Origin of the sequence: Caproiciproducens galactitolivorans (genome assembly GCF_026672255.1) — a bacterium.
Classification (GTDB): Bacteria; Bacillota; Clostridia; order Oscillospirales; family Acutalibacteraceae; genus Caproiciproducens; species Caproiciproducens galactitolivorans_A.
In genome coordinates this window covers 1-202,791 of sequence record NZ_JAPOHA010000008.1, presented here as the reverse complement: position 1 = coordinate 202,791, position 202,791 = coordinate 1, and the positions used below count along the sequence as shown (strand labels likewise).

Annotated in this window: 164 protein-coding genes, 2 tRNA genes, 1 other RNA gene, 1 pseudogene and 1 riboswitch; of the genes and pseudogenes, 82 read left to right on the top strand and 86 right to left on the bottom strand. The window is 47.1% G+C overall.

The annotated features are described in order from the left end of the window. Positions 1 to 411: 411 nt before the first annotated feature. The 3 genes from OUY18_RS09580 to OUY18_RS09570 all read right to left on the bottom strand — a co-directional run bounded on the left by OUY18_RS09580 (position 412) and on the right by OUY18_RS09570 (position 2,710). Positions 412 to 1,170 carry an ABC transporter permease gene (locus OUY18_RS09580; RefSeq protein WP_268058551.1) on the bottom strand — a complete coding sequence of 253 codons (759 nt, stop codon included), beginning with the start codon at positions 1,168 to 1,170 and terminating at the stop codon, positions 412 to 414. Then, entirely contained in the window at positions 1,167 to 1,823 is a 657-nt protein-coding gene (locus OUY18_RS09575; protein ID WP_268058550.1) for an ABC transporter ATP-binding protein, read from the bottom strand. Before OUY18_RS09575 ends, OUY18_RS09580 begins: the two co-directional genes overlap by 4 nt. A gap of 242 nt (positions 1,824 to 2,065) precedes the next feature. Next, positions 2,066 to 2,710, bottom strand: a complete 645-nt coding sequence (locus tag OUY18_RS09570; protein ID WP_268058549.1) for a VTT domain-containing protein — start codon at positions 2,708 to 2,710, stop codon at positions 2,066 to 2,068. Between the two features lie 778 nt (positions 2,711 to 3,488). Between OUY18_RS09570 and chvE the strand changes: the two genes are divergently transcribed. From chvE to araD, 7 genes are all read left to right on the top strand, one after another. Next, a complete protein-coding gene (gene chvE, locus OUY18_RS09565; protein WP_268058548.1) occupies positions 3,489 to 4,625 on the top strand; it encodes a multiple monosaccharide ABC transporter substrate-binding protein in 1,137 nt (378 codons plus the stop codon). Between the two features lie 80 nt (positions 4,626 to 4,705). Next, on the top strand, positions 4,706 to 6,262 hold the full coding sequence (gene mmsA / locus OUY18_RS09560) for a multiple monosaccharide ABC transporter ATP-binding protein (protein WP_268058547.1): 1,557 nt from the start codon (positions 4,706 to 4,708) through the stop codon (positions 6,260 to 6,262). Beyond that, positions 6,259 to 7,443 (top strand): multiple monosaccharide ABC transporter permease, encoded by a 1,185-nt coding sequence (mmsB, locus tag OUY18_RS09555; RefSeq protein WP_268058546.1) that lies wholly within the window; start codon positions 6,259 to 6,261, stop codon positions 7,441 to 7,443. Before mmsA ends, mmsB begins: the two co-directional genes overlap by 4 nt. A 97-nt stretch (positions 7,444 to 7,540) precedes the next feature. Beyond that, complete coding sequence (locus OUY18_RS09550; protein WP_268058545.1) at positions 7,541 to 8,614, top strand: GntR family transcriptional regulator; 1,074 nt, start codon at positions 7,541 to 7,543, stop codon at positions 8,612 to 8,614. A gap of 83 nt (positions 8,615 to 8,697) precedes the next feature. Then, positions 8,698 to 10,356, top strand: coding sequence for a ribulokinase (locus tag OUY18_RS09545; protein WP_268058544.1), 1,659 nt, complete (start codon positions 8,698 to 8,700; stop codon positions 10,354 to 10,356). Between the two features lie 32 nt (positions 10,357 to 10,388). Next, positions 10,389 to 11,870, top strand: coding sequence for an L-arabinose isomerase (araA, locus tag OUY18_RS09540; RefSeq protein ID WP_268058542.1), 1,482 nt, complete (start codon positions 10,389 to 10,391; stop codon positions 11,868 to 11,870). Between the two features lie 20 nt (positions 11,871 to 11,890). Further along, positions 11,891 to 12,586, top strand: coding sequence for an L-ribulose-5-phosphate 4-epimerase (gene araD, locus OUY18_RS09535; protein WP_326492989.1), 696 nt, complete (start codon positions 11,891 to 11,893; stop codon positions 12,584 to 12,586). Between the two features lie 192 nt (positions 12,587 to 12,778). Here araD and OUY18_RS09530 read toward each other — a convergent pair whose 3' ends face one another. From OUY18_RS09530 to murC, 26 genes are all read right to left on the bottom strand, one after another. Further along, positions 12,779 to 13,729: an FAD-binding protein gene (locus OUY18_RS09530; protein WP_268058541.1), complete on the bottom strand. Its 951-nt coding sequence runs from the start codon at positions 13,727 to 13,729 to the stop codon at positions 12,779 to 12,781. Continuing rightward, positions 13,726 to 14,523: an electron transfer flavoprotein subunit beta/FixA family protein gene (locus OUY18_RS09525; protein WP_268058540.1), complete on the bottom strand. Its 798-nt coding sequence runs from the start codon at positions 14,521 to 14,523 to the stop codon at positions 13,726 to 13,728. The genes OUY18_RS09530 and OUY18_RS09525 overlap by 4 nt, the downstream gene beginning before the upstream one ends. Position 14,524: 1 nt before the next feature. Beyond that, on the bottom strand, positions 14,525 to 15,832 hold the full coding sequence (locus OUY18_RS09520; protein ID WP_268058556.1) for an FAD-binding oxidoreductase: 1,308 nt from the start codon (positions 15,830 to 15,832) through the stop codon (positions 14,525 to 14,527). A gap of 79 nt (positions 15,833 to 15,911) precedes the next feature. Further along, positions 15,912 to 16,130 (bottom strand): hypothetical protein, encoded by a 219-nt coding sequence (locus OUY18_RS09515; RefSeq protein ID WP_268058539.1) that lies wholly within the window; start codon positions 16,128 to 16,130, stop codon positions 15,912 to 15,914. Positions 16,131 to 16,182: 52 nt separating this feature from the next. Further along, positions 16,183 to 17,439 (bottom strand): site-specific DNA-methyltransferase, encoded by a 1,257-nt coding sequence (locus tag OUY18_RS09510; RefSeq protein WP_268058538.1) that lies wholly within the window; start codon positions 17,437 to 17,439, stop codon positions 16,183 to 16,185. 499 nt (positions 17,440 to 17,938) lie between these two features. Continuing rightward, complete coding sequence (locus OUY18_RS09505) at positions 17,939 to 20,146, bottom strand: hypothetical protein (protein ID WP_268058537.1); 2,208 nt, start codon at positions 20,144 to 20,146, stop codon at positions 17,939 to 17,941. A 222-nt stretch (positions 20,147 to 20,368) separates the two neighbouring features. Further along, positions 20,369 to 22,537 (bottom strand): hypothetical protein, encoded by a 2,169-nt coding sequence (locus tag OUY18_RS09500; protein ID WP_268058536.1) that lies wholly within the window; start codon positions 22,535 to 22,537, stop codon positions 20,369 to 20,371. A 24-nt stretch (positions 22,538 to 22,561) separates the two neighbouring features. Further along, positions 22,562 to 22,750 carry a DUF5659 domain-containing protein gene (locus tag OUY18_RS09495; protein ID WP_268058535.1) on the bottom strand — a complete coding sequence of 63 codons (189 nt, stop codon included), beginning with the start codon at positions 22,748 to 22,750 and terminating at the stop codon, positions 22,562 to 22,564. A 102-nt stretch (positions 22,751 to 22,852) separates the two neighbouring features. Next, positions 22,853 to 26,362 (bottom strand): hypothetical protein, encoded by a 3,510-nt coding sequence (locus OUY18_RS09490; protein WP_268058534.1) that lies wholly within the window; start codon positions 26,360 to 26,362, stop codon positions 22,853 to 22,855. 375 nt (positions 26,363 to 26,737) lie between these two features. Beyond that, positions 26,738 to 27,949, bottom strand: coding sequence for a competence protein CoiA family protein (locus OUY18_RS09485; protein ID WP_268058533.1), 1,212 nt, complete (start codon positions 27,947 to 27,949; stop codon positions 26,738 to 26,740). A 34-nt stretch (positions 27,950 to 27,983) separates the two neighbouring features. After that, on the bottom strand, positions 27,984 to 28,772 hold the full coding sequence (locus OUY18_RS09480; RefSeq protein WP_268058532.1) for a phospholipase D-like domain-containing protein: 789 nt from the start codon (positions 28,770 to 28,772) through the stop codon (positions 27,984 to 27,986). Positions 28,773 to 28,805: 33 nt separating this feature from the next. Further along, the gene (locus OUY18_RS09475) at positions 28,806 to 29,021 is read right to left on the bottom strand and encodes a YdbC family protein (protein ID WP_268058531.1); all 216 of its coding nucleotides are present in this window, start codon (positions 29,019 to 29,021) and stop codon (positions 28,806 to 28,808) included. An 18-nt stretch (positions 29,022 to 29,039) separates the two neighbouring features. Continuing rightward, positions 29,040 to 29,516 carry a DNA-processing protein DprA gene (locus tag OUY18_RS09470; protein WP_268058530.1) on the bottom strand — a complete coding sequence of 159 codons (477 nt, stop codon included), beginning with the start codon at positions 29,514 to 29,516 and terminating at the stop codon, positions 29,040 to 29,042. Further along, a complete protein-coding gene (locus tag OUY18_RS09465) occupies positions 29,506 to 32,754 on the bottom strand; it encodes an Eco57I restriction-modification methylase domain-containing protein (protein WP_268058529.1) in 3,249 nt (1,082 codons plus the stop codon). The genes OUY18_RS09470 and OUY18_RS09465 overlap by 11 nt, the downstream gene beginning before the upstream one ends. A 12-nt stretch (positions 32,755 to 32,766) precedes the next feature. Next, entirely contained in the window at positions 32,767 to 36,129 is a 3,363-nt protein-coding gene (locus OUY18_RS09460) for a helicase-related protein (protein WP_268058528.1), read from the bottom strand. 192 nt (positions 36,130 to 36,321) lie between these two features. Beyond that, complete coding sequence (locus OUY18_RS09455; RefSeq protein ID WP_268058527.1) at positions 36,322 to 36,522, bottom strand: hypothetical protein; 201 nt, start codon at positions 36,520 to 36,522, stop codon at positions 36,322 to 36,324. A gap of 64 nt (positions 36,523 to 36,586) precedes the next feature. Then, positions 36,587 to 37,723, bottom strand: coding sequence for a hypothetical protein (locus OUY18_RS09450; protein ID WP_268058526.1), 1,137 nt, complete (start codon positions 37,721 to 37,723; stop codon positions 36,587 to 36,589). 357 nt (positions 37,724 to 38,080) lie between these two features. Continuing rightward, positions 38,081 to 38,157 (bottom strand) — tRNA-Met (locus OUY18_RS09445). Between the two features lie 353 nt (positions 38,158 to 38,510). Continuing rightward, the gene (locus tag OUY18_RS09440) at positions 38,511 to 39,251 is read right to left on the bottom strand and encodes an SIS domain-containing protein (protein ID WP_268058525.1); all 741 of its coding nucleotides are present in this window, start codon (positions 39,249 to 39,251) and stop codon (positions 38,511 to 38,513) included. Between the two features lie 2 nt (positions 39,252 to 39,253). Next, entirely contained in the window at positions 39,254 to 40,507 is a 1,254-nt protein-coding gene (locus OUY18_RS09435; RefSeq protein ID WP_268058555.1) for a PTS ascorbate transporter subunit IIC, read from the bottom strand. A gap of 6 nt (positions 40,508 to 40,513) precedes the next feature. Next, positions 40,514 to 40,798 carry a PTS sugar transporter subunit IIB gene (locus OUY18_RS09430; RefSeq protein WP_268058524.1) on the bottom strand — a complete coding sequence of 95 codons (285 nt, stop codon included), beginning with the start codon at positions 40,796 to 40,798 and terminating at the stop codon, positions 40,514 to 40,516. An 80-nt stretch (positions 40,799 to 40,878) separates the two neighbouring features. Beyond that, positions 40,879 to 42,804 (bottom strand): BglG family transcription antiterminator, encoded by a 1,926-nt coding sequence (locus OUY18_RS09425; protein WP_268058523.1) that lies wholly within the window; start codon positions 42,802 to 42,804, stop codon positions 40,879 to 40,881. 324 nt (positions 42,805 to 43,128) lie between these two features. After that, positions 43,129 to 43,389: an HPr family phosphocarrier protein gene (locus OUY18_RS09420; protein ID WP_268058522.1), complete on the bottom strand. Its 261-nt coding sequence runs from the start codon at positions 43,387 to 43,389 to the stop codon at positions 43,129 to 43,131. Positions 43,390 to 43,613: 224 nt separating this feature from the next. Continuing rightward, positions 43,614 to 44,750 carry a cadherin-like beta sandwich domain-containing protein gene (locus OUY18_RS09415; RefSeq protein WP_268058521.1) on the bottom strand — a complete coding sequence of 379 codons (1,137 nt, stop codon included), beginning with the start codon at positions 44,748 to 44,750 and terminating at the stop codon, positions 43,614 to 43,616. Positions 44,751 to 44,825: 75 nt separating this feature from the next. Further along, positions 44,826 to 45,341 (bottom strand): hypothetical protein, encoded by a 516-nt coding sequence (locus OUY18_RS09410; protein ID WP_268058520.1) that lies wholly within the window; start codon positions 45,339 to 45,341, stop codon positions 44,826 to 44,828. A gap of 114 nt (positions 45,342 to 45,455) precedes the next feature. Then, positions 45,456 to 46,835 carry a UDP-N-acetylmuramate--L-alanine ligase gene (gene murC / locus OUY18_RS09405; protein WP_268058519.1) on the bottom strand — a complete coding sequence of 460 codons (1,380 nt, stop codon included), beginning with the start codon at positions 46,833 to 46,835 and terminating at the stop codon, positions 45,456 to 45,458. A gap of 273 nt (positions 46,836 to 47,108) precedes the next feature. On the opposite strand from murC, the gene dpsA reads away from it, so the two are divergent. From dpsA to OUY18_RS09385, 4 genes are all read left to right on the top strand, one after another. Beyond that, entirely contained in the window at positions 47,109 to 47,969 is an 861-nt protein-coding gene (dpsA, locus tag OUY18_RS09400; protein ID WP_268058518.1) for a dipicolinate synthase subunit DpsA, read from the top strand. Between the two features lie 4 nt (positions 47,970 to 47,973). Next, the gene (locus tag OUY18_RS09395) at positions 47,974 to 48,552 is read left to right on the top strand and encodes a dipicolinate synthase subunit B (protein ID WP_268058517.1); all 579 of its coding nucleotides are present in this window, start codon (positions 47,974 to 47,976) and stop codon (positions 48,550 to 48,552) included. Positions 48,553 to 48,626: 74 nt separating this feature from the next. Then, complete coding sequence (locus OUY18_RS09390) at positions 48,627 to 49,157, top strand: hypothetical protein (protein WP_268058516.1); 531 nt, start codon at positions 48,627 to 48,629, stop codon at positions 49,155 to 49,157. A 21-nt stretch (positions 49,158 to 49,178) separates the two neighbouring features. Further along, the gene (locus OUY18_RS09385; RefSeq protein ID WP_268058515.1) at positions 49,179 to 50,453 is read left to right on the top strand and encodes an O-acetylhomoserine aminocarboxypropyltransferase/cysteine synthase family protein; all 1,275 of its coding nucleotides are present in this window, start codon (positions 49,179 to 49,181) and stop codon (positions 50,451 to 50,453) included. Between the two features lie 77 nt (positions 50,454 to 50,530). On the opposite strand, the gene OUY18_RS09380 is transcribed toward OUY18_RS09385, so the two are convergent. From OUY18_RS09380 to OUY18_RS09360, 5 genes are read right to left on the bottom strand one after another with little or no spacing between them, the layout of a single operon-like run. Then, positions 50,531 to 51,253, bottom strand: a complete 723-nt coding sequence (locus tag OUY18_RS09380; RefSeq protein ID WP_268058514.1) for a glutamate synthase — start codon at positions 51,251 to 51,253, stop codon at positions 50,531 to 50,533. After that, positions 51,243 to 52,481, bottom strand: a complete 1,239-nt coding sequence (locus OUY18_RS09375) for an NAD(P)/FAD-dependent oxidoreductase (protein ID WP_268058513.1) — start codon at positions 52,479 to 52,481, stop codon at positions 51,243 to 51,245. Before OUY18_RS09375 ends, OUY18_RS09380 begins: the two co-directional genes overlap by 11 nt. Positions 52,482 to 52,487: 6 nt before the next feature. After that, the gene (locus tag OUY18_RS09370) at positions 52,488 to 52,919 is read right to left on the bottom strand and encodes a 4Fe-4S dicluster domain-containing protein (RefSeq protein WP_268058512.1); all 432 of its coding nucleotides are present in this window, start codon (positions 52,917 to 52,919) and stop codon (positions 52,488 to 52,490) included. A gap of 3 nt (positions 52,920 to 52,922) precedes the next feature. Further along, positions 52,923 to 54,431 carry a glutamate synthase-related protein gene (locus OUY18_RS09365; protein ID WP_268058511.1) on the bottom strand — a complete coding sequence of 503 codons (1,509 nt, stop codon included), beginning with the start codon at positions 54,429 to 54,431 and terminating at the stop codon, positions 52,923 to 52,925. Continuing rightward, positions 54,431 to 55,525 carry a hypothetical protein gene (locus OUY18_RS09360; protein WP_268058510.1) on the bottom strand — a complete coding sequence of 365 codons (1,095 nt, stop codon included), beginning with the start codon at positions 55,523 to 55,525 and terminating at the stop codon, positions 54,431 to 54,433. Before OUY18_RS09360 ends, OUY18_RS09365 begins: the two co-directional genes overlap by 1 nt. Before the next feature lie 367 nt (positions 55,526 to 55,892). On the opposite strand from OUY18_RS09360, the gene OUY18_RS09355 reads away from it, so the two are divergent. The 6 genes from OUY18_RS09355 to OUY18_RS09330 all read left to right on the top strand — a co-directional run bounded on the left by OUY18_RS09355 (position 55,893) and on the right by OUY18_RS09330 (position 63,757). Then, positions 55,893 to 57,986: a glutamine synthetase III gene (locus OUY18_RS09355; RefSeq protein WP_268058509.1), complete on the top strand. Its 2,094-nt coding sequence runs from the start codon at positions 55,893 to 55,895 to the stop codon at positions 57,984 to 57,986. Positions 57,987 to 58,220: 234 nt separating this feature from the next. Continuing rightward, positions 58,221 to 58,400: riboswitch (cobalamin riboswitch) on the top strand. Positions 58,401 to 58,418: 18 nt separating this feature from the next. Next, entirely contained in the window at positions 58,419 to 59,879 is a 1,461-nt protein-coding gene (locus tag OUY18_RS09350) for a PQQ-binding-like beta-propeller repeat protein (protein ID WP_268058508.1), read from the top strand. Positions 59,880 to 59,883: 4 nt separating this feature from the next. Next, complete coding sequence (locus tag OUY18_RS09345) at positions 59,884 to 60,549, top strand: DUF4430 domain-containing protein (protein ID WP_268058507.1); 666 nt, start codon at positions 59,884 to 59,886, stop codon at positions 60,547 to 60,549. A gap of 10 nt (positions 60,550 to 60,559) precedes the next feature. Then, complete coding sequence (locus OUY18_RS09340) at positions 60,560 to 61,438, top strand: energy-coupling factor transporter transmembrane component T (RefSeq protein WP_268058506.1); 879 nt, start codon at positions 60,560 to 60,562, stop codon at positions 61,436 to 61,438. After that, a complete protein-coding gene (locus OUY18_RS09335) occupies positions 61,425 to 63,062 on the top strand; it encodes an ABC transporter ATP-binding protein (protein ID WP_268058505.1) in 1,638 nt (545 codons plus the stop codon). The genes OUY18_RS09340 and OUY18_RS09335 overlap by 14 nt, the downstream gene beginning before the upstream one ends. Further along, positions 63,032 to 63,757, top strand: a complete 726-nt coding sequence (locus tag OUY18_RS09330) for an ECF transporter S component (RefSeq protein WP_268058504.1) — start codon at positions 63,032 to 63,034, stop codon at positions 63,755 to 63,757. Before OUY18_RS09335 ends, OUY18_RS09330 begins: the two co-directional genes overlap by 31 nt. A 185-nt stretch (positions 63,758 to 63,942) precedes the next feature. Here OUY18_RS09330 and OUY18_RS09325 read toward each other — a convergent pair whose 3' ends face one another. The 4 genes from OUY18_RS09325 to OUY18_RS09310 all read right to left on the bottom strand — a co-directional run bounded on the left by OUY18_RS09325 (position 63,943) and on the right by OUY18_RS09310 (position 69,202). Continuing rightward, on the bottom strand, positions 63,943 to 64,866 hold the full coding sequence (locus tag OUY18_RS09325; RefSeq protein WP_268058503.1) for a DUF2935 domain-containing protein: 924 nt from the start codon (positions 64,864 to 64,866) through the stop codon (positions 63,943 to 63,945). Positions 64,867 to 64,934: 68 nt separating this feature from the next. Further along, the gene (locus OUY18_RS09320) at positions 64,935 to 66,656 is read right to left on the bottom strand and encodes a B12-binding domain-containing radical SAM protein (protein WP_268058502.1); all 1,722 of its coding nucleotides are present in this window, start codon (positions 66,654 to 66,656) and stop codon (positions 64,935 to 64,937) included. Between the two features lie 335 nt (positions 66,657 to 66,991). After that, the gene (locus OUY18_RS09315; protein ID WP_268058554.1) at positions 66,992 to 68,137 is read right to left on the bottom strand and encodes an anaerobic sulfatase maturase; all 1,146 of its coding nucleotides are present in this window, start codon (positions 68,135 to 68,137) and stop codon (positions 66,992 to 66,994) included. Between the two features lie 24 nt (positions 68,138 to 68,161). After that, the gene (locus OUY18_RS09310) at positions 68,162 to 69,202 is read right to left on the bottom strand and encodes a LacI family DNA-binding transcriptional regulator (protein WP_268058501.1); all 1,041 of its coding nucleotides are present in this window, start codon (positions 69,200 to 69,202) and stop codon (positions 68,162 to 68,164) included. Between the two features lie 261 nt (positions 69,203 to 69,463). Between OUY18_RS09310 and OUY18_RS09305 the strand changes: the two genes are divergently transcribed. The 8 genes from OUY18_RS09305 to OUY18_RS09270 all read left to right on the top strand — a co-directional run bounded on the left by OUY18_RS09305 (position 69,464) and on the right by OUY18_RS09270 (position 79,053). After that, positions 69,464 to 70,546 (top strand): ABC transporter substrate-binding protein, encoded by a 1,083-nt coding sequence (locus OUY18_RS09305; protein ID WP_268058500.1) that lies wholly within the window; start codon positions 69,464 to 69,466, stop codon positions 70,544 to 70,546. A gap of 87 nt (positions 70,547 to 70,633) precedes the next feature. Then, entirely contained in the window at positions 70,634 to 71,422 is a 789-nt protein-coding gene (locus tag OUY18_RS09300) for an ABC transporter permease (RefSeq protein ID WP_326492988.1), read from the top strand. Next, positions 71,419 to 72,201, top strand: a complete 783-nt coding sequence (locus OUY18_RS09295) for an ABC transporter permease (protein ID WP_268058499.1) — start codon at positions 71,419 to 71,421, stop codon at positions 72,199 to 72,201. Before OUY18_RS09300 ends, OUY18_RS09295 begins: the two co-directional genes overlap by 4 nt. A 5-nt stretch (positions 72,202 to 72,206) precedes the next feature. Beyond that, a complete protein-coding gene (locus OUY18_RS09290) occupies positions 72,207 to 72,950 on the top strand; it encodes an ABC transporter ATP-binding protein (RefSeq protein ID WP_419196135.1) in 744 nt (247 codons plus the stop codon). Between the two features lie 14 nt (positions 72,951 to 72,964). After that, positions 72,965 to 73,708 (top strand): ABC transporter ATP-binding protein, encoded by a 744-nt coding sequence (locus tag OUY18_RS09285; RefSeq protein ID WP_268058497.1) that lies wholly within the window; start codon positions 72,965 to 72,967, stop codon positions 73,706 to 73,708. Positions 73,709 to 73,727: 19 nt separating this feature from the next. Then, on the top strand, positions 73,728 to 75,200 hold the full coding sequence (locus OUY18_RS09280; RefSeq protein WP_268058496.1) for a sulfatase: 1,473 nt from the start codon (positions 73,728 to 73,730) through the stop codon (positions 75,198 to 75,200). 172 nt (positions 75,201 to 75,372) lie between these two features. Beyond that, on the top strand, positions 75,373 to 76,161 hold the full coding sequence (locus OUY18_RS09275; protein WP_268058495.1) for a sulfite exporter TauE/SafE family protein: 789 nt from the start codon (positions 75,373 to 75,375) through the stop codon (positions 76,159 to 76,161). Positions 76,162 to 76,380: 219 nt separating this feature from the next. Then, the gene (locus tag OUY18_RS09270) at positions 76,381 to 79,053 is read left to right on the top strand and encodes a right-handed parallel beta-helix repeat-containing protein (RefSeq protein WP_268058494.1); all 2,673 of its coding nucleotides are present in this window, start codon (positions 76,381 to 76,383) and stop codon (positions 79,051 to 79,053) included. A 469-nt stretch (positions 79,054 to 79,522) separates the two neighbouring features. Here the strand turns inward: OUY18_RS09270 and recQ are convergent, their stop codons facing one another. The 3 genes from recQ to OUY18_RS09255 all read right to left on the bottom strand — a co-directional run bounded on the left by recQ (position 79,523) and on the right by OUY18_RS09255 (position 83,694). Then, a complete protein-coding gene (gene recQ / locus OUY18_RS09265; protein ID WP_268058493.1) occupies positions 79,523 to 81,388 on the bottom strand; it encodes a DNA helicase RecQ in 1,866 nt (621 codons plus the stop codon). A 448-nt stretch (positions 81,389 to 81,836) separates the two neighbouring features. Then, positions 81,837 to 82,180: RNase P RNA component class A (gene rnpB / locus OUY18_RS09260), an RNA gene on the bottom strand. A 56-nt stretch (positions 82,181 to 82,236) separates the two neighbouring features. Next, entirely contained in the window at positions 82,237 to 83,694 is a 1,458-nt protein-coding gene (locus OUY18_RS09255; RefSeq protein WP_268058492.1) for a nicotinate phosphoribosyltransferase, read from the bottom strand. A 407-nt stretch (positions 83,695 to 84,101) separates the two neighbouring features. Here OUY18_RS09255 and OUY18_RS09250 point away from each other — a divergent pair, with 407 nt between their 5' ends. Together OUY18_RS09250 and ytvI are read left to right on the top strand one after the other, a co-directional pair. Beyond that, the gene (locus tag OUY18_RS09250) at positions 84,102 to 84,359 is read left to right on the top strand and encodes a helix-turn-helix domain-containing protein (protein WP_038325855.1); all 258 of its coding nucleotides are present in this window, start codon (positions 84,102 to 84,104) and stop codon (positions 84,357 to 84,359) included. Positions 84,360 to 84,491: 132 nt separating this feature from the next. Beyond that, entirely contained in the window at positions 84,492 to 85,613 is a 1,122-nt protein-coding gene (gene ytvI, locus OUY18_RS09245; protein WP_268058491.1) for a sporulation integral membrane protein YtvI, read from the top strand. 325 nt (positions 85,614 to 85,938) lie between these two features. On the opposite strand, the gene OUY18_RS09240 is transcribed toward ytvI, so the two are convergent. The 3 genes from OUY18_RS09240 to OUY18_RS09230 form a co-directional block, all read right to left on the bottom strand. Next, positions 85,939 to 86,094, bottom strand: coding sequence for a rubredoxin (locus OUY18_RS09240; protein ID WP_268058490.1), 156 nt, complete (start codon positions 86,092 to 86,094; stop codon positions 85,939 to 85,941). A gap of 47 nt (positions 86,095 to 86,141) precedes the next feature. After that, positions 86,142 to 86,387 (bottom strand): DUF6514 family protein, encoded by a 246-nt coding sequence (locus OUY18_RS09235; protein WP_268058489.1) that lies wholly within the window; start codon positions 86,385 to 86,387, stop codon positions 86,142 to 86,144. Positions 86,388 to 86,543: 156 nt separating this feature from the next. Beyond that, positions 86,544 to 87,065, bottom strand: coding sequence for a phosphatase PAP2 family protein (locus OUY18_RS09230; RefSeq protein ID WP_268058488.1), 522 nt, complete (start codon positions 87,063 to 87,065; stop codon positions 86,544 to 86,546). Between the two features lie 92 nt (positions 87,066 to 87,157). On the opposite strand from OUY18_RS09230, the gene OUY18_RS09225 reads away from it, so the two are divergent. Further along, the gene (locus OUY18_RS09225; RefSeq protein WP_268058487.1) at positions 87,158 to 89,737 is read left to right on the top strand and encodes a calcium-translocating P-type ATPase, PMCA-type; all 2,580 of its coding nucleotides are present in this window, start codon (positions 87,158 to 87,160) and stop codon (positions 89,735 to 89,737) included. A gap of 39 nt (positions 89,738 to 89,776) precedes the next feature. On the opposite strand, the gene OUY18_RS09220 is transcribed toward OUY18_RS09225, so the two are convergent. Beyond that, positions 89,777 to 90,817: a lysylphosphatidylglycerol synthase transmembrane domain-containing protein gene (locus tag OUY18_RS09220; RefSeq protein WP_268058486.1), complete on the bottom strand. Its 1,041-nt coding sequence runs from the start codon at positions 90,815 to 90,817 to the stop codon at positions 89,777 to 89,779. A 163-nt stretch (positions 90,818 to 90,980) separates the two neighbouring features. On the opposite strand from OUY18_RS09220, the gene OUY18_RS09215 reads away from it, so the two are divergent. From OUY18_RS09215 to OUY18_RS09200, 4 genes and pseudogenes are all read left to right on the top strand, one after another. Then, a complete protein-coding gene (locus OUY18_RS09215) occupies positions 90,981 to 91,145 on the top strand; it encodes a hypothetical protein (RefSeq protein ID WP_268058485.1) in 165 nt (54 codons plus the stop codon). 159 nt (positions 91,146 to 91,304) lie between these two features. Continuing rightward, a complete protein-coding gene (locus tag OUY18_RS09210; protein WP_268058484.1) occupies positions 91,305 to 91,514 on the top strand; it encodes a spore coat associated protein CotJA in 210 nt (69 codons plus the stop codon). After that, the gene (locus OUY18_RS09205; protein WP_268058483.1) at positions 91,511 to 91,771 is read left to right on the top strand and encodes a spore coat protein CotJB; all 261 of its coding nucleotides are present in this window, start codon (positions 91,511 to 91,513) and stop codon (positions 91,769 to 91,771) included. The genes OUY18_RS09210 and OUY18_RS09205 overlap by 4 nt, the downstream gene beginning before the upstream one ends. Continuing rightward, a pseudogene (locus OUY18_RS09200) lies at positions 91,771 to 91,965 on the top strand (manganese catalase family protein); the annotation flags it as partial. The gene OUY18_RS09205 and the pseudogene OUY18_RS09200, both read left to right, overlap by 1 nt. 168 nt (positions 91,966 to 92,133) lie before the next feature. Here OUY18_RS09200 and OUY18_RS09195 read toward each other — a convergent pair. The 7 genes from OUY18_RS09195 to OUY18_RS09165 all read right to left on the bottom strand — a co-directional run bounded on the left by OUY18_RS09195 (position 92,134) and on the right by OUY18_RS09165 (position 102,095). Continuing rightward, positions 92,134 to 94,977 (bottom strand): hypothetical protein, encoded by a 2,844-nt coding sequence (locus OUY18_RS09195; RefSeq protein WP_268058482.1) that lies wholly within the window; start codon positions 94,975 to 94,977, stop codon positions 92,134 to 92,136. Positions 94,978 to 95,323: 346 nt separating this feature from the next. Continuing rightward, a complete protein-coding gene (locus OUY18_RS09190) occupies positions 95,324 to 96,589 on the bottom strand; it encodes a hypothetical protein (RefSeq protein ID WP_268058481.1) in 1,266 nt (421 codons plus the stop codon). A 25-nt stretch (positions 96,590 to 96,614) separates the two neighbouring features. Next, a complete protein-coding gene (locus OUY18_RS09185) occupies positions 96,615 to 97,988 on the bottom strand; it encodes an MORN repeat-containing protein (protein WP_268058480.1) in 1,374 nt (457 codons plus the stop codon). Positions 97,989 to 98,082: 94 nt separating this feature from the next. Continuing rightward, the gene (locus tag OUY18_RS09180; protein WP_268058479.1) at positions 98,083 to 99,438 is read right to left on the bottom strand and encodes a hypothetical protein; all 1,356 of its coding nucleotides are present in this window, start codon (positions 99,436 to 99,438) and stop codon (positions 98,083 to 98,085) included. Between the two features lie 155 nt (positions 99,439 to 99,593). Then, complete coding sequence (locus OUY18_RS09175) at positions 99,594 to 100,118, bottom strand: prepilin-type N-terminal cleavage/methylation domain-containing protein (protein WP_268058478.1); 525 nt, start codon at positions 100,116 to 100,118, stop codon at positions 99,594 to 99,596. Further along, on the bottom strand, positions 100,115 to 100,555 hold the full coding sequence (locus tag OUY18_RS09170; protein ID WP_268058477.1) for a hypothetical protein: 441 nt from the start codon (positions 100,553 to 100,555) through the stop codon (positions 100,115 to 100,117). The genes OUY18_RS09175 and OUY18_RS09170 overlap by 4 nt, the downstream gene beginning before the upstream one ends. Then, positions 100,545 to 102,095: a hypothetical protein gene (locus OUY18_RS09165; protein ID WP_268058476.1), complete on the bottom strand. Its 1,551-nt coding sequence runs from the start codon at positions 102,093 to 102,095 to the stop codon at positions 100,545 to 100,547. The genes OUY18_RS09170 and OUY18_RS09165 overlap by 11 nt, the downstream gene beginning before the upstream one ends. A 199-nt stretch (positions 102,096 to 102,294) precedes the next feature. On the opposite strand from OUY18_RS09165, the gene OUY18_RS09160 reads away from it, so the two are divergent. The 7 genes from OUY18_RS09160 (at position 102,295) to OUY18_RS09130 (ending at position 109,734) form a co-directional block, all read left to right on the top strand. Then, complete coding sequence (locus OUY18_RS09160; RefSeq protein ID WP_268058475.1) at positions 102,295 to 102,702, top strand: type II secretion system protein; 408 nt, start codon at positions 102,295 to 102,297, stop codon at positions 102,700 to 102,702. A 163-nt stretch (positions 102,703 to 102,865) separates the two neighbouring features. Beyond that, on the top strand, positions 102,866 to 104,455 hold the full coding sequence (locus tag OUY18_RS09155; RefSeq protein ID WP_268058474.1) for a hypothetical protein: 1,590 nt from the start codon (positions 102,866 to 102,868) through the stop codon (positions 104,453 to 104,455). Beyond that, complete coding sequence (locus tag OUY18_RS09150; protein WP_268058473.1) at positions 104,452 to 105,009, top strand: hypothetical protein; 558 nt, start codon at positions 104,452 to 104,454, stop codon at positions 105,007 to 105,009. The genes OUY18_RS09155 and OUY18_RS09150 overlap by 4 nt, the downstream gene beginning before the upstream one ends. Continuing rightward, the gene (locus OUY18_RS09145; protein ID WP_268058472.1) at positions 105,006 to 105,743 is read left to right on the top strand and encodes an A24 family peptidase; all 738 of its coding nucleotides are present in this window, start codon (positions 105,006 to 105,008) and stop codon (positions 105,741 to 105,743) included. The genes OUY18_RS09150 and OUY18_RS09145 overlap by 4 nt, the downstream gene beginning before the upstream one ends. Positions 105,744 to 105,753: 10 nt before the next feature. Next, positions 105,754 to 107,427 carry a GspE/PulE family protein gene (locus OUY18_RS09140; RefSeq protein WP_268058471.1) on the top strand — a complete coding sequence of 558 codons (1,674 nt, stop codon included), beginning with the start codon at positions 105,754 to 105,756 and terminating at the stop codon, positions 107,425 to 107,427. Positions 107,428 to 107,436: 9 nt separating this feature from the next. Further along, positions 107,437 to 108,471 carry a type IV pilus twitching motility protein PilT gene (locus OUY18_RS09135; RefSeq protein WP_268058470.1) on the top strand — a complete coding sequence of 345 codons (1,035 nt, stop codon included), beginning with the start codon at positions 107,437 to 107,439 and terminating at the stop codon, positions 108,469 to 108,471. A 27-nt stretch (positions 108,472 to 108,498) separates the two neighbouring features. Continuing rightward, complete coding sequence (locus OUY18_RS09130) at positions 108,499 to 109,734, top strand: type II secretion system F family protein (RefSeq protein ID WP_268058469.1); 1,236 nt, start codon at positions 108,499 to 108,501, stop codon at positions 109,732 to 109,734. 64 nt (positions 109,735 to 109,798) lie between these two features. Here OUY18_RS09130 and OUY18_RS09125 read toward each other — a convergent pair whose 3' ends face one another. After that, entirely contained in the window at positions 109,799 to 109,981 is a 183-nt protein-coding gene (locus tag OUY18_RS09125) for a hypothetical protein (RefSeq protein WP_268058468.1), read from the bottom strand. Positions 109,982 to 110,098: 117 nt separating this feature from the next. On the opposite strand from OUY18_RS09125, the gene OUY18_RS09120 reads away from it, so the two are divergent. From OUY18_RS09120 to gpmI, 4 genes are all read left to right on the top strand, one after another. Next, a complete protein-coding gene (locus OUY18_RS09120) occupies positions 110,099 to 110,599 on the top strand; it encodes a tRNA (cytidine(34)-2'-O)-methyltransferase (RefSeq protein WP_268058467.1) in 501 nt (166 codons plus the stop codon). A 120-nt stretch (positions 110,600 to 110,719) separates the two neighbouring features. Next, entirely contained in the window at positions 110,720 to 111,913 is a 1,194-nt protein-coding gene (locus OUY18_RS09115) for a phosphoglycerate kinase (RefSeq protein WP_268058466.1), read from the top strand. A 75-nt stretch (positions 111,914 to 111,988) separates the two neighbouring features. Beyond that, positions 111,989 to 112,756 (top strand): triose-phosphate isomerase, encoded by a 768-nt coding sequence (tpiA, locus tag OUY18_RS09110; protein ID WP_268058465.1) that lies wholly within the window; start codon positions 111,989 to 111,991, stop codon positions 112,754 to 112,756. A 35-nt stretch (positions 112,757 to 112,791) separates the two neighbouring features. Beyond that, positions 112,792 to 114,303, top strand: a complete 1,512-nt coding sequence (gene gpmI / locus OUY18_RS09105) for a 2,3-bisphosphoglycerate-independent phosphoglycerate mutase (protein WP_268058463.1) — start codon at positions 112,792 to 112,794, stop codon at positions 114,301 to 114,303. A gap of 81 nt (positions 114,304 to 114,384) precedes the next feature. On the opposite strand, the gene OUY18_RS09100 is transcribed toward gpmI, so the two are convergent. The 4 genes from OUY18_RS09100 to OUY18_RS09085 form a co-directional block, all read right to left on the bottom strand. After that, positions 114,385 to 115,158 carry a TatD family hydrolase gene (locus OUY18_RS09100; protein WP_268058552.1) on the bottom strand — a complete coding sequence of 258 codons (774 nt, stop codon included), beginning with the start codon at positions 115,156 to 115,158 and terminating at the stop codon, positions 114,385 to 114,387. Between the two features lie 5 nt (positions 115,159 to 115,163). After that, on the bottom strand, positions 115,164 to 117,107 hold the full coding sequence (gene metG / locus OUY18_RS09095) for a methionine--tRNA ligase (RefSeq protein WP_268058462.1): 1,944 nt from the start codon (positions 117,105 to 117,107) through the stop codon (positions 115,164 to 115,166). Between the two features lie 142 nt (positions 117,108 to 117,249). Next, complete coding sequence (locus OUY18_RS09090) at positions 117,250 to 118,323, bottom strand: LCP family protein (RefSeq protein ID WP_268058461.1); 1,074 nt, start codon at positions 118,321 to 118,323, stop codon at positions 117,250 to 117,252. A gap of 226 nt (positions 118,324 to 118,549) precedes the next feature. Continuing rightward, positions 118,550 to 118,801 carry a hypothetical protein gene (locus tag OUY18_RS09085; RefSeq protein WP_268058460.1) on the bottom strand — a complete coding sequence of 84 codons (252 nt, stop codon included), beginning with the start codon at positions 118,799 to 118,801 and terminating at the stop codon, positions 118,550 to 118,552. Between the two features lie 661 nt (positions 118,802 to 119,462). Between OUY18_RS09085 and iorA the strand changes: the two genes are divergently transcribed. From iorA to OUY18_RS09065, 4 genes are read left to right on the top strand one after another with little or no spacing between them, the layout of a single operon-like run. Beyond that, a complete protein-coding gene (iorA, locus tag OUY18_RS09080; protein ID WP_268058459.1) occupies positions 119,463 to 121,205 on the top strand; it encodes an indolepyruvate ferredoxin oxidoreductase subunit alpha in 1,743 nt (580 codons plus the stop codon). Next, on the top strand, positions 121,202 to 121,798 hold the full coding sequence (locus OUY18_RS09075; RefSeq protein WP_268058458.1) for an indolepyruvate oxidoreductase subunit beta: 597 nt from the start codon (positions 121,202 to 121,204) through the stop codon (positions 121,796 to 121,798). Before iorA ends, OUY18_RS09075 begins: the two co-directional genes overlap by 4 nt. A gap of 2 nt (positions 121,799 to 121,800) precedes the next feature. Further along, positions 121,801 to 123,105, top strand: coding sequence for a phenylacetate--CoA ligase family protein (locus OUY18_RS09070; protein ID WP_268058457.1), 1,305 nt, complete (start codon positions 121,801 to 121,803; stop codon positions 123,103 to 123,105). A gap of 39 nt (positions 123,106 to 123,144) precedes the next feature. Next, on the top strand, positions 123,145 to 123,576 hold the full coding sequence (locus tag OUY18_RS09065) for an ACT domain-containing protein (protein WP_268058456.1): 432 nt from the start codon (positions 123,145 to 123,147) through the stop codon (positions 123,574 to 123,576). 107 nt (positions 123,577 to 123,683) lie between these two features. Here the strand turns inward: OUY18_RS09065 and OUY18_RS09060 are convergent, their stop codons facing one another. Next, on the bottom strand, positions 123,684 to 125,300 hold the full coding sequence (locus tag OUY18_RS09060) for a peptide ABC transporter substrate-binding protein (protein WP_268058455.1): 1,617 nt from the start codon (positions 125,298 to 125,300) through the stop codon (positions 123,684 to 123,686). A 211-nt stretch (positions 125,301 to 125,511) separates the two neighbouring features. On the opposite strand from OUY18_RS09060, the gene OUY18_RS09055 reads away from it, so the two are divergent. Continuing rightward, positions 125,512 to 125,901, top strand: coding sequence for a desulfoferrodoxin family protein (locus OUY18_RS09055; protein ID WP_268058454.1), 390 nt, complete (start codon positions 125,512 to 125,514; stop codon positions 125,899 to 125,901). Between the two features lie 125 nt (positions 125,902 to 126,026). Here OUY18_RS09055 and OUY18_RS09050 read toward each other — a convergent pair whose 3' ends face one another. Then, positions 126,027 to 126,698, bottom strand: a complete 672-nt coding sequence (locus OUY18_RS09050; protein WP_268058453.1) for a YjgB family protein — start codon at positions 126,696 to 126,698, stop codon at positions 126,027 to 126,029. 312 nt (positions 126,699 to 127,010) lie between these two features. Then, positions 127,011 to 129,335, bottom strand: coding sequence for a SpoIIE family protein phosphatase (locus OUY18_RS09045; protein WP_268058452.1), 2,325 nt, complete (start codon positions 129,333 to 129,335; stop codon positions 127,011 to 127,013). Positions 129,336 to 129,548: 213 nt separating this feature from the next. On the opposite strand from OUY18_RS09045, the gene OUY18_RS09040 reads away from it, so the two are divergent. The 3 genes from OUY18_RS09040 to OUY18_RS09030 all read left to right on the top strand — a co-directional run bounded on the left by OUY18_RS09040 (position 129,549) and on the right by OUY18_RS09030 (position 133,477). Beyond that, complete coding sequence (locus tag OUY18_RS09040; RefSeq protein ID WP_268058451.1) at positions 129,549 to 130,742, top strand: PLP-dependent aminotransferase family protein; 1,194 nt, start codon at positions 129,549 to 129,551, stop codon at positions 130,740 to 130,742. A gap of 17 nt (positions 130,743 to 130,759) precedes the next feature. Then, positions 130,760 to 131,776 (top strand): tryptophan--tRNA ligase, encoded by a 1,017-nt coding sequence (trpS, locus tag OUY18_RS09035; protein ID WP_268058450.1) that lies wholly within the window; start codon positions 130,760 to 130,762, stop codon positions 131,774 to 131,776. A 180-nt stretch (positions 131,777 to 131,956) separates the two neighbouring features. Then, a complete protein-coding gene (locus OUY18_RS09030; RefSeq protein ID WP_268058449.1) occupies positions 131,957 to 133,477 on the top strand; it encodes a lipopolysaccharide biosynthesis protein in 1,521 nt (506 codons plus the stop codon). Between the two features lie 141 nt (positions 133,478 to 133,618). On the opposite strand, the gene alr is transcribed toward OUY18_RS09030, so the two are convergent. The 7 genes from alr to OUY18_RS08995 all read right to left on the bottom strand — a co-directional run bounded on the left by alr (position 133,619) and on the right by OUY18_RS08995 (position 143,573). Then, entirely contained in the window at positions 133,619 to 134,806 is a 1,188-nt protein-coding gene (gene alr / locus OUY18_RS09025) for an alanine racemase (RefSeq protein WP_268058448.1), read from the bottom strand. 14 nt (positions 134,807 to 134,820) lie between these two features. Beyond that, a complete protein-coding gene (locus OUY18_RS09020) occupies positions 134,821 to 138,588 on the bottom strand; it encodes a phosphoribosylformylglycinamidine synthase (protein WP_268058447.1) in 3,768 nt (1,255 codons plus the stop codon). 185 nt (positions 138,589 to 138,773) lie between these two features. Then, complete coding sequence (locus OUY18_RS09015) at positions 138,774 to 139,997, bottom strand: DUF1015 domain-containing protein (RefSeq protein WP_268058446.1); 1,224 nt, start codon at positions 139,995 to 139,997, stop codon at positions 138,774 to 138,776. Positions 139,998 to 140,082: 85 nt separating this feature from the next. Further along, positions 140,083 to 140,928 (bottom strand): metal ABC transporter permease, encoded by an 846-nt coding sequence (locus OUY18_RS09010; protein WP_268058445.1) that lies wholly within the window; start codon positions 140,926 to 140,928, stop codon positions 140,083 to 140,085. Beyond that, positions 140,925 to 141,668 (bottom strand): metal ABC transporter ATP-binding protein, encoded by a 744-nt coding sequence (locus tag OUY18_RS09005; protein ID WP_268058444.1) that lies wholly within the window; start codon positions 141,666 to 141,668, stop codon positions 140,925 to 140,927. The genes OUY18_RS09010 and OUY18_RS09005 overlap by 4 nt, the downstream gene beginning before the upstream one ends. Before the next feature lie 9 nt (positions 141,669 to 141,677). After that, the gene (locus tag OUY18_RS09000) at positions 141,678 to 142,556 is read right to left on the bottom strand and encodes a metal ABC transporter substrate-binding protein (protein ID WP_268058443.1); all 879 of its coding nucleotides are present in this window, start codon (positions 142,554 to 142,556) and stop codon (positions 141,678 to 141,680) included. A gap of 147 nt (positions 142,557 to 142,703) precedes the next feature. Continuing rightward, a complete protein-coding gene (locus OUY18_RS08995) occupies positions 142,704 to 143,573 on the bottom strand; it encodes a patatin-like phospholipase family protein (protein WP_268058442.1) in 870 nt (289 codons plus the stop codon). A gap of 138 nt (positions 143,574 to 143,711) precedes the next feature. Here OUY18_RS08995 and OUY18_RS08990 point away from each other — a divergent pair. Continuing rightward, positions 143,712 to 143,787, top strand: a tRNA-Val gene (locus tag OUY18_RS08990). Between the two features lie 149 nt (positions 143,788 to 143,936). On the opposite strand, the gene OUY18_RS08985 is transcribed toward OUY18_RS08990, so the two are convergent. Further along, positions 143,937 to 144,131, bottom strand: coding sequence for a capping complex subunit for YIEGIA (locus OUY18_RS08985; protein WP_268058441.1), 195 nt, complete (start codon positions 144,129 to 144,131; stop codon positions 143,937 to 143,939). Beyond that, a complete protein-coding gene (locus OUY18_RS08980; protein WP_268058440.1) occupies positions 144,124 to 145,041 on the bottom strand; it encodes a YIEGIA domain-containing protein in 918 nt (305 codons plus the stop codon). The genes OUY18_RS08985 and OUY18_RS08980 overlap by 8 nt, the downstream gene beginning before the upstream one ends. A 121-nt stretch (positions 145,042 to 145,162) precedes the next feature. On the opposite strand from OUY18_RS08980, the gene OUY18_RS08975 reads away from it, so the two are divergent. Genes OUY18_RS08975 through OUY18_RS13885 form a run of 6 tightly spaced genes read left to right on the top strand, consistent with a single transcriptional unit; the run spans position 145,163 to position 150,543 of the window. Next, positions 145,163 to 147,496, top strand: coding sequence for a xanthine dehydrogenase family protein molybdopterin-binding subunit (locus OUY18_RS08975; RefSeq protein WP_268058439.1), 2,334 nt, complete (start codon positions 145,163 to 145,165; stop codon positions 147,494 to 147,496). After that, the gene (locus OUY18_RS08970) at positions 147,493 to 148,326 is read left to right on the top strand and encodes an FAD binding domain-containing protein (RefSeq protein WP_268058438.1); all 834 of its coding nucleotides are present in this window, start codon (positions 147,493 to 147,495) and stop codon (positions 148,324 to 148,326) included. The genes OUY18_RS08975 and OUY18_RS08970 overlap by 4 nt, the downstream gene beginning before the upstream one ends. Positions 148,327 to 148,329: 3 nt before the next feature. Then, positions 148,330 to 148,803: a (2Fe-2S)-binding protein gene (locus tag OUY18_RS08965; RefSeq protein ID WP_268058437.1), complete on the top strand. Its 474-nt coding sequence runs from the start codon at positions 148,330 to 148,332 to the stop codon at positions 148,801 to 148,803. Between the two features lie 60 nt (positions 148,804 to 148,863). After that, a complete protein-coding gene (locus tag OUY18_RS08960) occupies positions 148,864 to 149,508 on the top strand; it encodes a hypothetical protein (protein WP_268058558.1) in 645 nt (214 codons plus the stop codon). Next, positions 149,496 to 150,134: a nucleotidyltransferase family protein gene (locus OUY18_RS08955; protein ID WP_268058436.1), complete on the top strand. Its 639-nt coding sequence runs from the start codon at positions 149,496 to 149,498 to the stop codon at positions 150,132 to 150,134. The genes OUY18_RS08960 and OUY18_RS08955 overlap by 13 nt, the downstream gene beginning before the upstream one ends. Continuing rightward, entirely contained in the window at positions 150,070 to 150,543 is a 474-nt protein-coding gene (locus tag OUY18_RS13885; protein WP_419196134.1) for a nucleoside-triphosphatase, read from the top strand. The genes OUY18_RS08955 and OUY18_RS13885 overlap by 65 nt, the downstream gene beginning before the upstream one ends. 538 nt (positions 150,544 to 151,081) lie before the next feature. Here the strand turns inward: OUY18_RS13885 and OUY18_RS08950 are convergent. Together OUY18_RS08950 and OUY18_RS08945 are read right to left on the bottom strand one after the other, a co-directional pair. After that, positions 151,082 to 151,645, bottom strand: a complete 564-nt coding sequence (locus tag OUY18_RS08950; RefSeq protein WP_268058435.1) for a hypothetical protein — start codon at positions 151,643 to 151,645, stop codon at positions 151,082 to 151,084. A gap of 49 nt (positions 151,646 to 151,694) precedes the next feature. Next, the gene (locus tag OUY18_RS08945; RefSeq protein ID WP_268058434.1) at positions 151,695 to 151,892 is read right to left on the bottom strand and encodes a hypothetical protein; all 198 of its coding nucleotides are present in this window, start codon (positions 151,890 to 151,892) and stop codon (positions 151,695 to 151,697) included. A gap of 323 nt (positions 151,893 to 152,215) precedes the next feature. Here OUY18_RS08945 and OUY18_RS08940 point away from each other — a divergent pair, with 323 nt between their 5' ends. Together OUY18_RS08940 and OUY18_RS08935 are read left to right on the top strand one after the other, a co-directional pair. Continuing rightward, positions 152,216 to 153,622: an MBOAT family O-acyltransferase gene (locus OUY18_RS08940; RefSeq protein ID WP_268058433.1), complete on the top strand. Its 1,407-nt coding sequence runs from the start codon at positions 152,216 to 152,218 to the stop codon at positions 153,620 to 153,622. A 14-nt stretch (positions 153,623 to 153,636) separates the two neighbouring features. After that, positions 153,637 to 154,683 (top strand): hypothetical protein, encoded by a 1,047-nt coding sequence (locus OUY18_RS08935; RefSeq protein ID WP_268058432.1) that lies wholly within the window; start codon positions 153,637 to 153,639, stop codon positions 154,681 to 154,683. 226 nt (positions 154,684 to 154,909) lie between these two features. Here the strand turns inward: OUY18_RS08935 and OUY18_RS08930 are convergent, their stop codons facing one another. Next, positions 154,910 to 156,217 (bottom strand): ABC transporter substrate-binding protein, encoded by a 1,308-nt coding sequence (locus tag OUY18_RS08930; RefSeq protein WP_268058431.1) that lies wholly within the window; start codon positions 156,215 to 156,217, stop codon positions 154,910 to 154,912. Between the two features lie 149 nt (positions 156,218 to 156,366). Beyond that, a complete protein-coding gene (locus OUY18_RS08925) occupies positions 156,367 to 157,386 on the bottom strand; it encodes a LacI family DNA-binding transcriptional regulator (RefSeq protein ID WP_268058430.1) in 1,020 nt (339 codons plus the stop codon). Positions 157,387 to 157,576: 190 nt separating this feature from the next. Here OUY18_RS08925 and OUY18_RS08920 point away from each other — a divergent pair, with 190 nt between their 5' ends. The 12 genes from OUY18_RS08920 to OUY18_RS08865 all read left to right on the top strand — a co-directional run bounded on the left by OUY18_RS08920 (position 157,577) and on the right by OUY18_RS08865 (position 172,962). Next, positions 157,577 to 159,379: a glycoside hydrolase family 125 protein gene (locus OUY18_RS08920; protein ID WP_268058429.1), complete on the top strand. Its 1,803-nt coding sequence runs from the start codon at positions 157,577 to 157,579 to the stop codon at positions 159,377 to 159,379. After that, positions 159,369 to 161,513 (top strand): glycosyl hydrolase family 65 protein, encoded by a 2,145-nt coding sequence (locus OUY18_RS08915; protein ID WP_268058428.1) that lies wholly within the window; start codon positions 159,369 to 159,371, stop codon positions 161,511 to 161,513. Before OUY18_RS08920 ends, OUY18_RS08915 begins: the two co-directional genes overlap by 11 nt. A 114-nt stretch (positions 161,514 to 161,627) precedes the next feature. Continuing rightward, positions 161,628 to 162,548, top strand: coding sequence for a carbohydrate ABC transporter permease (locus OUY18_RS08910; RefSeq protein WP_268058427.1), 921 nt, complete (start codon positions 161,628 to 161,630; stop codon positions 162,546 to 162,548). After that, on the top strand, positions 162,538 to 163,380 hold the full coding sequence (locus OUY18_RS08905) for a carbohydrate ABC transporter permease (protein WP_268058426.1): 843 nt from the start codon (positions 162,538 to 162,540) through the stop codon (positions 163,378 to 163,380). Before OUY18_RS08910 ends, OUY18_RS08905 begins: the two co-directional genes overlap by 11 nt. A 101-nt stretch (positions 163,381 to 163,481) precedes the next feature. Continuing rightward, positions 163,482 to 165,461, top strand: coding sequence for a TIM-barrel domain-containing protein (locus OUY18_RS08900; RefSeq protein WP_268058425.1), 1,980 nt, complete (start codon positions 163,482 to 163,484; stop codon positions 165,459 to 165,461). Positions 165,462 to 165,484: 23 nt separating this feature from the next. Continuing rightward, complete coding sequence (pgmB, locus tag OUY18_RS08895; protein ID WP_268058424.1) at positions 165,485 to 166,126, top strand: beta-phosphoglucomutase; 642 nt, start codon at positions 165,485 to 165,487, stop codon at positions 166,124 to 166,126. After that, a complete protein-coding gene (locus OUY18_RS08890; RefSeq protein ID WP_268058423.1) occupies positions 166,123 to 166,866 on the top strand; it encodes a nucleotidyltransferase domain-containing protein in 744 nt (247 codons plus the stop codon). The genes pgmB and OUY18_RS08890 overlap by 4 nt, the downstream gene beginning before the upstream one ends. After that, positions 166,841 to 167,242 (top strand): hypothetical protein, encoded by a 402-nt coding sequence (locus OUY18_RS08885; RefSeq protein WP_268058422.1) that lies wholly within the window; start codon positions 166,841 to 166,843, stop codon positions 167,240 to 167,242. The genes OUY18_RS08890 and OUY18_RS08885 overlap by 26 nt, the downstream gene beginning before the upstream one ends. A 161-nt stretch (positions 167,243 to 167,403) precedes the next feature. Further along, positions 167,404 to 167,904: an RNA polymerase sigma factor gene (locus OUY18_RS08880; protein ID WP_268058421.1), complete on the top strand. Its 501-nt coding sequence runs from the start codon at positions 167,404 to 167,406 to the stop codon at positions 167,902 to 167,904. Continuing rightward, entirely contained in the window at positions 167,888 to 168,880 is a 993-nt protein-coding gene (locus OUY18_RS08875; RefSeq protein ID WP_268058420.1) for a hypothetical protein, read from the top strand. Before OUY18_RS08880 ends, OUY18_RS08875 begins: the two co-directional genes overlap by 17 nt. A 121-nt stretch (positions 168,881 to 169,001) precedes the next feature. Next, positions 169,002 to 171,986: a hypothetical protein gene (locus OUY18_RS08870; protein ID WP_268058419.1), complete on the top strand. Its 2,985-nt coding sequence runs from the start codon at positions 169,002 to 169,004 to the stop codon at positions 171,984 to 171,986. A gap of 241 nt (positions 171,987 to 172,227) precedes the next feature. Further along, entirely contained in the window at positions 172,228 to 172,962 is a 735-nt protein-coding gene (locus OUY18_RS08865; RefSeq protein ID WP_268058418.1) for a Tim44 domain-containing protein, read from the top strand. Positions 172,963 to 173,118: 156 nt separating this feature from the next. On the opposite strand, the gene OUY18_RS08860 is transcribed toward OUY18_RS08865, so the two are convergent. From OUY18_RS08860 to OUY18_RS08850, 3 genes are all read right to left on the bottom strand, one after another. Further along, positions 173,119 to 174,249: a DUF4317 domain-containing protein gene (locus tag OUY18_RS08860; RefSeq protein ID WP_268058417.1), complete on the bottom strand. Its 1,131-nt coding sequence runs from the start codon at positions 174,247 to 174,249 to the stop codon at positions 173,119 to 173,121. Positions 174,250 to 174,452: 203 nt separating this feature from the next. After that, positions 174,453 to 176,276, bottom strand: coding sequence for an ABC transporter ATP-binding protein (locus OUY18_RS08855; RefSeq protein WP_268058416.1), 1,824 nt, complete (start codon positions 176,274 to 176,276; stop codon positions 174,453 to 174,455). Continuing rightward, positions 176,234 to 178,090 carry an ABC transporter ATP-binding protein gene (locus OUY18_RS08850; RefSeq protein WP_268058415.1) on the bottom strand — a complete coding sequence of 619 codons (1,857 nt, stop codon included), beginning with the start codon at positions 178,088 to 178,090 and terminating at the stop codon, positions 176,234 to 176,236. The genes OUY18_RS08855 and OUY18_RS08850 overlap by 43 nt, the downstream gene beginning before the upstream one ends. A 551-nt stretch (positions 178,091 to 178,641) precedes the next feature. Between OUY18_RS08850 and tlp the strand changes: the two genes are divergently transcribed. Continuing rightward, entirely contained in the window at positions 178,642 to 178,872 is a 231-nt protein-coding gene (tlp, locus tag OUY18_RS08845) for a small acid-soluble spore protein Tlp (protein WP_268058414.1), read from the top strand. A 98-nt stretch (positions 178,873 to 178,970) separates the two neighbouring features. Here the strand turns inward: tlp and OUY18_RS08840 are convergent, their stop codons facing one another. The 5 genes from OUY18_RS08840 to OUY18_RS08820 all read right to left on the bottom strand — a co-directional run bounded on the left by OUY18_RS08840 (position 178,971) and on the right by OUY18_RS08820 (position 185,275). Then, positions 178,971 to 179,225, bottom strand: coding sequence for a hypothetical protein (locus OUY18_RS08840; protein WP_268058413.1), 255 nt, complete (start codon positions 179,223 to 179,225; stop codon positions 178,971 to 178,973). Positions 179,226 to 179,414: 189 nt separating this feature from the next. Next, positions 179,415 to 181,208, bottom strand: a complete 1,794-nt coding sequence (locus OUY18_RS08835) for an ABC-F family ATP-binding cassette domain-containing protein (RefSeq protein WP_268058412.1) — start codon at positions 181,206 to 181,208, stop codon at positions 179,415 to 179,417. A gap of 107 nt (positions 181,209 to 181,315) precedes the next feature. Next, positions 181,316 to 182,869, bottom strand: coding sequence for an ATP-binding protein (locus OUY18_RS08830; protein ID WP_268058411.1), 1,554 nt, complete (start codon positions 182,867 to 182,869; stop codon positions 181,316 to 181,318). Next, positions 182,859 to 184,226 (bottom strand): VWA-like domain-containing protein, encoded by a 1,368-nt coding sequence (locus OUY18_RS08825; protein ID WP_268058410.1) that lies wholly within the window; start codon positions 184,224 to 184,226, stop codon positions 182,859 to 182,861. The genes OUY18_RS08830 and OUY18_RS08825 overlap by 11 nt, the downstream gene beginning before the upstream one ends. A 29-nt stretch (positions 184,227 to 184,255) precedes the next feature. Beyond that, a complete protein-coding gene (locus OUY18_RS08820) occupies positions 184,256 to 185,275 on the bottom strand; it encodes a leucine-rich repeat protein (RefSeq protein WP_268058409.1) in 1,020 nt (339 codons plus the stop codon). A gap of 337 nt (positions 185,276 to 185,612) precedes the next feature. On the opposite strand from OUY18_RS08820, the gene OUY18_RS08815 reads away from it, so the two are divergent. Next, a complete protein-coding gene (locus OUY18_RS08815) occupies positions 185,613 to 187,067 on the top strand; it encodes an MDR family MFS transporter (RefSeq protein ID WP_268058408.1) in 1,455 nt (484 codons plus the stop codon). A 99-nt stretch (positions 187,068 to 187,166) separates the two neighbouring features. Here OUY18_RS08815 and ade read toward each other — a convergent pair whose 3' ends face one another. The 5 genes from ade to OUY18_RS08790 all read right to left on the bottom strand — a co-directional run bounded on the left by ade (position 187,167) and on the right by OUY18_RS08790 (position 194,011). Beyond that, the gene (ade, locus tag OUY18_RS08810) at positions 187,167 to 188,963 is read right to left on the bottom strand and encodes an adenine deaminase (RefSeq protein ID WP_268058407.1); all 1,797 of its coding nucleotides are present in this window, start codon (positions 188,961 to 188,963) and stop codon (positions 187,167 to 187,169) included. Positions 188,964 to 189,202: 239 nt separating this feature from the next. Continuing rightward, a complete protein-coding gene (locus tag OUY18_RS08805; protein WP_268058406.1) occupies positions 189,203 to 189,430 on the bottom strand; it encodes a hypothetical protein in 228 nt (75 codons plus the stop codon). Further along, complete coding sequence (locus OUY18_RS08800) at positions 189,402 to 190,949, bottom strand: ABC-F family ATP-binding cassette domain-containing protein (protein ID WP_268058405.1); 1,548 nt, start codon at positions 190,947 to 190,949, stop codon at positions 189,402 to 189,404. Before OUY18_RS08800 ends, OUY18_RS08805 begins: the two co-directional genes overlap by 29 nt. Before the next feature lie 344 nt (positions 190,950 to 191,293). Then, complete coding sequence (locus tag OUY18_RS08795; protein WP_268058404.1) at positions 191,294 to 192,355, bottom strand: NAD(P)-dependent alcohol dehydrogenase; 1,062 nt, start codon at positions 192,353 to 192,355, stop codon at positions 191,294 to 191,296. A gap of 204 nt (positions 192,356 to 192,559) precedes the next feature. Next, entirely contained in the window at positions 192,560 to 194,011 is a 1,452-nt protein-coding gene (locus OUY18_RS08790; protein ID WP_268058403.1) for a glycosyltransferase family 39 protein, read from the bottom strand. 286 nt (positions 194,012 to 194,297) lie between these two features. Between OUY18_RS08790 and OUY18_RS08785 the strand changes: the two genes are divergently transcribed. The 8 genes from OUY18_RS08785 to cphA all read left to right on the top strand — a co-directional run bounded on the left by OUY18_RS08785 (position 194,298) and on the right by cphA (position 202,611). Next, positions 194,298 to 194,666, top strand: coding sequence for a 6-carboxytetrahydropterin synthase (locus tag OUY18_RS08785; RefSeq protein ID WP_268058402.1), 369 nt, complete (start codon positions 194,298 to 194,300; stop codon positions 194,664 to 194,666). A gap of 39 nt (positions 194,667 to 194,705) precedes the next feature. Then, on the top strand, positions 194,706 to 195,488 hold the full coding sequence (locus OUY18_RS08780; RefSeq protein ID WP_268058401.1) for a Firmicu-CTERM sorting domain-containing protein: 783 nt from the start codon (positions 194,706 to 194,708) through the stop codon (positions 195,486 to 195,488). Next, positions 195,485 to 196,081: an exosortase family protein XrtG gene (xrtG, locus tag OUY18_RS08775; RefSeq protein ID WP_268058400.1), complete on the top strand. Its 597-nt coding sequence runs from the start codon at positions 195,485 to 195,487 to the stop codon at positions 196,079 to 196,081. Before OUY18_RS08780 ends, xrtG begins: the two co-directional genes overlap by 4 nt. Then, positions 196,065 to 197,447: a TIGR03111 family XrtG-associated glycosyltransferase gene (locus tag OUY18_RS08770; RefSeq protein WP_268058399.1), complete on the top strand. Its 1,383-nt coding sequence runs from the start codon at positions 196,065 to 196,067 to the stop codon at positions 197,445 to 197,447. The genes xrtG and OUY18_RS08770 overlap by 17 nt, the downstream gene beginning before the upstream one ends. 3 nt (positions 197,448 to 197,450) lie before the next feature. After that, on the top strand, positions 197,451 to 197,969 hold the full coding sequence (locus tag OUY18_RS08765; protein WP_268058398.1) for a 6-carboxytetrahydropterin synthase: 519 nt from the start codon (positions 197,451 to 197,453) through the stop codon (positions 197,967 to 197,969). A 131-nt stretch (positions 197,970 to 198,100) separates the two neighbouring features. Beyond that, positions 198,101 to 199,192, top strand: coding sequence for a beta-aspartyl-peptidase (gene iadA, locus OUY18_RS08760; RefSeq protein WP_268058397.1), 1,092 nt, complete (start codon positions 198,101 to 198,103; stop codon positions 199,190 to 199,192). A gap of 16 nt (positions 199,193 to 199,208) precedes the next feature. Next, positions 199,209 to 200,018: a cyanophycinase gene (locus OUY18_RS08755; protein ID WP_268058395.1), complete on the top strand. Its 810-nt coding sequence runs from the start codon at positions 199,209 to 199,211 to the stop codon at positions 200,016 to 200,018. Further along, positions 200,008 to 202,611, top strand: coding sequence for a cyanophycin synthetase (gene cphA, locus OUY18_RS08750; protein ID WP_268058394.1), 2,604 nt, complete (start codon positions 200,008 to 200,010; stop codon positions 202,609 to 202,611). The genes OUY18_RS08755 and cphA overlap by 11 nt, the downstream gene beginning before the upstream one ends. Positions 202,612 to 202,791 lie beyond the last annotated feature (180 nt).

Genomic DNA, 202,791 nt, shown 5'->3' with positions numbered 1-202,791 from the left:
CGGGTTCCTTAATTCTTTCGTTGTTTAATTTTCAAGGTCCTGGTTTCGCGCTGTATATTCTGTCGAATATCGTGAACGCGCTTTGTTATAATATCACGTTTTCTGCTGACTGTCAACAACTTTTTCAAATTATTGATTTTTGCAGTTTCCGCGCTGCACTCCAGCGCAGGTTTTTAATGATATCATACTTTTTGTGGCTTGTCAATAACGTATTTCCTTGCATTCATTGGAATGTTTTGGAGTTATTTCCCCGCTTTAATCGGCGCGGTTGTTTTATAATATCATAGCTTCCGACACTTGTCAACAACTTTTTCCCTTGCATTCATCAGGAATGTTTTGGAGTTCCGTTGTTTTCCCGCTTCAATCGCGTAGGTTTACAATATTATCATAAGTTCTGATGCTTGTCAACAACTATAGTAGCTGCTTCCTTATATTGAAAAACGTACGGTAGGAAAGGTAGCACGCTATAAAGGAAGAAATAGCGGTTGTGGAAAGGAGCATAAAAGTAACCATAATTTGATAGCGTACAGCCAGAATAGGAGAGGTGCCTGCCAGAATAAGGCCCGTCATCATACCGGGAAGAGAAACCACTCCCAGCGTCTTAGCGGAATCGATTGTAGGAATCATACCCGTTCGTATGGAATTCCGTATGATATCAATGGAGGAGGGCAGTATATCAGCCCCCAGGGAAAGTTTGGTTTCAACTTCTTCCCTTTTGTCTTTAAAATCGGTGGTTATTTGTCTGTAGCACAAGCCAAGCGCCACCATTGCATTACTGATAATCATACCGCTGATTGGAATAACCTGACTTGCTGTATATTGAATTGCGCCGGATAAAACAAGAACGGACAAGGTAATACCCGCGCCAAAAACGATTGCTATGAAAGAGATCAGAAAACCGTTTTTGATATTTTTACCTCTTTTAGCCGCATTGTATGCTGCATTAATCGTCATAAACAAAACAAATAAAGTGATAAAGACGGGGCTGTTCAGGCCGAAAATGTACTGAAGAAGGTAACCAACGGCCACAAGCTGAACAATTGCTCTTAAAACGGAGATAACAATCTCTTTTTCAAGTTTCAGTTTTTGCGAATAGGAGAATATCAGCGAAACAACGACGAGCAGAGAAGCGATTAGTAATGACTGAATACTAAGATTGGCTCCGTTCATTTTAACATCTCCAGTGATTTTATTTGACCATTATCAATGGTAAGCAATTTATCGGCATATTTTCTGCTCTGTGCGGGATTATGCGTGACCCATAGAATCGTAATACCCTCTCCATTTAAAATTTGGATTGCCTTTTCAACAATTTCCGTATTGTCAATATCCAGTGCGGAAGTTATTTCATCAAGCAAAAGTACTTCCGGTTTGAAAAGCAATATCCGAATCAGAGCAATTCTTTGTTTTTCGCCGCCTGAAAGGTTTTTTATATTCTGATTGAGACAATCCGGCCCCATATTAAATCTGGACAATAACATATTTATACGATCGCTGTCCATTTTTTGATTGCGTATTAAATAAGGATAATTCAAATTTTCCTCTATTGTATCACCAAACAATAGAGGAGTTTGAAAGCAGTAACCGATCTTCTTTCTCAGTTCAATCGGATTCTGCTGCATAATATTTGTCCCGTTGACGAGTAGGATTCCCTCTGTAGGGCTGATGAGGTGGCAGCACAGTTTTAGGAATGTACTTTTCCCGCTGCCGGACGGACCCACGATGGATATGTAATCTCCGGCATCAATTTGAACGGAAATATCCCTTAAGATCGCTTTTTCACCGGCTTGATAGGTTACATGCTGAAATTCAATCTGAGACATGTTCTTCCCTCTGTTTCCCTTAGTAGGTTCTAAGTTTTTCTATTTAATTTGAACTTCAAATCAATTAATAGCAGTTATTGCATTTTTAAATATTTTTCATTGCATCGGATAAAAACTGCCAAATGTGATACATAAGCATCCCGTTTACGTTTTCCGGCGTTATCCGGCGAATATCATAGTTTTATTTGTTTCAGCAAGCCAATCTCTCCGCATGCCTGCAACATAATAAATGCAAGGCAGAATTAAGCTTTTCTTTTCAATTTGTTTTTTATAAATGCAACAATCGCAGGAGTAATTGAAATTCCGATAATGGCAATTACCACAAGGCTGAAGTGGCTTTTTACATAACTGATATTTCCGAAAAAATAGCCGATTCCAAAAAGCAGAGACACCCACGTAATGCCGCCAATTACATTATATATTAGGAATTTACGGTAAGGCATCCTGCCTGCCCCTGCAACAAACGGGGCAAATGTCCGGATAATCGGTATAAAGCGCGCAATCGTAATGGTTTTGCCTCCATGTATTGTTAAAAACTCCTGTGCCTTGTCAATGTTCTCCGTTTTAACAAGCGGGATTTTTTCACGGTCCTGAACTTTCTGCCGCAGCAGATGGCCGATATGATAGTTAAGGGTATCCCCTGTGACAGCGGCGATATACAGCAATACGATAATGAGCGGAACATTGATCGGCCCGCCGGCAGCCGCAATTGCGCCCGCAGCAAACAGAAGCGAATCTCCGGGAAGGAAGGGCGTGACTACCAAACCTGTTTCAATAAATATAGTAATGAAAAGGAACACATAAGCCCACACATTATATTGATTCACCAATACAGAAAGGTACTTATCAAGGTGAAGAAAAAGATTCACAATATTATTAAAATCCAATAGCAATACTCCAAACTATAATTTCACTCTCATAATAATACAGAAATATATTTTATTATACCCCATACTTTTAAACAAAAAATAAACAGCGCATGTAGAAATCGTAAAAACAGGTGCTGATGCGTTATATTATCTTCAAAATTCATCATAATAAAAATTCTCTATAAGATAATTGCTTGCAAATGATATTGCATCACGTTTTAAACCCAACGTTACAATTCCCTGCAATGCCGCAGAAAGGAAACAGATAGAATTTTAAAAGGCACAAATTAAGATGAGTGACGGCAATATATAAATTATACACTTAATGGTTCCCGTTCGTCTATCCGCCGCAAATAAATTCGACTTCGGTATCGCGTACGCAAAAAGCCGTCCTTTCCGAATTTCAGCTGGGAAGAGCGGTTTTTTCACTACTCGGCTTTACAAAAGCCTAAAAAGGAAATTTAAACAGTGCTGCAAACTGTGTTTCATTTAAAAATGGTTCGGCATGCCGTTCATCAGGCTAACGTTACCGCTCAAGGTGCATCCTTTCCTGAGGACATTTTCCCAACAACGGAAGCAGCCAAGTTTAACTTGTAATAATACAACTTGTACATACAAATATTTAGATTTATTTAAAAAATTATCAAATTCATATTGACAAGTTGAAGTCTTTAAGCTATATTATGAATACAAACAGGCTTCGCCATGGATATAAACTGTGTATTTTGTTATATTTCCGCTGAATGTAGCGGTTTTATAAAAAGTTGTATTAATAACATGTAAGGAGCGAGAGAGAATGAAAAGGATCAAAAGACTGACGGCAATTGTTCTTACGGCATGTATGCTTTTGCTGACCGCAGCATGCGGTTCAGGGGCAAGTACATCAACAGCAGCAAATGCTCAGCCGGCCGCTTCCCAGAAAACACAGGCTTCCGCAGCAGCAAGCGGCCAAAAAGTCGGTGTAGCAATGCCAACCAAGTCCTCCGAACGTTGGATTCGCGACGGGAACAATATGAAGGATCAACTTGAGAAGCTGGGCTACACAGTTGATTTGCAGTATGCGGAGGATGATGTTCAGGCGCAGGTTTCCCAGATTGAAAACATGATTACAGGCGGCGCAAAATGCCTGGTAATCGCCTCCATCGATTCCAGCGCCCTGGTAAATGTCCTTGCGGAAGCAAAGAAGAACAACATTCCGGTTATCGCATATGACCGTCTGCTTATGGACACCGACGCAGTTTCGTATTATGCAACCTTTGACAACAAAGGCGTGGGCACTTTGATCGGCAAATACATAGAAGAAAAAATGGGCCTGAAGGACGGCAAAGGTCCTTTCAACATTGAACTTTTCGCGGGTTCCCCCGACGACAACAACGCACATTTCCTTAACACCGGCGCCATGGAAGTTCTTCAGCCCTATATTGACAGCGGTAAGCTGAAGGTTCTTTCCGGCCAGACTGAATTTGATAAAATCTGCACCCTCCGCTGGTCGCAGGAAACTGCCCAGAAAAGGATGGAAGACATTCTGTCTGGTTATTACAGCACCGGCAAAAACGTAGACATCGTGCTAAGCCCGTTTGACGGTATTTCCTACGGTATTGCGGCTGCTCTGGAAGGCGCAGGCTACAAGGTCGGCACAAAGTGGCCTATCATCACCGGTCAGGACGCGGAAACAATGGCTGTTAAAAACATTAAATCCGGCAAACAAACCATGACGGTATTTAAAGACACGCGCATACTTGCCGCAAAATGCGTTACCATGGTCCAGGCCGTTATGGAAGGCAAACAGCCGGAAATTAATGACACGAAATCCTACAACAACGGCAAACTGGTTGTTCCATCCTACCTCTGCACACCTGTTGCAATCACCAAAGACAATATTCAAAAGGAATTGATTGATTCCAACTATTACAAGGAATCGGATATTTCCTGATTCGTTTGAGATTGAAAATTTGGGCGGCAGTGTACAGCTGTCGCTCAACCTATTACTATCACAGGAGCGAGGTGCGTAGCATGGCTGATGTCATCCTGGAAATGAAACATATCACAAAGGAATTTTCCGGGGTAAAGGCCTTGGACGATGTAAATCTTACGGTGGAAAGGGGCGAGATTCACGCCCTTTGCGGGGAAAACGGAGCTGGGAAATCCACCCTGATGAACATATTGTCCGCGGTTTACCCTTACGGTGATTATTCCGGTGAAATTCTTTATAACGGCGAGGAAGGGAAATTCCGTGACATCCGGGACAGCGAGCGGAAAGGCATTGTTATTATCCATCAGGAGCTTGCTTTAAGCCCGTATCTTTCGATCGCAGAAAACGTATTTCTGGGCAATGAAATTACAAATATAAACAACGTGATTGATTGGAGCAAGACAAGGCAGAAAGCGAAGGAAATTCTGGAAAAAATCGGCCTGCCGGATGAAAATGTAAACCTGCCGGTCAACAAACTGAGCGTCGGCAAACAGCAGCTTGTCGAAATTGCGAAAGCGCTGGCCAAAAAAGTGGAGCTGCTGATTCTGGACGAACCCACGGCTTCCCTGAATGACGAAGACAGCAAAAAGCTGCTGAATATTATACTGGGCTTAAAAGAGCGCGGAATTACCTGCATTATGATCTCCCATAAGCTGAATGAACTCAGCCAGGTAGCGGACAGCATCACGGTCATCCGCGACGGGAAAACCATTGAAACCCTGAAAAAAGGGAAAGACGACCTGAACGAAGACCGGATTATCAAAGGGATGGTCGGCCGTGAACTGACAAACCGGTACCCTCCCCGCGAAAGTAAGTTGGGGGATGTCGCGTTTGAGGTCAGGGATTGGACGGTGCACCACCCGGACGATCCCGAACGCGTTGTACTCAAGGATGTGAATTTCAATGTCAGAAAAGGCGAAGTGGTTGGTTTTGCCGGGCTGATGGGCGCCGGACGCACGGAGCTTGCCATGAGCATTTTCGGCAAATCTTACGGAACCAGCATTTCCGGAGAGATCTATAAAGACGGGAAAAAGCTCGTTTTGCGCGATGTTCAGGATGCCATACGCAACGGAATCGCCTATACTTCGGAGGACCGTAAGGATTACGGTTTGGTTCTGATCAACGATGTTCGCTGGAATATGACGCTTTCCAGCCTGCGCGACCGCTTTTCCAGGCATTGGGTCATTGACAAAAACGAAGAAATCGTGGCTGCCGAAGAATACCGTAAAAAGCTCAATATTAAAACGCATTCCATCAAACAGATTACGGGTTCCCTCTCCGGCGGAAACCAGCAGAAAGTGGTTCTTTCCAAATGGATTCTTACCAACCCCGACGTTTTGATTCTGGATGAGCCAACGCGGGGAATTGACGTAGGCGCGAAATATGAAATTTACGAGATCATCAATGACCTCGCGAAAGCGGGAAAAGCAGTCATCTTTATTTCTTCCGAGATGCCGGAGCTTCTTGGCATCTGCGACCGGATTTATGTTCTAAACCAGGGCGAAATAGCCGGTGAACTGGATAAGGAAGATTTTTCTCAGGAAATGATTATGAAAATCATTATGTCACATACCAGAAGGGAGAAGCCGACGATATGAATACTTCAAGTCTTGCAAAGAAAAAATCCGGCAGCACGGATATCAAGCAATACGGAATGCTGATTGCTCTTATTTTAATTTATTCTATTTTTAATCTGCTTTCAGGCGGCAAAAATGTCAGCCCAATGAACATTAACAACCTGATTATGCAGAACAGCTATGTTGTTATCCTTGCGGTCGGCATGCTGCTCTGCGTATTGACCGGCAATGTCGACCTTTCCGTCGGCTCTGTGGTTGCCTTTACCGGCGCCGCGTGCGCCATCATGGTTTTAGACCTTCATATTCCCACTCCCGCCGCGTTTCTGGGGATTCTTGTGTGCGGGCTTCTGGTCGGTGCGTGGCAGGGTTTCTTTATCGCCTATCTGAAGGTTCCGGCATTCGTCGTAACGCTTGCAAACATGCTGATTTTCCGCGGGCTTACCATGGTTATTCTCGGCGGCCAGACAAAGGGCCCGCTGCCTACGGAATATATACAGATCGGCGCGGGCTATCTGCCGGAAATTTACACTAATATCGGCGGGCAGAAGATTGAGCTGCTTTCCATATTGGCTGGATTTATTGCTTCCCTGATTGTTATTTACCTGGAAATCCGCTCTGTCAATAAGAAAAAATCCTACGGATTTGAAGTACCTGCCGCGTGGCAGGAGGTACTGAAGCTTGCCGTCATCATTTTGATTATTAATTTTTTTACTGTTAAGCTTTCCCTCTACAACGGTCTGCCGGTCGTTCTTGCTCTGATGCTGGTACTGATTATTATCTACACCTTTATTACCAACAACACGGTTCCGGGCCGTCAGATTTACGCCGTGGGCGGAAATGAGAAAGCGGCAAGGCTTTCCGGTATCAAAACCCAGCGCGTGATGTTCTGGATTTACGTGAGCATGGGCCTTATGAGTGCTTTGGCCGGCATCGTTCTTTCCGCCAGAAATGCATCTGCCACCCCGAAAGCGGGCGATGGTTTTGAACTTGACGCAATTGCATCCTGTTACATAGGCGGCGCGGCCGCACTCGGCGGAAGCGGCACAATTCTTGGTGCAGTGATCGGTGCTCTGATCATGGGTGTGCTGAATAACGGAATGTCACTGATTGGCTGGTCCGTCGATATCCAGCGGGTTGTGAAGGGCCTGGTCCTTCTGGGCGCTGTAACAATCGATCTGATTTCAAAGAAGAAGGCTTCCTGATTTGTCTGCTGGTGCTGCTCAGATGTATTGACAATTTATAAAACATTCATGTATCATGGTTTCAATAATAATGGTAAAAAGGAGAAACAGCACTGCGATGGAAATGCCGAAATATATGACTCTGGTCACCTGGATCAAAAATAAAATCGAATCAGGAGAACTAACATACGGCGAAAAGCTGTATTCCGAAAACGAGCTGAGCACCATGTTCGGTATCAGCCGGCAGACGGTTCGGCAGGCGATCAATATCCTGGTACAGGACAAATATCTCGAAAGCAGGCAGGGCAGCGGCACCTACGTCGTTTTCAACGCATCGGTCAAACGCGAACCAACCATGACCATCGGTGTAGTTACCACCTATGTGGGCGCGTACATTTTTCCGCAGATTATCCGTGGAATTGAAGATGTCCTGACAAAGAGCGGATATTCCATGCAGCTTGCCTTCACGCATAACAAGGTTCAGAATGAAAGTAGGGTGCTGCGCTCCATGCTGGAAAAAGGCGTGGACGGAATGATTATTGAGCCGACTCAAAGTGGCCTGCCAAATCCGAATTTTGAAATTTATGAAGAAATCCAGCGGCAAAGGATTCCGGTGTTATTTATCAACAGCAGCTATCCGGGCATTAAAATACCGCATGTGTCCATGAATGACCACGCAGCCGGGCTGCTTGCCACACAGTACCTGATTCATGCAGGCCACAAGCGGATTGCGGGCATTTTTAAGTCGGATGACCATCAGGGGCATTTACGCTACGCCGGGTATCTGGATGCTCTGCTGAAAGCAGGGTATGAAATCCATGATGAAAACGTGCTCTGGTATTCCACACAGGATATCCCCGATTTTTCGAAGTTTGTTGGGATTATCCTGCGGCGTATAGAGGGCTGCACCGGGCTGCTGTGCTATAACGATGAGGTTGCCATGCAGATCGTGGATATGATGAAAAAAAACGGCATTGCGGTTCCGGAGGATCTTTCCCTGGTAAGTATCGATAATTCGGATCTTGCGGATCTTTGCGAGGTGCCGCTTACTTCGGTGGCACACCCCATGAATGTTTTAGGAGAAACCGCCGCGCAAAACCTGCTGCACCTGATTCAGGACCATACGTTTAAGGCCACGGTTGATTTTGAACCGGCGATTGTAGAGCGTAAGTCCGTCAGAGTGCTTGTATAAGACAGAAGACAGAAGGGGCTGAAAAGCCTTTCTGTTTTCAGCAAAGTTGTACGTACATTTTTTTACGAATGGAGGATGTTGTGATGGCAAACTATACAATAGGAGTTGACTATGGCACGCTTTCCGGCCGGGCGGTTTTGGTGGATGCTAAGACCGGAAAAGAACTTGCCTCTTCCGTTTACGAGTATCCCCACGCGGTAATGGATAAAACTCTGCCGGACGGGACGCCGCTCGGCAGGGATTGGGCGCTGCAGGACCCGCAGGATTACCTTGACGTACTGGCTCATACCATCCCGGCGATTCTGAAGGAATCCGGCGTATCTCCGGACGATGTAATCGGAATCGGAACAGACTTTACAGCCTGCACGGTTCTGCCGGTAAAAGCGGACGGAACGCCGCTGAGTTTTCTTCCGGTGTACAAAAAACGCCCTCATGCCTACGTGAAGCTCTGGAAGCACCACGCCGCGCAGGATAAGGCTAACCGGCTCAATGAAATTGCAAAGGAAAGAAACGAACCGTGGCTGAAAAACTACGGCGGGAAAATTTCTTCGGAATGGGCAATCCCCAAAATTTGGCAAATCGTTGAAGAAGACCCGGAGATATACGATGCAATGGATCGGTTCATCGAAGCGGCGGACTGGATTATCTGGCAGCTTTGCGGAAAAGAAACGCGCAATTCCTGCACCGCAGGCTATAAAGAAATGTGGAACAGGCGCACGGGCTTTCCCTCTAACGACTTTTTCAAGGCGCTTCATCCGAAACTGGAGCATGTGGTGGATGAAAAACTTTCCCGCGACATCCTTCCGCTTGGAGACAGGGCGGGTACGTTGACCCCGGCGGCAGCAAAGCTGACCGGCCTGAAGGAGGGCACCGCGGTTGCTGTGGGAAATGTGGACGCGCATGTGTGCGTGCCCGCAGTCGGAATCGACGGGCCTTCCAAAATGCTTGCGATTATAGGTACCTCCACCTGCCATATTATGATGGGCGAAGAGGAACGTCAGGTGCCGGGTATGTGCGGCGTAGTGGAAAACGGCGTCATGCCGGGTTATTTCGGCTATGAGGCCGGGCAGTCCTGCGTAGGGGACCATTTTGCATGGTTTATTGACAACTGCCTGCCGGCTTCCTATTATGAGGAAGCGAAACGGCAGAATAAAAAGATTCATGCGTACCTGCGGGAGAAAGCCGAAAAGCTGCACCCCGGGGAAAGCGGCCTCCTTGCGTTGGATTGGTGGAACGGGAACCGCTCGGTTCTGGTCGATGTTGATTTGAGCGGTATGATCCTGGGAATGACACTCCAGACCAAACCGGAAGAAATTTACCGCGCGCTGATTGAGGCAACCGCCTATGGTACGCGCATCATTATTGAAAATTACCGTGAGCATGGCGTTCCGGTGAAAGAGTTTTTCGCCTCCGGCGGGATTTCACAAAAAGACCCAATGACCATGCAGATTTATGCGGATGTGATTAAAATGCCCGTGAAGATTGCAGGTTCGCTTCAGGGGCCCGCGCTCGGTTCCGCGATTTTCGCTTCCGTCGCGGCGGGCAAGGAAGCCGGCGGCTACGACAGTGTGTTTGAAGCGGCCCGCGCAATGGGGAAAATCAAAGATACAATCTATTATCCGATTCCCGAAAACTCAGAGCGGTATGATGCGCTGTTCAAGGAATACCGCATCCTGCACGACTATTTCGGGCGCGGCGGGAATGATGTGATGAAGCACCTGAAAGCGATGAAGCAGAAATAACGATTCAAATTAGAAATAATCGGAGGATACATATGTCAGCTTTAAAAAAATACGAATTCTGGTTTGTGGTTGGAAGCCAGGATCTTTACGGAGAAGATGTGCTGAAAACCGTTGACCGGCATTCCCAAATTATGATAGACGAGTGGAACACCGACCCGTCCATTCCCTGCACACTGGTTTTTAAGCCCGTGGTGCGCAATTCGGAAGAAATCTATAAGGTTATCACAGAGGCAAATAATGCTCCCCGATGCGCGGGCATTATTACCTGGATGCATACCTTTTCCCCGTCAAAAATGTGGATTCGCGGATTTTCGGTCCTGCAGAAGCCGCTGCTTCACCTCAACACCCAGTTCAACCGCGACATTCCGTGGGACAGTATCGACATGGATTTCATGAATCTGAACCAGTCCGCCCACGGCGACAGGGAGCATGGATTTATCCTTGCGCGCATGCGCATTGCGCAGAAAGTTATTTCCGGCTACTGGAAGGATGCGGCGATGCGCGAACGCATGGGGCGCTGGATGCGGGCGGCGGTCGGAGCATTTGAAAGCCGCAGGCTTCGCGTGCTCCGCATCAGCGACAATATGCGTGAAGTGGCTGTAACGGACGGCGACAAGGTGGAAGCGCACATCAAATTCGGCTGGCAGGTTGACCATTACGGCGTTGGCGATATCATCCGTATGGTAGAAGCCGTCACCGAAGAGGAAATTGACGCCCAGATGGAAGCATACACGGAAGTTTACGATATGGCGACGGATAACCTCGAAGCCGTACGCTATCAGGCACGGGAAGAAGTGGCGCTTCGGAAGTTTATGGAAGAAGGAAAGTTTGGCGCCTTCCACACCAATTTTCAGGATTTGCAGCAGCTTCGCCAATTGCCCGGCCTTGCCGCACAGGATTTAATGCGCCTGGGATATGGCTTTGCCGGGGAAGGCGACTGGAAAACCGCGGCGCTCTGCCGCATTATAAAGCTCATGACGGCCGATTGCCGGGGCGGCACGGCTTTTATGGAGGATTATACTTATAATTTTGACCCGGAGTGCGGAATGAACATGGGCGCCCATATGCTTGAGGTGTGCCCGACGGTTGCCGCGGAACGCCCCAAAATCAAGGTGGTTCCGCTTGGAATCGGTGACCGCGAAGATCCGGCGCGTCTCACCTTCAAGGCGAAGGCAGGCCCGGCGGTGCTTGCGACGATTATCGATATGGGCGATCGGTTCCGCATGATTGTCAACGATGTGGAATGTCAGGAGCAGGTTCACGAAATGCCGAAGCTCCCGGTGGCGGCCGTTCTCTGGAAGCCGCTCCCGAACCTTGAAACCTCCGCGGAAGCGTGGATTTACGCGGGGGGCGCGCACCATTCCGTCATCAGTTATTCGATTACGGCGGAAGAGCTGCGCGATTTTGCTGAAATTATGGATATTGAGTTTATTCATATTGGTAAGGAAACCAAGATCGACGAGCTTCGTAAGGAACTCACATGGAACGATCTGGTCTGGAAGCTGAAAAAATAATCCGGAAGGGATGAAAACGAATGTTGGAAGAATTGAAAGAACAGGTTTGTGAAGCGAACCGCCAGCTTCCCATCCACAATCTGGTGATATTCACATGGGGGAATGTTTCCGGAATCGATCGCAAATCCGGACTGTTTGTAATTAAACCCTCCGGCGTGGAATACGACAGACTCCGGCCAAAGGATATGGTTGTAATGAATCTGAACGGTGAAAAAGTGGAGGGCGACCTGAATCCGTCCTCCGACACACCGACACACTGCATCCTGTACAGAAATTTTTCCGCCGTAGGCGGAATTGTCCATACCCACTCCCGATGGGCGACGATCTGGGCACAGACGGGACAGTCCATTCCGGCTTACGGCACCACGCACGGCGACTATTTTTACGGGTCCATTCCCTGCACCAGAAAGATGACCCCGGAAGAGATCGCAGGCGCTTATGAAGCGGAAACCGGCAAGGTGATTGTAGAAACTTTCAAGGGAGCGGACCCCGCTAATATCCCTGCCGTCCTGGTGCATTCTCACGGACCCTTTACCTGGGGAAAGGATTGCTTTGAGGCGGTGCATAATTCCGTGGTACTGGAAGAACTGGCTATGATGGCCTGGCACACGCGGGCAATGGCTGAAGGTTCAGATGAAGCGATGCAGCATGAGCTGCTCGACAAACACTTTTTGCGCAAACATGGCTCGCACGCGTATTACGGACAAAATAGCTAATAAGAAACTTCCTCCATATTTTACTGAGGCCATGGCGAATTTGCCATGGCCTCAAAAAATACTTTCACCCTTAATGATAATTTTGGTTTAATATTGCGATAAGCCCATATCTCTATGAGCTTATCAGAACTTTAAACAATTTGGCTTCGGAGGCTGGGTTGGAGCCAGCCTCCATCGGGCTATGAGCGGCAACTATAATGTAGCGTATAAATCCACAAGCGAATCCAAAAGTTTCCCGCATACATTCTTGTAATCGTCGATAATCGCGGCATCCGATTGGGCAATAATCAATGCGTCCCGGTTGGTATTGACGGATAAAATAAAGTCCGCGTTTTCGATACCGACATAAAATGCCGCCGCGCCGGATACCCCAAGGGTAACACAAATTTTCGGTGCGAATGTTTGTCCCGACACACCGATTGTTTCCCCGAGCTTTGCCCAGCCACGGATCGCAACCGGGCGCGTCACGCCAAAATTGAAGCCATGCTCCCTGGCGTAATTTCGGAAATACTCGATTTCCTCGCATGTTTCGACTCCCATACCGCAGGCTATCAAGACCTTCGAATTCCCCTGCTTGCCGGCCTTGCTTACTGGTTTCTGCGATAAAATATACTCGGAGTTTTCCATGCTTCTGAGAGGAAAAAACTCAAAGGCCGCACCGGACGGAGCCGTCAGGATTTTCTCATAGCCGCGCAGGCTGATCACGAACGGCGCCTTTATTTCGTGCTCCAATATCAGGTTGTTGTTATATGAAAGACGTTTACAGAGAATACCCGTTCCGTTGGGCGTCACGGAAAAAACGTTGGTGAGACAGCGTCTGTCCAGATACGCGGCAAGAAGTACCGCAATATCGTTTGCAAGCTCGCTTTCCTCTATAACTACACCATCGAATTTTCCGCCGATAATCAGCGCAGAGATTTCATCCGCAACAGGAACCGCAGAAATAAAATGAAAGCGCTGGGCATAAACCCTGCCGGCAAAATCCTGTTTCACCGCATCCTCGTAAAACTTTTCCGCGCCGTAAAGATAGCTTTCGCATTCATAGCCGAAGCTTTCAAAATATCCGTTAAGGGTTCTCTGGCGCAGAGCTGCGGCTTCAATAGCATCTGTACCGTCAATATGTACGATCGTCAAAAGCTTCACGCTTCACCAAGCCTCCCCTTAAGGAATTTTCCCTGTATATCATCAACAGCCTCACTCCCGCTGTACGGGCTTAAATAGCCGCCCCGCCTTCTGTCGGGTATAACCGCTCGCATCGGTTCGGGGAACATCGCACAGCTCGTTTCTGCCGGCTTAAAATGTTCAAGCGGGAGGTCTTTGCACTTCATCCGCTGTTTCAGCGTCGGTACTCTGAGCTTGCTGATAACCGCATTGCCAATGCTCAGAACAACCGGCAGTGCCACTGTCTGCTCATACACGTCACCGTCGTTTGTCACCGTCACGGTTAAAGTCCCATCGTCACAAAATTTTACATCGATTACAGACGAAATCAATGGGCGGCCCGTTAAAACAGACACCAGCTGTGCTGTGGCGGAGTTGTTCCCATTGGGTGCTTCCTTGCCCATTACAATAATATCCTGTGGGTTTTCACCGACATATTCCGCAATCGTCTGTGCAACCATACACGGAGAATAACGAAATTCGTCCTCGTCCTTCTTTACAAGAACACAGTGTTCATAGCCCAGAGCCTTTAATGTTCTTAAATACATTTCACTTGCATCACCGCCTATGGTAAATGCGGTTTTCTCTATATTTGGCTCAAGGCCTTCCGATTTTTCAGAAAGCCTTATCCCAAACTCCAAACCGCTTTCGTCGAAGCAATTGATCATATTGGGGAGGAAGGAAGTTTCGAGTCCCTTCCCCCCGCTGATTTCAAAATCCTGCTGACGAAGCTTATCCATGTCGGGACACAGCTTGAAGCAAGTTAGTAGTTTCATTTTATTTTTTCTCTATATAATAAGGAAGAATGTCCCCGGGGTTCATGATTCCGTTGGGGTCAAATGCAGCCTTAATCTTCTTCAGCATAGGCAGGGCAGAACCGTGCTCCTGATCAATCCAGTGAATTCTGTGCTTTCCGACGCCGTGATGGTGGCACATGGAACCGCCCGCCTTAATTGTCTCTTCACAAATAATTTTCTTGATGGGCAGATGATATTTGTTGATTTCCTCCTCAGGAGTACAGTCAACAACATTGTACCAGTAAACGAAGTATAAGTTCATGCCGTTAGAATAGCAGTGGGAACCGTGTGCTCCGAAGATTGTGATATCCGGAATTTCCTCTACAACGCGTTTTTTGCATACATTGTAAATCTGCTCCACAGCACTCCAGGGAGCGGAAATCTCGGTTGTGCAGCATACATTGTTTGTCTCCAGAACCTCTTTGCGTTCCTCCTCGATCCGTGCCGCATCCCAGTTGAGATTTGCAAACCAGTTTTCAATCAGCTTTGTTTCAACCGGTGTGCATTCCGAATGCTTAGCCATAATCGCGCGGATCCCTTCCGCATTGGCGTGTGATACCAGTTGGGGGCCTTCCGTTACAAATACCATAACGCATTTACCGGGTGCAAAGTGAGAGAAATGCTCCTTGCCGTCCTCTGCGTCATACAGACGTGCTACGGATGGACGATAACCTGCCACCATAATCTCCCGCATGATTTTCATACCGTCCTGCATTTTGTCCAGTGTAAAGCCGAGGACTTCCTGATATTCGGGATAATACTTCCAGAGCTTTACCGTAACCCTCGTGATGAAGTTTGTCGTACCCTCGTTTCCGAGTACAATGTGGCGGATATCGGGGCCCGCGGAGCGGCGGGGAACCGCCTTAATATCACAAATCTGCCCATCCGGAAATACTGTTTCAACACCCGCAAGCATATCCTCGATGCCGCCGTACAGAGTTGAAAACTGACCGATTGAACGTGTGGCAACCAAACCACCCATCATAGCGATGGGCTTGGACTGGGGAGAATGGCCTGTTGTCAGACCGTACTTGCGAACCGCATTCTCCAAGTCCTCCAATACGACACCGCACTCAGCAGTAGCCTGCATATTGACTTCGTCGATGTTGAGAATTTTATTCATGTGTGAGCCGTCCAGTACAATCGTACCGTCCAGAATTGTTTCCAGGCCGCCCTCCGTTGCGGAATGACCGGTTCTGGGAACAACATATACGCCCTTGGCGTTGCAAAAACGCAGAACCTCGCTGACTTCTTCGGCGGAGTTTACGAATACGACTGCTGCGGGCAGAGGATTTGTATATACGTGATGATATCAAGTACATTGCGTACCATAAGAAAAAGGGGCTGTTCGCCCCAGTTTCCTACAATTATTCTTCAATCATATCCGCAATGAAATGCAGAAGAAACGGAATATCATATGAAGTGAATGTTTCCGGTAGTTCTCCAGTTTGCATTAATTCTTCAATCCGCTTGGAGTCAGCCATATCCGTTGGCAATATTTGCGGCATCAACACTTTATTCAAACCATTCTGTTCAGCCTGCTGTGATAGATTTCTCAAAGTATCCACTAATTCCTGTCTTTTCATAAAAAATCCTCCCGGTTTTGAATTTACAACATTCATCACTCCAAAGGGAAAATTAGTCAAGCGGCTTTTGAACCTGCTCATATGGAATTTTCTTATCGCCACGTAAGAGGAAGACTGCATTTGCTGAGCCAACTTTATCAATATATCGCTTCACGATAACATCAACATATTGTGGGTCAAGTTCCATCAATAAGGATTTTCGGTCGGTATTTTCACAGGCGATTAAAGTAGTGCCACTGCCTCCAAACAAATCCAATACTGTTTCCCCACGATAGGAACTGTTTGTAATCATTTTTTGCATTAATTCAATCGGCTTCATTGTTGGATGTAAGTCAGATTTACTAGGTCTTTGAAAGTCCCATACATCTGACTGTGTTCTATCATCAAGCTGATGGATTCTTGGTGCATTATCAAGCCAACCATAAAATATCGGTTCATATTTGGTGTGATAATCCTTTCGAGACAACACAAGCCTGTCTTTGTTCCAAATGATTGTAGACGACCAGTGAAACCCACAATTCGAAAGAACATCCATCATATTGCCCCATTCTTGAGCCGACATGAAAGAATAGAGCATCGCCCCGCTTTCTGCAACAGATGCAATATTTGAAAATGCTTTGAATAGGAAGTCATGAAAATCATCTTTCCCCATAGCATCATTCATAATACTTCGTTTTCTCCAACTAGGATGTTGAGTCGCACCATAGTCCACATTATATGGAGGATCAGTACAAATCAATTTTATCTCCCCACCATCAGCCAATTTTTGAACATCTGCCAAAATGGTACTGTCACCGCACATCAACCGGTGTTCTCCTAAGAGCCAGACATCACCCTTTTGTGAAACTGGTTTTTCCGGCAACTCAATTTCAAATTCATCATCTTTTGATGTATCAGTCTGTTTTCCTAAGTATTCATCCCATAACTTTTCCGCTTCACTCATATCAAAGCCGGTCAGTTCCACACTGTAGTCCTGTTTTTGTAAATCATCAAGCAATTTGGAAAGCTGTTCAAAATCCCATTCACCGCTGATTTTATTGAGGGCAATGTTCAATGCTTTTTCTTTGGTTTTATCAATCTCAAGCACAACACACTCTATTTCGGTATAGCCTAAATCTTTCAATACAGAATATCGCTGGTGGCCTCCGATAATCGTCATATCAGAATTTACTATGATCGGTTCAGCAAACCCAAACTCTTTGATGCTGTTTTTGATTTTTTCATATTCTTTATCTTCCGGCTGCAGCTTTTTTCGTGGATTATATTCGGCAGGAACTAATTTATCAATTGCAATTTTTCTAAACTCCATTATTGTTCCTCTCCCGTAACCTTGAACCACAGTTTTTGGACAAATTGGCCTATCTCAGCAAATGGGATGTGTTTATCACACCATCTAACCAACTTATTAACCATGAATGAAACTGCCATATAAAATCCAACGTAAATCAAAAAGCCAAGTAGACCAATGAAAAAATTCGCTGTGTCTGTTAAAAGTAACCTCATAAAACTCATTCTTTTTTCCTCCAATTAAAAAAGCTGCCTACTCATGGCGAGCAGACAGCACAGTCCAATATTCGTACTATTCAGTTTTACTTTAAATTTTGTAAATTTATGTCCTGATTTTCATCTTGCTGACTTCACCCCCCTTTTATGAAAATTTTCATGTAACATAGCAAATTATGCTCAATGGAATATAAATAAAAGCTGCCTACCCAGCTAAGAGCAGACAGTTGTTATTACACCTTAAAAATCATGGAAATCGTATCGTGTTTTAAGCTTGATGAATTTCCACTCATTTTCTATAAATTTTAATGTAAGGATATCATTTTCTCAGCAAATGCTGAAATTGGCGCTTTCCATAAGTCAGCAGGTTGAGTTTCAAAATGCTTGGAAACAATGGGCGACAGATTTGTTCCAAATATTTCTCCAATAAGAGGCTGAAGATATTGCTCCACTCTATTTTCATAATTATTAGCTTGCAGAATTTCTTCTTGTATTTTCTCTTTTGCCTGAAATGTCAGTTTATTTTTCAATTCACCTCTCAAAACATCTTCTTGAGGTACAATTTTACTACATGCATACTGATTAAACTTTTCCTCAATCCAAGTAACAAATTGCGGAGATGTCATAGCGTTCAGTTCCACACGATTGGTTTCAAGCCAGTGTTTTGATTCCCTGTCCAGACTACTTGCAGAAGCCGCACCCTTCTTTTCAACATTTTCTACTGGTAACATCATCTCAGTTGCTTCCTTTGGATTAAGACCAAAATCAATAATATTGACTTTCCTTTTTCCTCGGGCTTGTGTTTCTTCAACTAATGTCTGATAAATCATAGTACCCGCCGCATCGCAGTCATGAATACAATACACTTCAAGTTCCTCATCAGTTTCACCCAAAAGGTCTAATAAATCTTTGATTGCCCTGCTTGCATAGCCCTTGGAAGTGAGCAAGGCACAGTCATACCGCTCAGGAAATCTTACATCTTTCAGAATTTCAAAAAGTCCTTCCTTTTCAATATATAATACCTTATTAAAAATGAACTCCGGTCGGTGATACTGTTCCACTGTCAAAGTACCCATCGGTACAGTTTGATGAAGGTGGGGAGTATACAAACTACCCCGGCAATCTCGATACATTCCATCTATATTTCCGTTTTCTTTTTCATGATCGGTAATGACAGTGCCAAAATAATCATATTCCAGTTCTTTATTTAATTCTTGCATCACAAATGGCCTGATAACATAGTACAACTGCCTTTCACTAAATCGGATAGTTCCATCGCCACTTGCTTTGGAAATAGCTCCGTCAAGGTGGGCAAGGACTACTGCTTTTTGTGACCCTATATTTTCTGTACTTTCAGATGTACTTTTATTTTTCGCCTTAAATTTCCTGACAGTCTTCTGAATTGCAGAATCAATACTTTCCTTCATTAGAGTAAGGTCTGGCTCCTTACCGTCAGATGTAATTGGAATCACCGGAGAATTCACATTAATTGTAATTTGTATATTATCAAAACAATTTATAAAAGAATGAACTCCAACACCCCAAATTTCAATTTTCTTTTTTTCTGTAAATAAATAGGGTGATTTTATTGCCGTACTTTTATTGATCAGGAGATCAACCTGTGAATATATTCTGGGTGAAATTAGCACTTCAATTTTATATGGTATTTCTGCCGACAGCTTGCCTTTTGTACTTGGCAACACATATGTACCAGAAACCGAAGAATAAAAAGTATCTGTAATTTCACCAATCTCTCCTAAACGATCAGCTTTGACAGGTTTAGAATGATCTCTGATTGCTGATAACAATGATTCGGAATCTTCAAATGATAGATTTGGAGCTTTATAATTCTTGTCAAACAGCTTTGCAATTTGTCCTGCTTTTGCACCGGTGCAGCCATCAAACTCAGAAACCAAATCATACACTGTTCCATCAAATGCCTGTGTAATTTCATAGAAACCTTCTGAATTATACCAATACGCTGATGTTTTGCCTTTGTATTTTTCACCACGATTATAGTAGACAGCATTCTGTGCCCAAGAATCATCAATGGGATAATCTCCAAGTGATAGTTCAATCATAGTCCCGCTTATCGGGTAATGATCCAGATACATAACCTTTGAGCTACCATCATCCAGTGAATCTATTTTATATTTATCACCATTTGAATAAACAAATAATTCACCGCCAGTTGCAATAACCGCTCCAACTACTACTCTTAATCCATTCCCCAAAGCTCCCCTTGTTGGAAGCTTGATTAATTTTGTGGATACCAACGGACGATTTATTGAAAATAATTCTGCAATTCGATCAGCCGGGATACCCGTACCACCATTCCAGACAAATAATTTATTTCCATCACACTGAACATCAACATTATCTGTAATATCCAGTGCATTATCGGTTAATTCCTTTGCGACCAGTTTTGGTATATCGTTTTTGGATACTCCTGCTTTTTGAGTAAGTGTATCCATATTTCTGAACTGAGTCCATTCCTGTTTTTTAAATTCCATATGTTATATTCTCGTTCTCCTTTATTTTTTGAATCTCAATAATTATTCCGCTTTTTTGCTAATGACTTTTCATTTAGGGTTTCACTAAGCTCACTGCGTTCGCCAAGTGAAACTACCTAACTAAAAAAGTCATTTTAACGCCCAAAAAAGCTTGGCAAAAAAGGGCGTGAAACAAATTTTTAGTTAATGGGTATTATTCCCTATAAAATAATATTATATAAATTAGTACCCCTTTGAATTCATGCTATTTTTTAAATACTCTTGAGTTACAATGCAGAATTTCTTATCGTATTTTTTAACAATAATTTTTCTTTCATTCCAAATTTTTTTAACTGAATCTTTTTTCTTAATTTTTTTCCAATAATTTTCTGTAATTTCTAATTCATTTCTCAAATTGCTAATATCCTGATAATTTCCATCCCATTGCCGAATCCAATCTATCAATTTAAGAATAAGATTATTTTCAGCATGTGCGCGCTTTCGCATATTATATTCTTCAATTTCAGTCCATTTTTCATCAACAAATTTACAATTTACAAAGCGCTGAGCAATCATAGATTTCATGGTTTTATTGCAACCAAAAATATAAATGTCAATGGGATTCATATTGGAAAATTCTCTGACTTCAGTTCTAAAAACTTCTTGCTCAAAGTCATTTATTAGATGCATAAGTTTATACATTTCGACATCAGAAAAAGCAAATACCCCATTTTTATTGGTTAGCAAATTTTGAATAACTTCAAATTTTTCTTCGTACTTTTCGTCAAATTTATTTTTGATTAATCTACTGGTTGCAATTCTATATGCCAGATAGGAATCAGAATCCCAACGATTCCATCCTATTTGTATCATCTGAGTACAATGCTTAAAATTATTCATACCCTTTGTATATCCATAATATGGTATACATTCTTGCTTATTGCTACCTTTATAGCAAACAACATATTTGTTATCCTTTAGTCCAGTATATAAGTAATCACTTGCTCCTTGATAAGATACAACATAAGTAGGTTGGTCAACATGGCTATTAATCCAATTAATAATCGGATTTACCACTTCTGGATTTTCTAAAACCTTCCTTTTAGAATAATTACCTTCTACTAAATGAAAAGTTACATTGGAATATTCTCTGAAATCCTCTACTTGTAATAAATTAAAATCGTTAACATCATATTCTAAAGATAATTCTGCCGTACCATCAAATATAATTGTTTTGAAATCATTTACTTTAAAATTTGCCATGGAAACAGTTTTAAATAGATCATATTTTCCCGTCCTACAATATAATCCACCTTTGGAAAAGAAAGACACGATTAAATCAATCTTTTCTTTATACTTATATCCCATATACTTTTTCCATAACTTGAAAAATTCATTTGTAAATATAGGTTGACTTAATTTTACATATGCATTTCTGTATTTTTCAAATTTTTCAACAAGGTTAAGAAGGTTTCGCTTAATTGCATCAAGCTGATTTTTCATAAACTGTTTGTCTTTCCTTACCTCATCGGAATTATTTTCATCTATTTTTGATACTGCATCAGTTAAATCATTAATCAGCTTTTCAGATATATCATCGACTAGTGTCAGTTTCGGCTTTTCATCAATTAATAACAATTTCCTACTAAGTTTAATTCCATTCTTGCCTTTGCTTTTCCATTGCGCAATTTTATACATTACTCCTGAATCCGCATAATAATATAAACGTTCAGAAGTAATTCCTACAATAGGGCTATAAAATTGTTCATGGGATTGCTTACCTATTATACAGTTACTGCGAAATTGACAGCGATCACATTTCTCAAGAGATTCCGTATAAGATTTCAGATGCATTTTACATGATATATTCGTATTCCAACTTTGTAGAACATACATCCAATCAATTTTTCTTTCAATTAATTGGCCATTCATATCATCATATTGATAAAAATTGTAGTATCCAAAATTATCTCGTATTCTTTCTTGTAAGCTTAATAAATCTTCTAAACGTTCAGTAACAATAATTATACCTAAATCCCCCATAGGAATATTTGTATGAATTTGGCACAATATTTTTGTAAATAGTACGGTATTAATAAAAGTTGATTTTCCAAACCCACATCTTACAGGCACCAATACTGGCTTATTTTCTTTTAAATCACCTGTAATGAGTCTTGATACTTCATATGAGAAATCAATTTGTTGTCGAGAGAAATTTTTCCGATGTTTAGTAATATATTTTTTTACGACATTTGCATATTCGACATCTGCTGTTCCATCAACTATTAGTTCATCTACAGTTGACGGATTTACCTTATGGGTAAAATAGGTTGTGATTTCTTGATCATCTTTATATTCAACATTTGTAGGGATTTTTTCAAGTATTACCTTTTCTCGTTTGTTGTCCTCCACTTATATTTTGATCTCCTCTCATTTTTACATGATTATATTTTTGTACTCTTGATATTTTGCCATAGCGGTTCTTAGTTCCGGCGAATTCTTAAAGACATAAATTTTTCGATTATTATCCTTGAGGTCAACTTTTTCACTTAGTTTATTGAATCTATTAAACATAAGCCACCCGGCCATTCTTTCCTGTAAAATAACAATTGTATCATCTTTCATTGTCATGCCCTCCTTTGATTTTGTAAGAGGGAATGATACTTTTCCACTCTCCGCTCCCTCAAGGCGCTAGCCGAGAGGGAACAAAAAGAGAAATACATAAAACTATTTTTGTACTGTACAATCAATCTGTGCCGTGCGTTTTGTCTGATTGAAGATACGCTGGATAATCACTTTACCGCCGGGATACTGTTTCAATTCATAATGGTTGATACCGATAATTTTCCCTGACTCGTCCCAAAGCTGTGTATAGCCATTTACCAAATTTAAGCTGAGTATTGCACCTTCAAAAAAGCGTTCCGATATGTCATCCATTGTAAGTCCCGCATCAAGGCCTTTGCACAGCACATCTTTCAACTCAATCTTCTGCTGCGGTTCTTTTAACCAGTATTCCTGTGGCACCGTAATATCGGAAATTTCGCTGATTTCACTTTGCTCATATCGGCGCTGTTCAGTGGATGCAGCATAATACTGGTCAAGCATCGTGAAATCATAATTTGAACTTTTAGCATGAGAAACATCAATTTTTTCTTCGTCTTGATTGAGCCAAAGGTGATAAATCAACCCTTCCGGGAACATCCATGCAAAATTCCAGTTATCCTGCCAGCGCAGCTCTTTCTTCTCTTTGTTGTTCTCTTTAGAATATTTATAAGCGTAATTCGCAGCAGCCTGTGCCACTATGGACTGATTAGGGCATAATTGATAGATCTTTTCTCTCGTCTTTTGATTTAGCTCGGAATATGCTTGGCGTTTTAGTTTTCTCCGCTCTTTTGCATCATCATTTTTGGAGAAAGCATCAATTTTTTTGTATCTTTTATGAATGGCTTTAAATGCATTCTTGTACTCCAAAAAGTCTGATTCTAATTTCTGCTCGAATTCTCTGACAATATTACAATCCAAATTTGGGTTCAGAAGCAGGCCGGTTGTATTGTAAACCAGCTGCGCCTCTTTTCGCTTTTTTGTGTTCGCATAAATTTGCTCTTTAATCCACTTTAAATATTCCGATAATATTTTTTCTGCGAACCAGTCAAGAGGACTTGTATAGTCTTGATCGTACAGCCATTCTCTTCCCCCACATTTATAAAGCAGAAACAGTGGCTTTTTTTGATAGGTATATTGGAAAGATTCACTGATAAAAACCGGGAGTCCACTTTTGCTTGCGTCAATTTGGAGTCCCTGCAGGTATTTTCCATATCGGATTGCATACTCATATTGGCTCACACTTTTTTCTGCAATCATCCGATTTTCCGCTTGGGAAGTCTTGTCCGTAATCTGTCCTGTTTTATCATCTGCATTTAAAATGAAATCAACGACCGCTTTTTTGTTGAAATCCGCTGGATCTGTGGTCGCTTTATCGGCAAAATTAATCTGCGGAAGCGATGGAATAATAAAATCAGCAAAGGTCACTTTCCCATTTGGCTTCTTCTTTTCAAGCCGAGCATTCATTAACTCTTGGATATGCTCGTATGTGTCAACTTCTTTTCTATCATCATCAACCGACAGCATCCAGCCTTTAAAACACACAGGCCATGAAATAACCGTCTGTTTGTAATTTTGCTTTGTGGAAAACAGGCAGATTTTATCTCCGTCATAATCCATGTTCATCTGCGGCATAAACAATCCTTCACCGAACTGAATGATATTCCTAAGATGATTTGTCCATTTGCAGGCATCTGCTTCAAGGCTTATTTCAGAAACTTCAGAGTAGCTGGTAACCGGGTTACGCATACCAACATATAAGCCCTGCATATTACCCATGAATGCTTTGTTTCTAGGAACAATCTGCTGTGTTTTCTTCACGTCCCTGTGGATTGCCCATTCTATTAATGTTGGAATATGGCAGGTTACAAAATGATAATTGCATGGCATATAGATTTTCCCAAGCCGCATTTCGTTTACCATCAACACGACACGCTCATAAATTTTCTTGCGAACGTAAGGATCAAAAATCATATTTTTATTCAGCCTAATTGCCTGAATAACCGGTTCCTCCCAGTTTTCATTGGTATCAATGGAGTCTTCTCCGTCTTCATCAGAATCCTCTGCCGCAGTTTCCGTCTCCGAATCATCATTTATTTCATCAGATTCATCCGCTATGGTATCGTCTTCCGGGTTATCATCGTCCGTCAGATTTTCTTCCTTTGATTTCTTTTCATCCTGAAGCATGTGTAAAAAAGCGAGCAAATATTTCACATTTTCCCAGTTTGCTTCACCATTTCCTGTATAAATACTGATAGCCTTATTAATCATGTTACACTCGTCCTGTGCGAACATGACCATATCAATTGGTTTAATTCTTAGCGCCAACAGCATCTGATATGTGATCTTCGTGTATTGGGAGTGGGAGCCATGTACATAGTTGGCGATACCGAATGCGTCATATCCATATTTTTTAATGAGAGATTTATATTCCGTCATGTTATTGAACAGGCATCCATCCTTGTTTTCTGTTTCTCCCTTTTCAAGAAAAGCCTTAAAGCAGCTCTTTGTCATGAGAATATCTACCTTATCAGACTGGTGAGTCTCTCCGAAAATATCAGTAATGCTTGCTGCGTTCTTTTCTTTCAGCCAATAATGCAATTTAACAATACTGAAGAATGCTTTGCAGTAAGGAAAGCGAAGCTGACCGCCTTCTGATTTCAAATCCATGTTTAGCAGTTTTGCAAAACTTTCATCCATCAGGGCAGTTCCATCGGCAAAATTGAGCGGAACATCTTGGACTTGTTCAACAAAATCGATACCTGTTGTCATCCGATTTACCGGGAATTCAAACTCATCGGGAATTGGTTCACACTGCTCTCTTGTGTAGCACGGAATGGATTTGTATATCGCGCTGGCAAAAAATCTGCTGACAGGTTTATCTGCCTGCTCCATTTTTGGTCTTAACCCTTCTCGCTCCAATTGGGCAATGGTTCGCTCTGTGTCCTTGTTGCCATTTTTCCGTTTTGAAATCTCTTTATCTTTGGCTTTTTGTTTCCCAGAGGCCAAAGCTTCATGGTATTCCTTATTTGCTTCCAATTGACTTAGGTAATCCTGATATTGTTTTTCCTCTTCCGGCGTACGTTGATAATCTGCCTTATATACAATTTTATTACCGCTGATATCATATTCCAGATCTTCAATAACACAGATGTCAAGGTCATCGATATAATCACTGATATCAAAGAGGTTGCAGGAAGTAGTCATCAACGCAACTGCCGTCAGACATTTGCCCTGAACTCCCATTTTGGGTTTCTTCCCTAACGTCATCATTTCCACGACCTGATGATAAATGGTTTCATCCACATAATACTGCTTGCAAGTTTTATGCTGGCTGCTGCTCAGGGAGCAATCAAGAAATACAAACTTTTTCTCTCCCAATGTCACGCCATCATTTAAGATATGGGCTAAAACCTCTTTCTCACCCTTTTTGGCATTTCTTCCTGTTTTAATGCTGATTACATTTTTCAAGGTCTCGGAATCGGGTGACCACTTCTTTTCGATCATATGGAACAGAAAATTCTCACTTTGCTTTACTGGAGCACCTTCACCACTCATGGAAAATGTACCATCTTTGTCCGCTATGTCGCTAATACTGAACTGCCGAATTACATACTGTTTTCTTTTTGTTGACAATAAAAAAGCCTCCTAAATTAAATTTTTGTAAGCCAACCAGGCCTACACCGAAACCGGTATAAGCCTGAAATTTAATTTAAGAGGAATTTATAAAATTCATCTTTGCAGACCCCCTATCGTTTTATGTAAACAATAGAAAGGGAATTTGCTGTAACGATATTTGATCTGCCTTATTCAATTTTAGGAATCTAATTATGTATTTGAGATAGAACATAAAGCAAAATACACTTTATGCCTTCTCATATCGAAACAGTTTTTTGACTATATTCGACTTTTTTATTATAAGTCCAACATTTACCAGTTGTCAATAGGATTTTTAAAATTATATCAGAGCAAAAAGAAACCCCGGCTACTCTATTAGTAACCGGGGCGAACTTATGACTCTATTTTCTTGGCTTGTTCTAACACATGCTCAAACACTGCTAGATATTTTCGTATCTCTGGTGTTCTTTCCTTTGTCTTGGCACGCTCATAGAGCTGAAAAAATATAGCAAGTTCATTATCATCACATTCATACACCTTACTAATCAGCATCTTTACAGCAGATACATTCTCATGGGCAGCAGATTTTAATTTATCTGCAAAGTCTTTTTCCGTCCACGCAGGATGCAGTTTTACCGTTACCGGATAGTACGTTCTTGGGATAAAAATTTTTTGTAAACAAAAAGGCTCCTCCTGCTCTATATGTACCAATTTTCTTTTTGGCCTTTGGATATTACCCTCTTGTTGCCGTTCTTGCTTTAAACGTTTTATTTCTTCTTCTCTTTGCTTCCGTGCTTGCCTTCTTAATTCGTCCTGTTTGATGAAACCTTCAAGCGCGACAGTTTTCTGCGTCTTCCAATCCTTAAAGCTCTGCCCAAAACCTATCGCCGACAAATTCTTATTTTCAAATATAAGATTATTTAATGGGAATTGAAAAGAAAATATATTTTGATCGCTGATGCCGATTACATCAGCTCCTTTATACTTATATGTATCCTGATCCAAGGCATAAATAACAAATTGCTGTGTACCTTTATCTACTACAATAGCTGAATGAGTTTTTGATTCATTCAATTGAAACCGTTTAATATAGTAAAAATCCTTTTCATTGCGGTATTCCCCAACATCATCAACTGTAATCCACTCAACCTCAATATTACGTTTCCGATATGCATTTGTTAGAGTCGTAAGAGTTTTAGATGTTGTTTTTTTATCTCCAAATTCTATTGCAATTTGCTGGTTATTTGATTGCTTAAGCAAAATAGGCGTAAAATACTTAGGAAAGATTTTAACGTCCATGTCCACAGATAATCCCGCATTGCAATTTCCTTTGAAATGGTTATAAATATTTCTTTTAACTTCTTTCCACGTATCAGGAGTATCCCGATCATAATCATCATAATCACATTGCCGATGATCAGGTAAGTGGGCAAAATGTGCGCTTCGTTTTTCGCCTCTTTTAAATACAACCGTTTGACCACATTCAGGGTCAAAACACAGCAACTGTCTTTCTCTGCTTTTTTCCCTGATTTCAGTTTCATCTATATATCCCCTTGAAACATCCATGGCATAGATAATCCGACCATCCAACAAACATTTTTCCATTACACGTCACCACCAAAAAGCATCCGTTAATCGCTTATTTCCAAAGTCTTGTATACTTCCCATTTCCATTGAATTTGATTAATCCAAGGTCACGCAGTTCCTGAAGATTTCTTCTAATGCTAAAAGGTATTGTGTTGTTATTTGGATATGCTTTTTGAAATGTATTCTCATATTCATAAACATCGGCAAGAGAAAAGTTCATATCTCCAAATGCATCTATGACACGAAAAGTGATGCTCTGCCAACCGGATAACTGAGATATGATCCTATCCTTATCAACGTCTAATACCTTGTCCTCTGATACTTCTGGTGGCATAAAGGCACACGGTTCTTTATATTCTGGCAAATTATTAAGAATACGGGTAATATGTTGAATTTTCTCAACATCAATCTTTCCGGTGGCTTCATCACTGCAAATACTCTCGAAATCACTACTTACCTGTTTTACGAGAGGGGGTTCATCAAATAATACGCCATATTCAATATTTTTTTCAAAACCGGAATATGTAAGATTCGCTGATGTTATAATAGCATACTTCTTATCAAACAAATAGACTTTTGCATGCAACCGCTGACTATTAAATACACTTCCATTATGTTCGTTGACTAGTTTGACAGCGTCAATGTCTGACGATCCTTTATAAAAATTATTCAGATTGAAAGTCGTCAATAATTTTAGTGAGCTTGAATTCTGTTTCTGCTGCAGCAAAGAGGATACAATTGAAGTTTTCACATAAGGTGCGCACAATTCAATTGAGGTATTGCTTTCACAAACCAACTGCATAAACAAATCCTTTATAGGACTATTCAATACTTGAACCATGCAATCACCCAACTTTACAATTTCTTAACTGATCTAAATCTTATTCAAAATATCCCGCAGCTTTTTGATTTCATCATCAGTCAGAGTAACCCCTTTACCCATTTTTGAATGATCTTCCGACCAGTCGCGAATATCATATTTTGGCTCACGTTCATTCCAACTAATAAGGTTTAGTTCTTTTTTCCACCCCTTCGCATTTTCCGATAAAACGCCAAGAGATTCTGTGATTTCATATTTTATATCTGACATGGTTAATCCTCCTTGAAGTTATTTGTCCAAAATGGTTGTTTTTTTATTTGCTGTATTTAAAATTTTCTCCAATTGCCCGCCCTTTGTCATATGTGCCACCACAATTTCATCGGCAAGGGTAATCACAAGACGGTTTCTGACTTCAGCTGTTTCTTTTGTTATGTAAGTCACGCTGCAGTCAAAAGGAGTGACAATCAGTAGCCTGCCTGATTTTAAATGCTGCAACAGTTTTTTACTTGGCCTTTGATATAGGCCACGCGCAAGCACCATTATAACCGGTTGTTCCCCTCGTAAAAGGATATCCAGAACATCTTTTTCTAATGGACTGTGAAAACCGGAAATAACGCAATTTCCTGATTTTTGTTGCTCCGTTGCCCAGTCATATGATTTAAGTACGGACGCAGAGCTATATTTGCTGGAACACAAAAAAGCAGCTTTCTCTAATTCCAGTAATTCCGTATTACCCAGCGTTTCTACTATACTGCTATTCTTCATCACCGGTATCGCTTCCCATACGATATTTGATGTCATAATTAATGATGTAGTCCAGTTCTTGCTCTGTAAAGCCATAATATTGTGCAAGTAATTTATCAATTTCATCAATTATTGATTTAGAATACCGTGGATAGTACTCATCATATATTACTTTACCAGTTGCTTTATAAAACGTTGTTTTCCTTTTTTTATTATTTTGAATATCGTCCATTAATTGTTCAAACAAGTCTAAAAAACGTTTACTGTTAATGTTTTTCAAATCACATCTAAAAAGATCAATTTCTCTATTATTAAGATGTCTACAATCTGAGAACAAGACAAACCATAAGTAAAACAAAGAACTATTTAGAATACATCCTGCAACGATAGTTTCCTTAGTAGATGAAAAGGATAATGATTTTACTTGAACAGACAGTTTTTCTCCATCTTTCTCATTCCAAAAATAAGGTTTGAAATTAGTAGCTCTAATCCAATATCTTGGAGCATTATGATAGTAAATAGTTTTATACGAAGATTTTTGAACAGCAATAGTAGGATCTTTATCTAGCTTTTGGAGTATTGAGTCAACTATTGGGTTGCCAACTTTCATTATTGAATTTTTATACTCAATATTAGGTTTTCTTGTATAATAAAAAGACATGAACAAAAATGGCCTTAGTTGCTCACTCCAACGGATATATTGTGTTGTAAACATGTCTTTTTTAATTATAGATGATGATAAGTATATTGCTAATCTTTGGTCAACACCATTAAATAATTTAGCGGGTCGAATATCATAAGTTGATATCCACAATCCATTCTGCTCTAATAAGTCCATTATTGTTTGCATACGATCTGTGCAAAATGCAGAGTGAGGAATAATCATCCCACTATAGTTATTTTCACTTAGTAGATGCTTACTTCGTTCAATAACAAATGCATACAAATTCCCGCAATTCTCTGTAAGATAATTATTTACATGGTATATACTTTTCGCCTTATTATATTCTACATAAGGCGGATTCCCAATGATTACATTAAACCCACCATGGTTTGCAATAATATCATAATACTCCGCAATCCAATGAAGCGGTTGATGTGTTTCCAGCCACTTTTTATAATCTGTTGAGCTATATTGCTCAAACAGTCGTTTATTTAGAATTTCGTTAAGCTGTTTTTGGCGAACTAAGAGTTCCTTTTTTGCATCTTTAAAAGCCTTGAAATCTTCATCAAAGCACAACTGAATCTCTTTATATCTTTGTGTTGCCTTTGCTACATAAAGGCATTTTTCAAGGACGTCTCCCTTCATCGCTCGGCCTTCAAAGGTTTCTTCAAGCGCATCTTTCATTTCTGTTTCGTTTGCATATCCTACAAGTGTATTCCCGGCTTTAATATTGAAATCAATATCCGGCAATGGCTCCAAACCCATATTATCTTTTGCCGGATTGGGATCAACGGTCGCAACCAGTTTTAAAAAGAGACGCAGCTTTGCCGTTTCTACGGCTTCATTCATAATATCCACGCCATAAAGGTTGTTAAGAATAATTGATTTAAAAATAAAATACTGCCGATTCGGATGACGCTCGGATTCAACTTTATAAAGTTCATCTTCAAAATATTTATATCGTTTGCCATGGCTGTCCCGACAATAATTATCCATGCGAATAATGCACTTTTCATATAAGGGTTCCAATATGTTCATCGCCGCAAACAGAAAAGCGCCGGAACCGCAAGTTGGGTCTAATATCGTCATAGACGTAAGGACTTTATAAAAATGCCGAATAAAATCCGGGTCGTCTATGTTATCAATCACATCTTGTGCAAACTGGCAAATATTCAAATTAAAAGTTATTAAGTCATTGATGTCCTTAATTTCACCATTTTGTATCTTACCGTGTACTTTAGCATATCTTTGGCGGCGCTCCACCGTTTCACGCCAAATTTCAGTTGGCAAAGCATATGCTTCATCAGCAGGATGGTTCCAGTCCTTTCTGCGCTGCAACAAATCCGCTTTAGATGTGTCAACACCAATCTCAATATTGGGGGGCAAGGGTAAGTCCACACCCTTTTTGACGGCATCATAAATATATTGATCTCCGCTTTCTTTGAGCATCTGCCAAATAAAGCCGTCCGGTTTGAACGGTACTTCGTAATGTCTTTTCGTTTCTTCAAACAGATACGGAATAATGCAGTTCTTGGATATATATTCAGTAATATCTTCTTGGGTGTAATATGCACCCATTTGTGCTCTGTCATTAATATATTTTTCAAATATGTAACCCAATACATCTGGATTGATATCTTTGCCCGATGCGGCTATCCTGTTGTCCAAATGCCAGTCATACTCATCAAAAAAATCAAAAATCGATTCAAAAGCATCGTCATTAATTGTAATTTCAGGATACTTTTTTTCTATTTCATGTTCATCAAAAAGTCCGCCATTTAAATACGGTACGTTTCCGATTTCATCAATTAGAATCTTGTTTCTGTCATGACCTCCAAGCCCTTTGTGAAACAGAACGAGGAGAAACTGTCGATAAAATGAATAGAATTTATCATCCCCATGTTTTTCTTTGCATTGAGTCAGTTTTTCTCTCAGATAATTCTTATTTCCGTCAAGGAATCCCTGCTTTTGAATAAAATAACAAAACATTAGGCGGTTCAGCATCAAAGAGGCATACCATTCTTTATCAAGCGTCTCATCAATTCCCTTAATAAATTCTATTAATGCTTTGTGCTGCTTCTTAAAATTATCATAAAACTTTTTTGTTACTTTTTCGGAATTTGATCCAAAATTGGATTTTACAAGTTCTTCTACATCTATAATTGTAATCTTATCTTCGTCATCAAGGTCAAAGAGTAAACCAGAAGTTCTTTGGTAAAGCTTTTCGGGGTTTTGGGCAGTATTGTAGCGAATTTCCGACTTTTTTGTTTGACCTTTTTGATTGTATATCAGTTGCCAAAGCTGCTCTTTTTTTGCAGAATCAAGGAAAATAATCAAATGGTCATGAAATAATTTCTTAACTTTATTATTAATTTTAAGTCGTTCGGGGTATGTCGGAATTTTCCCATTCGCATCGGGAGTACAAGTCATAACCCGAAAGCCACGTTTCTGTGCCACACATGTGAGGATATAGGTATATTCATCCAATTTTACTGGCGTCACGGTCATGTCATTATCCCAGCCGAGATAATTAAAAAGCTCTTTAAATTTGAATGATTTAATGTATTCTGTAAACTCTCTCTTTGAAATCGCCATATCCGCACATCCTTACTTATTTACTATTCCCATGGAACATATTATCTGTGGCAACTTATTTTGCTGTTCATCTTCACTTACAATGCAAAGCTTATCCTCTTCATAAAGTGATATAACAAGCTCAGACAGCATATCATCTGAAATTCCAGATTTCATCTGCCTTGATAATACATCAATCGCACTTTCTTTTAGCGGGAACCGATATAACTGATCAATGGCTTTTTTAAGCTGCTCATTCGCAAAAAGTGTATTTTTATTTTCTTCGTAGTAATGACTAAGTCTTGTATAGACTCTATATTTGGCTCCATTTTTTCTGCCGAGCGTTCCACCTGTTCTGCTGTCATCCTTTACAAGAATGTTAATTCCTGCTTTAACCAGTTCATGGTGGTTAGGAAATTTATCCACAGCCGGGGTATTGGGCTCACATTCAGCAGCTTTTAATATTGAGTATTGTGACTGCGTAATAATGTTTCCGCTTTTATCAAGCCATGTCAAAACATCATTATTTTCATGAGTTTTGGCATACACAATAACTCCTTCTGTCATTGGATTCATATCATTGCGTTTTGAGGAATATACAACATTTGGCATATCCGGTATGACTTTTTTAAGTCGGCTATCCCGGTCGGTAGCATTTTTCCATATTTGATAGGCATATGATGCCAAATCTACATCGCTTTCGTCATCATTGTCGTCAAAAATTCCTGATTTTTCATTATAGATATCAGCCAAATTAACGGGATCACCATCAAAGAAAACTTCATCTGAACCTATAACTTCTGAATTCTGTTGAATTCGTGTTTTCAGACGTCCCCTAAGCTTAATAATTTTTTCAATTCCGTCTTCCGGCAAAAAAGAATAGCAAAGAATTTGCTGCGATTTTTGCCCTAGCCTGTCAACACGTCCAGCCCTTTGGATTAATCTAATAATTGCCCATGGTAGATCATAATTAACAACAATATGGGAGTCCTGCAGATTTTGTCCTTCGCTCAATACATCTGTGGTTATGAGAACGCGAAGTTGCGTGTCACCTTCCAATTCAGGTTTTTCATTGCTTTCCGGACTAAAACGCTGAACAATTTCCGTGACATTATCTGTGTCTCCAGTAACTATTGAAAGGTTGCTTATTCCTCTTTTTTTAAGCTGTTCATTTAAATACTCCGCTGTATTGGCAAATTGAGTAAAAATGAGTACCTTCTCTTTAGAGTGCTTATTGTTCAAAAGATCATAAAGAGCGTTAAGTTTTCTGTCCTCATTACTATCCCAGCAATCAATTTTTTCAAATATTGATAGTAAGCTTTTACAGTCACTCACCAATGCCTTTCTAAGACTATCTTTAAAAAGGGTCGAGCTAATCCACTTAAACCGGCTGTGCATATCGTTATAATAAATTTCATAATATTTTTTTGCGTATTCTACATATTTGCCTTCATCGGAAAAGTACTCTTTAGGCGTCAGCTTTTTTTCATCATCATCTTCCGTTCTGTCTTCAAGGAAGTCATCAAAAAAGTCCATATATTGCTTTCCGATTGGGATTGGCAGTTTCCTTTCAAGCGCATAAATAAATATAAAATTTCTAAGCACATGACGGCTTATTGATAACAAAAACGCATATCCGGAACTTTCCAGTCGCTTATAAAGATTGGTACGGCAAAAGCCTTTCAATCTTTGCCCTGCTCTTGAAAGATTTTGAATTATTTCAGTTTCATTTTTACTGGGCGTAGTTTTTGAATTTCCATCAATATAATTTCCTAATCCATAACGTGGAAGCATTAAAGTATCTATTATATTTACTACATTTTCTGAGTATAAAAATGCATACTGGTCTTTATCATCTTGTACATCCAATTTAAATTCAACTTTTTTGGGGATTCTATCTGGAAAATATGATTTTCTACCATCAGAAAACAACAGATATTTTCTATTATTTGTTTCATCTAGCAGCGCATAATTATTCTTAACAAAACTTCTTGTCCTTCTCACCAAATAAAGGCGCATAAGTTCACGCCAGTCGTCTGGGTAATCACTTTTCTCAAAAGCCTTAATGCTACGCCTAAATGTGTCGCTATGCTTTTGATCAAATTCAACGGAGCCCCCTAAATTCCGTATATAGGTTTCAGGACTTATTCCAAGATCTTCATCGTCATCAATAAATAGCCTTAATTGATTAGATAAATCAATATATGACTTGTTGTATGGCGTTGCAGAGAGCAAGATGACTTTACTTTCATTTTCAGCAATATATGATTTCAAAGCCCTATAACGACTTCCATCACTGTTCCTAAAGTTCTGACTCTCATCAATAACTACTAACCTATACCTACGCAGATTGGGGAGATCATGCGTTACCATGCTTTGAGAAATTATCTTTGCATGAAGCTGATATTTATAAACATAGTTGTCCCACATAGAAATAAGATTTTTAGGACAAACAATAAGCGTTTCGTAAGAAAGATCTTCTTCAAGCATTTTTGCTATTGCCGTAGCCGTAATGGTTTTTCCTAAACCAACGACATCACCAACCATTACCCCACCGCGTTTATTTAAATGTTGTGCCGCAATTTGAACTGCTTTTTGCTGAAAATCGAGTAAGTCTTTTTGAAATACTTTCGGCAACTTAAATTCATTAATGCCACTTCTTGCTTCGTGAGAAAGATGATAGACCATCTTTAAATAGATATGGTAAGGCGTAATTGTATTATCACAAGCCCAACTATTCTCAAGGGCTTGAATAAGTTCCTTTGTAATATCAATACACCATCTATCATTCCATCTATCATCAAACCATTGTGAGAGTTTGTTGGACGCATCCTGATCTAAAACATCAATATTAAGTTCACCCTGTGAGGATATACCTGGGAATGTGAGGTTGCTACTTCCTAGCAAGCCTAAAATTGGGCATACCTTATCGTCTCCATATGACAAGTAAAGTTTGGCATGAAGCTGATAACGTAAAAAAAGTTTCACTGCTACTTTCCCGTTTTTTAGTTGTTCTAGCAGTTTTTTGAGTGTTACTTCATCCTGTTCTGTTGGTATACCAATAGTCAGCTGCTCTTTAAATTCTTGCGCTAATTTACTTTTTATTCTAATTGCTCTTGAATTATCCGGCAATAATTTATTCTGATCCAAAAAGGATTCTTTAAGAGTTTCCTGTGGCGTCTTAATCATACCTACAAGCAACCGGCAATAACGTAAATTCTCTTTACCGTCTTCCACAATATTCATGCCTTTAAGGTTATCAATTTTATCGGCAATAATCTTCCAACCTCTAAGATTAAAATAACCCACACAATAATCTACACGGCTGGCTTTTTCTATATGATCATGCAACCCATCACTTAGTTTTTTCTCAATATTATCATATATTGTTGGCATAATATCACATCAACTTTTCATCATTTTAGTATCCTAATTTATATATAAAAATACATTTAAATTATAATCTTCTTGTCAAAAGATAGCAAGTTGTATCCAGTGCTTTTATTCCAATTTATACCGTATTACTTCTATGAGTCCCATTATTGGTACACAGTCAAAAAATGCCTACCGGTTAAGGCAGGCACTGATTCATTTAAACAGTTTGAAAATATCTGATAAGCCGAATGTCGTGCGATGATAAACTCTGTTATAGGCAGCCTTTTTCGAGTTAGTAATCCAGCCATAACCACGAGGTGCTTTTAAACCAAGACTATGCCGGACATAACGTTTCACGCTTGTCCTTGCTGCGATACTCTTTTTAAGACTTGGTTTCCGCATACCGAATTTCATGTTAAAGCCTTCTTTCCTATGTAACTAAAATAATATGTTCATTGTGGCACATTCATTAAAATAGTTACAAAAGTCTCAATTCTGCTTCTTTGTACAATACATCATAGTTCAACTTCCTTAAATAATTTGGATAATCTCTATCAGAATAACAGGCTTTCCATAGCTTTTTTGAAGCATCAAGTGTACATACTGAAATGTCTTGAATTTCTTTAAGCCATTTTTGTGGAGCTAGTAATATTTCTCCTTTTCCTTTTGCGAAATGAACTGAAGTGTCTCTTTCACTTTTAAATCTGTTTAATAATTGCTGAAATGATAAGTCTTTTAACTGCTTTGGATTATTTGTTTTGAAAATAACTTTTCCTCCAACAATCTTCTGAAGGCATTCAATTTTCATTTCCATGGTTAAGTAGTGATCTCCGGATTTATTTTTTCCCCGGAGTGCATTCTTTTCTTCCTCTGATAGTTTTAACTCATTATCATACAGGTAGTCAATACCTAAGCAATTAACAAAAGACTCAAAAAACGAATAATAATTAATAATTCCATTTCTACAGAATGTAGCTACATTTTTATTTAACCTGCTCAATTTATCTGTTAATTCTGGTTTAATGTCTTTGTCTTCTCTTTTGAAAGTCAACCCAGTTTTATAAAAATTTTTATAAGCTATCTTTGCAGAAATAAACATAAAAAATGAATCCTCTAATAACTGTTGCTCTTCATTTGCAACCGTGCCTGCATGATACCCTATTCCGATTCTCGAGTGGTATGGCAGATCTTCCTTAAGATATGGAGTTTTTGATAAATCAATTATACGATTCAAGACACCTAATTCTATTCCATTTCTAAACGGGTCATTTACCAACTGTTCACGTAAGACGTTAGCTACGCTTATAATTCCTTTTTTTAATGGAAAAAAACTTTTCATTTTATCATATAATAAGTTTAAATCGTTTTCGTAGCTAGGCTCAAAGAACCAGTTGCCATCCAAATCCTTTACCGACATATATAGTTTTGATAGCTGATTTAATGCCATTTTCCCAAATTTATCACTTGGCAAAATAGCCGTACAAAAAATAATGTATGTCAATCTATCAAATATCAATTTATTCTCTGCATTCTCAATATTACATTCATTATTTAGCTTTAGGAATGCAAAGCCATCTTCTACTAAATTATCTGAGTCATTTTGTGCCTCTTCCATTTTTCATCATCCCAACATGTCAACAAATTATGCTCATCAAAAATCGCACTTCACACCTGTTTCAGTAGTATGTATCACTCAAGGTGTGATGCTCTCAGAAATATAACTGCCTTTATTTTACTGCAATATATTCCATAGTGCAACAATAATAACATCCGCTCTATTCCGTAAACATCAAATAAACATCAAGCAAACATCCGAAAACGCGGCTTTACTTCGCACTATTTGCGGCAATTTAACGTCCAGCTAAACATCAAATAAACATCAACTTGTAGATTTTCTACCTTGCAAGCAATTTCTGGGCATAAAGAAAAGTCCCACAAACGGCGGTTTAAAACCATTTGTGGGACTATGTTGTGGTTGCGGAGGCAGGATTTGAACCTACGACCTTCGGGTTATGAGCCCGACGAGCTACCGGACTGCTCCACTCCGCGATATTTACTTGTGCATCCTCGCTAAGCCAATCTGTATGGCCTCGTTTAGAGTGCTTAACTATAATACCATTCTAAGTATGGAATGTCAAGCCTTTTTTATAAAAGATTGCTATCCATTATGATAACGAATGAGAACCGCTGGTTTCTGCTGCTAAAAAGTGTCACACGACCGGCCCTAGTTACGTAAGTTCCTTAACTCGAAGGGGCCGCCGTACACAGGCAAAGCCTTTTTGTGCCCTTCCCTACGGTATCCGGTCTTCCATTATACTTCCACGGTTCCTCATAGTCAAACCCATTTTAACAAGCCGAGGGGTTGCCTCATTTTGAGACAGCCCCTCAGTTCTGGATAAAAGTTAATAACTGTAATGGATGTTTTCTTTGTATTCTTCGTAGATTTTGCGGTTAAGCTCATCTCCGCCGTCTACATTTGCGCTGTAAAAAATCGGTGGGGTTTTTAGTCCTGCATCCACTAACGCCTGCGCAGTCGCCGCAACAATGGAATTCAGAATAGACGCACCGATCACGGTTGATGTTGGGCTTACTTTCTGCTCGATCCCCTTAACAGCAACACATGCGTCTCCTTTTTCTCCATGGTTATCGATGACGATATCGCTTACTTCATAGAGATTTTTCCCCGATGGATGTCTGGATGTAACCGACTTCGAATAGGTAAGATTCGTAATACAAATAACAATGGCATTTCGTTTTTTTGCTTCCATTGCTACTTCAATGGTTACTGGGTTCCTGCCGGAAACGGAATGTACGATCAGCACATCGCCCTCCTGCATCGGTGTCTTCTGTGCAAGGAGCGTACCGTACCCTACCAGCCTTTCCATTTTGCTGGTGTGCGTGATAGGAGAAGTATCCAGCATCACTTCGCTGCCGAAAATCGGGTTGATGACCACCAACCCGCCGGCGCGGTAAAACATTTCCTGCGTTAGGATGCCCGCATGACTTGCACCGAAAACATAGATCGCACGCTTTCCCAGCACGGCTTTTGTGAGCGCCGCCACTGCCTTTTCCATTGATTCCGACTCCTTCGTTTCTACTTCGTCAAGGAGCCGTCGAATCTCACTGAAATACTGAAACTGCATGATTAAAACACCGCCAAAAGTTTATCGATCAGATTTGCAATTATACCAAAGAGGGAGAGATCGTTTCCTCCGAAAATCAGCATCCAATTCTGAATGGTTCCGGAATACATCACCGCGGAAACGCCTACCAAGCCTACCATAACGACCGACGCAACGGCGGTACCGATAATACAGCCGCGCAAACCGCCCTGGCCTTCGCCGATAACGGCCGCCGCACCGCATTCAAAGAAAGAAGTGATTACCAGCGGAATCAGCATAAGGTGAAATACATTCGCTGCGTTGCATATTAAAATAAGAATGGTAGAGGTAATCATAGCGGTAACAAATCCGATGAGAACCGCATTCGGCTTGTAGTTGAAGATAACCGGGCAGTCAAACGCCGGAAGCGCGTTGGGAACCAGTTTGTCGGAAATGCCTTTAAAGGCCGGAACAATCTGGTTGATGAGCATACGCACACCCTGGAGCATTACGATAAGTCCGGCGCCAAAGTTCAGTCCCTGATTCACAGCAGTCATGAACAGGTTTTGGTCCTTCGCAACGGAAGAAGGAATGGCAATGCCCACGACAATAAACATAATGAATATGACAACCGCGCCGGTAATGGAAATTTCGCGGAAAAAGGACAGACCCTTTGGTAAAGAGATGCTCTCCGTCGATTTCTTCTTATTTCCTACCTTGCCCGCTACAAAGCCTGAAATCAGGCTTAAAACTCCTGTCGGGTGACCCAAGGTAAAGGATTCGTCGCCGGTAACCGCAAAAACATATTTGCGGAGCAGCCACGGCATAATGGACCAGTAAAGAGCCGAAAAAACGGCGCTGATACCAATCAGCATCGGTCCCCGGAGTCCCGCTTCCACACCGGCCGCCACAAAGATGAACGGGAACCACCAAAGCATATGGCCGGTAAGGAAGATTGTTTTGATCGGCGTAAACTTTGCAATCATCAGATGCAGGATAAGACCGATAAACATAGCAAGTCCGACATCGCCGCCATAAGTACCGGTAAACGTAACATCGTTGAGTCCTTTCGCGGCGCCGGCGGAACCGGAAAGGGTCTGAAACGCGGAATTAATCGGCAATATGGAATTAACCAGCATGCCTACGCCCGCATTTAAAATCAGCATGCCGAATGCCGCAAGAAGAGTCCCCTTTATAATTTCCGCTAATCCCTTTTTCTGTAAAATGAGACCCAGCATCGCAATCAACCCAAGCAGAACCGGAGGATTGCGCAAAATGTTCGTTGTAATGAATTCCATCACAATTTATACCCCCTTCGTATCACTCAAAAACTTCTCAAAAACTTCCTTGACTTCCGCTAAATCCATATATTTCTTCACGCTGTAAATGGGTACGGTACAGGAATCTTTTAGCTCCCGGGCTAACTCTGCGCTTGTAAAAATGGCGTCACACTGCGCTCCGCGGGCTGAATTGATATCGGTTGTTTCCACGTCGCAGGCAATCCCCATTTGTTTACAAACTCTGTCCAGGCTCATCTTTAAAATCATGGATGACCCGCAGCCAAAACCGCAAACTGCGAAAATTTTCATTTTATACACCCCCTTACTGTGATTATTTTCTGTAAACTATATTCCTCTAAGAGCCGAGCCGCGGCAGCCGCGGGATGATCTTAGTATCGGTTCAGCAAAGCTAAGATTTCTTCCTTATCCCCTTCGCGGAATAACTGAAGATTTTCCCGCTCGCTGAGAATATCGGAAAGATTTGCAAGTGCATCCAGGTGAGAGGAAGAATCAACGGTTGCAAGCACTAAAAATACATTCACCGGATGTCCAACCAAATCCACTTCCTCTTTTACCACTAACAGGGACATGGCAAGCCGGTTTACCTTCCCTTCCGGCTTTGCATGCGGAAGCGCAAAATAATCATCGAGTACGATATACGGCCCGAAACGGTTAACACTTTCAATCATGGCATCCACATAAGATGCCTCGATGGAATGATCATCCAAAAGGGGCTGGGCGGCAAGCCGGATTGCCTCCTGCCAGTTTTCTGCATGCTGGGTAATTTGAATTCTGTTTCCATAAATAAGGTCTTTGAGCACAGGGTTTTTTTCCTCCTTGTTTTCTGCTATCTTCGGGTAAATCAGCGCGCTTAAATTCTTGCGGAGCTGATTTTCATCGAAGATATCCGCACTCTTGCGAATTACATTGATCAGAAGTTCCAGGTCGTACGTATAGGTAGATCCGGAAAAATCAAGCAAATTATTCATAATGTGCTGTATATCCATTTTTGTAAGAATCGGATTTACAACCATTACATTTTCGTACCCCGGCAGTTCAATCGTGGAAATAATATAGTCGTAACTGCCGGTATAACCGGGAAGACTGCTCATGGCAATGGTATCGACGACTTCCACCGTGGGAATATATTTATAGAGCTGAATTTTAAGCGTTTTCGAAACCATCAGTCCATTCGGGCAAACGAGAAGCACCCGGTTCCTGCGCAGCCCGTTGCTCCGGCTGCCGGAAAGATATCCCCCGAAATAAGCAGTAATGTATCCGATTTCTTCATCGCTCATATTGCTCAGTTCGCGAAACTCTTTCCCGTTTTCCAGAACAACCGAGCGAACAATTTTATAAAGCGCCCCATGCTGCACATTGATTTCGGAAAGGCATGGATTGTTTACCGGAAAATGAAACTTGATTCGGTAGTAAGACGAAAGCAGATGCCTCTTGATATTCTTTTTGAACTCTTCTTTCGACTCCAGCGTAATCGCCGTTTTGGACTCGAATTTTTCAATCAGACGGTCTACGTAACGGTCAATCCGGCTGTCATCCACCTGATGGTTCCAACTGGGAAGGGACGCAATATAAGCGGCAAGATACTGCCGTTCATTCCGGTTTTCGGTATCAATCAGATCGAAAAGAGCCTTGAAATAAGAAAATTGCTCCGCCTCGGCAAAATCGTCTCCCGCTTTCACGAAACACCCCTGCGCAATTCTGCGGCGCGTAAAATCAAGAAACACAGAAAGATTGCCAAGGGCGTAGTCCGTTAATTGCAAGTTCCGGTTTTTGTTAAACAAAACAACCTGCGGGCTAATTTGACTGATGAGGTCTACGTTTTCCTGCATAAGCGACAGATAAAGCTCCCGGATTTTTATTTCGCTGCCAATCATGGAATACTGTGGTTTTGTCCGGAGCGCGAGCCCTTTGCCCTTCAGCAGGCGTTTGATATCCTCCATGTCGCTGATACAGGTGTTTTTACTCATTCCCATTTCGTTGGCGAGTTTTTCAAGTGTAAACGATTCGCCTTCCAAAATTTTGCCCAGAATATAATTCTGCCTGTTGTAAACCGCATACGGGTCCACACAGCCGGCCCCGCTGATAAATTTGCGCAGTGCGTTATAATTGCCGATGCAGGTAAATTTCTGGCCGATTTTTCGGATTTGGCCGCGGCCTTTCATCTCATCGTTAATATTTTCAACATCATAGTACAGCGTTCTTTTCGAGATTTTAAACTCATCGAGAAGCTCCTGCAAGGACGCGCCGTTGTTGTTAAAAATATAATTTAAGATATTACTTTCCCTGTTTTTCATAACTTTCTTTCCGTCAGCACAAATGGTGACTTTAAACCTCTTCATTCATTATAATTTATCCGTCGTAAAGCTCAATACCAATCTGTTGCACATGTATTGCACAAGAACGATGGAAACAGGAGAAACCAATTTAGGCATTCTCCATAGAACCCATGAAATAATTATGAACGGTACCTCGTGCGCTCATGCTTGTACAAAGACAAAATTCAGTTTTGTCCTAATTGGATAAAATATTCCATAAAAAGTTCAAGCCGCCAAAATGGCGGCTTGAACTTTTTAAAATCATCCAATTGCTTGGAACCCAATCATCCCGCAGAGGTATTCTTACAGATTTTGTTCGAAAAAGTTTTTCATTCCTTCCGCGGCTTTTTCTTCATCAGCGCCTTCTACCGTAACGACAGCCGTCTCGCCCTGCTTGACGGCAAGGCTCATCACGGAAAAAATCTTTTTGGCGTCCGCCGTTCGGCTTTCACCCTTGCTGATTTTTATCGTTGATTCATACTGCGCCGCCTGCTTAACCAGCAATCCTGCTGGCCGGGCGTGGATTCCATCCGGGTCTCGTATTTCGTAAGTAAATGTCTTCATTTTATTTCCCTGCCAATCACCGTTTTTTCGGAGTGACCACTCCTTATATCAATCATATCATAATCCAAATTCTTTGCAATGCCATTTCTCTGCACATGTTTTGCACAATTAAGAAGAGTTACCATAGAAGTTCAGAAAGCATACGAAAAAGTCCGTTTCCATTCGGAAAACGGACTTAAAATGTTAGTATATCAATTTTTTAAACTACCCTAAATTCCACCCATTCACTTTTTTGGGGGTATCCGGAGATAAAAAGTTAAAAGGATCCCCAGCATAAGGCAAAGCGCGGTCGTAAGCATCCCAATGAAAAAGGTAGGCATCTGATTTCCAATGATATAGATGTTGCGGTCCGCCCGATTGGAATAGGACGGCTGCTGTACGGAAGCCTGCACTGCCTGTTGTTCTTCCTGCCCGGGCTCGGCGGTTGCGGTTGCATACTCCCCTGCCGGTTCCGTTTGCCTTGCTTTCTTCGCTTCTTTCTCCGTCTTTTTTGCTTTCAGACTTTGATACGGGTCTTTCGGCTTTGCTGATTTTCCGCTTTCTGGCTTGCCGGACGCTGCATCCGATATGGGAACCGGATTTTCGCCGCGAAAAACAGTGATCACATAATCTGTTTTTGCCTTTTTATCCGCAGACGTTACTGTCGCGACAATGGGTGTTTCCGTTCCGGCTTTAAACAAAGTTTTCCGGTTAATCCGCACGGTCCCGCCGTCCTGTGCGGCAGCGGAAAATTCAATGGAATTCACATTGCTTTCCACATATAAATTGTATTTGTAGACATCGGGAGAAAAAGGCGGCTCCAGCCTGCCCTGATAAGGCTGCAGCGAGAAAAGGGAAGCCTCATCGGAAGGCGCTTCCTTCGGCGGCTGAACCGCTGCCGTTAAGGTTTGGTGAACGGATACGTCCAGACGTTTTGAATCATAATTGCAGACGTCGTCAATATGCGCCCCTATATTCGCTTTCCCGGCGGGCGCGCCGTCCTTCACCTGAAATACAAACGACAGAATATTCCCCGAGAGCTCCGGCGCCGTCGGGCGGTCGACATTGCAGACATAAACACTTCGGATGGGGTTGCCTGTGCTGTTGGTGTACATGGTACCGCTTTTAATCTGCGCCGACGTTTCTGTGCGCACAAAGCTGAACGCTGCGGCGTCATAATCAATCGTCATTCGAAATCCCGCAGCGGTATCGGCCGTCTGGTTGGCATTAAGCTGTACCTTTATAAAATCGCCGGAAGAAACGGAGGTTTTATCCAGACTGTATGTAAAATATGGGACGGGGTCTGCACTTGCGTCTACCTTAATTAAGGTAAGCAATAGCAGGACTATAAAAAAGGTGAAATGAAAAGTATGCCTTTTCACAGCTTGTCCTCCCGCTTATAAAAAATCAGCCGTACCGTCAGACGGCAAAGCTGATTTCATAATTCAAGAAACAGGTCAAGCGGTAACGGTTTGTCCCATGCCATTCGACTGAATGTCACGCAGAAGCTTTTTACGCAAAATTTGTAAACGGAAACGGTTATAACGCTGTATAATCGCAAACGGCAGATTGCCGAGCATAATCATAAAAGAAAACACTAAGCCGACCAATAAAGGATTAATCAGCATGGTTAGGACCACGCAGACACAATTTTTCATATGCATCCATTCGCCGCGGCAGGTTTCAAAGATGAACTCATCAACATATTCAAGGGAAATATCCGTAAGGTGTTCTTTGGAAAAACCGCCTTTCCCTATGTGCTGCGGAACCTTATCCTTCCAAAATTGAATCTTCAGCTTATCCCTGTACCAACGGCCGCCGTGTTCCCAGGCTTTGGGTGCAAACCGTTCTTTTTCCGGGGTAAATTTGGAATGGGGAAGATAAAGGCAAGCAAGAAAGACCGTCAAATGCCATATGAAGATAATAAACAGATTCCATAGATACATGTTGAGAAAGGAAAAATTTTTAAGCATTTCGAATTTCCCTCCTATCATTCTTTCGAAAAGCATCTGCTCTATTATGACACAGATATGCAATATTGAACATAGACATTATAATACATTTGTAGGTTATGTGCAAGAAATGTATCAGCACAACCCCTTATATTTTTCCACGATCCGATTGGCGCATTTGTAAACATCCCCGCCGCCCAGCGTTAAGATCAAATCTCCTTTTTCCGCGTTTGCGGTAACATAATCGGTGATTTCCTCAAATGTTTTAAACCACACGCTTCCGGGGATTTTTTCCGCAAGGTCTTTGGCGTAAATATTGTACGTGTTCGTTTCGCGAACCGCCAGAATTTCGGAAAGAACAACCCTGTTGGGAATCGAAAGCGCTTTTGCGAATTCATCCAGAAGCATATAGGTTCTGGAATACGTGTGCGGCTGGAATACGGCCCACACGCGCCGGAAGCCCATCTGCATGGCGGCAGTCAGCGTAGCGGTCAGCTCCGTGGGATGGTGTGCAAAATCATCCGCCACGGTGATTCCGTTAAAGGTTCCCAGAATTTCAAAGCGCCTGTGCACGCCGGTGAACTGTCCAAGGCTGGAAGCGATTTTTTCCGCTTCCACTCCCAGTTGATCGGCGGCTGCAAAAGCAGCCAGCGCATTGTAAATATTATGTTTCCCGGGTATACTCAGCTTTACTTCGGCTACCTTTTCCCCGTTCTTCACCACGCTGAAGCTTTCTCTTGCTTCCTTTGTATCCGCGATATCGTCGGCGTAATAATTATTTTTTGGATTCAGGCCGAACGTTACAATGGACGCATGCTTAAGGCCCTCCACGGCTTTCATGGAATTGGCGTCGTCCCCGTTCACGATCAGCGTTTTCGAAGTCTGTTTTGCAAACTGGCGGAAAGACTTGATAATATTGTCCACTGTGCCGAAATAATCCAGATGATCGGCGTCAATGTTCAGGATTACGGAAATTTCCGGATTCAGCTGCAAAAAAGTATCCACATATTCGCAGGCTTCGCAAACGATCGTGCCGGAGTTGCCGACGCGCCCGTTCCCGCCGATCAGCGGAAGTTTTCCGCCGATCACGGCGGAAGGGTCTTTTCCGGCAGTCAGCAGAATCTGCGTAATCATCGCGGTTGTCGTCGTTTTTCCGTGCGTTCCGGAAACCGCGACCGGGTGCTGATAGCGCCGGGTAACCATTCCGAGCATGACGGAACGCTCTATGGTCGGAATGCCTTTCGCGCGCGCAGCCACCAGCTCCGGGTTATCGTCTTTTACGGCCGCCGTATAGACAACCATTTCGGCGTCGCCGATATTTTCCGCCCGATGCCCCATGGCAACGGGTATTCCGTAGGAACGGATTCGCGCAAGCGTATCCGATTCATTTGTATCCGATCCGGTCAGTTCAAATCCTCTGCTGTGCAGAATTTCGGCAATCGGGCACATTCCGGAACCGCCGATTCCCACAAAATGTATTTTTTTCACATTTGATAATTCGTCATGATAATCCATCTTCGAATTGCTCCTTAAAATAATATATGTTACGGTCAGCCGTTGTGCGGCTGACCCACGCAAATTAAGTAAAACAGGCAGTCCTATGGGAAACGGCTGCTTTCTTTTTCACTCATTTCGTATGTTCTTTTATTCTTTCTATTATATTGCCATACCCGTCTATAATAAACATTTTTTTGAATATTTGCAACAGAAAATATTGACCCGGCGGAATATCACACTGAACGTCCCACCTCCATAGTATAAGGAAAGAAGATTATGGAGGTTTGAACGATGATTGACATAAATAGCTTTGGCGTGCTGGGCGGCGACAAACGGCAGATTGCGCTTGCCGAATCCATCGCGTCGGACGGTTACACCGTTTATGTTTTTGGATTTGACAACGTGGAATTTTCAAGGGACATTAAAAAGGCGGGATTGGAAGAAATAACCGCACACTGTGAGAATCTGATTCTGCCCCTTCCGGTCACGACCGACGGCCTGAATTTGAATACCCCGTACTGTGACGAGAAAATCGAGTTAAATGACCGCTTTGCGGAACGTATGCGTGGAAAGCAGGTTTACGGCGGCATGATCGCGAAGCTTATTCAAACCAGCGAAGTCTGGGATTCCGTCGACATTTACGACTATTACAACCGGGAGGAATTCACCATCCACAACGCCGTACCCGCGGCCGAAGGAGCCATTGAAATCGCCATGCGCGAATATCCCGGAACCGTCAACGGCAGCAAATGCCTTGTTGTCGGTTATGGACGGATCGGAAAGGTTCTTGCCTGGATGCTGCGCGGAATCGGCGCGTCGGTAACGGTGAGCGCCCGGAAGCACTCGGATATCGCGTGGATCGAATCATACGGATATCACTCGATCTTTACCGACAACATCTGCGACAAGGATCAATACGACGTGATCTTCAACACGGTTCCCGCCCGAATCTTTAACCGGCGGCTTCTTTCGAAAATGCACTCAAAACCTTTGATTATCGATCTGGCGTCCCAGCCGGGCGGCGTCGATTACGAATCCGCCGAGGATTTCGGCATCAAGACGGTTCATGCCCTTTCCCTTCCCGGGAAGGTTGCGCCGAAAACGGCCGGAGAAATCATTAAAACAACCATATACAATATTATGGAGGAGTGAGGGAATGGATAGCATGAAAATTGGCTACGCTCTCTGCGGTTCCTTCTGCACTTTCTCGAAATCGATTGAACAGATGCGCGGGCTTGCCGATGCGGGATATACCCTTTTACCGATTATGTCGCAGAACGCGTATACAACGGACACCCGTTTCGGCAAAGCGGACGATTTTATCTGGGAAATCGAAGACATCTGCAAAAGGAAAGTGCTGAAAACTATCGTCGAGACCGAACCGATCGGTCCCAAGAAAATGCTCGACCTGCTGATTGTCGCGCCCTGTACCGGAAATACCCTTGCGAAAATCGCAAACGGAATTACCGATACCAGCGTAACCATGGCGGTAAAATCCCACCTGCGCATCGGCCGCCCGGTGCTTCTGGCTCCGGCGACGAACGATGCGCTCGCAGCTTCCGCGCAGAATATCGGGAAGCTTTTAAACTGCAAAAATATCTATTTTGTTCCGATGCGGCAGGATGACCCGGAAAACAAACCGGCATCCGTCGTTGCGGATTTCAAGCTGATTCCGGCCGCCGCGCTCTGCGCGCTGGAAGGCCGGCAAATGCAGCCGATTCTTCTGCCGGAATAGAGAATATTTATTCCTGTTTCTTGTAAAAAGATGAATAAATGTGTTATGATAAAAGCAGAGAAACGGAAGTGAGAATGATGCTGTATTGTCCAAAATGCCAATTGCTTGTAAACGATGATGCACAGCGCTGCCCGGTCTGCGGTTCCAAAAAACTGAGGGTGCCCGAACAGGATGATCCGGTACTTCTGATGACGGCGGATGAAGGAAAAGCCGAAATGATACGCTCTGCTTTTCAGGAAAACGGGATTGTTTTTGAAGAACGCATCAGTGGGATCGGCAGTCCTCCCGCCACGATTCTGGGAAAGCCCTTAATTACCAACATTAATTTTTTTGTTCGGTACGGGGAACTGCATGCCTGCGAAGACATTGTCCGCGGAATTGGAATTTTGGACGCTTCCGACACCGCGCTTCAAAAACGTGCCGAAAAAGCGGACGGCGGGAAAGACCCGGAATCGGTATTGGAGGAAGCCCCGACGGAAATGAGCGCGCGAAAACGCTTTTTCGTCCGGGCTGTTTCGGCCGTTCTGTTTATATTCCTGGTTTGGGGCGTCGTCGCCTTCGCAGATTGGGCGGCGGAAGCCCTGAAAGCATTTTTCACAAGATAAGAAAAGACAAGGAGATCAAAAATGAGCCAGTATCACATTGACACAAACTGTATCCATGCCGGTTATGAGCCGGAAAACGGCGCTCCGCGCGTCCTTCCGATCGTTCAGAGTACTACCTTTAAATACGACAGCGCCCAAACGCTCGGCGAACTGTTTGACCTGAAGGCCGACGGCTTCTTTTATACGCGGCTGGGAAACCCGACCATTGACGCGGTCGAGAAGAAGATTGCGGCACTGGAAGGCGGCGTCGGTGCGCTGCTGACTTCCTCCGGGCAGGCCGCCTCTCTGATCTCTGTTTTCAACATCTGCCATGCCGGCGACCATGTCGTAAGCTCCAGCGCGATTTACGGCGGTACTTTTAACTTGTTTTACAAAACAATGCGGGAAATGGGGATTGAATTCACATTTCTGCCCCCCGACTGTTCCGCGGAGGAACTGAACGCCGCGTTTAAGCCGAACACACGCTGCGTTTTTGCCGAAACGCTGTCCAATCCGACCCTGATCGTTACCGACCTCGAACTGTTTGCAAAGGCGGCGCACGCGCACGGTGTGCCTATCATCGTTGACAATACCTTCCCCACGCCGATGAACTGCCATCCCTTTGCGTTCGGAGTCGATATTGTAACGCATTCCACAACGAAATACATGGACGGCCACGCTGTTCAGGTGGGCGGAGCCATCGTGGACAGCGGTAATTTCAACTGGAACAATGGAAAATTCCCCTGCCTGACCGAGCCGGATGAATCGTATCACGGGATTACTTACACACAGCAGTTCGGCAAGGCGGCTTACATTGCAAAAGCGCGCGCGCATCTGATGCGCGATTTAGGCGCGCAGTCCAGCCCGACCAACGCCTTCCTGCTGAATCTGGGGCTGGAAACACTGGGCGTCCGAATGGAGCGGCACTGTAAAAACGCGCTCGCCGTGGCGGAGCATTTGGAACAGAGCGGGCAGATTGTCTGGGTAAACTATCCCGGTTTAAAGAGCAGCAAATACTATGATTTAGCGAAAAAATATATGCCAAACGGCACCTGCGGCGTCATTTCCTTTGGGATTAAGGGCGGCAGGGAAGCGGCGGCAAAATTCATGGAAGGATTAAAGCTCGCTTCCATTGTTATTCACGTGGCCGATCTGCGCACCTGCGTATTGCATCCGGCGAGCACCACGCACCGCCAGCTCAGCGACGAACAACTGAAAGAGGCCGGCATCAGCCCGGACATGATCCGGATGTCGGTCGGCATCGAAAATATAGAAGATATTCTTGCCGACATCGACCAGTCCCTTGCAAGACTTTAATCGAATATCGCATAGCGAAACGGCGGGGTGTTTTACCCCGCCGCTTCTGTGTGAAATATTTTAAAGGACGACAAGCATTAATTAAAGGTATAGAGGGATTTATACGGATTTTTCGTATTCGGAGATAAAACGAAGAAGTTCTTTGACAGCACTTCTTTTTTATCCACACCGAAGATGCCGCAGAACTCGTCGAGCCAGCCGTCGATTTTTGCCATATCCTCCGGCGTGGCGGGGGCTGCCTGCACCTGTTTCGGAAGATCGGGTGGAAGTTCCTCCCCGCGCAGATAAATCCTTCCGCCGTGCATTCCCGTGCCGCAAAGGCTACCGACCGGCGCTTTTTTATCGGAATCCAGACCGAGTACGATAATGGTGCCGCCCGCCTGGTATTCGCCCAGGAAGCTGCCGGCTTCGCCGCCGATAATTAAAAGCGGATGATGCGTCTGGTATGCCTTCATATGAATGCCCGCGCGGTAACCGGCGTTGCGGCGGACGAAGATCTTTCCGCCGCGCATGGCGTAGCCGGTGGCATCGCCGCTGTTCCCGTCGATAATAATTTCGCCCTCGTTCATCGTGTCCCCGGTCGCATCCTGCGCGTTGCCGTTTACACGAATGGTTCCGCCGTTCAGATAGCTGCCCAGATCGTTGCCCGGAATTCCGTTGATCGTAAGGTGCTTTCCGCTCATACCGGAACCGATGTACCGCTGTCCCATGCAGTTTTCAATGGTAATTTCCGTATCCTCCGCAAAGCGGACTTCGTTATTCAAATCCTGAAAATGTTTATTCTCCGCGTTAATCTTCAATTTTGGTACCTCCAAGCTTCACGGCCCGTTCCGTAGCGGTAAACGCCATAAGCTGCGGCTTTTCCTTAATCAATTCATAGTCGATGCTGTCCAGCGGGGTTTTCTCCCGAATCAGGGAAGTGTAAATACCGGCTCTTGCAACGTCGCCGATCAAGATATATCCCTTTAAAAGATTGTCTTTGGACACCATCTTTTTATAGTTGCCGCCGTTCTTCACAACATAGGCCTCGCCGTCGTAGCTTCCGGCGGTAACGATGTGCAGGCCGAAGAATCCGACCGCGTTCATCGGAATTGCCTTGTCGTAGCGCTTTTCGCCGCCCGCCATGGTGATTCCGGCGGTTTCGCCCTGCATGTAGGCATTCGGCAGCAGCGCGAGCACCCGCTGCTGATTCACCGTAATATCCAGGCTTTCGCTGCAATCGCCCGCCGCGTAAACATCGGCAAGATTCGTCGCACGGTGCGCATCCGTCAGAATCCCCTTGTTTACCTTGCAGCCAATCGCGGCGGCAAGCTTCGTTTCCGGCCGGACGCCGACCGCAACAACCAGAAGATCAAACGCAAGCTCCGTACCGTCCTTCAGTATTGCGGCGTTTTGATGGAACTGCGCTACGCTGTTGGCAAGGCAGAACTTTACGCCCTGCTCTTCTATATGCTTCTGTACGATTTCGGAGCCTTCCTCGTCGAGAACACTCGGCAGGATACAGGGTGCAAGATCGACCACGGTAACTTCCTTCACCTTTTGGAGGATTCCCTCCGCGCATTTCAGGCCGATCAGACCGGCGCCGATAATCAGCACGCGGCTTTCCGGATTGATTTCTGCCTGCAGCGCTTTTGCGTCATCCAGCTTCATAAAGGAGAACTTCTTTTCCACTTCGTCAAGGCCCGCCATCGGCGGCACAAACGGTTCAGAGCCGGTTGCAAACAGAAGCTTGTCGAACGGAATCTGCGCCCCGTTATTTAGAATCACCTTTTTCTGTTCATAATCCACTTTTTCCGCCGTAACACCGAGAAGCGCTTTCACGCCGTTGTCCTCATAAAAGCTGTCGGGACGGTATTTCATACGCTGTTCGTCGGTTTTCCCGTAAAGAAGGTAGGAAATGAGCGGGCGGGAATAAACATGGTACGGTTCTTTGGAGATCACCGTAATCGTTCCGGTTTTATCCACGGAACGGATTCCCTCGATGCAGCCGACCGCGGCGGCGGAGTTGCCGATAATCACATACTTCATTTTCGCTCACCTCTCCTCAAATACGATTGCCTTGTTCGGGCAGCCCGTTACGCAGGCGGGCTCGCCGAACGCGTTATTTGTACAGAGCTCGCATTTCTGAATCACGCTGCCGTCGCTGCCCGGCATAATGGCACCGTAGGGACAAACCATAATGCAGGTGTAGCAGCCGACGCATTTGTCTTTGTTGACCTCAATTACGCCGCTGTCCACGCTGAGCGCGCCGGTAATGCAGCTTTTCACGCAGAGCGGCTCCGCGCAGTGGCGGCAGGAAACGGCAAAGCTGATGCCCTGCTTTTCTTCAATCCGTATCCTCGGATTGATACGGACGTCTTTCAGAGCCTTGACCATATCGTCGCTGCCGGAATTGGCAAACGCGCAGTTGTATTCGCAAAGATGGCATCCGAGGCACCATTTCTCATTTACATAGATTCTTTTCATCGCTTATTCCCCCGCGTGCTTGATGCCCAGAATTTCAAGCTCTTTCTCGTTTAATCCGATTCCGCGCAGCATCAGGCGGTTGCCTTTGAGCGCTTCAATCGAGTTGATACCCATGCCGCCCATCATTTCCTTTATTTCATGCTGCCACGCGGAAACGAGGTTGACAAGGCGTTTGTAACCGATATCGGGGTTCAGGCGCTTAACAAGGTCGGGCCGCTGGGTCGCGATGCCCCAGTTGCATTTGCCCGTCTGGCAGGTTCGGCAAAGGTGGCAGCCAAGCGCCAGAAGCGCCGCGGTGGCAATGTAAACCGCATCCGCGCCCAAAGCGATTGCCTTTACGATATCCGCGGAGTTGCGGATGCTTCCGCCGACCACAAGGGAAACGTTGTTGCGGATTTTTTCCTGACGCAGCCGTTCGTCCACCGCCGCAAGCGCAAGCTCAATCGGAATGCCGACGTTGTCGCGGATACGGGTCGGCGCCGCGCCGGTACCGCCCCGGTAACCGTCGATGGCGATAATGTCCGCGCCGCTGCGCGCAATACCGCTGGCGATTGCCGCTACATTGTGAACCGCCGCGATTTTTACGATGACCGGCTTCTTGTAATTGGTTGCTTCCTTTAAGGAGTAGACAAGCTGGCGCAGGTCTTCAATCGAGTAGATATCATGATGCGGTGCGGGCGAAATCGCGTCCGAACCTTCCGAAATCATACGGGTACGGGATACGTCGCCAACGATTTTTGCACCCGGCAAGTGCCCGCCGATGCCCGGCTTTGCGCCCTGCCCGATTTTAATCTCGATCGCGGCGCCCGCTTCCAGATAGTCCTTATGCACGCCGAAACGTCCTGAAGCCACTTGAACAATCGTGTTCGCGCCATACTGATAAAAGTCCTCGTGCAGCCCGCCTTCGCCGGTGTTATAGTAAATCCCCAGCTCCTGCGCGGCTCTCGCAAGGCTTTCGTGCGCGTTGTAGCTGATGGAACCGTAGCTCATAGCGGAAAACATTATCGGAACGGAAAGCTCCAGATTCGGCGGCAGGTTGTTCGTGTTCAGGCTGCCGTCCGGATTGCGCTCCAGCTTTTCCGGCCTTTTTCCCAGAAAGGTTTTCGTCTCCATCGGCTCGCGCAGCGGGTCAATGGACGGGTTTGTCACCTGCGAAGCGTTAATGAGAATCTTATCCCAATAAACCGGATAGGGCTTCGGATTCCCCATGGAGGAAAGCAGCATGCCGCCCGTTCCGGCCTGGCGGTAAACTTCACCGATCACTTCGTTTGTCCAGTTGGCATTCGTCTTGAAAGTGTGGTCGGTTTTTACGATCTTCAGCGCTCTTGTAGGGCAGAGTGCCACGCAGCGGTGGCAGTTCACGCATTTCGATTCGTCGCTTTTCATCAAATTCAGTTCTTTATCGTAGGCATGCACCTCGTTGGCGCACTGCCTTTCGCAGACGCGGCAGGCGATACAGCGCTGCGAATTGCGGATTACTTCATATTCCGGGTATAAAAAATCGATCGGCATCAGGCATCCACCCCCTCGTTCAGCGTTACGATCACCGGTTCTCCGCCCTTGGGCGCCCAGATTTTATCCGGGTTCGGTTCCATCGTCTTAATGGCACATTCTTCACTTGCCACATAGGTCATGTCATCCTTTTCGGCAGCAACCATGGAACGCAGCTTTAAACGGTCGTTCAAAGCCATCATGCCGCCGCTGAAGCCCAGCAGGATGGAGAACGGCCCCGTAATCAAAAGGCTTGAAAACACGTTGCGAAGATACGTAAACTTTTCTTTCTCCGCCTGCGGCATCCGGTCGATTTCATCCCAGAACGGGGCGGCAATCACGTCCGCAACCTCGTGAAGGGTCAGGTGCTGCTTGCGGTTCAGGTAATCAATAATATAGGTGATGACCTCCGTATCGGTCAGAAGGGTGCATTTATAGCCGTACATCTCAATGAACCGGCGGTTCGCGTCATAGGAGGAGATTTCGCCATTATGTACGATGGAATAGTCCAGCATGGCAAACGGGTGCGCTCCGCCCCACCAGCCCGGCGTATTGGTCGGGTACCGCCCGTGTGCCGTCCAGCAGTAGCCCTCATAGTTGTCCAGACGGTAGTACCGGCCTACATCTTCCGGAAAACCGACCGCCTTGAACACACCCATGTTTTTCCCGCTGGAAAACACATAGGCCCCCTTGATCTGCGTATTAATTTTTACAATGCAGCGCGCCACAAATTCCCGTTCGTCCAACTGCGTATCCTTCAGCAGTTTTTCAAACGGCAGTCCGAAATAGCGCCAAATCGCAGGTTCGTCTGTAATTTCCGGCATTTTTCTGGTGGGAATCTTCTCTGCGACTGTTACATCGAAGTTCGCCATGATTTCTTTTTCACATTCCTCTTTCGCGCGGACACTGTCGTAGAAAACATGAAAGGCATACAGCTCTTTGTTGTGCGGATAAATCCCGTAAGCCGCAAAACCCCCGCCCAGACCGTTGCTCCGGTCATGCATGGTGGAAATGGAACGGATAATGGCTTCGCCGTTCATTTTTTTGCCGCTGCGCGAAAACATTCCCGATATGGCGCAGCCCGAAGGTATCCTTATATCTCCCTCGAATTGCATAAACTGACCTCCCTGCAATTTTTCGCTTTGACGCATTCATTTGCGCCGATGTTAAAAACGCAATTTTCGCAGCTTAACGCCGCAGCACCGTATTTTTTGGTATTTATCATATAATGGAATGATGCTTCTGTCAATAGATTTTGCATAATTATGTAAGTCAAATTGCAATTTATTGCAATTTTCCATAAAATCAACCCATTATAACCCATTTTTGCAACAAATATTATTAAATCTTGCAAATTTTAATTTTCTAGTTGACATTTGGGCCTTACAGGCATATAATACTTGCATAGCAGCAAAGGCGCTGTAGGGGAGAACCCTATAGCGCCTTTTTTATTTTTTGAAATTGATACAGGGAGTGATCTTCATGAGCAATGTTCCTGAAATGTTCGGCAGCATGGTTTTCGACGACACGGTAATGAAGGAAAAACTGCCGAAGGAAACCTATAAGGCTCTGAAAAAAACCAGAGAACAGGGCAAACCGCTGGACATCAGTGTGGCGAATGTTGTTGCGAATGCGATGAAAGACTGGGCCGTCGAAAAGGGTGCTACCCATTTCACCCACTGGTTCCAGCCGATGACCGGGATTACCGCGGAAAAGCATGACAGCTTTATTTATCCGATTGAAAACGGCAAAGTGATCATGGAGTTTTCCGGTAAGGAACTGTTTAAGGGCGAGCCCGACGCTTCCAGCTTCCCGTCCGGCGGGCTTCGGGCGACTTTCGAGGCAAGAGGGTACACCGCCTGGGACCCGACCAGCAACGCTTTCATTAAAGACGGCTCCCTTTGTATTCCCACAGCGTTTTGCTCCTACGGAGGCGAAGCGCTGGATAAAAAGACCCCGCTTCTGCGTTCCATGAACGCGATCAACAAGCAGGCCATGCGCATTCTAAGGCTCTTCGGGAACACGGATGCTCACCGTGTGATTACCACCGTCGGCGCGGAACAGGAATACTTCCTGATCGATAAGGCAATGTACGAAAAAAGAAAAGACCTGATCTTTACAGGCAGAACCCTTTTCGGCGCAAAGCCCCCAAAGGGCCAGGAACTTGAGGATCACTATTTCGGCGTTATCAAGCCGAGAGTATCCGCCTATATGAAGGAACTCGACGAGGAACTCTGGAAACTCGGCATCTTTGCCAAAACGAAGCACAACGAAGTCGCTCCTTCCCAGCATGAACTCGCTCCCATTTTTACGACTTCCAACGTTGCTACCGATCAGAACCAGCTCACCATGGAGATTATGAAGAAGGTTGCCACGAAGCACAACCTGACCTGCCTGCTCCACGAAAAACCGTTTGCGGGCGTAAACGGAAGCGGCAAGCACAACAACTGGAGCATTACGACCGACACGGGCGTCAACCTTCTGGAACCGGGCGATTCCCCGCGGGAAAACGCACAGTTCCTGCTCTTTCTCACCGCCATTATCAAAGCGGTCGACGAGCATCAGGATCTGCTCCGCATTTCCGTCGCAAGCGCCGGCAACGACCACCGTCTGGGCGCAAACGAAGCCCCTCCGGCCATTGTCTCCATGTTCATCGGCGATGAACTGACGGGCATTTTAAAATCCATTGAAGACGGCACGGTATACAAGCAGAGAGACAAAGCCTTTATGAAGATCGGCGTCGATGTTCTTCCAACCTTCCCGCAGGATTCGACCGACCGGAACCGCACTTCCCCCTTTGCCTTTACCGGCAATAAATTTGAGTTCCGTATGCTCGGCTCTACCGTTTCCATCGCCTGCCCGAACATCATGCTCAACACCATTATCGCGGATGCATTGTCCGATTTTGCCGACGAACTTGAAAAAGCGGACGATTTCAACAGCACGCTGGCGGAACTGATTAAGAAGACCGTTAAAGAGCACAAACGCATCATTTTCAACGGCAACAACTATTCCGACGAGTGGGTCGAGGAAGCGAAGAAACGCGGGCTTTTAAATCTGCGTTCCACGGCGGACGCCCTGCCCTACTATATCAGCGACACAAATGTTAAGCTATTCGAAAAGCACGGCGTATTCTCCAAAACGGAAATTCACTCCCGCTATGAAATCCAGCTTGAAAACTACTGCAAGCAAATCCATATCGAAGCATTGACCATGGTGGATATGATTAAAAAGGATATCCTTCCGGCGGCATGCTCTTACATGAAGGATCTCAGCAAGGAAGCCATCAATAAGAAACAGCTCTGCGCAGACATCTCCTGCGAGCTGGAAGAAATGCTTCTCAAGAAGCTTTCTACGCTCAGTTCCGAACTGTATAAAAAAATGGCTGTGCTGGAAAGTTCCGTAGAACCCGAAAAAGAATTCAAGGATGTTCTTGAACAGGCGCAGTATTACCGCAATCAGGTTTTCCAGCAGATGGAAGACACCCGCGCAACTGCGGACGAAATCGAAAGCATGGTCGGCAAAAAATACTGGCCGTATCCAACCTACGGCGACCTGCTCTTCAGCGTAATATAAAAACACTTTATTCCTTATCCGCTGTACAAAGACCGTGTATCCTGCGGAGAAACAGGATACACACTTCCTTTTTTTAAATATATCCTCCTTTAAATACAAGATCTTTACATATCTTCCTAATAAAGGGCGCAGTCTGTCATCCCGGCAGGCGGCGCCCTTTATCCTTGTCTTTGAAGCCGTGGAAATTATTTTCCGCTGTCCACAGGTTTTATTTTTACTTGACACAACGGAGCATTCATATAATAATGAAAGGATAAGTGGTTTACGAAGTAGGGAATGCGGTAATAAGCCGCAGCAGCCCCCGCTACTGTGAGAAGGACAAGGCGCGCTGAAATCGGCCACTGCATTGTCGGGAAGGCCGCGCGCCGCGGATGAATTCGAGCCAGGAAACCTGTCGTAAACCGGTTTTTAAATTTAGTCGGAGGGATTAAAATGAAAGCAAAAAGAATTCTGTCGGCGCTGTGCGCCATTACCCTTGTACTGTCCGTTTCCGTCTGCGCCTCGGCCGAAAGCATAAAGGACTGGCCGCAGTTTTTAGGTTCCCCGCAGACACCCGGCATCACCGCCGCCCAGACGCCGGTAAACGCATCGGCGGCGAAACTGCTTTGGTCAGCGAAGCATACCGTCACCGGCGAATACAACGGAACCAAAATGGAAAACAACGCCTGCGGCACCCCGATTGCCGTCGGCGGTTATCTCTATCTCACCCTTTCCGGCGGTACGCTTCTGGAACTGGACGCGGCATCCGGCAAAACCGTGGCTTCCGCGCCCTGTAAGGATATCCCGCCCTATAATTCCAAAATTGCAAGCGGCGACGGCAAGATTTTCGTGCCGCAGCAAACATCCGAAGGCGTGCGGATTTCGGCATTTGACCAGAACAGCCTTGCCCTTTTATGGCAGAGCGAAGCAATTGCCTACGGTTCAGCCGCCCAGCAGATTGCCTCCCCCATCACGTATTATGATCATCAGATTTATTTCGGAACGTATACGCAGGACCCGAAAACCTACGCTTACACCACCGGCGTATACGCCTGCCTTTCCGCGGCAAGCGGCAAAACAGTATGGAAACACGAAAATGCCGCCGCGGGCTATTACTGGAACGGCGGCGCCGTAACGGGTTCCGCAATTGCAGTTTCCGACACGGCCGGTACGATTTCCTCCTATCGTCTCACCGATGGTTCCCCGGTCGGCACCGCGTCGGCGGGCGGGCCGGTCAACTCCACCCTCTGCTATGCAGACGGAAGGATTTACGCCTCCGTAAAAAGCGGTTATGTCTATTCCGTAAAAGCGGATGCGAACGGTCAAATTACTGCAAACAGCGCCCAGAAATCCGCCAATTTAGGCAGCAGCATTACCTCCAGCCCCGTTGTGTATAACGGCAGGCTTTATGTCGCCGGGGGCGGTTACGGCTCCACCGCGCCGTTCTCCGTACTGAACGCGGCGGATCTGAAAACGATTTATCAGATTAAGGAAATCCAGTCCCAGTCCTCCCCCCTGGTTACCACCGCTTACGCAGCCGAAGCGAACAAAAACCAGGTGCTCATCTACGTTGCAAAATACGGAACAATCGACCAGAATTACACGTTTTCGAAGGATTCCTCCTGTGTGTATGTTCTCACCGACCGGGAAGGGCAAACGAAGCCTTCGTATGAAACGCTGTTCACCCCCTCCGTTCCGCAGAGCTGTTCGCAAAGCCTGACTTGTTCCGGAGACGGCACACTGTTCTATTTCAACGACAGCGGAAATCTGTACGCAATCGGCAAAAGAGCGGTTCTTCCCTCTCCCAAAACCGGAGACGACTCATCCGTACGGATTGCCTCCGTTATTTTGCTGAGCGCCGCTCTTGTCTTCACACTGCAAGTAAAAAGAACCGGCATCGGGGCGAATAGGTAAAGCCATGAAGTATATAAAAAAAGCACTTGCCCTGTTCTGCATTTTGACGGTCTTAGCCGGATGCAAGGTGGAGCTGCCGTCCCAGCATGCGGCCAGTTCCGCCGGTCCGTCGGAAAGCACCGCACCCGTTTCGTCGGAAATCCGAAGCGAAGCGGAAACCTCCGGCATTTCCGGCAGTGCCCCGGTTTCCTCCGCGGCCGTACCCCAGAGTTCACCGAAAACGGCTTCTTCCGGTGTTTCAAAGGCGCCGCCCGCAAAAAAAACGGCTGTACCCGCCCCACAGCTTCAAAAAGAAACAAGCTGCACCCTGTTCATCTCGTGTGGCGATATTTTGAAAAACCGGGAAAAATTCAGCGAGGACAAGCTTTCCGCCGTACCGAAAGACGGAATCATTTTTGCGGAAAAGAACGTGAAAATCAAAAACGGTGAGACGGTATTCGATGTGCTGCTGCGCGTAACGAAAGCGGACGGCATCCCGATGGAATCCGCTGTTTCACCGGTTTATCAATCGACTTATATAAAAGGGATAAATAATATTTACGAAAAGGACTTCGGCGCATCCAGCGGATGGACGTACACGGTAAACGGAAAACAGCCCCCCGTCAGCTGCAACGGCTACAAATTGAAAAACGGTGATAAAATTCAGTGGCTGTTTGTTTGCGGCGGATAAGGGGGGTTTTATGAGAAACCGTTTCGCCGAACTTCACCCCGCCGTCCTTTTCCTGTATTTTACCGCGGTCATCCTGTTTTCCATGTTCTTTATGCATCCCGTATTTCTGGCAATTTCGCTTTTCTGCGGCTTTGCCTGTTCCGCCGCGCTCCATTTGGGAAAAACACTGCGGTTCAGTTTTCGCTTTCTTCTGCCGATGCTGCTCGTTATGACCGCTGTGAATCCGCTGCTGAACCACAGGGGAGCAACCATTCTGCTCTATGTCAACGACAATCCCGTCACACGGGAAGCACTGCTCTACGGATTTTCATCCGCCTGCATGTTTTCGGCGGTCCTGCTCTGGTTTTCCTGCTGGAATACAGTGATCACCTCGGACAAGCTCGTGTATCTCTTCGGGAGTGTCGCACCGTCGCTGTCGCTTCTGTTTTCCATGGTACTGCGTTTCGTTCCCCGGTTCAAAGCGCAGATTCGCACGATCGAAAACGCGCAGAAGGGGATCGGAAAAGGCGCGGATCAAGGAAGCATTTTCATCCGCGCGAAAAACGGAATGAATATTCTTTCCATCCTGACCACATGGGCGCTGGAAAACGGGATTACAACCGCGGATTCCATGCGGGCGCGCGGCTATGGGCTCGCCGGGCGCACGAGTTTCAGCATCTATGCATTTAACAAAAGGGATAAAACTGCATTAATAGTACTCATTGTAATGCTTTTTCCGGTGTTTTACGGCGCTTTTACAGGGGAAAACAATATTCGGTACTACCCCTCTCTGGCCGTAAAACCCATAAGCTTTGTAAGCAATCTGGTTTACGCGGCCTATTTTCTGCTCTGCGCGTTCCCGCTTTTGTTCAACGCAGCAATCGAGGTAAAAGAACATGACAGTATTTGAATTCGATCATTTTTGCTTTACGTATCCTAAAGAAACGGAACCCGCGCTTTGGGATATCCGGCTGACCATACCGGAAGGGGAGTTTATCGCGCTCTGCGGTCTTTCCGGAAGCGGCAAAACGACCCTTCTCCGCCAGCTGAAGCCGGCCCTTGCCCCGCACGGAAAAAGCGAGGGTACCCTCCAGTTTTTCGGCAAGCCGCTTGCGGAATGCAGCGAACGGTCGCAGGCCGCGGACATCGGCTTTGTTATGCAGTCCCCCGAAGCACAGATCGTAACGGATAAGGTTTGGCACGAGCTTTCGTTCGGTTTGGAAAGCCTCGGTTACGACAGCCAGACCATCCGCCTGCGCACCGCCGAAATGGCGAGCTTTTTCGGGATTGAGTCCTGGTTTGAACGGGACGTCTGCACCCTTTCCGGCGGCCAGAAGCAGCTTCTGAATTTGGCTTCTATCATGGCGATGCAGCCGAAAGCCCTGCTTCTGGACGAGCCGACTTCCCAACTGGACCCGATTGCCGCCGCCGATTTTCTCGCCGCAGTCAAAAAAATAAACGCCGAACTGGGCGTTACCGTCCTTTTGACGGAACAAAGGCTACAGGAAGTGTTTCCGCTGGCCGACCGTGTCATTGTCCTTGACCGCGGGCGGGTCATCACAGACGCGTCCCCCCGTGAGGCGGGCAAGCATCTTTTGGAAATCGGTCACCCGATGGCGGCCGCGCTGCCCGTTCCTATGAAAATCCACGGGGCGGTCGCAAACGACCTCCCCTGCCCGTTGACCGTGCGCGAAGGACGGAACTGGCTGGGCGCGTTTTTGAAAGAAAGTAAAATCTTCTATCGCGCAATACCGGAAGAACCGGAAAGCACGAATACAGACAAGGCTGTCGAATTAAAAGGGTGCTGGTTTTCCTATGAAAAAGCCGGGCCGGACGTTATAAAAGACCTGACCCTGTCAATTCCAAAGAAAAAGATCACTTGTATTGTCGGCGGAAACGGCGCGGGCAAGAGCACGGCTCTGGGTATTATGGCAGGTATTTTCAAGCCCGCGCGCGGAAAAGTGAAGGTAAACGGACGAACCGCCCTCCTGCCCCAGGACCCCCAGACGTTATTCCTGAAAAACACCGTTGCGGAGGATTGGGCGGAAACATTGGACGGCAGGCTCTCCAATGCGGAAAAGCAAAAAAAGCTTCAGGAAACGGCGGAACTTGTACAAATCAGCCCGCTTTTAAACCGCCATCCATACGATTTAAGCGGAGGCGAACAGCAGCGCGCCGCCCTCGGCAAGGTGCTGCTGACCCAGCCGGACATTCTCCTGCTCGACGAACCGACGAAAGGACTGGATTCCTCCTTTAAAATTACATTTGCAAAGCTTCTGCGCGAGCTGATCGGCAGCGGAGTCACCGTTGTAATGGTATCGCACGATATTGAATTCTGCGCCGAATACGCGGATTACTGCGCCCTGTTCTTCCATGGGGGTATCATTTCCAGCGGCGGGGCGCGCGCGTTTTTCGCCGGGAACAGTTTTTATACCACGGCCGCAAACCGGATGTCGCGCGGCTTTTTCCAAAATGCCGTCAGAAACGGAGACGTGATTGCACTTTGCAACAAAAATCAGAACAGAAAAGACTGAAAACCGCCCTTCCGGCGATTTTTGCGGCGCTTGTCTTCCTGGCCGTCATCCTGATCGGCGCAAACGGAACGGGGGAACGGAAGTATTTCGCCGTCAGCCTGGTTTTGCTGGTCGGCTCCATGCTGCCTTTTTTCATCCATTTTGAACGCCGGCGTACGCAGGCGCGCGAACTCGTTACCCTTTCGGTACTTTGCGCCATTGCGGTTGCCGGAAGAGCCGCCTTTTATATGATCCCGCAATTCAAGCCGGTTGCGGCAATCGTAATCATTACGGGCGTTTGTCTTGGGCCGCAGTCCGGATTTCTTGTCGGGGCGGTCAGCCTTTTTGTCTCGAACTTTTTCTTCGGGCAGGGGCCGAACACTCCTTACCAGATGTTTGCGTTCGGGCTTCTCGGCGTTCTTTCGGGAATTCTGTATAACCGGGGACTCCTAAAAAGCAGCCGGGCTTCGCTCTGCCTGTTCGGCGGGCTCTCAACACTCCTCTTATACGGCGGAATCGTCAACCTGGGCACCCTGCTTTTAAGCGGCCTGCCGCCGACCCTTTCCGCTTATTTGATGGTCTGCCTTACGTCTCTGCCGTTTGATCTGATCCACGCCGCATCCAGCGTGTTTTTCCTGTTTGTCCTCGCGAAACCCATGATTCAAAAAATGGAACGGATGAAAACCAAATACGGTTTGTTTTCGTCTGAAAAATAAGGAAGAGGAACTGCAAAACGAAAGTTGAGCGGTTCCTCCTTTTTATTATTCACATATAGGATTTAAACTTCTCAAAGCGCCGGTCAATCTTTCGGTTTCAGTCATCGGACGGACTGTGACAAATCGTGAAAAGATCCGAAAAACCTCCGTGTTCGCGAACGCGGAGGTTTTTCAGACAGTCAGATTCAAACGATTTTATTAAACATCTCGAGTAAACGAAGATAATGATTCGCTTCCCGAAGTGTATGGTCGCCAAGAAGCGGGATAATAATGGATTTAATTTTGCATTCCAGTATTCCCTGCGTGCCTGCCGTTTTAAAATTCTGTATCTTTTTTGTGGCTTCCAGGCTATCCTCCGTAACCGTTTTCATCGGCATAGAACGATCCATCGCCTGCTGTGCCTGTGCAGTGAGCTGATCGAATTCATTTCCGAAATTGTCGGCGGTTTCAAATAAATTCTTTTCCGTCGGATCCAGTAATCCGCGGATAAATTTGGAGTGTTCCGCCATAATCCGGTTCCAGAAAGTTTCCTGTTCATACGCTTCCTTTTCCAGACTCACTTCTTCCCGCCTTTGCAGCTTCTGTAACATGGAAAGATATAACCGGGCTTCCCTCAGGATATGATCAATTAACAGCGGATAATTCATCGTAAACAGGTTGCAGGATATTACGTTGGATAAAACAAGGGATTTAAATTGAATGAGTGAGCTGACCAGATTAATCGCGTTTTCATTCAGATAATAAACCCTTTGTTCCAAAACAGAATTGTTTCCTGCTTCTCCGCCGGTCATTCCCATTTCCGCCTGCGTAAGATCCGTTTGCAGCGGAACACCGGTAAAATAGGCCGAAGCCATTTCCGCCTTCAGCGTATAGGGGGTAACCACTTCTCCGGATTTCAGTACGTCCGGATTGACAACTCCATTGGAAACTTCAACCACATTTGCGAGCAGGTTATCAAAAGCCCGCCGGAAGGAATCCGCCTGATTGGTCAGATTGTAATCTTTCGCTGTAAACGCCGTCTGCAGAAAGAAAGAATGCTCTTGCATGATTCTTGCAAAAAACAGATGCAAAGCAAGGGATTGCTTAATAAATTCATCAACTGATATCATAGATAATATCCTTCCTATTCTTTCATTCATTTAAATATAATATGAAGAATAGGAAAAATATGTGTGTTTTATTGCATCTCCGCATTGCCGGGCGGCTGCCCCACAGCAGCCTCATGCAGCGGATATTCGCCGGTTATCGGATTTTTATTCTGATAATCCGCGTAAATAAGGCCCGGACGCGAATAAAGCAGGGCATATCCGCGCTTGATTCCCTTTTGAGGCTTCCCTTCCCTGCTTTCCAAGGCAATGATAGCCTTTTTCAGCGCATCATCTTTTACGCGCAGAACGGCAGGCAGCCTTCCCGATGCATTTGTGGAAATGCGGTCGCAGGCCATTGTGTCCCGAAGAACCGTACGGTCAACGCCGGGCTGACTGCTGAAATAATCGAAAACAAGGCCGGTATAATCGTCCAGCGGGATTTTTTCCGTTCCTTTTTCCGCCGAAAACGCGCCGAACTGGCTGAAAAGCCCAAACGGGGAAAGCCCGCTCTTTTCCAGAACATATGCCAGCGTGCGGCGAAAACGGCCGCTGTTGTAAAGGCGTTCCACCGCGTCCGCCGTATGCCGCAGCCCCGCCAGTTCCTGCGCGGTAAGCCAGGGGGTTTCCTCCACTTCATAGGGAGGCTCCTGCGAAAAATGGCAGGGGAATTCCTGCGGATTCTCCCGCATGGGTGCGCCGTACAGCAGCTTTAAAAAACCAAGCTGAAGCATATTGGGCCGGAGCGCATAAGCGGTATTAAAGCTTTCTGCAAAACTGTCCCAGCCTTCAAACGGTAAACCGGCGATCAGGTCAATATGGATATGCATATTCGCGTTTGACACCAGCGATTGTATATTGCGTTTTAAACGTTCCACATCCGTTTTTCGGTGAATGGCTTCCAGCGTTCGGGCGTTAAAACTCTGTAAGCCGATCTCCATCTGCATCGCGCCAACCGGCGCGCCGGACAAAAGGCGGATGGTTTCTTCCTCCAATATATCGCCTGCAATTTCAAAATGGAAGCACACCCCTTCGGGGATTTCCGTCCCGTAATTTTGAATGATGAAGCGAAACAGTTCATCGGCCCTTTTCCGGTTCGCGTTAAAGGTTCGGTCCACCAGCTTCACCGTCTGCGTGCCGCTTTTTGCAAGCTGAAGAATTTCTCTTTTCGCGCGATTCAAATCGAAATAGCGCACGCTGCCGCATCGGCCGGACAGGCAGAACGCACAGGAATACGGGCATCCGCGGCTGGTTTCAAGGTATGCGATTCTTCCTTTCAGCGAATCAAAATAGCTTTGCGTGTAAGGGCTGGGCGGTTCTTCCGCGGGCGTATTCGGGGGAACCACGATGATCTTCCCTTCTTTCCGGTAACATACGCCGGGAATCTTCCGCACCTCTTTCCCATGAAGAATCGCATTGAGCAGCAGGGCATACGGGGTTTCCCCTTCCCCCGAAATGACGTAGTCCACCAGCGGTTCTTCCCGAAGCACAGCCTGCGCGTTATAGCTGACCTCCGGCCCGCCGAGAAGAATTATGGCATCGGGCAGCCTGCTTTTTATGAGCTTTATCAGCTGTTTGGTTTCGGAGATATTCCAAATATAACAGCTGAAGCTGATCACATCCGGATTCCACGCAATTATACGCTGTGCGGCATCCTCCATCTTTTCATTGATTGTGCCCTCGATTACTTCGGCGGTAATGCCGCTGTCGCAGTAAGCCTCGACTCCCGCCAGAAGGCACCACGGCGCCAGCGAGGAATGGATATACTGCGAGTTCAGCACGCAGATTGCCGCTTTTAACGTTTTTTCGTTCATAAAACTGCCTTCCATTTTCTTGATACTTTCATACTTTTTACATTATATCACCTATTAAGTTTGACTACCCGTCAAACGGGTAGTATGCACAAGGACTATAAGCCCAAGTTACCGGCCAGCACCTAAAGACGCTGACTTTGCCTCTTTTGCCACCCCTTAAAGGCGTTGGCGTTCGTATCCCTCGCTACCCTTAAAAGAGTCTTAATATTCCTTCGTCGTCAATTTATCCTCAATTTGGTCTTGCTTTTCTTGATCTCGAAATAATAAGTCCCAAGGGATATCAAAATACCATATTATTTCAACTATAGCATTCACTTACGAAAGCGTGTGAGAAATTAAAGTGACCTTTCACTTGATTTTTCGACGCATTTTTTTGCCAATTTAAGAAAACCCGGAATCGCATACCGATAAAAATCCCGGTATGCTTCGCAAAAATAGTTTTTCTCCAGAATTTCGTTGCGTATGGGTTCATAATTCCTTCTGCATCCGCCTCTGCAAAGACTGTAGAATTCGCAATCCCGACAGGCCTGTGGACGCAGATTCGAAATTTCTTCAAACTTCTTTGCTGTTTGCCCGAAAAGCATATCCAAAATAGAATCGTTTCCAATTACGCCCAGTTTCCATTGATCCAATACATAAAAATCACAGGGATACACGGAACCGTCGGATTCCACAACAAGATTCGCTTTGCACTTTCCCCGCATATCGCAGCTTTCGGGTGGATAACCAAGAAGCATCCCCAATATATTATCGAACATTCGGATGCTAATCTCTTTGCCTTCAAGATTATCCTTTAGCCACAAATCAAACAGTCTCTTTAAAAAATTTCCATAAAGCTGCGGAGATAAAGAATAATTGTCCATGCCCGGCTGTTTCTCTAAACCATCCAAGCATGGAATAAACTGTAAATATTGAAAACCCTGCTTTTTAAAAAAGCGATACGTTTTTTCAGGATGTTTTGCAACCAACCTTGTAACAACACATAAAATATTATATTCCACTTGAAATTCGTCTAATATTTTAATTGCGTCAATAACACGCAGATAGGTTCCCTCACCATTGTGATCTACTCTATTTAAATTATGAATTCCTTCCATACCATCAAGAGAAACCCCCACCAAAAAATGATGTGCACGAAAAAATTCAGCCCATTCCAAATTGATTAGAGTGCCGTTTGTCTGAATTGCATTCTTTATTTTTATATTTTTGGTATTATATTTTTTTTGCAGCACAAGTAAGTTTCGGTAAAAATCCAAGCCGGCAAGCATTGGTTCTCCTCCCTGAAAACTGAAACTGGCTGTATCATCCGCATATTCCAGAACGGACTGTACCAGCTTTTCAAGTGTTTCAAGGGGCATAAAGCCGCCGTTGCTGTGACATTTATTATCAATTAAATCCAGATAAAAACAATATTTGCATTGCAGATTACAATTACCAGACGCGGGTTTTATTAAAACATTAATATTTGGAATTGCCAGCACCTCCAAAATTACAAGCAGAAAAAATCACATTTCCGCTTCGTTTATACATTCCTTTACAATGATTTCAGTGTTTATATAGCACAGCGGATTCTTTGGTTTTTTGTTGCTAGTCAAAAATTCAAACAGAATTCGGATCGCCCGATATCCCTGATCCTTTGGATTTTGAATCAATGTGGCTATTATATTGTCGGTTAACAGAGCTTCCTTAATATCATCGCTTAAATCCAGAGCGACAATGCGGACAGGCTTTTCGCCCAGACATTCTCGAATTGCTCGAAACCCCGCCTTCACGGCAACAGAACCGTAAAGAATGGTATCAATATCAGAATGCTCTTCCATCATCTTTTTTACTTCCATATAGGTACCAATTTCATCGTTTGGGACTTCCGTGATGGAAGAAACCTGAATCCCGGGACAATGAGTAGAAAAATAATCACACATGCTATTCACACGGTATAAGTGACCGCACATTTGAAAGGTCGGAGAAAGCACTCCAAGGTTTGCTTTCCCTCTTGTAATTAAATTAATCAACCCGGCCAATATTTTACCGGCTCGGCGGTAATCGCACCCAACATAGGCAAGGTAATTGGTATCCTCTAAAATGGCGGTGAGAAGAACCACAGGAAACCCGTTTTCCGTCAGTTCATTGATTTTATTCTTTATTAACGGGCTATTGATCGGGACAATCGCCATTGCTTTTACATCTTCGCTTAATGCTTCTTCAATCAGCTTCAACTGATAATCTGCATCAAAATCTTTGCAGGTTTTTATAACAACCTGAATCCCCGTATCCGAAATTTCCTTCGCAGCTTTTTTTATTCCCTGTATTACTTCATCAAAGAATGAATTTCGAACAATATGCAGAATAACCGCAATTTTTAACCCTTTGTTTTTAATGGACAGCGATTTGGCAACTGAATTCGGTTGATAATTCAGTTCTTGCGCTAACGTCCGGATTCGTTCTGCAACCTCGGGCTTAACACGGCCCCGGTTGTTCAGAGCTCTGTCTACCGTCCCGGCAGACACGCCTGCGATCTCTGCAATCTTTTTTATAGTGATAGCCATATTATAATTCCTCATTAACAATTATTTTTGTATTATATAGTATAGCTCAAAAAAAATAAATGGTCAACATTTTAAAAAAATAAAATCGGTAACACAACTTTACAAATGAAATATTTTACAATATACTCTGATTTTATTATACAACATTTATAATTTAATCATAATATTTCTTTTATTATTGACATAATTGTGAAGTTCTACTATACTGGCATCAATAAATGCGTTATCGGACACGCAAAAAATAAAGGAGTTGTAAAAAAAATGAAAAAAATCATTAGTGCCGTGTTAGCAATGATACTGGCCGCCAGTATGTTTACCGGCTGCGCTTCATCTTCTGCCAACGGGCAATCCGCCGCTTCCCAAACCGCAAACGAATCCACAAAAATAAGGGTGGGCACCATGGCCCTTACTGTCGGCGTACCGGTGAAATATGCCTATGACAAGGGCTATTACAAAGATGAAGGATTGGATGTCGACCTCGTAATGTTTGCCACCGGCAATCCGATTAATGAAGCTTTTTCCGCCGGGCAAATCGATATTGCCGCCAGCGGACTTGCTTCCGTATTTTCCCTGGCTTTGCCGGATACAAAATGGATCGGTGAAATCAATTCCACCGGAGGCCTTGGCATTTATGTGCGCAAAGACAGCAAGCTGTTAACGAAAAAAGGCGAACTGAAAGAATACCCGAATATGTACGGAAGCGCCGACCTGATCAAAGGAATGAAAGTGCTTGGCCCGGTAGGCACCACAGCAGAATTTAATGCAACTGGTTATGCGCAAAGATTCGGATTAAAAAGTTCCGACATTAAAATGACGCAAATGGATTACGGTCCGGCATGGCAGGCGTTCCAGTCCGGACAGGGCGATGCCTTAGCCGCGAATCCGCCCTATTCCTTCCAGGCGGAAGAAAAGGGATACGTATGCGCCGCAACCTTCGAAGACGCGACGGGCATTCCCCTTTACGACGGTATCTTTGCAAGCAGCAAATTTATAAACAGCAACCATGACGCAGTTGTAAAATTCCTGAAAGCAACCTACAAGGCTTGTGACGAACTTCAGGACAAAAAGACGCGCTATGATTATTCCATGAAATGGTTTACCGAAAACGGCAAAAAGTACACCGAGAGCATTCTTAACAAAGAGATTGAAGCCCGTAAATACGTAAACAAGGATTATATGGCAAACACGTCTGGATATACTTACGGAAAAGGGATGCAGGATATCGCGAAGATTTATAAGGATCAGGGTAAAATTACCGACGATAATTTCCCGAATGTAGCAAAAGCCATCGATCCATCTCTGATTAACGAAGCGCTTGGCACGGACGTAAAAACCGTTCAATAACGCATTTCCTGACGTACCCGTTTCTTAAGGGAAAGCTTTGGAACGGGTACGTTAAAAAAGGATTCTGACAAGTAGGAGGAATACATATTGAAACGTGTAAAAAAATCAAATTATGCCTGGCTTTCGGTGCTTTCAGTAGGATCCGTCATCGCAATCTGGTGGCTGGTAACCGACGGGCTTCATTTGGTTTCTACAGTGGCGATGCCGAGCCCTGTAAAAGTGGTACAAACCTTTTTTGTAAAGTTATATGACCCCGCACCAGATGGTTCCACGCTTCTGGAAAATATCGGGTCAAGCTTACAGGTTGCGCTTTCCGGCTATTTTTTGGGTCTTATCATTAGAATTCCCCTAGGAATTTTGATGGCATGGTATAAAAAAGTAGACATGTTTGTCCGTCCGTTATTTGACTTGCTGCGCCCCGTTCCCGGTTTGGCATGGATTACCGTAATGATCACCTTGTTCGGAATCGGTATGCTGTCAAAAGCAATGGTAATTTTTCTGTCGGCTTTTGTTGCCTGCGTAGTAAACTCTTATTCCGGAATACGCCAAACAAAGCAGGTACACCTTTGGGTCGGACAAACATTTGGAGCTTCCAACCTTCAACTGTTGCTTCACATTGCGATCCCGACATCGCTACCCATGATTATGACCGGAGCCCGTGTTGCTTTGGGAGCTTCCTGGATGGCTCTGGTTGCAGCTGAAATGATTGCCTCCGACAGCGGTTTAGGGTTTATGATACAGCAATGCCGCGGTCTTTACCGTACAGACGTCATTATTGTCGGCATGATTGCAATCGGCGCCTTAGGAGCTTTGCTCACTTACCTGCTGTCTTTACTGGAGCATCTGGTTGTAAAAGGGAGGTCTAGTAGCAAATGATCAAATCACAGAAAGAAAAAATCCAAAGAGTTCTTGCCGGCCTTTTTTCAATCGGGGCGTTTTTGGCACTCTGGCAATGGGCCGTTGTCTCCACTACACTTGGTCAGCTGATGCCCGGGCCAATTACGGTAATTACCAGCTTTATTCAAGCATTTTCCGTGCCGATCGGAACCTGTACAATCCAGCAGCACGTCGGCTGGAGCCTGTCCCGCGTTATGATTGCCTATTTGGTGGCGGCCGTTGTCGGAATCGGTCTTGGCGTCCTGATGGGATGGAATCCAAAAATAGAAGCAATTTTTAAGCCGCTTTATGATATTATTCGCCCGATTCCGCCGATCGCATGGATTCCTCTGTCCATCGTGTGGTTCGGGTTAGGGGAAATGACAAAGTATTTTTTGATTTTTCTTTCCGCATTCAGTAACATTACGCTTAACGCGTATGAAGGCGCGAAATCCGTCGACCCTGTGCTAATGGGTGCGTCCAGAATGCTTGGGGCAAACCGGACCCAGACCTTGCTCACCGTAGTGCTTCCGGCATCCATGCCGTTTATTTTTGCAGGACTTCAGGTTGCCATTTCGACAAGTTGGGCTACGGTTGTGGCGGCTGAAATGGTGCGTTCCACAGAAGGTGTCGGCTGGGTAATCGTCAGCGCGCAGGATACGAACGATATGAATCAGACTCTGGTTGGAATTTTGGCAATTGGTATTGTAGGCTTTATTCTTGCGACTATAATGCGGGGAGTTGAAACAAGGTTATGCAAATGGAACAAGAGCGAATAAATTATATGATTGAATGCAAAGGCTTAAAAAAGACCTTTCAGTCGGAAAACGGTGCTTTTGAGGTCGTTAAAAATATTGATTTAAAAGTAAAAGAAAATGAATTTCTGGTTCTTTTCGGACCCGGCCAATGTGGAAAAACCACCATCCTAAATATGATCGCCGGTCTGGAAACACCAAGCGAAGGAATCGTCACCGTAAACGGCAAGGAAGTGCATGAACCCGGGCCGGAGCGCGGCGTGGTTTACCAGACAATTTCGCTGTTCCCATGGCTTACCGTAATGGGGAATGTGGAGTACGGCCCCAAAGTGCGCGGTATCCCAAAAGAAAAACGCCGGGCAACGGCGCAGCATTACATTGATATGGTCGGGCTGCAGGGGTTTGAAAAATCCTTTCCGGTCCAGCTTTCCGGCGGCATGAAACAGCGGGCCGGCATTGCCCGCGCCTATGCCAATAATCCGATCGTTATGCTGATGGACGAACCTTTCGGCGCTCTGGATGCGCAAACCCGTTACCTGATGCAAAAGGAACTGGAACGCATCTGGGAACAGGAAAAACGGACCGTCGTATTTGTAACGAATAATATTGAAGAAGCGGTTTATCTGGCCGACCGCATTGTTGTTCTGGCAAACCGCCCCACACAGGTAAAAGCGGAATACAAGATCAATCTTCCAAGACCCAGGAATTACGTTGACCCCGAATTTCTCCGGCTTCGCATGGAAATCACCGATGCGGTGGACAAAACGTTATAAAGGAGGCAATGAAGATGGAGAGCAATCCTAAGGTACGGGTAAACCACCTGACAAAAAAATTCGGGGACTTGTTGGTACTTGATGATATTTCTTTCGATATTCCGGAAGGCGAGCTGCTGTGCGTGGTAGGTCCGACAGGCTGCGGTAAAACTACCTTTCTTAACAGTCTGACGAAACTTTATGATATCACTTCCGGTGAAATTCTTGTTAATAACGAACCGGTTAATCTTAAAAAGCAAAATCTTGCTTATATTTTTCAGGAAAATTCGACCATGCCCTGGCTGAACGTAGAACAAAATGTAAGCTTTGGCCTGGACATCAAAAAGGTTCCCGAAAAAGAGAAAAAGGAAAGGGTGGAAGAGTTTCTGGATATTGTCGGTCTTACACCGTTTCGAAAATATTATCCTTCCCAGCTTTCCTCCAGTATGCTCCAGCGTGTGGCGATCGCGCGCGCATTTGCCACAAAACCGGAGCTTCTGCTGATGGACGAACCATACGGCCAGTTGGACATCGAGCTGCGTTTCAAACTCGAAGATGAACTGGTAAAGCTCTGGCAGAAAACAAAGACAACGGTATTTTTCATTACGCATAATATCGAGGAAGCAGTCTACCTTGGCCAAAAAATTATGATTTTAACCAATAAACCCACGAAAGTGAAAAAAGTCCTCGATAATCCTCTGCCGCGTCCAAGGGATATTACATCCCCGGATTTTATTGATTTGAGAAATCAGGTTACAGATTTAATTAAATGGTGGTAAAAGCCTAAAGGAGAACTATATGAGAGCAATTATGTTATTATTTGATTCACTGAACCGGCATATGCTGGCTCCTTACGGCTGTGATTGGACCTACACTCCTAATTTTCAACGTTTAGCAAACCGCGCCGTAACATTTGATAACTGTTATGCCGGTTCTTTGCCGTGCATTCCGGCAAGAAGAGAATTGCATACCGGACGGCTGAACTTTTTACACAGAAGTTGGGGGCCGTTGGAACCTTTTGACGACTCCATGCCCGAAATTTTGAGAAAAAACGGGATTTATACCCACCTGATCAGCGACCATCAGCATTATTGGGAAGACGGCGGCTGTACTTACCACAACCGCTACAATTCCTGGGAGTTCGTCCGCGGACAGGAAGGCGACCGCTGGAAAGGCTGTGTGAAAGATCCCGAAATTCCGTCTCATCTGGGTCGCGCGTGGCGTCAGGACGTTGTAAACCGCAGCTACATAAATGAAGAAAACAAACAGCCTCAAAAATTGTGTTTTGATTTGGGACTTGAATTTCTCGAAAAGAACCGAAACGAAGATAATTGGTTTCTGCACCTGGAACTGTTTGACCCGCATGAACCATTTTACACAATGCAGAGATATAAGGAGCTTTACCCACACAAATACGATGGCCCGCAGTTTGACTGGCCGCCTTACGATAAGGTTACGGAATCGCCCGAAGCCGTACAGCACTGCCGTTACGAATACGCAGCGTTATTGAGTATGTGCGATCATTATTTGGGTAAGTTGCTGGACTACATGGATGCGAATCATATGTGGGACGACACCATGCTGATTGTAAATACCGATCATGGATTCCTTTTGAGCGAACACGACTGCTGGGCAAAATGTGTGCATCCTTTTTACAATGAGATTGCCCATATTCCGCTGTTTATCTGGGATCCGCGTTCCATGGCAGGGGGTGTGCGCCGGAGTTCCCTTGTACAGGGGATTGATTTGCCTGCAACCATTTTGGATTTCTTTCATCTCCCCATCCCCGCAGATATGCAGGGTAAGCCATTGAAGGATACAATTGAAAATGACCGACCCGTCCGTCAAGCCGCTTTGTTCGGTTTGCATGGTGCCCAGATCAATGTAACGGATGGCCGATATGTATATATGAGAGACCCCATTGAAGGGAATTCTCCGCTGTATAATTATACCCTTATACCCACCCATATGCGTTCTCTTTTCTCCGTTGAAGAAATGCAGAACATGAAAATTGCACAGCCGTTCTCCTTTACAAAGAACTGCCCGCTGATGAAGATCAAGTATCATGAAGACGAAGGCGGAGACATTAATGCGAACCACAGAACGGGTACGAAACTTTATGACCTTTCCGCTGATCCCAAGCAGGAGTATCCGATTGAAAACCCTGCGGTGGAAAAACAGATGATTTCATATATGATACAGCTCATGAAAGAAAACGATTGCCCTGCTGAGCAATTTGAAAGAATGGGGCTGACGGATTACTTAAAATAGTTTTTTAAAAAAGAAAGGCAGGCCTTAAAGTTCACAAAAAATGTGTGAATTTTAAGGCTCTTCCCTTTGTACGCTTTTTTGCCATTTTCAGGCGAAAACAGCGGAATAATACGGGGATTTCTTTCTGAAAAGTCAAAATCAGATACACACGACTAATAAACGGAGGGAATCATTGGAAGCACTTTATTTCATGGTTAGTTTCATTGCGTCCGTAGCGGGAGCCATCTGCGGAATCGGCGGAGGCGTCATTATCAAGCCCGTACTGGACTGTTTCCATATTGCAAGCGTATCGACCATCAGTTTTTTGTCTAGTTGCACGGTTTTATCCATGTCTTTTTACTCCGTAGGAAGATCCTTTATTGCACGTGACAGCAAAGTTGACGCCGCAATCGGAACACCTCTTGCCGTGGGAGCAGCCTCCGGAGGTTTATTGGGGAAATACTTATTTGGCTGTATGAAGGCTTTGTCCCATAACGCGGAAACAGTCGGAGCCGCTCAATCCATCTGTCTTGCCATTATTACTTTAGGAACATTGATCTACACGATTTACAAAGACAGAATTCCCACCATGCGGCTGAATAATAAAACGGCATGCGTTGTGATCGGTTTGTTTTTGGGTGTGATGTCAAGCTTTTTAGGGATTGGCGGCGGACCAATCAACCTCGTTGTCCTTTTTTTCTTTTTTTCCATGGATACAAAAACTGCGGCGCAAAATTCGCTGTATATCATCCTGGTTTCCCAGATTTTCAGCATCATTTTCACACTGATGACCCACACTGTTCCGGACTTTGACCCTCTGAGTTTAACCGTAATGGTATTCGGTGGGATTGCAGGCGGTGTTTTGGGACGCATCTTAAATAAACGCATCAATAATAAAACCGTAAACAACCTGTTTCTTGCTCTCATGGGCATTATCATTTTTATCAGCGGCTATAACATTTATCGTTTCCTCACTATTTGACAAACATCCAACTGATTATATTTTTAGATTGGGAGGTGATCTTTTGCAACTGTATGTATCAAGGGTTTTCACGCAATATGGGCGGTTGGATGTTATGCCTCATACTGTTATAACCTGATGATGCATTTACCCAATTGATTGGGGGGAAGCGAATTTGTGTTTCTCGCAGTTAACTACGGAATGGTAATTGATAAAAAACAATGGAGAGGATGAGTATTAATGTATTATGTCGGTAAAAAATTTCTGAGCTTGCTTCTGGTTTTTACTCTGGTTTTTTCTATGACCGGGTTGTTCGACAACCAAGCATTTGCAGCATCCAGAATAATCACCGTGAAGCAGGACGGCACCGGCGACTATACAACAATCAATGATGCCGCACAGACAGCACAGCCGGGCGATACCATTGTTGTGTATGGGGGTACCTACCGGGAAACCGTAACATTTCCAAGGGAAGGAAACGGGGAGTCGTCCCGAATCACCTTAAAAGCGGCAAGCGGTCAAAAACCCGTTATAACAGGTTCGAATGTCGTCACCGGCTGGGCAAAAGACAGCGGCAGCACTTATAAGCTGGTAAAAGACAGCGCCTATTTCGGCGATTTTAATCCGTTTGCTACAAAATGGCAGGCCAAAGGCAGCAGCTATTCTGATTACTTTTCCTGCGGATGTGTTTACATCAACGGTACTGTCATGTCACAGGTGTTTAAACAGTCCGACGTTTATACCACACCGAATTCCTGGTATGCAGATATAAAGGACAGCAATACCACGATTTCGGCCAACTTCAATGAACTGAATCCTGCTGATAAAAGCAACTCCACCGAAATCAACGTAAGAAAGCAGTGCATTACGGCCAAATGGAACCAAGGATATATTACCATTGATGGACTAACGATTACGCACGGCTGCGGTCCCAAGACAATTGTTTTTTGGCAAACTGCCGCAAAACCGATGGACGGAGCAATTGCTACGAATGGTGGTCATAATTGGATCATTCAAAACTGTGACGTAACCCAAAACCGTGGTGTTGCAATCGATTACGGCAACGGCTCCCGGATGTTGGAGCTTCAAAACGGCGGTGAACCGAAGCTGTACGGTCATCACATCATCCGTTACTGCAATGTCCATGACAACGGTACCAACGGCATGATGGCTTACCGAGGCGCATACACTGAAATTTACGGAAACACTCTTTATAACAATAACGCGCTGAACACCGGTCTGCTTTCTGAAGCTTATATCAAAGATGTCAGCGGCGGTTTCGGCATTAATATTCATAACAATTACTTTTACAGCGATCAGGACTGGGCTGTTTTTCCCATTTGGCTCGACAGCGAATGCGATGGCTGCCGCGTCTCCAAAAATCTATTTTATTGCAAAGGAAACGGCCACGGCTTTACCTACGTTGATTCAGAAGTGAATCATGGTTGGCAGATGTATGACAACAACATCTTTGTCGGTGTCGGCTTGCACATTATGTCAGCCAGCCACAATTACTTTGTTAATAATCTCTGGCTGAATATTCCAAGCGATACAAGCAGACGAAGCTGGCCTGGTATCGGTAAGTGGGGGTTTGTAGGTTCGGAAGGCTGGGATGGATATCAGCGTGCGATGAGAGTGATGGAACCTGGCACTTTGGATGTAATCAGCACCGTTAACGACCCGACCAGCCGCTTTGAAACCTACAATCGGTTTAATAAAATGCTTAACAATATTTTCTTCGACAACGGCCTGTACAGTTCTTCCGATTCAACCGAAGTGTCCAAAGAGCAATATAACAGCATCAATACAGAGGTTGTCCTTTCCAAAGCACCGAATGTGAACCCGGATTACAGCGGCGGCAGCTGGTCGCACCCCGAAGTTGGCGAACTCCCAATCGCTTGGGTTGAGGCAAAGCCGGATACAGTAGGTAAGGGCACCATAATGTACGGCAACGAATGTGACTATAACGTATACTACGGCGGAGCTCAGAAGATAGGCTATCAGTATGCTTCGGCGCGCGGTTATGAAGCAGACAAAAACAGTAAAGTGGTAGAAGGCGGCACAAACAGCTACCAAATTACAGCCACACCGGATTCCTTCAAATTGACGCTGAATGTGGACGGCAGCTGCTCTTCCTTAAACGCTCCGGCAATCACCGGCGCATATCTTGGCAACACAGAGTTATATCAGCAATTGGGCTATAACTTCTACGCTCCCGACGTTAACACCGACTACTTCGGCAACGCCAGAGACAGCAAGGACACGGTAGTAGGGCCTTTTGCAAATCTGAAAGCCGGAAGCAATACGTTTGATTTGTGGCCGGCCGCCTCAACCAATGATAATGGCGGGTCCCACTCGCATCATTCAAGTAGCAATAGCAGAAAATCAGATAACGGGAATCCAAACAAACCAGATACTACATTCGTCAGCGATACGACAAAAGATTTCCAGGTAAATGGCGCATACCAGTTTAGGATCACGAGCCAAAACGGCGCAATTCCAAATTTTGTCCTGGGTACCAGCGGTGTGTTTTACTATCAGCTTGTAAAAACAGATGGCAATGATTACTACTTTAAACTGATTCCGGTCGGAAAATCCGGCGCACAGACTGGCATCTATGTCAACGGCGTAAAATTGCTGGTCGCAACCGTAGGGGACACTGTCCCGATTGTGAAAAGCGACACCCCCGCAAGACTAAACGTTCGCACGGGCAATACATACATCTTCAAGCTGACTTCGGACAGAAAACCGGTTTTTCTGAGCGGTAATTCTTCCGTTTTCCAAACCCAGTTCGTGAAGGCATCCGGGACTGACTACTACTTTATGGTAAAAGCGATTGGAAAACCCGGCACGTCCGCTGGATTCTATATCAATGATTCCGTTACGCCGAGTACGGTAGGAACAGTTACCTAAGTCTTTAACTTAACCGGAAGCTCTTGTTATTGACGGCAGATACAGCTGCTACTAAATTGTCTTAAACCTGTTCTTTATTCTAATACTTACAGGATAATATACTAGTTTATAAGCTATAAGTATAGAATAAAGTTATGGGCGTGTTGCAAAATGAAAATTTTGCGGCGCGCCCTTTCACTTTGTTCAAGCCGTAGTGAACCGATTAACGGCTAACCCTTAAAAGGTATTGATATTCTTTTGTATTCAATTTTTCCTCTATCTGATCTTGTTTTTCCTGTTCTGAATGTATTTTGCTATACTTGCCTTATTAAGGCCCACTCGAGGTTTACGCAAAGATCGGGGAGCTTTTCATCTGTGCTGGACGCTTCATATTCGACAATCCGGTCTCGCAACGGAAGTAGCGTCTTATCAAAATAGACGCTGGCCTTGCGCTTACGCAATTGGGCTGCGCGCCAGCAAGTCGAATCTCTCAGTCATTTTTCTTGCCTCCATTCTCCCAATTCTGAATTGCATTCAGGAACTGCTTTCCATACCGTTTCGCTTTTACCTCGCCAACACCTGAGACTTCCAGAAAATCCGTCATGCACTGGGGACGCTTTGCCGCCATGTCCTGGAGAGCTGCGTTGGAAAAAATGATATAGGCGGGGACGTTCCCCTTTTGCGCCAGTTCGGTTCGCAGCGTCCGCAATGCCTCAAACAGGCTATTCTCAGAAGATTCGAATGGCGGGGAAAGGGAAGCGTTTTGCTTCCCGGTTGAAGCCGTGCGTTCCGGTCTGCCTACTGCTTTTTCGCGCGATATTACTTGCGCACCGTGGAACAGTACGTCATTGGAACGGTCGGTCAGATGCAGAACCGGGTACTTATCCTGCGTCAGCTCGAGATAACCCTGGGATATCAGCAAATCAATGTATTCCCGAATTTTTCGGCGGTCGACATCGTGCATAATCCCGTAGGTCGTCAACTTATCCAGTCCAAGTTGGCTTATTCGTTGCTCTTTGCTGCCGTGCAGCATCCGAACAATCAGTGTTATGCCTACTCCATAGGGATACTTTCTATCGACCCGCGCCACAGCAGAAAGAATTTTTTGCGCCTCTGTGGTGATGTTGCGCTGGATGTATTCACTTTTGCAGTTTCCGCAATTCCCGCAGGCATCACTATGGCGCTCACCGAAATATTCCAGGATATACGATCGCAGGCAGCGTGTGGTTTTGCAGTAACCAACCATCTTATGTAGGCGTTCCAGATCCCGGCGAAGCACCTGTTCGCGTTCTTCTCCCGAAAGATTTTCATTCTCATTTGAATTTTGAACGAGAAACTTCGCGGTCTGTACGTCTCCGCTTGAAAACAGAAGTACGCAGTCCGCGTTCTCACCGTCACGGCCGGCGCGGCCTGCCTCCTGATAGTAACTCTCAAGATTTTTCGGCATATTGTAATGGACAACAAATCCAACGTTGGATTTATCGATGCCCATGCCGAAGGCGTTGGTGGCAACCATCACACGTCTGCGGTCATAAACAAAATCCTCGTGATTCTGTCGGCGTTCACCATCCTTCAGCCCTGCGTGGTAACAGGTGGCGGCAACACCGTGCTGATTCAATCCGGCACAGACCGACTCCACCGTTTTTCGGGTAGCGCAGTAGATGATGCCGCATTGTCCTCTATGCCGCACAAGGAAGTTGTATAGGTATGCCGGTTTACTCTTGGGCGCTGCAACTTCAAAGTACAGGTTTGGCCGATCAAAGCCGGTGGTAACAAGCAGCGGACTACGTAGCTGCAAAAGACGCACGATATCCTTCTTGACCTCCGCCGTGGCCGTAGCGGTAAACGCACCTACAACGGGACGATATGGCAACTGTTTAATAAAATCGGATATTTTCAGGTAACTCGGCCGAAAATCCTGTCCCCATTGGGAAACGCAGTGAGCCTCATCCACAGCGATAAGCGAGATTTGAACACGCTCAGAAAAATTTAAAAAATCTGCCGCCTCCAGCCGTTCCGGTGCGACGTATATGATTTTATACGCTTCCTTTTCCGCCTGTTGAAATACCTTGCGGTATTGTGCGGCGGAAAGAGAAGAATTTATATAAGCCGCCGGAATCCCCGCCTGCGTCAGCGCGGCTACCTGATCCTTCATCAGAGAGATGAGCGGCGATATGACCAGTGTCACACCGGGAAGCAGCAATGCAGGGATCTGATAGCAAACCGATTTTCCTGCGCCCGTCGGCATGACTCCCAGCACGTCACGACTTGCCATCAATGCGTCGATCAATTCTTCCTGTCCGGGACGAAAGACAGCATGTCCAAAATATTGTTTTAAGGCGGCTGCCTTATCCATGATACGATACTCCTCTTTGTGTCACAATCGGACATTTTCTAAACGGTTCTAAGCGGGTCTACTGCGGTTAGGAGAGCATTTCGAACTGCATATTTATAATAGCAGGTTCCGGTTATGTTCCAAAACGGAAGCTTCTCATTATTGCTGTAATCTCAGATTAGCCCGCCTCACCGAAGCTATCGGTGTGAAATCTACCAATATTAAAAAATACTTCTTAATATAATTATATCCCCCATTATATCCCCCATTAGAAATAAATACAATAAAAATGTCGATTTCAGCATATAAAAGCGGAATCTGTCCGATTTTTGAATAAAAAGCCGGCTGAACCCAAGGTTTTTGCCTCAAATGGTTGAACGGAAAATGACAGGACAAGCTTACAAAAACCGTATATAAGTAATTTAAATATGGAAAAAACCCGCTGATTCAGCGGGTTTTCGTGTTTTAAGGTACGACCAGGCCTGTAAGCCGAGTTCTGTTCCAAACAGCCATCTATCTTGGCCGGATGTTGCCATCACGGCTCAGTGCCACCTTCTCGGGACGCGCCGGGCCGACGCAAATGTCCCTCTGCGGTGTTGCTCCGAATAGGGTTTGCAGAGCCGCGCGGTCTCCCGCGCGCTGGTGAGCTCTTACCTCGCCTTTCCATCCTTACCGTTACCGGCGGTATATCTCTGTTGCACTTTCCCTGGGGTCGCCCCCGGCGGCCGTTAGCCGTTATTCTGCCCTGTGGAGCTCGGACTTTCCTCGGGCACGTCCTTTCGGAGCTGTGTCCGCAGCTGTTCAGCCTGCTCGTATCGTTTATTGTAATCGATTTTTACCGGTCTGTCAACAAACAGGATCTGGAAAACTTAGAAACTATGCTCTGAAATCAGACGGTTCTTCTCATTCCATAGCTTCTGCGACAAGTCCACGTAATATTGATGGGGGTTTTCAAAACGCGTAACTTCTTCCCAAAGCGTGTCCACCTGCTGCATGCAGTATTCCTTTATTTCCTCTAAATCCCGCGGTTTCGATATGTTCTTTCCGTTTTCAAATATTTTTTGGCGCAGTTCCACTGCACGGAAGTTTCGAACCGTTTTGCGCTTCCAGATATGTTCCGGGTCAAACAGCTCATACGGCTTTTCGTCGTCAATCACTTCATCATGAAGCGTAATCACGTCGGCAATGGCCTTGCCGCTTTCCCGGTCATACAGGCGCCAGAGATTTTTAAAGCAGGGCGTCGTGATTTTGGCCACGTTTTCGCTGATCTTGATTTTCGGAACGATATTTCCGTTCGTATCTTCCACGCCGCTTAACTTATAAACGCCGCCGAAAACCGGCTCGCTGGAAGAAGTAATCAGCCTTTCGCCCACGCCGAAGCTGTCGACGCACGCACCTTGCATGAGCATATCACGTATTATATACTCATCGAGGGAATTCGAGGCGCAGATCTTACAATCTTCAAATCCGGCCGCGTCGAGCATTTTGCGCGCTTTGCGGGAAAGATATGTAATATCTCCGCTGTCGATCCGGATACCGGCCGGGCGGAAGCCGAGCGGGACCAGTTCCTCGTTGAATACTTTTATGGCATTGGGTACTCCTGATTTTAAAACATTGTAGGTGTCGACCAGTAAAGTACACTGGCTGGGATATTCCTTTGCATACGCGCGGAATGCTTCCAGCTCATTGTCAAAAAGCTGAACCCAGCTGTGCGCCATTGTGCCCAGCGCCTTAACGCCGTAGTCCCTGTCGCAAATGGTGCAGGCCGTTCCACAGCAGCCGCCGATATAGGCCGCTCTTGCGCCCATAATCGCCCCGTCAGCCCCTTGCGCGCGCCGGGAACCAAATTCCATTACCGCCCTTCCCTGCGCCGCTCGGACAATCCTGTTGGCCTTTGTGGCGATCAGGCTCTGATGATTCACGGTGAGCAGAATCATGGTTTCAATAAACTGCGCCTGAATGACCGGCCCGCGTACGGTAATGATCGGTTCTACCGGGAAGATAGGGGTTCCTTCCGGAACCGCCCAGACATCGCAGGTAAATTGAAAATTCTCCAGATAATGAATAAAATCTTCCTTAAAAATTTTGCAGTCTCTCAAATATTCAATATCTTCCTTGGTAAAGGTAAGATTTTCAAGATATTCGACAACCTGCTGGACACCGGCCATAATGGCATATCCGCCGTCGTCCGGAACACGCCGGAAAAACATGTCGAAATAGACGATGGTATCCTCATACCCGTTGGTAAAATAGCCGTTTGCCATGGTGATTTCATAGAAATCCGTCAGCATGGTGAGATTCGTTTTCAAATGATTTTGATTTTTCATTTTTTCAGCTCCACAAAATTATTAAATTGATGTAACTCTAACTCAGCCGCTCATCATATTATAGAACAACAGTAAATCTAAAATACTTGGCGGTATTGATCCTTTACGCACAATTTTAACAAATTTATAATCATTTATTAAGAATATTATATCAATCTTAAGGCAAAATAACAAAGAAGAAACGGGAATTCCTTTAAAATATTAATAATTTAAAAATAATTGATTTTATTTGTGAATTTTTTTAATATTTTATTGCATTTTAGACAATAAAATATTATACTATTAGATATTAACAGAATTTACACTGATGAATTTCCATGGTGTTGTAAATTTTCAGGAAATTTTGTTATGGCGCTGTGCAGATGGAATAATGTATGTGCGTAAATTTCAAATTAACGCGGGGGGAGATGAATTCAGTGAGATTACGCAAACAAGCACTTGGTACACGTAATTTGGTTGGCGCGCGTGTAGAGATGGCGCGTAAAAACCAAGGCATGAAGCAGAAAGAACTGTTAGCCCAACTTCAGGTCAACGGCGTTGACATGAATGCATCGGGCTTGTCCAAATTGGAAGGACAAATCCGGTATGTAACAGATTTTGAGCTTTCCGCCTTGGCAAATATTCTCAATGTTTCCGTAGACTGGCTCTTAGGCAGAGAGAAATAATTCGTTCACTCAATGAGTACGGTATGAGGCGCTTCGCAATTGCGAAGCGCTCTTTTTCTACTTTCTTTTTGATGATGAATCGATTATAATTATAATACTATTTTAAATCAGGAAAGGCAAGGAGGTTTTCATTTGTTTGAAAAGCGACAACTCACCCGCTTAAAGCCGCTTCTTTATTTTTTTATTGAATATACTGTGGTATTTTTCCTGTTTGCAGTCACTTTGAAATATACGTTCCCGTTTGTAGCAGGATTCTTACTGGCGCTTTCCGTGCAGCCCCTCATCCGAGTTTTAAAGGAACACCTGCATTTTAAACCGGGGGTGGCCGCCGCTGTGTCAACGCTGGTTGTTTTTTGCGTTGTATTCGGGATTTTATTTTTGATCGGCTATTGGCTGATCAGTGAAATCAGTCATCTGCTCAATCATTTAACCGTCGGCGTAGGTTCCGTAACCGGACCGATTAACCGTATGATCAGTACGGTGGGCGAATACCTAAGTAAAATCGATTCAAAATACGTGCAGCAAAACCAGGAGCAGATTATGAACATTGCCCAGTCGGGCGCAGGGGTTCTTAAAACCGTACTCGGCAGTATTCTTGCCTTTTTAACCTCATTGCCCGCCGTGATCACAATGTTCATCGTTATGATCTTATCAACATACTTTTTCTCCAAAGATATGACGGGGATTAAAACCCATGTTAAGTCCCTGTTTTCGAGAAACGCCGTTTTTAACATCCGGTCCGCCTCGCATCACGGCATAAGCTTAAGCGGAAAATATATATGCTCCTATCTTTTTATTTATTTTATAACCTTTATTGAAACGCTCATCGTCTTTTTTGCACTGGGCGTCCCTTATCCCCTCGTTCTGAGCATTATTACCGGCATTGCAGACATTTTGCCTGTTCTTGGGCCCGGTACCATTTATATCCCCCTGGCCCTCTTCTACGTGATAAAAGGCAGCTTCCTGCGGGCGGGAATCTTGCTGTTATGCTATTTCCTGATTACGGCAATCCGCCAGATCATCGAGCCAAAAATCGTTTCCTCTTCCATAAATATTCATCCGCTCACCATGCTTGCCGCGATTTACTTCTCTCTGGTAGCCCAAAATTTCTGGCTCCTGATTTACTTTTCCGTACTGCTGATTCTTTATAAAATCCTGACGAATATGGAAGTCCTCCCAACCCTGTTTGAAGAACCGGAAACGGTTGTTCCCGCCGAAACGGAATCCTGTGGAAACTCCGTTAAATCAGAATGAGGCATTACCCTATAGTAATATCCGGAAGATCTTCGTGATACAAAAATATCCCGGTTTTTTAAAACGCCGGTAATAAAATTGATTTCAGAGGATGAATTCAGCCGACCGGGACGGCCTGTTTTCACCTATAAAGAAGGGGTGGCCGACAAGAGTCGACTACCCTTTTCCCGTTCCATCACTTTGCCGCAACACGAACTCTTTGAGCACTTGTATCATATTAAGGGAACCAGTCTGCGACGGTTTAAAAGTTATCCATCTTTATAAAATACCACGTATGAACCGTGCCAGCATTCTTCTTGTTTGCACCGAAAAGAAAAGGTTTTCTTTATTCCTCAGTGAACAGATCGATGCCCATTCCGCAAACCGGGCAGGTCCAGCTTTCCGGAAGGTCCTGAAAATTCATTTCGGGCGCAATTCCGTTTTCGGGATCGCCTGTTTCGGGGTCATAGACATAACCGCACGAATTGCAAACATATTTCATATTTCTCCCCCCATATGAATTTGTAAGCAGTTAAAGCGTATCAACTTTCAATTCGGAACGTCATCGAACTTCTCGTCTTCAATAATTTCGCTTAGGTTTGTGGGAAAAACCGAACCGCATCGCAGTTTTTTCGCCACATCCATTACCTTCCCCAAATCAGAAGAAACGATCTGGACCGCTTTTTCAATACGGGTCACCTTAATTTCAATTCCGAATCCCGTGCTGCGGCTTCCAAACACATAATACTTTAGAGTGCAGCCGCACAGTTCAATATTTCCTACGCATTTTCTCATTTCCGCCCTCCTTCATCATGTGAATTTAGACCACAGTCTATTGATATCATAATGCAAGAGCAGAAAATATTCAATATCAGGAAGCGTATTTATTTATTAAAATTATATTTCCGCAATATATCCAAATATTGCTCCGGTGCGTGGCATATTTAGTAGTTACATTTTCGTTGTTTTTTCGTGGTTTTTGAAAAAAACAAGAATAAAATATGAAATTAATACTCCAAGTATTGCCCCGCAAAGAATATCCGAAGGGTAATGCACAAATAAAAAAACCCGGGAAAAAGCAATGAGGGAAGCCAGTATAAACGCGGGTATTCCAAAATTTTTATTTGTTTTCCACAAGGTAAACGCCGCGGCAAAGGATGAGGCCGCGTGGCCGGAGGGAAAGGAATAGCCGGACGGCGGCGAAATCAGAAGCCGGTGGCCGGGAAACGTTACAAACGGCCGCGGCCTCGCGACCAGCGGCTTAATCGCCATCTCTCCGACGATATGCGTTACCGCAAGCACTGCCAACAGGATGAGCCCGTCCCTCCGGTACTTCTTTGATACAAGCAGGCACAGACCGATCAAAACCCAGACCAGTCCGTAATTCCCAATCGTCGTAATATAAGGGAAGATCCAATCGGTAAACCCGTTATGAAAATGATTTTGTATAAAGTTTAAAATGATACTATCCAATGTTCTACCTCTTTCAGTTTCGTCACCCTATTATACCATATTTTGGCGGCCCTGCGAATATACTTTAAAACAGAAACGGGGGATTGATAAAATTGGAATGGCAAAGTCTTTCAAAAGAGGATTGCACAAAAAAGCTCGGCACAAACATGAAAACCGGACTTTCTTCTGCTCAGGCCTATGAACGGCTGAAAAAATACGGAAAGAACGAATTGCAGCAGCCGAAACGAAAAAGTTTGCTGCTGCGCTTTTTCGCTCAGTTTTCCGATTTTATGGTTATCGTCCTTTTAATTGCCGCAGGAATTTCCTTCGTAACGTCCTTTCTTGAACACGACAACGACTACATAGACTCCATTATCATTTTATTTATTGTTACAATGAATGCGATCATCGGCTTGGTGCAGGAAAGCAGGGCTGAAAAAGCCATTGATGCCCTGAAAAAGCTTTCCAGTCCGCACGCGCATGTCATACGCGGCGGCGAGGAGCGGCTGATTGCGGCAGCCGAACTGGTTCCCGGCGATCTGGTCGTACTCCGTGAAGGAGATCTGGTTCCCGCCGACCTGCGCTTGATTGAAGCGGTTAATTTAAAAGCGGAGGAAAGCGCGCTTACCGGCGAAAGCCTTCCGGGAGAGAAACGTGCGGATTTCATCTGCCCCGTAAATACCCCGCTCGGAGACCGCTGCAACCTTTTGTACACGACCAGTTCCATTGCCTCTGGCCATGGCAAAGGCATCGTCACAACCACCGGAATGGACACGCAGGTGGGAAAAATCGCGCACATGATCACCAGCCAGTCCGCCCCCCAGACGCCGCTCCAAAAGAAGCTGGCGCAAACCGGGCGCTGGCTTGGAATCGGCGCCCTTGTCATCTGCTTTATCATCTTTGTTATGGGCCTGTTCCAGCATATCCGGCCCATTGAAATGTTTCTGATTTCGATCAGTCTCGCCGTTGCGGCCATTCCGGAAGGCCTGCCCGCCGTTGTTACGATCGTCCTCGCAATCGGCGTCAGGCGTATGGCCGCCCACCGGGGCATCGTACGGCGAATGCCTGCTGTGGAAACGCTTGGGAGCGCCAGCGTGATCTGTTCCGATAAAACAGGAACCCTTACGCAAAACCGGATGACCGTGGTTGAACTGAAGGATGCAAGCGGGCCTGTTCCAATGCATACCGAGCATGGACGGCAGATTCTTGACCTTGCTTCGCTCTGCTGCAATTGCACCGTCAGCGGCAAAACCATTCACGGCGACCCCACGGAAGTTGCCATCGTTGCGGCCGCCCCGGCGGAAAAGAATCAACTGGATGCCCTATACCCTCGTATTCGGGAAATACCGTTCAGCTCCGAGCGGAAAATGATGACAACAGTACACCGTCTGGAAGGAAACCGCTTCCGCATCATTTCAAAGGGTGCTCCGGATATTCTGTTTACACACTGTACAAACGCGGCGCCCCGGCAGAATGAAGAAATGGCCTCGCGCGCACTTCGCGTAATCGGCGTCGCCTACCGGGATGTGGACTTTTTGCCCCAGAGAGCGGAAGAAATGGAAAGCGGCCTTACGTTCTGCGGATTAATCGGAATGATCGACCCGCCGCGGCCGCAGGTGAAATCCGCCGTAGAACTCTGTAAGAAAGCGGGCATCCTGCCCGTCATGATCACCGGAGACCACGCTGCCACAGCCGCGGCAATCGCCAAACAGCTTGGCATCCTGGACGGAAACAAACGTGTGATCACGGGTACCGATCTTAACGCACTCAGCCAAAAGGAACTGGAAAGAAACATCTATCAGTATACGGTGTTCGCACGTGTTTCGCCGGAACATAAGGTAAGGATTGTAAAAGCATTTCAAGCCCACGGGGAAGTGGTCGCCATGACCGGCGACGGCGTAAACGACGCTCCCGCCCTGCGCGCTGCGGATATCGGCTGCGCAATGGGCATATCGGGCACGGACGTGGCCAAGGCGGCGTCCGATATGATTTTGACAGATGATAACTTCGCCACAATTGTCGCTGCTGTACGCGAAGGCAGGGGCATTTATGAGAACATTAAAAAAACGGTCCATTTTTTGCTGAGCTGCAACATCGGTGAAATCCTGACGGTGTTCGTCAGCTTTCTCCTGCGTTTACCCACTCCCCTGCTGGCAATCCAGCTTTTATGGGTCAATCTCGTTACCGACTCCCTGCCCGCTCTGGCGCTGGGAGTGGAACCGATCGATAAAAATATCATGGATCGGAAGCCGATAAAGCCGAATGAAAGCATTTTTTCCGGCGGCATGGGGTACAACATCCTCGTTGAAGGCTGCCTGATCGGAACGCTGTCTCTTTTGGCTTACAGCATCGGCCGCATTTATTTTGACCTGGACCCGTCCATGCCGGTTATCGGGCGTACGATGGCTTTCGCCGTCCTCAGCCTCTCCCAGGTGGTTCACACGTTCAACATGCGGTCCTCCCGTTCGATTTTTGAAGCGGGGATCTTCGCCAACCCGAAACTGGTGCTTGCCGCGATTGCCTGCGTCGCCTTACAGTTGGCGGTAATTGTGATTCAGCCGCTTTCTGTAATTTTTAAAACGGCGATGCTTACAGGCTATCAGTGGCTGATCGTCGCGTTACTTTCCTTTATTCCCCTTGCCGTTGTGGAACTGGAAAAAGCGATTGCATTCCGAAACGAAAAGCAGAGATAAGAAACAGGGACTTATCGAGAAATCAATAAGTCCCTGTTTTTACTGTTCAGGAATTGCATTTTCCACATTATACCGTTTTCCGATATAGGCGAATACCGCGCCAAACAAAATGTTTGCATAATAGGTGATGATACGCCAAAGCAAAATTGCCGGCAGGATTGCCGGGCCGAAAAACATGCCGAAGAAAATATAAAAACTTCCCTCCGCGCCGCCGGAAGCACCCGGCAGAGGAACAAAGGCACTTACCATGGCTACAAATACCTGTGCCGCAACCATTGTCGTGATCGGGGCACTATTCATATTGAAGCTTCGATAAATAAAATAGGGAATCAAACTGTTTAATGTAATCTGAATAACGGTAACGGCCAGTACCGGAATATACAGCTTCGTCGAATTTCCCATCAGCTTAGATGCGTCGTGGAAAATTTCCAGTTGGCTGTGGATTTTTTCATAGCGTTCTGCGGGATGCCTGCAAAGCTTTATGCGGTGAAGGAACTGGATAACCGCATTTACGAGCTTGTCCGTTGTCGTTTCGCTGATCATGAACAATGCTACCAGAAAAATAAACATACTGTTCGATATTAATCCGATGATCGTGACAAAGGAAAAATTGCTGACAGTAGTTTGAAAAAAATGCAGTTTCCATGCAACCAGCACAAGGGAATATCCTACCATAATCACCTGATAGGTAAGCGTTTTTACCGCAATAATCGAACCTGCTTTTCCGGTATCCATCCCCATTTTACGCATGGAGTATATTTGCATCGGCTGTCCGCCGGTTGAGAACGGTGTAAGCGCACTGTACAGAAAACCGATCATTCCAACGCAAAAAGAGCGATTATAGGTCCATCGCGGATAAAGATGAGAACACAGCAAATTCAGCGCGTAACCCTCGCAACCCCAGCATAACACGGCGCTTACAATCGCCATAATTAACCAGCTCAGCCTAAGCTTCGTAACGATTTCTCCCAAGGTAATAATCCCATCCGTGGTAAACAAAAAATATAATAAAACGCCCGTTGAAAGGGCCAACGTAATAATTACAAAAAGGTTTTTCCGTATTGCTTTTTTTACAGTCATATTTTTCTCCAAATCGAAAAAATTGATTATTCAAATTTCTAAATTATATACCGTTATGATTATATCATAAATCCTTCAAATTACAAATCGTAAATGGTTATCCGGTATTATTTTCCTTAATATTTCTTTTTATTTTTCACAAACTAGCTAGCGAGGTGAGAATATGGCAAATGGATTAAGTGATCTTTTAGCATCAAATGCAGATGTAAATCAATATTTCGCTTCATTGCCTGCAAATGTTCAAAACGCAGTTTCCGGCTGCGGTGAAGATATTTGCACATTGGAGGATTTGCTTCGCTGCATAAAAGGTGTTTGCGGCAGCTGCTAAACAGCAAAAAGGCCGTAGGATGGATTTATTTCCTTCCTGCGGCCTTTTTATTTCCTTCCCTATTAACCTTTTATAAAAGGCACCCTTATTTCACGTGCTGTCCAAATTTTGCATAATATGTGATAGGATAAGCCCAATGAATAAGAAAGGAGAAGCCTAATGGATAATATTGATAAAATGGATAATCCGGAAGGGGAAGCCTGCATGATTGCGCGGACACCGCTGCCGGCTGTAACAGTCGTTGCCATGGCTTATGTACCCTTCCAGCAATTCGGTACGATATATGACCCAGAAAAAGGATTACGCAGCGGCACTCTGTTCCCCGACCTTGACAAGCCGTTTCTTGGAGGAAGAGGTGTCTTGAAATGAACGAACAGGAAAGAATGCTTCGAAAAATCCGCTCCTATCAATTTGCAACGTGGGAGCTTCATATTTTTTTAAACACCCATCCGGGTGACTGCAATGCGGCACAAAAGCTCGATGAGTACCGTAAAATAACTGCCGACCTGGTTGCAAAGTACGAAGCTGCTTACGGTCCTATGAATGAAAGCAGTAAAACGACCAGCCGTTGGGCATGGATTTCCGACCCGTGGCCGTGGGACGTAGACGAAGGAGGGAAAGCATAATGTGGAGTTACGAGAAACGTTTGCAATACCCCATTAAAATTAAAAATACAAATCCCCGACTCGCTCAAATTATTATAGCGCAGTACGGTGGGCCGGACGGTGAACTCGGTGCCGCCTTACGGTATTTGAGTCAACGTTATAGCATGCCTTATCCGGAACTGAAGGCAACTTTAACTGATATTGGTACCGAAGAATAGGAACCATGAAGTTATCTATTACCCTGTACATATACCTTTCTAAAAATGCAGCACAAAGCGGCGGCCTGAGCTGTCGCCCAAACCGCCGCTACGCAAATACAACTATACTTATTTTGTTGAGATAGTAATAATTTAATTAAGAGAATTCCTAGTATTAAGGATTACTTAGCCAACAGTTGCTACAAAAACCTTAACACCGTTTACAAAGATACCAGCTTTTGCGCCAGCCTTGCCAACGGACTCGATCTTGTAGAAGTAGTCGTTGCCAACTTTCTTTACGAAAGAAGCTTTGAAAACGCCTGCTGTACCAACAGAGAATGTCGGTGTAGCTGTTGCTGTAACCTTTACTTGATAAGAACCTTTAACGGTAATGTCCTTGTTTGTATCGCATGTGAAAGCCGGAGCTTTAACAGAAACTACACAAACCTTTGTGCCGTTGAGGTATACACCAGTGGAAGAACCAACCTTACCAACTGCAGTAATCTTGTAGAAGTAGTCGTTGCCATTCTTGGAAGCAAGAGCTACATTGAAGACACCCTGTGTGCCAACTGTAAAGGAAGGTGTTGTTGTAGAAGTAACCTTGAACTGGTAGGAAGCACCCTGTGCAACGGAGAAGTCATGTGTTGTGTCGATCGTTGCAGCAGGAACAGCTGTTGCATTGATTTCACACTTAGCTACGTCATAATCATCAACTTCATAACCGTCTGCATCATAAAGTGTAGCAGTCAGAGTTGTATGATTTTCTGATGTGAATGTAGCATCAATGCTGTTAACTTTAACTGTTGCAGTATTGCCAGTAGCAGTCATGGTAAATACATCGCTGCTGCCACCATCAAGATCCCATTTCACTGTATAACCAGCCGGAATTGCAGTACCGGTCGGATAAGCGGAAGCTGTGAAAGTTTCGGAATAGCCCTTCGCAATAGAAGAAGCTGTCTTATTAATCTGGAGACCCGCGAAGCTTACACTCTTAATCTTGAAAGTATCAACGTTGCTAGCTGTGGACTTTTCAAGTGTAAAGCCATAGCAATTCAGATCATCAGCATCAACATTACCTGCATCTGCTTTGAGTACTACTGTACCAACAGCAACATTACCAGCAAGCTTCAATTTTGTGCTGGAAGCACTTTCTTTTACATAAAGCTTACCAGGAGTTACAACCATTGTACCGTCGCCGTCAAGTGTACCAACTTTAACGTCATCCTTGAAAGTGATTGTAGAATCAGAATCAACAGAAATCGTATCAATATCAACTTTGCCGTTGATTGTTACATTTGTATCTTCGTTCTTTGTTTCAATACTACCATCCGCTGCATTGATAGGCGCAGGAATTGAACCTGTAAAGGCATCGTCTTCATCATCTTCGTTGCCTAAATACAATTTAGCATCTGTATAGTAATCGAAGTCAACCTTACCTACTGTCAATTCCATGTTATCGGAATTATAAAGAGAGAACTCTGCATCTTCATCAGAAGCTTTCAGGCCAGCAATTGAAATCTTAGCTTCATCAGCATTTACTTTAACTTTAGTAGCAGTAATTTCACCAGTAGTAGCCGTATGATCATCATCAGATGTAGTAATTTCTACATCGCCATCTGTCTTAATTGTTCCTGTTGTTGAGCCATCAATCTTAACATTTTCGGCTGTATCGTCGGCATCTGTTATATCAATGTTGCCAACCTTAGCACCATCTGTAATCGACACGGTAGCTGCAGCAGGAGCTGTGTCGCCTATGGAAATATCTCCTACTTTACCTTCATCAACAGTAACATCGCCTCTGTCAATATCAATTGAACCGATATTGCAATCACCGACGATAAGCGTATTCATGTTTCCGGAAATCTTCTTCACGTTGACGTCTTCATCAACAGTAACTTTATCTGTTCCCTTCGGAAAATTAATTTCCTTATCGGTAACTACTGCGGTCTTACCGTCAAACTGGAAGAGACCTTCTAAAACACTCTTGCCATCGGTCTTTTTAATTGTATAGGACGCAGATTTATAATCCTTGTTGGAATCATACTTCTTCAAAGCATCAAGATCAACTTTTTTTGCAATCTTTGCCTTTAAAGTATACTTGTCATCAGAATCCGAAGACGCTTTGTATGTCTTTACGCCCTTTGAAGAAGTATCCTCTACGAGTTTTTTAGCCGTAATAGTAACATTACCTGTGCTCGCGTCACCAGTAATCTTGCCGTCTTTGGCTTTACCAATTGTTGCTTCTAATGCACCCGATAATGCAGTGGCCGTCTCCGTAGGATCGTCTTGGATTTGCGCTGCACCAGTACCGCTATCTTTAAAGAAATGGAAATCACTATCGCCGCTTGTAATATCAAGGACATATCCTGAATCTTTAAAGTTTCTAGTCTTATCGGACAAATATACGCTTGGTGCTGGATCAAAATCTGCGAAACATTCTGTATCATTCGCCGGTTTTGCTACCCAAACGCCAACCTGTACTGTCGAACCTGCTGTCATCGCGATATCATCAAGATCATCAATACCTTTGCCGAGAGCATTTTTCCCATCTTTACCAAACACGATCTGCCCTTTGTCATAAACATGAACAGTCAGTTTTTGATTTGCTTTAACGGTATATTCATTACCGTCCTCATCGCTGTAATCAGCCTTAAACAGAACAGAAATAACTTCTGTACCGCTCTTCGTGCTGCTCTTTAACTTGAGGTAAGCCTCATCATCACTGTTTGCCAGTCTTAAAGAAACCAGTCTGTCGCCCGAAATGTGAGAAATGGAACTGACTTTAACATCATCAACGTCTTTATGGTTTTTAGTCTCCATGTTAAAGTCGTTGTTAGATGTCAGGAACTTGTTGAGGTCAATTTCCCTGCTCGTGCCGTTATTACAGAGATAAAGATCATCTGCATAAGTGTCTGTGACAACTCCCGCCATCGACTTCGTGCTGGCGAAAGCGAAGTTTGCCGAAAAGCTGGATACTACAAGTGCTAATGCAAGCACAAGAGAAACAACTTTTCCTGTGATTTTTTTCATCCTTTTTGTCCTCCTTAAAATAGTTCGTTTTGCGTATTTGCGTGTGCTATGAGAATTTAACATACATGTTCGCCATGGGTGTTAAGATAATCTCCCCTGACTTGCAATGGTTTCGTGGAAAACTCTGCCAATGATGCGTTTGGCATAGCCGCAACCACAACCACCACTCATATGTTTAATTGGATTATAAGATATTTGGAAATCATTGTCAAGTATATATTGGATATATTTTTTTATAATATTTGGTTCTATCATCAATATTTTCCAGAAATAAGACCATTATTATGCAATAAGGCGATAAGCATAGAACTCAAGGGGAAATTGATCCCTCATGTATAGAAATTTTTTACAATTTGTTCATATTAATGGGCTTATGATCGCATAGGCAGGAGCGGACACCTTCCACGGTTATTCGGTAAATTGCACATGGTGCGGATCCGTCCTGATTATGGCAATAAGGACATTTAATCGTCAATCCGGGTTCATGCAGTTCATAACAGCAATTCATCCGATTGCAGGAACATCCGCTGTTTTGGAGCCAGGCGCAGGCGGTACAGTCTGTGCAGTGCTTTATGGAGGGCAAATCAACATATTCGCTGGCAACCGATTCCGGTTTCCTATTATTCCCATTGCTAATCAATATATGCGAAGCGCTGATTTCGCCGAAAAGATGGCTCCAGGCGCCTGCCGCGCCATGCTGCGGTGCTTTCAGAATATAATAGCCGTCATACAGCTTATCCGAAACAGCATCCATACTTTCCGGCGTGGCGGAACCCGTCATCAAAATATCATCGGTGCTTGCTTCGCTTTTGCGCCGGTTCTGGAAAATAACGCTTGCCGCCTGCTGTTCCCTTCTATACGTTTCCCGTGTCGTCGGGCGTTCCAGTATTTCCGCAATATCCGGTGCGGAAGGCAAACGTTTTAACTGCGGCAATAACTTTTCTATACTATTTAATATTGTATTCATACGGGTAATATTCTCCGGATTGAAAGGGGAAGTCCGGCAACAGGCAAGGTAAGCGGCGCAGAACTGCTCTTTCAATTTCAGAAACTCCCCTGCCTCCCCCGGAAGGAACGGGGAGGACAGGCAGACGTTCATATCCTCTACCGCGGCAGAAAACAGGCCGGAAAACGGATACTCCGCCGCGGCCGGCCACAGAACGTCGTAAATAACCCCATCGAATTGAAAGGAGGAACCCATAGCCAGCGCAAATATCCGGCTTTTCGATTTCTTTAATAAAAAGTCAAAAATTCGGAGCAAAGACAGATTTTCTAAATAGGAATCGTCCTTATGATTTGAAAATACATAAGTAAAAAGGGCAAACTCCAACAACAGCGGCCTGCCGTGCCTGTCGCAGGGAGAAGCCGGTAAAAAAATCCGGTCAAAGGTATTCGGATTGATTTTCAAAAGCCTATGAAGCCCCCGAAGTTCCGCTTCATGATAATGCGTAAGTAAAAAATCGCGGTACGCCACACCGGCATACCGCTTCATCATGTCTGAAATATTGCCTGTCTTCGGATCTCCGCAGTCCACCATCAGAATATCTTTATTTGCTCCTTGCAGCACAATGCATTCGCCGCAGCTTACATCATGTATTTCAATACTCCGCATATTTTCCCACCCTCTGTTAAATCAGCTACTTCTGAATATGTTCATATCCCGAATAATACTTGTCCTCTCGGAACTCTCCCGTGAACAGGATTTCCCCATCTTTATATTCCGTACCGTGTCCATGGCGCAAACCGTTTTTCCATTCGCCTGTATAAATAAGCTTGCCCTCCGCGTCGAACGCGGCACCGCTCCCCGTAGGGATGTTATTCTTCCACCGCCCGACAAAGATGGAACCGTCGCGGGAACTGTAAGCAACGCCCAATCCGTTCCGTTTGTTTGCTTTCCAATCGCCTACATAACAGATTTTTCCGGATTTGTAATAATACGCGCCAAAGCCGTCCCGTTTGTCATCCAAATAATCGCCTTCATACGCGGTACATCCATTCTGCATCTGCGTGCGGCCGCGTCCCTGGCGAAGGCCGTTGATCACCTTTCCAAAATAAAGGTAGCTTTCTTCCGCGCTGATGACAATTCGTTTCGTACCCTTTTCCAATTGCAGCGGAAGATATTCGCTGACCTGCGTTTCTCCGTTCAGGCCTTTTGCGGCTACCGCGTAACGCGCGGGCTTTGCCGGTTCATCGGTACTGAAAATCTCATGATCCGCCGCATAATCCGGTTCCTGCGGTACTTGCTCCGAGAGATTTTCCGGCTGCGCCGGAAGCGGCTCCGGTTGTTCCGGCTGCGGAGCCGGAAACGGGCGGTCATTCTCGATATAGCAAAACGCAATCGCTTCTTCTTCTTCAAACGGCCATTTCGGAGTCAGGCTTTCCTTCCCTGTGCGCAGGTCTTGCATTACGGCCAGCCGGCTTTCCGCTTCTTCCTTTAAGCAGTAACAGAAGCTGCCGCCGCTCGTTTCCGCGTAGACCTGCGGCTCCCCCGCAACCGTATTCAAAAGACTTTGCTGCGCCGTGCCCTCGTTATTTTCACAGGGCAGCAGTTTCACACCCTCATATTTTTCCGTTTCCGGATTCATCTGAAGAAGGACCAGCTCATTACTCCCCTGCACAGGTTTTAAAAAGGCCGTCGGCCGTTTGGTGTCGCCTTCATAATAAGCGGTTTGAAGCCAGATATGGTCCTTCCCGTAACGGGCCTTGCTCACGGTTTTCCCGGCCAGACTCCTTGTCCATATACAGTAACCGTAAACCTCCGGATAGGATTCCTGCAAAAGGGTTCTGCCGCTCTTTTTTTGCCAGAGAAATCTGCCTTTTCCAATTCTGTAATGGATCGATACATCGGTTCCTGCCAAACATTTCCTGTATTTGCCGGAGGAGCTTTTGCCGGTCGTCAGATAATCGCGTCTCACCCCGGCCAGAATCGCATTGTTCTGCATATTGCCGTCAAACGGCCTGTAGCAGACCATGTAAAAAACAGGAGCAAGATCCAAATCTTGCAACGGCATGCCGGAGCCTCCTCTCATAGGTATATATTTCTTCTATTATATAGGATACTATGTAATACTTGCAATAGATGTGAATCAATAAAAGATGTTTTTGTCATGCTTCTTTCCCGGCATATTTCAATTCGTAAACATTTCGGACATAGCCGGTACCAGGCATTGCCCAGTCATAAAAGGTAATTCTTTTCAGATCGGTCGTCCCGCCGATTTGCGCGACGGGTTCATCCGGCCGTTCCACCGTGCAGGCACTGGTCGTCATCGGCGTAAACAGTCTTACCTGAACGCCCCATTTGTTTCTTGACTTGGCGTCGAGCGCAAATTCGTGTTCCAGAAACTTGCAGGGATAAAGAAGGGAGAAGCTGTAGTTGCAGGAGATATTATTGATGAACGGAGTGGTGAGGCTGCATTCATAAGCAATATGAACGGTTTCCCCCGCTACGCCCGGATAGAGTTTAAACCGAAAGGCAAGCTCCGTCATAACCGTACCGCTGACATTGTCACGTACCTGCCGCGCGGTAAAAAAATGCGTCATATCGGTGTAATTTGTGTTTTCATGGATATTGATATATTTAATCAAAGGAATGTGGTTCACCGTACAGGTGATATTCCGTAACATTTCCTGAATGCATTCTTTATCGGGCGTATCAATAAAATGGTTCAGCGGCTGATGCATAATAATTTCCTGCGGTTTCGGCTGCTGAAAAACAATCTGCTGCTGTCCCTTGATCGTTCTCGTGATACAGGTGGAATCCTCCGATATGGAGATAATCTCCGACCGATGCACATAATTATAAAAAGGCTCGTCTGCCTGATTTCGCACAAACCGGTCCACCAGATCGATGATCGACCGGTTTCCTACGTAAGCCGTAAGTTGATGACGGATGTTCGCCGCGTAAACAATATTCAGAAGCTGCTTTAATTTTTCCGAATCAAAGGTATCGCAGTTGATGGTATCACAGATTTTCTGATACATGATTTCGGACTGAACCATACAGCGCGACGAAACATGGCTGGCAAAATCCATCTCGGAATTGGCGTAGGATTCCTCGTAACAGCGCCGGATGAATTTCGGTATCTCGCTGGTGCAAACCCTTTTCACATTTTCCTCATTGACCGGAACGGTTCCGGCAAGAGAATCCGCCGCTTTTGCCAATTCATCCGATAAAAGATAATTTTCACCGACAATCCGCGCAAAAGCGGCGAAACGCCGAACCGTGCCGGCAGTAGGCGCAAAGGAACGTACTACGCCTGTCGCAAAGCCGGACCCTATATTTTCCGGGTGCATGCCGGATGGCATTTTATTCAGTTTTCCATGCCTCAGCTTTGAAAGAGTGGACTCGGATACATGCAAAATGCGGGCTAAATTCTTATATTTTATTTCCAAAGGTTCTCTGGCCAGTAAAGATAAAAAATCATTAAATAACAAAGCTTTTTTTGCATTCAGTAGATTCATACTTTAACTCCCAACGTCATCATTAGATTCAGTAAAAATCGCCAATAATTTGGTATTATTTACCATATTATAGCACATTTTATGCGTTTGGGAAATAGAATTTCGAAGTTTTATTTTCATTTTGTACAAAAGACAGCGATTCCGGACGAAAAGCACTACGGAATTTTGGAATTTCCCGAATTTCCTGGAAATTCCAGAAATGCGCCGTTCTCGGAATCGACGGTAATCCGGGAATCCCCCTCATCCTGGCAATTATTCAGAATGATCCCGCCGGAGAGGGTGTACGCGCCGTCCTGTGACACAATGCTGTAATGCAGAATCTGATTTTCTACTTGAAAATTTATCTTGGCAATTCCGTCCGCGTCGGCAATCCGCTGTTCACGCAATCCACCGTTTGCAGCCCTTTGTTCCGAAATATGCAGAATATTGTCCGAAAGGGTAAAGACAATGCCGTTTGCGTCCGGGCTTTTTTCCCGGGATAATTTTACCGCCGTCGGGGCATAACGCTGAATATAGCTCTCGGCCAGGGCCGTTTTTTGCTGATTCATCGCGCTGGCGGCTCCAGTTTTCGAAAAGTTCATGCTCAGGAGCAGCATCGCGCAAGCCGCAGAAATCACAACGGCTGTAAACGCCACGGCGATAATCAGTTCCGCCAGCGTAAGGCCTTTTTTATTCTTCATGATGTACTGCCGCCTTCTTTCGCGGAAAAAGCGGAAAGCCGGACACATTTTCGGTCTTTCCCGTCTGAAAAATAAACTGCCGTTTCAATTTTATATCCCTCTACGCCGTCCTCCTCCTGAACGGAAGAAACCGTAAATTGCTTATCCTCCTTTGCCAACGGAAATTGATCCTTTTCTACATACTTTGCGCCGCAGACCTCCAGCGACTCGAAATCGGATTCTTTTGCGGAATGCAGCCGGGTGATCAGCGCATCGGTAATTTCCTGCGCCTGCGCCGCGGCCTTTGTTTCACTGCTGTTCGAAAGAATCAGCCGCTGGGAAAAGCCCATGACCGTGAGCACCGCCGTTACGACCAGCGCCAACAGCAAAACGGACAAGACCACTTCCACCATCGTGGTGCCCTTCCGGCTTTTCAGCTTTCTGTATTTATTGGCCATCGGTATACACACCTCCGGTCATGTCCGCATTTTCCCCGCTGTACGGCTTCGGTTTTGTATTTTTAAAATAATCCCTCGCTTCTTCGCTGAATAAATTCAGCTCCGGCGTCGAATCATACAGCCCCGCTCTGATCTCATAGGACGATGGTCCTTTCTCCCCACTGTACCGTACGGTAATCGGGTCCGACACAGAAAGTTCAGCCGCTTTCAGAAGAAAGGAGGACGGGCCTGATTGAGTAATTTCCGGCAGATTTTTTTTCAGGTTGGCTGAAAAGCTGAGCGTAACCGAATCGGCTTTAAAAAGAATCGTTTTATCTTTCGATATCTTAATGTTATTGTCTGAAACATAGCGCAGATGTATCTCTTTTGCGGAGTAATCATAAGTGCGCCTGCCTTTACCGGTATCCCATTTGCTCACATCGTTTAGGTACCAATATACAATTTTACCTTCGCCGCTTTCCAAGGAGGTTGAAAAATCCGGAATTTTACCGTAAAGGCTCCATCCTGCACCGTTTTCCAAGGGGAACTGCACATCGCCCGAAATAATATCCCGCGGCTTTTCAAGAACATTTTTATCCACTTTCGCGTAATCCGGAATTTCATTCAGCTTTTTCAGGCTCGCAACATCTTTCGGCTTAAACAGGTCGGTACCGCTTTTAAACGAGTAACATCCTTCGCTGATTTGAATCGAATCCACTTTACAATCCCTCTGGAAAACAACCACGCCGCGTCCGGAATTTTTCAGGATAAGCTTCGGCCGGGCTACCGGAATAAAGGAATAGACATCGATATCGCTCTGAATGTAAATCACGTCGCTGTTTAGCTCAATACTGGTCTTTTCATCACATAAAGCACTATAATCCTCTCCAAACAAAAGAATCTGCGGCGCTTTCAGCGTATAGCTTTCCCCATATAAAGCTCTTACGCTGTATGGAAAAAGCACCGGATACTTTGATACATTCTGAATCATATTCCACCAATTGTCGGGAATTTCCCCGCCGGGGGCTTGGTGGGAATCGTCCCAAGGTAAATGCGTATTAAAGAGAATTTTTGGAAACAAAGAAGAAACTGGATTCGAAAAAAAGCCCCCATAACTAAAATATAGGAGATTTTTCCCATAGTTCTGACTCGCCACTAAAAAATCGTTTGTCCCAACTTCGCCGTCCTGCGAAAATTGGTAGCCCAGTTTGCGCACACGGTCGGAAGACTGATATTTCGCGGATGCGTTAATTACCTTGTTTTTGCTGTTATAAACCGCAATGGCGTCGGCGGCACCCGGGCTTCCGACCGAGAACGTCGAACCGCCCGCGTTTCTGACGATGGAAAAATCATCGCTGTCGGGGCATTTCACCAGATATGCTTTCGCATATTCAATGGCGGATTTCGCATCAAGGTAAGCCTGGCGGCCTTCAAGGCTGTTTTTTGTATATTCCAGATTAGCCTTCGCGGTTAGAATCAGGGCGGACGCAAGAACCATCATCACGGCCGTAATAATAATGACATAAGCAAGGGCAGCCCCGCGCTTAGATTTTATTTTCATGCGCCAACACCTCCCGTTCCCCTTGATTATAACGGTTTCGGAGAAATTTCGCAAGGATTTTGACAGACAAAACCGACAAATTGTACAAAATTATCGAATTTTCAAGAAGGGATTGACATCAGTTTCCACAAGGTTTATAATCTAATCGGAATATTTTTAGAGAATTCCCTAAATAATATATGGAAAGAGGAAGGGTATTATGGTAAAGCAAAAAAGAAATAAGAAAGGTTTCACGTTAGTAGAGCTCGTTATTGTGCTTGCAATTCTCGCGATTCTGACCGCCATTGCGATTCCCACTGTTTCCAACATAACCGAATCGGCAAACGTAAGCGTAGACAAATCCAATGCCCAGTCCGTGGAAATGGCGCTGAAAGCTGCTTACTCCGAAGCGAAAACAGGAGTATGGGAACTGTCTACTGGTAAAAAATTGGAGGACATATCCGTTAAGGAAGCAATGATACACGAAGGATTTAAGGACGGCCTCCCTACTTTAAAAGTTAAAGATGCGAAATATTGTTACAAAGACGGAAAAATCATAGCTTCTAAAAATGGAAGTGGCGGTACAGTATTTGATGACACTAGCAATTTAGCAGACGTAATAGCTTAAAAAGGTGTTTATAAAAAAACTTAAACGATGCTTTGCATATGCAATTGAATATTTGCAAGCCCCGGAAAGCCGGGGCTTGCTTTTCATTCATTCCATATAAAAATTGCGGCATATTACCATGTAAAAATTTCGCGAAAAAGCTCGAATCGGTGGGGGTGATCTTTTGGAAATCATTTTGCTGCAAATGTCCCGCAGGGCGCTCTACCTTACGGGGGCAAAATGCCGCCGTAAACCGGTCTTCGGCCCACCGCAGTGCTTCGAGCTCCCGCAGGCGATGCGGAACGGAAAGGCGTTGGACAACCTTCCCGCCTTTGCCGGATTTGTGCGGGATTGCAAAAAGGCCGCAAATCTGCAAACGAACCGGATTCTCTTCTGCCTTGAGGACGACAATGTCGTCAGCAAGGAATACCGTCACCTGCCCTGCAAAAAAAAGGAACTGCTTGCGCTGGCCGGTCTGGAAGCGGAAACCGTTCTGCAGGAAGACGTCGGCAATTTTATCCTTCAGAATTACGAATACGGCCGCCTGAACGACGTAACGGGAAAGCTTACCAGCTCGTTGTTTGCCGCGAAAAGCGCGCTTCTGAAACAAATAAAAAAGAGCTTTTCCAAATGCGGCCTGCGCGTAATCAAAATTGCGCCGCCGGTCGGCGGGCTGTTATACGCGGGCCGCACGCTTCCGGAAACAAACGGCCAGACCGCCGCCGTTCTGGATTTCGATTTCGTAAAAACAAGGCTTATTCTGCTGCAAAACGGAACGCCCGTTTTTCAAAGAACCTTTGAAACGGTTTTTGACGATATCCTCGAAATCATTATGAAAAGCCAATCGCTGTCTTTTGAAGACGCGTTTTTGCTTGTCACCAGTCAGGGGATTCCGATGGAGCAAAATCAGGAAGCGGAAAAACAGATTTCCGTACTGCTGGAAGCCTCGGTCAGCGAAGCCGTGCGGAATATCCGAATGGTGCTGTCCAGCGAACGTCTGGAGCTGGACAGGCTGATTCTATGCGGCGGTCTTTCCGCCATCCATCATTTCAGCGAATTTTTTGAACATCTCGGGCTGGATATTCCCCTCGACAGCATGAATTCCTGCTGTCCGGCGGCAAAGCTCCCGGAAGTCGGCCCGGCGGCAAAATTAGCCGGGTGCTCGCCCGCATGCTTTATTACCGCCTCCGGCTTGCTGGCCGCGAAAAAAGCCGATGAAATCGACTTCCTGCGCCCGGTAAAATCCATGGCGGGCAATCATGCCGCAAACGCGGGTGTTCTGGTGTTTATGACCGTTTTCGCGCTGTGCATCATGGCGTTGGAGCCGCTTATCTACCATTTTGCCCTGGAACGGAACGAGCAGGACAAAGCGGTTTTAAATGATTTGAAATACAGCGAAACCAAAAGCCTTTTGAATGAACAGAGCGATCTTTCCGCAAAGCTGCAAAAAAAAGAAAACGATCAGTATCTGCTGCCGAAAAAAAGCAGTACGCGGGAACCGGTTCGGCAGCTTTTCAGCCAGATCGCCGCAAAGGCAAAGTCGGTGGAAAAATGCAGTTTTGACAGCGCCGCCAATACAATCGCCGTCACCTTTACCGCCAAAAACTATTCCGATTACCTTGCCATTAAAAAAAGCGTGGAATCCAACGGCTATTTTGAAATTGCCGTTCCGTTTCAAGCGGAAATGAACGACGGAATCTGTGATTGCAGCGTAACCCTTCGGGTAAAAAATCCGCCTGCGCAGTCCGGCGGCAAGGACGGTGACAAGCCATGAACAGTAAAAAGGTTTCCGGAATCCTCCTTTACCTTTTGGGTTTTGTCCTTGTCTTGCTGCTTTATGTAAACTTCGTGTTTCTACCGATCAGTCAGAAGCTGACCGCGCTGGACAGCGAGCATGAGGAAAATGTTGTACAGACAATGGCTTTTGACCGGCAGACCGTCCAAATCGACGACCTGCGCCAAAACGTTGAAAAATTAAAGTCCCAGCTTGAAAAAGCGGATGGCGGCACGGATATTACAGGCAAGAACATTGCGGAAGATATCGGGGAAATCCTAAGCTCCGCCGGCGTGGAATTCGAGAGCGTCACCGTGGGCGAAGAAACGCCCGTAAAAGGGAAAACCGCTTCGGACGGAAGCACTTTGGAAAGTATCGCGGTGGAATTGAAAATTCTCTGCACGGGTGACCAGCTTACCGATCTTCTCGGCAGCATCGAAAAGCAGTCGAAAGGCATTTACCAGATTCATACGGTAAGCTTTGCGCCGGAAGCGGGAAAGTACAGCGCCGACCTGAATCTGTCGCTGTATTATTTCCGCAAAGGGAAATCATGATGGGTTCTTTTTTTACCATTCTACTTTTTGTATGCTCCGCAATCGCTGTTTCCGCACTGCTGATCAAACTGTTCAATGCGCTTCCGGCGAAATGGTTCTGTGATTACGACGAGCAGCCGGGTGAGGAACTGTACCGGAAAAGGCTCTTTTGGAAACCGCACGGGTTGGTGATGGCCCTTCTGCTCACCGCTTCCTTCATAGGAATGCATCTGCGGTTTCACGGTTTTCTTTTTTTCCTCTATTGCTTTGCCTGCATTGTGCTCCTACTGATCGGAATTTCCGATTCCAAATACCAAATTATCCCCGATGCGTTTTCGCTCGCGCTTTTTCTGGCAGCGTTTATCCGCGCCGCCTATGCTTTTTTGCACGGGGCATCCGCGAAAAGCGCCTTTTTGTCCCCCCTGCTCGGCGCGGCATGCGGAGCGGGAATCCTGCTTTTTTTCGGGATGATCGGCCGGCTCCTCTTCAAAAAGGAAGCAATGGGCATGGGCGACGTAAAACTATTCGGAGCCATCGGGTTTTTAACCGGTTTTCCTCAAATTCTTTTTATCTTCTTTCTGGCGATCTTTCTCGCTTTTTTCCACATCGTATTTCTCGCTCTGTGCAAAAAGCGTTTGCGCGGCCTCTATTTACCGCTGGGACCTTACCTTTGTTTGGCCGTATTGTTCTTTTTGACTTTTCAAACGCAATGGGAAGCCCTGTTTCGCTGGTATGCGGAGCTGCTGTTTCTTTAAAGGAGTCATCATGAAACTTACGAATTTAAAACTCGGACAAATCCTGATCAACTCGGGCGCGCTGACGCAGGAACAGCTGGAAGAAGCGCTGGAACGCCAGAAAGGGACAAACGTCCGGCTCGGAAGAATTTTAATCGACAACCATTATCTTACGGAAATGCAGATTATCCGTTCGCTGGAAAAGCAGCTGTCCATCCCTTATGTCGATTTGTCGTCCGTCAGCGTGGACCCGTCGCTTTCCTCGCTGGTTCCCGAAGATCTCGCCCGTTCCAATCTGATTGTCCCCATCCGGCGGGAAGGCAGCATCCTGACCGTGGCGGTCGCCGACCCGCTCGATTACAACGGCATTAACGATATCGGTATTTATACCAAATTAAAGGTAAGCCCCGTTATCGCAGAACGCACCAAGCTGGAAACAAAAATCCGCGAACTGTACACCACGCAGAAAGCGTTCGCCGCGGCGAAGGAGCTGGCTTCGAATCAGGCGGATTTACCGCTGGATTTATCGGAAACACAGGGCTCCGATCAGCCGGTCATCCGCTTTGTAAACAATATGATTGAGCAGGCCGTGCTTCTGAAAGCCAGCGATATTCATATTGAACCGCAGGAAAAGTCCATGCGCATCCGTTTTCGGGTGGACGGGCGCCTGAGCCTTTATATGGAAACCAGCGCCGAACTGATTCCGTCGGTCGTTTCCCGCATCAAATTTATCGGCGGAATGAATATCGCGGAAAAGCGGATTCCACAGGACGGCCGTATCAATTACAAAATCGGCGGCAGAGAAATCGACATGCGTATTTCCGTCCTCCCCTGCGTTTTCGGGGAAAAGGTGGTGATCCGCATCACGACCGCGCTCAGCTTCTCGCTCGTAAAGGAAGACATTGGTTTTTTGCCGGAAAACCTTGAAAAATTCAACGCCCTGCTGAAAAACAACCACGGCATCCTGCTTCTCACCGGCCCGACCGGCAGCGGCAAGTCGACCACGCTCTACACCGCGCTCAAGGAAATCATGCGGGAAGATATCAATATCGTCACCGTGGAAGACCCGGTGGAAATGATTATCCCCAACATTACGCAGGTCGGGGTAAACCCGAAAGCCGGGCTCACCTTCCCCGTTGTTCTGCGCTCGATTTTAAGGCAGGACCCGGACGTTGTGATGATCGGCGAAATCCGCGACACGGAAACTGCCGAAATCGCCAGCAGCGTCGCCATTACCGGGCACCTCGTCCTTTCTACGCTGCATACCTATGACGCGCCAAGTTCCATTATCCGCCTTGTGGATATGGGAGTGGAGCCCTACATGGTATCTTCCTCCGTTCTGGGCGTAATTGCACAGCGCCTTGTGCGCACGCTCTGCCCCCACTGCAAGGAAGAATATTTCGCGAGTGACGACGATCTTGAACTGCTCGGTCTGGAAAAGGGAACCCCCTTAAAGCTTTACCGGGCGAAAGGCTGCAACTATTGCAGCGGCAGGGGGTATCAGGGCAGAACCGCCATTCATGAAATCATGCCGGTCACCCCGGCGATCAAGGGCTGTATCAACAGCGGAAAAAGCACGGATGAAATCCGGGAAACCGCCATTAAAGAGGGAATGATACCCCTTGACGAAAATATAAAACGAATTGTAATGGAAGGGAAAACCTCCGTTCAGGAAATGATGGAGATTCACTCCCTTCAAATGTGAGGTTCACTTATGGATTTTTATCAGATTGTGAAAGACGGCGTAGCGCAAAACGCCTCCGATATCCATCTTTCCGCTAACAACCGGCCGGCCTACCGCATTAACGGAACCATGCGTTTTTTGGATTTACCGGTTCTGACGGCGGAGGAAGTGGACGATATGATCGGACAATGCCTGCCGAAAGAAAAGTTTGAAAAGTTCCATGAAACGGGCGATATGGACGCCTCCGCCGAAATCAGCGGCTGCGGGCGGTTCCGCGTGAACGCTTTCCGCCAGACCCGCGGCGAAACGCTAGTCATGCGCGTGATCAACTCCGCGGCGCCAGAAATTTCCCAGCTTAACCTGCCCGCCTCCATAAGCCGGGTGCTGGAGCTGAAGGACGGCCTTGTGCTGGTTACCGGCCCTACGGGAAGCGGAAAATCCACCACGCTTGCCGCAATTCTTAACGAATTGAACCGGACGCGGAACAGTCACATTATTACAATTGAAGACCCGATCGAATACATTCATGAGCCGAAAAACTGTTTAATCAACCAGCGGGAAATCGGCGCGGACAGCGTCTCCTACGCCAGCGCCCTGCGCGCCGCCCTGCGGGAAGACCCGGATATTCTTCTTGTCGGCGAAATGCGCGATTTAGAGTCCATCGCGATTGCCGTAACCGCGGCGGAAACCGGGCATCTGGTGCTTTCCACCCTGCATACGGTCGGCGCTTCCAAAACGATTGACCGTTTAATCGACGTGTTCCCCCCCGCGCAGCAGCAGCAAATCCGCACACAGCTTTCGCTCGTGCTGAAAAGCGTGATTTCCCAAAGGCTGCTGCCAACCGCCGACGGCAAAGGGCGCGTCGCGGCATTCGAAATGATGTTTGTCAATTCCGCCGTCAGTAATTTAATCCGCGAAGGCCGCACGGCGAATATCGGCCAGTCCATCCAGACGGGAGCCGGTCAGGGCATGATGACGCTGGAACGAAGCATCGGCGAGCTGCTTCGGTGCGGACGAATTTCAAAAAGCACGGCCGATGAATATCTTCCGGATTCCGGCGCGTAAAATTCAGAAGGGAAAAGGGGGATTTTCTTGCGGTATTTTTATACAGCGGTAAATCATAAAAATAAAAAATCCCATGGTTCCATCAACGCGGAAACCAAAGCCGAAGCCATTCTGCGGCTGCAAAACGAAGGATTGACGGCGCTTGCCCTCACAAGCGGCGAGGCGGCGGACAGCGCGCCCAAATCCGTCTGGAATATGGAATTAACGGGAAACGATATTCATAAAGCAAAGGTTTCAAAGAAAAAACTCCTTGCCATGATGAACCAGATGGGGGTTATGATGAAAGCGGGCGTTTCCCTGCCGATGGCCATGGAAGTGCTGATCGACGGGGAAAAAGATAAAAATTTCCGGCGGATTCTTTCGGAAATGAACCGCGACCTTTACACGGGCGCTCCCATTTCCGAAACCATGGCAAAATTCCGGGCGTTCCCCACCATCGTGGTGAATATTGTGCACTCCGGCGAAACAAACGGCCGTCTTGACACCGCGTTTCAGCGCTGCGCCAATATATTGGAAAAGGAAATCGAACTCGGTGCAAAAATCCGGGGCGCAACCGGGTACCCGCTTTTTCTCCTCTTTCTGACCCTGCTCCTGATGGTTTTGATGAACGCAATCGTCCTTCCGAATTTTTCCATGATCTTTAAAGAATTCGGCGCCGACCTTCCGCAAATCACAGTCCATGTGATGTCGCTTTCCACATTCATAACCGAAAAATGGCCTTTGATTCTCTTAACCATTTTTCTTCTTGTTTCTGCTTTTATACTGTTGAAAAAGCGATCGGTTCCTTTTTCGAGAGCGGTGGACCGGTCCCTTTTAAAGATTCCCGGAATCGGCCCCCTTTTGCGGAAATCCTATATTGCGCGGTTCTGCCGCATCATGTCCTCGCTGGTGGAATCGGGGGTGGAAATCGTAAAAGCGCTGGAAATCGCGCGCGACGTTCTTCCGAACCGGTACATAAAAGACCAGCTTTCCCAGATTGCCGAGGAGGTAAAGGTAGGCTCCTCCATCAACGCGTCCATGGCAAAATTCCCGGTTTTTGACGCCCTTCTCGTATCGATGATCAAGGTTGGCGAAGAATCCGGCATGCTGGCCGAAACCCTGGAAAAAATGGCCGCCCTCTACGAGGAACAGACCGACGAATCAACCAAACGGCTTACCCGGATGCTGGAACCGGCCATGACGATTTTCATTGCCCTCATCGTCGGTACGGTGATTATCTCCATTGTCATCCCCATGTTTTCTATGTATAATATTATTAAATAGCTCTGAACAAACACTCGGCGGGGAAATCCCCGCCGAGGTTTTTACCGGATATGTCCTTTCGAAATTACATTCTGAACATGCCCTGCACGTTGCCGAACATCCCGTTCACCGCGCGCATGGCCTTGTTTGCATTGCGCTTGAACTGCCTGTTGTCCTTCATCATTCTGCTTCCAATCGCAATCGCTGTAATTCCGGCGAGCATACCGGCTCCCATTCCTCTGACAAATCCCATTGTTTCTCTATACATAATGAAAAACCTCCACACTGAAAATAAAATACCAAGGCCTTTCAATATCTTCCCCTCTTTCTGTCAATTTATTGTTGAAAATAAATGCCAAATTTTTAATGCATAAAGGAGCTTATCATGCCAACACTGAACATCGTAATGGTCGAACCGGAAATTCCCCAAAATACCGGAAACGTAGCGCGCACCTGTGCCGCAACGGGCGCAAGGCTTCATCTTATCGGACCGATGGGCTTTCGGATCGACGATAAAAAACTGAAACGTGCCGGGCTGGATTACTGGCATCTGCTTGATATCACCTATTACGATAGCCTTTCCGATTTCTTCAGCCAAAATACAGGTGACTTCTTTTTCTTTTCAACAAAAGCAACGCATATTCATTCCGATATGCAGTACCCCGATAACTGCTACCTGTTTTTCGGGAAAGAAACCGCCGGTCTGCCGGAAAAGCTTCTGTTTGAAAATCCCGACCGCTGCGTGCGTATTCCCATGCTGGACAATCCGGACGCGCGAAGCCTGAATTTATCGAATTCCGTGGCGATCGGCGTGTATGAAGTGCTGCGGCAGTGGGGATATCCCAAGCTGCTCTGCAAGGGACAGCTTCGGGAATATAAATGGTGATTATTTTTTAACAAACTTGCTTGAAAAGCCCCTATTTGCTTGAAATTGTTTACATTTTATTGTATAATATCGGAAGTATTTCGAAAATTCTGAAACCATAATATAAAAGGAGTGCTAAGCATGAATTATCTCAACAAAAAGACCGTAGAAGATATTGACGTTGCGGGCAAAAAAGTATTGGTGCGCTGCGATTTCAACGTACCTTTTGATGCTGAAGGAAACATCACCGATTCAAAGCGTATTGATGAAGCACTGAAAACCATCCGCTATCTGGTAGACCATAAGGCAAAAGTGATTCTCTGCTCGCACCTTGGCCGTCCGAAGGGCGAGTTCAACATGAAATATTCCCTCGCTCCTGTCGGCAAATACCTGTCGAAGGCGCTTGGCCAGGAAGTCAAGATGGCTACCGACGTTATCGGCGACAGCGCGAAGAGCATCGCCGCTTCCCTGAAAGACGGCGAAGTCGAGTTGATCGAGAACGTCCGCTTCCATAAGGAAGAAGAAAAGAACGATCCGGAATTTGCAAAGCAGCTCGCTTCTCTTGCTGAGATATATGTAAACGACGCATTCGGCACCGCACACCGCGCCCACGCTTCTACGGCGGGCGTTGCAGCTTATCTTCCGGCTGTCTGCGGCTACCTGATTCAGAAGGAAATCACCATCATGGGCGGCGCGCTTGCCAACCCGAAGCGTCCTTTTGTCGCGATTCTGGGCGGCGCAAAGGTTTCAGATAAAATCGGCGTAATTACCAACCTGCTCGACAAGGTTGACACCCTCATCATCGGCGGCGGCATGGCCTACACCTTTATGAACGCGCTGGGCTATTCCATCGGCACTTCCATCTGCGAGAGCGATAAAGTCGAACTTGCCAAGGATATGATGGCGAAAGCAAAGGACAAGGGCGTTAAGTTCCTGATTCCGATCGACAACGTTATCGCGACCGAATACAAACCGGACGCAGAGCATAAGGTTGTTGACTCCGACAAGATTCCGGAAGGCTGGATGGGCCTCGATATCGGGCCGAAGACCTCCGCTCTGTTTGCAGACGCGATCAAAGGCTCCGGCACCGTTGTCTGGAACGGGCCGATGGGCGTTTCCGAATGGGATAATTTCGCAGCCGGAACAATTGCCGTTGCAAAAGCGGTTGCAGACAGCGGCGCAATTTCTATTATCGGCGGCGGCGATTCCGCTGCTGCGGTTGAAAAGCTCGGCTTTGCAGATAAAATGACCCATATTTCCACCGGCGGCGGCGCTTCCCTTGAATTCCTCGAGGGCCTCGACCTGCCCGGCATCGCATGCCTGAACGATAAATAAGCAAGCGATTGAAACGCAAATGCGGCAGCCCTGCTGCCGCATTAACATTATAATTTTATGTTAAGGAGATTGATTATGAACAAGAAGCTTAGAAAAGCAGTGATTGCCGGTAACTGGAAAATGAACAAAACCCCCGCCGAGGCAACCAAACTGATTGAGGAAATCAAGCCTTTGGTAAAAGATGCGGACTGCAGCGTAATCGTCTGCACCCCTTATGTAGATATTGCCGCGGCAATGGAAGCGACAAAGGGCTCCAATATCGGCGTAGGCGCAGAAAACTGCCACTGGGAAAAGAGCGGCGCGTTCACCGGCGAGGTTTCCGCGGATATGCTTTCTTCCATGGGTGTTCAGTACGTCATCATCGGCCACAGTGAGCGCAGAACATACTTCGGTGAAACCGACTGTACCGTAAACAAGCGCATCCGCGCGGCTTTGGACAGCGGCCTTGCCGTTATTCTCTGCGTAGGCGAATCCCTTGAGCAGCGCGAGCAGGGCATTACGGACGAGCTTGTCGCCATGCAGACAAAAATCGCGCTCGGCGGCGTATCGAAGGATGAACTGAAAAAGATTATTATTGCTTACGAGCCGATCTGGGCGATCGGAACCGGAAAAACCGCAACCGCACAGCAGGCAAACGAGGTCTGCGCGGTTATCCGCGAGACAATCAAGAAGCTGTATGACGCTGCAAGCGCGGACGCGATGACCGTTCAGTACGGCGGTTCCATGAACGCCAAGAACGCGGCGGAACTTCTTGACCAGCCCGACGTTGATGGCGGACTGATCGGCGGCGCTTCCTTGAAGCCGGCTGATTTTGCAGAGATCGTAAAAGCGGCAAGCAGGTAAATTATACTCCCGAAAGGCAGGACAGGTTTTAAAACATGAAAAAACCATTAATACTGATGATACTCGACGGTTTCGGTGTCGGCCCGGAAAGCGGCAACGCCATTAAGGCGGCCAACAAACCGAATATCGATCGTCTTTTTGCAAATAATCCACTGACGCAAATCGGCGCTTCCGGTCTGGACGTCGGTCTGCCGGACGGCCAGATGGGCAACTCCGAGGTTGGCCACACCAATATCGGCGCGGGACGGATTGTCTATCAGGAGCTGACCCGGATTACAAAATCCATTGACGACGGCGACTTCTTTGAAAATCCCGCATTTTTATCCGCCGTCGACAACGCAATCGCTCACGACAGCGCCCTGCACTTAATCGGTCTGCTTTCCGCAGGCGGCGTACACAGCCACAATACACACCTGTATGCTCTGGTTGAACTCGCAAAAAAGCGCGGCTGCAAAACCGTTTATGTTCATGCTTTGCTCGACGGCCGTGATGTACCGCCGGATTCCGGCAAGGGTTACGTCGAAGAATGCGAACAGAAGCTGAAGGAAATCGGCGTTGGAAAAATCGCCACCGTTATGGGCCGCTATTACGCAATGGACCGCGACAACCGCTGGGAGCGTGTGGAAAAAGCCTACGCCGCCATGGTTTACGGCGAAGGCGTACAGTGCGCCGACCCGGTAAAGGCGGTGGAAGATTCCTACAAGCAAAGCGTTACCGACGAGTTTGTTTTACCGGTCGTCTGCGCGGAGAACGCGAAGATTCAGACGAACGATTCCGTTATCTTCTTTAATTTCCGCCCCGACCGCGCGCGCGAAATCACCCGCACGTTTGTCGATCCGGATTTTAAGGGGTTTGAACGCAAAAACGGCTTCTTCCCCCTCACCTATGTCTGCATGACGCAGTACGACGCCTCCATGCCGAATGTACAGGTTGCCTTTAAACCCCAGTCGCTGAAAAATACGTTCGGCGAATATATTTCGGACAAGGGCCTGACCCAGCTTCGAATCGCTGAAACGGAAAAATATGCCCATGTCACATTTTTCTTCAACGGCGGCGTTGAAAAACAGTATCCCGGCGAGGACCGTGTTTTAATCAATTCCCCGAAGGTTGCAACCTATGACTTACAGCCTGAAATGAGCGCCTACGAAGTTACGGACGCCTTAGGGGAACGCATTAAAAGCGGAAAATACGACGTCATTATTTTGAACTTCGCAAACTGCGATATGGTTGGCCACACGGGTGTTTTCAGCGCCGCAAAAGCCGCTGTGGAAGCAGTGGACAAGTGCGTTGGAAGAGTAACCCACGCCATCGCGGAAATGGGCGGCGTCGCCCTGATTACGGCAGACCACGGCAACGCGGATAAAATGTACGAGGAGGATGGTTCTCCGTTCACCGCGCACACAACGAACCCGGTTCCGTTCTGTGTCGTCGGTTATCCCTGCAAGCTTCGCTCCGGCGGACGCCTTGCCGATATCGCACCGACCATGCTGAAAATCATGGAACTTCCCCAGCCGCCGGAAATGACCGGCACCAGCATTATCGAATAAGAAAGCCGGAGGCTGTCTCAAAACGAGACAGCCTCTTTTTGCATACAAGAAACCGGGAGGGTAGACCCTCCCGGTTTCTTGTTAACTATGAATTTTAAACAATGTCTCCGCGTTGCGGCGCGAAGCCCTTAAAATCTCCCCAGCAGTGGTGCCGCGGATTTCCGCAATCCGGGCGGCCGTATACGCAATCAGCGTGGAATCGTTTCGCTTGCCGCGGAACGGAACCGGCGCCATGTAAGGGCAGTCCGTTTCCATCAGCATGCGGTCCAAAGGAATCGCGGCGGCAACCGCAACCGGTACCCGGGCGTTCTTGAACGTAACCGCGCCGCCAAGGCCGATATACAGTCCGAGCCGGATACATTCCTCCGCCATTTCCACGCTGCCGGAAAAGCAGTGTACCACGCCCTTCGGCTTCCGTTTGCGCAGGAGTTCCATCGTATCGCCGTGCGCGTCGCGGTCATGAACGATAATGGGCAGTCCGGCCTTTTGTGCCAGCAAAATCTGGTTTTCAAAGAGGACTTTCTGCACATTCTTCGGCGCGTTTTCTTCGAAATGGTAGTCGAGTCCGATCTCTCCGACCGCCACAACCTTTTCTTTAGTGACCAGTTCTTCCATCTGCTGTAAATAGTCCGCCGGGGCGTCCTTCGCGCATTCCGGATGGATTCCCACTGCGGCATAAATATACGGATACTTTCCGGCCAGCTCAACGGAAGCGCGGGAGGAGCTTAAATCCGCCCCGCAGTTGATCAGGTTGCAGATGCCCCGGTTCGGAAGTTCTTCCAAAAGCGTGTCGCGGTCCGAATCAAAAGATTTATCATCGTAATGCGCGTGGGAATCAAAAATAGAACTTGGCATGTCCATCAGCAAACCTTGCTTCCAGACGGGACGCCATCCACGAAGATGACCCGAACGTCCTCTCCCGAATCCGCGGAAAGCACCATGCCCTGGCTCTCCACGCCGCAAAGGGTTGCGGGCTTCAAGTTGGCAACGAAAATAATGCTGTGGCCCGTCAGGTCTTCCGGCTTGTACCACTTCGCAATACCGGATACAATCGTCCTTTCACCCGCGCCGTCTTCGACGGTCAGCTTCAGAAGCTTCTTCGCGCGCTTAACGGGCTCGCATGCTTTAACTTTGCCAACACGAAGCTCCACTTTCCCAAAATCGTCAATGCCGATCTGCGCAAGGCCCTCGATCTTCGGAGCGGCTTTTTCCTCTTTCTTCTGCTCCGCAGGATTCGGAATCAGCTTGTTCAGCTCCTCAATTTCCTTCTCGACGTCAATGCGCGGATACAGCGTTTCGCCCTTGGTGATCACCGCATCATTGGACAGAACGCCCCATTTTGCTGCGGATTCATAGGTCAGCTCCTCCGGCTTTGCGCCAATCTGCGCCTGAATTTTCGGAGCGGTCTCCGGCATGAACGGCGTAATCAGGACGGAGACGATACGGAGGCTTTCGCAGAGATTATAAAGAACAGCCGCCAGACGGGCGCGCTTGGTTTCGTCCTTGCCGAGCGCCCACGGCATGGTTTCGTCGATATACTTATTGGTGCGGGCAATCAGTTTCCAGATTTCCGCCAGCGCATTGCTGAACTGATAGCCTGCAATGGCGTCGTCGCATTTTTGGCGAAGCTGCAAAGCCATTTGAATCAGCTCATCGTCGACCGGCGCGCTTTCCCGCTCTGCCGGGATTTTTCCACCGAAGTATTTTTCCGCCATGGCGGTGCTGCGGGAAAGAAGGTTGCCCAGATCGTTCGCAAGGTCGGAATTAATGCGGTTAATCAGCGCTTCATTCGTAAATACGCCGTCCGCTCCGAACGGAATTTCGCGAAGGAGAAAATACCGGATCGCGTCCACCCCGTAGCGGCTGCAAAGAACCACCGGGTCCACCACATTGCCCTTCGATTTGCTCATTTTCGTGCCGTCGCCGAACAGGAGCCAGCCGTGGCCGTAAACCTGCTTCGGAAGCGGAAGATCCAGCGCCATCAGCATGGCGGGCCAGATGATGGTATGGAAGCGTACAATCTCTTTGCCGACGAAATGAACGTCCGCCGGCCAGTATTTCTGATAAGCGGAATCATCGTCGGAACCATAGCCCAATGCGGTGATATAGTTTGTCAGAGCGTCAAGCCATACGTAAACGACATGCTTCGGGTCAAAGTCCACCGGAATGCCCCAGGTAAAGCTGGTGCGCGAAACGCAAAGATCGTTCAGACCCTGTTTAATGAAATTAATCATCTCGTTTTTGCGGCTGTCCGGCTGGATGAAATCGGGCTGATCCTCATAGAGCTTCAGGAGCCTGTCCGCATATTTGGATATGCGGAAGAAATAGGCTTCTTCGTTCGCCATTTTTACCTCGCGGCCGCAGTCGGGGCATTTCCCGTCTTTCAGCTGCGTTTCGGTCCAGAAAGCTTCGCAGGGGGTGCAGTACCAGCCTTCATATTTGCCCTTGTAGATTTCTCCTTTGTCGTACAGGGCTTTGAAGATTTTCTGCACGGCCTTTACGTGGTAATCGTCCGTGGTGCGGATGAAACGGTCGTTGGAAATATTCAAAAGCTTCCATAAGTCCTGGAATCCCGCTACGATTTTATCGACATATTCCTTGGGGGTTACCCCTTCTTTTTCGGCGTTGATCTCGATCTTCTGGCCGTGCTCGTCGGTTCCCGTGAGGAACATGACGTCGTAGCCCTGCATTCGTTTATAGCGGGCAATGGCATCGCTGGCGACGGTGCAGTAGCTGTGGCCGATATGCGCCTTGCCGGAGGGATAATAAATTGGTGTTGTAATGTAGAAAGTTTTTTTGTCCATTTTTTAACCTCCAAGAGAATGGTATCTCTGATAAAGTGATTAATTAAAGTATTATACCATTTTTTTTATAAATAGTGAATAGAAATACCGGAATTGCAGCAAAAACCGCCCCGAATTGCTTCGGGACGGCAGAACTCAAACATTATTCGGAATCCATTTCGGAAGTTCCTGTATTTTCATTGTAAAGGAATTGTCTTAACAGGCGGCAGTTTTCCGGCAAATTCGGGTCCAGCACAGAACCGACCCCTTTCACGTTCCGCTCCTTATACGTATTCAGGTTTGGAACATGCATGGTTTTCACCGGATAATGCGAAACCGAACTGCCGATGGAAGCAAGATAAATCAATTCCGAATCGGACAGATTCGTTTTTACGAGAGGCAGGAAATCATTCATCATATTATTGATCTGCAAAGGATTCATGCTCTTCATCTTTTGAATCATCAGCTCCATAACCTCGCGCTGACGGCCGGTTCGGCCAAAGTCGCTGTCCGTTTCGCGGATACGGGCGTAGTAAACGGCAAGCCGCCCGTCCAAATGGTTGACGCCGGGCTTTAGATGGCTTCCCATATTGCGGTTTTCCGCGTCGCACAGCTTCTTATCCATCTTAATATCCAACCCGCCCATTCGATCGATGATCGTGGCGAAATTTTCAAAGTCAACAGACATATATTTATCAATTTTTATACGGAAATTATTTTCAAGGGTCTGCATGGTAAGCGCCGCGCCGCCTTTTGCGTAGGCCGCGTTCAGCTTCTGCTTTTTCATCGTCGGAATTTCAACATACAAATCGCGCAGGAAAGAAACCATACGCAGCGTTTTTGTATCGTTATCGATGGAAACCAGCATGGTGGTGTCGCTGCGGCTGCTGTTGCCGTCGTCTCCCTTGTCCGTTCCGATCAGTAAAATGTTTATTACCTTTTTATCGGAAATAACGTCCCACGCCGGCGCGGCGCTGGGCTGCTCAATATATTTCGAAGTGTTGATGCTCTCCGAACGGTTCAGACGGTTCAGCATATATTTGCCATATACAAAAACGCCTGCAAACAGTGCAAGGAGAATGCAGACTACGGCAAGGAAAAACTTTTTCAGCCCGCCGCCCCGTCTTTTTTTTCTTCCGTTCCGGGGATTTCCCCCGCGGGGCGCCGAACGGCTGCTGCTGTAAATCTCTCGGTCAACGTAATTATAACGGTCGAACTCCTCAGTGTCGTAATTCATCCTCCGACCCGCGCTTTGCGGCCTGGAGCCTGTACTTCTCCTCTGAGGCCGGAAGTCACGGCTTTGTTTATTCATGTTTCACCTCAACATTTTAATACAGAAAACAGTTTTATTTTATTGCAATTCCCAGTTGATGTCAATAGTTATGTAAACCTCGTAGTCCTGTTTTTGGTGAAAGATAGAATTGAAAATTGAAAAATTATGCAAGGCATACTCCGGGTGAAAATTATGATTCGTCATCCTCTGTAAATTTTTTCAGTCTTTGAATATAATAATTTTTTGCGTCTTCGGCTGTATCAAAATGCAGAGACCTCATAAAAATATAAGACAGGCTGGTGCTCCAATCTTCTGAAGAAAACAGGTTAGGGTCTAAACGACGAACGACCGGTAAAATAGTGGCGCTGCTTTCAGACAGACGAATATCGGAAATATACAGATTACATGCTTCCGCGATATATTCCACCATTTTTTCACTCATACTAATCCACCTTTCGTTATGACTGATTAATATGCCTATTCCAATTTCCTCTAATTAATTATAGTTACATTATTCGACATAGTCAACACAATGTTGCTTATTCGACATATTTCTGTTACTGTGCGTTAAAAACATAAAAATGAATTCCTTAAATTGTATATATTCTATAGTGGAAAGAATCAACCTGTGCAATTTTATAAAAAAACCAGTAAAATTCATAATATGTTTACGGTTTTCTTTGTAAACATTTGATATAATATGGATGTCATACAGGAGGGGATAAAATGAAAAATCATAAGAATGAAAATCATGGAATTGATTACCGCAAATTGATTATACGCATCGTGGCGCTGTTCTGCGCCGTACTGATTCTCGGCTCCGTGTTTTTAGCCGCCTTCTTTTAACAAAGGCGGGATGGAGCCGGAAAAACGGCAGAAGCGGGTTAAAATTACTCCTGTCTGATTTTTTATACAGATTTCTGCATTTTTTATCCCAGCAGGTTGCATATAAGATGAAAATGAGTTAAAATAGGTAGTAGCTTATCGATTTAAATCGGTGAAATGGAATAGCATGGTATGAACCGCATCAGGGTCTTCTCTGATGCGGTGCGTTTTAATTTCATGCTTTATAATCCGCCAATATGATCTGAGGAGGAAATACTATGAAAGAACTGCTGCTGGGCAATGAAGCGGTCGCCCAGGGACTTTACGAAGCCGGCGTTAAGGTAGTCTCCAGCTATCCGGGCACGCCGAGCACGGAAATCACCGAAGCCGCCTCAAAATTTGACGAAATTTTCTGCGAATGGGCGCCAAACGAAAAAGTAGCGGCCGAGGTCGCCGCGGGCGCTTCCTTCGGCGGCGCGCGCTCTTTCTGCGGCATGAAGCATGTCGGGCTGAACGTTGCGGCCGACCCGCTCTTTACAATGTCTTACATAGGAGTAAACGGCGGCATGGTTTTCGGCGTGGCCGACGACCCGGGGCTCCATTCCTCGCAGAACGAACAGGATTCGCGCAATTATGCCATCGCCGCAAAGCTGCCGATGCTGGAACCTTCCGACTCTGCGGAATGCCGTGATTTTACAAAGCTGGCTTATTCCCTTTCGGAAGATTTCGACACGCCGGTCATGCTCCGCCTTACCACCCGTGTTTCGCATTCCCGCAGTATTGTGGAACCCGGGCAGCGGCAGGAGCTTGCGTTAAAGCCTTACATAAAAAATCCGGCAAAGAACGTCATGCTCCCCGCTTTTGCAAAGCCAAAGCATGTTTCCGTTGAAGAGCGGACAAAAAAACTCGCCGCCTGGGCGGAAACCTGCGAGATCAATAAAATCGAAGACAACCATTCCAAAACCGGGGTCATCTGCGCCGGTATTGTTTACCAGTACGCAAAGGAAGCCCTCGGCGACACCGTTTCCTATCTGAAATTGGGAATGGTCAATCCCCTTCCGGCGGAGCTGATCAAAAAATTCGCGGCAACCGTGGACAAGCTTTATGTTATTGAAGAACTCGACGATGTGATCGAAACCTTCTGCCGCAAAAACGGCATCGCGGTGATGGGAAAAGACGTATTCCCCCGCTGCGGCGAATTTTCGCAGCATGTAATCCGCAGGTGCATGCTGCATACTGAGCCGGAGACGCTAGCCGTTCAAGAGGATGTTCCGGTGCGTCCTCCGGTTATGTGCTGCGGCTGCCCGCACCGCGGACTTTTCTTTGCTTTGAAAAGAGCCAAGGTCTTCGTCAGCGGCGACATCGGCTGCTACACACTGGGCGCCTCCGCCCCGCTCAGCGCGATCGACACCTGCGTCTGCATGGGTGCTTCCGTTTCAGGGCTGCACGGCTTCAACAAGGCGCGCGGCACCGAGTCGGAAAAGAAAAGCGTTGCCGTCATCGGCGATTCCACCTTTATCCACTCCGGCATAACCGGACTGATCGATATCGCCTACAACCGGAGCAATTCCGTGGTGATTATTCTGGACAACTCCATTACCGGAATGACCGGGCACCAGCAGAACCCGACCACGGGCTACACCATCAAGGGCGACCCGACCAGCGCCGTGGATTTGGAGGCGCTTTGCAAATCCATCGGCATTGCGCGTGTACGCGTCTGCGACCCTTACAATCTGAAGGAAACGCAGGCCGCGTTAAAGGAAGAACTGGAGGCGGACGGCCCGTCGGTTATTATCAGCCGCAGGCCCTGCGCCCTTTTGAAATATGTAAAACACAAGCCCTCGCTCGTTGTGAAAGAGGAAAAGTGCGTTGGCTGCCGCGCGTGCCTTTCCATCGGATGCCCTGCAATCAGCATGAAAAACGGCAAGGCTTCCATTGACCGTACGCAGTGCGTCGGCTGCGGCGTCTGCACAAGCCTTTGCGCAAAGGGCGCGATTACAACAGAGGAGGCAAAAGCATGAATCAGGTAAAAAGCGTAATGATTGTCGGCGTCGGCGGCCAGGGCACCCTGCTCGCGAGCCGCGTTCTCGGAAGCGCCATGCTGAGCTGCGGAGCGGACGTAAAAGTGTCGGAGGTACACGGAATGAGCCAGCGCGGCGGTTCGGTCGTTACCTACGTCCGCTACGGCGATAAAGTCTATTCCCCCATAATTGAAAAAGGCGAGGCAGATATCCTTCTCGCGTTTGAAGCGCTGGAGGCCGCGCGTTTTCTCCCGTGGCTGAAAACAGACGGGACCGTTGTTGTAAATACGCAGCAGATCGACCCCATACCCGTTGTTACCGGCTCGGCCGTCTACCCCGAAAATGTGATCAAGTCCGTGCAGGCGCAGGGCGCAAAGGTTGTTGCTTTCAACGCGCTGAAGCTCGCGGAACAGGCGGGTTCCGTCAAAGCGGTCAACATTGTGCTGATCGGCGCGGCGGCCAAACGCCTTTCCATTGACAAGCAAGTCTGGATCGACACCATCAAAGCCACCGTACCCGCAAAATTCGTGGATATGAACCTGAAAGCATTTGAACTGGGCTACGGCGCACAGGAAAGCGAATTGGGGGATTAAAAATGCAGGGAAATTATTTCGAACCGGAGCTTGAATGCGCTTCACGCGAAGTTCTGCGTTATATACAGTCCAAAAAACTGGTAAACATGGTGGAACGCTGCTACAACCATGTTCCGATCTATAAAAAACGCTTTGATGAGATGGGGCTTTTGCCGGGGGATATCCGTTCGGTTGACGACGTCCCCAAGCTCCCGTTTACGTATAAAGCCGATCTGCGCGACACCTATCCCTTCGGTATGTTCGCCGTACCGAAGGAAGAACTGGTGCGCGTGCACGCCTCCTCCGGCACGACCGGAAAGCAGACCGTTGTCGGCTACACGAAAAACGACATCGACGTCTGGGCTCGCTGCGCCGCCCGCTGCATTGCATCGGCAGGCGGTACAAAATCCGATTCCGTCCACATTTCCTATGGCTACGGTCTTTTCACCGGCGGCATGGGGATTCATTACGGCGCGGAAAGACTCGGCGCCACCGCCATTCCGGTATCCACCGGAAATACAAAGCGCCAGATTATGATCATGCAGGATTTCGGTTCCGACATTCTTTGCTGCACGCCTTCCTACGCCATGTATATCGGTGAAACCATGCGGGACACGGGGGTCGACCCCAAAAGCCTGAAGCTGCGCGCGGGTATTTTCGGCGCGGAGCCTTGGACGGAAAACATGCGCAGGGAAATCGAGCGCCTGCTGGCCATTAAGGCCTACGATATTTACGGGCTTTCCGAAATCGCCGGGCCGGGCGTTGCAAGCGAATGCGCGATGCAGCACGGAATGCATATCAACGAGGATATGTTCTACCCCGAAGTCATCAGCCCCGAAACGGGCGAACCGGTACCGGACGGCGAATACGGCGAACTGGTCTTCACCTGCATCGGTAAGGAGGCGCTGCCGCTTCTGCGCTACCGTACCAAGGATATCTGCCGCCTCGACCACTCCGCGTGCGAATGCGGGCGCACCTTCGTGCGCATGGAAAAGCCGAAGGGAAGAACGGACGACATGCTGATTATCCGCGGCATCAACGTATTCCCCTCCCAGATTGAAAGCGTGCTCCTGAACCTTGGCATGGCGCCGAATTATCAGATTGTCATCGACCGCGTAAATAACCTTGACACCATGGAAGTACAGGTTGAAATAAACGAGGAAACGTTCTCCGACACCGTGCGTGATCTGGAGGATATGAGCCGCAAGATCTCGAACGCATTGCAATCCACGCTCAATGTTGTCGCTAAAGTCCGGCTGCTGGAACCAAAGTCGATTCCCCGCACCGACGGCAAGGCGAAAAGAGTCATTGATAACCGTAAAGTTTAACGATAGAATAGGATAAAGAAAACATAGGGAGGAATTGCAATGCAAATTCAGCAGCTTTCCATATTTATCGAGAATAAATCGGGCCGTCTTGCGGAAATTACCGAGGTTCTCGCGGCGGCGGACATTGATATCCGGGCGATATCGGTTGCGGATACCAGTGATTTTGGAATTCTTCGCCTGATTGTAAACCGGCCCGACGACGCGGTTTCCGCGCTGAAAAAGGCGGGGCTCACCGTTTCCCTTACCAATGTGATCGCTATGGGGATCGACGACGTTCCGGGCGCGTTTTCCAAAGCCATGCGGACTCTCGCGGACAGCGGAATCGACGTGGAATATATGTATGCGTTTATCAGCCGTAAAAGCGGAAAGGCATATGTTATCCTGCGTGTAAAGGACAGTAAAACGGCGGTAGACGCCCTTACTGCGGGCGGCATCCAGATTTTAACCGCCGAAGAGTTCTACGGCATGTAATTTATCGACACTCACCGGCAAGCCGGTGGTCTCGCATACAAAGAAAGGCTTCAGCCCGCGGGTGGAAGCCTTTCTTTCGTTCCTACGGCTATTGCGTAAAGCTGCCTTTAGCTTTTTCCTGCGCGAATAAAATCCACGCCCGTGTTATACGGATGGAAAACAATTCCGGAAACGCCTTTTGCACAGGCGTAGTAGTGTTTTTCATAATATAAAGGATAAAACACGCCGAGTTCATTCAGATACTTCTCCGCGGCGACAAACGACGCGGCGGAACCGCTGCCGCTGCCCTTTTCCGCGTCCGCAAGCATGGCGTCGTAGGTGGGGTCGCTTAATTTGGCGGGGTTCTCTTCGACGCCGCTCTTAAATAAAGACAGTACGGCCAGCGGACCCTCGCTGTGCGGACAGATCGGGCACAGGGCGACCTGATAATTCCCGGACGCAATCCGCGCCGTAAGCTGCGCGTTATCAAGCGGCTCCATATTAAAATAGTTGTTAAACTTTGTGTTCCACGTAGCGATCATATCATTCAGCATCAGTTTTACGTTGGGATCGTTCGGGCAAATAATGCTGATGCTCTTTACATCCGGTTTGGAAAGTTCGCTGATCCCCGCATTCCAAAGGGCGGTGGGATTTTTATCCTGTTTCAGATAGAAAGAACCGCTTCCGGCCAGACTGCGGTAATTTTTCCCAAGCAGGGTTGTGGACGGCGCGATAATATCCTCGGCGGGATTCACATTTGCCGGAAGGTGCTTTAAAATTTTACTCCGGTCAAGAGCCTGTAAAAACGCGCGGCGGATATTTTTGTTTTTCATGATATCCGATTTCGTATTAAAGCAAAGGCCCCAGGTCGTATCTTCAAAAGAAGAAATGGTACACTCCGCCGCCTTGGCCGCCGCAACCTTGTCGGACGGAATGGCAATGGCGTCTACCGTGCCGGTTTTCAGCGCGGAAATCGGATCGGTAATAGCCGTATCCTTGCCTTCAATTGTAAACCTTATGTTGGAAGGCAGTGGTTTTATACTTCCCGTATAACTTGCAGAACGCACCAGATTCAAATATTTCCCGTGATCCCAGCCGTATTTCCCGTCAATTTCAAACGGACCGTTTCCGAGCAGATATTTGTTCTCCAGCCCATAACGGCCGGACGCACTCTCAAAGAATTTTTGATTGCAGGGCATAAAAACCGCAGAGGCGGTAATCGCCGGAAAATCCGGGTAGGAATAGTTTAACCGCACAATCAGCGTATGATCATCCGCCGCCGTTACCCCCAGGCGATCCGGCGAAACCGAACCGGCGTTTACTTCCCGCGCATTCTGAATGCAGAACATCCGGGAACAGGTAGCCGAACCGGTCTGCGGAGAAAGCGCGCGCCGGAACGCATAGACAAAATCGCCGGCGGTTACGGGCGTTTTCCCGTCCGACCACTTCGCATTGCTGCGTAAAGTGAACGTAAAAACCGTGTCGTTGTCACTGCTTACCCATTTTTCCGCAGCGCCGGGATAGGGCCGGTTATTCTCATCAAGGCGCGCAAGCCCCTCAAAAAGCGCTTCCACCGCAATGATGGACGAGTTGTCCGTGGCGATCTGCGGGTCAAGCGTTTTTGGTTCGGCCGACAGGGAATAACTGATTTTTTTATTGGCGTTCTTCGGCTCCCTCCTGCCGCAGGCGGAAAAGGAAAACAGTATCATAAGGCAGAGAAATCCTGCCGTAAATCTTTTTATCATTTCATATTCACCCCTAGATTTCACGGGATAAATTAATTTTATCATTTTTCCGCATTCAATGCAACGAGGTTAACATAATTGTCATTTATTCATAGTAAAACCTGATAATTTCCCTGGGAAATGTTCTAAAAAAATATTCGAAATATCGTATTCCTTATTCTGGGCGGTCATGTTATAATATAGGAATAAAAGACATAAAGGAGGTTGTATTATGGCAAACAAAAATGTAAAATTCTATCTTTGTAAGCACTGCGGAAATTTTGTCGGTATGATTTACAACAGCGGAGTCTCTATGATCTGCTGCGGGGAGCCGATGACAGAGTTGGTCCCGAACACTGTCGAGGCCGCGCACGAAAAACATCTCCCTGTCGTAAATGTCTCCGGCAATACCGTAACGGTTAAGGTCGGCAGCGTTGAACATCCCATGCTGGAAGCCCACTACATAGAGTGGATTTATCTCGAGACCAAAAACGGCGGTCAGCGCAAAGCTCTTCATCCGGGGGACAAGCCGGAAGCAACTTTTGAGCTTGTAGACGATGAGGCGGTTGCAGCGTATGCGTATTGCAATCTCCACGGCCTTTGGATGACGGAAATTTCATAAAACCGTAAAAAGGAACCCTTTCCCGGCTTGGGAGAGGGTTCCTTCCCTATTTAAATAAAATATGTAACCCTTACCTCCGAAAACAACACAGGCCGCCGTTCATTTCGCGGCGGCCTCTTTCTATTTTACCATTGTCTGCCCGGGTCGCCCGCCATGGAGTTGACGGTGCCCTGCGGATAAAGGACGGAATAGTGGTCGAGTTTCGGATTATCCCCGTCTGCCGGGAATACGAGTAAAATTTTATAATCTTTGCTTGCAACATACCCGATGATTTCGTCTTTTCCGTACTTTACATCATGATCGGGTTTTCCGAGGACTTCCTTCACTTTGGAAAGCGTAAGGTCCTTCCATTTGCCGTCGAGCGTGCGAACTTCAAAAAGCTGATCGCCTTTGTTAAAACCGAAAACCGCGTTATGCTTGGAGTAGGTATTGTATATTCCTTTTGCGGACGCAATATATTCGGATTTATCTTCCTTGCCCCATTTTTGCTGAACGTCTTCAATTACGTTCGTTTTTACGGAAAACGGGATATCCAGTACCTTGCCCTGCTTTGCCGCTTTCTGCATGTCCTGCAGCAGAGCTGTCTGTTCATCCACCGGCTTGGAAGAAGTTTCCGCTGATGCAACGCTGGAAGAAGCGGCTGGATTGGCCGGGGAAGAAGAAGCCTGCGCAGAAACCGGCGACGAAGCCGGAACCTGGCTCCCGGAGGACTGCGGATGAGAGCAGCCGGCAAAAGAAGCGGACAACAGCGCCAGGGCCGTTACGGATGCAAGAATTTTTTTGAATTGTGTAATCATAATAAGCACCTCCCGTAGTTAAAAAGGTTGAACTTTCCCCCATTTGCCCGTTTCCAAATAAGACCGAGTATTCGGGCTGGAAAGTAGCATTATCTTACACCAGGAATGGAGAATAATCAAGTATTGTATCAATTTTTTAATAAATCGGCAGGATATTTTCCCGGCCTCCTTCCGTACTTTGGCGCAGCATCACAAAAGTGCGGAAGGAGCATCGGAATCGGAAAAAACTGTTTCGCGGAAAAGTTTCAAGGATGGAAACGTACGGGTGTCTGCGGATGAAAACAGCCCCGTAAGAAACGAGGCTGTCCGGAATCATTCGCTTTCCTTTACCTTCATGACCAGAACGGTGATATCATCGTCATGGCCGTCGGCGCGGCGGGCGATTGCCTGTGTTACGATTTCTTCGGCAAGCTCCTGCGGAACCTGACCGCTCCATCTTTCCACCGTATCACAGATCCAATCGTCGCCGGCTGCAAGCGCACCGTCGGAAAGAAGCACCAGCAGATCGCCACTGCCAAGGCTATCGGAGGACTTGGTAAAGTTGATGTCATTTAAAATTCCGATCGGCAGACTGGGAGCATCAATCACAACCGCACGACCGGATTTACGCAAAATACTGACGGGCGCTCCCGCCTTCATAAATTCGAGATTGCCGCTGAAAAGGTCGAGCGCAGCCAAATCAATCGTTGCGAGCGACTCGTCGCCCGATTTCACCATCAACGCGGAATTTACAATTTTCAGCGCGGCGTCAAACCCGATTCCCGCTTTGATAAGGCGCGACAGGATACCGGTGGCCATTGCGCCATCCACCGCGGCGCGTCCGCCCGTACCCATTCCGTCGCTGATCAATACGATCTGGCGGCCGTTTCCGTCGGAAAAGCTTTCCCAACTGTCGCCGCAGATCTGCTTATTTGCGCACGAATGCTGGGCGCAGCCGGTCTGTACACGGAAAAGCGGGCGTTCCACCATTTGCAGGCGGCATTTCCCCTTCACCAAACTGATGCAGGGCTGCTGGAACACACGGTCGCACACGCGTGAAATTTCATCGGTAAGTTCCGCCTTATTCAGGCGGACGCTCTCCGCCTGCGCGGCGATAATTTCGATCGACATGCGGCTGAAACGGTCCACACGGCAGCTGATATCGATCGGCAGGATCCCCGCGCCGCGCAAAACTTCACCGACCTTCTGCGCGGCGTTGAAATCGAACTGTTCGTAAAGCTCCAGCTCGGCCGCCATATCCTCCAGGAGGTTGCTGGTCGTTGCGAACTGGTCGGCAACCATGCTCCGCACCTGCTGCGCGCGGCTTTCCGCCGCGTCCTTAATGGAGAATTCCCGGTAATGACTGTTTACGGAATCCACCATGGTAGCCAGCCTGCTGCAATGGGAAGCAAACTGCGCGCTGAAATCGTCCTTGTCGACTTCACCCTTCCCCCGCAATTTTTCCGTCAGATCGTTAAAGGAATTCATGCTGTCATTATAATTCCGTTCCCAGCAGTAAACCTTCAGCCCGCAATTACAGCAAACATCATCAATGGTACGCTTGTACACCCCATTGATATCGGGCGAACAGGCGGAATACAGCTTTTTGGAAACCTCTTCCACCGAATCCGAAACACTGCCCAGCGCCTTTGCGGCGTAGTCGAGCTTCATGATTACGGACCGGCGCAGCCCGTCCGTGCGCGAGGCGTCGTCCGCGCGGGAGAAAAGGCCGATCAGCGGGGCGCCGACCTTCTGCGGAATCAGCATATACAGGACGGTCGCCGCCATAACCTCATAAAGTCCCCCGATCACCTTTTCCTGATTGCCGACCTGTAAAGAAGCCACCGCATTGGAGAAAATAAACGCGACAACCGACGCGAGCCGCCCAACCGGCGAAAACACACCGGCCATCAAGCCGCCCAAAGCATAGGCGCCGGAAAGGTAATTGAGCCCGGAGGTGGAAAGGCTGAAAACGATCCCCGCCGCGATGCCCGCCACACTTCCGCCGGAAACCCCGCCGTAATGTGCGGCAAACAGAACGGCGATAATCGCCAGAACCCTTCCGAGGGAAACCGGGCCAATCGCAAGATTGGAAAGCGGAAGCAGCAGCATACCCGCCGACAGCGCCGCGCACGTGATTTCCTGCGCATTCATTTCGCCCGCGCCCCTGCCGGAGACGATCACCTCCGACGTACGGGTAAAGAAGTACGCCACGCCGCCGGCGAGAAGGGCTTCCGCGATATACATAGCGACAGACGCCGAACCCGAACCGTTGACAAACACGATTGCCATTGCCGTTGCAAGCATGGGCAGAAAAGCGACCAGCGGCGCAAAAATAGCGTGCATCTTCAGCTTCATCATGTCGTTCAGCGTCCAGCGGATCGCCGCGGCGGCCAAAACCGCGGCCAGGTAATGTACCGGTACGTTTGCCGCGGAAGGCAGCAGATACCCCGCCGCGCTGCCCAATACGGTACTCCACAGCCCCGCATAAGGAAACGCCGCAACCGCCGCAACCCCAAACGGCGCATATTTGCCGAACACAAGCCCACGGGAGCAGAGCAGCCCCACCGTAAAATAAACAAGCTGTCTGGCAACTGCTTTTGTGGGATCCAGTGCAGCCGCCGTAAAGCTGATGCGCCCCGACTTTGCTTTTATCATTTTAATCACCGCCATACAATATTTGGAAGCATGTCCAATTTTTACTAAAACTCATTATACTATATGTATTTTGTCGCTATTGTCATAACTTGCCGTAATATTTTGACGTATAAAATCACATTATAAGTATTTTTAAAAATTGGGAGGGTTTTTATAGTCTTTGCCGTATTTCTGTGCTAAAATAAAAGAGAATACAAATTAGAGGGTGATAAAATGGAATATAAATTTTCCGACCGCGTATTAAAGCTGAAACCATCCGCAATCCGGGAAATCTTTAAATACGCCAGTGATCCGAGCGTCATTTCGCTCTCCGCCGGGAACCCTGCTCCGGAAGCATTCCCGACAAAGGCAATCTCCGAAATATCCGAAAGAATTTTAACGCAGCGCCCGATCGACGCACTGCAGTACAGCATTACGGAAGGCTACCAGCCTCTGCGCGAGTACCTGACAGACTACATGAATAAAATGCACGGCATCGGCCGTGACTTCGATAATACCCTGATTACGAGCGGCGCGCAGCAGGTAATGGATCTGGCGGCGAAGTCCCTGCTAAATGAAGGCGACGTGGTCATCTGCGAAGCGCCGAGCTTTATCGGCTCGCTGAACACCTTCCGCTCCTACAACGCACGCCTGCGCGGCATCCCTATGGACAGCGACGGCATGAACATGGAGGAACTGGAAAAGGCGCTGAAAGAAGAGCCGAATGCAAAATTCATTTACACCATACCGAACTTCCAGAACCCGTCCGGCATAACCATGAGCTGGGCGAAGCGGAAACAGCTGTATGCGCTCGCCAAGAAATACAGCGTTCTGATTCTGGAGGACAACCCTTACGGCGACCTGCGCTTCCACGGCGAACATATTGAAGCGGTGAAATCGCTGGACGAGGACGGCCTTGTCATCTACGCCGGTACCTTCTCCAAGATCATCTCCCCCGGCATGCGCGTCGGCTATGCAATCGGGCCGAAAGAAGTGCTGCAAAAAATGATCGTCTGCAAGCAGGGACAGGACGTTCACACCAATATTTGGTCGCAAATGGTCTGCCACGAATTCCTGACCCGCTATAATTTTGACGAACACCTGAAAAAGCTACAGGAAATTTATTTGAAAAAATCCGCGATTGCCACGGGCGCTCTTGATAAATACTTGATGCCGAAAGTAACCTATAACCCGATCGAAGGCGGCCTGTTCCTCTGGTGCACCCTGCCCGACGGCGTGGATATGCTTGATTTCTGCAAGCAGGCGGTGCTGCGCAAAGTATGCGTGGTTCCCGGGAACGCGTTCTTAACGGACGAAAACGACCCCAGTCAGTCCTTCCGCATTAATTTTTCCACCCCAACCGACGACCAGCTGCTGAAGGGCATTCAAATTCTGGGAACGCTTGCAAATGAAATGATCGGAAATTAATGGGAGGCAAAAAGAATATGGAAACAGCAACCACAGAGCGCAAAAAGGTTATTTTCAGCGCAATTCAGCCGAGCGGAACCATAACCCTCGGCAATTATCTTGGAGCGCTCAAGAACTGGATCAGTTTGCAGGACGAATACAACTGCATTTATGCTTTGGCCGATCTGCACACCATTACCGTGCGCCAGGAACCGGCAAAATTTCGTCATAATACGCTCGAAGCCTACGCGCTTCTTCTGGCCTGCGGTGTCGACCCCGAAAAAAGCCCGTTCTTTATCCAAAGCCAGGTCTGCACGCACGCACAGCTTGCTTGGGTTTTAAACTGTTATACCCAGTTCGGCGAGCTGCAGCGTATGACGCAGTTTAAGGATAAGGCCGCAAAGCACGCCGACAACGTCAACGCGGGACTGTTCACCTATCCGAGCCTGATGGCGGCGGATATTCTGCTGTATCAGGCAGACCTTGTTCCCGTTGGCGCCGATCAGAAGCAGCATCTGGAGCTTGCCCGCAACATTGCGGAACGCTTCAACGGCATTTACAGCCCCACCTTTACCGTGCCGGACGGCTATATTCCGAAACAGGGCGCGCGCATTATGTCCCTGCAGGACCCGTCCAGAAAGATGAGCAAATCCGATGAAAATGCAAACGGCTATGTCGCCGTGCTGGACAAGCCGGAGGATATCCTGCGGAAATTCAAGCGCGCCGTCACCGACAGCGAGGCCTGCGTCCGCTACGCGGAAGGCAAGGACGGCGTAAACAACCTGATGGGCATTTACGCCACTGTTACCGGTCTTACCTATGAGCAGATCGAAAAGGACTTTGAAGGCAAGGGCTACGGCGATTTCAAAGCCGCTGTGGGTGAAGCCGTCGTGGAGCATCTGCGCCCGATTCAGGAACGCTATGCCGATTACATCAAAAATAAGGATTACCTTGAGAAATGCTACACGGAAGGCGCGCAGAAAGCGCTTGCCATTTCCAGCCGCACCCTCAATAAAGCAATGAAAAAAGTCGGGTTTATTCCAAAAGCATTCTAATGAAAATTACAATAAAAGGAGGCTCTGGAAATTTGAGAGCATCCTTTTATGCAGCGTCCAAACCGCCTTTTGGGAAGTCTCCAATTTTTGGGGGCTTCTTTTGTTTACAGGAATTGTGTAGACGAAGCCTGTTGGATATGCTATTATGCATATATTGTTTTATTGAAAGGCCGTAGATTCATGCGCAGTAAAAATTCAATCCGCAATGTGATTGTAAATGTCGGAAGCCAAATTCTTTATATTGCCCTTTCCTTCTTTTGCCGGACGGTATTTATCCGTATGCTCGACGAATCCTATCTGGGACTGAACGGTTATTTCAGCAATATTCTCACCATCTTTTCCCTTGCGGAACTGGGCTTCGGAACCGCCATTACGTTCAGCATGTATAAACCCCTTGCCGAAAAGGATTATAAAAAACTCGGCGCGCTGATGGGGCTTTATAAACGGGCTTACCACACAATCGGCATCATTGTCGCCGTTGTGGGGATTGCCTTTTCTCCGTTTTATCAATTTTTTATGAAATCCATCCCGGATATTCCCAACCTGACCCTGATTTACTTTTTATTTCTTTTCAGCTCCGTCATCACTTACTTTTTATCTTATAAACAGCAAATCATTATCGCCGACCAAAAGGTTTATATCTGCTCGCTGTATCAATACGGATTCGGCATCGCGCAGAATCTGATTCAGGTCGTCATCCTGATTCTGACACATAATTTTATCCTGTATTTGTGCGCACAGATTCTCTTCAGCTTTTTCGCAAACTTTTTCCTCGCACGGAAAGCGGGAAAGATGTATCCCTTCCTGAAAAAATATGAGAAGCAAAAGCTCAGTAAGCCGGACCGCGCCGCCATCGTAAAAAATATAAAGGCGATGTTCATGCACCGAATCGGCAGCACCGTTGTAAACGGCACAGATACTTTGGTTATTTCCACCTTTGTCGGCATTGTCAGCGTGGGGATTTACTCGAACTATTATCTGATTACCAATACCCTTATGAACGTAACGAAACAGATTTTCAGCGGGATTACCGCGAGTGTTGGGAACCTTGGCGCCGTGGAGGATCACCGAAAATCTTATGAGGTCTATCTGGCGATCAATTTTGCCTGCTTCTGGATTTTCAGCTTCTGCTCCATTTGCCTGTTCAGCCTGTTTAACCCGTTCATGCTGCTCTTTACGGGCAAAAAAAGCCTTCTGTTTGCCCTGCCCATCGTTTTTGTAATCGTTTTGAACTTTTACACCACCGGAATGCGGCAGGCAACCCTGACGTTCCGCGACGCGTTCGGACTGTTTTGGTACGACCGGTACAAGGCGGTTTTCGAGGCTCTTGTAAACCTGATCGCTTCCATTCTATTAGTACAGCATTTAGGCGTTGCCGGCGTTTTTATCGGCACCCTGATCAGCACCATGACGGTCGACTTCTGGGTTGAGCCGCTGGTTCTGTTCCGGCATGGCTTCCATCGGCCCGTGAGCGCTTATTTCCTTCGGTACGCGCTTTATACGGCGCTGACCTTTTCCGTCGGTTTCCTGACCTATTTCTGCTGTGCTTATGTTCCGGGAACGGGCTTTATCAGTTTCGTGGCAAAATGCTTGATCTGCCTGCTGCTGCCGAACGCGGCCTATTTGCTTGTATTCTGGAACACAAAGGAATTCCGGTATCTGAAAGGATTTGTAAAAATTCCGGCACTCCACAGGTCATAATTATATCCAATTTGTATAGTTTATATATAATATTCCGATATGTATTGCTTTAAAGATAAAAACTGCTTCCGACAGAACAAAAACTCCCGGCAAAGGCCGGGAGTTTCTGTTTATTTAAGACTCTTTATAAAGTGCGCAGGGTTACTTACAGATGTAATTCAGTTCGCCGACCTCTTTGCCGTCTTTATAATAAATACGCGGCACACGCTTCGAAATCATACAGACCAGTTCATAGTTGATAGTCTGATTGTAGGCGGCCAATTCATCAAGCGTAATGGAGACGTCCCCGTCGCGGCCGAACACGGTCACAACGTCGCCCTCTTTCACGTTCGGAACGGAGGTCACGTTCAGCATAAGCTGATCCATGCAGACACGGCCGATAATCTTTACCTTCCGGCCGCGCACAAGCATGCTTCCCTGCACATACAGATGCCGGGGATAGCCGTCGGCATAGCCGATCGGAACCGTGGCAATCTTCGTGGGAACGTCCGTGGTAAATTCCCGTCCGTAACTGACGCTGGTCTGGGGTTCAACGGTCTTGACCAGCGAAACAATGCTTTTCAGCTCCATGGCGGGGATGAGGTCCATCGGATGCCTCATTTTTCCGGAAGGCCTCAGCCCGTAAAGAATCACGCCGGGGCGTACCATATCGAGCTGCGTTTCCGGATAATCGAAGATCGCCGCAGAATTCGCACAGTGACGGATTCGGAACGTAATGCCTCGCTTTTGAAGCAGCCCGACCGCGTTCATCAGATTCCCGTACTGTATCATGGTATAATCGCGCCCGTCGTCGCCCTCGTCGGCAACGGCAAAATGGGTAAAGATTCCTTCCGCGTCAAGCGCCGGAAGCCGGCACACCCGCTCGATCGCGTCAATTTCGTTCGCGTCGCGTACCGGATTCTGATACATAAAACCGATGCGGCTCATGCCGGTATCGACTTTCATATGCACCTTTACCGTAACGCCTGCCTTTTGCGCTTCCTGCGAAAGGGATTCGCCGTAGCCTGCGGAAAGCACCGTCTGCGAGATATTCAGCCCGCTTAGCTGGGCGGCCATGCCGGGCGGGGTGTATCCCAAAATCAGAATCGGAAGCTTTACGCCCGCATTGCGAATCTGCATCGCCTCTTCCAAATTGGAAACGGCAAACCAGTCCGCGCCCAGCCTTTCATATTCCCGCGCAAGGGCTTCCGCACCATGGCCGTAAGCGTCCGCCTTGATCACACAGCAGATCATCGTCCCGGGCTGAATCTGATTCCGAATCGTTTTAAAATTATGGTCGATTGCATCCAGGCTGACCTCGGCCCAAGTTCGTCTGAAAAATTCACTCATTTTTTCCACCTGAATTACTTGAAGTATTTTACGCCTGATTCAAAAATCTTCTGATCCTTCTCGCCCGGAACATTGCTATACAGGTTTTCTCCCCTGCGTTCGGAGTGCGCCATTTTTCCAAGGATACGGCCGTCCGGGCTGGTAATCCCTTCCACCGCGCAGACCGAACCGTTCGGGTTCCATTCGATACTGCCGCTCGGGGTGCCGTCCGGGGTGGTGTACTGGGTCGCGACCTGACCGTTTGCAATCAGCTTCTTCATAACCGCATCGCTTGCCACAAAGCGGCCCTCACCGTGGGAAACCGGCACCGCGAACACATCGCCCGCGTCCACACCGGCAAACCATGGGGATTTTACGGAGGTCACTCTGGTGTACACCATGCGGGAAACATGGCGGCCCAGCGTGTTAAAGGTCAGCGTCGGCGCGGTCTCGCTCGGCTTCCTGATTTCGCCGTAAGGCACGAGACCCAGCTTAATCAGGGCCTGAAAACCGTTGCAGATACCGAGCATCAGCCCGTCGCGGTTTTTCAGAAGGTCGTTCACCGCTTCGGCAATCTTCGGATTGCGGAAGGTAGTTGCAATAAATTTGCCGGAGCCGTCCGGTTCGTCGCCGCCGGAAAAACCGCCCGGAAGCATAATCATCTGCGACGTACGGATTGCTTTTTCTATATATTCAATGGTTTCTTCGATATCGGAGGAACTTAAATTGCGCACAACCAGAACTTTCGGCTGCGCACCCGCCCGTTCAAAGGCGCGCGCGCTGTCGTATTCGCAGTTTGTGCCCGGGAATACCGGAATAAAGACGCGCGGCTTCGCGGTTTTTACCGCCGGAGCCTTTTCATAGCGGTCACTGCAAAGCGGAAGTTCCCGCGTAACCGGCTTTTCCTCCGCCCGATTCGGGAAGATTTTCTCCAGCGTGCCGTTCCATGCGGAAATTAACACGTTGAGGTCAAGCCGTTCCCTGTCGAGGAAAATCTGCGGCACCACGGCCACCTTGCCCAGCTCAACCGCATCGAAACCGTCCGGAACGTCCGCGCCGTACGCGAGCTCCGCGATAATGGAACCGGAAACCGGCGCAAACAGGGTCTTTTCATCCAGAACCGACGGCTCAAAAATAAAACCGAACCGGTTGCCGAAGCACATCTTCGCAACCGCGGCCGCCGCGCCGCCTTCTTTTACAACGGAAGCGGAGATGACGGTGCCGCTCTGTATCATATTATGAATCCCACGATAATATTCTTTCAGTTTCTCCCAATCCGGCAGCAGCGTTTTCGGATTTTCCGGCAGCGGGAACAAAACCACTTTCGCACCCGGTTTTTTGAACGCCGCGGAAATCGTTTTACTCGCTTTTGTCATCGCAACGGCAAAGCTGACCAGCGTGGGCGGAACGTCAAGCTGTTCAAAACTGCCGCTCATGCTGTCCTTGCCGCCGATCGCCGGCAGTCCCAGGCCGATCTGCGCGCTCAAAGCGCCGAGAAGCGCGGCGGTGGGTTTTCCCCAGCGTTTCGGGTCGGTATTCAGCCTTTCAAAATATTCCTGGAACGTCAGCCTTGCTTTCAATGGATCGGCGCCGATGGCGGCGAGCTTTGAAAGGCTTTCCGCTACGGCGTAGGCGGCGCCATGGAACGGGCTGAAACGGGCAATGCCCGGAATATAGCCGTAGGCCATTGCGGTCGCGTCGTCGGTTTCGCCGTGCATTACCGGGATTTTCGCGGCCATCGCTTCTTCCGGGGTCAGCTGATAGGTACCGGCAAACGGCATCAGAACCGTTGAAGCGCCGATACTGGCGTCGAAGCGCTCGGAAAGTCCTTTCTGCCCGCAGACTTCCAGCCGGGAAAGGTTCTCCTGAAACGCTTTTTCCAGCGGCTTCCCTTTCAGGCATTCCGGAACGAGTTTCCGGTAGTCGCGATCGGAATCAACCGCTTCGATGACAACGTTGTTTTTCTGTATCACACCGTTGGTATCCAAAAACGCGCGGCTGATGTTTACAATGGTGTCGTCGCGCCATTTCATGCGCAGGCGCGGCTCGTCCGTAACAACGGCGACAACCTGAGCGTTGAGGTTTTCCTGATTCGCCGCCGCAATAAAGGAATCCACATCTTTCGGAGAAAGCACAACCGCCATCCGTTCCTGTGACTCCGAAATGGCAAGCTCCGTGCCGTCCAGTCCCTCATATTTTTTCGGAACCTTATTCAAATCAATTTTCAGCCCGTCGGCAAGCTCGCCGATGGCTACGCAAACGCCGCCCGCGCCGAAATCGTTGCAGCGCTTAATCAATTTTGCAACCTCCGGGTGACGGAACAGCCGCTGTATCTTGCGCTCGGTGGGCGGATTTCCCTTCTGCACCTCCGCGCCGCAGACCTCGATGGACTGCTCGGTATGCGCTTTGCTGGAACCGGTGGCGCCGCCGCAGCCGTCGCGCCCGGTGCTGCCGCCCAGAAGGACGATCAAATCGCCTTCTTCCGGCGTTAAACGGACAACGTTCTCCTTCGGGGACGCGCCGATGACCGCGCCGATTTCCATCCGCTTGGCAACATAACCGGGGTCGTAAAGCTCGGTAACCTGGCCGGTGGCAAGGCCGATCTGGTTGCCGTAGGAGCTGTAGCCCTGCGCCGCGCCGGTGGTGATTTTGCGGGTCGGCAGTTTGCCCGGAAGGGTCTCTTCAAACGGAATGCGCGGGTCGCCCGAACCGGTTACGCGCATGGCCTGATAGACATACGCCCGGCCGGAAAGCGGGTCGCGGATTGCGCCGCCGAGGCAGGTTGCCGCGCCGCCGAACGGTTCGATTTCCGTCGGGTGGTTGTGGGTTTCATTCTTAAACTGCACCAGCCATTTTTCTTCTTTTCCGTCCACGATAACGGGCACTTCAATCGAACAGGCGTTGATTTCCTCGCTCAAATCCAAATCCGGAATCTGCCCTCTTTTGCGCAGAAGCTTCATCCCGATCACCGCCATGTCCATTAAGGAAACCGGGCGGCCGGTTTCGCCGTACACTTCGGCGCGCGCGTCGTAATAGGCTTTCAGGGCGTCCTCAATCGCGCCGCTCAGCGCTGATTTTTCAATTTCAATCTTTTCAAGGCGGGTGGAGAACGTCGTATGGCGGCAGTGGTCGCTCCAGTAGGTGTCGATCACGCGCAGTTCGGTTACGCTCGGGTCGCGCTTTTCGTCCTTCCGGAAATAATCGCGGCAGAACGCCAGATCTTCCATGCTCATGGCAAAGCCCATGGACTCGTAATACGTCTGAAGCTCCTTTTCACTCCAATCGATAAAGCCCGACACGCGAGCGACATCCGGGGGCGTATCCGCCGCCGTATCGAGGGTTTCGGGCTTTTCCAAAGAAGCAAGACGGCTCTCCACAGGGTTCACCATATAGCTCTTGATTTTATTCAGTTCTTCTTCCGTTAAATCTCCCTTAACGGCAATTACACGGGCGGTCGCCACCTGCGGGCGCTCTCCCTGCGTTAAAAGCTGGACGCACTGCGCGGCGGAATCGGCGCGCTGGTCATACTGGCCGGGAAGATACTCCATGGCAAACGCGGTGTAGCCCTTTGGAAGAGGATACACTTCGTCGTATACGTCGTCTACATTCGGTTCCGAAAAAATGGTGTCCCGCGCTTGAGCAAACTGTTCTTTTGTCAGCCCGGAAACATCGTACCGGTTGATCAGCCGGATCTCCTCAACGGCAGCCAGACCCAGATTCTCGATAAGATCCGACTGAATGTGCTGTGCTTCCACATCGAAGCCGGGTTTCTTTTCCACAAATACTCTGATAACGCCAGACATATTTCCCCCGTTCCGCCGCTTAAAGCAGCCGTTTAAACATGATTTCTTTAATAGTATCACAATTCCGGTTCATTATAAAGCGCTTCCTAAAACATTGACATTTTCGATAAAAAATTCTTCTTTATCATAAAATAAACCGTCGGAGTCATCCGGCGGTTTGTCTAATTTTAGGCTGCAATCAGCCTCTATTTAATTTTCCTGCACTCCATATAAAACCGCTTGTCGCACGCATGACCCATGGAGAAGGTCTTGCGCGGAAGCGCGCCGTCGAGGGCTACGGTTTCAAACAGGCTGCTTTTTTCCATATTGGGGAGAAGAAAACCAACCGCGTCCGCGTTTTCGGCACAGAGCTTTTCAACAACGTCCTCTCCGTGTATGTAATCGACTTTTCCGCCCACCGAGGCAAGACGCGCGTCGAGGAATTTCTGCAATGTACCCACTTCCAGATTGGACGGCGGATTTTTCACCCAGATATCCCTTTTCTCTTTTCCGACAATACAGGTAATACGGTGCCCCTCGCAGGGAGTTTCGGATACCTCATAATAATTCGAAAGCTCGCGCAGCAGTTCCTCCGGCTTTGTCTGGAAAACAACACGGTGAATCGGTTCGAACTGAAGGGAGTCGTCGTAAAGGTTCACAACCTCAACGAGCGCCCAGCGCGCGGGATGAGCGGCAGCTTCTTCCGGGGAAAGCGTCTTTTTCAGTTCCTCGTAGCAGGCCTTTGCGGTCGCCAGAGAATGGTTCCCATCCCCGACGGCGAAAAGCAGATTATCCCGGACCGGCAGGCTGTCCAGCGCATTTTCCAGCCGCTGAGCCGCTTTCTGATTCAGGCTGAATCCACGGATGCTTCCGCTTTGCTGCATCAGCTTTCCTTCATATTCCAGCGTTAAATCCTGCGGGTCGATCTTTTCAATCACACTGCGCTGTTTGTCGTCAATCAAAATCATGATATGCGGAAGCTCCAGCGGGGCGCCGCGGCGGATTTTCACGCGGGGCGGAATCCGTTCCAGAACCGTTCCCTCGGTTGCGCGGATCGGCGTTTTGCTTCCCGCTTCATAGCGGTACTGTTCCAGATCCAGAGCCATCATGACCCCGCGGCGCACTTTTCCGTCCGCAAGGGTGCGCTCAACAAGAAGATAGCTGTTCTTCAGCTCGCGAAAAACGCCTTCCTTTAAATAGCGTTCCATCGCGGCATTGATCCCGGCGGCATACGCCCCGGCATCGGTCGTTTCAAGATAGCATTCCGGGTAGACCAGATGATACGCGGACGGATCCCCCGCCGCTTTTTTTACCTCCTGCCAGTATTCGGGCTGGGAAGTATACTGGTCACAGGCCACCACGCACCATTTTTCGGTCGGCACGTTTTTCGGCAGCAGGATATCCGCAGGTTTAAAATACGGGTGCTTCATATTCAATCTCCTGTTCTGTTGATTCCGTTTAAGGATTTACTTGGTTAAAATAGTACCACAAATCCTTGTCCGCATGCAACCCGTATCAGGCCTTTGCGCGCACCTGATTCAAAAAATACGTAAGGAAGAAGATGACGGCGGCAACCAAAACGATCGTCCCGCCCGCCGCGGTACCGGCGTAATAGGAAATAATCAGGCCGCTCACGCCGGAGAACACGGAAATGCCGATGGCGATAAAATGGTAGGAACGCATGCTTTTCGCCAGATTACGGGCCGCCGCCGCGGGAAGCACCAGCAGGGAATTGATAATCAGCACGCCGACCCACTTAATGGAAACCGTAACGATCACCGCAACCAGAATAACAAAGAATTTTTCCACCATCCGGATGCGGATTCCCTTGCTTGCGGCAAGATCGGTATTCATACTGACCAGCATGAGTTTATTAAAAAAGAAGCCCCAAAGGAGAACGACGGCCACCAGAATCAGTGCAAGCATCCGGATTTCCTCGGGCTGAACTGTTAAAATATCCCCGATTAAGTAGCCGGAATATTTCGCGAATCCCCCGGACGCCGACAGAAGCACGATTCCCAGAGCCAGCCCGGTCGAGGAAAACACACCGATAATCGTGTCTGAGGAGGAGGTCTCGGAGTTCATAACCGCCGAAATGCACAGCGCAAACAGCAGAGAGAAACCCATCATGGAGATTAAATAGTTGTCAATCCCCATTAAAACGCCGATCGCGATTCCGGTTAACGCCGAATGGCCCAGCGCGTCAGAGAAAAACGACATTTTGTTATTCACAATCATCACGCCCACCAGGCCGAACAGCGGCGTAATGAGCAGAATTGCAAGCAGTGCGTTTTTCATATAGGCAAATTCCGTCCATTCAAACGGAAGAAGCAGATCAATTATGGAATAAATTGCACTCATCTTTTCATCCCTCCGGTCAGTTTCAGGCCGAAGGTTTCCCTGACCTCCGGGGTTCTCATCACTTCGTTCACGCTGCCGCTCACGACAATGGTACCGTCCAGCAAAGCCGCGCGGGTCGCATATTTTTCCACATGGTTTAAGTCGTGGGAAACCAGTATGATCGGCATCTGATGCTCGGAGCGCATCGAGGTGACAAGATCGTAAAACGCTTCGATCCCCTTCCGGTCCACCGCGGAAACCGGTTCGTCCAAAAGAAGCAGATCCGGCTTTGGTTCCAGCGCGAAGACGAGCAGTACGCGCTGAAGTTCGCCGCCCGACAGCGTGCCGATCCGCTTTTTTAACAGCGAAGGCCTTCCGCCGACTTTGGCAAGAAGGCGCACCGCCTTTTCCGTCTCTTCCTTTTTATGCCCCAACCAGACAGGGAAGCCGCTCATATTCGCGCAAAGCATATCGCCCACCGTAACCGGCGTGGAGCGGTCGAACACCAGATTCTGCGGTACATAGCCGATGCGCGGTTTTGCAATGGTTTCTCCCTGCGCGTTTGAAAAGATAACGCTGCCCGTATAGGGGATGCGCCCCAGAAGCGCCTTTAAGAGCGTTGTTTTGCCCGCGCCGTTCCGGCCGATCAGCGCCAGAATTTCCCCGTGGTGAACATCGAGCGATACGTTATGCAGAATCACTCCGTCATGCTTTTTCACCGTAAGATTTCGTATTTGCGTACTGCATTTGCAAGTGTCCATGTGTGCCCCCTACTTTAAAGCCTGTTTCAAAACGGTAAGATTATTTTCCATCGCGGTGAGATAGGCGTCTTTCCTGTTTTCACCCGTTACCGCCGGGTCGAGCGAATAAACCGCCGCGCCGCTTTCCTTTGCAATGATATTCGCCGCGGATTTCGGATACTGCGGTTCCGCAAAAATCGTTTTAATCCCGCTTCCCCGGACAAGTTTAATCGTCTGGGCAAGTTCGCGCGCGCTCGGCTGGCTGTCGGGTTCGCGGTTCACAACCTTCACAATGTTCAGGCCGAACTCTTCGGCAAAATACGGGAACGCCTCATGAAAGGTAATAATATCTCTGTTCGAAATACCGCTCAGTTCCTCATGCATTTTTTTGCGCAGGATACTTAGTTTTGCAACGTATTCCTCCGCGTTCTTCCGGTAGGCCGCGGCGTTTGCGGGGTCGGCTTCGGCAAGGCCCTCCGCAATATTGGTAACCTGCCGGATGGCATTCGTAATCGAAACCCAGATATGCGGATTCGCCTCCCCGGTCTGATCTTTTAAAAGCGGTATCCCGTCGCTGGAATTGATAACGCGCAGTTTGGGAAGCTGGGATGTAACCTTATTCATAAAACTTTCCATCCCCGCGCCGTTGATAACAAACACATCGGCCTGTTCTATATTTTTCATATCCTGCGATTGCAGCTGATAATCGTGCAGGCATCCGGTCTGCTGTCCCGCCATATTGTCAACCTGTACGCCGGAAACGCCGTCGGTAATATTAAGCGCCATAATATACAGGGGATAAAACGAGGTTACCACCCGAAACCGAGCCGGCTGCTCTGTTCTGTGTGCGCACCCTGCCGTGCAAAATAAAATAACCGTCGCCAAAAGAACGGCAGTAAGTCTTTTCATTTGTGCGCCTCCTTAAATGCAAATGATTTGCATATAAAATATAATAAGCCGCCGCCTTTCGAATGTCAAGAAAAAAAGGGGCGGATTTTCATCCGCCCCCAAATCAGGACATTTTTCTCCCTTGTTTTTTTGTATCGGCTAATGGGACTATCCCATAAACGCCCGTAATTCTTTCAGTTTGTTTTTACAGTCGTTCATGCCCATTTCATAGATGGATTTGAGCACTGCGGGATTTTTTTCATACCGCCCGGCCTCGATTGGTCTGCTGGGCCGAATGATCACCGCTTTCCCCTCCGATTCCTGCCGGCGGCAAACTTCCAGTTCATTGTTGTAGACTTCGGCCCGACGCATCATGGTGTTTACAAAATTCGGATAATCGCCGTATTTTACACGAAGCACCGCGCGGGGGAATTCCGGGCGCAAACTTTTCCGATAGGTGCTGTCGCGCGTCAGCACAATGACATTCCGCTCGTTGCCGTCAAAAATGGAGCGTTCAATCGGAATCGGCGCGGCACAGCCGCCGTCCAGCAGTTCATATCCCTGATAAGAAACAATATTGGAGATAAACGGGAGGGAGCTTGACGCCTTTACGGCAGTAAAATCCTCGTCAAGATTCGCCTTATCAAAATAGACTGCCTGACCGGTTTTTAAATCCGTCGTGCCTACTTTCAGTTCAACCGGGGAATCGAAAAAAGTTTTATAATCAAACGGAAGCAGCTTGTGGAAAAGCTCGCCGAAAATGAAGTCAAATCCAAACAGGGACCCGTACTGGTTCAGATTTTCTACGCTGATATACCGTTTGTCTGTGATATACTTATAAAAAATATCGTAGTTTCGATTTTTTTGCTTCGATATATAACTCAGTGCATTGCATGCACCGGCAGAGATCCCGTACACGATTGGAAATTCAATATTCTCTTCCAGCAAAACCTCCAGCACTCCGCTTGTATATGCCCCACGCATACCGCCGCCTTCTAAAACCAGACCGATCGGCACGACAAACACCTCACATTTCATTATTCTCATATCATCATTATTATAGACGAAGGAAACTTTGAATACAAGCGGATAAATAGAAAATCCGCAAACTTTTTTTGAATTAAGGCTTGCTTTTTTAACGAATATACGGTATAATGGTCGAGCACTGAAAAAAATGGACGTTTAGCTCAGCTGGTAGAGCATTCGCTTGACGTGCGAAAGGTCATAGATTCGAGTTCTATAACGTCCACCATAGAATGATGCAGGGTAAGAGTGAAAAGCTTTTACCCTTTTTTCATACAATATAATTTTATAATAACACCCCGGCCGCATACATTTATGTAGACGACCGGGGCGCTTTTTTAAAGCCTGCTCATCTTAGGTGAGCAGGCTTTATGTTTATCATCTATCCTGGCTGATCACAATATAATCTCCGTTGCATAATTGAACCACATTGCCCCTAAGTGCGCGGGCCAGCTCAACCGTTATTTTTTTTTGCTCCTCTATATCCTGTATGAGTAAAGTAAGCGGATCCCCGCTTAAAACTCGTTTGTTATCCGCTGTAATATAAGCCAATATGTCAATTGATTTACTCATCTTGAGAACCTCCGCTACTTTTCATAATACGGCCGATTTTTCTGCTGTTTTCCAAAATCGGCGTATGTTTGACAGCCTTAATTGCCTTTTCTAAATCATTGTCAATCGGTATAAAAGATATAATGATCTTTCCGGTTTCAAAATTTCTCCTTATAAACTTATATCTCTTTACCCCTACTATACACACTGCTTCAAACAATATAGCTTGGCGCTGACCATAGTTTTCCAAGGTAATATTACTTTTATGATCCTTTGGGGTTAAAACCATTGCAATCCCTTCCTTTAAAAACAGCTCTCTGCTTCGGTCCGTCCCCAGATAATTTGTAACATACATGCCGTCTACAAATAATTCCGATCCTCTGACTTCAATTTGACCCGGGCTCACATCACAAATCTCACCAACCGTTTTCCCTTTCGTAAAACGATAGATAAGAATCATGGCCGCAGCGCCCGCAGCTACTCCGCAAAGGATGGCAATGATCATATTATTTTTCCGCAGCATCTCTATAACAAATACGGTTACGAGCGATGTTATCAGCGCGATATAATTTCTGGATTCAAACGTTTTTGCAATTCCATCAATATACGCTTCCCCTCTTTGGGTATATTCCGTATGCTCAAGTTTTCCCAGACTTTCACGTTCAGCCACCCGAACATCACGGAACTGCTGCACCGCAACCGTGAGAAAAGTCACTGCTACAAAATCTCCGGTTAAAATTGCCGGAATGGCTACCGAACCAAGTGTCGCGGCGACAAAGCCAAGAAAGATATTATTAAAATAAGCGGTAGGATAGGAAGGTACCTGCCTGAAATCCACTTTCAGTGTAGCAATACGCGCAATGGTCCCCATAATGATCCCGGTTGAAATAATATAAATATCCTGGCTGTTTAACATCTTTAATGCTTCCAATATCTCCACCTCCGTGAAGATATTGTTTGACGCTTCCATAGCAATTAATCTTCTTACTAGATGGAATAATTTACATGCTGTTAGGTAAGATAAGACTATCGTAATTTGGAGGGATGAAGCATTGGGTTCGATTGGGGTTGGAAAAACAGTAATTCGGAAAGAAGCCTGGGAAAAGGTAACCGGCCAGGCAAAATATACGGACGATTTTATCTCAAATCATATTCTGACCGCTCAAATGGTTACCAGCACTTATGCGCACGCGAAAATACAAAACATTGATATTTCATCCGCATCATCCCTGCCCGGCGTAAAAGCCGTTTTGACCGGGGAAGATTATCCGGTTTTGTTTGGGCAGCTGATTGAAGATCATCCTCCCCTTGCAAGGGATAAGGTGCGGTATTATGGTGAACCGGTTGCTCTTGTGGTGGCTGACAGTGCCTTTACAGCCGCAAAAGCCGCTGCGATGATACATGTTCTGTATGAGCCTCTCCCGGTAATCAACTCCCCATTACAGGCTGTTGATACAAATGCTCCCCTTGTACATGAAAAAATGATTATGTATCAAATTGTAAAAGAAGATATCTACCCAAATTATGATACGAATATATGTGATCAAAAAAAAATCAGAAAAGGCGATGCCGAGAAGGCCTTTGAACAATGTGATGTAATTGTGGAAGCGGCATTTCACTTGCCGCAGTCCGACCACATCGCGATGGAAACACGTTCCGCCCAGGCAAGAATTGACGCAAGCGGTACCGTTTATATTAAATCCGCTTCGCAATCTCCTTTTAGCATAAAAAAGATCATCAGTAAAATTTTTCACCTTGATCAGAGTAAAGTGATCGTAGAAGTTCCGTTTGTAGGGGGAGGCTTTGGCGGAAAAGCCCCTGTACAGCTTGAAATTCTCGCATACATCGCCTCTGCAGCAGTAGGCGGAAGGGCTGTTCGCCTTACGAATTCACGGGAAAACGATATCGTTTCATCTCCGTGCCGAATGGGGCTGGAAGCAAAACTGAAACTCGGTGCTTCAAAAGACGGTATGCTGCAGTCGGTACAAATGAAGTATCTGGTAGACACCGGAGCTTACTCCGATATTGGTCCAACTTTGACGAAAGCCATTATTGTAGACTGCACAGGCCCTTACAAAATCGATAATGTGCACTGCGACGCATTCTGTGTGTACACCAACCACCCTTATGTGACTTCCTACCGGGGATTTTCGCACGCCTCCAGCGCATTCTGCATTGAGCGTATGATGGACAAGCTTGCACAGAAGCTGAATATGGACCCCGCGGAACTGAGGTACAAAAATGCACTTTGTCCAGGCTGCACTTCCCCGACGCAGGTAAAAATAACATCCAGCAATTTTGGCAATCTTAATTCATGCATACTAAAATTAAAAGAAATAATAAACTGGTCGGAAGGAACCCGAATGAAAGTGGAGGAAAACATCATCAGGGCGAAGGGCATGGCATGCCTGTGGAAAACGTCCAATTCTCCTACCGATGCGGTTTCCGGTGTATTTTTAACGTTTAATCCCGATGGAACCATAAATTTAAACTGCGGATGTGTGGAATACGGGCCAAGCATGAAAACGACCGCGGCACAGATTTTATCGGAAAAGCTCAAGATGGATATCAACCACATTTCTGTCAATATGGACGTGAATACAAAATACAGTCCAGAGCACTGGAAGACCGTTGCCAGCATGACAACCTACATGCTGGGCCGGGCGGTTCTGCGTGCGGCTGAAGATGTAATTCGCCAGTTAACAAGCATTGCCGCAGTAGCATTGCATTGCCCCCGGGAAGACCTTGAGGTGGCGGAGGAAAAGGTTTATGTCCGCCATGATCCTTCGCTGTTTTTGCCATTTAAAGAACTTGTGCATGGATATAAATTCCTCAACGGCAACGCTGTTTTTGGGCCGATTCTCGGTCAGGGCAGTTTCATCATGAATGATCTTAATATTCTTGATCAGGAAACCGGTAAAGGAAAATCCGGCCCCTTCTGGACTGTGGGAGCTCAGGCGGTAGAAATCGAATATAACAAAAAAGATTATACGTACCGATTTATTAAGGCTGCTACCGTAATTGACGCAGGCAGAGTATTAAACCCCAAAATGGCCGAAGGATTGATAAAAGGCGGAATGTGTATGGGGCTTGGGCTGGGCAGCCGGGAATCTTTTTCCTATGACGAAGAGGCAAGAGTTCTGGACACCAGCCTGAGAACCTATAAAGTAATGCATTTCGGTGAAACACCGGAGTATCTTGTCTCATTTATTGAAACCCCTCAGATTGACGCACCCTATCATGCGCGCGGTATTGCAGAACACGGAATTATCGGAATTCCTGCGGCTTTGGGCAACGCCCTTTCTCTTGCAGCGCAGGCAGAGTTTGATGAACTTCCGCTGGTTCCTGAAACAATCTGGCGGATGAAAACCGGAGGTATCCTATGATACCGTTTGAATTCGACTACTATAAACCGGCTACAATACAGGAAGCAACCGAAGCATACTGTCAGTTGGAAGCTGCCGGAAAAGAACCGGTTTATTATGGCGGCGGCAGTGAGCTAATCAGTATGGCCCGTTTAGGAAACCTGCATTTCGGTTCGGTAATCGACATAAAAGCGATTCCGGAGTGCAAGGTTTTGGAATATGACCGGGACAATCAGCTTGTGTTGGGTTCTGCACTGACATTGTCAGAAATATGTGAATCAAAACAATTCCCTCTTTTAGAGAAAACCGCAGGTCGGATTGCAGACCACACCATGCAGTGCAAAATTACCTTGGGTGGAAATCTGGCGTCTACCATTCTTTATCGCGAAACAGTACTTCCGCTGCTGGTAGCCGACAGCCGAATCACAATTGCCGGAAAAGATGGAATCCGTGACTTCCCAATCAGCCGGATTTTTGATAAAAGACTGAACCTTCCAAAGGGATCCTTTGTCGTTCGGGTGAGTACGGAAAAAGGAGTGGTCGGTTCTCCCTATTTTCATATAAAAAAGACAAGAAATGAAAAAATAGATTATCCGCTTATTACCGTTGCAGGAATCAAAACCAGCGGCAGGTTGCGTATTGCATTCAGCGGGCTGCTGCCTTATCCGTTTCGCAGCATAAAAGTAGAAAACATTCTGAACGAATTCGATGATGAAACGGTTTGTGCCATGGAAGTGGTAAACTTTCTGTCGGATAAAATCCTGAGTGACATTAACGGCTCTTCTGAATACCGAAAATTCGAATTAAAAAACACCATTATCAATGTATTGGAAACAATGAAGGATGTTTGAACGATGTTTTGTTTGAAAGGAAAAAGTTTAATTACAATCAATGTAAATGAGGAGGATTATGAACTGTTGATCCGTCCCTCCGATATTCTGTTAGATACGCTTCGGAATCAACTTGGTCTAACCGGCGCCAAACCCGGATGTAATAACGGCGACTGCGGAACATGCACCGTGCTGGTTAACGGTTGGCCGGTCAAATCCTGCCTGATGCTGACGGCCGAAGCGGTCGGGAAAAAAATTACCACGGTGGAAGGCCTGAAGGCGGCTCCTATTCAAAAAGCCTTTATCGAGCAGTTTGCATTTCAGTGCGGTTACTGCACCTCCGGCTTTCTGATGGTCTGCCATGCGCTGGCAGGTATTCATCCTGATCCGCCCGACATTGTAATTGATGAATGGCTGCAAAGCAATATTTGCAGGTGTACAAGCTATGAAGAAATCGGAACCGCCATTCGTACTGTATTGGACGGAAAAATAGAGTAATATTTATTTCTTTGGATTCATAGCTTATATAAATTCGCAATAAAGGCAAGTGAATGCATCATGAAAAAGCAAATTGAGACCGTTTTATTTTGGGGCTCCTTATGGGGTCTTGAGGAAGCAACTTTGGGACATGTTCTGCATCTCCTTCCGGTCAATATCGGATGGCTTTTTTGGTTTCCATTGGCGTATTTGTTTATGTTTCTCACATATCAGAAAACCGGGAAAGCTACTGCCGTTCTATGGACTGCGGCAATGGCGTCATCCATCAAATCAATTGATTTATTGCTCCCGATTCGAATTGATAAAGTCATTAATCCCGCGGTATCGATTTTGCTGGAAGGGGCTGCGGTTTTCCTGCTTATCAAAGTGATCCGTCCCCGCACTACCGATAAATCCCGCTTTCTCATTCCGTTTGCTTCCAGCCTTGTATACCAGTTGTTTTATATGATTTACATTTCCATTGTACCATTGTTTTTTACTGCCATACCCGCGGTTACCAACGTATTCACTTATCTGAACTATGGCCTGCACGGCCTGGTGAATGGGATTATGTTAGTTATTATTTCCGAATTTTGCATCTGGGTATTAAATAGAAAGGGAACCGCGCGACAAACAGTCAGACCATCCATGCAACTTTCCGTTTTGCTTTCAGTCATATCCTATCTGCTGCCGGTGGTTGCTTTATTGGTACAATGGACAATATAATTGGAATTATTTTAGCCGCCGGATATTCTTCCCGAATGGGCGAATTTAAAATGACGCGGGTTCTGTTAAACCTTCCGGTCATTGAACATTTAATTCAAAACATGTATGACACCTGCAATAAAATATTGATCGTAACCGGTTTTCAATATGAGAAGCTGTGGTATTTAGAGAAAAAATATCAAAAGGTGAAACTGGTTTTTAACCAAAATTATCCGAAAGGAATGTTTACTTCCGTTCTTGCCGGTTTAGAGTATGGAAATGCAAAGCGATACTTTATAACACCGGGCGATTACCCGGCCATCCGTGCAATAACGTTTCGGTATTTGGCTGCTTTTAATGACGATATCTGTCTTCCAGCTTATAAGGGGAAAACCGGTCATCCCGTTTTGTTGAGCAAACGCTCCCGAAATGAGCTGTTAAAGGGTCAATTTTATTCGTTAGAACAATTTATAAAAAGGCATCCTGTCAAAACCGTACCGGTGAATGACGCCGGAATTCTTATGGATATCGATAACCCGTCTGATTTTATGAAGCTGGAGGCATTTTTAAGGGTTAGAAAGAATGATCACAATGATAACAGGCGATATCAACTGCGGGAAAACAACAGCATTCATCGAAATATATAAAAAGAATCGGCGGGGAGACGGATTCGCCCTGCCGAAATTTTTTATTTCCGGGAAGCCGGCCGGTCAAAACATTATGCGCCTATCGACCGCTGAACAGAAAATATTCTCTTTTACAGACGGGTTCGAATACAAAAGGCAATCGGTTTCTTTTCGTTATAAAAACTATCATTTTACAGAGACCGGATTAACATTTGCATATGAAATCGCGGACGAGATAATGAAAAAAAATATAAATCCGGTTTATATTGATGAAATCGGCCCTGTTGAAATCATGAAGAAAGGATTTTATCCCGTTATCCTGTCTATGCTTGACTTAAAAAGGGATTTGTTTCTTGTTGTACGCTCATCCTGCTACAATGATGTGGTAAACCTATTTCAAATCACTCCCGATCATATAATAGCTCTTTAGAAAATTCAATGACCTTCGCATTATGTTTATAACACAACGGGAGGATAAGCTACTGAACAAAAGTCATGGTCGAAGCGCCTTGTTTGAGTCAGATAAGCAAAAAAGAGCACAATCCTTACGACTATGCTCTTAGCTATGCTTCAAGTATAATTAATCCATTATTTCTACTACATATCACTGGCAGTTGTCATTTGTCCGTTAGGGTGAATATGATTCTCTGTCATCAAACATAGGATCATTATTGCCTGCATTTGGTTCCTTTGTCGTAGAACCTTTGGCTTTCTTCGGTACTGATGAATTACTTTTTACTGTAGGCTTGCTAGAATAAACGGTTTTTTGTTTTGATCTGTCGTATTTGTTCCGCTAGCAACAGATGAAACTGGCGGTACTGATGATGCAGATCTTCTATTTTAGTCAGTTCCGCGGTTCGGCTCGCACCACCTGTAGGTACAAATGTGCTGGAGCAACAGAATAGCTACGGCCAGAAAAAAGTAAGCAGCATGAGAAACCTCCCATGCTGCTTATGTATTATCTTATGCTATTTTGCGATTTTCAGCTTGTTGATTTCCTTAACGTTCATTTGGGAAACCATCTCCAGAATATCAACTTTTGCATTGATATCATCGACGGTATTGCTCAGTTCCTTCATTTTATCCACTACACTGGAATGTCCTTCCATCACAACCTGAATATTTCGGTTGGTAACATTTTCAAGCGTCATGCGGATTGAATGGGTTTCTTCCTGTAAGCCGGAAACATCTCTCTGCAAAGCTGCCTGACCGTCTTTTAATCCGGCAACGTCTTTCTGCAAGGCTGCTTGACCATCCTTTAAGCCGACAACATCCTGTTTTAACCCAGAGACATCTCTCTGCAAGGCTGCTTGCCCGTCTTTCAGCCCTGCAACATCCTGTTTTAACCCAGAAACATCCTGCTTCAGCCCGGAGACATCCTGCTGCAAAGTCGCCTGGCCATCCTTTAAACCAGATACATCCTGTTTCAGCCCTGCTACGCTTTTCTCCAGCCCGGCCAGTCTCTGATCAATAGGTTCTAACCTTGAATCTAAAATATTACCAATAGCCTGTAATAATTCCTTGTTTTCCATATTAATTCCTCCCCGGTTATATTAATTATATACGCTGCCAAGATACAAATCAACTGAAATAATCAATAGAGTTTTTTGCTTGTGGCAAAACCCTATTTAATGCATGGCTCTGTATGCCTTTTGGAAGTAGTGTCTTACTATTTATTGATTTCATTGACATGGGATAATCTTGATTTAACAATTTCCATATCAAAATCAATAAAAGTGTTGAAAAAAAAGGCGTAAACCATTTTGCAATTTTCATCATCTATAAGACCTTCTCCGCTTTTTAAATCATGATTGCTGACCCCGATTATTATTCCAAACATTATCATTACTGAATCTATTATGATTGTCTCCCATTTATAGAATTCTCTCTTCGTGTTATCCTAAGAATGATTTTCCAATGAAAACATGAAAACTATGAAAGACATAATACAAAATAGTTTCATGGTATTAATAAAACCTTTAAATTTATATGTTTTAATATACATAACATATAAAAATATAAATGATTGGGGAGACTCAATATTGTCCTTTGTTTCGTTTAGCTTTCTTATTTTGCTTTTTGTAACAGTGGTTGTATATTATTTGATTTCTCCCCAATACCGATGGATTTGGCTTCTGGTAATCAGTTTCTTCTTTTATATGTGTTCCAGCCCGGTATATGTCGTTTTTTTATTAGCTTCTATTTTAGTAACCTATTTTAGCGGCGTGCTCATCGGAAAAGTCAACCATGGAAGCGGCAGCAAAACGCGCAAGAAAGCGATTGCTGCCCTGAGTTTGGTAATCAATATCGGAGTTTTAATTACCTTTAAATATTTGAAATTCTTTTCCGATCTATTGTCCTTTGCCGGAATCAATGCCATTGCGGGTGAATATCGTTTCATTTTGCCGATCGGAATTTCTTTCTATACCTTTCAATCTCTGAGCTATACGCTGGATGTTTACAGGGGAGATGTTGAGCCGGAGTACCATTTGGGGAAATACGCACTTTTTGTGTCCTTTTTTCCAACTTTAATATCCGGGCCCATTCAGAAGTCGAAGGATTTTCTTAAAAAAATTGATGAAGTGCATTCGTTTGATTATGACAGGGTAAGAAGAGGAATTCTTTTGATGCTGTGGGGTTATTTTGAAAAGATGGTTGTGGCGGACCGGTTGGGAGTTCTGGTAAACACGGTCTTTAACAATCCGGCACAATATCATGGTTTGGATTCCATTCTTGCTGTCCTTTTCTATACGTTTCAGATTTACTGCGATTTTGCCGGATATTCCAATATTTCTCTCGGTGTTGCGGAAACACTGGGCTTTCATCTGTCTGCAAACTTTCAACAGCCGTATTTTTCGAAATCCATCCAAGAATTCTGGCGCCGCTGGCATATTTCTCTGGGTACCTGGTTCCGTGATTATCTCTATTTTCCGCTTGGCGGCAGCAGATGTTCCAAATTGCGGCACTATCTAAATCTTTTAATTGTATTCACTGTCTGCGGTTTGTGGCATGGAGCATCTTTGACTTTTTTATTTTGGGGGATACTTCACGGATTTTATCAGATCGTTGGTCTTTTGCTGAAGCCTGTAAAAAGAGAAGTTCAGGATAGACTGGGATTTCAGAATAGCAGCCGCGGATACACAATGCTGCAAACTGCCGCCACATTTGTGCTTGTCAGCTTTGCCTGGGTGTTTTTCCGCGCGGACACTATGGAAAATGCGTTTCTGATGATCGGAAATATGTTTCAATTTGATCGATCTTCCCTATGGGATGGCTCCATCTTTAATCTGGGATTAACACAGCCGGAATTTATTGCAGCAATTCTGGGGATTTTCATTGTTATTCTAGTGGATATTCTGACAACGCATCTTGATTTGAGAAATGTTTTGATTGGCAGCAATACCATGGTTCGATGGACCGTCTATTTAGCCGCGGTATTAATCCTTATCATATTTGGTACATACGGCTCGGAATACAGTGCACAGAGTTTCATTTATTTTCAGTTTTAACGAGGTTGCGAATTGTGAAAAAATTAATTACAAAGGGCTTTATTTTTGTACTTCTGCTTTTTACTATTTTAGGTCTGATCAGTCCGATTTTTGTTTATAAAACGCAGCATATGGGGAAATTGAAGGAGGGGCTTTATCTGTCTGATGATCAATATGACGTCGTATTGATGGGCTCCAGCCATATGAACGGCGGTGTGGATCCCAATGTGATTTGGAATCAGTACGGAATTACCAGTTTTAATTATGCCACCGGGGGTCAGCCAATTGACGCAACGTATTATTTGCTGAAGGATGTTTTAAAAAAGCATAAAAATCCGGTTGTTGTTTTAGATGTTTTTTATCTTGGAATGACCAATCAATACGGTGAAAGAGGGCTTGTAAGCAACGCACTTGACAATATGAAATTCTCATCGAATAAGCTTAACGCTATTTGGAACTGCACTCCGCCGGAGGATCGGTTCCTGTATCTTTTTCCTGTTTTGAAATATCACTTTCGGTGGTCATCGCTTGAGGCAAAAGATTTTGGATTTGATTATTCTTCTGTTTATTATAACAAAGGATTTGTAGCCGGTACGGAAAAATACGGGAAATCCATTTCGAAATGGGAGGACACGGAAAATCGCACGGAAATACCCGCAAAATCTCTGGAATATCTGAATAAGATCATTGCGCTTTCCAAGGAAGAAAACTTTAAGTTGGTTCTTGTGAATATGCCCTGTGATTACAGCGAACCGAATCAGCAGGACGGCTGGGTTGACGATTGCGAAGCTTTGTTTAACACCGTGGCTGATTTTGCAGAGAGCAATAAAATACCGTTCCTTGACCTTTACGATAAAGCAGAGGAAATCGGAATTGACTTTGCCAATGATATGAACAACGCCGGTCACCTGAATCTTTGGGGTGCATATAAAATCAGTTCCTATCTTGGAAAATATCTGAAACAAAATTATAATTTGACAGATTATCGCGATAACAGCGCCTATGCCAATTGGGACGAAGACTATCAATATTCACAGGCAGCTTCCATTACAAAGGATGATTTCGGGAAAGATTTTTGCTGATTGATAGAATTTTAGTCGAAATATAAAACGGCCAAAATCCACCATACGATCGATCTGGCGGAACCACGAAAAACCGCATCAAACAGCCATTTATGAACTGTTTGATGCGGTTTTTGTTTTTCTTGCCCTAGCCTTAAAATTGCTTGTATGCCGTAAAAATTATGAATTTACTTGCTTGAAAGAGTTAAAATAGGATGATTCTTTGTCAGTATGGAAAAACTTCAGATTATTTTGACAGGCTGATCGTTTGCTGGCATTCGGCCTGCATATCTTTCAGCGCCTGTGAAGGCGTTACCGTACCGGCTACCGCGGCATCCAGATGTTTCCCTACAATATCCTGCAACTGCTGATATTGTGAAATAACCGGAGGAGTCACAAGGAAATCCAGGCTTTTGAAAACAGCCTTACGGTTTGCGGGCGGTGTTTTCGATGTATACTGTGAAATAATCGAGCTGTCAGTGACAGGCGGTAATTCCAGTCCGGCATCCAGACGAATCTGGGTCGCTTCCTTATTGGAAGAGATAAAATTGATGAATTTCACCGCTTCATTTGCAGCCTTACTGTCCTTGTTGACCACGTAGCCGTTGGAGAAGAAATGTGTTGCTTTCACGGAATGGCCGGGCTCTACGGCAACGTCCCAGTTAAAGCCGCAGTTCTTGGTGAAATCCGGGAAAGCCCAGCAGCCGGTAACGATCATGCCCAAGCGCCCGGATTTAAAAAGATCCCAGTCGGCGTTGGCCGTTCTTTCCACCTGTGCCGCAGTCGGCATAACGTTGGTTTTGTTCTGCATATCCACCATGTACTGCAATGCCTGTACATTTTCGGGTGTATCCATGGTGAACGATTTGCCGTCGGCGCTGATCAGGCTGCCGCCGTTTTGCTTTGCAACTTTATAGAATTCGTTGAAGGTACACGGATGGTAATAACCGTAAATATCTTTTCCGAGTGCACGAATCTTTTGCGCTGCGTTCATGGCGTCTTCCCATTTCCAGTCGTCGGTCGGGTAAGAAACCTTTGCCTTATCGAACAAATCTTTGTTGTAAAAGAGGAGAACCGTAGAAAAGCTGTCCGGAACACCGTATTGCTTTCCGTCGGCGTTGAATGCCTTCAGTGCTGTCGGGTTGTACGATGAGGTATCGATGTTTTCGGACTTGATGATATCGTCAAGCGGCATAAGGGCGCCCTTTTTTGCGTAGGAAACGAAATTTTCATAATTCAGTTCAAACACATCCGCCGCTTTTCCGCCGGCCACTTTGGTGGTCAGTTGGGTAAAGTAGTCCTGATACCCATAGGATTGCAGCTTGATTGTAACATTCGGATTTTTCACTTTGTAAGCGTCAATCATTTTTTTCAAGTACTGTTCATTATCACCGGAGTTGGAAAACTGATCGAATGTGATCGTTACCGGCTGCGATGCTGCGCCGGATGCGGCTGAAGCCGGATTCGCTTTGCTCGATGCGGGCGCCGTGGAACATGCACTGACGGTAAGCATCGTCGCCAATGCAAGGCTTATGGTAGATAAATACCTTTTCATTAAGAATTCCTCCCGTTCCAATTTGTATTGCTTTATTTGCCCGTATCATTTACAATAAGTAAATAAAGGGGCGGTTGAGTGCTGCCTGCTTTCAAAAGGGTTACACATGCTTTGCCGGCGGTGTAACCCTTTTTATTTCACCTGCCTTTTCATAAGGATTTAACCGAACCGCGTTCAACAATATTTACCGCCATGATTTCCTCCCTTTTGGTCAGATTTGGATCCTCAATACTCTGAAAGAGCAGTTCCATTGCACGTTCCCCTTTACGGGAAATGTCCTGGTGCACCGTAGTAAGACCCGGGGTAAGATATTTTGAAATCTGCAGATCATCAAAGCCGATGACAGAAAAGTCCTCGGGAACACGGAGGCCGCGTTCATAAAAGGCTTTGATGGCGGTGATTGCCAGAATATCTGCCGAAGCCACCACAGCCGTCGCCTTTGATTTGGAATCACACAAGGTGTTCGCCAGCTTGATTCCGTTTTCGTAGTCGATTTTTCCTTCAAACACATTCTTCATGCTGAAGCTGAGTCCCTGTTCCTCCATCGCTTCCCGGTACCCTTGCAGACGCTGCTTCATAACGCCGTTGTCTTTGATTTCCCCGCAGAAAAACGCGATTTCGCGGTGCCCGTGATCAATCATATATTTGGTGGCGAGGTAACTGCCGTATGCATCGTCAATTCGGATGCTGTGGTAGTAATGATCGTTACAGTAACTGTCCACCAGAACAATCGGTTTTTGCGATTTTTTCATTTCCTGATAAAAACTGTCCGGGTAGACACCAATGGCGATGATGCCGTCCAGATTGCGTTCTTTTACAAGGGTCAGGTATTTTTCGTTGGAATCCGCCGCCGAAATCAGGACATGGTAACCCCGCAGTCGGGCGCTGAGCTCAATGCTCCCCAGAATTTCGCTGTAAAAATTATTTTCAAACATCAGCCGGTTCCCCTCTTCCGTCTGGGGGACCAGAACGCCGATCAGCTTTGAATTCCCGGCAGTTAAGCTGCGCGCCGACAGGTCGGGCACATAATCAAGCGCTGAAATCGCATCCCACACGCGCTGTTTTGTTTCTGCCGAAATAGTTTTCTTATTATTGAGCACATAGGAAACTGTCGCGGGCGATACGCCGGCTTTTTGCGCTACCTGTTTAATTGTAATTCTGTTTTTCATAATATATCTCGCTTTTTTATTTAACCGTTTAAATTATTTATGTATTAACAATAACGATTATTTTCTATAATGTCAAGAGTTTTACACAAAAAATTTTATAATATTACGAATAACTATTGACATTAGATATTTTTATAGCTATATTTAACTTGTATTAAGTTAACCGTTTAACTAAAAAGGAGACTTATTTATGAATGCAGCATGGATACCCACCGGAAATCAGATGGTTTCACTGCCGCAAATCAAGGAACAGACAGCCGGAATCCATGATCTGACCTTCCTGCATATGGGATATAAAGGTTTAATCGATGTTCGTGGGGATGAAGATGTCCCGCTGATTCTCCCCTTTATAAAGATCGGCGACACGCAGGTATTGCGGGAAGCTCCCGTGTGGAACCGGTTGGGAAACTGGATTCCCCGCTTTTCTTTCAGCTCGCAGGGAATTTCACTGAACGGCGTCATTCTTGCGCCCGTCGAAGAGCGCGGCTTTTTGGTACGGCTTGAAGCAACCAACTCCACCCCGGAACCCGTGCAGATTTCATACGGTCTGCGCGGGCGCTGGGCAACAAGCTGGCATTGTGTGAACGAGGATAAAATGCTTGACGGCGAAAAACACTGTTACCGGAGCGCGTGGAATAACGGCATCGTGTTCGATCTGCGCTGCGGCGCGCCGTTGTTCGCTTTTGCGCCAATGACGGATAAAGACTGCGAAGTCACTTTCACGCAGCATGAAAAAGGCGTTGACTATTGCCTGACAAGGGAAGAAACACTCGCGCCGGGTCAAAGCTGCGAGCTGGTCGTGTATTGGGGGATTGGATTTGAGGAAGTTGCCGCCGCGACCAGTGCAAAGGAAATGCTGCGGCAGGGATATGATTTCGAATTCAATCGAACGTTAAATTGGCTTTCCGAACGGTCGCTGGAATTTAAGGATAAAAATCTTACCCGGCTGTATAACACCAATTTGTTTTTCTGTATCTTCTTTTCAACCGGCATTACGCTGGATACGGAAGAACTGGTGCTTGTCACCAGCCGCAGTCCCCGGTACTATGTAAGCGCGGCGTATTGGGACCGCGACAGCCTGTTATGGAGTTTCCCCGCGGTTCTGGACGCCGACCATGATCTGGCACGCGAAATGCTGACTTATGTTTTTGGCCGTCAGGGGAAAAATTTCGGAATTCATTCCCGTTTTATTGACGGCACCGTGCTGGAACCCGGGTTTGAGCTGGATGAGCTGATGGCTCCGGTTCTTGCACTCGAACGCTACACCGACGCAACGGGCGACGACAGCATTCTGGAAGAAGCAAGCGTGAAGACGGGAATCAAACGCATTCTGCATCAGCTGGAAAAACATCGGCATCCGACCGTTGCACTGTACGACACCTTTCTTCAGCCTACGGATGACGAACATGTATATCCATATATTACATACGACAATGTTCTTGTGTGGAAAGCCCTGCTTGCCCTTGCACACTTATACCCCGCTTATCACGAATTGGAACAGACCGCGCTGAATATCCGGTCTGCCATTGAGCGGCACTGTGTGAAGGAAAAAGACGGAAAGCCTTTTTATGCGTGGTCCGTTGACCTGAACGGCCAATATGATATTTACGACGAGCCGCCGGGCAGCCTCCAGATTCTTCCATACCTCGGCTTCTGCCGGCCGGATGAAGACGTATACCGCAATACGGTTCAAATGATCCGCTCGCCCGGATATCGGTATAGTTTCGCTTCCAGCAGATTTGCGGAAATCGGCTGTCCGCACGCGCCGCATCCATGGATTTTGAGCGTTGCAAACAGCCTCCTTTGCGGGAGAACGGCGAGCAGTGCAAAATTCTTACACGATGTTCAGATGGATCACCTTATCGCATGCGAAAGTGTGGACGAAAACACCGGTGAATGCACCACGGGCGCGGCTTTTGCAACGTGCGCAGGCTTTTTGTGCCATGCAATGAAAGAAACCAAGGAGGAGCTGGACCGAGCTTATGAGGAATGATGTAAAACTATCAAAATGGAAAATAGAAGCGGACAGCGAAAACGGGACGGACGATTTTCTCGAAAGCGTATTTTTTATTGGAAACGGGCGGATGGGTTCCCGCGGATTTCTTTCCCTCTCGCCCAATGTTCCGCCCTATAAGACCGGGCTGTTTGTCGCGGGGATATTTGGGGAGATTAAACCGGGGATTACGGATTTTATCAATCTGCCGACACCTTTATATAGAAAACTGAAGGCGGACGGACGGACCGCCGCCCCGGCCTGTGTGCATCGCACCCTTGATCTGCACACTGGCCTGTTCACCGGAGAATACCTGCTGAACCTGGGCGGAAAATCGCTGGAAGTTTGTGAGGAACGCTTTTTTTCGCTTTCAAACACAGGCCTGCTTGTCGACCGGATTGCCTTTAAGCCCAATACGGATATGAATCTGGAAATTTCCGCTGGTGTTCATACCGCCTGCTGCAATCTTCCGGTTGCGGATGACCAGACGAAGGAAAACACACAGACAGCGCAGCTCACTTCCATTGTGCGGAAAACGTTTTCAGAAAACGGCTTTTCTTTAAGGCTGCTGACGAAGGGAACCAACCTTGAGATTTCAGAAGAAGTTACCTATCACACACAGGGGCTGCGCTATCAAGGCACTTTCGATGACGACGAGGGTACGGGGCTTGTCTACAGCGCGGCTGTATCGGCGGGCGATACGGTTGTAATAGAACAGTGTGCGTTTCTGTCCACCAGCCGGGATAAAGACCCGCGCATTCAAAGCCCGGGTTCCGAATGGAACTTTTCCGCCCTTCTATCGCAGAGCGAAGCGGCGTGGGCAGAGCACTGGGAATCGGCCAATATCGAAATCGAAGGTGACGGGCAGGCGGACGCGGCCCTGCGCTACTTGATTTTCGAAATGATCGCCAACAATTCGGAAAAGGATCCTTCCGTAAATATCGGCGCAAGGGGTCTGACCCATACGCGGTACAAAGGATGTTATTTTTGGGATACCGATCTGTTTTTGATGCCGTTTTATCTTTATACCAATCCGGAAGCGGCGAAAAATCTGATGCAGTACCGGACGGATACGCTTCCGCAGGCAAAATTATACGCGCAGAAAATGAACAGCGCGGGCGCGCGATACCCCTGGATGGCCTCCTACGACGGCAGTGAGCAGTGCGAAAGCTGGGACATCGGCGCTTCCGAGCTTCATGTAACCGCTGATGTCGTGTACGCGCTCAACCAATACATTGACGCTACGGGGGACATGGATTTTTACCGGAATCACGCGGCGGAAGTCTATATCGAGACCGCGCGGTTCTGGCAGAGCCGCTACACACCGGACCCCGAAACCGGTAAGGTAAACCTGCTGTTCTGTAAAGGGCCGGACGAATACTGCGGCATTACCAGCAACAATCTTTACACCAATCGGCTGGTAAAAGAAAATTTGAAGCTTGCCGTGGAAGCGGCGGCGTACCTGCGCACGAACAATCCGTCCGTTTACCGGCAGCTCGGCATTACAGAAGGGGAAACCGCCCGGTGGGCTGAACTGGAATCTTCAATCAAACTGCCGAAGGACCCGGTTTCCGGGCACTGGAAGCAGGACGACACCTTTGACTTGCTGGAACCCGTAAACCCCTCAGAGCTGAAAACAGGCGACGCGGCCAGTTACCATAAGGTCTGTTTCGACCGGCTGCAGCGGTACCGGGTCATCAAGCAGGCGGATGTGATTCTGCTCATGACACGGCTGCCGGAAGCATTCACACCGGAGGAAAAAAAGGCGGCCTGGAATGATTTTGAACCGCTGTGCCTGCATGATTCCACTCTGAGTTTTGCCACGCACGCCCTGTTTGCGGCGCAAAACGGCATTACGGACGCCGCCTGGGACTATTTTCAAAAGGCACTTTTTCTGGATTTGCGCAACATTATGGAAAACACGGGCGAAGAAGGACTTCATGCCGCATGCCTTGGGGAATGCTGGCAGACGGCCGTTTTCGGATTTGCCGGGTTGTCCTTTGAAAACGGCGCGCCGAAGCTGTCGCCCCATCTGCCCCCAAGCTTTCAGAAAATACGGTTTCGCTTTTTCTTTCGGGGGAAACGCTACGAAGCCACTGTGTCGGGAAGCGGCTCATCGGTTCAGATTGGCTGACCATGAAAAGAACCGTATTTCTGTATTTTCAGCCATGGCTGCTCTCACAGCCGAAAGGCCGGTATTTTTGTGATGAAGATCACGCAGTCAATATCGGTAGAAGGAGGATTTGAAATGAAGCATTCGCGTACGTCCGGTTTCTTTGTGGCACTGCCGTTTTTACTGCCAAGTCTTATCGGCTTTCTGGTATTCAGTGCGATTCCGATCATTGCCACTCTGCTGATCAGCCTGACGAATTGGGACGGGCTGAGCCAGCTTACGCTTACAAGTGATTTTCAGGGCTTTATGAAAGATTATTTCATAGGCGTTGACAATTACAAAGAAATATTCACCAGCACGGAATTTTACCAGGTTCTTACAAACACCTTAAAGTTTGTTATTCTCTATATTCCCCTGATGATCGTCATATCGCTCTGCATCGCCGGCATTTTGAACAGCAAGGCGCGGGGGGTCGGCTTTTTTCGCGTGGTTTATTATATACCGGTTATCACATCATGGGTTGCAGGTTCTTTGATCTGGCGGTGGGCGCTGAACCCTCAGTACGGAATCGTTAACGCAATCCTGTCCGCAGTAGGCATTCAGGGCCCGCAATGGCTGCAAAGCCCGCAATGGGCAATGCCGGCCATTGTGCTTGCCTCCATTTGGAAGGATATGGGCTATTTCGGCCTGATGCTGCTTTCCGGGCTGCAGGGAATCAATCATGATTATTACGAAGCGGCGGAAATTGACGGGGCGGGAAAGGTGAAGCGCTTTTTCAAAATTACGCTTCCGCTTTTAACGCCGACGCTCTTCTTTGTTCTGATCATCGGCATGATTAACTCGTTCCAGATTTTCCCTCAGGTTATGATTATGACGCCGGACGGCGGACCGGGCGGTTCCACGATGGTCATGGTGGAACGAATTTATAAATACGGTTTCACTTACTACAAAATGGGAACCGCTTCCGCGCTAAGCTGGATACTGTTTCTGATTATTATGGTCCTGACCTTTGTTCAGATCAAGCTGCAGAAAAGGTGGGTGAATTATGATAACTGATTTCATGAAGGCAAAAAAAATATTTTCCAGGGTTCTTTATTATATTTTTGCGTTATTCCTTGCTTTTTTAATTTGCGTTCCCTTTTTCTGGATGGTTGTTACCTCGATAAAGACCAACGGGGCCGTCATGCTGCTCCCGGTAGAGTGGATTCCGAAACAGCCTTCTCTGGATGCATACCGAAAGCTTTTCTCGATTGAAAACTTCTGGTCCTCCGTTGCAAACAGCTTTTACATCTCCGTTTTCTGCACTGTACTGCGTATCCTGTGCGCGGCCATGGCGGCTTTTGCCCTTGCAAAAATCAAATTCCGCGGAAGTAAGGTTCTTTTTTCCGTTTTCATTACCGCGTTAATGATTCCTCCGCAAACCACTTTTATTCCGCTCTTTATCATCATGGGCAAGCTGAATCTTCTGAACAACCTGAATGCCTTTCTGTTTTTGCAGATGTTCAATGCGTTTGCCATTTTTATGCTGTACCAGAAAATGCAGACGATCAACGATGCGTTTATCGAAGCGGCTACCATTGACGGCGCGGGAATGTGGCGGATTTTCTTCCAGATCATTCTTCCGCTGTGTCCGGGTACGCTGGCAACGCTGGCAATTTTGTCGTTCATGGATTTGTGGAACGACTATCTGCTGCCGTTGGTTCTGCTTACCGACCGTGCAAATTACACGCTTCCGCTCATCCTCAACTCCATGCAGGGCCAGTACAGCAACCAGTACAACCTGATGATGGCAGGCAGCCTCTTGTCCATCATTCCGATTCTTATCGTTTATATCTGCGCGCAAAAATACTTTAAGGAAGGATTAACCGTCGGCGGCGTGAAAGGCTGACCCGGAGATACGAACATGAAACGAATCAAATTTACAGCACAGGANACTTTAAGGAAGGATTAACCGTCGGCGGCGTGAAAGGCTGACCCGGAGATACGAACATGAAACGAATCAAATTTACAGCACAGGAAAACACGCTGAATTTTTCATTTCCCGGCGGAATTGCGCGGCTGCGCTGGCACGAGGAAGAATCCGCTCTGACAATTGCTCTTCCTTACCGCGGCGCCTACGGGATGGGGGAAAAATTCGATTTTTTCAATCAGAAGGAACACAAGGTCGTAAATTGTGTGGAAGAAAAGTTTTGCCATCAGGGCAGCAAAACGTACTGTACCGCTCCGTTTTTTATGACGGACACAGGGTTTGGCCTCTATGTGGAGACGGACTATGAAACTATGTTTGAATTTGGTAAAGAAATCCGTATTTCAATGCCTTCAGGCTCCGCCGTCATTCTTTTTGAGGGGAATCCGGAAAGCATTATTTCCGAATATATGTCTGTCTTCGGCTCCGCCAAGCTCCCGCCCAAATGGGCGTTTGGCCCCTGGATTTCCGCCAATCACTGGGACACCCAGGAAAAAACAGAGCTGCAAGTGGAATTGCTCCGTAAATTCCGCTTCCCCGCCACCGTTTTGGTGCTGGAAGCGTGGAGCGACGAAGCCACCTTTTATATTTTTAACGGCGCCAAATACATGCCGTGCAAAGGCAATAAAGCGCTGCGCTATTCCGACTTTGACTTTTCCGAAAGCCAATGGCCGAATCCCGGGGCGATGATCGAAAAGCTTCACAGCAGCGGCCTGCACCTTGTGCTGTGGCAGGTACCCGTGTATAAAAAGCAGGAGGCAAACGAAGCTGTTAACGCGCAAAATGAGGCAGACAGGGCCTTTGCCGCAGAGGAAAAGCTCTGTGTACAGACAGACCGGGGTACGCCCTATCAAATCCCCGAAGGGCACTGGTTTTCCGGTTCCATGATACCGGATTTTACAAATCCGGAAACAAAACGTCTCTGGTTCGAAAAACGTCAATATCTGCTGGACATCGGCGTTGACGGTTTCAAAACGGACGGCGGCGAATTTATCTATAGCAATCAACTGCGGTTTCAGGATGGTTCCGACGGTGCAAAAATGAAGAACCGGTATTCGCAAAGCTACCTGGAAGCCTACACGGAATTCATCGGGGAAAACCGCGTACTGTTCAGCCGCGCAGGATATTCCGGCCAGCATGCCACACCGATTCACTGGGCCGGTGACCAGCAGAGCGAAAACAGTGAATTAAAAAGCGCCCTGCGCGCGGGGCTTTCTGCGGCAATGACGGGGATTCCGTTCTGGGGATTCGATATTGCGGGCTTCGCGGGGCCCCTGCCCACGCTGGACCTTTACCGCCGCGCAACACAGCTTGCATGCTTCTGTCCGGTTATGCAGTGGCATTCCGAACCGGACGGCGGGCAGTTCCGCGAACTGATGGCCTCTGCGGAAGGGAACAACGAGCGCAGCCCCTGGAATCTGGCGACTGTATATCAAAAGCCGGAATTTATCGACGAAATGCGGTTCTGGCACAACTTGCGCATGAACCTGCTGCCCTACTTATTCAGCACGGCCATCGACTGTGTGCAGAACAGCCGCCCCATGCTCCGTCCGTTGATTTACGACTTTTTCAGGGATGAAAGAGTCCGCAATATCGACAGTCAGTTTTTGCTGGGAGACGGTATTCTTGTCGCGCCCCTGCTTGAAGAAAACGCACGGGGCCGTTCCACCTATCTGCCGCAGGGCGACTGGTACGATTTATTTACCGGCGAAAAGCAGGAGGGCGGCCGGGAAATTGACACGGACTGCGGCTTACGCCTCCCGGTCTACCTGCGCTCCGGGTATGGAATCGCACTCAATCTGGATGCTTCCGAAGAGCTTGGAAGCGACGTTGGAAGCAGTGTGAAATCTTACCGGAATTTGCACTTTATCCTTGCAGGCCCAGCGGGTTCTTATCACTTCAGGGACGATTTGGGAAACGATTTCACGCTAAGATGGGAAGGGAAAGAGTGGAAAAAGTCCGGTTCCAGCATCCACCCTTTTTCTGTTCGGATCATTTCGTAGCAGCCTGAAAACCGGAGGATGACATGGAAAAATATCAAGGAATTATTTTTGATCTGGACGGCGTTATCTGCCATACCGACCGATACCATTATCTGGCATGGAAAGCCCTCGCGGACCGGTTGGGGATCTGTTTCAATGAAAAGATCAACAACCGCCTGCGCGGAGTAAGCCGGATGGAAAGCCTGGAAATTATCCTAAGCAACAGCGGGCAGATCTATACCGATACGGAAAAAGACAAGTTGGCAAATGAAAAAAACGAAAACTACCGCCGATCTTTAGCGCAAATGACGCCGGAAAACCTGTCTCCGGAGGTGAAGGGTACATTGGATTTCCTGCGAAAGAGCGGATGCAGGCTGGCAATCGGTTCGTCCAGCAAAAACGCCGGGTTTATTCTGGAACGTATCGGCCTTAACGGTTATTTTGACGCTGTTGTGGATGGGAATCAAATAAGTCATGCAAAACCGGACCCGGAAGTATTCCGGTGCGCCGCGCGGCGCCTGGGGCTTGCTCCGGAAAATTGTCTTGTTGTGGAGGATGCCCTTGTTGGGATTGAAGCGGCGGTGCGCGCGGGCTGTGACGCCGCCGGCATGGGAGATGCGCGAAAATCTTCACTTGCCAAATATCACCTTGCGGCGTTTTCGGAACTGAAAGAGGTGTGCGGATGATACGGAAAAAAGAAATTGCAATCGACAGAATGGCGGAATTGGTAAAATACTGGAAAGCGCAGGAAGGTGTGGAAGCAGTCGCGGCTTTCGGTTCTCTTGCTGAAACGGAGCGGTTCGACCAATGGTCCGACCTGGACTTTCTGGTGATTTGCGACGCGGCGCAAAAAGAAACACTTTTGTCCTCTCTTCCGAAGCTGGAAGTAATTTATCCGATTGACTATCTCCAAATTGAGTACGGCGGTTCCGTGAAGCTGCTGTTCCGCGACGGCGTTCTTTGCGACTTCGGAATCGTGACGGAACAACAGGCCTCCTCCTTTCCGCACGGAGAAGGGCGGATTTTATGGTGCGCCCCTTCTTTTTCACGCGACTGTATCCGAAAAACCTCAGAATGTGCTGCCTGTGCTCCGCGGGATTGGATGGGTGATGCCCTGCTTCACGTTTTTGTCGGTCTGCTCCGTCAGAAAAGAAATGAGACTGCTGCCGCTTTTGAAGAAATCCAGATTTCGGCGGTCAGAAGCCTGCTCAGCGGAATGATCGAAGAAGGGCATCTCCCCGGAAATGACCCCTTTTCTCCCCTGCGCCGTGCGGAAAAATATGCCGATGGAAAAATGCTGTCGGACTTCATGATGGGCTATTCTCACAATGTAGAGGCCGCAAGGGCAATTGTTACATGGGTCAAGGGCCAAAAATACCCGAAGGGTCTGATGGCTCAGATTGAAAATCTTTTCAGCGAATACTGATTTTTACATCATCTGTTATTCTGGTTACGTCCGATATGGAAAGGACTTTGCTTTTCTGAATAATGGGATTACAGTACAAGGTGATAACAAGAGAGACTGCAACAATAAAACAAAATTTTCCTTACCGCCGATCTCACAGGTCGGCGGTAAGCTCATTTTTGGTAAACAATGGGGTTGCCCTTTGGCTGGAATTTACGGTAAGATAGTATTGACAAATGCTCCGCTTACGGATGACGTAAAAAATGGAAGGCTGCGTGTTCGGATATGCGCTATTTTTGCAACACTTAAATTTATTTATGACAGGCTTGTCTCAGGATTAAGAATAGGAATTGGGGAAGATGTGTTGCTGAACACGTCTCCCTCTTTTTTTAAATAAATCAGTCTGTTTTGGTTCCCATACCAGTCCTAGATAAGCAAATCGCATCAAACTGATTTTATTCAGTGCTATATGCTGGAATGAAAATTTTATAAAATTTACCGAATTTTGAAAGGATTTGCCGTTCTCAATCGTGTCTATTATTGAGGGGAGGAAATGAAATGGAAAAAACATCGTCCGGTACCAACGATGTTGTAACAGAAGCTCTCGACAAATATTCCGATATGGTTCGAAGAATATGTTTTATGTATCTTAAAAGCGAAGCGGATGTGGAAGACATCTTTCAAAATGTCTTTTTAAAGCTGTTGCAGAACAAAAAACCATTTGAAAGCGATGCGCATGAAAAGGCATGGCTCTGCAGAGTTACGATAAATGAATGCAAAGACTTCCACAAAAGCTTTTTCCGTAAAAATACTTGTTCCATCGATAACTTAGAAATTCCAATAGAGGATAAATCTGAAGAGGGTGTATTGCGCGAGGTGTTATCACTTCCACAGAAATATAGAAATGTAATTTATCTCTTCTATTTTGAAGACTATTCGGTTCCTGAAATTGCAACGATTCTTGGAAGAAATCAAAATACAATCTACACACACCTACGAAGAGCCAAAGCAATTTTAAAGAACAAATTGAGAGGTTTTGATGATGGAAACTATTTTTAGGTCTGCTGTGAACCATATCCATGCCAAGGAAGATCTCAAAAGAAAAACAAAGGATTACCTCATTGCCAATTTAAGCATAACACCCACGGCGGCGCAGAGCAAACCCGGACGTTCCGTGAGGCAAAGAGCCGTTCTGGCCGCCTGCACCGTTATCTTTGTGGGTGCAATATCCGCCGCAGCCGTCTACAAAACCCCGGCTTCCTATTTAAGTCTTGACATTAACCCCGGCGTTGAGCTGGGCGTAAACAGATTTGGAAAAATTGTATCCGCGACCGCTTATGACAACGCAGGCGTAACGATTCTGGACGGGCAAAACATCATGGACACGGATGTCAAAACCGCTGTCCATACTTTGGTGAAATCGGCCGCGCAGAAAGGCTTTGTCGCGCAGGACGGTTCAACGGTCATTCTGGTGACCTCGGAAACCGACAACCCCTCGAACGCAATCGAACTGGAAAACACCGCGGCCCAGGGCGTGGAAACGGCGATAAAGTCAGAAGGCAAGACCGTGACCATCAGCAAGGATCACATTCCCCTGGAAAAGCGGGACGAGGCCAAAAAGCTGGACATTACGCCGGGTAAACTGAGCCTGATACAAAAGCTGCAGGCGCTCGACCCTTCCGTTACCGTAACCGAATACAAAGATGTCAAAACAAAGGATATTATAAAAAAGATCGACGAATTAAAAAAGTCGGAGAATGCAAACAGCGGCGATACAAAAGACAGCCCCGCTTTGCCGGATAACAGTGATTCCGATGAAGCGGCCGGCAAAGATACGCCGAATTCACCGGGAACCGCGATTGACAAAAATCCACAGGAAACAGACAACGGGAATTCTTCGGTTTCCTCCGGTGAATCCGGCAAGGATACGGTCTCCAGTTCATCCGCTGCCCCGGAAAAAGAAAATTCACAAACCGCTTCCAGCAAAGTCAGCAGCCGTTCCTCCTCCTCCCCTTCAAGTCATCCGAAGCGATAAGGGATTCCAAATCAAATAAACCATATTATGGATACGGCTGCGGCATCCCGCCGGAAAAATCATCACCGCATTTTCATCACTGAATTTGCAAAAACACCAATCAATCAGGAGGATTTGCAAAATGAAAAAGATTAAAACAAAAGTTCTTTCTCTCGTACTTGCGTCTATGCTGATTATCAGCAGTTTTTCATCCGTCGCCGCCGCGGCGGCGACAAAGTCCATGACCGGCGCAATCAACGACACCAATCGGGACGAAATTTATCTTGTTAACGGCGGTACGGCAAATACCGCCAACCTTACGGATTTTCTGCTTAACAGCGGCAATGATTTCCTTTTTGAAACGACCGGCCATAAGAGGGTCAGCGACGAGAAGATCAGCGCCATCGCCCATGTTTCCGGCGACAACCTTGTTTCGCTAAAGGTGGACAATTCCACCGATACGGCGACACTCCGGCTGAAAAGCAGCACGGCTTCCGGTAAGGAAGTGATCTCTGTTCTTTATGAAGGCAGCTACACCGACGACGACGGAAATGATTACACGGTGAAAGCAAGGAACAACCTTACCGTATATGTTTATGACAAAGATCAGATCGTTTTCGGCGAGTATGATCCCCATTATGCCACAAAGGATTCCGGCATAGGCTTCGACGATTTCGAAACTTTCGCTCAGAATGCCAACTATAAAAAGACTTTAGGGATTTACAAAGCCAAGCCAAGCGCGGATTCCGCACTGGCGACTTTTGAGGCCGCCGACTTAACTGCGGCGACCTCCGGTATTACGGATAAAACCGCCTACAGTTTCAGCATAACGGGCAGTGACGTACATACGTCGGTCGCAGACGATGCTTCGAAATTCACCCGATTCCCGACTGCTACCGTAGGCAGGGCCTTCTCTTCCGAAACGAACCTGTACACACAGGACGCCGGAACCATGAACGTGAGCATCACGGTGAAGAAGCTGGTTGCAGACGGTTCTACTTACAAAGCGTCGACCAGTTCCGGGGATTCTTACACCCTGAAAACAAAAATTGAGAAAAAAGTAGATGCGGCAACCCTGCTGCCCGACAGCAAAGTTTTTACCATTCAAAAAACGGACGGAAAAACCATGCTGAGCGGCGACGTGAATGCAAAAACAAGTAACGTAACCGACAGCGAAGTGGTATTCCCCAAGGGCACCACAAGCGTGCATGTCGACGAAAAAACCGCTGTAAAGAAAATTTCCGGCTATGTCGGCGATCTCCAAATCGGTGACGCGAGAGTCGGTTCGATCGACGTAAAAAGCGGCACGGTTGAAGTTACGGACGGCACCGTCGGCGACATCACGATGAGCGGGGCGCCGGTCACATCGGGCGGAGACGCGGTTCTGATAAGCGGCGGAAAAGTCGGAAATATCGATGTTACCGATGTAGCCCTTGATTCGGACAGCAACGTAACCGTAAACGCAGGAATAACCGGGACAATCTGCGCCAACGGCACGGTTACCATCATTTCGAATGATTCGGATACCCCGATTGTTACGGGCAAGATTACCGCGCAGGATATTCTGATGTCCTCCAGGGAATCCAAAATCACCTGTGCAGGCGTTAAATCGAGTGCGGACGGTTCCATTACCTTATCCGGCGATGACCTTAACGTGAATGCCATCGACCTCGATTCCCGCGAGACAACGGTGCATGTCGGGGATGACAGCGAAGAATTTATTGGAAAAATCCCCGCTCCCGCCAACGCGAAAAACGGAACGATTTCTTCCCAGTATGAAGACACAAGCGCAACCGTCAGCGGCCCCGTTACGGTCGGCACCATTTCCCTGGATTCCGATACTACTCTGACATTTAACGGTATGGTTACGGCAGATACGATTAACGGGGACGGCACAATGAAGATCGCGGCCGGAAACCTTTATGTAGCCGACAGCGCCTCCGGCGTTACACTGATGCTGACCGACAAAGCCTTTGCGGCCGGTACCACCGTCTTTAAGGCTGCTTCCGATGCAGTCGACGCGGACGATTTCAACACCTGCGGGTTCACACTTGCAAAAACCGCGGGCACATCCATTGATACTTTTAAAATTGCGTCCCTTTCCTTTGCAGGCCTTGTCATGAATAAAGACTCCTCCAATATTGCCAAGGGCTATTCGGAGACATTCACCGCAACCGCTTATCCGGCCGGTACCTCCATCCCCGCCGGGGCCAGCATTGCCTGGGAACTTGACGGCAGGAGCGACATTTTTGAGCTCACCTCCTCCGGCGCTTCCGCGACCGTAAAAGTAAACGGTTTCGACCCGGTTTTCGCGTCGGAGAACAAAACAACGCTGACCGCAACCCTGTATGACGCGGACGGTTATGAATTGGACGATTACGGTACAGCCAAATGCGCGATTACCGCCATTGCTACTCCGGATGCCGTTTCCGACACAAACGCCGCCCTCTCGGTTGAAGCGGGTTCCAGCTACATTATGAAAGTGACTGCATCGGCCGTACCTTCCGTTGTAGCCGGTACAAGCGGCGTATTCAAGGTAGAATTGGCTTCCAAGAACGGCAACGAATACTTCTACAGGCTTTCCGCAGTCGGCCCCGTCGATTCGGGAACAGGTATATACCTGAACGGGAATAAAATCTTTGTCGCTACGGTAAAGGGGCATTCTTTCACAAGCGATACAACCATGGATATAGCCGTAGATGGTTCTTACATGTTCAAGATTAATTCATCGGCGGCTCCGACTGTTACCGTTGGGTCCCCCTGTTTCCGGCTTTCCTATGTTTCCAAATCCGGCAATGATTATTTCTACAAAATTACCTCCGCCGGTGCGGCAGGTTCCGCGGCCGGAATCTATGTAAACGGTACAAGAATTTTTGTTGCCACCGTAAAAGGAACTTCCTTTACAAGCGATACGACGGTGGATTTAACCGTGCACGGCGCCTACACCTTCAAGATTACCTCAGCCACGGTTCCAGCCGTTACGGTCGGTTCTCCAAACTTTAAGCTTGCTCCGGTTTCCAAATCCGGCAACGATTATTTCTACAAAATTACCTCCACCGGTGCGGCAGGTTCCGCAGCCGGAATTTATGTGAACGGTGCAAGAATTTTTGTTGCCACGGTAGGATAAAGATTCATGCCATACGCATTCGTATAAATTTCTCTTATTTTCGAGGCATAGGCTCAAGGGAAACCTGAGCCTATGCCTCCTTTTACCGGAAAGAGGATTTTAAAATATGGCAACATTGCATAGGACGAAAAATAGAAGTATAATAGAAAAATATCGCAGATTCGGAAAATTTATTCTTGCGCTTTGTTGGATTCTCTTGTGCAACGAAAACAAAAAAATCCTGTCCTATAGGGGGATATCAATGCTGATGAAGAAAAAAATAATCATGATGGTCGTGGTGCTGCTTCTCCTGATCGTATTGCCTGCCCATGCTGCAATGGCAAGAGCCGGTGGCGGCGGAGGAGGAAGCGGCGGCGGCGGCGGCGGTGGAACAGGCGGAACACACAGTTTTTCAAGTAATAGACAACCGTCATCCCCACTTTCACGGTTCTTTAACTACATCATATTTGGAGCCGTTGCTTCAGGAGGAGCGATCGTATTCTTTATACGCATCCATGTAAAAGGTGCGAAAGCCCGCGGTATCATGAAACGACTTGAAAAAATGGATCATTCCTGGAATTATAAAGATTACAAAAAGACAATAGAAACTATTTTTTACAAAGTGCAAAATGCGTGGATGGAACGGAATCAAGATTTAGCGAGCAACTGCCTAAGTCGGTCTCTTTATGACCAGTATCAAATAAAGTCTGAATGGATGATCGTCCGCCACGAAAAAAACATCCTTAAAAACATTCGGCTCATGGAAGCAATACCCGTTGACGTTGAAGATTTTGACGGTGACAGGAATGATTTCATGTGGATTTATATAAAGGCAAAGGCAATCGACTATATTATTGATGATCAAACGATGAGCCTAAAATCCGGTTCAAAGAGAAGCAAACCCTTTGTGGAATATTGGAAGCTGATAAAAGAGAAGGGCGCATGGGTTTTTGATGAAATAAAGCAAAAGGATGAATTGGATTTGAATGCTCTTTAAAGTGAATATTTTCATAAAGGCGCACTTGAAGCATCGTAAAAAACACCCTCGTTTTTTAATTAGGCATCACCTAAGATAAAAAACGAGGGTGTTTGCATATCTCAGTTTCAAGAAGGGCTGCGGCAAAATTGGAAAGGAATGTATGGCCGGTAATTGCTATTCCGAAATATGAATGTTCACGCCGTTTACCTCAACCCCTTCGTCCGCACGGATCAAGATGTATTTAGCGCCGTTGATCATACGGGTTTCGATCAAGTCGCTGCGCTCCGGATTCACGCGGATTGTCACATCGGGAGTGCGGAGTTCAAACTGCTTGGCATCAATAAGATTCCGTGGACTGATCTGTGTATCGGCCCCGAACTCGGCGTCATACTTTTCTTCAAATGAAGTCACACGGGCTTCCGGAACGCCGCAGGATTCCAGAACGCTTTTTACCGTTTTCTTGGAAATGACCAGCGGCTCTTCCACTTTGTTTGTTTTGTGCTCTTCGATCATTTCGGATAATTGCCCGTGAACCGCCTGCATTACGTCGTAACTGCAATCGTCGGCAAGGGTGTCGCCCAAAATCGATTGGAATGTTTCTTTCTGTACGGCGGCAGGCATCGGAATTTCGCTTTTGAACACCGTATCCACAAATTCCTCGTGGTTCTCCGCAAGATTACGGGAGTAGTAGACGGCGTTATAAATGTTGGCGCTGCGGTCGTCAAAAGCCGGAAACAGGAATCCCAGTTCCGGCGCCGAAACAACCCAGTCCGCCGTGATATTGCGGAATATGTTTTCGCAGGCATAGTAGCCAAGCGCCGGTTTCGTCAATTTAACAGGACAGATACTGCACAGAAAATACGAAAATACTTCGGACGAATCCTCCTGCTTTTCTCCGTCTTTTGCGTAGTAAGGGACATCATATTTGTCGCAGGCCAAAAGAATCAGATAATTGCCTTCCATATTAAGCGTCTCTATGACGCGTCCGTAGAATTCATGCACCGCATTCTCATCATCCAGAGAGGAATCTCTGAGTGCCATCAGTAACTTATGTTCCTCCCCTTCCAGAACTTGCCGGGTTGCAAATTCGATGTCAATCAGGTTCTTTCCGACCGTTCCGGACAGTGTTTTCTTCAGAATTGCCAAAAGTTCTTCGGATTCTTCCTGGGGCATTAAAGCAAGCGATTGACTGAATTCGGAAACAATTTCTCTCTGCTCGTTCACGTAGCAGCCGCGAATCCGGGAAATATTGCTCTTCTCCGGACGGAAGCGGCGGCGAATCTCTGAAATTTCTTTTTCGTTCATAATATCCTCATCAATTCTCTATGTAATTTCGTTTTGATTCCGTATTTTATTATAGTATGAAATTACGCTTTTGTCATCCTAACGGAAGGCTTACAAGCAAAGAAGAATAGAAAAGATTTGTTTTAAAACAGCCAAAGAAAAAGCGGAACGATGAACCTGCACGGTAATCGTTCCGCTTTTTCTTTTATTCACATCTAAAAATTTTAACTCAGCACACGCATCGCGGATTCCTCCGCGAATTGGCGGCTGTACAGCGTGTGGTAGTAGCCTTTTTTCTGTAAAAGCTCCTCGTGGCGGCCCTGTTCCACGATCTTGCCATCCTTCACCACCAGAATCAGATCCGCGTGGCGGATGGTGGAAAGGCGGTGGGCGATCAGGAAGGAGGTGCGGTCTTTCAGCAGGTGGGAAATCGCCGCCTGAATGAGCTGTTCCGTCTGGGTATCAATCGAAGAAGTCGCTTCGTCCAGAACAAAAATACGCGGGTCCGCCAGCACGGCGCGCGCAAAGGAAATCAGCTGCTTTTCCCCGGTAGAAAGGCGGTCTCCGCCTTCCCCAACGCTGCTGTCGTAACCGTTTTCCAGCTTTTCCACGACCGTGTCGGCGCTTACGGCCTCCGCAGCGCGCTTTACCTCCTCATCGGAAGCCGTCAGTTTCCCGTAGCGGATATTTTCCATAACCGTACCGGAAAACAGGTGCGGATTTTGCAGTACATAACCGATGTTGCTATGGAGCCAAAGCTGACTGCGCTCGCGGTAATCACGGCCGTCGATTAAAATTTTGCCCGAAGTTGGCTCGAAGAAGCGGCAGGCAAGGTTTACAAGGGTGCTTTTGCCCGCGCCCGTTTCGCCCACAATCGCAACGGTGGTACCCGCGGGGATTTTCAGACTGAAATGGCTGAGAACGTCCTCGTTTCCGTCCGGGTAGCGGAAGCTTACATCACAGAACGCAATGTCGCCCTTGATGGGTTCCCAGTTTTCCATTTTCGGATGAAACGCGTCGCCGTATTTCTCAACAACTTCCGGCGAATCAACGATATCCGGTTCTTTGTCCAGCAGGCCGGTTACACGCTCAATATTGGTCTGCACCGCGATGAAGTCCGCGAAATTGCTGGCGATATGCTGAATCGGCTCAAAAATACCGACCGCATAAGCGGTAAACGCGGAGAGTGTACCCAGCAGCATCGTATTCTGAAAAACCATGTTCCCGCCGTGTTCCAGCACCAAAGCAGTAGCAATCGAGCTCATTAAAAGAACCAGCGAAATATAAACAGCACTAAGCCGCGCGGCACGGATGGAGGATATTTTCATAACCTGTGTAATGTCCGTAAAATCCTTATGATTCTTTTCCTCAATCACCAGTGTCTTGGACGTTTTGGCGCCCATAATGCCTTCATTGAACGCGCTGGTAATGCGGGAATTTGTTTTCCGGACCTTGCGGTTCCAGTACAGGATACGGTTCTGAAAATAAAAAGTCAGCAGTGAAATCGCCGGTACGACAAGGATGACGATCAGCGCCAGCTTTACATTCAGCATCAGCATCGCAATAAAGACCCCGAGCACGTAAACGGTCGCCCACAGGATGTCGAAAAGATTCCATGCCAGCAGGTCGGCAATCCGGTTTGTGTCGCTCATGACCCGCGACAGAATGTATCCGACCGGAGTAACGTTATAATACGAAAACGACAGGGATTGCAGATGCGTAAAGCACGCCCGCTTGAGGTCGCGGCCGAATTTCATGTCAATCCGCATGCACCCCCGGGTAAACACGATTACGCTGAGGGTCTGAAGTACAATGACAAGCACGTATACCAGCGTGAAGAAAGTCAGGCCCTCCGTCGTGTGCGCCTCAATGAAATGGTCGATGGCGTACCGCTGGAACAGCGGTAGTGAAATATCAAAAAAGGCGCAGAGAAGATTTAAGACACAGACCATCCACAAGGTGCGCCGGTAAGGCTTTAAATAGGGGATAATTTTCTTCCAGATTTTCAGGTCGAAGGCATTGCTGTATTCCTGTTCATCATAACCCATTCGCTTTCCTCCTTTTCCAGCAGAGACCGGTCGTCGCTGCTCATTTGAATATCGTAAATGCTTTTATAAATGCCGTCGTGGTGAATCAGCTCCTCGTGTGTACCGAACTCCGCAATGGCGCCGTCATCCAGCACCAGAATCCGGTCGGCCTGCATCAGGGTTGTGATGCGGTGGGAAATCAGAATCACCGTCGCTTTTCCCAGGTTCTCCTTCAGCGCCGCGCGTATCTGCGCGTCCGTCTCGGAATCCACGGCGGAAAGGGAATCGTCGAACACCATAATGGGCGCCTTCTGCATCAGCATGCGGGCAATCGCCACACGCTGCTTTTGTCCGCCCGAAAGCGTTACCCCGCGTTCCCCGACGATGGTATCGTAGCCGTTGGCAAAATCGTCCACCGCGTCGTCAACGCAGGCAATCCGGGCGGCGTGGCGCACTTCTTCCAAAGAAGCGCCGGGTCTTGTGGCGCGGATATTTTCTTCAATGGTGCGGGAGAACAGAAACGGCTCCTGCAAAACCATTCCGATATTTTCACGCAGCCAGGAAGCTTTGATCTTCGCAATGTCCACCCCGCCGATGGTAATGCTGCCGCACTCCGGAGGCAGTTCGTACAGCCGGTCAAGCAGATGCATCAGCGTGGACTTTCCGCTTCCCGTACCGCCCAGTATGGCGAAGGTGCTGCCGGAAGGAATGGTAAAATCGATATCCTTCAGAACCGGCTTCTGTCCTTCGTAGCTGTAATTGATATGGTGGAAGGCGATATCCCCGTTCATCGGCGGCTCAACGGCGTCCGGGTCGTCCTTCTCTTCTTCCGCGTCCAGAATATAGGACACGCGGTCGATGGAAACGCCGGCCTTGCTCATCTCCGATAAAATTCTTCCCAGACCTCGGACAGGCCAGATGAGCGTGGAATTATAGGATACAAACGCCAGAAATTCGCCAAGCGTAAGATTGCCGTTCACGGACTCAAGAACGCCGACGAAGATGACGGTGAGGATTTGCAGGCCGGTAATCAGGTCGCCGATTCCCCAGTAGGTGCTTAACAGGCGGCCCAGCCGAATCCACAGATTGGCAAAGCGGTTGTTGTGTTCGTCAAAGCGATCAATTTCATAGCGTTCCCTCCCGAATGCGCGCACGACCCGCACGCCGGTCAGGTTTTCCTGTACCGTGGAGGACAACACCCCTTCGGCTTCGTCCGCCAGACGGAACCGCTTGGCAATCTTTGAATAAAAAATTACGGAATAGGCCGCAACAAGCGGTATGAACGTAAGCGCAATCAGTGAAATCTTCACGTTCATGGAAAACATGATCGAAATGGACAGGATTACCAGAAACGTGGTACGAAACACTTCCAGCAGCTGATTGCTGACGAAATTGCGGATTACGTCCACGTCGGAAGTACAGCGCTGAATGATTTCCCCCGTCTGGTGCTGGTTATGCCAGGCATACGGCAGCCGCTGAATATGCCCGAAAAGCTGATCCCGCAGGGATTTTACAAAGGCTTCCGACCCTTTTGCCACACCCATACGGCTTATGTAGTTACAAATTCCCGACAGTACCGCAACCAGCAGGATGGCGGCGGCAAACAGCGGCAGGCTTTGCGCGGGGCTGCCTTTTGGAATCAAAAAAATCCGCCCCAGCCATTCCGGCAAATCCATGGGCCGGCTGCCGATTACGGAGTCCACCGCAATCCGGATAATCTGCGGCGTGACCGCGTTGAAAGCCGTATTCAGCATGGCAAACAGCAGCGCGGTAATAAAAAACCAGACACTTCCCTTTAGAAAGCGCCAGATCACTCCAAAACCTTTTTTCTTCATATTTCCTCCTTCAATGTTTTCCCTTGTTCAGAGCAAAATAAAAAAGCACCCCTGATCATCAGAGGTGCTTTTACCCTTCATGATTACGCCGTTTTTAGAGCAGGGCGCAAAAATCTATCCGTAAACTGCGGAATGCGGGCAAAAATACTTCTGAGCGAAATTGATTGAAATTATTTTGAATCTCAAACCCAGCTGCTAAATTCATGTTATTCCTCATCTCTGCCCGCCACCTTTCTTGTTTAAAATCACAATGCGCTTAGTATAAACTAGTATTTTCCAAATGTCAATAGTATTCTTTGGAAAAAAAGCAAGCATTTTTGAATCTGTTACTCAAAAATAAATTGTTTGAGCCATCTTTTCATGCTTGAAATTCCCAGTACCGTACGAACTTTTAGGCTTTTCATCGGCCCTAAATATTTTTCTTTCCGAAGAAATCTGTAATTATAAAGCGTGCGGCCGCAAGCAAGCGAAATTGGTATCAATTTCTACTTATAATCGGCGCGTGATTCAAAATAATAAAATCAGCAGCGACTGTGAAAGGAGAATCGAAAATGAAACCGAAACCGGACGACCGCAGCGACAATGTAGAGCGTATTCAGGAAAATATCAATCATACCATTGAAAATATACGCAAAGCAGACGATATGATTGAAAAAACTTCCGACGATACCATGCGGAAAAACCTGATAGAGAAAAATGATAATCGCGAAGATGCCCTGAAAGGCATGCGCAGTGAAATCCGCGACGAAGCCAACGCCCGCAAAAACGGATATCAATCGTAACGATCCTATTAAATAAAATATTTCTTGCGTCCAAGGAAAGAGGAGCGAAGCCATTTCGGCTGCGCTCCTCTTTTATTCTATACTGCGAAAACAGGTTCTTACGCAGATTCTTTTCCGGATTTGGATTCCGTTAATTTCTGGATTGCTTCTTCCGGCGATAGCTTTGATTCTTCCAGTAAGCTGGCAAGTTCCGCCAGCTTGGATTGCTTTTTCTCATTCAGCAGCATTTGTTTTTTTGCTTCTAAATTTTTTATTTTCGTTTCAATATTTTTCTGACGTTCGTTCATTTCTCCGATTTCTTGATCAATAACGGCGATTCTTTCTTCTACGGATTTTTGTACTCCACGCGGCATAAAAACAACTCCTTTATGTTTCATACTTTTACATACATTATAGTCGGTTCGTGAATTGATTATGCATTCGGGAATTAAAAAACAGATAGAAATAAAGAAAGAATACCGTTAAACGAAACGGAAAAGAAAGAATTACAAAAAGAAATTTATTCTTTATAAAATTTGCTCCGCAGAAAACGGAAAGGAATATTAAGTTTCCTTACTCTGCTTCGCTATTTGCTCGGACAGGTCGTTCAGATAAACCCAGCGCTCCGTCTTTTCGTCCAGCTCCGCTTCAAGCGCTTCCTTTTTGGCGATCAATTCCGATAAAAGAACGTAGTTGCTTGCTTCTTTTTTAATTTCCGTGTCGATGTTGGAAATCTGTTCTTCCAAGTCCGCAATCACGCCGTCAATACTTTCGAATTCGCGCTGTTCCTTAAAGGAGAACTTCAATTTCCCGGATTTTACACGGGTGTCGGTTTTCGGCTTCTCAGCCGTTGGTTTTTTCTCCTCCTGCTGGTTTTGCTTTTTCCGTTTCAAATATTCCGAATAGCCGCCGATCAGATCATAAATTTTGCCGTCCTGCTCAAAGGAAAAAATATGTTCCGCAACTTTATCAAGGAAATAGCGGTCATGCGATACGACGATGACCGCGCCCGAAAAGTTTTGCAGATAATCTTCCAAAATGGTGAGCGTCTGGATATCAAGGTCGTTTGTGGGTTCGTCAAACAGCAAAACATTGGGCGCCTGCATCAGGATGCCCAGCAGATACAGCCTGCGGCGTTCCCCGCCGGAAAGCCTGCCGATGGTGGTGTACTGCAAGTCCGGCGAAAACAGGAACTTTTCCAGCATCTGCGATGCGGTCAGCGTTCCTTCCGGCGTTTCCACCTCCGCGGAGATATCCTTGATGTAATCGATCGGGCGCAAACCGGTATCCATTTCTTCGCACTCCTGCGAAAAATAGCCGATCCGCACCGTTTCGCCTACCTCGACTTTTCCGCTGTCCGCGGGCACACTTCCGACGATGATTTTTAATAAGGTGGATTTCCCGCAGCCGTTTGCGCCGATGATGCCGACACGGTCCCCGCGCAGCAGATTGTAAGAAAAGCCGCAAATCAGCTGCCGGTCGCCATAACACTTGGAGATATTGTCAATCTCGATAATCTTTTTCCCAAGCCTTGAACTTAGGGAACTCATTTTCAATTTTTCCTGTTCAAGGTCAACCGTTTGCGCGCTCATTTCTTTAAAGCGCTCCACACGGAACTTTTGCTTAGTGCCCCGTGCACGGGCTCCGCGCTGAATCCACTCCAGCTCTTTTTTAAGAAGGGTCTGCCGTTTGCGCTCGCTTGCGGCGGTCATTTCTTCCCGTTCCGTTTTCAGCTCAAGGTATTTCGTATAGTTCGCCTGATAGGAATATAAATTTCCATCCTGCAATTCAACGATTTTATTGGTAACGCGGTCGAGAAAATAGCGGTCATGCGTAACCATCAGCAGCGCGCCGTTGTAACGGATCAGGAAATCCTCCAGCCAATCCACCATATCGTTGTCCATATGGTTGGTAGGCTCGTCGAGGACAAGCACCTCCACAGGGGTTACCAGCGTGCTCGCCAGGGAAACGCGTTTTTTCTGCCCGCCGGAAAGGCGGCTGACCGGCTCGTCAAAATCGCTGATTCCCAGTTTTGTAAGAATCGCCTTGCATTCATATATTTTCGATTCCCGCTGCTGCTCCGAAACGCCGCGCATCACCTGCTGCAGCACGGTGACTCCGTCTTCAAACAACGGATTCTGCGGAAGATAGCCCACGCGCACGCCTCCGGCTTTTGTAACGGTTCCGCTGTCGGGCGTTTCCAGCCCCGCGACAATTTTCAGCAGCGTGGATTTTCCCGTTCCGTTGATTCCGATTAAACCGATCTTATCCCCGCTGTTAATGCCAAGCACAACGTCTTTCAGCAGGGGTTTTTCGCTGTAGCTTTTGCTTATTTTCTCCGCAGTTAATAGCAGCACTTTCTCAACCTCTTTTGCATCATGATCTGTTTTCAACAGCGTCTGTATTTTTTGTTGAATTCTTCGCCCTCTTCCGATTCCGGCCTTGACCGAAGTTCGGAAAGTCCTTAAAATTCCATTCTATTTCGATCTTGTTCCCCGTCGCTTTGAGCGTCGCGCAGGCTGTCGATCTCCTTTAAAATCCCTTCCTGCCGGTCGCTGAACAGAAGGCCCTTGTTATAAACATAATAGGGGTCGCAGCCGTTTTCCAGAATGAATTTGGCGGTGTAAAAGTTCACCGTCAGTTCCGTAACAAAGACCACCATCTCCTGGCTTTCGCCGAATGCCGCCGTCATAAAGGCAAATGCGTGTTCCAGCGCCGCCGAAACGGACGCGATTTCTTCTTTGCGTTTCGCGGTTTCTTCCCCGAAACACCCTTTTACGAACGCAAACGCGGCGTCGGCTTCGCGCAGATCGGCCATCTTGAGCACTTCCGCGTAGTCTTCCAGCGTATGGATAAAACGGCGGGTAACCGTTTCCTCCTCGCCGCCTGCCTGCCCGTTTTCTTTGCGCAAGGCAAGCGTATCCTCTTCTTTTTGCGCCAATTGCCGCAGGGAACCATCCGGTGTGTCCTTTGCGTCGGACAGCAGTGCTTTCCATTCCTTCAACTTTTCAAACAAAGCCTCCGTATACCGGTCGGTCAGATAAGCCTGCCGGCAGGATTCGTTCAGCTTGCTTAAAAGCAGCCCGATCACGCTGAGCTTTTCGTCAAACGGGGCAAGCCGCAGCTTATTCACCGCCTCATCCGAAAAATGCCCGTTAAGGATTTCATCCACGCGGTAATCGTCGCGGTATTTATTATAAAGCTCATAGTAATTGGCGAAGTCCTTTGCGACGGCGGGGTTCTGGATATACTGGAGAACCAGCTCCTGCCCGACCGGAAGGGAAAGCGTTTCGCATACGCCGATCATCTCGGAGAGATCTTCCCAGCCGCGCGCGGTTGCAAACAGGATACCGTCGGGCGTGGTTTCAATCCGGTAAAAGTTTTCTTTCCGGATTTCCAGATAAGAGAGAACCGCGCCATGGATGGACTGCCGGTAGGCGTACTCCTTCCAGACGGCGAAATCCGGCTCGATATCCATCTTGCGCACCCTGTCCAGCGTAACGATATCGAATTCACGCACCGAGCGGTTATATTCGGGCGGGTTCCCTGCCGTAACAATAATCCAGCCCTCCGGAACCTTCTGGTTGCCGAAGGTTTTGCCCTGCAAAAACTGAAGCATGGTCGGAGCCAGCGTTTCGGAAACACAGTTGATCTCATCGATAAACAGGATGCCTTCTTTTAGCCCGGTGCTCTCCATTTTATCGTACACGGAAGCGATAATCTCACTCATGGTATACTCCGTCACCGAATGCTCCCGCCCGTCATAGGTTTTCTTGATGATGAACGGCAGACCCACGGCGCTTTGCCTTGTATGGTGCGTAATTGTATAAGCCACCAGAGCGACGCCGCATTCCCGGGCGGCCTGCTCGATAATCTGCGTTTTGCCCACGCCGGGAGGGCCCATCAGAAGCAGCGGGCGCTGACGGATGGCGGGGATACGGTAATTTCCGTTTTCGTCGCGCTGCAGGTAGGCCCGTACGGTATTTTCGATTTCCTCTTTTGCATTTTTAATATTCATAATGAGGCAGTTCCTCCCAATCATCGATTTGGCCGTTCGGCGGGGTCTCGGGCGGACTCTCGAAGTCGTCCGGCTCCAGAATCAGCTTCATGGCCCACGGCGGAACGTCGGCGTCGGTGTAATCTTCCCGCAGGAATACAAACGCGACGTCGTAGGGCGGGCGGTGCTGCGGAAAAACGCCCCGACCGTCCGTAAAATAAATCAGCCCTTTCAGGCGGCGAAACGCTTTTTCCTTGAGCAGTTGATCTACATAACGGAAAACGGGGCGAAAATCGGTGCCGCCGTTCCCGATCAATTCAAAATGGTCCATGTAATCCCGCAGTTCCTCTTCACTGGTGATTTTCCGGTCGGAACGTATGGTTTCGTCACACTGGATAATATGGATATTCACCTTTCGGAAAAAGCTTTCCGTATCTTTTAACACCGAGTAGGTCTGTTCCAGAAACGCCCGTACCAGATGCCCGGAGCAGGACATGGAGGTATCCACCGCGATGACAAAGTCCTCGATTTTTCGGGTTTCCCGCGTTTCCTGCGGTTCAATGAGCGGCAGGTTCCCGTAAAGCTGCATGCCGTAGGTGTAAAAAATCGGGTCGAAGGAATCCGGGTCCAGCCGGGGTTCCTCGCGCAGGACGGCAAACTTTTGTAAGAAACGGCGGTAATCGTACCGTTCCCGGTTTTCCACCCGCACCTGCTGCAACAAAGCCTCGGACTGTTGGGCCGGGTCGCGCGAAAGCGTTTCCATATCGGTCTGCATTTTCCGGCTTATGTCGTCCCATTTCTGCCGGGGCGTTGGCGCGCCGCCGGGCGGATTTCCGTCCGGATTCGGCCAGAAGGAATGGTCGTCGATACGGAATTCCCGTTCCAGCCGGTCGCGCTGCCACACCGGCAGACGCATTTCTTCCAGCATGATGTAAATTCCTTCCGCTGTGGGCACTTTAAGCTTTGCACGAAGGGTATCGTAAAAATTCTGCCGAAAGCTTGTGGAGGGAAGCCGAATACTGCGGTACGGCAGGCCGTCCAGCACAAATTCCATCGCAATATCGCAGGCAAGGTCCCAGAGTTCCCGGTCTTCCCGCCGGGGCTTCCAAAGGTGGCGGAAAATACAATGGAGCACCAAATGAAGGTAGCCGCGGTTCACAAGGATACGGTTTCTGCGGTAGCGGTCGATCAGCTTGTCCGGATCGTAAAAAAGGCTGGTTCCGTCCGTACCCATAAACGCCGTGGAAGGCCGCATTTCGTAAGAAAGGACGCTGAGCGCAAGGTCAAGGAACCGCATATGAAGGTATAATTCCGCGCGCGACGCCGTTAGAATTTCATTTCCGATTTTCTGAATCCGTTCTTCCGTTTCCTCCTGCATGGCTTTGCCTCCCTTCTTTTTCGATGGCATTACAGTTCAAACGTTTTTTCCTTCGGGGCAAACCGGACGTGCTGTTCGTTGAGCAAAACGCTCAGGCATTCCGCACGCCCCCGGCGCACCGCCTCTTCCACTGCTGCGCCGATACTTTCCCGTGTTAAAACACCGTGCGCGGCTAAAAATACAAGCCCTTCCGGGTCATCTGCTTCGATAAGCAGGCTCGCCGCGGCGGCGGCGTTCTCCTTTAAATGGGTAAGGTACTGTTTTTCGGCGGTGTCCGAAAGATCAAACGGATGCCGCAGGCGCTCCAGCGCGATACGCAGCGCCGTTTTCGGTTCGGCCTCCACCTTTGCCATCGGGAACTGCTGATCGTAATTCCCTGCATCCAGCCGGTATCCCTGAAAGCACTGCCGGTAGCGGTAGCCCGCCCCGTGAATAAAATGCTCGAAGATATGCGCGGGCGCATTTTCCACGGATTCCTCGAAATATTCGGGGAAAATCCACACGGCGGTTTCGTTTCCGGAGCGAAAGGCAACGCGCACCTCCTGCTGTATCTCCGTCAAAAGGCCGGGCAGGCATGTCGGTTCGTCCGGGGATGCGGAAAACGCAATTTCACGCAGAGCGCCGCAGTTCATGAACGCGCCGTTGCCGATCCGCGCGCTTCCGGCGCAAAGGCGGATACGGGACAGCGAAGCACAGTTATAAAACGCGTACTCGCCGATTGCCTGCACCCCTTGGGGCAGGGCCACTTTCCGTAGGGAAGCGCCGCCGAGGAATGTCTCCTCCCTGCCCGGCGCGGCAGGATTTCCCACCGCCGCAGACCGGATTCCAGCCCCGGCCGGCAGATGCTTGGCGGCGGCTCCCGGAGCAGAAAACGCGTATGCGCAGATTTCCCGAACCGGCAGCCCGTCAATTCTTTCCGGAAGACGGATAACGGAGCCGAAGCCTTCACAAGAAAGGACGGCCGCCCCGTCCCGAACCGGGATATATTGTATTTTCAGACCGATCGTTCCTGTTTCCCGCTGCAAACCGATGCATCCCTTCCCCTTCATGATTTCGACCTTCGCGGCTCATACAAAAAGGGGGCACAAACCCCGTGGGTTCGGCTCCCCGAAAATTTGTTGAAATTTGTATCGCCGCCTTCATTGCAGTTATTATACTACAAATTCACGGAAACTTTAAGCTTTTTCAACGAAACTTTGCCAGTTGATTCGATAGGCTGCATAATCTTCTGAAATATGAAAATTTTCCTTGCGTTTAAGCCATTAAAAATGATAAGATAAGAATTACTCTCTAAATTTACGTGAATAAAAAAGAAATCGGAACTGCGTTTCCCTTAAACAGACCGCAGCCGATTTGCTCTGAAACGGATAAGGATGATTGAATAGAATGAATTCAAAAAAGAGAAGTTTAATAACCGCGCTCATGATGGCCATGTTTTTAGGCGCCGTGGAAGGAACAGTCGTTACAACCGCAATCCCGACGATTGTAAAGGACTTGCAGGGATTTCAGATTATCAGTCTGGTTTTTTCCGTCTATTTACTGGCGTCCGCCATTTCCACCCCGATCTACGGAAAACTGTCCGACCTTTACGGAAGAAAAAATATTCTTTCCATCGGAATTTTCATCTTTATAACCGGAAGCTTTCTGTGCGGATTATCCCAAAACATGTATATGCTGATCGGATTCCGCGTCATTCAGGGGCTTGGCGCCGGTTCCATTTTTACGGTTACATACACCATCGTCGGGGATGTCTTTACGCTGGAAGAAAGGCCGAAGGTGCAGGGGGCTTTGGGCACGGTATGGGGAATCGCCAGCCTTGCCGGGCCGTTTCTGGGCGGCATCATCATCGAAACGCTGACATGGCACTGGATCTTTTTTATTAATATTCCCTTCGGCATTCTCTCCGTGATTCTGCTTCAGAAAAACATTCAGGAAAACTTTGAAAAGAAAAAGCAATGCTTTGACTTTGCCGGAATCATCACTTTGTCCGCGGCAATGATGATTTTCCTGAATATGTTTTTATCAATCGATAGCGCGAATGCAAACCAGAATCGATTTCTTGTGCTGTCCACCGCCGCGACGGTTCTCCTGCTGTTCCTGTTCTATCGGATTGAAAAGAAAGCCAAGGAGCCCATTTTCCCCTTTGCTATCTTTACAAAGGAAAGCAGCAGCATCAATTTAATTTGCTTTTTCGCCTCCACCATCATGATCGGAATGGATTGCTATATGCCGATCTACCTGCAAAATGTACTGGGTTTCAGCGCGAAAATCTCCGGATTAAGCATGGCGCCGATGTCGATTTCGTGGCTGATCGCGTCGGTTGTCCTTGGGAGATGCATGGTCCGGCGCGGGGGAAAAACAGCAAACCTGATTTCCATCGTGATTGTACTGATCAGTACTTTGTTATTGCCGACTTTAGGGATTCAGTCCCCCTTAATCTTCGTATTGATCTACGTATTCTTAATGGGATTCGGATTCGGCGGCGCTTTTACGACTTTGACCATCATGGTGCAGGAGTCCGTGGAATACAGCAAAAGGGGCGCCGCAACCGCCGCGAATTCTCTGGTAAAGACTTTGGGGGAAACAATCGGAATCAGCATCTTCGGAAGTATTTTCAATCTATCCATCACAAAATTCTTTGTTGCACGGGGCATTCCGGGAGTAGACCCCGGGAATTTATATAAGTCCTCCGCAAATCATCCTGCCGTGACCGCCGAGCTGACAAAATTATCGTTAAACAACTCCCTGCACGTCCTGTTTATCTTGTTTATCGTTGTATCCGGCCTGGCTTTGATTTTATCAATCTGCATGCCTGATAGAAAGAGAAATGCAGAGCCGTGAGGAAATTCCTCGCGGCTTTCTTATGCATAGAATAGGGACGGGCAAAGCGGTCTGCTTTTCCCGTCCTTCTTAATTGTATAACAATAGAATTAAATTTCATCAATTCGGAAGAAACAGCGGGACGAACTGGAAGGTAGTGCAGTCCACCAAGCCGCGGTCCGTTAAACGGAGTTCCGGCAGGCAGGCCAGCGGAATCAGCGCCATCGTCATAAACGGGGAGACAATGCTGCACCCGATCTGTTTCCACGCGCTGCTTAAATTTTCCACAATCTCGCTCATTTCTTCCAGCGGTTTGTCGTTCATCAGGCCGGCGATCGGGAGCGGAACCGTACCCAGCACCTTGCCGTTCTGCACGGCGGTCATGCCGCCGCCGCACGCGATCAGCGTATTTGCCGCCAGCGCCATATCCTCATCATTGGTTCCGATCACCAGCAGGTTGTGTGCGTCGTGCGCCACGGTGGAGGCCATCGCGCCGCACTGGATGCCGAATCCCTTTACGAATCCGAACCCGACTTTTCCAGTTTCGTGGTGGCGCTCAAAAACCGCGGTCTTTAAAACATCCTGTGCCGTATCGGACGAAACCTGTCCGTCCTGCACCTTTAATTTTGCGTGGCGTTCAAAGGAACCGACCCGCTCCGGAATAATTTCGATTACGCGCGCGGTTACCTCCTGCCCCTCGGCGGGAATTTTAAAGGAGTCCGGCGTGATAGCGTCGCGGACATGCATGGACTTCGTCGCCCATTCCGGATAATGGTATTCCCCGAGTGGACGCACCAATTCCCCGTTTTCGGCTTCCACTTTTCCGTTCACCAGCACCTTCGTAATATTCAGCTTCTTTAGATCATCAATGAATACGATATCCGCGCATTTCCCCGGCGCAATCGAGCCAAGGTCGTGATCCATCTGGAAGCACTGCGCGCAGTTGATGGTGACCATCTGAATCGCCGTAACGACGTCAATTCCTTCCTCGACCGCGCGGCGCACAATGTGGTCAAGGTGACCCTGTGTCAAGAGGGTGTACGGATGGGTATCATCCGATATGAGCACCGCAAAGCGGGTGTCGATTTTATGCTGCGTAATGCTCTTTGCCACTTCATGCAAATCGTGCCACGCGGAGCCTTCGCGGAACATGGCATACATGCCCCGGCGCATTTTTTCGAGCGCGTCTTCCTCACGGGTCGACTCATGGCAGCAGCGCACGCCGGACGCGATATAAGCGTTCAGCCCCCGGCCGGTTTCCGCCATGGAATAATGCCCGGTTACGATTTTATTCGCTTTCAGCGTTTCCGCCACTTCCCCGTGCGCATGCCCGTCGGAGGAAAGGATTCCGGGGAAATTCATCATTTCGCCCAAGCCGACCACACTGTCCCACTTCATCGTCTCCGCTACTTCTTTGGGGCCGACAAACGAGCCGGTGTCTTCGAAACCCGGTACGGCCGGAACGCAGGACGGCGTGGTAACCATGGTTTTCAGCGGCGTGCGTTTGGAGTCTTCAATCATGCATTGAACCCCGTCAAGCCCCAGCACATTGCAGATTTCATGAGGGTCCATATAGATTCCGGTTGTTCCGTGCGGCACAACCGCGCGCGCGTATTCGCCCACGCTCATCATGGAGGATTCCACATGAATATGCCCGTCTAAAAAGCCGGGGGCAATATACTGCCCTTTCGCGTCGATCACCGTTGTGTTTTCCCCAATACAATGTTTTACGTCGCCCACCAGCGCGATTCTTCCGGCGGCAATCGCAACATCCATATCCGGCAGAATTTCACCCGTACAGACATTAATCAGCTTCGCATTGCAAATGACCGTTTCGGCGGGCTCCCTTCCCTGCGCAACCGCGGCTAGGGTTTGACTGCATTCCCACAGTGGGGAAGTGCAAAATGTGTTTATCATCTGTAGACCTCCAAATTTCTTTGATATATTTTGATGTATCCTGTTTTTGTTGACGGAATTGGTTTTTCAGTCCTTGTTCATGAATTACCAAATTGTTCAAATTATGCCAAGCTTGAAAAAGGAAGAAAAATCCTTTCTGACCCTTCTACATAAATTATTAAGAATTTTTGAAACAAAGTAAATTTAACCAGAAATGCTATACTCCTTATTATAAAGCAGAAGGCCGGTCTTGTAAAATATTAAATGCAGTCTTTTCGGCGTACAGGCTTTCTGAAATGGAAAACACAGTTGTCATTGGAACCCGCCATGGAGGTTCCCTTGCTTTTCAGAATTCCGGCGATTTTAAAATTTGCGCCGTTCAGGAAAATACTCTGGCCGATCAACAAGTCGTACTCCGGCGCTTTCCTATCCGCATACCACTTTCGCGGCGCTTCTTCGTCAAACGTCCTTTCCGCAATATATTGCATCCAGCCCTTTTTCTGTCAGCCTGTAAACCTTGCCGCAAACCTCACGGATATACTTACGGTCATGGGACACGCTGATAATCGCGCCTCGGTATGACTTTAAAACGTCGCGGATAACGGGATTGGACAAAGGAGAAAAGTTTCGTGTCGGTTCGTCCAGAATCAGGACGTTGCAGCCGTTAAAAATCATTTTCAGAAACAGAAGCTTTGCTTTCTGCCCGCCCGACAGCTCCGCTATCGCATGCTCCATTTCATCCGGCGTATATTTCATGCTTCCCAGAAACGTCCGGATTTTCGTTATCTCCTCCTTGTCGCCTGTCTCCGATAAAAACTCCGGCGGCGTTTTGCTCAAATCAAGAAGGTCTTCGTAGTCCTGCGGCATATAGGCGGTTTTTAAATCGGTTCGCTCCAGCAGAATCTCCGCTATTTTTTTAAGCAGCGTGGTCTTTCCCGCTCCGTTTTTCCCGATGATGCAAACTTTCTCAGGGCCTGTTACGGTTAACGCAATATTCTCCGATAAAAGCTGATCGCCAACCGTCAGTTTAGCAAGCTGAAAATCCAGAACGGTTTTCCCGTTGGGAATGCAAACCGATTCTTCAAACCGAATTATCATCGCGTCTTCCACATCCGGAATCTGCGTTAAATTTTCATGTTCCTTTTCAAAACGCCGGCCCATCGATTTTACGGCTTTCATTTTTCTTTTCAGCATCTTCCCGCCATGCGGGTCTCCGCGCGAGATCGCGTTTTGCCGGTGCTCCACCTTGGCCTGAATTTGCAGGAATTTCTCCTGCTGCTTTTCGTATTCGCTCCGCTCCTTGCGCGCAAGCTGTTCCTGTTTTGTCAGACTCGATAGCCGCTCCTCCACATATTCCCGGTAGGGCATCCTTGCAACGGTATAGCGGGAAAGGGTCTTTCGCCTGACCTGCTCTATATGAATCACAACATTCGCGGTATTCTCGATCAATGTTTCATCATGGGATACAAAAAGAATCGGAAGAGCACACGAATTCATGAATTTTTCAAGCCATTCGAGCGTTTCAATATCCAGATCGTTGGACGGTTCGTCCAGCAGCAGCACATCCGGCTTCGTCATGAGAATCCCCGCCAACTGAAGTTTTACCTTTTCTCCGCCCGAAAGGGTACCTACCTTCTGATCGGAATAAAACATTCCCGGTTCTAATCCAAGCTGGGTCGCAATATTCGATAACTCTTTTGGGGTAAGGTCATAAAATTCCGATTTCTCCGAGCAGAATTCCCATATACTCCGGTCTTTCTGCTCCTTTGAAAGCTCCTGTGCCAGATAGCCCAACTTCATTCCTTTTTTCAGAATTTCACCGGTAAACTCAGCATAGTCCGTTACCAGCTCCGATTGATAAATCAGCTTTAAAAGCGTGGATTTTCCGTTTCCCTCTTCCCCGATAATCACCGCCTTATCGCCGCTGTTTAGGGTAAAGGAAAAATCCCGGAGAAGAACGCGGAGGTCTTTCAGGTGGGTGATTGTCAGATTCTTTATTTGCAGCATCAGATCGCCTCTTTATAAAAAAATCTGCTTTCAGATAACCGAAAGCAGATCATAACGAAAAGACATACCTGTACTGTAAAGTCAGGCATGATCGCGTATCATCTACATTTCGGCAACAGAACAAGGACTGCCGCAGCAGGCCTTTGAAAGCGGTTCTGTTTTACTCGAAAAATAGATTATTTACGCATCTTTTCACCCATTTCTTTAATTTCCTAAATTGTAGCATACGGCTTTCTTTTTGTCAATCAAGCATCTTCCGTGAGCCGCGAGGCCGCCGGTTTTTGGGCCAAAACAGAGAAAAAGCCGCCCGCAAAAAATACGGACGGCTTTCGTGTTCTACTCTTTTACCACTTGATGGTGACAACCGGTTTAATCAAATCCTTCGGCTTATCCTTCATCAGCATTAACGCCTCTTCCACTTTATCAAAGCCTTCAAAGCGATGGGTAACCAGCTTGCTGGTATCCAGTCTGCCGTTTACCATAAGAGAAGCCAGCTTTTCCATGCGAAGTCTGCCGCCCGGCATTAAGCCGCCGGCAATCATTTTATGGCCCATGCCGCAGCCCCACTCGACGCGCGGAATCTTGATATAATCGCCTTCGCCAAGATAATTGACGTTGCCGATTCTTCCGCCCGGCTTAAGCATCCGAATCGCCTGTGCAAACGTATCGACATTTCCGCCTGCGATTACAACGCGGTCAACACCCTTGCCGTTTGTCTTTTCCATAACCTGGTCTACGATGTCGCCTTCACGGTAATTGATAATATCCGTAGCGCCGTATTCCTTCGCCGCTTTCACGCAATTGGTGCGCGAGCCGACCGCAAAAAGACGGGAAGCGCCGCGAAGAGCCGCGCCCGCCACCGACATTAAGCCTACCGGCCCGATACCGACAACGACAACGCTGTCGCCGAACTGAATATCGGCAAGCTCTACGCCGTGAAATCCTGTAGGCACCATGTCGGAAAGCATACAGGCCGCCGCGGGGTCCATTCCTTCCGGCAGAAGCGCTAAATTGCCGTCGGCGTCGTTTACATGGAAGAATTCTCCGAATACGCCGTCTTTAAAGTTTGAAAATTTCCAGCCTGCGAGCATACCGCCGGAATGCATCTGGTAGCCAGCCTGTGCCTCAAGGGAATTCCAGTCCGGGGTAATCGCGGGAACGATTACTTTATCGCCCGGTTTAAAGTCTTTCACAAGGCTGCCTACTTCAACAACCTCGCCGACGGCTTCATGACCGAGAATCATGTCGTTACGGTCTCCGAGAGCGCCTTCCCAAACCGTATGAATATCGGATGTACAAGGGGCCAGAGCAATCGGGCGGCAAATTGCGTCCATCGGTCCGCAGGCGGGACGGTCTTTTTCAATCCAGCCGGTTTTTCCGATTCCTAACATTGCAAAACCTTTCATTTCATTACTCCTTTTACCTATTCGTTACTTGTTAATCTAAAGATTAACATACATCCATTATAGTATCCAATTTTTTGGCAGTCAATCATCCCTCCTGTTTTAAAAGGAAAATAAAGTCCGTGTGTTGTTCCCGGTTGTTTTCCATGCAATCCGGCGTACCGAAGTTAAGAAAATAAGCCCGCGATCCGCCGCAGGCTTATTTTCTTAATCGGGAACTTCAAAATCCGTTTCCGGATAACTGTAAAAGTTCTTATGAAAATTGGCGAAACCGCAGGCCGAAAGGAGGACGAAAACCGGAAGAACCGCAATAAGATAACGCGGCCGGGCTTCAAACAAAAGCTGATAAAGCAAAAATCCCAATGCGGCGATTCGCAGGATATTGACAAAGGCATTTTTGTAATCGCCGCTGTTATTCAGCAAGGGGCAGATCAGCAGAAAAAGCAGCGCAATCCAGACAGCCTGCATCAGATTGGCAAACTGCGGGTAATTCGCTCCGTAAAAACGCAGATAGCTTTGAACCCATTTGCTTGGCGGAGAAGTGGAGATGCTCGGCTGATCGACATCGTAGCCCTCCCCTTCCACCCAGAAGGTTCCGTCGCTGAATACCCAGTTCGCCTTGTTGTATAAAAACCGGGCGTATCCCCGGGGGGTATACGCTTCAATTCGCCTTTTCGCTTCCCGGAGCGTTCCGGCTTTCTTTTCCTCCGGCGTTTTCAGCGTGTAAGCAAATAAATTATCCTCGCCGCTGTATGCGCCGTAAAGCGCCTTGCCCGTTCCCTTCGACACCGTTGTATTTAATCCCATCATAAAGAAATACGACATCGGCAGGGTTTGGGAATAGTCCAGAATTTTGGAATAAGGCTCCTTAACGGTTGTATTATAAAGCGCACAGGAACTCGCCGCGCCCGCAAAAATCAGGACGGAGGACAAAAGGAAGAATCCGAACTGTTTCAGGCGGTTCAAATTTTGAATGAACAAATAAATGACAATCGAAAGCAGTGCAATCAGCGTATAGGGTTTAATATAATACCCGACCATCGACAAAAAGCCGATCAAAAACAGAAGCACGCCCTTTCGGAAAATCTGTTTTTGTTCCTGCCACCTGAGGAACAGAAGGAAAATAAGCGGGAAGAAAATCATGGAAAACGTATCGGAATACGGCACCACGAGCCACGGGGACAGGCCGAAAATCAGAACAAACAGAAGCAGCGAGACAAATCCGCAGGTGTTTCCGAACCGTTTTCTGCAAATCAGAAACACCAGAAAAATGGTAAGGTCCACAATAAGAATATTCACGACCGATAAAAACAGCCAGTAATCGACGCCGCCGAAATAGAAAAAGGCCTTTAACAGGTATTTCAGCAGGCAGAACATCAGCAAATTGTTCGGGTATGTAGAAAAATAGAAGGTCTGCGAGGATAAATCCCCCTTTGCGGCACATTCCACAATCGTACTGCAATCCCACCCGATCGGGCGGTAGATTGCCTGCGCTATGAAGACCTGCACGGCAAAAAGCAGAAGAAGAACGCCGGCGGCGGCCGGAACAGGAAACCTGCGGCTCTTTTTCGCCCCCCGCGCTTTATAGAGCAGAAAAAGGAGGGCCAGCAAAAGAATACCCGCAATCGTAATCGAAAACGGCATATTGAATTGAAACATACTGCTTGCGTTAAAAAAGCATACATTCAAGAAAATGCAGGTAAAAATAAACAAAAATATATACCGCAATATGAAGAATACCCACTCCGGAAAGGAGCATGGTTTTTCATAAAACAGATGCACAAGCCGATTGATACTGGAAGACACAACATGTTTACTCAAAATCCGCACTCCTTTTTGAAAGAATCGATAGAATTTTAGCAACAGTTTTTACTTTCTTGATTACAAATTGAAAAAATTATGATAAAATAAAAAGAAAGGGATAATTGTCGTTTTGAGGGAAGTTATGTGGAATAAAGCATATAAATATACGTTTAAACTGCATATTTCGCACAATCCGAGTACTTTATCAAAGCAGTCGGCTCATTCCCACACGATAAAAATTATTCTATATATACAAAATCCAAGTGATAAATTTAGCAAATATGATATTATCGAAAAAATTATTGAGGATTATCTGGGGACCTACGAAGAAGCGTATCTGAATGAGACCGCTTCGTTTCAGAACCTTGACCCGACCATTGAAAATATCGGCAGAGTTTTCTACCGTGATTTGAAAACCATCGTCTTCGAAAATGGATTTGAATTATTAAAACTGGAAATTAGCGAAACGCCCACCCGAATTTTCAGTATATCAGAAAAAGAAATCTTTTAATTCTGCTTTATTAATTCTTAGAAAGGATAAGTGTACAAAATGAAACAGCTTCGTTTTTTTACACTGCTGATTGCTTCCCTTCTTGTTTTAAACTCCACACCGGTTTTCGCTTCGGCAAGCGGAATCCCGGCCAATTCCGATCATTCGGTTATCCGGATTGACGGAAATTTTGACGACTGGAAGGATGTCCCGTATTCTTATGAATACAACTGGGACAACCCCTATATAATCGAATATCAGTGGAATCCGAAAAAACAGAAAAATGAAACCATTACCTATACCGATGAAAACGGAAAACCCTACAATACAACGATACGCCACAAAATGTCGCTTTACCGGGACGACCGGTACGTTTACTTACATATTATTATGGCTACAAACTACTATAAAAGTATCATCGGAGACGATTACGAATTCTGGTGCGACGGACAAAGAGTGATGTTTGATGTTGTACTGCCCGGAGGCGGAACGATTACAAAGCCCTCGTTAAACCACGGGATTCATCCGGTAGAGGTAAGGCACGGCGACTCCGGCATCTCCTGGAGCATTGCAAAAGGTTCGCAGGCCATGCTGAAAAGGAATCCCGGCGGCTTTAACGACGAACTGGAGCTGAAAATACCCCTTTCGGAGTTCAAGCGGCAGAACCCCCGCATTGACCCCGACAATATCCGCGTTCTGGAATTCTTTACGCCAAACCTGATGTACCGGCACATCGCCTGCGCCGGCACGGATACCGCCCCCTATATCGGCATTTCCATCTGCGCGGTTTTAGCCGCAGCCGGATATGTTATTTATAAAAAGAAAGGGAAGCAAAAGGTATGACGGCAGTCTCCATCCTCTGTTTTGTGCTGTGGCTTTATATTCTCAGGGTCGGATACCGCTCGAAGCTGGACTTCTTTACCTTTGTCTGGGGCAGCGTGGGACTCTTTATCTTTCTAATGATCTGGGTCAGCCCGTCCCTGTCGGTTCCTTTTTCCAGACTGGTTTCCTACGTTTCGGGGCTGGTGGGACAGGCTACGCATCTGTATGAAGCCTCCACGCAGCTGGGGATTCTGTTTGTCCCCAACGCGAAGTCCTCCGTTATTTCCTTGTATATCGATCTCGAATGCTCCGGGATTATTGAAATCATGGCGTTTCTTTCCATGCTGTTCTTCTTCCCTGTTTTCAGCGGCAAGGAGAAACTGGCTATCGGAACCGGGGCGGTCGTGTGGATTTTTGCCGCGAACATCCTGCGCGTATTTTTAATCTGCCTGATGGTTTACTACTACGGGCTGGACGCATTCTATCTGGCGCATTCCATCGTGGGCCGCATGGTGTTTTACGTCCTTTCGATTGCCTTATACTTCCTCGTGTTTACAAAATCCCAGATAAAGAGGCAGAAGGTCGGAGGTTTCCATTATGCAGGAAATCATTAAGTTTTTATCCAGCCAGTTTGTCTTCTGGCTTGCCTGGATATTTATCCCCCTTGTGATGGAAGGCATCCCTTCCGTTGTCGGATTTTTTATTCTGCTGAAAAAAGGGCTGCATCAAAAAAAGGAGAAAGAACCGATTCTTTTCCCCGAAATCTCGCTGATTATCCCGGTTTACAATTCCGGCGACACCTTGGAAGCGTGTCTGGAATCGGTTTACCGTTCCCATTACCCCGTGGATTTGATTGATATTTTACTGGTGAACAACAAAAGCACCGACGACAGCTTCCGCGCCTACCAAAAGGCGCAGGCGAAATTTCCGAAACTGTCCATGCAGTGGCTCAACGCAAAGCAGGGGAAATCCAAAGCGCTCAATATGGCGCTGTATAACAGCGACGGAAAATACATCATCCATATCGACAGCGACGGGAAACTGCATCCCGACGCGCTGAAAAACATCGTCGTTCGGTTCGAAAACAACCTGAACGTACACTGCATGACGGGAAGCGTCCTTACCGACCCGGATTTAATCAACCAAACGAAAGGCCCCTTGAAGCGCCTGTTCCGCAAACTTGAATTTATGGAATACTGCCAGGCGTTTCTGGTCGGCAGGAACTTCGAATCGGAACTCAACAGTATTTTCACCTTGTCGGGCGCGTTTTCCGCGTTCCGCAAATCGACGATCTTAAAAACACAGTTATACAACACCGACACGGTCAGCGAGGATACCCACGTAACCTTTCAGGTTCGCAAGCTGCTGAATCAAAAGGTGTATATCTGCGAAAATGCGTTCTTTCTGGTGGACCCGATTGAAGATTTCAATAAGCTGTACGTGCAGCGCCAGCGCTGGCAGCGCGGCGAGCTGGAAGTGGCCCATATGTTTCATCTGGAAAAGTATTCCCTCGTTTCCGGGTTCTTTTCCAACTTTATGATCCGTGTCCTGCTGTTTGACCACACGTTTGTCTTCCCCCGGATGATCTGGTACTTCGCGCTGATTTTCCTTGCATTCTGGGGCTCTCAGGTGAATCATATCCTTATGTCCGTTGTGATTTTATACTGTATGTATATTTTCACTACATTTTTATACTATTTGAACGTCAACATCTACTTTGCCGATTTTCCGGAGTACAAAAATTTCTACCGTCCGAAGCTCTATCTGGCGTTTTTGCTGCCGCTCTACAATTTCGTTATTTTCTGGATCCGCGTCGCGGGAATTATAAACAGTATTAAAGGAAGCAACAGCTGGCGCACCAGTAATGTTACGGAAGAGTGTTCGAAGTTCCGAAAGATCGTCCGATCCGACCTCTTTATTTTTTCCTGCTTCTTTATACATAAAGAGAAACGTGTCCAGCTAAGGTTAAAGGAGAATTGAAATTTGGGATTTGAACAGTACAAATTTAAATTTTATCTGAATGCAAATCACGCGATTCAGATTAACGGCCATAGCGGCCAAGTGCATCCGCACACCTGGGAAATCAGCATTGTAACCGTGAATACGAACGATAATTTTGTACGCTTCAACGACATGGAAGCGATTGTCGACAAGCTGTTTGACAAGTATCAGGACCGGCTGATCAATGAGGCGGAACCTTTCGACCGGATCAACCCCACTTTGGAAAACATGTGCGAAGTCTTTAAGGACGAAATCGATGCGATACTGAAAAGCAAAGGCTGGGAGCTGCGAAGCATCGAAGTCAGCGAAACGCCTGCCCGATCTTACGTTATGAATTATTCGGACGGCAGCGGCTTCGAACGAAAAGAGCAGGCTCTGCCAAAGCCGGACAAGGCCTTGCAGGAGCAGCGCGTTACCGATATCATCAACGAATATCTTCACCCCGAAGACAGCATTCTGCTGGAAATCCGGCGTATGACGGAAAAAGGGAACGGCCATTAATCAGACCGTTCCCTTTTTGGTTTCTGTCCCTCTGTACGATTTCTAAAGGAATTCCGCATCGTGATGAAGCATAAAAAACAGGATATAATCCCATAATAAAAAATAAAATATTATGTTAGGATTATTGAATAATGATTATCCTCTTAAAAGGTCTTGAATGCTATACACCGAAATACATCGGAAAAAATGATATTTTAATATGCAACAATAAAATCGAGAAAATACAGCCGAAAATCCATTTAAGCGGCGATTACGCGGATGTCTGCGACTGTGGCGGCCTGATCGCCCTGCCGGGTATCATCGACCAGCACGTCCATATCCTTGGCGGCGGCGGAGAACAGGGCTTTGCGAGCCGCATCCCGGAAATCGATATCAATGAAATTCTGGAAACAGGCGTTACCACCCTTGTGGGGCTGCTCGGCGCGGACAGCTGTACCCGCAGCCTGGAATCGCTTTACGCGAAAGCGAAAGCGCTGGATGCGGCGGGAATCACAACCTATCTTTATTCCGGCGCTTATACCATGCCGCCCGTAACCTTTACCGGAAACATTATCCGCGATCTTGCCTTTATTGATAAAGTGATCGGGGTCGGCGAAATCGCGATTTCCGACCACCGTTCCTCCTACTGCGGGCTGGATGAAATGCTGAAAATGGCCGCCGACACCCATCTTGGGGGACTGCTGGGCGGAAAAGCCGGCGTCGTCCATCTGCATCTGGGCAGCGGAAAACAGGGCTTGACACCGGTTTTGCAAATGCTGCAAAAGAGCGAACTCCCTATGGAAGAATTTGTCCCCACCCACACAAACCGGAAGCGGGAATTATTTGAGCAGGCCGTGGAATACTGCAAGTCTGGGGGGAACATCGACCTTACGTCCGGCGAAACAGAGGGAATTGCCGTCCCGGACGCGGTGGAGCAGCTCATAAGCTCCGGTATCAGCCTGAGGAATGTCACGGTAAGCTCCGACGCGAACGGGAGTATGCCGGACGGTTCCGTAGGCCGCATTCATACCCTTTTGGATGACATCATCCACTGTATTACTTATAAAAAAGTAGACCCGGAAACCGCATTCAGCATGGTGACGCGGAATGTGGCGAAAGTATTGAAGTTATACCCCCAAAAAGGGGCGCTTCTGGAAGGAAGCGACGCCGATATTCTGATTACAGACCGGAATTTCGAACTGAAAAAACTGTTTTGCTCAGGCAAGTTGCTGAAAGAATATTAAAATACAGGTGAAAAGAATGCAAGAGAAAGGCTACCTTATCATTATCGGCGGCGCGGAAGACAAAAGCGGCGACAGCGTGATCTTAAAACAGGCGCCTCAAATGCTTTCCGGTAATGACGTTCTGACGGTTCTGACAACGGCGACGGAAAAGCCGGAGGAAGTCGGAAAAAATTATCATGAAGTTTTTAAAAGACTTGGCGTAATAAACATTGAGATTTTAAATATCAACACACGTGAAAACGCGGAAAACGACAGATACTGCGAGCTTATCCGAAAATCCAAATGCATCTTCATGACGGGCGGCGACCAGCTGCGCATTACCAGTATTCTGGGCGGAACAAAAGCGTACCGCGAATTAAAAAAGCTTTACGACGAGGGCGGAATCATTATGGGAACCAGCGCGGGCGCGTCTGTAATGACCTCCACTATGGTGGTTCAGGGCAAGGATAACGAGCCCGCCCGGAAATGTACCCTGAAAATGGCCCCGGGGCTGGGCCTCCTGAACGGCGTGATTATCGACCAGCATTTTGACCAGCGCGGCCGTTTCGGGCGGCTGCTTTGCGGGGTTGCGGAAAATCCCGATGTATTGGGGATCGGGATTGATGAAGATACCGCAATCAAAGTCTACCCCGACCTGCACTTCGAAATTATCGGTTCCAACGCGGTAACGGTCATCGATGGAAAATCAATTCAGTGTTCGAATGTTTCCGAACTAAACCCAGATGAAATCCTTGCCATTATGGGCGTAACGGTTCACGCGCTGCCCCAGGGGTACGGATTTGATCTGATTGAAAGAAAGGTTTTACGTTTAAAAGATGGGAACTGATAAAATACGAATTCTGGACTTCATTACCTATCCGGGCCGGAATATATACTGCCACAGGCCCATTATGAAATTGGTTGTGGATATCGGTGAATACAGCAATATTCCAACCAAGGATATTCAAGGGTTCCATGACCGCCTGCTGAAAGCCTTCCCCGGGCTCAAAAAAAACTGCTGCAGCCTGGGATACGAGGGGGGATTTCTGGAACGGTTAAAGGAAGGAACCTACCTTGCGCATGTTTTGGAGCATGTTATTCTGGAAATGCAGTTTATGCTCGGCTACGAAGTGAAATACGGGAAGACCCGTGTTCTGGAAGAGCCGTCCGTTTATTCCCTTGTTTATGAGTTTCAGAACGAGGTCTGCGGACTGGAATGCGGAAAAACCGCCGTTTTTATCTTAAATTGCTTTCTGAACGATAAGGATCCGGACACGCAGACTTTTATGCGCTACCTGAAAAAGATATCCATCGACGCGGAGCTTGGGCCAAGTACCACGGCGATCGTGCAGGAAGCGAAAAAAAGAGGGATTCCGGTAACCAGAATTGGCCATGAAAGCCTTGTCCAACTGGGTTACGGAAAGTACAGACGGATTGTGGAGTCCACCCTGACGGACGCAACCTCCTGCATTGCCGCCGATATTTCCTGCAACAAACAGCTTACGAAAACCATTCTTTCTGAAAACCATATTCCCGTTCCCTACGGCAAGGTTGTGTATTCTGAATTTTCCGCCGTGATCGCGGCAAAACAAATCGGCCTTCCCGTGGTGTTAAAGCCCTGTGACGGAAATCAGGGGAAGGGCGTCGTCCTAAATCTCGACCGCGAAGAGGATATTAAAAACGCTTTTCACGAGGGATGCAAATACGGCAACGGCGTGATCGTTGAAAAATTTGTAACGGGAAACGACTACCGCGTATTAGTCGTTGGAAATAAAGTCAGCGCGGCGGCAAAGCGGCTCCCCGCCATGGTTACCGGGGACGGGAAGCATACGGTCAAGGAGCTTGTCGACTTGGTAAACCTTGATGAAAACCGGGGCGATCAGCATGAGAAGCCGCTTACAAAAATCCGGATTGACGAAATTTCCGTCGGTATTCTGAAAAGCGAGAATCTGACCGTAGATTCCGTTCCGGAAGAAGGCCGCGTTGTAAAACTGCGCGCAAACGGGAATCTGAGTACCGGAGGCACGGCAATCGACTGCACCGACCGGATTCATCCGGAAAACGCGGAGCTTGCCGTGCGGGCCGCCAAATCCATCGGAATTGATATCGCGGGCATTGATATTGTTACGGAAGATCTTTCAAAATCCATTCTGGATACCGGCGGCGCGATTGTGGAAGTAAACACCGCGCCCGGCATCCGCATGCATATCTACCCGAGTGAGGGCACACCCCGGAATGTGGCGGGCGATATCGTCGATCTTCTGTTCCCCACGGAAGAATCCTATCATTTCCCGATTGTTTCCGTTACCGGCACGAACGGAAAAACAACGACCGCACGCCTGATTGCACATACCCTGTCTTTAGCCGGCAGAAAGGTTGGGTTAACCAGCACCAGCGGGACTTTCGTGAATGGAAAATGCATCTTTAAAGGCGATCATTCCGGGCCAAGGAGCGCGAAAACCCTTTTATCCAACAAGGAGATCGACTGTGCGGTTCTGGAAACAGCCCGCGGCGGCATTATCCGGGAAGGCCTGGGCTACGATCTCGCCGACGTCGGAATTGTAATGAATATCGCCGAAGACCATCTGGGAATGGACGGAACCGAAACGCTGGAAGACCTCGCTTTTGTAAAATCACTGGTTACGGAAGCCGTAAAGGAAAACGGTTACGCCGTTTTTAACGCGGAAGACAACATGACGCCGTTTTTAATGGAACGAACCAAAGCAAACGTGATTCTCTTTTCCAAAAGCAACCGGTTCGAAAAGGCGGCCGGGGGCGGGCAAATCCGGGTGTTCGCGCAGGACGGCTGGATTCGGATACAGGATAAAGAGACCCTCATTTCGCTCATTCCCATAACGGAAATACCGATTACCTGCTCCGGAAAAATCGAATGTAATATTGAAAATGCACTTGCCGCGGCCGCCGCTCTTTACGCGCTGAGGATATCCGTCGATAAAATTGCGCAGGGTCTGCGGTCGTACAGGCAAAATACCGGACGCTTCAACCGGTACGCCGTAAAGAATTTTCATGTCATGCTGGATTACGGGCATAACCTTCCGGGATATCGGCAGGTAATCGGGGCCTGCAAGCGGTTTGATTCGTCCCGGCTGGTCGGCGTAATCGGAATGCCCGGCGACCGCAGCGATGAAGCGATCCGCTCCGTAGGCGCTTTATGCGCCGGATCGTTCGACCGGATTTATATTAAAGAGGATTTGGACAAGCGCGGCAGAGAACCATTGGAAGTTGCAAACCTGTTTCAAAACGCAATCCTCGAAAAAAATTACGAGCAGAAGAACGTACAGATAATTGAAAACGAGCTGGAAGCCCTGAAAGCGGCAGTCGGCAGCGCAAATCCCGGCGATCTGATCGTCGTGCTGTACGAAAAACTGGAGCCCCTCGAGGAATATTTAAACTCGATCGGCGCAAAGCCCGCGGAATAACGAAAAGCGCCTGCTGATTCATTCGGCAGACCGGGACCATGGATTTTTCCATGGTCCCTTTTTGTTTTTAGAACAGATATCCGCTGTCTTTCAAAAATAAATTTACATTTTTTGAAAATAATGTGTTGCAAAATTGGTTTGAAGTTGTCTATACAGTATGAGATCGAAAAATGATTTCAA

Bases quoted from the DNA above. Each gene is read 5' to 3' on its own strand.
- OUY18_RS09580 (WP_268058551.1), bottom strand. From the start codon at position 1,170: ATGAACGGAGCCAATCTTAGTATTCAGTCATTACTAATCGCTTCTCTG.
- OUY18_RS09575 (WP_268058550.1), bottom strand. From the start codon at position 1,823: ATGTCTCAGATTGAATTTCAGCATGTAACCTATCAAGCCGGTGAAAAA.
- chvE (WP_268058548.1), top strand. From the start codon at position 3,489: ATGAAAAGGATCAAAAGACTGACGGCAATTGTTCTTACGGCATGTATG.
- mmsA (WP_268058547.1), top strand. From the start codon at position 4,706: ATGGCTGATGTCATCCTGGAAATGAAACATATCACAAAGGAATTTTCC.
- mmsB (WP_268058546.1), top strand. From the start codon at position 6,259: ATGAATACTTCAAGTCTTGCAAAGAAAAAATCCGGCAGCACGGATATC.
- OUY18_RS09550 (WP_268058545.1), top strand. From the start codon at position 7,541: ATGGAAATGCCGAAATATATGACTCTGGTCACCTGGATCAAAAATAAA.
- OUY18_RS09545 (WP_268058544.1), top strand. From the start codon at position 8,698: ATGGCAAACTATACAATAGGAGTTGACTATGGCACGCTTTCCGGCCGG.
- araA (WP_268058542.1), top strand. From the start codon at position 10,389: ATGTCAGCTTTAAAAAAATACGAATTCTGGTTTGTGGTTGGAAGCCAG.
- araD (WP_326492989.1), top strand. From the start codon at position 11,891: ATGTTGGAAGAATTGAAAGAACAGGTTTGTGAAGCGAACCGCCAGCTT.
- OUY18_RS09525 (WP_268058540.1), bottom strand. From the start codon at position 14,523: ATGAAACTACTAACTTGCTTCAAGCTGTGTCCCGACATGGATAAGCTT.
- OUY18_RS09515 (WP_268058539.1), bottom strand. From the start codon at position 16,130: ATGAAAAGACAGGAATTAGTGGATACTTTGAGAAATCTATCACAGCAG.
- OUY18_RS09510 (WP_268058538.1), bottom strand. From the start codon at position 17,439: ATGGAGTTTAGAAAAATTGCAATTGATAAATTAGTTCCTGCCGAATAT.
- OUY18_RS09505 (WP_268058537.1), bottom strand. From the start codon at position 20,146: ATGGAATTTAAAAAACAGGAATGGACTCAGTTCAGAAATATGGATACA.
- OUY18_RS09495 (WP_268058535.1), bottom strand. From the start codon at position 22,750: ATGAAAGATGATACAATTGTTATTTTACAGGAAAGAATGGCCGGGTGG.
- OUY18_RS09485 (WP_268058533.1), bottom strand. From the start codon at position 27,949: ATGGAAAAATGTTTGTTGGATGGTCGGATTATCTATGCCATGGATGTT.
- OUY18_RS09480 (WP_268058532.1), bottom strand. From the start codon at position 28,772: ATGGTTCAAGTATTGAATAGTCCTATAAAGGATTTGTTTATGCAGTTG.
- OUY18_RS09475 (WP_268058531.1), bottom strand. From the start codon at position 29,021: ATGTCAGATATAAAATATGAAATCACAGAATCTCTTGGCGTTTTATCG.
- OUY18_RS09470 (WP_268058530.1), bottom strand. From the start codon at position 29,516: ATGAAGAATAGCAGTATAGTAGAAACGCTGGGTAATACGGAATTACTG.
- OUY18_RS09465 (WP_268058529.1), bottom strand. From the start codon at position 32,754: ATGGCGATTTCAAAGAGAGAGTTTACAGAATACATTAAATCATTCAAA.
- OUY18_RS09460 (WP_268058528.1), bottom strand. From the start codon at position 36,129: ATGCCAACAATATATGATAATATTGAGAAAAAACTAAGTGATGGGTTG.
- OUY18_RS09455 (WP_268058527.1), bottom strand. From the start codon at position 36,522: ATGAAATTCGGTATGCGGAAACCAAGTCTTAAAAAGAGTATCGCAGCA.
- OUY18_RS09450 (WP_268058526.1), bottom strand. From the start codon at position 37,723: ATGGAAGAGGCACAAAATGACTCAGATAATTTAGTAGAAGATGGCTTT.
- OUY18_RS09440 (WP_268058525.1), bottom strand. From the start codon at position 39,251: ATGCAGTTTCAGTATTTCAGTGAGATTCGACGGCTCCTTGACGAAGTA.
- OUY18_RS09435 (WP_268058555.1), bottom strand. From the start codon at position 40,507: ATGGAATTCATTACAACGAACATTTTGCGCAATCCTCCGGTTCTGCTT.
- OUY18_RS09430 (WP_268058524.1), bottom strand. From the start codon at position 40,798: ATGAAAATTTTCGCAGTTTGCGGTTTTGGCTGCGGGTCATCCATGATT.
- OUY18_RS09425 (WP_268058523.1), bottom strand. From the start codon at position 42,804: ATGAAAAACAGGGAAAGTAATATCTTAAATTATATTTTTAACAACAAC.
- OUY18_RS09420 (WP_268058522.1), bottom strand. From the start codon at position 43,389: ATGAAGACATTTACTTACGAAATACGAGACCCGGATGGAATCCACGCC.
- OUY18_RS09410 (WP_268058520.1), bottom strand. From the start codon at position 45,341: ATGCTTAAAAATTTTTCCTTTCTCAACATGTATCTATGGAATCTGTTT.
- murC (WP_268058519.1), bottom strand. From the start codon at position 46,835: ATGGATTATCATGACGAATTATCAAATGTGAAAAAAATACATTTTGTG.
- dpsA (WP_268058518.1), top strand. From the start codon at position 47,109: ATGATTGACATAAATAGCTTTGGCGTGCTGGGCGGCGACAAACGGCAG.
- OUY18_RS09395 (WP_268058517.1), top strand. From the start codon at position 47,974: ATGGATAGCATGAAAATTGGCTACGCTCTCTGCGGTTCCTTCTGCACT.
- OUY18_RS09390 (WP_268058516.1), top strand. From the start codon at position 48,627: ATGATGCTGTATTGTCCAAAATGCCAATTGCTTGTAAACGATGATGCA.
- OUY18_RS09385 (WP_268058515.1), top strand. From the start codon at position 49,179: ATGAGCCAGTATCACATTGACACAAACTGTATCCATGCCGGTTATGAG.
- OUY18_RS09375 (WP_268058513.1), bottom strand. From the start codon at position 52,481: ATGAAGTATGTGATTATCGGCAACTCCGCCGCCGCGGTCGGCTGCATC.
- OUY18_RS09370 (WP_268058512.1), bottom strand. From the start codon at position 52,919: ATGAAAAGAATCTATGTAAATGAGAAATGGTGCCTCGGATGCCATCTT.
- OUY18_RS09365 (WP_268058511.1), bottom strand. From the start codon at position 54,431: ATGCCGATCGATTTTTTATACCCGGAATATGAAGTAATCCGCAATTCG.
- OUY18_RS09360 (WP_268058510.1), bottom strand. From the start codon at position 55,525: ATGCAATTCGAGGGAGATATAAGGATACCTTCGGGCTGCGCCATATCG.
- OUY18_RS09355 (WP_268058509.1), top strand. From the start codon at position 55,893: ATGAGCAATGTTCCTGAAATGTTCGGCAGCATGGTTTTCGACGACACG.
- OUY18_RS09350 (WP_268058508.1), top strand. From the start codon at position 58,419: ATGAAAGCAAAAAGAATTCTGTCGGCGCTGTGCGCCATTACCCTTGTA.
- OUY18_RS09345 (WP_268058507.1), top strand. From the start codon at position 59,884: ATGAAGTATATAAAAAAAGCACTTGCCCTGTTCTGCATTTTGACGGTC.
- OUY18_RS09340 (WP_268058506.1), top strand. From the start codon at position 60,560: ATGAGAAACCGTTTCGCCGAACTTCACCCCGCCGTCCTTTTCCTGTAT.
- OUY18_RS09335 (WP_268058505.1), top strand. From the start codon at position 61,425: ATGACAGTATTTGAATTCGATCATTTTTGCTTTACGTATCCTAAAGAA.
- OUY18_RS09325 (WP_268058503.1), bottom strand. From the start codon at position 64,866: ATGATATCAGTTGATGAATTTATTAAGCAATCCCTTGCTTTGCATCTG.
- OUY18_RS09320 (WP_268058502.1), bottom strand. From the start codon at position 66,656: ATGAACGAAAAAACGTTAAAAGCGGCAATCTGCGTGCTGAACTCGCAG.
- OUY18_RS09310 (WP_268058501.1), bottom strand. From the start codon at position 69,202: ATGGCTATCACTATAAAAAAGATTGCAGAGATCGCAGGCGTGTCTGCC.
- OUY18_RS09305 (WP_268058500.1), top strand. From the start codon at position 69,464: ATGAAAAAAATCATTAGTGCCGTGTTAGCAATGATACTGGCCGCCAGT.
- OUY18_RS09295 (WP_268058499.1), top strand. From the start codon at position 71,419: ATGATCAAATCACAGAAAGAAAAAATCCAAAGAGTTCTTGCCGGCCTT.
- OUY18_RS09290 (WP_419196135.1), top strand. From the start codon at position 72,207: ATGATTGAATGCAAAGGCTTAAAAAAGACCTTTCAGTCGGAAAACGGT.
- OUY18_RS09285 (WP_268058497.1), top strand. From the start codon at position 72,965: ATGGAGAGCAATCCTAAGGTACGGGTAAACCACCTGACAAAAAAATTC.
- OUY18_RS09280 (WP_268058496.1), top strand. From the start codon at position 73,728: ATGAGAGCAATTATGTTATTATTTGATTCACTGAACCGGCATATGCTG.
- OUY18_RS09270 (WP_268058494.1), top strand. From the start codon at position 76,381: ATGTATTATGTCGGTAAAAAATTTCTGAGCTTGCTTCTGGTTTTTACT.
- recQ (WP_268058493.1), bottom strand. From the start codon at position 81,388: ATGGATAAGGCAGCCGCCTTAAAACAATATTTTGGACATGCTGTCTTT.
- OUY18_RS09255 (WP_268058492.1), bottom strand. From the start codon at position 83,694: ATGAAAAATCAAAATCATTTGAAAACGAATCTCACCATGCTGACGGAT.
- OUY18_RS09250 (WP_038325855.1), top strand. From the start codon at position 84,102: ATGAATTCAGTGAGATTACGCAAACAAGCACTTGGTACACGTAATTTG.
- OUY18_RS09240 (WP_268058490.1), bottom strand. From the start codon at position 86,094: ATGAAATATGTTTGCAATTCGTGCGGTTATGTCTATGACCCCGAAACA.
- OUY18_RS09235 (WP_268058489.1), bottom strand. From the start codon at position 86,387: ATGAGAAAATGCGTAGGAAATATTGAACTGTGCGGCTGCACTCTAAAG.
- OUY18_RS09220 (WP_268058486.1), bottom strand. From the start codon at position 90,817: ATGACTGTAAAAAAAGCAATACGGAAAAACCTTTTTGTAATTATTACG.
- OUY18_RS09215 (WP_268058485.1), top strand. From the start codon at position 90,981: ATGGCAAATGGATTAAGTGATCTTTTAGCATCAAATGCAGATGTAAAT.
- OUY18_RS09210 (WP_268058484.1), top strand. From the start codon at position 91,305: ATGGATAATATTGATAAAATGGATAATCCGGAAGGGGAAGCCTGCATG.
- OUY18_RS09205 (WP_268058483.1), top strand. From the start codon at position 91,511: ATGAACGAACAGGAAAGAATGCTTCGAAAAATCCGCTCCTATCAATTT.
- OUY18_RS09195 (WP_268058482.1), bottom strand. From the start codon at position 94,977: ATGAAAAAAATCACAGGAAAAGTTGTTTCTCTTGTGCTTGCATTAGCA.
- OUY18_RS09190 (WP_268058481.1), bottom strand. From the start codon at position 96,589: ATGCGGAGTATTGAAATACATGATGTAAGCTGCGGCGAATGCATTGTG.
- OUY18_RS09185 (WP_268058480.1), bottom strand. From the start codon at position 97,988: ATGCCGTTGCAAGATTTGGATCTTGCTCCTGTTTTTTACATGGTCTGC.
- OUY18_RS09180 (WP_268058479.1), bottom strand. From the start codon at position 99,438: ATGAATCTACTGAATGCAAAAAAAGCTTTGTTATTTAATGATTTTTTA.
- OUY18_RS09175 (WP_268058478.1), bottom strand. From the start codon at position 100,118: ATGAAGAATAAAAAAGGCCTTACGCTGGCGGAACTGATTATCGCCGTG.
- OUY18_RS09170 (WP_268058477.1), bottom strand. From the start codon at position 100,555: ATGGCCAATAAATACAGAAAGCTGAAAAGCCGGAAGGGCACCACGATG.
- OUY18_RS09165 (WP_268058476.1), bottom strand. From the start codon at position 102,095: ATGAAAATAAAATCTAAGCGCGGGGCTGCCCTTGCTTATGTCATTATT.
- OUY18_RS09160 (WP_268058475.1), top strand. From the start codon at position 102,295: ATGGTAAAGCAAAAAAGAAATAAGAAAGGTTTCACGTTAGTAGAGCTC.
- OUY18_RS09150 (WP_268058473.1), top strand. From the start codon at position 104,452: ATGAACAGTAAAAAGGTTTCCGGAATCCTCCTTTACCTTTTGGGTTTT.
- OUY18_RS09145 (WP_268058472.1), top strand. From the start codon at position 105,006: ATGATGGGTTCTTTTTTTACCATTCTACTTTTTGTATGCTCCGCAATC.
- OUY18_RS09140 (WP_268058471.1), top strand. From the start codon at position 105,754: ATGAAACTTACGAATTTAAAACTCGGACAAATCCTGATCAACTCGGGC.
- OUY18_RS09135 (WP_268058470.1), top strand. From the start codon at position 107,437: ATGGATTTTTATCAGATTGTGAAAGACGGCGTAGCGCAAAACGCCTCC.
- OUY18_RS09125 (WP_268058468.1), bottom strand. From the start codon at position 109,981: ATGTATAGAGAAACAATGGGATTTGTCAGAGGAATGGGAGCCGGTATG.
- OUY18_RS09120 (WP_268058467.1), top strand. From the start codon at position 110,099: ATGCCAACACTGAACATCGTAATGGTCGAACCGGAAATTCCCCAAAAT.
- OUY18_RS09115 (WP_268058466.1), top strand. From the start codon at position 110,720: ATGAATTATCTCAACAAAAAGACCGTAGAAGATATTGACGTTGCGGGC.
- tpiA (WP_268058465.1), top strand. From the start codon at position 111,989: ATGAACAAGAAGCTTAGAAAAGCAGTGATTGCCGGTAACTGGAAAATG.
- gpmI (WP_268058463.1), top strand. From the start codon at position 112,792: ATGAAAAAACCATTAATACTGATGATACTCGACGGTTTCGGTGTCGGC.
- OUY18_RS09100 (WP_268058552.1), bottom strand. From the start codon at position 115,158: ATGCCAAGTTCTATTTTTGATTCCCACGCGCATTACGATGATAAATCT.
- metG (WP_268058462.1), bottom strand. From the start codon at position 117,107: ATGGACAAAAAAACTTTCTACATTACAACACCAATTTATTATCCCTCC.
- OUY18_RS09090 (WP_268058461.1), bottom strand. From the start codon at position 118,323: ATGAATTACGACACTGAGGAGTTCGACCGTTATAATTACGTTGACCGA.
- OUY18_RS09085 (WP_268058460.1), bottom strand. From the start codon at position 118,801: ATGAGTGAAAAAATGGTGGAATATATCGCGGAAGCATGTAATCTGTAT.
- iorA (WP_268058459.1), top strand. From the start codon at position 119,463: ATGAAAGAACTGCTGCTGGGCAATGAAGCGGTCGCCCAGGGACTTTAC.
- OUY18_RS09075 (WP_268058458.1), top strand. From the start codon at position 121,202: ATGAATCAGGTAAAAAGCGTAATGATTGTCGGCGTCGGCGGCCAGGGC.
- OUY18_RS09070 (WP_268058457.1), top strand. From the start codon at position 121,801: ATGCAGGGAAATTATTTCGAACCGGAGCTTGAATGCGCTTCACGCGAA.
- OUY18_RS09065 (WP_268058456.1), top strand. From the start codon at position 123,145: ATGCAAATTCAGCAGCTTTCCATATTTATCGAGAATAAATCGGGCCGT.
- OUY18_RS09060 (WP_268058455.1), bottom strand. From the start codon at position 125,300: ATGATAAAAAGATTTACGGCAGGATTTCTCTGCCTTATGATACTGTTT.
- OUY18_RS09055 (WP_268058454.1), top strand. From the start codon at position 125,512: ATGGCAAACAAAAATGTAAAATTCTATCTTTGTAAGCACTGCGGAAAT.
- OUY18_RS09050 (WP_268058453.1), bottom strand. From the start codon at position 126,698: ATGATTACACAATTCAAAAAAATTCTTGCATCCGTAACGGCCCTGGCG.
- OUY18_RS09045 (WP_268058452.1), bottom strand. From the start codon at position 129,335: ATGATAAAAGCAAAGTCGGGGCGCATCAGCTTTACGGCGGCTGCACTG.
- OUY18_RS09040 (WP_268058451.1), top strand. From the start codon at position 129,549: ATGGAATATAAATTTTCCGACCGCGTATTAAAGCTGAAACCATCCGCA.
- trpS (WP_268058450.1), top strand. From the start codon at position 130,760: ATGGAAACAGCAACCACAGAGCGCAAAAAGGTTATTTTCAGCGCAATT.
- OUY18_RS09030 (WP_268058449.1), top strand. From the start codon at position 131,957: ATGCGCAGTAAAAATTCAATCCGCAATGTGATTGTAAATGTCGGAAGC.
- alr (WP_268058448.1), bottom strand. From the start codon at position 134,806: ATGAGTGAATTTTTCAGACGAACTTGGGCCGAGGTCAGCCTGGATGCA.
- OUY18_RS09020 (WP_268058447.1), bottom strand. From the start codon at position 138,588: ATGTCTGGCGTTATCAGAGTATTTGTGGAAAAGAAACCCGGCTTCGAT.
- OUY18_RS09015 (WP_268058446.1), bottom strand. From the start codon at position 139,997: ATGAAGCACCCGTATTTTAAACCTGCGGATATCCTGCTGCCGAAAAAC.
- OUY18_RS09010 (WP_268058445.1), bottom strand. From the start codon at position 140,928: ATGAGTGCAATTTATTCCATAATTGATCTGCTTCTTCCGTTTGAATGG.
- OUY18_RS09005 (WP_268058444.1), bottom strand. From the start codon at position 141,668: ATGGACACTTGCAAATGCAGTACGCAAATACGAAATCTTACGGTGAAA.
- OUY18_RS09000 (WP_268058443.1), bottom strand. From the start codon at position 142,556: ATGAAAAGACTTACTGCCGTTCTTTTGGCGACGGTTATTTTATTTTGC.
- OUY18_RS08995 (WP_268058442.1), bottom strand. From the start codon at position 143,573: ATGAAATGTGAGGTGTTTGTCGTGCCGATCGGTCTGGTTTTAGAAGGC.
- OUY18_RS08985 (WP_268058441.1), bottom strand. From the start codon at position 144,131: ATGAGTAAATCAATTGACATATTGGCTTATATTACAGCGGATAACAAA.
- OUY18_RS08970 (WP_268058438.1), top strand. From the start codon at position 147,493: ATGATACCGTTTGAATTCGACTACTATAAACCGGCTACAATACAGGAA.
- OUY18_RS08965 (WP_268058437.1), top strand. From the start codon at position 148,330: ATGTTTTGTTTGAAAGGAAAAAGTTTAATTACAATCAATGTAAATGAG.
- OUY18_RS08960 (WP_268058558.1), top strand. From the start codon at position 148,864: ATGAAAAAGCAAATTGAGACCGTTTTATTTTGGGGCTCCTTATGGGGT.
- OUY18_RS08955 (WP_268058436.1), top strand. From the start codon at position 149,496: ATGGACAATATAATTGGAATTATTTTAGCCGCCGGATATTCTTCCCGA.
- OUY18_RS13885 (WP_419196134.1), top strand. From the start codon at position 150,070: ATGATCACAATGATAACAGGCGATATCAACTGCGGGAAAACAACAGCA.
- OUY18_RS08950 (WP_268058435.1), bottom strand. From the start codon at position 151,645: ATGGAAAACAAGGAATTATTACAGGCTATTGGTAATATTTTAGATTCA.
- OUY18_RS08945 (WP_268058434.1), bottom strand. From the start codon at position 151,892: ATGATGAAAATTGCAAAATGGTTTACGCCTTTTTTTTCAACACTTTTA.
- OUY18_RS08930 (WP_268058431.1), bottom strand. From the start codon at position 156,217: ATGAAAAGGTATTTATCTACCATAAGCCTTGCATTGGCGACGATGCTT.
- OUY18_RS08925 (WP_268058430.1), bottom strand. From the start codon at position 157,386: ATGAAAAACAGAATTACAATTAAACAGGTAGCGCAAAAAGCCGGCGTA.
- OUY18_RS08920 (WP_268058429.1), top strand. From the start codon at position 157,577: ATGAATGCAGCATGGATACCCACCGGAAATCAGATGGTTTCACTGCCG.
- OUY18_RS08915 (WP_268058428.1), top strand. From the start codon at position 159,369: ATGAGGAATGATGTAAAACTATCAAAATGGAAAATAGAAGCGGACAGC.
- OUY18_RS08910 (WP_268058427.1), top strand. From the start codon at position 161,628: ATGAAGCATTCGCGTACGTCCGGTTTCTTTGTGGCACTGCCGTTTTTA.
- OUY18_RS08905 (WP_268058426.1), top strand. From the start codon at position 162,538: ATGATAACTGATTTCATGAAGGCAAAAAAAATATTTTCCAGGGTTCTT.
- OUY18_RS08900 (WP_268058425.1), top strand. From the start codon at position 163,482: ATGAAACGAATCAAATTTACAGCACAGGAAAACACGCTGAATTTTTCA.
- pgmB (WP_268058424.1), top strand. From the start codon at position 165,485: ATGGAAAAATATCAAGGAATTATTTTTGATCTGGACGGCGTTATCTGC.
- OUY18_RS08890 (WP_268058423.1), top strand. From the start codon at position 166,123: ATGATACGGAAAAAAGAAATTGCAATCGACAGAATGGCGGAATTGGTA.
- OUY18_RS08880 (WP_268058421.1), top strand. From the start codon at position 167,404: ATGGAAAAAACATCGTCCGGTACCAACGATGTTGTAACAGAAGCTCTC.
- OUY18_RS08875 (WP_268058420.1), top strand. From the start codon at position 167,888: ATGGAAACTATTTTTAGGTCTGCTGTGAACCATATCCATGCCAAGGAA.
- OUY18_RS08870 (WP_268058419.1), top strand. From the start codon at position 169,002: ATGAAAAAGATTAAAACAAAAGTTCTTTCTCTCGTACTTGCGTCTATG.
- OUY18_RS08865 (WP_268058418.1), top strand. From the start codon at position 172,228: ATGCTGATGAAGAAAAAAATAATCATGATGGTCGTGGTGCTGCTTCTC.
- OUY18_RS08860 (WP_268058417.1), bottom strand. From the start codon at position 174,249: ATGAACGAAAAAGAAATTTCAGAGATTCGCCGCCGCTTCCGTCCGGAG.
- OUY18_RS08855 (WP_268058416.1), bottom strand. From the start codon at position 176,276: ATGGGTTATGATGAACAGGAATACAGCAATGCCTTCGACCTGAAAATC.
- OUY18_RS08850 (WP_268058415.1), bottom strand. From the start codon at position 178,090: ATGAAGAAAAAAGGTTTTGGAGTGATCTGGCGCTTTCTAAAGGGAAGT.
- tlp (WP_268058414.1), top strand. From the start codon at position 178,642: ATGAAACCGAAACCGGACGACCGCAGCGACAATGTAGAGCGTATTCAG.
- OUY18_RS08840 (WP_268058413.1), bottom strand. From the start codon at position 179,225: ATGCCGCGTGGAGTACAAAAATCCGTAGAAGAAAGAATCGCCGTTATT.
- OUY18_RS08830 (WP_268058411.1), bottom strand. From the start codon at position 182,869: ATGAATATTAAAAATGCAAAAGAGGAAATCGAAAATACCGTACGGGCC.
- OUY18_RS08825 (WP_268058410.1), bottom strand. From the start codon at position 184,226: ATGCAGGAGGAAACGGAAGAACGGATTCAGAAAATCGGAAATGAAATT.
- OUY18_RS08820 (WP_268058409.1), bottom strand. From the start codon at position 185,275: ATGAAGGGGAAGGGATGCATCGGTTTGCAGCGGGAAACAGGAACGATC.
- OUY18_RS08815 (WP_268058408.1), top strand. From the start codon at position 185,613: ATGAATTCAAAAAAGAGAAGTTTAATAACCGCGCTCATGATGGCCATG.
- ade (WP_268058407.1), bottom strand. From the start codon at position 188,963: ATGATAAACACATTTTGCACTTCCCCACTGTGGGAATGCAGTCAAACC.
- OUY18_RS08805 (WP_268058406.1), bottom strand. From the start codon at position 189,430: ATGCAATATATTGCGGAAAGGACGTTTGACGAAGAAGCGCCGCGAAAG.
- OUY18_RS08800 (WP_268058405.1), bottom strand. From the start codon at position 190,949: ATGCTGCAAATAAAGAATCTGACAATCACCCACCTGAAAGACCTCCGC.
- OUY18_RS08795 (WP_268058404.1), bottom strand. From the start codon at position 192,355: ATGAAAGGTTTTGCAATGTTAGGAATCGGAAAAACCGGCTGGATTGAA.
- OUY18_RS08790 (WP_268058403.1), bottom strand. From the start codon at position 194,011: ATGTTTCAATTCAATATGCCGTTTTCGATTACGATTGCGGGTATTCTT.
- OUY18_RS08785 (WP_268058402.1), top strand. From the start codon at position 194,298: ATGTGGAATAAAGCATATAAATATACGTTTAAACTGCATATTTCGCAC.
- OUY18_RS08780 (WP_268058401.1), top strand. From the start codon at position 194,706: ATGAAACAGCTTCGTTTTTTTACACTGCTGATTGCTTCCCTTCTTGTT.
- xrtG (WP_268058400.1), top strand. From the start codon at position 195,485: ATGACGGCAGTCTCCATCCTCTGTTTTGTGCTGTGGCTTTATATTCTC.
- OUY18_RS08770 (WP_268058399.1), top strand. From the start codon at position 196,065: ATGCAGGAAATCATTAAGTTTTTATCCAGCCAGTTTGTCTTCTGGCTT.
- iadA (WP_268058397.1), top strand. From the start codon at position 198,101: ATGATTATCCTCTTAAAAGGTCTTGAATGCTATACACCGAAATACATC.
- OUY18_RS08755 (WP_268058395.1), top strand. From the start codon at position 199,209: ATGCAAGAGAAAGGCTACCTTATCATTATCGGCGGCGCGGAAGACAAA.
- cphA (WP_268058394.1), top strand. From the start codon at position 200,008: ATGGGAACTGATAAAATACGAATTCTGGACTTCATTACCTATCCGGGC.